221 protein-coding genes, 2 tRNA genes and 3 pseudogenes (1 of these 226 running past the window's edge) are annotated in these 229217 nt (G+C 58.2%); 112 read left to right on the plus strand and 114 right to left on the minus strand.

Translation table 11 applies throughout. The features are described 5' to 3' along the window. Positions 1 to 395: IS3 family transposase (locus tag TG4357_RS17440; protein WP_144433931.1), on the plus strand; the 395-nt coding region annotated here is incomplete at its 5' end. A 397-nt stretch (positions 396 to 792) separates the two neighbouring features. On the opposite strand, the gene TG4357_RS17445 is transcribed toward TG4357_RS17440, so the two are convergent. The 7 genes from TG4357_RS17445 to TG4357_RS17475 form a co-directional block, all read right to left on the minus strand. Continuing rightward, positions 793 to 2358: a gamma-glutamyltransferase gene (locus TG4357_RS17445; protein ID WP_058264202.1), complete on the minus strand. Its 1566-nt coding sequence runs from the start codon at positions 2356 to 2358 to the stop codon at positions 793 to 795. Positions 2359 to 2373: 15 nt separating this feature from the next. After that, a complete protein-coding gene (locus tag TG4357_RS17450; RefSeq protein WP_058264203.1) occupies positions 2374 to 3231 on the minus strand; it encodes an ABC transporter permease in 858 nt (285 codons plus the stop codon). Between the two features lie 61 nt (positions 3232 to 3292). Continuing rightward, positions 3293 to 4825: an ABC transporter substrate-binding protein gene (locus tag TG4357_RS17455; protein WP_058264204.1), complete on the minus strand. Its 1533-nt coding sequence runs from the start codon at positions 4823 to 4825 to the stop codon at positions 3293 to 3295. 42 nt (positions 4826 to 4867) lie between these two features. Beyond that, positions 4868 to 5815: a nickel ABC transporter permease gene (gene nikB, locus TG4357_RS17460; protein WP_058264205.1), complete on the minus strand. Its 948-nt coding sequence runs from the start codon at positions 5813 to 5815 to the stop codon at positions 4868 to 4870. Next, positions 5815 to 6825 carry an ABC transporter ATP-binding protein gene (locus TG4357_RS17465; RefSeq protein WP_058264206.1) on the minus strand — a complete coding sequence of 337 codons (1011 nt, stop codon included), beginning with the start codon at positions 6823 to 6825 and terminating at the stop codon, positions 5815 to 5817. The genes nikB and TG4357_RS17465 overlap by 1 nt, the downstream gene beginning before the upstream one ends. Continuing rightward, positions 6818 to 7804, minus strand: a complete 987-nt coding sequence (locus TG4357_RS17470; RefSeq protein WP_233487561.1) for an ABC transporter ATP-binding protein — start codon at positions 7802 to 7804, stop codon at positions 6818 to 6820. The genes TG4357_RS17465 and TG4357_RS17470 overlap by 8 nt, the downstream gene beginning before the upstream one ends. Positions 7805 to 7894: 90 nt before the next feature. Then, complete coding sequence (locus TG4357_RS17475) at positions 7895 to 8800, minus strand: LysR family transcriptional regulator (protein ID WP_058264207.1); 906 nt, start codon at positions 8798 to 8800, stop codon at positions 7895 to 7897. Between the two features lie 475 nt (positions 8801 to 9275). Here TG4357_RS17475 and TG4357_RS17480 point away from each other — a divergent pair, with 475 nt between their 5' ends. Then, positions 9276 to 10046, plus strand: a complete 771-nt coding sequence (locus TG4357_RS17480; protein WP_058264208.1) for a helix-turn-helix transcriptional regulator — start codon at positions 9276 to 9278, stop codon at positions 10044 to 10046. Between the two features lie 4 nt (positions 10047 to 10050). Further along, positions 10051 to 10974: a glucokinase gene (locus tag TG4357_RS17485; RefSeq protein WP_058264209.1), complete on the plus strand. Its 924-nt coding sequence runs from the start codon at positions 10051 to 10053 to the stop codon at positions 10972 to 10974. Here the strand turns inward: TG4357_RS17485 and TG4357_RS17490 are convergent. Continuing rightward, a complete protein-coding gene (locus TG4357_RS17490; protein WP_058264210.1) occupies positions 10971 to 11459 on the minus strand; it encodes an Lrp/AsnC family transcriptional regulator in 489 nt (162 codons plus the stop codon). The genes TG4357_RS17485 and TG4357_RS17490 overlap by 4 nt on opposite strands. 119 nt (positions 11460 to 11578) lie before the next feature. Between TG4357_RS17490 and putA the strand changes: the two genes are divergently transcribed. Then, positions 11579 to 15031, plus strand: a complete 3453-nt coding sequence (gene putA, locus TG4357_RS17495) for a bifunctional proline dehydrogenase/L-glutamate gamma-semialdehyde dehydrogenase PutA (RefSeq protein WP_058264211.1) — start codon at positions 11579 to 11581, stop codon at positions 15029 to 15031. Between the two features lie 64 nt (positions 15032 to 15095). Here the strand turns inward: putA and TG4357_RS17500 are convergent, their stop codons facing one another. Further along, a complete protein-coding gene (locus TG4357_RS17500; protein WP_058264212.1) occupies positions 15096 to 15971 on the minus strand; it encodes a hypothetical protein in 876 nt (291 codons plus the stop codon). Between the two features lie 88 nt (positions 15972 to 16059). Here TG4357_RS17500 and TG4357_RS17505 point away from each other — a divergent pair, with 88 nt between their 5' ends. The 4 genes from TG4357_RS17505 (at position 16060) to ppsA (ending at position 23323) form a co-directional block, all read left to right on the plus strand. Beyond that, on the plus strand, positions 16060 to 17718 hold the full coding sequence (locus TG4357_RS17505; protein WP_058264213.1) for an ABC transporter permease: 1659 nt from the start codon (positions 16060 to 16062) through the stop codon (positions 17716 to 17718). Positions 17719 to 17944: 226 nt separating this feature from the next. Continuing rightward, entirely contained in the window at positions 17945 to 19546 is a 1602-nt protein-coding gene (locus TG4357_RS17510) for an FMN-binding glutamate synthase family protein (protein ID WP_058264214.1), read from the plus strand. Between the two features lie 245 nt (positions 19547 to 19791). Then, positions 19792 to 20688, plus strand: a complete 897-nt coding sequence (locus TG4357_RS17515) for a hypothetical protein (RefSeq protein WP_058264215.1) — start codon at positions 19792 to 19794, stop codon at positions 20686 to 20688. Positions 20689 to 20941: 253 nt separating this feature from the next. Next, on the plus strand, positions 20942 to 23323 hold the full coding sequence (gene ppsA / locus TG4357_RS17520) for a phosphoenolpyruvate synthase (protein WP_058264216.1): 2382 nt from the start codon (positions 20942 to 20944) through the stop codon (positions 23321 to 23323). Positions 23324 to 24316: 993 nt separating this feature from the next. On the opposite strand, the gene TG4357_RS17525 is transcribed toward ppsA, so the two are convergent. The 7 genes from TG4357_RS17525 to TG4357_RS17555 all read right to left on the minus strand — a co-directional run bounded on the left by TG4357_RS17525 (position 24317) and on the right by TG4357_RS17555 (position 30899). Continuing rightward, positions 24317 to 25264: a tyrosine-type recombinase/integrase gene (locus TG4357_RS17525; protein WP_082644191.1), complete on the minus strand. Its 948-nt coding sequence runs from the start codon at positions 25262 to 25264 to the stop codon at positions 24317 to 24319. 182 nt (positions 25265 to 25446) lie between these two features. Continuing rightward, on the minus strand, positions 25447 to 26250 hold the full coding sequence (locus TG4357_RS17530) for an MBL fold metallo-hydrolase (RefSeq protein ID WP_058264218.1): 804 nt from the start codon (positions 26248 to 26250) through the stop codon (positions 25447 to 25449). Then, complete coding sequence (locus TG4357_RS17535) at positions 26250 to 27056, minus strand: TatD family hydrolase (RefSeq protein ID WP_058264219.1); 807 nt, start codon at positions 27054 to 27056, stop codon at positions 26250 to 26252. Before TG4357_RS17535 ends, TG4357_RS17530 begins: the two co-directional genes overlap by 1 nt. Positions 27057 to 27073: 17 nt before the next feature. Continuing rightward, a complete protein-coding gene (locus TG4357_RS17540; protein WP_058264220.1) occupies positions 27074 to 28195 on the minus strand; it encodes a DNA polymerase III subunit delta' in 1122 nt (373 codons plus the stop codon). A gap of 1 nt (position 28196) precedes the next feature. After that, positions 28197 to 28820, minus strand: coding sequence for a dTMP kinase (tmk, locus tag TG4357_RS17545; protein WP_058264221.1), 624 nt, complete (start codon positions 28818 to 28820; stop codon positions 28197 to 28199). Next, entirely contained in the window at positions 28817 to 29983 is a 1167-nt protein-coding gene (locus TG4357_RS17550; protein ID WP_082644192.1) for a D-alanyl-D-alanine carboxypeptidase family protein, read from the minus strand. The genes tmk and TG4357_RS17550 overlap by 4 nt, the downstream gene beginning before the upstream one ends. A gap of 22 nt (positions 29984 to 30005) precedes the next feature. Then, positions 30006 to 30899 (minus strand): SPOR domain-containing protein, encoded by an 894-nt coding sequence (locus TG4357_RS17555; RefSeq protein ID WP_425329302.1) that lies wholly within the window; start codon positions 30897 to 30899, stop codon positions 30006 to 30008. Between the two features lie 199 nt (positions 30900 to 31098). Between TG4357_RS17555 and TG4357_RS17560 the strand changes: the two genes are divergently transcribed. The 3 genes and pseudogenes from TG4357_RS17560 to TG4357_RS19875 all read left to right on the plus strand — a co-directional run bounded on the left by TG4357_RS17560 (position 31099) and on the right by TG4357_RS19875 (position 33197). After that, positions 31099 to 31188, plus strand: a tRNA-Ser gene (locus tag TG4357_RS17560). Positions 31189 to 31736: 548 nt separating this feature from the next. Beyond that, a pseudogene (locus TG4357_RS19210) lies at positions 31737 to 32482 on the plus strand (IS3 family transposase); the annotation flags it as partial. A gap of 460 nt (positions 32483 to 32942) precedes the next feature. After that, positions 32943 to 33197 carry a hypothetical protein gene (locus TG4357_RS19875; protein ID WP_233487563.1) on the plus strand — a complete coding sequence of 85 codons (255 nt, stop codon included), beginning with the start codon at positions 32943 to 32945 and terminating at the stop codon, positions 33195 to 33197. Between the two features lie 160 nt (positions 33198 to 33357). On the opposite strand, the gene TG4357_RS17575 is transcribed toward TG4357_RS19875, so the two are convergent. Beyond that, positions 33358 to 35952, minus strand: coding sequence for a hypothetical protein (locus TG4357_RS17575; protein WP_058264224.1), 2595 nt, complete (start codon positions 35950 to 35952; stop codon positions 33358 to 33360). Positions 35953 to 36117: 165 nt separating this feature from the next. Here TG4357_RS17575 and TG4357_RS17580 point away from each other — a divergent pair, with 165 nt between their 5' ends. Next, positions 36118 to 36816 carry an SIMPL domain-containing protein gene (locus TG4357_RS17580; protein WP_058264225.1) on the plus strand — a complete coding sequence of 233 codons (699 nt, stop codon included), beginning with the start codon at positions 36118 to 36120 and terminating at the stop codon, positions 36814 to 36816. Between the two features lie 73 nt (positions 36817 to 36889). Here TG4357_RS17580 and TG4357_RS17585 read toward each other — a convergent pair whose 3' ends face one another. Then, a complete protein-coding gene (locus tag TG4357_RS17585) occupies positions 36890 to 38182 on the minus strand; it encodes an O-acetylhomoserine aminocarboxypropyltransferase/cysteine synthase family protein (RefSeq protein ID WP_058264226.1) in 1293 nt (430 codons plus the stop codon). A gap of 102 nt (positions 38183 to 38284) precedes the next feature. On the opposite strand from TG4357_RS17585, the gene TG4357_RS17590 reads away from it, so the two are divergent. From TG4357_RS17590 to TG4357_RS17605, 4 genes are all read left to right on the plus strand, one after another. After that, positions 38285 to 38698, plus strand: a complete 414-nt coding sequence (locus TG4357_RS17590) for a VOC family protein (RefSeq protein ID WP_058264461.1) — start codon at positions 38285 to 38287, stop codon at positions 38696 to 38698. Positions 38699 to 38865: 167 nt separating this feature from the next. After that, the gene (locus TG4357_RS17595; protein WP_058264227.1) at positions 38866 to 40617 is read left to right on the plus strand and encodes a glycosyltransferase family 2 protein; all 1752 of its coding nucleotides are present in this window, start codon (positions 38866 to 38868) and stop codon (positions 40615 to 40617) included. A gap of 4 nt (positions 40618 to 40621) precedes the next feature. Beyond that, positions 40622 to 41572: a glycosyltransferase family 2 protein gene (locus TG4357_RS17600; RefSeq protein WP_058264228.1), complete on the plus strand. Its 951-nt coding sequence runs from the start codon at positions 40622 to 40624 to the stop codon at positions 41570 to 41572. A 185-nt stretch (positions 41573 to 41757) separates the two neighbouring features. Then, the gene (locus TG4357_RS17605) at positions 41758 to 43200 is read left to right on the plus strand and encodes a DEAD/DEAH box helicase (RefSeq protein ID WP_058264229.1); all 1443 of its coding nucleotides are present in this window, start codon (positions 41758 to 41760) and stop codon (positions 43198 to 43200) included. Between the two features lie 84 nt (positions 43201 to 43284). Here the strand turns inward: TG4357_RS17605 and TG4357_RS17610 are convergent, their stop codons facing one another. The 7 genes from TG4357_RS17610 to purF form a co-directional block, all read right to left on the minus strand. Continuing rightward, the gene (locus TG4357_RS17610) at positions 43285 to 44529 is read right to left on the minus strand and encodes a peptidoglycan DD-metalloendopeptidase family protein (protein WP_058264230.1); all 1245 of its coding nucleotides are present in this window, start codon (positions 44527 to 44529) and stop codon (positions 43285 to 43287) included. 83 nt (positions 44530 to 44612) lie between these two features. Continuing rightward, positions 44613 to 45263, minus strand: a complete 651-nt coding sequence (locus TG4357_RS17615; protein ID WP_058264231.1) for a protein-L-isoaspartate(D-aspartate) O-methyltransferase — start codon at positions 45261 to 45263, stop codon at positions 44613 to 44615. After that, positions 45260 to 46042: a 5'/3'-nucleotidase SurE gene (gene surE / locus TG4357_RS17620; RefSeq protein WP_058264232.1), complete on the minus strand. Its 783-nt coding sequence runs from the start codon at positions 46040 to 46042 to the stop codon at positions 45260 to 45262. The genes TG4357_RS17615 and surE overlap by 4 nt, the downstream gene beginning before the upstream one ends. Before the next feature lie 139 nt (positions 46043 to 46181). Then, the gene (locus TG4357_RS17625; RefSeq protein WP_058264233.1) at positions 46182 to 46820 is read right to left on the minus strand and encodes an SDR family NAD(P)-dependent oxidoreductase; all 639 of its coding nucleotides are present in this window, start codon (positions 46818 to 46820) and stop codon (positions 46182 to 46184) included. A gap of 104 nt (positions 46821 to 46924) precedes the next feature. After that, the gene (locus TG4357_RS17630; RefSeq protein ID WP_058264234.1) at positions 46925 to 47497 is read right to left on the minus strand and encodes a DUF2199 domain-containing protein; all 573 of its coding nucleotides are present in this window, start codon (positions 47495 to 47497) and stop codon (positions 46925 to 46927) included. 72 nt (positions 47498 to 47569) lie between these two features. Further along, positions 47570 to 47863, minus strand: a complete 294-nt coding sequence (locus tag TG4357_RS17635; protein WP_139193621.1) for a hypothetical protein — start codon at positions 47861 to 47863, stop codon at positions 47570 to 47572. Between the two features lie 288 nt (positions 47864 to 48151). After that, positions 48152 to 49606, minus strand: coding sequence for an amidophosphoribosyltransferase (gene purF / locus TG4357_RS17640; RefSeq protein ID WP_074646923.1), 1455 nt, complete (start codon positions 49604 to 49606; stop codon positions 48152 to 48154). A gap of 287 nt (positions 49607 to 49893) precedes the next feature. Between purF and TG4357_RS17645 the strand changes: the two genes are divergently transcribed. Next, on the plus strand, positions 49894 to 51510 hold the full coding sequence (locus TG4357_RS17645; RefSeq protein WP_058264237.1) for a Na/Pi cotransporter family protein: 1617 nt from the start codon (positions 49894 to 49896) through the stop codon (positions 51508 to 51510). Positions 51511 to 51549: 39 nt separating this feature from the next. On the opposite strand, the gene TG4357_RS17650 is transcribed toward TG4357_RS17645, so the two are convergent. The 15 genes from TG4357_RS17650 to TG4357_RS17720 all read right to left on the minus strand — a co-directional run bounded on the left by TG4357_RS17650 (position 51550) and on the right by TG4357_RS17720 (position 67175). Then, the gene (locus TG4357_RS17650; RefSeq protein WP_058264238.1) at positions 51550 to 52104 is read right to left on the minus strand and encodes a CvpA family protein; all 555 of its coding nucleotides are present in this window, start codon (positions 52102 to 52104) and stop codon (positions 51550 to 51552) included. A 30-nt stretch (positions 52105 to 52134) separates the two neighbouring features. Further along, positions 52135 to 53502 (minus strand): DNA repair protein RadA, encoded by a 1368-nt coding sequence (radA, locus tag TG4357_RS17655; RefSeq protein ID WP_058264239.1) that lies wholly within the window; start codon positions 53500 to 53502, stop codon positions 52135 to 52137. A gap of 79 nt (positions 53503 to 53581) precedes the next feature. Next, entirely contained in the window at positions 53582 to 54022 is a 441-nt protein-coding gene (locus TG4357_RS17660; protein ID WP_058264240.1) for a paraquat-inducible protein A, read from the minus strand. A gap of 59 nt (positions 54023 to 54081) precedes the next feature. Beyond that, a complete protein-coding gene (locus TG4357_RS17665; protein ID WP_139193622.1) occupies positions 54082 to 54468 on the minus strand; it encodes a hypothetical protein in 387 nt (128 codons plus the stop codon). A gap of 110 nt (positions 54469 to 54578) precedes the next feature. After that, complete coding sequence (locus tag TG4357_RS17670; RefSeq protein WP_058264242.1) at positions 54579 to 55325, minus strand: ABC transporter ATP-binding protein; 747 nt, start codon at positions 55323 to 55325, stop codon at positions 54579 to 54581. Continuing rightward, positions 55322 to 56104, minus strand: coding sequence for an MlaE family ABC transporter permease (locus TG4357_RS17675; protein ID WP_058264243.1), 783 nt, complete (start codon positions 56102 to 56104; stop codon positions 55322 to 55324). Before TG4357_RS17675 ends, TG4357_RS17670 begins: the two co-directional genes overlap by 4 nt. Continuing rightward, positions 56101 to 57144, minus strand: coding sequence for an alanine racemase (gene alr / locus TG4357_RS17680; protein ID WP_058264462.1), 1044 nt, complete (start codon positions 57142 to 57144; stop codon positions 56101 to 56103). The genes TG4357_RS17675 and alr overlap by 4 nt, the downstream gene beginning before the upstream one ends. Before the next feature lie 173 nt (positions 57145 to 57317). Further along, on the minus strand, positions 57318 to 58808 hold the full coding sequence (locus tag TG4357_RS17685; RefSeq protein ID WP_058264244.1) for a replicative DNA helicase: 1491 nt from the start codon (positions 58806 to 58808) through the stop codon (positions 57318 to 57320). 212 nt (positions 58809 to 59020) lie between these two features. After that, positions 59021 to 59701 (minus strand): orotate phosphoribosyltransferase, encoded by a 681-nt coding sequence (locus TG4357_RS17690; protein ID WP_058264245.1) that lies wholly within the window; start codon positions 59699 to 59701, stop codon positions 59021 to 59023. 77 nt (positions 59702 to 59778) lie between these two features. Continuing rightward, complete coding sequence (gene pyrC / locus TG4357_RS17695) at positions 59779 to 60819, minus strand: dihydroorotase (protein WP_058264246.1); 1041 nt, start codon at positions 60817 to 60819, stop codon at positions 59779 to 59781. A gap of 49 nt (positions 60820 to 60868) precedes the next feature. Continuing rightward, complete coding sequence (locus TG4357_RS17700; RefSeq protein ID WP_058264247.1) at positions 60869 to 61828, minus strand: hypothetical protein; 960 nt, start codon at positions 61826 to 61828, stop codon at positions 60869 to 60871. Between the two features lie 245 nt (positions 61829 to 62073). Further along, positions 62074 to 63123 carry a glycosyltransferase family 2 protein gene (locus TG4357_RS17705; protein WP_058264248.1) on the minus strand — a complete coding sequence of 350 codons (1050 nt, stop codon included), beginning with the start codon at positions 63121 to 63123 and terminating at the stop codon, positions 62074 to 62076. A gap of 4 nt (positions 63124 to 63127) precedes the next feature. Next, positions 63128 to 65503, minus strand: coding sequence for a glycosyltransferase family 2 protein (locus tag TG4357_RS17710; RefSeq protein WP_058264249.1), 2376 nt, complete (start codon positions 65501 to 65503; stop codon positions 63128 to 63130). Further along, positions 65503 to 66147, minus strand: a complete 645-nt coding sequence (locus TG4357_RS17715) for a sulfotransferase (RefSeq protein WP_058264250.1) — start codon at positions 66145 to 66147, stop codon at positions 65503 to 65505. Before TG4357_RS17715 ends, TG4357_RS17710 begins: the two co-directional genes overlap by 1 nt. Further along, positions 66144 to 67175, minus strand: a complete 1032-nt coding sequence (locus TG4357_RS17720; RefSeq protein ID WP_058264251.1) for a glycosyltransferase family 2 protein — start codon at positions 67173 to 67175, stop codon at positions 66144 to 66146. Before TG4357_RS17720 ends, TG4357_RS17715 begins: the two co-directional genes overlap by 4 nt. Before the next feature lie 240 nt (positions 67176 to 67415). On the opposite strand from TG4357_RS17720, the gene TG4357_RS17725 reads away from it, so the two are divergent. The 4 genes from TG4357_RS17725 (at position 67416) to TG4357_RS17740 (ending at position 71723) form a co-directional block, all read left to right on the plus strand. After that, complete coding sequence (locus tag TG4357_RS17725; RefSeq protein ID WP_139193623.1) at positions 67416 to 68324, plus strand: AAA family ATPase; 909 nt, start codon at positions 67416 to 67418, stop codon at positions 68322 to 68324. Between the two features lie 72 nt (positions 68325 to 68396). Continuing rightward, positions 68397 to 69650: a vWA domain-containing protein gene (locus TG4357_RS17730; protein WP_058264253.1), complete on the plus strand. Its 1254-nt coding sequence runs from the start codon at positions 68397 to 68399 to the stop codon at positions 69648 to 69650. A 112-nt stretch (positions 69651 to 69762) separates the two neighbouring features. Then, entirely contained in the window at positions 69763 to 70728 is a 966-nt protein-coding gene (locus TG4357_RS17735) for an XdhC family protein (protein WP_058264254.1), read from the plus strand. Beyond that, positions 70725 to 71723, plus strand: coding sequence for a molybdopterin-binding protein (locus TG4357_RS17740; protein WP_058264255.1), 999 nt, complete (start codon positions 70725 to 70727; stop codon positions 71721 to 71723). Before TG4357_RS17735 ends, TG4357_RS17740 begins: the two co-directional genes overlap by 4 nt. A 43-nt stretch (positions 71724 to 71766) precedes the next feature. Here the strand turns inward: TG4357_RS17740 and TG4357_RS17745 are convergent, their stop codons facing one another. Beyond that, positions 71767 to 72240 carry a flavodoxin family protein gene (locus TG4357_RS17745; protein ID WP_058264256.1) on the minus strand — a complete coding sequence of 158 codons (474 nt, stop codon included), beginning with the start codon at positions 72238 to 72240 and terminating at the stop codon, positions 71767 to 71769. 304 nt (positions 72241 to 72544) lie between these two features. Here TG4357_RS17745 and TG4357_RS17750 point away from each other — a divergent pair, with 304 nt between their 5' ends. From TG4357_RS17750 to TG4357_RS17760, 3 genes are all read left to right on the plus strand, one after another. Continuing rightward, positions 72545 to 73555 (plus strand): C4-dicarboxylate TRAP transporter substrate-binding protein, encoded by a 1011-nt coding sequence (locus tag TG4357_RS17750; RefSeq protein WP_058264257.1) that lies wholly within the window; start codon positions 72545 to 72547, stop codon positions 73553 to 73555. Between the two features lie 82 nt (positions 73556 to 73637). Continuing rightward, positions 73638 to 74282 carry a TRAP transporter small permease subunit gene (locus tag TG4357_RS17755; protein ID WP_058264258.1) on the plus strand — a complete coding sequence of 215 codons (645 nt, stop codon included), beginning with the start codon at positions 73638 to 73640 and terminating at the stop codon, positions 74280 to 74282. After that, positions 74282 to 75682 (plus strand): TRAP transporter large permease, encoded by a 1401-nt coding sequence (locus tag TG4357_RS17760; protein ID WP_058264259.1) that lies wholly within the window; start codon positions 74282 to 74284, stop codon positions 75680 to 75682. The genes TG4357_RS17755 and TG4357_RS17760 overlap by 1 nt, the downstream gene beginning before the upstream one ends. Positions 75683 to 75731: 49 nt before the next feature. Here the strand turns inward: TG4357_RS17760 and TG4357_RS17765 are convergent, their stop codons facing one another. The 6 genes from TG4357_RS17765 to TG4357_RS19590 all read right to left on the minus strand — a co-directional run bounded on the left by TG4357_RS17765 (position 75732) and on the right by TG4357_RS19590 (position 81098). Next, positions 75732 to 76820, minus strand: coding sequence for a DUF1513 domain-containing protein (locus tag TG4357_RS17765; RefSeq protein ID WP_058264260.1), 1089 nt, complete (start codon positions 76818 to 76820; stop codon positions 75732 to 75734). Between the two features lie 3 nt (positions 76821 to 76823). Continuing rightward, positions 76824 to 77834 carry an imelysin family protein gene (locus TG4357_RS17770; RefSeq protein WP_058264261.1) on the minus strand — a complete coding sequence of 337 codons (1011 nt, stop codon included), beginning with the start codon at positions 77832 to 77834 and terminating at the stop codon, positions 76824 to 76826. Next, a complete protein-coding gene (locus tag TG4357_RS17775) occupies positions 77835 to 79376 on the minus strand; it encodes a di-heme oxidoreductase family protein (protein ID WP_082644195.1) in 1542 nt (513 codons plus the stop codon). It lies immediately after the preceding gene. 64 nt (positions 79377 to 79440) lie between these two features. Then, positions 79441 to 80706: an imelysin family protein gene (locus TG4357_RS17780; protein ID WP_058264262.1), complete on the minus strand. Its 1266-nt coding sequence runs from the start codon at positions 80704 to 80706 to the stop codon at positions 79441 to 79443. 57 nt (positions 80707 to 80763) lie between these two features. Next, a complete protein-coding gene (hemP, locus tag TG4357_RS19220) occupies positions 80764 to 80928 on the minus strand; it encodes a hemin uptake protein HemP (RefSeq protein WP_074646949.1) in 165 nt (54 codons plus the stop codon). Positions 80929 to 80933: 5 nt separating this feature from the next. Further along, positions 80934 to 81098 carry a hypothetical protein gene (locus TG4357_RS19590; protein WP_158509096.1) on the minus strand — a complete coding sequence of 55 codons (165 nt, stop codon included), beginning with the start codon at positions 81096 to 81098 and terminating at the stop codon, positions 80934 to 80936. Positions 81099 to 81326: 228 nt separating this feature from the next. Between TG4357_RS19590 and mnmH the strand changes: the two genes are divergently transcribed. Further along, a complete protein-coding gene (gene mnmH / locus TG4357_RS17785) occupies positions 81327 to 82385 on the plus strand; it encodes a tRNA 2-selenouridine(34) synthase MnmH (RefSeq protein WP_058264263.1) in 1059 nt (352 codons plus the stop codon). On the opposite strand, the gene selD is transcribed toward mnmH, so the two are convergent. From selD to TG4357_RS17860, 15 genes are all read right to left on the minus strand, one after another. Next, the gene (gene selD / locus TG4357_RS17790; RefSeq protein WP_058264264.1) at positions 82382 to 84562 is read right to left on the minus strand and encodes a selenide, water dikinase SelD; all 2181 of its coding nucleotides are present in this window, start codon (positions 84560 to 84562) and stop codon (positions 82382 to 82384) included. The two genes, mnmH and selD, sit on opposite strands and share 4 nt — an antisense overlap. A gap of 156 nt (positions 84563 to 84718) precedes the next feature. After that, positions 84719 to 86110, minus strand: a complete 1392-nt coding sequence (gene cysG, locus TG4357_RS17795; protein ID WP_058264265.1) for a siroheme synthase CysG — start codon at positions 86108 to 86110, stop codon at positions 84719 to 84721. Positions 86111 to 86164: 54 nt separating this feature from the next. Beyond that, positions 86165 to 88810, minus strand: coding sequence for a nitrate reductase (locus TG4357_RS17800; protein ID WP_058264266.1), 2646 nt, complete (start codon positions 88808 to 88810; stop codon positions 86165 to 86167). A 61-nt stretch (positions 88811 to 88871) separates the two neighbouring features. Further along, a complete protein-coding gene (gene nirD, locus TG4357_RS17805) occupies positions 88872 to 89201 on the minus strand; it encodes a nitrite reductase small subunit NirD (protein ID WP_058264267.1) in 330 nt (109 codons plus the stop codon). Then, complete coding sequence (gene nirB, locus TG4357_RS17810) at positions 89198 to 91639, minus strand: nitrite reductase large subunit NirB (RefSeq protein ID WP_058264268.1); 2442 nt, start codon at positions 91637 to 91639, stop codon at positions 89198 to 89200. Before nirB ends, nirD begins: the two co-directional genes overlap by 4 nt. Then, a complete protein-coding gene (locus tag TG4357_RS17815; protein ID WP_058264269.1) occupies positions 91636 to 92112 on the minus strand; it encodes a globin family protein in 477 nt (158 codons plus the stop codon). The genes nirB and TG4357_RS17815 overlap by 4 nt, the downstream gene beginning before the upstream one ends. Before the next feature lie 6 nt (positions 92113 to 92118). Further along, positions 92119 to 93801, minus strand: a complete 1683-nt coding sequence (locus tag TG4357_RS17820; protein WP_058264270.1) for an ABC transporter ATP-binding protein — start codon at positions 93799 to 93801, stop codon at positions 92119 to 92121. A gap of 5 nt (positions 93802 to 93806) precedes the next feature. Further along, on the minus strand, positions 93807 to 94901 hold the full coding sequence (locus TG4357_RS17825) for an ABC transporter permease (protein ID WP_058264271.1): 1095 nt from the start codon (positions 94899 to 94901) through the stop codon (positions 93807 to 93809). A 76-nt stretch (positions 94902 to 94977) separates the two neighbouring features. Continuing rightward, positions 94978 to 96345: a CmpA/NrtA family ABC transporter substrate-binding protein gene (locus TG4357_RS17830; RefSeq protein ID WP_058264464.1), complete on the minus strand. Its 1368-nt coding sequence runs from the start codon at positions 96343 to 96345 to the stop codon at positions 94978 to 94980. A 256-nt stretch (positions 96346 to 96601) separates the two neighbouring features. Then, positions 96602 to 97774 carry a CmpA/NrtA family ABC transporter substrate-binding protein gene (locus TG4357_RS17835; RefSeq protein ID WP_058264272.1) on the minus strand — a complete coding sequence of 391 codons (1173 nt, stop codon included), beginning with the start codon at positions 97772 to 97774 and terminating at the stop codon, positions 96602 to 96604. Beyond that, positions 97771 to 98355, minus strand: a complete 585-nt coding sequence (locus tag TG4357_RS17840) for an ANTAR domain-containing response regulator (RefSeq protein WP_058264273.1) — start codon at positions 98353 to 98355, stop codon at positions 97771 to 97773. The genes TG4357_RS17835 and TG4357_RS17840 overlap by 4 nt, the downstream gene beginning before the upstream one ends. 172 nt (positions 98356 to 98527) lie before the next feature. Further along, entirely contained in the window at positions 98528 to 99379 is an 852-nt protein-coding gene (nadC, locus tag TG4357_RS17845) for a carboxylating nicotinate-nucleotide diphosphorylase (RefSeq protein ID WP_058264274.1), read from the minus strand. Beyond that, positions 99376 to 100947: an L-aspartate oxidase gene (locus TG4357_RS17850; protein ID WP_058264275.1), complete on the minus strand. Its 1572-nt coding sequence runs from the start codon at positions 100945 to 100947 to the stop codon at positions 99376 to 99378. The genes nadC and TG4357_RS17850 overlap by 4 nt, the downstream gene beginning before the upstream one ends. 12 nt (positions 100948 to 100959) lie before the next feature. Then, positions 100960 to 102012 carry a quinolinate synthase NadA gene (gene nadA, locus TG4357_RS17855; protein WP_058264276.1) on the minus strand — a complete coding sequence of 351 codons (1053 nt, stop codon included), beginning with the start codon at positions 102010 to 102012 and terminating at the stop codon, positions 100960 to 100962. A gap of 133 nt (positions 102013 to 102145) precedes the next feature. Next, a complete protein-coding gene (locus TG4357_RS17860; protein ID WP_233487565.1) occupies positions 102146 to 102613 on the minus strand; it encodes a MarR family winged helix-turn-helix transcriptional regulator in 468 nt (155 codons plus the stop codon). 297 nt (positions 102614 to 102910) lie between these two features. Here TG4357_RS17860 and TG4357_RS17865 point away from each other — a divergent pair, with 297 nt between their 5' ends. From TG4357_RS17865 to hypF, 5 genes and pseudogenes are all read left to right on the plus strand, one after another. Next, entirely contained in the window at positions 102911 to 103606 is a 696-nt protein-coding gene (locus TG4357_RS17865) for a fumarylacetoacetate hydrolase family protein (RefSeq protein WP_058264278.1), read from the plus strand. Between the two features lie 494 nt (positions 103607 to 104100). Beyond that, the gene (locus tag TG4357_RS19880; RefSeq protein ID WP_280524930.1) at positions 104101 to 104268 is read left to right on the plus strand and encodes an ATP-binding protein; all 168 of its coding nucleotides are present in this window, start codon (positions 104101 to 104103) and stop codon (positions 104266 to 104268) included. Further along, a pseudogene (locus TG4357_RS20175) lies at positions 104265 to 104663 on the plus strand (NADH-quinone oxidoreductase subunit B family protein); the annotation flags it as partial. The gene TG4357_RS19880 and the pseudogene TG4357_RS20175, both read left to right, overlap by 4 nt. A gap of 3 nt (positions 104664 to 104666) precedes the next feature. Then, positions 104667 to 104963 carry a nickel-dependent hydrogenase large subunit gene (locus tag TG4357_RS20180; RefSeq protein WP_437438300.1) on the plus strand — a complete coding sequence of 99 codons (297 nt, stop codon included), beginning with the start codon at positions 104667 to 104669 and terminating at the stop codon, positions 104961 to 104963. Positions 104964 to 105030: 67 nt separating this feature from the next. Further along, entirely contained in the window at positions 105031 to 107268 is a 2238-nt protein-coding gene (hypF, locus tag TG4357_RS17880) for a carbamoyltransferase HypF (protein WP_058264281.1), read from the plus strand. Between the two features lie 86 nt (positions 107269 to 107354). On the opposite strand, the pseudogene TG4357_RS19230 reads toward hypF, so the two are convergent. Next, positions 107355 to 107534 (minus strand): annotated as a pseudogene (locus tag TG4357_RS19230) (integrase core domain-containing protein); the annotation flags it as partial. A 152-nt stretch (positions 107535 to 107686) separates the two neighbouring features. Between TG4357_RS19230 and hypA the strand changes: the two are divergent. The 7 genes from hypA to TG4357_RS19595 all read left to right on the plus strand — a co-directional run bounded on the left by hypA (position 107687) and on the right by TG4357_RS19595 (position 112400). After that, on the plus strand, positions 107687 to 108028 hold the full coding sequence (hypA, locus tag TG4357_RS17885; protein WP_058264282.1) for a hydrogenase maturation nickel metallochaperone HypA: 342 nt from the start codon (positions 107687 to 107689) through the stop codon (positions 108026 to 108028). Beyond that, on the plus strand, positions 108028 to 108828 hold the full coding sequence (gene hypB, locus TG4357_RS17890; protein ID WP_058264283.1) for a hydrogenase nickel incorporation protein HypB: 801 nt from the start codon (positions 108028 to 108030) through the stop codon (positions 108826 to 108828). Before hypA ends, hypB begins: the two co-directional genes overlap by 1 nt. 3 nt (positions 108829 to 108831) lie before the next feature. Then, positions 108832 to 109473 carry a response regulator gene (locus tag TG4357_RS17895; protein WP_082644198.1) on the plus strand — a complete coding sequence of 214 codons (642 nt, stop codon included), beginning with the start codon at positions 108832 to 108834 and terminating at the stop codon, positions 109471 to 109473. Between the two features lies 1 nt (position 109474). Then, on the plus strand, positions 109475 to 109765 hold the full coding sequence (gene hypC, locus TG4357_RS17900; protein WP_058264284.1) for a HypC/HybG/HupF family hydrogenase formation chaperone: 291 nt from the start codon (positions 109475 to 109477) through the stop codon (positions 109763 to 109765). Then, positions 109762 to 110898: a hydrogenase formation protein HypD gene (hypD, locus tag TG4357_RS17905; RefSeq protein ID WP_058264285.1), complete on the plus strand. Its 1137-nt coding sequence runs from the start codon at positions 109762 to 109764 to the stop codon at positions 110896 to 110898. The genes hypC and hypD overlap by 4 nt, the downstream gene beginning before the upstream one ends. 72 nt (positions 110899 to 110970) lie before the next feature. After that, positions 110971 to 111993: a hydrogenase expression/formation protein HypE gene (gene hypE / locus TG4357_RS17910; protein ID WP_058264286.1), complete on the plus strand. Its 1023-nt coding sequence runs from the start codon at positions 110971 to 110973 to the stop codon at positions 111991 to 111993. 233 nt (positions 111994 to 112226) lie between these two features. Continuing rightward, on the plus strand, positions 112227 to 112400 hold the full coding sequence (locus tag TG4357_RS19595) for a hypothetical protein (protein WP_158509097.1): 174 nt from the start codon (positions 112227 to 112229) through the stop codon (positions 112398 to 112400). A 161-nt stretch (positions 112401 to 112561) separates the two neighbouring features. Here TG4357_RS19595 and TG4357_RS17920 read toward each other — a convergent pair whose 3' ends face one another. From TG4357_RS17920 to TG4357_RS18000, 17 genes are all read right to left on the minus strand, one after another. After that, a complete protein-coding gene (locus TG4357_RS17920) occupies positions 112562 to 112762 on the minus strand; it encodes a hypothetical protein (protein WP_139193624.1) in 201 nt (66 codons plus the stop codon). 23 nt (positions 112763 to 112785) lie between these two features. Beyond that, positions 112786 to 113931 (minus strand): EscU/YscU/HrcU family type III secretion system export apparatus switch protein, encoded by a 1146-nt coding sequence (locus tag TG4357_RS17925; protein ID WP_058264289.1) that lies wholly within the window; start codon positions 113929 to 113931, stop codon positions 112786 to 112788. Next, on the minus strand, positions 113924 to 114730 hold the full coding sequence (fliR, locus tag TG4357_RS17930) for a flagellar biosynthetic protein FliR (RefSeq protein ID WP_233487566.1): 807 nt from the start codon (positions 114728 to 114730) through the stop codon (positions 113924 to 113926). Before fliR ends, TG4357_RS17925 begins: the two co-directional genes overlap by 8 nt. A gap of 15 nt (positions 114731 to 114745) precedes the next feature. After that, positions 114746 to 115012, minus strand: coding sequence for a flagellar biosynthesis protein FliQ (fliQ, locus tag TG4357_RS17935; RefSeq protein ID WP_058264291.1), 267 nt, complete (start codon positions 115010 to 115012; stop codon positions 114746 to 114748). Between the two features lie 3 nt (positions 115013 to 115015). Continuing rightward, entirely contained in the window at positions 115016 to 115768 is a 753-nt protein-coding gene (gene fliP, locus TG4357_RS17940; RefSeq protein ID WP_058264292.1) for a flagellar type III secretion system pore protein FliP, read from the minus strand. Further along, positions 115765 to 116061: a flagellar biosynthetic protein FliO gene (locus TG4357_RS17945; RefSeq protein WP_058264293.1), complete on the minus strand. Its 297-nt coding sequence runs from the start codon at positions 116059 to 116061 to the stop codon at positions 115765 to 115767. Before TG4357_RS17945 ends, fliP begins: the two co-directional genes overlap by 4 nt. Before the next feature lie 98 nt (positions 116062 to 116159). After that, complete coding sequence (fliN, locus tag TG4357_RS17950) at positions 116160 to 116495, minus strand: flagellar motor switch protein FliN (RefSeq protein ID WP_082644199.1); 336 nt, start codon at positions 116493 to 116495, stop codon at positions 116160 to 116162. Between the two features lie 31 nt (positions 116496 to 116526). Next, the gene (gene fliM, locus TG4357_RS17955; protein ID WP_058264294.1) at positions 116527 to 117501 is read right to left on the minus strand and encodes a flagellar motor switch protein FliM; all 975 of its coding nucleotides are present in this window, start codon (positions 117499 to 117501) and stop codon (positions 116527 to 116529) included. Positions 117502 to 117510: 9 nt separating this feature from the next. Further along, positions 117511 to 118077 carry a flagellar basal body-associated FliL family protein gene (locus TG4357_RS17960; protein WP_058264295.1) on the minus strand — a complete coding sequence of 189 codons (567 nt, stop codon included), beginning with the start codon at positions 118075 to 118077 and terminating at the stop codon, positions 117511 to 117513. An 11-nt stretch (positions 118078 to 118088) separates the two neighbouring features. Then, on the minus strand, positions 118089 to 120035 hold the full coding sequence (locus TG4357_RS17965) for a flagellar hook-length control protein FliK (RefSeq protein ID WP_158509098.1): 1947 nt from the start codon (positions 120033 to 120035) through the stop codon (positions 118089 to 118091). A 250-nt stretch (positions 120036 to 120285) separates the two neighbouring features. After that, entirely contained in the window at positions 120286 to 120657 is a 372-nt protein-coding gene (locus TG4357_RS17970; protein ID WP_058264297.1) for a hypothetical protein, read from the minus strand. Beyond that, entirely contained in the window at positions 120644 to 121999 is a 1356-nt protein-coding gene (locus TG4357_RS17975; RefSeq protein WP_058264298.1) for a FliI/YscN family ATPase, read from the minus strand. Before TG4357_RS17975 ends, TG4357_RS17970 begins: the two co-directional genes overlap by 14 nt. Beyond that, on the minus strand, positions 121996 to 122733 hold the full coding sequence (locus TG4357_RS17980) for a FliH/SctL family protein (protein ID WP_058264299.1): 738 nt from the start codon (positions 122731 to 122733) through the stop codon (positions 121996 to 121998). Before TG4357_RS17980 ends, TG4357_RS17975 begins: the two co-directional genes overlap by 4 nt. Before the next feature lie 15 nt (positions 122734 to 122748). Beyond that, positions 122749 to 123765: a flagellar motor switch protein FliG gene (fliG, locus tag TG4357_RS17985; protein WP_058264300.1), complete on the minus strand. Its 1017-nt coding sequence runs from the start codon at positions 123763 to 123765 to the stop codon at positions 122749 to 122751. A 4-nt stretch (positions 123766 to 123769) separates the two neighbouring features. Next, a complete protein-coding gene (gene fliF / locus TG4357_RS17990; RefSeq protein WP_058264301.1) occupies positions 123770 to 125503 on the minus strand; it encodes a flagellar basal-body MS-ring/collar protein FliF in 1734 nt (577 codons plus the stop codon). Positions 125504 to 125544: 41 nt separating this feature from the next. After that, positions 125545 to 125868 carry a flagellar hook-basal body complex protein FliE gene (fliE, locus tag TG4357_RS17995; RefSeq protein ID WP_058264302.1) on the minus strand — a complete coding sequence of 108 codons (324 nt, stop codon included), beginning with the start codon at positions 125866 to 125868 and terminating at the stop codon, positions 125545 to 125547. Between the two features lie 13 nt (positions 125869 to 125881). Continuing rightward, positions 125882 to 127057 (minus strand): sigma 54-interacting transcriptional regulator, encoded by a 1176-nt coding sequence (locus TG4357_RS18000; protein WP_082644200.1) that lies wholly within the window; start codon positions 127055 to 127057, stop codon positions 125882 to 125884. A 345-nt stretch (positions 127058 to 127402) separates the two neighbouring features. Here TG4357_RS18000 and TG4357_RS18005 point away from each other — a divergent pair, with 345 nt between their 5' ends. From TG4357_RS18005 to TG4357_RS18055, 11 genes are all read left to right on the plus strand, one after another. Continuing rightward, positions 127403 to 127708: a hypothetical protein gene (locus tag TG4357_RS18005; RefSeq protein WP_058264303.1), complete on the plus strand. Its 306-nt coding sequence runs from the start codon at positions 127403 to 127405 to the stop codon at positions 127706 to 127708. Positions 127709 to 127978: 270 nt separating this feature from the next. After that, positions 127979 to 128998, plus strand: a complete 1020-nt coding sequence (locus TG4357_RS18010; RefSeq protein WP_233487580.1) for a chemotaxis protein CheA — start codon at positions 127979 to 127981, stop codon at positions 128996 to 128998. Beyond that, positions 128995 to 129819: a CheR family methyltransferase gene (locus TG4357_RS18015; RefSeq protein WP_233487567.1), complete on the plus strand. Its 825-nt coding sequence runs from the start codon at positions 128995 to 128997 to the stop codon at positions 129817 to 129819. Before TG4357_RS18010 ends, TG4357_RS18015 begins: the two co-directional genes overlap by 4 nt. Continuing rightward, positions 129819 to 130922: a protein-glutamate methylesterase/protein-glutamine glutaminase gene (locus TG4357_RS18020; RefSeq protein ID WP_074646925.1), complete on the plus strand. Its 1104-nt coding sequence runs from the start codon at positions 129819 to 129821 to the stop codon at positions 130920 to 130922. Before TG4357_RS18015 ends, TG4357_RS18020 begins: the two co-directional genes overlap by 1 nt. Positions 130923 to 130935: 13 nt before the next feature. Then, the gene (locus TG4357_RS18025) at positions 130936 to 131460 is read left to right on the plus strand and encodes a chemotaxis protein CheW (RefSeq protein WP_233487568.1); all 525 of its coding nucleotides are present in this window, start codon (positions 130936 to 130938) and stop codon (positions 131458 to 131460) included. Positions 131461 to 131789: 329 nt separating this feature from the next. After that, positions 131790 to 133220: a methyl-accepting chemotaxis protein gene (locus TG4357_RS18030; protein WP_058264306.1), complete on the plus strand. Its 1431-nt coding sequence runs from the start codon at positions 131790 to 131792 to the stop codon at positions 133218 to 133220. A 59-nt stretch (positions 133221 to 133279) separates the two neighbouring features. Next, the gene (locus TG4357_RS18035; RefSeq protein WP_058264307.1) at positions 133280 to 133684 is read left to right on the plus strand and encodes a response regulator; all 405 of its coding nucleotides are present in this window, start codon (positions 133280 to 133282) and stop codon (positions 133682 to 133684) included. A 48-nt stretch (positions 133685 to 133732) separates the two neighbouring features. Further along, on the plus strand, positions 133733 to 137857 hold the full coding sequence (locus TG4357_RS18040; RefSeq protein WP_058264308.1) for an Hpt domain-containing protein: 4125 nt from the start codon (positions 133733 to 133735) through the stop codon (positions 137855 to 137857). Positions 137858 to 138252: 395 nt separating this feature from the next. Continuing rightward, a complete protein-coding gene (locus tag TG4357_RS18045; protein WP_058264309.1) occupies positions 138253 to 138651 on the plus strand; it encodes a flagellar export chaperone FliS in 399 nt (132 codons plus the stop codon). Beyond that, positions 138648 to 138986 carry a hypothetical protein gene (locus tag TG4357_RS18050; protein ID WP_058264310.1) on the plus strand — a complete coding sequence of 113 codons (339 nt, stop codon included), beginning with the start codon at positions 138648 to 138650 and terminating at the stop codon, positions 138984 to 138986. The genes TG4357_RS18045 and TG4357_RS18050 overlap by 4 nt, the downstream gene beginning before the upstream one ends. After that, on the plus strand, positions 138983 to 139204 hold the full coding sequence (locus tag TG4357_RS18055) for a hypothetical protein (RefSeq protein WP_058264311.1): 222 nt from the start codon (positions 138983 to 138985) through the stop codon (positions 139202 to 139204). Before TG4357_RS18050 ends, TG4357_RS18055 begins: the two co-directional genes overlap by 4 nt. Positions 139205 to 139207: 3 nt before the next feature. Here the strand turns inward: TG4357_RS18055 and TG4357_RS18060 are convergent, their stop codons facing one another. From TG4357_RS18060 to TG4357_RS18075, 4 genes are all read right to left on the minus strand, one after another. Beyond that, positions 139208 to 139390, minus strand: a complete 183-nt coding sequence (locus TG4357_RS18060) for a hypothetical protein (protein ID WP_058264312.1) — start codon at positions 139388 to 139390, stop codon at positions 139208 to 139210. 66 nt (positions 139391 to 139456) lie between these two features. Further along, on the minus strand, positions 139457 to 139948 hold the full coding sequence (locus TG4357_RS18065; RefSeq protein ID WP_058264313.1) for a hypothetical protein: 492 nt from the start codon (positions 139946 to 139948) through the stop codon (positions 139457 to 139459). Between the two features lie 21 nt (positions 139949 to 139969). Beyond that, positions 139970 to 142309, minus strand: a complete 2340-nt coding sequence (locus TG4357_RS18070) for a response regulator (protein ID WP_058264314.1) — start codon at positions 142307 to 142309, stop codon at positions 139970 to 139972. Continuing rightward, positions 142302 to 142760, minus strand: a complete 459-nt coding sequence (locus tag TG4357_RS18075) for a methanogen output domain 1-containing protein (RefSeq protein ID WP_139193625.1) — start codon at positions 142758 to 142760, stop codon at positions 142302 to 142304. The genes TG4357_RS18070 and TG4357_RS18075 overlap by 8 nt, the downstream gene beginning before the upstream one ends. Before the next feature lie 294 nt (positions 142761 to 143054). On the opposite strand from TG4357_RS18075, the gene TG4357_RS18080 reads away from it, so the two are divergent. Continuing rightward, a complete protein-coding gene (locus TG4357_RS18080) occupies positions 143055 to 143441 on the plus strand; it encodes a hypothetical protein (protein ID WP_058264316.1) in 387 nt (128 codons plus the stop codon). Further along, entirely contained in the window at positions 143438 to 144076 is a 639-nt protein-coding gene (locus TG4357_RS18085; RefSeq protein WP_058264317.1) for a tetratricopeptide repeat protein, read from the plus strand. The genes TG4357_RS18080 and TG4357_RS18085 overlap by 4 nt, the downstream gene beginning before the upstream one ends. Before the next feature lie 25 nt (positions 144077 to 144101). Here the strand turns inward: TG4357_RS18085 and TG4357_RS18090 are convergent, their stop codons facing one another. Beyond that, positions 144102 to 146996, minus strand: a complete 2895-nt coding sequence (locus TG4357_RS18090; protein WP_058264318.1) for a hypothetical protein — start codon at positions 146994 to 146996, stop codon at positions 144102 to 144104. A 140-nt stretch (positions 146997 to 147136) separates the two neighbouring features. Between TG4357_RS18090 and flgB the strand changes: the two genes are divergently transcribed. The 13 genes from flgB (at position 147137) to TG4357_RS18155 (ending at position 159507) form a co-directional block, all read left to right on the plus strand. Then, on the plus strand, positions 147137 to 147520 hold the full coding sequence (gene flgB, locus TG4357_RS18095; RefSeq protein WP_058264319.1) for a flagellar basal body rod protein FlgB: 384 nt from the start codon (positions 147137 to 147139) through the stop codon (positions 147518 to 147520). 3 nt (positions 147521 to 147523) lie between these two features. Continuing rightward, entirely contained in the window at positions 147524 to 147934 is a 411-nt protein-coding gene (flgC, locus tag TG4357_RS18100) for a flagellar basal body rod protein FlgC (RefSeq protein WP_425329303.1), read from the plus strand. Continuing rightward, a complete protein-coding gene (locus tag TG4357_RS18105) occupies positions 147931 to 148593 on the plus strand; it encodes a flagellar hook assembly protein FlgD (RefSeq protein WP_058264320.1) in 663 nt (220 codons plus the stop codon). Before flgC ends, TG4357_RS18105 begins: the two co-directional genes overlap by 4 nt. A 39-nt stretch (positions 148594 to 148632) precedes the next feature. After that, the gene (locus TG4357_RS18110; protein WP_058264321.1) at positions 148633 to 149892 is read left to right on the plus strand and encodes a flagellar hook protein FlgE; all 1260 of its coding nucleotides are present in this window, start codon (positions 148633 to 148635) and stop codon (positions 149890 to 149892) included. Between the two features lie 24 nt (positions 149893 to 149916). Then, on the plus strand, positions 149917 to 150681 hold the full coding sequence (locus TG4357_RS18115; RefSeq protein WP_058264322.1) for a flagellar hook-basal body complex protein: 765 nt from the start codon (positions 149917 to 149919) through the stop codon (positions 150679 to 150681). Positions 150682 to 150770: 89 nt separating this feature from the next. Continuing rightward, positions 150771 to 151559 (plus strand): flagellar basal-body rod protein FlgG, encoded by a 789-nt coding sequence (gene flgG, locus TG4357_RS18120; RefSeq protein ID WP_058264323.1) that lies wholly within the window; start codon positions 150771 to 150773, stop codon positions 151557 to 151559. 12 nt (positions 151560 to 151571) lie between these two features. Further along, on the plus strand, positions 151572 to 152246 hold the full coding sequence (locus TG4357_RS18125; protein WP_058264324.1) for a flagellar basal body L-ring protein FlgH: 675 nt from the start codon (positions 151572 to 151574) through the stop codon (positions 152244 to 152246). 59 nt (positions 152247 to 152305) lie between these two features. After that, a complete protein-coding gene (locus TG4357_RS18130; protein WP_058264470.1) occupies positions 152306 to 153409 on the plus strand; it encodes a flagellar basal body P-ring protein FlgI in 1104 nt (367 codons plus the stop codon). A gap of 13 nt (positions 153410 to 153422) precedes the next feature. Then, positions 153423 to 153755: a rod-binding protein gene (locus TG4357_RS18135; RefSeq protein WP_074646927.1), complete on the plus strand. Its 333-nt coding sequence runs from the start codon at positions 153423 to 153425 to the stop codon at positions 153753 to 153755. Then, a complete protein-coding gene (locus TG4357_RS18140; RefSeq protein WP_058264326.1) occupies positions 153752 to 156076 on the plus strand; it encodes a FlgK family flagellar hook-associated protein in 2325 nt (774 codons plus the stop codon). The genes TG4357_RS18135 and TG4357_RS18140 overlap by 4 nt, the downstream gene beginning before the upstream one ends. Before the next feature lie 8 nt (positions 156077 to 156084). After that, a complete protein-coding gene (gene flgL / locus TG4357_RS18145) occupies positions 156085 to 157359 on the plus strand; it encodes a flagellar hook-associated protein FlgL (RefSeq protein WP_058264327.1) in 1275 nt (424 codons plus the stop codon). A 16-nt stretch (positions 157360 to 157375) separates the two neighbouring features. Then, positions 157376 to 158257, plus strand: a complete 882-nt coding sequence (locus TG4357_RS18150) for a lysozyme family protein (protein WP_058264328.1) — start codon at positions 157376 to 157378, stop codon at positions 158255 to 158257. Positions 158258 to 158433: 176 nt separating this feature from the next. Beyond that, on the plus strand, positions 158434 to 159507 hold the full coding sequence (locus TG4357_RS18155) for a sigma-54 interaction domain-containing protein (protein ID WP_058264329.1): 1074 nt from the start codon (positions 158434 to 158436) through the stop codon (positions 159505 to 159507). Positions 159508 to 159653: 146 nt separating this feature from the next. Here TG4357_RS18155 and fliD read toward each other — a convergent pair whose 3' ends face one another. The 3 genes from fliD to TG4357_RS18170 form a co-directional block, all read right to left on the minus strand. After that, the gene (gene fliD / locus TG4357_RS18160; RefSeq protein WP_058264330.1) at positions 159654 to 161303 is read right to left on the minus strand and encodes a flagellar filament capping protein FliD; all 1650 of its coding nucleotides are present in this window, start codon (positions 161301 to 161303) and stop codon (positions 159654 to 159656) included. Between the two features lie 75 nt (positions 161304 to 161378). After that, on the minus strand, positions 161379 to 162572 hold the full coding sequence (locus tag TG4357_RS18165) for an OmpA family protein (RefSeq protein ID WP_058264331.1): 1194 nt from the start codon (positions 162570 to 162572) through the stop codon (positions 161379 to 161381). 23 nt (positions 162573 to 162595) lie between these two features. After that, positions 162596 to 163357: a motility protein A gene (locus tag TG4357_RS18170; protein WP_058264332.1), complete on the minus strand. Its 762-nt coding sequence runs from the start codon at positions 163355 to 163357 to the stop codon at positions 162596 to 162598. Between the two features lie 210 nt (positions 163358 to 163567). On the opposite strand from TG4357_RS18170, the gene TG4357_RS18175 reads away from it, so the two are divergent. Continuing rightward, complete coding sequence (locus TG4357_RS18175; protein ID WP_058264333.1) at positions 163568 to 165052, plus strand: flagellin N-terminal helical domain-containing protein; 1485 nt, start codon at positions 163568 to 163570, stop codon at positions 165050 to 165052. A 186-nt stretch (positions 165053 to 165238) separates the two neighbouring features. Next, the gene (gene rpoN, locus TG4357_RS18180; protein ID WP_058264334.1) at positions 165239 to 166567 is read left to right on the plus strand and encodes an RNA polymerase factor sigma-54; all 1329 of its coding nucleotides are present in this window, start codon (positions 165239 to 165241) and stop codon (positions 166565 to 166567) included. 211 nt (positions 166568 to 166778) lie between these two features. On the opposite strand, the gene TG4357_RS18185 is transcribed toward rpoN, so the two are convergent. Both TG4357_RS18185 and TG4357_RS18190 read right to left on the minus strand, forming a co-directional pair. Next, positions 166779 to 167474, minus strand: a complete 696-nt coding sequence (locus tag TG4357_RS18185) for a hypothetical protein (protein ID WP_074646951.1) — start codon at positions 167472 to 167474, stop codon at positions 166779 to 166781. A gap of 38 nt (positions 167475 to 167512) precedes the next feature. Continuing rightward, positions 167513 to 168277, minus strand: a complete 765-nt coding sequence (locus TG4357_RS18190) for a hypothetical protein (RefSeq protein WP_058264336.1) — start codon at positions 168275 to 168277, stop codon at positions 167513 to 167515. A 153-nt stretch (positions 168278 to 168430) separates the two neighbouring features. Between TG4357_RS18190 and TG4357_RS18195 the strand changes: the two genes are divergently transcribed. Further along, positions 168431 to 169033 carry a hypothetical protein gene (locus tag TG4357_RS18195; protein ID WP_058264337.1) on the plus strand — a complete coding sequence of 201 codons (603 nt, stop codon included), beginning with the start codon at positions 168431 to 168433 and terminating at the stop codon, positions 169031 to 169033. 126 nt (positions 169034 to 169159) lie between these two features. Here the strand turns inward: TG4357_RS18195 and TG4357_RS18200 are convergent, their stop codons facing one another. Then, entirely contained in the window at positions 169160 to 169756 is a 597-nt protein-coding gene (locus TG4357_RS18200; RefSeq protein WP_058264471.1) for a sulfotransferase family 2 domain-containing protein, read from the minus strand. Positions 169757 to 169952: 196 nt separating this feature from the next. Here TG4357_RS18200 and recA point away from each other — a divergent pair, with 196 nt between their 5' ends. From recA to TG4357_RS18215, 3 genes are all read left to right on the plus strand, one after another. Further along, the gene (gene recA / locus TG4357_RS18205; protein ID WP_058264338.1) at positions 169953 to 171023 is read left to right on the plus strand and encodes a recombinase RecA; all 1071 of its coding nucleotides are present in this window, start codon (positions 169953 to 169955) and stop codon (positions 171021 to 171023) included. A gap of 129 nt (positions 171024 to 171152) precedes the next feature. Next, on the plus strand, positions 171153 to 173801 hold the full coding sequence (gene alaS, locus TG4357_RS18210; RefSeq protein WP_058264339.1) for an alanine--tRNA ligase: 2649 nt from the start codon (positions 171153 to 171155) through the stop codon (positions 173799 to 173801). A 90-nt stretch (positions 173802 to 173891) separates the two neighbouring features. Further along, complete coding sequence (locus tag TG4357_RS18215; RefSeq protein ID WP_058264340.1) at positions 173892 to 174179, plus strand: DUF1330 domain-containing protein; 288 nt, start codon at positions 173892 to 173894, stop codon at positions 174177 to 174179. Between the two features lie 114 nt (positions 174180 to 174293). On the opposite strand, the gene TG4357_RS18220 is transcribed toward TG4357_RS18215, so the two are convergent. From TG4357_RS18220 to ssb, 3 genes are all read right to left on the minus strand, one after another. Beyond that, the gene (locus TG4357_RS18220; protein ID WP_058264341.1) at positions 174294 to 174875 is read right to left on the minus strand and encodes a VOC family protein; all 582 of its coding nucleotides are present in this window, start codon (positions 174873 to 174875) and stop codon (positions 174294 to 174296) included. A 95-nt stretch (positions 174876 to 174970) separates the two neighbouring features. Next, entirely contained in the window at positions 174971 to 176791 is a 1821-nt protein-coding gene (typA, locus tag TG4357_RS18225) for a translational GTPase TypA (protein ID WP_058264342.1), read from the minus strand. A gap of 178 nt (positions 176792 to 176969) precedes the next feature. Next, positions 176970 to 177494: a single-stranded DNA-binding protein gene (gene ssb, locus TG4357_RS18230; RefSeq protein ID WP_058264343.1), complete on the minus strand. Its 525-nt coding sequence runs from the start codon at positions 177492 to 177494 to the stop codon at positions 176970 to 176972. A gap of 211 nt (positions 177495 to 177705) precedes the next feature. Here ssb and TG4357_RS18235 point away from each other — a divergent pair, with 211 nt between their 5' ends. The 5 genes from TG4357_RS18235 to TG4357_RS18255 all read left to right on the plus strand — a co-directional run bounded on the left by TG4357_RS18235 (position 177706) and on the right by TG4357_RS18255 (position 181013). After that, a complete protein-coding gene (locus TG4357_RS18235) occupies positions 177706 to 177969 on the plus strand; it encodes a PepSY domain-containing protein (RefSeq protein ID WP_074646952.1) in 264 nt (87 codons plus the stop codon). 65 nt (positions 177970 to 178034) lie between these two features. Next, positions 178035 to 178565 carry a cytochrome b/b6 domain-containing protein gene (locus TG4357_RS18240; protein ID WP_058264472.1) on the plus strand — a complete coding sequence of 177 codons (531 nt, stop codon included), beginning with the start codon at positions 178035 to 178037 and terminating at the stop codon, positions 178563 to 178565. Positions 178566 to 178603: 38 nt separating this feature from the next. Continuing rightward, on the plus strand, positions 178604 to 179113 hold the full coding sequence (locus TG4357_RS18245; RefSeq protein ID WP_058264345.1) for a helix-turn-helix transcriptional regulator: 510 nt from the start codon (positions 178604 to 178606) through the stop codon (positions 179111 to 179113). Positions 179114 to 179184: 71 nt separating this feature from the next. Beyond that, positions 179185 to 179769 carry a lytic transglycosylase domain-containing protein gene (locus TG4357_RS18250; RefSeq protein WP_058264346.1) on the plus strand — a complete coding sequence of 195 codons (585 nt, stop codon included), beginning with the start codon at positions 179185 to 179187 and terminating at the stop codon, positions 179767 to 179769. A 101-nt stretch (positions 179770 to 179870) separates the two neighbouring features. After that, on the plus strand, positions 179871 to 181013 hold the full coding sequence (locus TG4357_RS18255) for a cytochrome-c peroxidase (protein ID WP_058264347.1): 1143 nt from the start codon (positions 179871 to 179873) through the stop codon (positions 181011 to 181013). On the opposite strand, the gene TG4357_RS18260 is transcribed toward TG4357_RS18255, so the two are convergent. Together TG4357_RS18260 and miaA are read right to left on the minus strand one after the other, a co-directional pair. Further along, complete coding sequence (locus TG4357_RS18260) at positions 180989 to 181855, minus strand: helix-turn-helix domain-containing protein (RefSeq protein ID WP_074646954.1); 867 nt, start codon at positions 181853 to 181855, stop codon at positions 180989 to 180991. The genes TG4357_RS18255 and TG4357_RS18260 overlap by 25 nt on opposite strands. A gap of 87 nt (positions 181856 to 181942) precedes the next feature. Further along, positions 181943 to 182824, minus strand: coding sequence for a tRNA (adenosine(37)-N6)-dimethylallyltransferase MiaA (miaA, locus tag TG4357_RS18265; protein ID WP_139193633.1), 882 nt, complete (start codon positions 182822 to 182824; stop codon positions 181943 to 181945). A gap of 139 nt (positions 182825 to 182963) precedes the next feature. Between miaA and pyrH the strand changes: the two genes are divergently transcribed. The 12 genes from pyrH (at position 182964) to lpxB (ending at position 195033) form a co-directional block, all read left to right on the plus strand. After that, positions 182964 to 183713, plus strand: a complete 750-nt coding sequence (gene pyrH, locus TG4357_RS18270; protein WP_058264349.1) for a UMP kinase — start codon at positions 182964 to 182966, stop codon at positions 183711 to 183713. Positions 183714 to 183776: 63 nt separating this feature from the next. After that, positions 183777 to 184340: a ribosome recycling factor gene (gene frr, locus TG4357_RS18275; RefSeq protein ID WP_058264350.1), complete on the plus strand. Its 564-nt coding sequence runs from the start codon at positions 183777 to 183779 to the stop codon at positions 184338 to 184340. Between the two features lie 13 nt (positions 184341 to 184353). Beyond that, positions 184354 to 185079, plus strand: coding sequence for a polyprenyl diphosphate synthase (gene uppS / locus TG4357_RS18280; RefSeq protein WP_058264351.1), 726 nt, complete (start codon positions 184354 to 184356; stop codon positions 185077 to 185079). Continuing rightward, positions 185076 to 185864, plus strand: coding sequence for a phosphatidate cytidylyltransferase (locus TG4357_RS18285; RefSeq protein WP_058264352.1), 789 nt, complete (start codon positions 185076 to 185078; stop codon positions 185862 to 185864). Before uppS ends, TG4357_RS18285 begins: the two co-directional genes overlap by 4 nt. Next, complete coding sequence (dxr, locus tag TG4357_RS18290; protein WP_058264353.1) at positions 185861 to 187030, plus strand: 1-deoxy-D-xylulose-5-phosphate reductoisomerase; 1170 nt, start codon at positions 185861 to 185863, stop codon at positions 187028 to 187030. The genes TG4357_RS18285 and dxr overlap by 4 nt, the downstream gene beginning before the upstream one ends. A 22-nt stretch (positions 187031 to 187052) precedes the next feature. Then, positions 187053 to 188396 carry an RIP metalloprotease RseP gene (gene rseP, locus TG4357_RS18295; RefSeq protein WP_058264354.1) on the plus strand — a complete coding sequence of 448 codons (1344 nt, stop codon included), beginning with the start codon at positions 187053 to 187055 and terminating at the stop codon, positions 188394 to 188396. Between the two features lie 374 nt (positions 188397 to 188770). Then, positions 188771 to 191140 (plus strand): outer membrane protein assembly factor BamA, encoded by a 2370-nt coding sequence (gene bamA, locus TG4357_RS18300; protein WP_058264355.1) that lies wholly within the window; start codon positions 188771 to 188773, stop codon positions 191138 to 191140. Then, a complete protein-coding gene (locus TG4357_RS18305) occupies positions 191140 to 191715 on the plus strand; it encodes an OmpH/Skp family outer membrane protein (RefSeq protein WP_058264356.1) in 576 nt (191 codons plus the stop codon). Before bamA ends, TG4357_RS18305 begins: the two co-directional genes overlap by 1 nt. Positions 191716 to 191792: 77 nt before the next feature. Continuing rightward, complete coding sequence (fabZ, locus tag TG4357_RS18310; protein ID WP_058264357.1) at positions 191793 to 192263, plus strand: 3-hydroxyacyl-ACP dehydratase FabZ; 471 nt, start codon at positions 191793 to 191795, stop codon at positions 192261 to 192263. A 4-nt stretch (positions 192264 to 192267) separates the two neighbouring features. Continuing rightward, complete coding sequence (gene lpxA / locus TG4357_RS18315) at positions 192268 to 193053, plus strand: acyl-ACP--UDP-N-acetylglucosamine O-acyltransferase (protein ID WP_058264358.1); 786 nt, start codon at positions 192268 to 192270, stop codon at positions 193051 to 193053. Positions 193054 to 193057: 4 nt separating this feature from the next. After that, positions 193058 to 193864, plus strand: coding sequence for an LpxI family protein (locus TG4357_RS18320; protein WP_058264359.1), 807 nt, complete (start codon positions 193058 to 193060; stop codon positions 193862 to 193864). After that, positions 193864 to 195033 carry a lipid-A-disaccharide synthase gene (gene lpxB / locus TG4357_RS18325; protein WP_058264474.1) on the plus strand — a complete coding sequence of 390 codons (1170 nt, stop codon included), beginning with the start codon at positions 193864 to 193866 and terminating at the stop codon, positions 195031 to 195033. Before TG4357_RS18320 ends, lpxB begins: the two co-directional genes overlap by 1 nt. Before the next feature lie 25 nt (positions 195034 to 195058). Here lpxB and TG4357_RS18330 read toward each other — a convergent pair whose 3' ends face one another. Then, entirely contained in the window at positions 195059 to 195679 is a 621-nt protein-coding gene (locus TG4357_RS18330; RefSeq protein ID WP_058264360.1) for a thiamine phosphate synthase, read from the minus strand. A 192-nt stretch (positions 195680 to 195871) separates the two neighbouring features. Here TG4357_RS18330 and TG4357_RS18335 point away from each other — a divergent pair, with 192 nt between their 5' ends. The 4 genes from TG4357_RS18335 (at position 195872) to TG4357_RS18350 (ending at position 199839) form a co-directional block, all read left to right on the plus strand. Next, positions 195872 to 196618, plus strand: a complete 747-nt coding sequence (locus TG4357_RS18335; RefSeq protein ID WP_058264361.1) for an RNA methyltransferase — start codon at positions 195872 to 195874, stop codon at positions 196616 to 196618. A 75-nt stretch (positions 196619 to 196693) separates the two neighbouring features. Next, positions 196694 to 197836: a heme A synthase gene (gene ctaA / locus TG4357_RS18340; protein WP_058264362.1), complete on the plus strand. Its 1143-nt coding sequence runs from the start codon at positions 196694 to 196696 to the stop codon at positions 197834 to 197836. A 1-nt stretch (position 197837) separates the two neighbouring features. Then, on the plus strand, positions 197838 to 199313 hold the full coding sequence (locus TG4357_RS18345; RefSeq protein WP_058264363.1) for a carboxypeptidase M32: 1476 nt from the start codon (positions 197838 to 197840) through the stop codon (positions 199311 to 199313). A 61-nt stretch (positions 199314 to 199374) separates the two neighbouring features. Next, positions 199375 to 199839, plus strand: a complete 465-nt coding sequence (locus TG4357_RS18350) for an MAPEG family protein (RefSeq protein WP_058264364.1) — start codon at positions 199375 to 199377, stop codon at positions 199837 to 199839. A 46-nt stretch (positions 199840 to 199885) separates the two neighbouring features. Here the strand turns inward: TG4357_RS18350 and TG4357_RS18355 are convergent, their stop codons facing one another. Further along, positions 199886 to 200581: a hypothetical protein gene (locus TG4357_RS18355; RefSeq protein ID WP_058264365.1), complete on the minus strand. Its 696-nt coding sequence runs from the start codon at positions 200579 to 200581 to the stop codon at positions 199886 to 199888. A 121-nt stretch (positions 200582 to 200702) separates the two neighbouring features. After that, entirely contained in the window at positions 200703 to 203459 is a 2757-nt protein-coding gene (gyrA, locus tag TG4357_RS18360; protein WP_058264366.1) for a DNA gyrase subunit A, read from the minus strand. Positions 203460 to 203663: 204 nt separating this feature from the next. Here gyrA and TG4357_RS18365 point away from each other — a divergent pair, with 204 nt between their 5' ends. Beyond that, a complete protein-coding gene (locus TG4357_RS18365; protein WP_139193626.1) occupies positions 203664 to 204461 on the plus strand; it encodes a hypothetical protein in 798 nt (265 codons plus the stop codon). 93 nt (positions 204462 to 204554) lie between these two features. Here TG4357_RS18365 and TG4357_RS18370 read toward each other — a convergent pair whose 3' ends face one another. Both TG4357_RS18370 and TG4357_RS18375 read right to left on the minus strand, forming a co-directional pair. Beyond that, positions 204555 to 205175: a MarC family protein gene (locus TG4357_RS18370; protein WP_058264368.1), complete on the minus strand. Its 621-nt coding sequence runs from the start codon at positions 205173 to 205175 to the stop codon at positions 204555 to 204557. Positions 205176 to 205281: 106 nt separating this feature from the next. Further along, complete coding sequence (locus TG4357_RS18375; protein WP_058264369.1) at positions 205282 to 207141, minus strand: ABC-F family ATP-binding cassette domain-containing protein; 1860 nt, start codon at positions 207139 to 207141, stop codon at positions 205282 to 205284. A gap of 128 nt (positions 207142 to 207269) precedes the next feature. Here TG4357_RS18375 and TG4357_RS18380 point away from each other — a divergent pair, with 128 nt between their 5' ends. The 3 genes from TG4357_RS18380 to TG4357_RS18390 all read left to right on the plus strand — a co-directional run bounded on the left by TG4357_RS18380 (position 207270) and on the right by TG4357_RS18390 (position 209505). Next, positions 207270 to 208463, plus strand: a complete 1194-nt coding sequence (locus tag TG4357_RS18380; protein WP_058264370.1) for a multidrug effflux MFS transporter — start codon at positions 207270 to 207272, stop codon at positions 208461 to 208463. A gap of 95 nt (positions 208464 to 208558) precedes the next feature. After that, a complete protein-coding gene (gene ndk, locus TG4357_RS18385; protein ID WP_058264371.1) occupies positions 208559 to 208981 on the plus strand; it encodes a nucleoside-diphosphate kinase in 423 nt (140 codons plus the stop codon). Positions 208982 to 209100: 119 nt separating this feature from the next. Continuing rightward, entirely contained in the window at positions 209101 to 209505 is a 405-nt protein-coding gene (locus TG4357_RS18390; protein WP_058264372.1) for an SDR family NAD(P)-dependent oxidoreductase, read from the plus strand. 116 nt (positions 209506 to 209621) lie between these two features. Here the strand turns inward: TG4357_RS18390 and TG4357_RS18395 are convergent, their stop codons facing one another. From TG4357_RS18395 to TG4357_RS18400, 3 genes are all read right to left on the minus strand, one after another. After that, positions 209622 to 209978: a TfoX/Sxy family DNA transformation protein gene (locus TG4357_RS18395; RefSeq protein ID WP_058264373.1), complete on the minus strand. Its 357-nt coding sequence runs from the start codon at positions 209976 to 209978 to the stop codon at positions 209622 to 209624. Positions 209979 to 210012: 34 nt separating this feature from the next. After that, the gene (locus TG4357_RS19955; protein ID WP_267886205.1) at positions 210013 to 210135 is read right to left on the minus strand and encodes a hypothetical protein; all 123 of its coding nucleotides are present in this window, start codon (positions 210133 to 210135) and stop codon (positions 210013 to 210015) included. A gap of 209 nt (positions 210136 to 210344) precedes the next feature. Then, positions 210345 to 211970, minus strand: coding sequence for a long-chain-fatty-acid--CoA ligase (locus tag TG4357_RS18400; protein WP_058264374.1), 1626 nt, complete (start codon positions 211968 to 211970; stop codon positions 210345 to 210347). A gap of 252 nt (positions 211971 to 212222) precedes the next feature. On the opposite strand from TG4357_RS18400, the gene TG4357_RS18405 reads away from it, so the two are divergent. Beyond that, positions 212223 to 212298 (plus strand) — tRNA-Ile (locus TG4357_RS18405). Positions 212299 to 212373: 75 nt separating this feature from the next. On the opposite strand, the gene TG4357_RS18410 is transcribed toward TG4357_RS18405, so the two are convergent. The 10 genes from TG4357_RS18410 to TG4357_RS18450 form a co-directional block, all read right to left on the minus strand. Then, positions 212374 to 213438 (minus strand): tyrosine-type recombinase/integrase, encoded by a 1065-nt coding sequence (locus tag TG4357_RS18410; protein ID WP_058264475.1) that lies wholly within the window; start codon positions 213436 to 213438, stop codon positions 212374 to 212376. A 14-nt stretch (positions 213439 to 213452) separates the two neighbouring features. Next, positions 213453 to 213629 (minus strand): hypothetical protein, encoded by a 177-nt coding sequence (locus TG4357_RS19600; protein WP_158509099.1) that lies wholly within the window; start codon positions 213627 to 213629, stop codon positions 213453 to 213455. A gap of 69 nt (positions 213630 to 213698) precedes the next feature. After that, positions 213699 to 213974, minus strand: coding sequence for a DUF2312 domain-containing protein (locus TG4357_RS18415; RefSeq protein WP_058264476.1), 276 nt, complete (start codon positions 213972 to 213974; stop codon positions 213699 to 213701). A gap of 88 nt (positions 213975 to 214062) precedes the next feature. Continuing rightward, positions 214063 to 214338 (minus strand): hypothetical protein, encoded by a 276-nt coding sequence (locus tag TG4357_RS18420; protein WP_058264375.1) that lies wholly within the window; start codon positions 214336 to 214338, stop codon positions 214063 to 214065. Then, positions 214335 to 215024 (minus strand): hypothetical protein, encoded by a 690-nt coding sequence (locus TG4357_RS18425; RefSeq protein ID WP_058264376.1) that lies wholly within the window; start codon positions 215022 to 215024, stop codon positions 214335 to 214337. The genes TG4357_RS18420 and TG4357_RS18425 overlap by 4 nt, the downstream gene beginning before the upstream one ends. After that, the gene (locus TG4357_RS18430) at positions 215021 to 215290 is read right to left on the minus strand and encodes a hypothetical protein (protein ID WP_058264377.1); all 270 of its coding nucleotides are present in this window, start codon (positions 215288 to 215290) and stop codon (positions 215021 to 215023) included. Before TG4357_RS18430 ends, TG4357_RS18425 begins: the two co-directional genes overlap by 4 nt. Next, complete coding sequence (locus tag TG4357_RS18435; RefSeq protein WP_139193627.1) at positions 215287 to 215607, minus strand: hypothetical protein; 321 nt, start codon at positions 215605 to 215607, stop codon at positions 215287 to 215289. The genes TG4357_RS18430 and TG4357_RS18435 overlap by 4 nt, the downstream gene beginning before the upstream one ends. Next, positions 215607 to 215777: a hypothetical protein gene (locus TG4357_RS19605; RefSeq protein WP_158509100.1), complete on the minus strand. Its 171-nt coding sequence runs from the start codon at positions 215775 to 215777 to the stop codon at positions 215607 to 215609. The genes TG4357_RS18435 and TG4357_RS19605 overlap by 1 nt, the downstream gene beginning before the upstream one ends. 220 nt (positions 215778 to 215997) lie before the next feature. Continuing rightward, a complete protein-coding gene (locus tag TG4357_RS18440) occupies positions 215998 to 216291 on the minus strand; it encodes a helix-turn-helix domain-containing protein (RefSeq protein ID WP_058264379.1) in 294 nt (97 codons plus the stop codon). Positions 216292 to 216606: 315 nt separating this feature from the next. After that, complete coding sequence (locus TG4357_RS18450; protein WP_082644204.1) at positions 216607 to 217605, minus strand: exonuclease domain-containing protein; 999 nt, start codon at positions 217603 to 217605, stop codon at positions 216607 to 216609. 157 nt (positions 217606 to 217762) lie between these two features. Between TG4357_RS18450 and TG4357_RS18455 the strand changes: the two genes are divergently transcribed. The 17 genes from TG4357_RS18455 to TG4357_RS18530 all read left to right on the plus strand — a co-directional run. Further along, entirely contained in the window at positions 217763 to 218203 is a 441-nt protein-coding gene (locus tag TG4357_RS18455) for a hypothetical protein (RefSeq protein ID WP_058264382.1), read from the plus strand. Further along, positions 218200 to 218451, plus strand: coding sequence for a hypothetical protein (locus TG4357_RS18460; RefSeq protein WP_058264383.1), 252 nt, complete (start codon positions 218200 to 218202; stop codon positions 218449 to 218451). The genes TG4357_RS18455 and TG4357_RS18460 overlap by 4 nt, the downstream gene beginning before the upstream one ends. Before the next feature lie 103 nt (positions 218452 to 218554). Then, entirely contained in the window at positions 218555 to 218977 is a 423-nt protein-coding gene (locus TG4357_RS18465; protein WP_058264384.1) for a hypothetical protein, read from the plus strand. Further along, positions 218974 to 219159 carry a hypothetical protein gene (locus tag TG4357_RS19415; protein WP_139193628.1) on the plus strand — a complete coding sequence of 62 codons (186 nt, stop codon included), beginning with the start codon at positions 218974 to 218976 and terminating at the stop codon, positions 219157 to 219159. The genes TG4357_RS18465 and TG4357_RS19415 overlap by 4 nt, the downstream gene beginning before the upstream one ends. Then, on the plus strand, positions 219159 to 219800 hold the full coding sequence (locus TG4357_RS18470; RefSeq protein ID WP_139193629.1) for a hypothetical protein: 642 nt from the start codon (positions 219159 to 219161) through the stop codon (positions 219798 to 219800). The genes TG4357_RS19415 and TG4357_RS18470 overlap by 1 nt, the downstream gene beginning before the upstream one ends. A 202-nt stretch (positions 219801 to 220002) precedes the next feature. Continuing rightward, complete coding sequence (locus tag TG4357_RS18475; RefSeq protein ID WP_058264386.1) at positions 220003 to 220596, plus strand: hypothetical protein; 594 nt, start codon at positions 220003 to 220005, stop codon at positions 220594 to 220596. A gap of 2 nt (positions 220597 to 220598) precedes the next feature. Then, on the plus strand, positions 220599 to 221279 hold the full coding sequence (locus TG4357_RS18480; RefSeq protein WP_058264387.1) for a hypothetical protein: 681 nt from the start codon (positions 220599 to 220601) through the stop codon (positions 221277 to 221279). A 107-nt stretch (positions 221280 to 221386) separates the two neighbouring features. Beyond that, positions 221387 to 221785 (plus strand): HNH endonuclease signature motif containing protein, encoded by a 399-nt coding sequence (locus TG4357_RS18485; protein ID WP_058264388.1) that lies wholly within the window; start codon positions 221387 to 221389, stop codon positions 221783 to 221785. Between the two features lie 133 nt (positions 221786 to 221918). Further along, positions 221919 to 222371 carry a phage terminase small subunit P27 family gene (locus TG4357_RS18490; RefSeq protein WP_058264389.1) on the plus strand — a complete coding sequence of 151 codons (453 nt, stop codon included), beginning with the start codon at positions 221919 to 221921 and terminating at the stop codon, positions 222369 to 222371. After that, positions 222358 to 224025, plus strand: coding sequence for a terminase large subunit (locus TG4357_RS18495; RefSeq protein WP_058264390.1), 1668 nt, complete (start codon positions 222358 to 222360; stop codon positions 224023 to 224025). The genes TG4357_RS18490 and TG4357_RS18495 overlap by 14 nt, the downstream gene beginning before the upstream one ends. Further along, positions 224022 to 225299: a phage portal protein gene (locus TG4357_RS18500; RefSeq protein WP_058264391.1), complete on the plus strand. Its 1278-nt coding sequence runs from the start codon at positions 224022 to 224024 to the stop codon at positions 225297 to 225299. Before TG4357_RS18495 ends, TG4357_RS18500 begins: the two co-directional genes overlap by 4 nt. Beyond that, on the plus strand, positions 225296 to 226264 hold the full coding sequence (locus TG4357_RS18505) for a S49 family peptidase (RefSeq protein ID WP_058264392.1): 969 nt from the start codon (positions 225296 to 225298) through the stop codon (positions 226262 to 226264). Before TG4357_RS18500 ends, TG4357_RS18505 begins: the two co-directional genes overlap by 4 nt. Positions 226265 to 226373: 109 nt before the next feature. Further along, positions 226374 to 227693, plus strand: a complete 1320-nt coding sequence (locus TG4357_RS18510) for a phage major capsid protein (RefSeq protein WP_058264393.1) — start codon at positions 226374 to 226376, stop codon at positions 227691 to 227693. A gap of 86 nt (positions 227694 to 227779) precedes the next feature. After that, positions 227780 to 227965, plus strand: a complete 186-nt coding sequence (locus TG4357_RS18515) for a hypothetical protein (protein ID WP_058264394.1) — start codon at positions 227780 to 227782, stop codon at positions 227963 to 227965. Between the two features lie 69 nt (positions 227966 to 228034). After that, positions 228035 to 228613 (plus strand): head-tail connector protein, encoded by a 579-nt coding sequence (locus TG4357_RS18520; protein ID WP_058264395.1) that lies wholly within the window; start codon positions 228035 to 228037, stop codon positions 228611 to 228613. 3 nt (positions 228614 to 228616) lie between these two features. After that, positions 228617 to 228943, plus strand: coding sequence for a phage head closure protein (locus tag TG4357_RS18525; protein WP_058264396.1), 327 nt, complete (start codon positions 228617 to 228619; stop codon positions 228941 to 228943). Positions 228944 to 228945: 2 nt separating this feature from the next. After that, positions 228946 to 229217, plus strand: the 5' portion of a protein-coding gene (locus TG4357_RS18530; protein WP_058264397.1) for an HK97-gp10 family putative phage morphogenesis protein. 205 nt of this gene lie beyond the right edge of the window; 272 of the gene's 477 nt are visible here — the first part of the coding sequence; it begins with the start codon at positions 228946 to 228948; its stop codon lies beyond the right edge, outside the window.

The following is a 229217-nucleotide window of genomic DNA, read 5'->3' on the forward strand; positions in this document are numbered from 1 at the left end:
GGCGTATCATCGGTTGGGCTGTCAGCAATCGCATGAAGCGTGACCTGGCGATCCGGGCTCTGAAAATGGCCATCGCTTTCCGAGCGCCACCAAAGGGCTGCATCTTCCACAGCGACAGGGGCAGCCAATACTGTTCGCATGACTACCAGAAGATCCTGCGCCAGCATGGCTTCAAAGTCTCCATGAGCGGCAAAGGTAATTGTTATGACAATGCGGCCGTCGAGACATTCTTCAAAACCATCAAGGCCGAGCTGATCTGGCGGCGGTCATGGGCAACCAGGCGGCAAACTGAGATGGCTATCTTCGAATACATCAATGGCTTCTATAATCCGCGCCGACGCCATTCAGCACTGGGCTGGAAAAGCCCCGTCGCTTTTGAGCGGAAGGTGGCTTAAACGAGCACTTGGGGCGGCACGAAACCGTGACAGGTCCAGCCCGTTGGCACGCAGGATCAGCGGGTGAGGTCGATCCCGGAGATTTCGGGATGGGCCAGAGCCAGCATAGAGAACCTGGGGATCAGATCCACGAGCGCTGCGACATTCACAACCGCAGCGCCGCGGATCCTGATCACCGTATTCGCCCGCCAGTCTACGCGAGATCAAAGTTCCGCGTGACGGCGTTTGTTCTACCTGCACCGATCAGCGTCAACACCCGTCGGGCTTCGGTCGCAGCTGGATAAAAAATCATTTGCATTTTACGTCCGCATTCAGACGGTGTAGCCTGTTGAACCGGATTTCGGTCACAGGCCACCTTTCCTTGAAAATCACCGTTTCAATGTTTCTGCCTTTGTTCTCACGCAAAGGCCACTGTGCCATCCCATGCGTCATCAGCCGCTCCGGTCATCTGGCCTGATGCGTCGACGCCAACGGCGTGAACGATTCCAAGATGGTTAAGATGACCACGCTCGGAAAGTTCCGGGGAAAATCCCCGCGCCGTCAACTCCGCGATGACCTCTGTCCCGATATCCCGGTGTACCCGCGGTCGGTCGTCTTTCAAATTGACCCGCGGCCGGGCCACAGCCTCTTGCAGGTCCAACCCCCGGTCGATCACGTTCGCGATCACCTGGACGATTGCACCGGGGATCCGTTCGGACCCGGCTGCACCGATCGTCAAGATGGGATGGCCGTTCCGGCTGACAATGACCGGTGCCATTTCGGTCACGTCGCGCAGGCCCGGGGCCGGGTCGGTTTCCATACGATAGCTTTTCGCGGGCAGCAGCCCAAAGGTCGGCTCTATACATCTAAGGCCGAAATGCGGCCCGATCGAACAGGTCAACGCCACACTGGCACCGCTGGCATCCAGCGTCGAAAGATGGGTGGTGTCCTGATCCTCTTCGACCACGCATTCCGGTTCGGTCCCGGCGCGGTGCTGGACCATGTTGGCCGGCTGGCTCAGTTCTTTTCGGATGGCTTCCGCACGACTGGCCACGAAGTCCGGGGACACCAGCATTTCCAAGGCCAGGCCGTCGGGCTTGGGTTCAAGCGTGCCAAGACGTTGCGGGCGGTCGGCGAAACAGGTCCGGATGGTCAGGATCAGCCGCAGCGCTTCGTCGGCGGTCATGTTCGATCCGAAAGCCGGAAACTGATCGAGGATCATCAACATCTGGATCAGGCTGTGCCCCCAGCCTTGCCGCCCGATCGTCGAAACCGTGCAATCACGAAACCGCCCATGCAGCAATTCGCCTTCGCGCGCGTCGTTCCCAGCAAGATCGGCGGGCGTCCAATAGCCGCCGTTGTCGCGGACACCTGCCACGAGTTGCCGCGCCGTTTCCCCTTGGGTGATGGCCGCCGCACCGTTATTTGCGAAATCCCTGAGCAGCGCGCCCAGGCGCGGATGCCGGAAATCCATGCCGTCGCCGGGCCGCGAATAGGTCATTGCCTGATTGGCGGCAAGCTGGTCGGCCCTGAGCGCCCATACCGCGCTCAGGTGTTCCGGGGGTCGGAAACCCTGCTCGGCGAGTTTGATCGCCGGGCTGGCAACTTCTCCGAGGGGCAACCGGCCAAAACGCCGATGCAACTGGCCAAGCGCCTGAGGAAGCCCCGGAATGCCCGCACAAGCAAGCCCCGTCATTTCGCCCGCGATGTCCGGGGGCAGGGGGATGCTCGATGGGGCCGCACTTGCCCCGTCAATGGCTGCAAATGCGCCGTTCGAACCCCGCACAAGGATCTGCGCCCGTCCCAGTAGGCTGGCATTCGCCGGGTCGCTGACGCAGATCGCAAGCGTTGCCGCAACCGCCGCATCCGCCGCACTTCCCCCCTTGCGCAGGATTTCTGCGCCCGCTTCAGCGGCATAGGGGGAGCCGGCCGCAACCACCCCGGCATGGATACCCCTGCCGGCCTTATCGTTCATTTCGGTCATGATTGTCTCCGCCTGTTAACGCCTGGCGCTCTGAGTTCTCGGGTCAAGGACGTCGCGCAGCCCGTCGCCCAGTAGGTTGAAACCCATAACGGTTATGAAGATCGCTGCACCGGAATAGATCGCGGCCGCAGGAGCCACTTCCATGAAACTGCGCGCTTCGTTCAGCATCCGCCCCCAGGACGGTGCCGGAGGCGGCAGGCCAAGGCCGAGGAAGCTCAGCCCTGCCTCGCCCAGGATCGCAGTGGGGAATTTCAGCGTGGTCTGGATCAGGATCGGGCCGATGCAGTTCGGCAAGACATCCTGAACAAGGATCACCGTCGGCCGTTTGCCCAATGCACGGGCGGCCAGCACATAGTCGCTTTCCTTGCGTTGCAGGACGGATGCCCGCACCACGCGTGCAAAGCGCGGGATGCCGACAATGGTTAGGGCGATCACGATTGCCGTCATCGTCCCGCCGAATGCCGCGACCAGTGCAATCGCCAGCAAAAGCCCGGGAAAAGCCATCAGCGCATCCATTCCGCGCATGATCACGACATCAGTCATCCCCCCGACATAGCCCGACAGCGCACCAAGCCCGACCCCGAGGATCAGAGACGCGAAAGTGACATAAAACCCGACACGCAAGGAGATAGAGCCGCCATAGACGATCCGTGTCAGGATATCGCGGCCGAACTGGTCGGTGCCCAGAAGATGCGCCGCCGAACTGCCCTGAAGCGCATTGCGCACATCCATTTTGTTCGGGTCCCAAGGTAACACCCAAGGCAACAGAACCGTGGCGAGGACTAGGACGCTGACCAGCACCACCCCGATCATCGCCAATCGATTGCGCCTAAGCTTGCGGAGCAGAAGTTTAGTTTCCGGCGAGATCATCATGACCGTGCTTTCTCGTAGCGAAGTGGTGGAGTGGCGGGCCCCGCAAGGCCCGCCGCTTGTATCAGCGGTTCAGCCAGACGAAGGCCAGACCGCCCTCGGCATTGGCCAGGTTGCCCTCACGATCGGTGCGGAAATCCTTGACGTCCGACCGCCATGCCAGGGTCTTGGGCGCGAAATAAAGCATCGAATGCGGAACCTCTGCCTGGATGATGTCGAACACCTTCTGGTAAATCGCCTTGCGCGCGGCGGCATCGCTTTCGACACGCCCCTGCGCGATCAGCGCTTCGACCTCGGCATTCTCGTAGCCACCGGCGAAATAGTTCGCAGGGCCTGACTTGACGTAGAAGCGGCCATAGCGGCTGTCGGGATCGGCGTACCAACCGGCACCCGAAATCACCATGTGGTATTCCCCCGCCTTCATCCGTTCCTTAAGCGCCGCCCAGTCGGACACTTCGATCTTGGCGTCGAAGCCTGCTTCGATCAGCTGTGCCTGAACCATCTGGGCATCGTCGAGATAGGTCGACCGGCTTTCAATGGTGATCGGAAGCCCATCGGGATAACCCGCCTCGGTCAGAAGCGCCTTGACCCGGTCCAGATCGCGAACCGGGGCCGGCCCGTCCATCCGCCAGAAACTGTTCTTGTCCCAGGTTTGGTTGTCCACATGGCCAAAACCGAAAGTACGCGCCAACATGATCTCTTCCCGATCCAGCGCGGCATCGACCGCTTGTCGGACCAGAACGTTGTCGAACGGCGCCGCCGCGTTGTTCATGATCGCAATGCGCCACTTGTTGCCTTGTTCCGCTTTGATTTCGAACCCGCGGTCGGTATCGGCCAGAAGGGACGGAAGAAGCTGCGCAGGCACCGAGGTGATGATATCGACGGCACCGGTCCTGAGCGCGGTCATCCGTGCCGCGTCATCGCTGACCGGAAGAAACACGATCTCATCCACATGCGGCGCATCGGCCTGCCAGTAGTCGGCGAATTTCGACACTGTAAGATGGTCGTTCTTGACCCATTCGACATAGGTGAACGGGCCGGTGCCAATCGGTTGGGTGATGGTGCCGTCGGCATTGACGCTTTCGGGCGGGATGATCGCGGCCCAGACGCCTGCAAGGTTGGACAGCAATGGTGCGAAAGGTGCGTTCAAGTGCAGCGCCACGGTGTAATTGTCGATCACCTCGACATGATCCACCGGTTCCAGAGCGACGCGCCGACGTGAGCCGGTATTGGGATCGAGGATCCGCTCGATCGAAAACTTGACGTCCTCGGCCGTCATTTCGCGGCCATTATGGAATTTCACACCTTCTTGCAGGTCAAAAGTATAGACCAACCCGTCTTCGGAAATGGTCCAGCTCTTGGCCAGCCAGGGAACGAGGTTCAGGTTGATGTCGTAGTTCAGCAGACCCTCGCCGACCTGGCCAAGCACCCATTCGGTGTAAAACCCTTGCAGCACATGCGGGTCCAGCCCGTTGGTTACATTGGTAGAGGCGATACCGACCTTCAGCGTTCCACCGTCTTGCGGCGTTTCCGCCTGCGCAGGGCTGGAGAACACCAGCCCGGCCAGCGCCAGTGAAGTAAGTAGATGTTTCAGCATATTATTTTCTCCTACTGTTGGGGAATGACCGGTTCTTGCCGGTCAATTTAGTTTCACGCGTGGGTCGAGGAACCGGTAACTGATGTCGACCAGCAGGCTGACTGCAACATAGACAAGGGCTGCAAACAGCACGACGCCTTGGATCAGTGCATAGTCGCGTTCGTAAACAGCGGTCACGGCGAGCTTGCCGATACCGGGCCAGGCAAAGATGGTTTCGGTCAACACCGCGCCTTCAAGCAGCCCGCCGAATTGCAATCCGATGATGGTGACGGTGGGGATCATGGCGTTTTTCAGAACATGCAGGCCGATGACAATACGTTCGGGGGCCCCTTTGGCACGGGCCGTGCGCACATATTCTTGTGACATCTGTTCGATCATCTCGGCCCGCACCAGCCGGGTGAGATTGGCGGCCATCGCGGTCCCAAGTGTCAGTGCCGGCATGATCAGGTGCTTCGTGGCCGTCCACGGGTCTTCGAAGAACGGGACATATCCCATCGACGGCAGCAGGCCGAGCATCTGCGAGAAGAACAGGATCAACAGGATCCCGAACCAGAAATTCGGTACCGAGATGCCAAAAAGTGCGATCCCCATCGCCCCGAAATCAAGCAGTGATCCGCGATAAAGCGCTGCGACGATACCCGCCGGGATCGAGATCACGATCGCGACGATGGCGCTGGCAAAGGCCAGAAGCAGTGTCGCGGGAAACCGGTCCGCGATCATATCCAGGATCGGTTCCTTGGTGTAAAGCGAACTGCCGAAATCACCAGTCAGGATGTTTCCGAGCCAAGTGAAATACTGAACGACGATTGGCTGATCCAGACCGTATTTGGCCCGCAGAACCGCTTCGACCACGGGGTCAGTGTGACCTTCGCCCATCAACACATCGACCGGATCGCCGGGCACAAGATGGACAAGCGAAAACACCAGAACCGACAGGATAAGCAGGACCGGAACGAGTTGTAACAGTCGACGAAGAATGAATTTAAGCATCACTTGGTTCCTTCCGCCGAATCCCAGATCGGCCCGCGCATCACGTCATCAAGCCGGGCGCAGGCGGCGGAACGCCTATCGCCGGCCGGGGTCATTGCCGGAACCGATTGCGCACAGATCGGGGCAGCATGAGGACACCGCGTCCGGAAGGCGCAACCTGATGGCGGGGTCAGGGGACTCGGCACGTCGCCTTCGAGCAAGGTATGTTGACCCGGATGCGCCGGATCTGGGATCGGCACCGCCGAAATCAGCGCGCGGGTGTAGGGATGGGCCGGATCCGAGAAAACAGCCTCGGTTGGGCCGGTTTCGACGACCCGGCCAAGATACATCACCGTCAGCCGGTCGCAAAAGGACCGCACCACGGCAAGATTGTGCGAGATGAACAGAAAGCTCAGCCCGAAATCCGCCCGCAATTCGCTGAGCAAATTAAGAATTTGCGCCTGTACCGATACGTCGAGCGCCGAAACCGCTTCGTCCGCGATCAGCAGCTTCGGCTCAGGGGCAAGTGCGCGCGCGATGCATATACGCTGTCGCTGGCCGCCGGAAAATTCGTGCGGATAGCGGCTGTAATCGGCCGCTTTCAACCCGACCCGTTCCAGAAGCGCCTCGGCCCTCTTGCGCCGGTCCGGTCCTTTCAACCCATCGGCAATTGACGCCCCGACGATGCGGCGCGGGTTCAGCGCCCCGAACGGGTCCTGAAGCACGATCTGCATGTCGCGCCGCAGCGCCCTGAGGTCGGCGGAACGGGCCGAACCGACATCGCGCCCCATAAACGTGACGCGCCCGGCAGAAGGTTCATAAAGATGCAAAATCGCCCGCGCCAAGGTCGATTTCCCGCAGCCGCTTTCGCCGACAATGCCCAGGCTTTCGCCCGGATAGAGCGTAAGACTTACATCCTCGACCGCATGGAGCCATTGCGAAGGACGTCCCAGAACGTCCGAGGCGACCGCAAACCGCTGGACCAGTCCTTCGACTTCCAGAAGCGGGGCGTTCAGATTAGATTCATTCATAAAGCCAGCACCTTACCATACGTCCCTCGCCAACCCGGACCGGCGGATCGGTTTCACATTTTTCCGTCGAATGGGAACAGCGCGCACGAAAAGGACAGCCCTCGGGCAACTGCCGCATCGATGGCGCGCTGCCTTCCATTGTGGGCATCGGCTGGCCGTCGGGGACGCGATCGACCCGCGGAACCGAGGCGAGCAATCCACGGGTGTAGGGATGTCGGGGATCCGCGAACAAAGCGGCCGTTGGGGCTTCTTCGACGATCCGGCCAGCATACATGACGGCTATCCGATTTGCGGTTTCCGCCACCACACCGATATCGTGGGTGATCAGGACCACCGCGGTGCCAAACTCTTCGCGCAACTGGTCAATCAGGGCAAGGATCTGCGCCTGAACGGTCACGTCAAGCGCCGTGGTCGGTTCGTCCGCCACCAGAACCGCCGGATTGCACGACAGCGCCATTGCGATCATGACCCGCTGACGCATGCCACCCGACAATTCGTGCGGGTACTGGCGCAGCCGACGCTCTGCGTCGGACATTCCGACGCGGCCCAGCATCTTTGCTGCGTGTTCGCGTGCGGCCCGCTTGCCCATCGACGTGTGCAGACGGATTGCTTCGATCAGCTGATAACCGACCGTCAAAACCGGGTTGAGCGAAGTCATCGGTTCCTGAAAGATCATCGCGATTTTGTGGCCGCGGACCCGCGCCATTTCGGCCCTGCCCATTTCCGTCAGCCGGGCGGAATCAAGGACGATCTCACCGCCTACAATCGGGGTCAACCCGAGCAACGACAGCGCAACCGTCGACTTGCCGCAACCCGACTCTCCGACGATGGCATAGGTTTCGCGCGGGGCCAGATCGAAGGTCACGCCATTGACTGCATGAATCGACGCCTCGTCCATGTCGTAGCGCACAACTAGATCGCGCACGGTCAGCACTGCGGTGTCATTTTCTGGCAGTTCGATTTCAGCGGCAGTGTTCAACGGGTTCTTCCTCCATTTGCGGATAGAAAAACCATGGAACGATGGTCCTGCAACCTTATTACCGCAGGTAAATTCCGCATTACCTTGCGGTCAGAAAAACGTCTGTTTGGCCATGTCAGAGGTCGAACAGTCGCTTATAATTTTTGCAAACGCCTCGCTTTCGGCCGTTCGTTCGTAACTCGCCGGCCGAATCAGTGCCAGCTGATGGCGCAGTTCGGGGCGGAACGGCGCGACGGCGACTCTCTCACTATTGAGATCGCGCGCCATGAGGCTGTTGACGATGGTCACGCCCCGACCACTTTCCACCAGCTTGACGGCCAGAGCCACGCTTGGCGTTTCAACGGTCACAAAGGGGGTGACGCGTGCCTGTCTGAAGGCGTGTTCGATGGGAAACCGGGCCGGATCGGTTTTTGACAACATGATCATCCGTTCCCCTGCCAGATCCTCCGGGCCGATCATGTCCCGGTCCGCCAGCGGATGATCCGATGGCAGAACGCAGACACTTGGAAACCAATCAAGCGGTTCCGTTTCTATCCCCGGGTGCTCGACGGGCAGAAACAACAGCGCCAGTTCCAGTTTGCGGCTCGCGACCTGGTCAACCAGAATCCGGGTCGGACGCGGTTCTATGGTCAGCCTGACATCCGGCCAAGCGCTTGAAAACGCCCCGACTGCCCGCGGGATCAGGGTATGGATCAGGCTCTGGGCACATCCGAATTTCAGCTCTCCGGCGCGTTTGTCCAAAAGGTCCGCAGTAATCCGCCTGAGATTGTTCATGCCAGCAAGGACCGTCTGGACTTCCTGCCGGATCGCATTGGCGGATCGCGTGGGGACAAGACGTCCGCCGACACGGTTGAACAGCGGGTATCCCAACTTGTCCTCAAGCCGTCCCAGCGTGCGGCTGATCGCGGGCTGGCCGACCCCAAGAAGCTTTGCGGCTTCCGAAACGGTTCCGGTCTCGAAAATCGCCGCTAATGCTTCCAGTTCACGCAGTCTCATATAATTCCCGCCGTTTGTTTTATTGGCTATCTCTGTCGTTTCAACGTTCAACGAAGCTTTACTCAGTCGCTGCACAATCGGCAACCTGACTGCAGCGTAAGCGGGTAGGTGACGTGACGCAGCATGCAAAACGCCTGCGGAATGCGGGTTGCGGTCGGTTCCCATTTTTAGACCGTATTAAAACAATGCCTTAGTTTCAAAATTGCGTTTTCTCGATTGCCCCGTCGCCGCCCCTTGAGGGGTGTTTTTTAGCCCGGTTGCGCAGCGTCGGTTCCCCGGTCGTTCCGCTGACATCCGTGATGGTTGAAAATCTCGTCGCCATGTCGATCAGGGGCTTTTATAAAGCTATGAAACAGCGTTCAATGCGCTGGCTTCCAAAGCTGCGCCAAGCCTGAAAAGTTTGCCATCCAAGCGCTCGCAGCAGCGTTTGCGCGCGGGGCAAGGCGTGACTATCCATTGATCCAGATCGGTTAAGATGACGCAATCCTCGGCCACGCCAAACGAACTCGCCAAAGCAATCCGATCGATTGGATCGGCGGATTTCATTCCTGCGGTGCTGGATTACATGCGAACGGTAACGCCGTTTCGCGGCGCCTTTGTCACCCTGCTCAGTCCCGGCAGGCTGCCCGAGCACATTTATGACAATGTCAGACAGGAACGGCGTTCTGTCGTGGTTGACCGCTGGCTTGACCGCGCCTGGTTGCTGGACCCTTTTGTGGTAACTTTCATTAGCGACCGGTTCGATCCCATCATGGTGTTGGACGATGTTGCGCCGGACCGGTTTGCTCAGACCGACTATTTCAACATCTATTACAAATCCGTGCGTCTGAAAGATGAACTGGCGGTTTTCGTGCCCCTTTCGGACAGCACGCTTTTCTTTTCTCTGGGCCGGTTGGTCGGGGAAATGCGGTTCTCGCGGCGGGATGTGCGGCGGCTGCTGGAGGCTCATCAAGTCGTTTCGGCCCTGTGCGAACAGCATTTCCATCGCAGCCCGCGCAATGCGCCGAACCAATTGAGCGGCGCGATGCGGTTGGATACCGTGATTGAAAAACTCTGTAACGGCCTGACCCGCCGTGAAATCGAAATCGTTCAGCACCTGCTGCGCGGTCATTCCAGCCAATCGATCGCCCTGTTGCTGGACCTGTCGCCCGCAACCGTCAAAGTGCACCGTAAAAACATCTATCGCAAACTGGGAATCTCGTCTCAGTCCGCGCTGTTTTCGATCTTTTTGCAGTCGGTGATCTGATCCGATGCGTCTGGTGGCCGATATCGGCGGGACCAATTCCCGGCTTGCATTGGCGCGACAGGGCAGGGTGCAGCCCGGCACCGCCCGCAGCTATCGCAACGATGATTTTTCCGGCTTCGATGCGGTGACGGATCGGTTTCTGGCCGATATCGGCAAACCCCGGATCACCGAAGTCGTGGTGGCGGTGGCCGGGCCGGTCATCGGCACGTGTGCGCGGCTGACCAACCGGGACTGGTCTTTCGACGCCGCCTTGATCACGGACCGGTTGGGTGCGGCGCGGGGGCGTCTGATCAACGATCTGACCGCGTTGGGCTATGCGGTGCCGGTGCTGGAGAACCGGCACTTGCACCCGGTTGCTGCGGGCATTGTGCCGGACGGACCGGTCCGGCAATCGCTGGTCGTCGGCATCGGCACCGGTTTCAATGTCAGCCCGGTGATTCAGTCGGGCGATATGGTCCTGTGTCCCGATGTGGAAATGGGGCATGTGACATTGCCCACGGGCGTTGCGGCCGCGCTGGAAACACGGCAACCGGGGCTGTCACTTGGCTTTCCGACGGTCGAGGATTGCTTTTCCGGGCGCGGCCTGACGCGTCTTTGCGCGGCGCTGACCGGGCAGGGCGATCTGTCACCCGCACAAATCGTCGAAGCCTATGGCATCGTTGCCGACCTGACCGAAGCGGTGGATTTCTACGCCGATCTGATCGGCTGTCTGCTGCGTGATCTGCTGTTGGCCTATATGCCGATGGCGGGGATCTATTTCGCTGGCAGCGTGGCCCGCGCGCTGCTGTCGCTGCCTGCCGCATCGCGGCTAAACACAACGTTCCAACATCCGTTCGATATCAATATCCGGGTGCAATGCCCGCTCTGGATCATCGCAGACGATCGCGCCGGATTGCTGGGATGCAGCCGGATCGCGCCGATGCCCTAGGGCAGGTTCATGTCGGTTCCGGTTTCCTTCACCGCCTCCATCGCCACATAGGTCGAACTGGACGCGACATGGGGCAGGGTGGAAATGCTTTCGCTCAGCACCCGGCGATAATCGCCGATATCGCGCGCCCGCACCTTGATCAGGTAATCGAACCCGCCCGCGATCATGTGGCATTCTTCCACTTCGGGGATCTTGCGGATCGCGGTATTGAACGCCGACAGCGCCGCTTCGCGAGTGTCGCTGAGCTTGAGTTCGATAAAGGCGACATGATCCAGCCCCAGCTTCTTGGTCGATAACTGCGCCCGGTAGCCAAGGATATACCCGTCTTTTTCCAACCGCCGGACCCGCGCCAGAACCGGGGTTTTTGACAACCCGACCCGCTGCGCCAGATCGGTCATCGAAACTCGCGCCTCGACCAAAAGAATCTGCAAAATGCGGCGGTCGAACCTGTCCAGCTCGGACAGGGTTTCGCTCTTCTGCGTCATTGGTCCAAAAATCCCGAATATTATGGTCTGATCGACTACAAAGCTAATCTGTATGGGCGAAAAGAACAATATTTTTGCGATATCATCATCGAAACGTCACCCCTATCTCCGAGGCCAGCATGATCGACCTTGATCCCCGTTGGGACCGCAACAAACGTCAAGATGAAACCGCAACCGTCACCGCGCTGATCGCGCAGGCGGATCTTGATGCCACCGCGCGGCAGGCGATTACCGCCCGCGCGGCCAAACTGGTCAGCCGTATCCGAACCGACGCGGCGCCGGGATTGATGGAAGTGTTCCTGGCCGAATACGGTTTGTCCACCGACGAAGGCATCGCGCTGATGTGTCTGGCCGAAGCGCTGCTGCGGGTGCCCGATTCCGTCACCATCGACGCATTGATCGAAGACAAGATCGCACCGTCGGACTGGGGCAAACATCTGGGTCATTCGGCGTCGCCGCTGGTCAATGCTTCGACCTGGGGCTTGATGCTGACCGGGCGGGTGCTGAAAACCGACGCGCCGGGGATTGCCGGGCATCTGCGCCACGCGGTCAAGCGGCTGGGCGAACCGGTGATCCGCACCGCCGTGGGCCGCGCCATGCGCGAAATGGGCCGTCAATTCGTGTTGGGGCAGGACATCACGGCGGCGATGGACCGCGCCAAGGGGCAAGAAGCCAAAGGCTATACCTATTCCTACGACATGCTGGGCGAAGCGGCGATGACGCAGGAAGACGCCGAACGCTACACCGTGTCCTATGCCAGCGCGATCAAAGCGATCGCCAAGGGCTGCACACGGTCCGATATCCGGTCCAATCCCGGGATTTCGGTCAAGCTTTCGGCGCTGCATCCGCGCTACGAAGTCGCCAAAACCGACCGGGTGATAAAGGAACTGGTCCCGGTGCTACGCGATCTGGCCCGGCAGGCGGCCAAAGCGGGCATGGGGTTCAATATCGACGCCGAAGAAGCCGACCGCCTTGGACTGTCGCTGAAAGTGATCGAAGCGGTGCTCTGTGATCCCGAATTGGCCGGTTGGGACGGGTTCGGCGTGGTGGTACAGGCCTATGGCCGCCGCGCTTCAGACGTTCTTGACGGGCTATACGAATTGGTCGACCGTCTGGATCGCCGCATCATGGTGCGGCTGGTCAAAGGTGCCTATTGGGATACCGAAATCAAACATGCGCAGGTCGAAGGGTTGACCGATTTCCCGGTCTTCAGCCGCAAATCGGCCACCGATGTCAGCTATATCGCCAATGCGCGCAAATTGCTGCGGATGACCGACCGGATTTATCCGCAATTCGCCACCCATAACGCCCATACCGTGGCTGCGGTGCTGGAAATGGCGGCGGACCTACCGCGCGACGCCTTCGAATTTCAACGCCTGCATGGCATGGGCGAAGCGCTGCACGGTCTGGTGCTGCGCGACGAAGCCACCAAATGCCGGATCTACGCACCGGTCGGGGCCCATCGTGACCTGCTGGCCTATCTGGTGCGTCGGCTGTTGGAAAACGGGGCCAATTCTTCCTTCGTCAATCAGATCGTCGACGAAGACATCCCTGCCGAAACCGTCGCCGCTTGTCCCTTCGCCCAACTGGACCGGGAATTGGCAGCGGGCGGGCCGGGTATCGCCACCGGCCCCAACCTGTTCGAGCCGGAGCGGCGCAATTCCGTTGGCTTCGATCTGTTCGACGTGACCGAACTGTCCCGGATCGACACCGCGCGCGACACCGATCATCCGACCTGTGCCGAACCGTTGCTTGCCGGTCCGTTGCTGGGGACTGCCCCGGTGCGGGCGAAAAATCCAGCTACCGGCGACGTGATCGGCAAAGTCGTCACCGCCACCGCCAAAGACGTCGAAACCGCGCTGGCGACGGCGAAACCCTGGGCCACCCCGGCGGCCAAACGCGCCGAAACCCTGCGCCAGGTGGCCGATCTTTATGAACAGAACTTCGGGGACATCTTTGCCCTGCTGGCGCGCGAAGCTGGCAAGACGCTGATAGATGCGGTCGGTGAATTGCGCGAAGCGGTCGATTTCCTGCGCTATTACGCGGTTCAGGCGGAAAAGCTGGATCATCCGGCGCGCGGCGTGTTCACCTGTATCAGCCCGTGGAATTTTCCGTTGGCGATCTTCACAGGGCAAATCGCGGCGGCGCTGGCGGCTGGAAACGGCGTATTGGCCAAACCGGCCGAAACCACGCCAATGATCGCGTCTTTCGCGGTTCGGCTGATGCACAAGGCCGGGATTCCGGCGGCGGCTTTGCAACTGGTGCCGGGCGAAGGTCGGGTGGTTGGCCGCGCGCTGACCTCGGACCCGCGGATTTCTGGTGTGGCCTTTACCGGCTCAACTGCGACGGCCCGGCAAATTCAGGCCGCGATGGCCGCAAACCTGACCCCCGGTGCGCCCTTGATCGCCGAAACCGGCGGTTTGAACGCGATGATCGTCGACAGCACCGCCTTGCCCGAACAAGCGGTCCGCGACATCGTCGCCTCGGCCTTCCAATCGGCCGGTCAGCGCTGTTCGGCGCTGCGTTGTCTTTACGTGCAGGAAGATATCGAACCGGCGTTCCGCAAAATGCTGATCGGCGCGATGAACGAATTGGCGCTGGGCGATCCTTGGGCGCTGGAAACCGATATCGGGCCGGTGATCACCGAAACCGCCCGTGCAGATATCGATACCTATATCGCAAACGCTCAAAAATCTGGACGCTTGCTGCACGCGCTGGCAACGCCGACCCGTGGCAATTTCGTCGCCCCGACGCTGATCCGGGTCAATGGCATTGCCGATCTGGACCGCGAAATATTCGGCCCGGTGCTGCATCTGGCGACCTTCAAGGCCAGCGAGGTCGACAAGGTCATCGCCGATGTAAACGCCACCGGCTACGGGTTGACCTTCGGGCTGCATACCCGGATCGACACAAGAGTGCAGGACATCGCCGACAGCGTGCATGCGGGAAATATTTACGTGAACCGCAATCAGATCGGTGCCATCGTCGGCAGTCAGCCGTTTGGCGGCGAAGGTCTGTCCGGCACCGGCCCGAAAGCGGGCGGCCCGAATTACCTGCCACGCTTTACCGCCGACAAGGTGGATCGGGTCGCGGCCCAGACCGGCAAACAGACCGATCGGCAACAGCTTGAAACCGCCATCAAGGCGGCGCAGACCGACTGTGCCAAGCTTGCCAAACGGCAAATCGACATGCCGGGGCCGACCGGCGAAATGAACCGTCTGACCTTGACCGCGCGCGGTCCGGTCCTCTGCCTTGGCCCGGGGCAGGACGCGGCGAAGGCTCAGGCGGCGCGGATCGGGGCGCTGGGCGGTGCTGCGGTCTCATTCGGTTCGGATACGGTGCCCGCCGATCTGCTGCGCGATATCGCCGGGATCGCCGGGGTGGTCTGGTGGGGGGATGCTGAAACCGCCACTGCTTATGCTGCGGCGCTGGCCGATCGCAGCGGCCCGCTGACCGCGCTGATCACCGATATGCCCGATACTGGCCACGCGGTGCATGAACGCCATCTGTGCGTCGACACCACCGCAGCGGGCGGCAATGCCAGCTTGCTGGCGGGGTTGGAAACGGTCTGACCCAATGCCGCTTTAGCTGGGGCGGCGCCGTATCGCCGCTCCAGCCCCAAATCGCATTGCCCGCTTAGGGCGCAACCATGGTCACGCCGGGAATGCGCGAAATCTGGAACACGTCCTCGTCGTACAAGTCGGTCAGTTCGTCGACCAGATCATCAGACCAACCGGGCAGATCGACTTCTTCCTCGACCTCGTCCTCGATCACGTATTTGTCCAGAAAGGCCGCGATTACCCGGCGTTTCTGGATTTCGTTCATGTCGGGATGGTCTTTCAGATAGGCGCGGAACCGCTTCATGCCTTCCTTGGACATGATATCGGACAACAAATCGAACCCGCCGATGATCTTGGCGTTATGTTCCAGCCCGGCCAGATCGCGGATCAACTGGGCCCAGATCATCGGGGTGTCTTCGTTGCACCAAATCGTCATCGGCACGTCGGGGGCCTGCAACCTGATCCGGGTGATCAACTCGCTCCATCGGATATCACGCGGATCGGCCCCGGACATGAAATCCAGGAAATCCGCCCCCGGCGACTGGGCAAACACAACCGGCAGAAAAGTCGCGGGATTGCGGATTGCCAGGAACAATTCGACTTGGTCGTCGCTGAACAATTCGCATAACCGGGCCAGCTTGTTTTCGGCCCCGGGATAGATCACACCCTTGTTGATCGCCGCCTTGGGCACCGAGAAAAAGTTTTCGTTCGACAACAGCAACCGGTCCGGCGCTTCACCGTCCACAATCGCATCGATCAGCAATTCGCGTGAATCAGCCGACGGCTGCCCGGTTTCCATCGCGGCGAGCGTATCGCGGATCAACCGGCGATACCTGGATGGGCCCGGCACCGCCACTCCGGTCTTGGAAAGTTCGCCAGCATTTTTCAGCAGGCATTTGATCAGCCTGTCTTCATCGGTGTTATGAGCACCTGCGTGTAATACGACCTGCATGAAGGATCCGTGACGTGGTTCTTGTTTATTTTCTGTACTATAAGGTGTTTTCTGGACAGTTAAACCGGTTTCCGGCAAGAGACGGGATATGAATACCGCCACGAGATCGAATTTTTTCCGCAAACCGCCTCGGCTGCGCGTCAATCCGTGGTCCGCCGGGGCCGTGCTGATTGCTGCGCTGGTGCTGTTGCCGGTCGCGGCGGTGATCTGGATCGCCTTCCATCCCAGCGACAATATCTGGCCGCATATGCTGTCGACCACCTTGCCGCGCTATATGCGCAACACGGTGGTGCTGATGCTGTCGGTCGGGGTGCTGGCGGGCGGGGCGGGCACCGGCGCAGCCTGGTTGATCGCGCGTTACCGGTTTCCGCTGTCGCGCTGGCTGGAATGGCTGCTGCTGCTGCCCTTGGCGATCCCGGCCTATGTCGGGGCCTATGCGCTGGTCGATCTGCTGGAATATGCCGGGCCGGTGCAAACCGGGCTGCGGTCTTTGATGGGATGGCAATCGGCGCGCGATTACTGGTTTCCCGAAATCCGCTCACTGGGGGCGGCGGCGGTGGTACTGTCGGCGGCGCTTTATCCTTATGTCTACTTGTTGGCGCGCACCGCGTTCCGCGAACAATCCGGTTCCACCGAAGAAGTCGCGATGTCGCTTGGGGCAGGGGCCTTTGGCCGGTTCTTCCGGGTCGGTTTGCCGCTGGCCCGCCCCGCCATCGCCGCTGGCATGGCAATCGCGATGATGGAAACGGTCAATGATTTCGGCACTGTCGATTATTTCGCGGTGCAAACCCTGACCGCCGGCATCTTCACCGTCTGGCTGGAAAGCAACAACGCTGGCGGGGCGGCGCAACTGGCCAGCGTGGTGCTGATGCTGGTGATCGTGCTGGTGTCGCTGGAAAAGGTCAGCCGCCGCAAAACCCGCTTCTTTGCGATGTCGAATCGCCACAGGGTGATCGAACGGGCGCAATTGCCGCCGGCGGCGGGGCTGATCGCGATGGCGGCCTGCCTGATCCCGTTCGTGATGGGCTTCGCGCTGCCCGCCGGGGTGATCTTGCGCCATGCATTGGCCAATGCTGAACTCTGGGCCGATCCTGATTTGCTGTCGGCGCTGTGGAACACCGTCGTGGTCGGCGCAATTGCTGCGGTGATGACGGTGTTGGCGGGGGTATTCATGGTTTACGGCGTGCGGCTGTCGGGGCGGACGCTGCCAAGGCTGCTGTTGCCGCTGACCACCATCGGCTATGCCGCGCCCGGCGCGGTGCTGGGGGTTGGCATCCTGATCCCGCTGGCAACGCTGGACAATGCACTGGCCGACGGGATCGAAACCTTGACCGGCTTTGATATCGGGCTGGTGCTGACCGGGTCGGCGGTGGCCTTGGTGCTGGCCTATTGCGTGCGGTTCTTTGCCATCGCGCAAGGGGCGGCGGATGCCGCGATGGGGCGGATTTCGCCCAGCCTGCCGATGGCGGCGCGGTCGCTTGGCCGCAGCCAGGGTCAAGTGTTGGGCCAGATCTATGCGCCGCTGATCCGTGGCTCGGTCGGGTCGGCGCTGCTCTTGGTCTTTGTTGATTGCGTCAAGGAACTGCCCGCCACGCTGTTGCTGCGTCCGTTCAATTTCGACACGCTGGCAACCCGGGTGCATGAACAGGCGTCGCTGGAAAACCTGGGCGATGCGTCCCCGGCGGCGGTTCTGGTGATCGCGGTCGGGCTGGCGGCGGTGGCACTTCTGGCCCGCACCAACCGCTAAGCCGATCAGCTCCGCAAATTTGTGACGTCGCACCCGCTGCAAAGGGTTTCGAATGGATTGTATACGCGCTAGGCTCATGCACGCCGGGGCAGGTCAATTGCGGGGGGAGAAACGCATCATGCCACAACCGCAGCTTGGCTTGCCGTACCAGTTTGGCACGATTGTTGCGGTATGGGGCCATCAGGCGCACCCGGTTTCCCTGAAAATGTAAAGAAGGACGCAGGCGATGGAACGCTATACGGTCTTTGGGCTGGTCATTTTTCTGGCCTTGCTCTCATTGGTCGGAATGATCTTCAGCGGATGGTTCCTGATCCCCTATATCGTGTTTTCGCTGCTGATGATTCTGGGCATTCGCGACGTCGTGCAGCCGCGCCATGCGATTTTGCGCAATTACCCGATCATTGGCCATATGCGGTTCCTGTTCGAAGGCATCCGCCCCGAAATCCGCCAATACCTGATCGAAAGCGATCAGGACGAAGAACCGTTTTCGCGCGACGAACGTTCGCTGATCTATCAGCGCGCCAAGGGGATCGAGGATAAACGCCCCTTTGGGACCAAGCAGCGGGTGTACGATTCCGGTTTCCAGTGGCTGACCCATTCGGTCATGCCGCACCATATCGAAAATCACGATTTCCGCATCAAGGTCGGCGGCCGCGATTGCAAACAACCCTATGACCTGTCGCTCTACAATATCTCGGCAATGAGCTTCGGCGCACTGTCGGCCAACGCGATCCTGGCGCTGAATACCGGGGCCAAGAAGGGCGGCTTTGCCCATGACACCGGCGAAGGCGGCATCAGTCGCTACCACCGGCAAGGCGGCGGCGATCTGATTTATCAGGTCGGATCGGGCTATTTCGGCTGCCGCTCCCCCGATGGCGGCTTCGACCCGGAAAAGTTCAAGCAGCAAGCCGGTGATCCTCAGGTCAAGATGATTGAACTGAAACTCAGCCAAGGCGCCAAACCCGGCCATGGTGGGGTTTTGCCGGCCAAGAAGATCACGCCGGAAATTTCCGAAGCGCGCGGCGTGCCGATGGGAACCGATTGCGTGTCCCCGCCCAGCCACCCGGAATTTTCCACCCCGATCGAAATGTGCGAATTCATCGGCCGTCTGCGCGAACTGTCAGGTGGCAAACCGGTCGGCATCAAGCTGTGCATCGGCCATAGGCGCGAATTCATGTGCATGGTCAAGGCGATGTTGAAAACCGATATCGTGCCCGATTTCATCGTCATCGATGGCAAGGAAGGCGGCACCGGTGCTGCACCGGTGGAATTTGCCGATCGTCTGGGGATGCCCTTGGTCGAAGGGCTGACCTTTGCCCATAACACCCTGCGCGGGGTCGGGTTGCGCGACCGGTTGAAAATCGGCGCGTCGGCCAAGATGGTTTCGGCCTTCGATATCGCGCGGATTCTGGCGCTTGGCGCCGATTGGGCCAATTCGGCGCGCGGCTTCATGTTCTCGATCGGCTGCATTCAGGCCCAGGCCTGCCACACCAACAATTGCCCGGTCGGCGTCGCCACCCAGGACAAGCTGCGGCAAAAGGCGCTCAACGTGACAAGCAAATCCGAACGGGTCTACCGGTTCCATCAAAACACGCTCAAGGCGCTGGCGGAAATGACCGGCGCGGCGGGGCTGGACCATCCCGGTCAGTTTCAGCCGCATCACCTGTTGATGCGCGAAAAATCCCGCGACATGGTCACCGGCGACGAAGTTTACCCCTACCTGCCCGAAGGTTTCCTGCTGCGCGGCGAAGATGTGGGATTTGGCTACATGAAACGCTGGGAACGGGCCCGCGCCGAAAGCTTCGCACCGGTCGATTACATGCCCTGAGCGGCTGCGGCCGGTCCGCCGGGCTCATGGCAACGACCGCTCCCAGCCTCCAATACCGCCGGTCGCGCTCTGTACAGTTCACACGCAGTCAAGTCGGCGCCGACGCGAACCGACGCCCACGAATTTATGAGCAGTCGCGTGCCGATTTAATTTCGCCCTTTACGCGCGCTACATCAGGTTATTTGGCATGGAAAATAGCGTATATATGGACTACTTGTGGGTGGCATACAGTTTCGGACCTTTCAATGACAGAAAACACATTGGTTACAACGGACCGCAAGCCGGTGGGCTGGTATGAAGAGGTAATACCTGTCCGCGGTTGTCGGTTGTCGCTGGAGAATATTAAGGACGTTTATCGCGACCTGCACGCCATCAATAGGAAGTTTGGCGAACAGGTAATTTCGACATTGCAGCGTGAGCCGGACTTGACTGATGAAGAGTGGGAGGAGCGCAAGGCTTTTCTGCTTGACGACGCGTTTTGCCTTACCATCACCGTGAACGGCTTGCGGGATCAGCAGCTTTACGGTGAAACCGCTGCTCTATTTGACGACCCGAACCTTCCGAAACCCATCAAATCCATTTACTTCACCAATGCTAACTCGTTTAAGCGAAATGCCAGCGGCAACGAACCAAGGAACCGCATTTCGGTCTTCTTGGACTTTGGTAAGCCGGAGGTGTTTGACCCGAACCCCTTGGTATCAGCAGCCACCCCAAACGAGGGCAACGTAACGGTCAACGCGGAGGACATTACATTCTTCAACGCCGTTCAGAAGGCTGTTGAGAAGAAGGTGACGACGCACAAAACTTGGTATGGCGCGATTCATCGGAACTTTGCCTATGACATTGGCATGTGGCTTATCGCGCTGCCGGTATCGCTCTACTTCTCTGCCTTTTACATGGATCAGATAATACCGACAGGCGGGAAGTTCGAAGTTTTTCGCTGGCCTCTGTTCATCTACTTTGTTGGCCTTTCTTTAATCCTTTACCGGGCATTGACCGCCTACGCGAAGTGGGCTTTTCCCGTTAACGTCCTCGATGAGAATAAGGATCGCGCGTTGAAACACCGCCTTGCCTTGGGTGGATTTGCGTCTTGGCTGTTCTACATGTTCGCCAGCACGGTATACGGCATCATTGTCGGGTAGATTCTGCACGCCTGTCAGGACCCTGACGCATTCCGTGAGGCATTCCATGCGCCAGATGCTTTAACCGCCGCGCGTGGGCGACCGGGCACTGTAAGACGGCCTGTCCATATCGACTTTGCAAACTCCTCTATCTGCGCATAGCCGCCGTTGGTGCCGCCCCCCTCCTCCCCAAACCAACCTTGATCTCTGTCAAGGCCGCCCCGTCTCGCCCCGGTAGGATGACCACAGTGCCACAAAACTCTGGAGCGATGCGATGCCGACAGATGACGAGGTTCTCTTCTTTGATACGCTGCGCCGCGATGACGTGCCGATTGTCGGCGGCAAGAATGCCTCTCTGGGCGAGATGGTGCAAAAGCTGGGCGCGGCGGGCATTCTGGTGCCGCCGGGATTTGCCAGCACCGCCAACGCCTATCGCCGGTTTTGCCGGGCGAACGGGATCGAGGCGCTGATCCACAGCACGATGGCGGCCTATCGCGAGGGCCGGATGACGCTGCACCAGGCCGGGGACACGATCCGGGCGGCGATCGTGGCGGGGCATTGGCCGGACGCGACCGAGGCGGCGCTGCGCGCGGCCTATGCCGAATTGTCGACGCGGACCGGGCAGGACGACATCGCGGTCGCGGTGCGGTCGAGCGCCACGGCAGAGGACCTGCCGGATGCCAGTTTCGCCGGGCAGCAGGAAACCTATCTGAACGTGCGCGGCGAAGACGATCTGCTGATTGCCTGCCGCAAATGCTATGCGTCGCTGTTCACCGACCGCGCGATCAGCTACCGCGACGCCAAGGGGTTTGACCACATGCAGGTGGCGCTGTCGGTCGGGGTGCAGCAGATGGTGCGATCCGATCTTGGCGGCTCGGGGGTGATGTTTTCGATCGACACCGAAACCGGGTTCGACAAGGTGGTCTTGATCGACGCGGCCTGGGGATTGGGCGAAAACGTGGTGCAGGGGACGGTGACGCCGGACGAATACCAGGTCTACAAGCCGTTTCTGGACCGCGACGGTGTGCGCCCGATCATCGACAAGACGCTGGGCGCCAAGGAAAAGAAGATGATCTATGCGGCGGAGGGGGACGCCGGGCCGGTGCGCAACGTGCCGACCTCGCGGGCCGAACGGGCGCGGTTCGTGCTCAGCGATGACGAGGTGCTGGAGCTGGCGCGCAAGGCCGTCACCATCGAAGAACATTACGGCGTGCCGATGGATATCGAATGGGCCAAGGACGGCAATACCGGGGCGCTGTTCGTGGTGCAGGCGCGGCCCGAAACGGTGCAATCGCGCAGCGGGGCGGCATTGAAGCATTATTCGGTTGGCGAACATGGCGCGACGCTGGTCACCGGGTTGTCGGTGGGTGAACAGGTCGCCAGCGGCCGGGTATGCCTGATCGAGACGGCCGAGGATATCGACCGCTTCGTCGATGGCGCGGTACTGGTCACGTCCACCACCGACCCCGATTGGGTGCCGATCATGAAACGGGCCTCGGCCATCGTGACCGATCATGGCGGCCGCACCAGCCACGCGGCGATTGTCAGCCGCGAATTGGGGGTGCCGGCGCTGGTCGGCTGTGGCGATGCGACCTATCTGCTGCATGACCAGCAGGAAGTCACCGTGAGCTGTGCCGAGGGCGATATCGGCCATGTCTATGATGGCCCGGCAGAGGTGACGGTCGAAGAAATCGACCTGACGGAGGTGGCGCAGACCCGGACCAAGGTGATGCTGAACATGGCCAACCCGGCCACCGCAGCGCGTTGGTGGCGGTTGCCGGCGGATGGGGTCGGATTGGCGCGGATGGAATTCGTCATCGCCAATACGATCCGGGTCCACCCCGAGGCGTTGATCCATTTCGACGATCTGCGCGATGCGGCCGTGCGCGAGGAGATCGAAAAGCTGACCACGGGTTACGCCGACAAGACCGAGTATTTCGTTGACCGGCTGGCGCTGGGTTTGGCCCGGATTGCCGCCGTGGCCTATCCCAACCCGATGATCCTCAGGATGAGCGATTTCAAGACCAACGAATATGCCGACCTGCTGGGCGGGGCGCAGTTTGAACCGACGGAATCCAACCCGATGATCGGCTGGCGCGGCGCGTCGCGCTATTACGATCCGGCCTATCAGCAGGGGTTCGAACTGGAATGCCGGGCGGTGCGGCGGCTGCGCGAACAGATCGGGTTCGACAACGTGATGGTGATGATCCCGTTCTGCCGCACCCCCGAAGAAGCCGACCGGGTGATCACGGTGATGCAGGGCCAAGGGCTGCAACGCGGGGTGCAGGGCTTGCAGACCTATGTGATGTGCGAAATCCCGTCCAATGTGGTGCTGGCGGGGGAATTCGCCAAGCGGTTCGACGGGTTTTCCATCGGGTCGAACGACCTGACCCAGCTGACGCTGGGCATCGACCGCGACAGTGACAAGCTGGCACCGCTGTTCGACGAACGCCACGAGGCGGTGCAATGGATGATCCGCACGGTGATCGAAAAGGCGCATGAGGCGGGCGCTAAAATCGGGCTATGCGGTCAGGCGCCGTCGAATTACCCCGATTTCGCCCGGGTATTGGTCGAGGCCGGGATCGATTCCATATCCGTGGTGCCGGACAGCTTCGTGCAGGTGAAAAAACACGTGGCCGCAGCAGAGGCGGACTAGGCGGGTTAATTGGGCCGGGCTGACATCGGGGTGGTGGTGCTTTGGGTCGGTGTTGTTTTTTTTACGGCAAAGCGGGCCTTCGTGTGTGAAACGGCGAATGACGCGTATCAGCCCTAAACTTGACGGTCGTGCCGGGAACGGCGTGAGCCTTGCCCTATGCAGGAACGGCGGGTTCCGGACCTTCGCTGCGCTTGGAGCCAAGGTCTGCTGAGCGGGACAAACCTGCCGTTCGGGGTAATGGGAAAAATGTCCGCGTCCAAACGCCTTACCAAAAAACTTCCGTTCCCGCGCAGGCCCAGAACTTGATGGATGGGCTGCCGTAGCGCTCGCTCGTCCATGAGCGGCGCTCTCTCCAGCTGCGTCTCCACGTGCTGGGGTCATGATCAGCCCATTCCGCAAAACTTCAGTCTGGGCGAGGGGCTGGATTTGGTGAAGAAGTTGAGCTGCCCCCTGCACAGCATCCTCGAGGCCAATTCTACGCATGGCGTGTGGCGCCCACACAGCAACCCTGCGCGGAAGGTCAGCCCGTTGGCATGCAGATTGAACCGCGCGTAACTGGTCCTTGTTCAGCGGAACTGCGTCGATAGCCGCAACCTTGTCCGCACCGCTTTGAACCTCCAGCCCGAAGACCGCGCCGAGCGCAGTTCTCGCAAGTCGATCCTTCGGCCAAGTCGCAATGGCATCGAGATCACGAGCAGCCCCCGCGGTGAAAGAAGAGTCAGTGGGAAGGAAGAGTGCAGCGCTGTCATAAATCCCTTGAGCCGAAGCATCGAGTTGTGTGGCGAGATCCTCGCCGACAACGCGACCACGTTTCTGGCTGGCAACGGCAATCCTTACCTTCTCCACAAAATTCGCAGCCCGCAGCCCGCAGCCCCAGCCCATCATCCGCGAAGAAAAGCTCTGCGAAGTCATCTCGGTTCCAGCCGCCTGCACGAGCGGCGCTTTTTACCCAATCAGGGTTCACGAGGACATCATCGGCTTCAATCGTAAGGATCAGACGGTTATCCTCTCGGTCCCAGGCTGCCGCGAACATGCCGACGGGCTGAAAAGCGGGAACACCGCCACGTCGTCCGACTGCAATTGGCCAACATGCAAAGCCTCATTGCTCATTGGAACATCGAATGGTTTCGTCAAGCCTCGGCGGCCTTTGACGTTCTCAGCCGGAATTGTCCAGATATTGCCGTCAATCTGTTCGAACTTCAAATTGCGCACGGAAGCGGATCGTACGCCGGTGAGGATCAGCATGCGCAGGGCGAGCTCTACCGCGCAGGTGTCGCCAAGTGTCCTGTAAAAGCTCGGAACCTCAGCCCAATCCATCGCAGGGATATTCCGGCTTTGGGGCGCTGATTTGCCGAGAAGGACCTTAGCTTTCTCGATGATTTGCAGATCGACATCGTGATTCAATGCAACTGCGTGTTGGTAGACGACCATCAAACGGGACAAGGCCTTGCGCGCGCTTTCGTGTCGTTCAATCCAAGCGTTCTGTAGGGTATCTTTAATGTCGTGCTGATCAATCTTGGCAATTGGCATCCTACCTAGCTTGGGCAGGATGTAGAGCCGCAGAGGGCTGAACCATTTGCCGTCTTCACCATTGTTCTTAAGCGTCTTGCGATGCACCTCGTAGGCCGCCACCGCGATGGCGCCAAGAGTGCTTTCTACCCGTCGTAATTTGCCTTGTTCAATCCGCCGCGCTTTGATTGGATCAATTCCATCACGTACCTGTCTGCGGACCTCTTCCGCGAGCAAGCGAGCTTCTCGCAGCGAAACATGCCGCAAGGAGCCGAGGCCCGTTTCCCTGGGCCGCCCCCAAAGCGTAAACCGGAACGTCCATTGCGCACCGCCGTCCTGCCGTTTCACAAGCCATAGCCCGTCACCATCTGCGTATTTTCCAGCGTCCAAACTCTTAACTTCAGCTGCGGTCAACCTCTTTGAATGTCTCAAATTTTATCTACCTCCGTATCCACAAGAAGTTTCAGGGCTTCCCGAAACCTTGTGGGAAGCCGCGCGAACTCTAACCCACTGGGATTAAACCAGCTTTAAAAGGTGTGGGAATTCGCTGGAACTACTGGTACGGAGAATTTACCCTCCGGCGGGCGTATTTTGAGAAACGATGAAAGGCCGGGTCAGTCCTGGACCTGATAGGAAATCGTCATGCCGTCATAAGCGGGGGTGATATGGTCGGGGGTTTCGTCTTTGAGTGTCTGGTAATCGAGATCGATATGCATATTGGTCAAAACCGCGCGGCGCGGCGCGACCTGCGCGATCCAGTCCAGCGATTGTTGCAGATGCGAATGGGTCGGATGCGGCGTGCGGCGCAATGCGTCCAGTACCCAGCAATCCAAGTCCTGTAACACGTCCCAAGCATCGCCTTCGATTTTGACCACATCGGGAAGATAGGCCAGATCGCCAATCCGGAACCCAAGCGCGTCGATCGATCCGTGACCGACTTCGAACGGGGTGAGGGTGATCGCGCCGCCCTTGCCGGAAATGGTGACATCGCCGTCGATCGTGTGCATGTCGAGGATCGGCGGGTAGGGGCTGTCTTCGGGTTGAATGAAGGCATAGCCGAAGCGCGAATAAAGCGCGTTCTGGGTGTCGCCATCGGCCCAGACATTCAGCCGTTTGCGGGTGTTGAACACGATCATGCGCAGATCATCGATCCCGTGGACGTGATCGGCATGCGAATGGGTCCACAAAACCGCGTCAATCTCGCCCACCCCGGCGTCAAGCAGTTGCTGACGCATATCCGGCGTGGTGTCGATCAGAACTGTGGTTTTGCCCGCGTCGCTGATCCGTTCGATCAACATCGAACAGCGGCGGCGCCGGTTCTTCGGGTTTTCCGGGTCGCAATCGCCCCAATGCCCACCCAGGCGCGGCACCCCGCCTGACGATCCGCAGCCCAGAATGGTAAAGCGCAGTTCCGCCATCACGCCACCGCCTTGTAAGCGGCTGCCTTGCTGAACAGGCGGTCGAAATTGGCCTGTGTCTGGGCCGCGAAGATGGAATAGTCGAGGCCGAAAACTTCGGCTCCGACCACGGCGGTATGAACGCTATAGCCCGGTTCATTGCGTTTGCCGCGGAACGGTTTCGGGGCCAGATAGGGGCTGTCGGTTTCCACCAGCACCCGGTCAACCGGGGCGGCGGCGAAAATATCGCGCACATCCTGGCTTTTGGGGAAGGTGGCGATGCCCGACATCGACAGGTAGAACCCCAGATCCAGCGCGGTCTTGGCCAACTCCGGCCCGGACGTGTAGCAATGCATCACGCAGGAAAATGCGCCGTTGCGATGTTCGGCGGTCAGGATATCGGCCATATCGGTATCGGCGTCGCGCGAATGGATGATCAGCGGCAGACCGGTGCGGCGCGCCGCTTCGATATGCACGGCCAAGCTTTGTTTTTGCACCCCGGCACTATCGGCGCTGTAATGATAATCCAGCCCGGTTTCCCCGATCCCGACGAATTTCGGATGCTGGGCCAGTGCCTGCAGGTCTTCCACCGTGGCCATCGGTTCGTCGGCGGCGCTCATCGGGTGGGTGCCTGCGGCATAGAAGACCGGGCCATATTTTTCGGCGATGGCGCGCACTTGCGGTTCCTGCCGAAGCTTGGTGCAGATGGTCACCATGCGGGTGACGCCCGCCGCGATCGCGCGGTCGACCACGGCTTCGCGTTCGTCGTCGAAGTCTGGGAAATCGAGATGGCAGTGGCTATCGGTGATCTGGATGGATTTGGTCATGAAACTCTCGGGCAAGGTCACGCCGCAGCGGTTTTTTGTATCTTGAAAACCGTATCTAGGATCAGCGCGGCAGGGTCAAGGTTGACCGCCCGCCCATGCCGGGTTCGTGACCCGATCTCCTGCGCCAGATCGGCCCAGGCCCGGCCTTTGTGCGGATTGGGGGCAAGCCGTTGCAACAGCGCAGCTTCACCCTGAACCGCTTCTGTCGCGGGGGGCGCCCCGATCGCGCCGGTGCGGGCCAACCGCGCCATCAACAGGTCATTCAGGCTGAACAGCAGGTCCAGCCGGGTTTCCGCGCCCCGCGCTGTCGCCGTCTGGGCAAGCTGTAGCGCACGGGCACGGTCCAGCCGGGGCAGGCTGTCATAAAGACCGATCAGTTCGCGGTAGATTTCCAATCCCTTGAGGTTGAGCAACCGCACCGCTTCACCCACCGACCCAGCAGACAGTTCGGCCAAGGCGTTTGGGTCGGCAATATCCTGCGCCCCGGCCTGTTGCAGCGCCTTGGCCATATCTTCGGGTTGCACCGGAGACAGTCGCAATTCGCGGCACCGCGACCGGATCGTCGGCAGCAGCCTTGAGGGCTGATGGCAGACCAAAAGCAGGGTAGTATTGGCGGGCGGTTCTTCCAGCACTTTGAGCAACGCATTCGCAGCCGAGACGTTCATTTCATCTGCAGCGTCGACGATCACCACCCGGCGGCCACCATCCGCGGCGCTAAGGCCGAAGAAGTTTTTCAGCTTGCGCACTTCGCCAACCAGAATTTCACTGGCCAGCTTGTCGCCCTTTTCATTCGGGCCGCGCCGCAGCAGGAACAACCCCGGTTCGGACCGCGCCTGAATACGGCGTTCGATCGGATGATCGGCCGGGATCGACAGGCTGTCGGGCATGGCTGGAGCGCCGAACAGGCTGTCGCCCTGAATCGGGGGCGTTGTCAGTAAAAATCGCGCAATATGCCAGGCCAGCGTCGCCTTACCCACGCCCTTAGGGCCGGTGATCAGCCAGCCGTGATGCAGCCGCCCGGAATTATAGGCGTCCAGAAACGTGTCTTCGGCCCGTTTCTGACCATAAAGCACGCGGGTTTCGCGCGGGTGCGGTGCGCCTTCGATACGATCGGGATCTGGAAGCAGTTCATCGGCCATGTCAAAGCCGCGCCTTTACCTGTTGCAACACGTCCGCCGCGACGGTGTCGATATCGCGAGCCCCATCGATGGTGAGGAAACGATCGGGGAATTCCTGTGCCAAGGCAAGGAACCCGGCGCGCATTTTCTCTTGCAGGTCTTCCCCGAAGGCTTCGAAGCGCACATCTTTGCCCTGACGCGACAATGCCCGGTCCAGACCGGTGGCCGGGTCCATGTCGATCAGCACGGTCATGTCGGGTTCGCGCCCGATCATCAGCGCGTGCAGTTTGTCGACATCTTCGCGCAGATCGCCGCGGCTGAGCCCCTGATACATCCGTGTGCTGTCGGCAAAACGGTCGCAGATGACGATTTTCCCGGCCTTCAGCGCTGGCTGGATCGTGCGTTCCATGTGATCGCGTCGCGCAGCCGTGAACAGCAGGATTTCGGTTTCCGCCGACCAGCGATCAGGATCGCCCTGCAGTACCAGCGCGCGGATTTCCTCGGCCCCCGGCGATCCGCCGGGTTCGCGGGTCAGGACCACGTCATGCCCCTTGGCCCGCAAGGCTTCGGCCAGCAGACTGGCCTGAGTGGATTTCCCGGACCCGTCGATGCCTTCGAAACTGATAAAGGTTCCGGTTCCGGTCAAGAGCCTTGGGGTCCTTCTTGCAGTCGGTGCAGCAATGTGATGGCAGCCGTTTTCACCCGGGTGACGAAGCCGCCCGCGGCGATATCGCGATCGGCCACAAGGGGAAACGCCGTTTCATCCAGCCCTTCGGGTTTCAGGATTAACTTGGCGATTTCCTGACCCTTGGCGATCGGGGCTTCGATGGGGCTGTTGAAAACCACTTCTGCTTCGACGGCGTCGCCGCCCAGTACCGGCATCAGGGCATACAGATCTTCGGCCGGGGTAAGCCCGACACGGGGCGCACGGCCCATCCAGACATCCGCTTCGGCGATTACTGTTCCGGCCGTGGCGATCGGGCGGAGCGTGAATTGGCGAAAGGCCCAGTTGACGATAGCCTCGGATTCCTCGGCCCTTGCCTTGGCGCTGTCGAGCCCTGAAATCACGAAAACGATGCGTCGATCACCCTGTTTCGCCGAGCCGACAAGCCCGTATCCGGCTTCGGACGTGTGCCCGGTCTTCAACCCGTCGGCGCCGATCCCCAAGCCCAGAAGCGGGTTGCGGTTATGCACGTTCTGCGGTGCGCGACCGTCAAAGGCGAATTCACGTTCGGAAAACAGCGGATAATATTGCGGGAAATCCTTGATCAAACGGGTGGCCAGCAGCGCCAAGTCGCGGGTCGACATCCGATGCCCGGCAGCGGGCCAGCCATTGGAATTGGCAAAGGTCGAATTGGTCATTCCCATTTTCTGTGCCCGCTGGGTCATGTAGCGGGCGAACCCGGCTTCGGTTCCGTCGGGGGAAAGCGCCTCGGCGATCACCACGCAGGCGTCATTTCCCGACAACACGATGATACCGCGCAGCAGGTCTTCGACCCGCACCCGGTCGGTGGTGTCCAAAAACATGGTCGACCCGCCATAGCTCATCGCGTGTTGCGACACCGGAAGCTGTTCATCCAGCGTCAAACGGCCATCGCCCAGGGCTTCGAACGCAACATAAAGCGTCATCAGCTTTGACATCGATGCTGGCGGCAACGGGGTGTCGGCATCCTTGTTCAACAGCACGGTGCCGGTGTTGATATCCAGCACAAAAGCCGAGCGGGCGTTGGTATTGAAGGCCGCAACCGGCAGCGCCAGCATCAGCACCGCCAGAAATGCGCTTAGAACAGTTCGGATCAGGCCAAACATCCAGGTCCTCTTAATCGGTTGATCAATTGCTGACGGCATAAGCGTCGGTGAAACCACTCTTCTTGATTTGGTCCAGCAACGCGCTGCGTTCAGAATCGGTTGTTGCCGGCCCGACCAGCACCCGCCAATAGGTTTTACCCTTGAGGCTGGCTTTCTTGACCGTCGGGATCATGCCCGAACGTTTCATCGTCGCGGCGGCGTTCTGGGCATTTTCTTCGACCGAAAAGATGCCGATCTGCAAATAAGGCTTGGACAGTTTTGACACCTTCGCCGTTGGCTTTGGCGCCGGTTTCGGGGTCGGCGCCGCCGCCGGGCGCGCAGGTGTTTCTTTCGCTTCGGCCTTGTCGATGGCGGCCCCCGCCACGCTGACCGGGTCCAACGGTTTGGATTCGATCTCGGCAGGGGCGGACATGGCTTCGGGATCGCTGTCAGGCGCCGTCTGTTCTTCGGCCACTTCTTCGCGGCGCAGGGCGGTCACGCTGAGTTCGACCGGCTTGCCAGCCAACATGCTCATCGCGGCTGCCGCGTCCGACGAAACCTGAAACCGCGGCCCGGGAATTTCGCGTTCGCGCCGGAACAGCGCGCCGATGACGAATTTTCCATTGGCTTCATTGCGGATGATCACCCGTTCGGGATCCGTCACATCGGGATGCGCCACCCAGACGCCGCCCAGCGATGGCCGTCCGTCCCAAAGTCCGGCTTCGGTTTTCTGAAACACCTCCGGTGCTTCGATATCGCGCTCGATCAGCTTGACCGACCGGGCCGGGGTCGCGTCGGCTTCGGCCTGGGGTTTCTTCTGAAACAGGTTGAAATTCGCGCCGTCCTCGCAACCGCTCAGCCCGATGGCCAGTCCGGCAATCACAAGTCCCTGTTTCAGGCGGGTGAAATTCATTTCTCGATCAGTCATCAAGACCATATCCGTCTCTCGCCTTTTTCCCCGCGCCCAAACGACCATTCGCCGGTTTTCCGGTCTGACTTCATGGTCGGCGGCGCATACCTCAAGCGAAGCTTAACCGCAACTTCGCCACAAGGAAAGCAAATGGAACCCGGTCGGCGGATTTTCCCCGCCAAGAAGCCTTTCAGAATCAATACGACCTGTTTACATCGGTCGGGTCGGAGGAGTGGCAGAGTGGTTGAATGCACCGGTCTTGAAAACCGACGTAGGTGAAAGTCTACCGTGGGTTCGAATCCCACCTCCTCCGCCACTTGCCTTATGTTCTTGTTTTTCAGGTGCTTAGGTGGGGTTTACCACCTACGCTTACCACCTACGCATACCACCTAAATCTTGAAGACCTGAGATGGCTGTCAGTTGCCTTGGGTTTGGTGGCTTGGCTGAGGCCAGAACCGACCAGCTACGGCAATGGATGAACAAGGTCGCTCTCTGAAGCCAAAAAGGGTGGGGCTTGGGCTTTTAGTTTCCCTTGGATTCTGAGGTGAAAACCGGGGTCTGCCTTATTTCGCCTCTATGTTCTGGAGGGGCCCCACAAGACAACTTAGCGATTGCATGACTTCTATACATGGTGAACCATGAGGATGAGGCAAACATCTCGATTTTGAGGTGAGGCTCGTTCTTGCCAAACCGGAGGTGGAAATGAAGATGGTTTATAAGTTATTTGATTTTTATAAGTAAACTCATTTTGTTCCTGTTGGTCTTGCTACCTATTAATCCTCCATCCTTTTCAAGGAGTGACCTGCCCCCCACAAAATCCCTCACTTTAATGTAGAGTCTGCTCAATCTTGAAGGAGCAGACGAATGCGAAAGAGCCGTTTTACCGAGGCGCAGATAATCGGGATGATCAAGGAGCAAGAGGCTGGCATGCCGACGGCTGAGGTGTGTCGTAGACACGGCCTCAGCCCTGCGACGTTCTACAAGTTCAAGTCCAAGTATGGCGGCATGGAAGTGTCGGATGCTGCCAAGTTGAAAGCGCTGGAGGACGAGAATGCCAAACTCAAGCGCCTGCTGGCTGATACCATGCTGGACAACGTCGTGCTGAAGGATTTGCTGGGAAAGAACTGACGACATTGACCAAGCGGCGAGAGGCGGCGCTCAGGGCGATGCGGGATCATGACATCTCGCAGCGCCGGGCTTGCCGGCTTGTCGGTGTCGACCCAAAGACGGTCCGGCGCGAACGCCCGTCGGATTGCCCCGAAGTCCGCAAGGCGATGAAAGAGATCGCTGAAAAGCGGCGCCGGTTCGGTTATCGCCGGATCGGCATTCTCCTGGAACGCAAGGGGATGACGATGAACCACAAGAAGCTCTATCGTATCTACCGCGAGGAGGGGCTCTCAGTGAAGCGGAGACGAGGGCGTAAACGAGCCCGTGGATCGCGCACACCGATGCCAGCAGCTGCGCACCCAAACGCACGTTGGTCGTTGGACTTTCTGTCCGATAGCTTTGGTGCGTCACGCAAGTTCCGCATTTTGGCGGTGATCGACGATTGCTGTCGCGAAAATCTATGTCTAATGGCCGACACGAGCATCTCGGGCGCGCGGGTGGCAGATCGGAGAAGATTTGCGTATCCAGCAGATCGGGCGACTTGTCCTTCAAAGTTGATCTCAGCGCACTGATCAGCTCATCCGACATGCGCTTTTCGTTGATGTCGTTGAACCGGAAGGCCACCCTGACCTCAAGAGCCTGGCAGATGTTCTTGAGGACAAGCTCCAGTAGCTTGCGTAGGTCATTGGTAACGTCTTCCTTGCCCTTCTTCTGTTCGATGATTTCTTTCAGCGTCGCGGGGCTGTTTTCGAGAAGGATGCCATTTGCACCGTCTGACCGGACCTCATGAAAAATCCAGCCATGCTGCCCCATCTCCCTCTTGATAATGTCGAACCAGATATTCTCGTGCGTTAGGATGATAATTTGCCAATCGGAGAACTCGTCGCGCAAAAGACGTAAGAGCCTGCGCCGATGCGATGTATCGAAGCTTGTGACGATATCGTCCAGCACTAAGAACTTGGCGTGCTTGTTGAAAATGCGAGCGTTGGCGAGGAACAGCACCACGCCAAGACTATTCAGATGACTTTCGCTCAAATATTTTCGTGGCGGCTGGGTCTCCTTGCCATGGAAGGTGTACTGGAACTCGACACCTTCATCGCCGACCATAGTCAGGCGCACTTTGTCCACGCTCTCTTTGGGATGAAGCGCCGTGTAGAATTTCCCGACATCATCGCTGATGGTATCCAGCACGGCTTGCCTTATAAGCAGCAGCTTTAAGTCCCCAAGTCCCCGTTCTCCCCCAACGGGGCAATCTGTACTCTTTCCCGCTGCAAATTGTACAAATGCCCACAAAAAACGATACAGAGCCTATCTGTCCGGCCCGGCCGGAAACGGCCGCTCTGACCCGTCCGGGGGCAGGGGCGGTGGTGCCGGGGGCTTAGCCGCGGGGCATTTTCAGGGTGACGGTGCGGCCCGATTTTACATAGCTCAATTCGTCGTCGCCGATCGCCGCGACCTTGCCGCCGTCGATCCGGTCGCCGACCTGCACCTTCTTGTAGCGGCCATTCGACAGCCGCACCAATGCGCGTCGGTCGCGGGTCTGACCATAGACGCCTATCAGGTTGATTTTACGCAGGTTTATCTGATTTTTCACGGTCGCTTGACGGGCCACCGACGCCTTGCTAGGCAGGCTGGGCTGGACCGTCTGCGGTTTGAAAATGGCCCCGGTGGCTGGTTGCGTCTCCGTCGGTTCGCTGCGTTTGACGATGGCCGCGAACTCCGCCGGCCGGCCTTTCGGTTTCAACGAGGCCAGCACCGCCTGTTCGGTCGGCGCCTCCTCCACCTCGGCTTCGGCAATCGCCTGCGCGCTCTCCGGCCGCACCTTCGGCCGCAACCCCGCCAGCTCGCTCCGCGTGCGCCCCCCAAGGTTGCTGCGTTCGGTCTGTTCGATCAGGTCTTCGGGGCGCGGTTTCGGCCGGACCGCGGCCAGACGGGTGGTTTCAGGCTGGCTCAGCGCGCCCTGATCTTCTTGCCGTTCGGGCCATTTCGGCGGCACGGCAGGGGGCGCACCGGAATAGATCAATACCCCCTCGGGCGACATCGCGCCGTCCTTGCTGGGCTTGACCAACCCGCGTTCATCGAAATCGAAACGGGTCCCGGCCGCAACCGGATTGGCGCGTTCAGACGGCGCGGTGTCGGTCAACACCCGCGTTGGATCGGGCAGGGCGACCGCGTCAAAAGCCAAGACCGGATGGTCGATCGACGCGACATAAAGATCGTCCAGCGCCGATTCCGGCGGTACGGAAGGCTGATCCGGTGCGCTTTGCCAAATGCCGCTGGTGGCATAGCGTTCTTCGGTTTCCTGCGGTGTCGGCGGGCGCAACAAATCGGGATCAGCCTGAGGCTCATCGCCGGTTTGCAGCACCGGATCTGTGTCGGGCGCAGGCCTGAGGGCCGCTTCGCCGTCCTGTGGCTCGGTCGAGGCCGTCGCCGGGGTGCCGGCTTCGGCCAGTTCCTCTTCGGTCGCGCCTTCGGTGGGCAGACCCTCGGCAATGGTTTCTGGCGCGCCGGGGCTGAACAGGGACGAAAGACCACCACCGAGCGAAACCCAGCCGGTCACGATCACCAGCCCGATCAGTAAAACCGCGCTCAGCATCAGGCCCAGATAGCGCGGCTTTACTGTCCGGTCACCCCCTTCGCGGGCCCCGAACAGCGTCAACCGTTCCGCTTCGTTGGCCGGTGCGGTGGCGAGGGGAGGCGCGGCGGGAAGGCTGTAGGCCTCGGGCGTTTGCGCCACGTCGTCATTCGGATCGTCGGAGGGTCTGTCGGTGTTGAATAACGGCAGGCCGGTACCGCGCGCAGGGGCTTGCGGCTCGGTCGGGCGCAGGCTGTCGCCGAGGTTAAGCATCGCTGCTTCGGGATCGTCCGGGCGGATATCTGCCACCGGGATCGGCTTGGGCGATTTCGGTTGTTCCGGGTCCTGAGAGTGGTCGTTCTGAGACCCGCGCTTGTAGCCGCGTAGAGGAGCTGTTGCGCCGTCCATTTCAACCCGTTGGGTGCGAACAGTCGAAAAGGACGCCACCGGCTGATCAGGTTCATGTGGTTTCGATGTCGACGATTCGGGTGCGCCCGGGGTCTTGGGATCGGGCGGGACGATGCCTTCGGGGGCAGGAAGGTCATCAAACCCGGATGAAGCGGTTGGCTTGGGCTCTGCCTGTGAACGCGCGTTCATCAGATCTTCTTCTTCCGGCGTCAGCGGCATCGCCGGGCCCATCTCGGCTTCGGCTAGCCGGGCGGCGGCTTCGTAATCTTCGGGTTCGTCGGGGGCGTCGATTATGTTGGGCGCTTTGACAACAAGCGGCGGCGTTACATCTTTGTGGGCTTCAAGAACGTCGAAACTTGGCACCCCGATTTCCTCGATCAAGGGCGTTTCCTTGGCCGGCTCTGGTTCCGGTGCGGAGTTCGATTCGGGTTTCGGGTCCGGAAAACCGGCCAAACCAACCAATTTGATCGGGTCTTTATCCGGCGTTACCGGGCCGCCGAAAAGTTCGGTCGCGATATGGGTGCCGCCAAAAAATGGCTCGCCGACAAAGGTGCCGTTGGGTGGCTGAGCAACGAAGCTGACCGGATTAAATTGGTGTTCATGGGCGAAAGCTTCGGCTTCTGCCAAGGTTTCGCGGGCCACAGCGGCAACATAAAGCTGACCATCTTGTTCCGACCAATCAACCGCCAATTCGTTCAGCGCATAGGGTGTGGCCCCGTCGATTGCCTTATGCGCCAATGCTTCAAACTTGTCTGGCGTGGTGCCCTGCGTTGGAACGGCCAGATATTTGATCTGATCTTCGGGCAGCACCAGCTTGACGCTCAACCCGTCAGGATCAAGCTGAACCGCAGATTCCCGCAACGCGGTCAGCGCCCGGGGCATGTCTTCGGCGTCGAAAGGGACATTCCCAACAAGGTGCCAGCCTGTCGGCACACGATGCAACAGGCCAAGTCCTTCAGACGAAAGCGTTAAAGCAAAGTTCGGCGTCATGGCTTCGCTTTATCATCCTCTCCCCACTTGCGGGAGTCCTGTTACAACCTTGGCAGATATTAAGGCAGCTTCCCGCTCAGGGGAAGAGAAAGCCGAAATATCCACTTGTTACAATGGTAAACTGCCCCAAACTGTTCGCGGAATTGAGTTCGAGGAGATCCTTACATGAAACCCTTAACGACCATTAGCAGCATCGTTCTAGCCGTGGCGTTGCTGCCGCTTCCGGTGCTGGCCGAAAATGCGGTTCGCAAGATCACCGTGACCGGCGACGCCCGGATTGCCGTCGAACCGGATATGGCGATGGTTTCGCTGGGTGTAAAACAGCGCGCGAAGACGGCCGAGGCGGCGATGAACCAGACATCGCAGATCGTGGCGCAGATGGTCGAGCGCTTGAAGGTGCAAGGCATTGCCACGCGCGATTTGCAGACCAATGAGCTGTCGCTCTACCAGGTCGACCGGCGCTCCAGCAGTGGCGAACGTGAACCGGACGGTTTCGAAGCCAGCAATATGGTGCAGGTGCGGGTGCGCGATCTCGAAAAGCTTGGGGCGTTGCTGAACGCGGTGCTGGAAGACGGGGCGAACCAGTTCAACGGGTTGACTTTCGGATTGAAAACGCCCGGTCCGGTACGCGATCAGGCGCGCCGGGATGCTGTGGCCGAAGCGCTGCGTAAGGCGGCGATTTTGGCCGATGCCGCCGGGGTGGACCTGGGGCCGGTGCTGAACATTGTCGAAGCTGGTGGCAATGATGGGGTGATGCCGATGATGATGGCCACGCAACGCGCTGCCCCGGTACCGGTCGCACAAGGCGAAATAGACATCCGCGAAAGCGTGACGCTGGTGATTTCGCTAAAAGACCGGGATTGATTTTGTGCAGATTTGCGCCCGTCCCTGAGAACGGGCGCAAAGAGCAATGTTTCAATATCAGCCGCCGCTTGGGTCAGGTCGAAGCCTTTTCCAGCGCTTGGCCAAGATCGCGGATCAGATCGTCGGAATCTTCGATTCCGATGGAAATTCGCACTACGTTGGGGCCTGCCCCAGCTGCGATTTGCTGTTGTTCGGACAGTTGGCGGTGGGTGGTGCTGGCGGGGTGAATGACCAGTGACCGGGTATCGCCCAGATTGGCGACATGGCTGAACAGGTCCAGGCTTTCCACGAATTTCACACAAGCATCATAGCCGCCCTTCAACGCCACCGTGAACAACCCGCCGGTCCCCTTGGGGAACAACGCATTTGCGCGTTCATGGTAGGGGGAGCTTTCCAGCCCAGCATAGGTCACCGCTTCGACATGCGGGTTGGATTCCAGCCATTCGGCCACGGTCTGGGCATTCTGGCAGTGCCGTTCCATCCGCAATGACAGGGTTTCGATCCCCATCAAGGTATAGTGCGCTGCCTGCGGATTCAGTGTCATGCCAAGATCGCGCAAACCGATGGCAATACCATGGAAGGTGAAGGCCAAAGGCCCGAAGGTTTCATGGAATTTCAGCCCGTGATAGGCGGGTTCGGGTTCGGAAAGCGACGGGAATTTGCCGCTGGCGGACCAGTCGAAATTGCCCGAATCAACCACCACGCCACCGGTGACGGTGCCGTTGCCGGTCAGGTATTTGGTCATCGAATGCACCACCAGAGTAGCGCCGAGTTCGATCGGGCGGCACAGGTAAGGCGTGGCCGAGGTGTTATCGACGATCAGCGGCAGTCCTGCTTTGTTGGCAATCGCTGCAACCGCCGGAATGTCGGTGACGTAACCGCCGGGATTGGCGATTGATTCGCAGAAAATCGCGCGTGTATCGTCGTTGATTGCCGCTTCGATGGCGGCGGTATCTTCGAAATCGACGAATGTCGCCGACCAGCCGAAGCGCTTGATCGTCTGACTGAACTGGGTGATCGAACCACCGTAAAGTCGGGTCGAAACCACCACGTTCAATCCCGGTGCCATCAGCGGAAACAGCGCCATGAGTTGCGCCGCGTGGCCCGAAGAACAGCAAACCGCACCGACCCCGCCTTCCATCGTTGCCACCCGTTCTTGCAATACCGCAACGGTGGGGTTGGTCAGGCGCGAATATATGTAACCGACTTCTTGTAGGTTGAACAACGCAGCGGCATGTTCGGCATCGCGGAACACATAGGCGGTGGTCTGGTAAATCGGTGTCTGTCGCGCACCGGTGGCCGGATCGGGGCGGCTGCCGGCGTGTATCTGCAGGGTGTCAAAACCATAGCTGGGGGTGTCGGTCATGGGGTCTACTCCTCCTTGGAAATCCGTTTTGGGCTGTGCTTCGTCATTGGATAGGGCATAGAGATGTGGCTCACAACTATTCTGATGACGAAAGGTCAATCGATGCGCTCTGTCTTCCATCTTGCCTATAACGTGTCCGATCTGGATCAGGCCCGCGCCTTTTATGGCGACCTGCTGGGTGCGAAAGAGGGGCGCAGCACTGAAACCTGGGTGGATTTCAATTTCTTTGGCCATCAGATCAGCCTGCATCTGGGCACACCGTTTGCAACCTCTGACACCGGCAAGGTGGGCGATCATATGGTGCCTATGCCGCATCTGGGCGTGGTTCTGGAATTGCCACAATGGCAGCAATTGGCGCATCGGTTGCAGGCGGCAGAGGTGGCCTTCGTGATCCCGCCTTCGGTACGATTCCAAGGCGAACCGGGCGAACAATGGACGATGTTTTTCCGCGATCCGTCGGGCAACCCGATCGAAATCAAGGGATTTGCCGATTTCGACCGGATTTTTGCCAGCTGAGACACAGCTAAATACGATCCGTTTCTTGCGCCCGGTTTCGTATCGGAAGCCGGGTTTCATCCACTGCAGCCGGGGCATTCAAAGCACATGGTTTGGGCCGATCATGCGCGGCGCAACACGCCGCCTATTGGCTTGCAGTATGCCTGCGCCCGGTCCATTCTTGCGCCATGGCCGAGCAGAAAAAAACTACTTATCCCGGCGGGTTCGATGCGATCGTTGCGCAGATGGAAACCCGGATGCACCCGTTCATTTATGGGCCCGGCGAAGCCTTGCCGTCGCTGGATGTAGATTTCCAGCCCCTGAAGCGGAAATTGATGGACCCGGCTGCGCCGGAAGTTGCGGGGTCGACATCAACTTACGCCCGTAAATATCGGGATTTGGCCCAAGAATTTGAAGGCGAACCCGCTCTTTTACATCTGCACGGATTGCTTGTTGCGAACCTGCGGCGGCACGATCAACCGGCCCATACAATCGCGCTTTTTGTCCGGCTGTGGCAGGAAGAAGCGGCGTTCTTGATAGATCATCTCGATGCGCGCTGGCTGGTGTCGGCTGCCACTACATTTGGCGATCACGGGGTCAGTGAGGCGCAGCGCAGCCTTGGGCAGTCGCTGACCGTTTTGTTCGGAATGATGAAGCTCTATGAAACCGAACGATTGTTTTCCGGCAGCCCCCCGGATCAGGCATTCGTCTGGCAACGCAAATCGGCCAAGAGACTGGCGATGCAGATGGACGCCTATGCCATCATGGGCGGCGGACTGGATGTGAATATGTTAGGCCGGTTGTGGCAGGACGCGGATCGCGATGCCGTCATCTGCCCGCTGGTGCGCCGGTTGCTGAGCCTGCTGATCGAGGATGACAAAACAGTTTTTCGCCGTCTGCGCACCATGCGTCGCCGCAAGGAAAAACAAAAAGCCGCCGAAGCCCCGCCGGAACGACCGAAGAAACAACGCAACCCGGTACCGGTGCCGGAACGAAGCCAGATCACCGATCCAACCCGGATCAAATGGGGCACAGTATCGTTGATCAAGGCCCCGCTGGACAAGATCCTGCGCTTTGCCGCGCATCATCTGGCACTGGGGGCGCATCGGGTTCACATCTATCTCGACGATCCCGATCCGATCACGGTCGAAGCGCTGTCGCTGCATCCACAGATTGATGTGACGGCTTGCGACGCAGATTACTGGGCGGCGCAGAAACGGGGTCGGATGGACACCCACCGGATGCGGCAAGTCTGGGTCGCGACTCAAGCCTATAATATGACCGATTGTCATTGGCTGGCCCATATCGATGTCGATGAATTCCTGCTGCCCAGCCTGACCATGGTGCAGCATCTGGCTCAAGTGAGCCCTGACAAGATCGCTTTGCATCTGCCACCTGCCGAACAATTGGCAACCGGGGCAGGGTCGGAGGCGTTCAAGCTGGCACCGCGTTCGGTCGGTGCGCCCGCGACGGTGCTGGAAACGATCTATCCGACCTTCGGAATGCACCTGCGCGGCGGGTTTATAAGCCATATCGAAGGCAAGCTTTTCGTCCGAACAGGCGTCGAAGGGCTGCGGTTCGGTATTCACGCCATCCATTGGCAGGGCGCACCGGCCACTAATATTCAGGCTCAACCGCGGCTGTATCTGGGCCATGCCCATGCGCCGACATGGGATGAGTTCATGGCCGATATGGAATTCCGCATGGCGCATGGATCCTATCGCAAAACCGATGAAGACGAAAAATTCCGTTTCAGCGATGTGGTCGATTTCCTGATTGAAGCCGAAGGAGAAGCCGGGTTGCAGGCGTTTTATAAGGAGGTTTGCACCCTGACCCCGCAATTGGCGAAAAAATTGACTGAAAACAATATGCTACTGGAATATCCGTTGCATCTGGATGACAAGCTGGCGCAGGTTTTCGGCCCGTATATGGAAGGATGACTCGATGAGCGCACCGAAGTGGGGAGTGGTTGCAACGATCAAGGCACCGGTGCACGACATTCTGAATTTCTGCGCCCATCACATCGATATCGGCGCGCATCGGTTGTTCATCTATCTTGATGACGACAATCAAGACGCTTACCGCATCCTGTCAGATCATCCAAAAGTCAGGCCGACGCTGACCGATGACACCTATTGGAAACGGTTGGGAATGAAGCGGCGGGTGAAACATCAATCGCGCCAGTTTGAAAATGCCCGCCACGCTTATGGTCGGGCGCTGGATGTGGATTGGCTGGCCCATATCGACGTGGATGAATTCCTTTGGCCGTTGGACCGGTCGCTGGCTGCGCAACTGGCCGATCTTCCCTCAGATTGCCAATGTGCCCGCATTCGCCCGGTCGAGGCGCTGGCAGGGGATGATCCCGAAGTGACCTATTTCAAGGGCTACAGCATCCGGCAACCGAAACGCCGCATTGAAACCGCCGGCATTTACCCGACTTATGGGCCGCATTTGAATGGCGGCTTTCTCAGCCATGTCGCGGGCAAGATGATTTATCGCACAGGTGTGGACGGGCTAAAGGTGCAAATCCACAATGTTTTTGTTGGCGATCAGATGAATCCCGGTCAGCAGGAACTCGACGGCACCCAACTTCTGCATATGCACGCCAAAAGTTGGGATGATTTCATCGCGGCTTTCCGGTTCCGGCTGAAGAAAGGGTCCTATCGCAGCGAGTTGAAGCCGAACATGCCGCGCGAAGATGGTGGTTTGACCCTGCACGAGCTGTTTACAATGATCCATGACGAGGAGGGCGAGGCCGGTTTACGCTCTTTCTATGATGAGGTTTGCACCGCCAGTCCGTTCTTGATGGACAGGTTGCGCAGCCATGGGCTTATGTACAGTTATGAGTTGCATCTTGAAGATAGGCGCAACCGACATTTTCCCGGCTTACTTTGAAGAATTGGGCGCTCAAAGGTAAGATAGGGTGCAAACCCCTGAAAATCTACGTTGCATTGACCCGAAGCGAGGTTTCGGGTAAACCCCGCGCTCATAGGGTTGCGCTGTTGAGCGCCCATTGGGCCAACCAGGCCGATCCGAACTAGATGCTACGGGCCAGACATGTCCGTAAAACACGGATACACATGACAAAATTTGCTGATCTGAAGCTCGATCCGAAGGTACTCAAAGCCATTGAAGAGGCTGGGTACGAAACTCCCACACCCATTCAGGCCGGTGCGATTCCACCTGCTTTGGAAGGCCGCGACGTTCTGGGTATCGCCCAGACCGGTACCGGCAAAACCGCCAGCTTCACGCTGCCGATGATCACCATGCTGTCGAAAGGCAGGGCACGGGCACGGATGCCGCGGTCCTTGGTCTTGTGCCCTACGCGGGAACTGGCTGCGCAGGTGGCGGAAAACTTCGATGTCTACGCCAAGCATGTGAAGCTGACCAAAGCGTTGCTGATCGGTGGCGTTTCGTTCAACGAGCAGGACAAACTGATCGACAAGGGCGTTGACGTTCTGATCGCCACGCCGGGCCGTTTGCTAGACCATTTCGAACGTGGCAAGCTGTTGCTGACCGGTGTACAGATCATGGTGGTCGACGAAGCCGACCGGATGCTCGACATGGGGTTCATTCCCGATATCGAACGTATTTTCAGCCTGACACCGTTCACCCGTCAGACGCTTTTTTTCTCTGCGACCATGGCCCCCGAGATCGAACGCATTACCAATACGTTCCTATCCGGCCCCGAGCGGATCGAAATCGCCCGTCAGGCGACGGCGTCGGAAACCATTACGCAAGCCGTGGTTAAATTCAAAGGATCGCGCAAGGATCGTGAAGCCAGCGAAAAGCGCAAGCTGCTGCGCGCGCTGATCGATGGCGAAGGCGACAAGCTGACAAACGCGATCATTTTCTGCAACCGCAAGACGGATGTGGATATTGTTGCGAAGTCATTGAAAAAATACGGTTATGACGCTTCCCCGATCCATGGCGATCTGGACCAATCGCAGCGTACCAAGACGTTGGATCAATTCCGCGACGGGTCGCTGCGGTTCCTGATTGCGTCGGATGTTGCTGCGCGCGGACTGGATGTTCCCAGCGTCAGCCATGTGATTAATTTCGATGTGCCGGGCCATGCCGAAGATTACGTGCACCGGATTGGCCGCACCGGCCGGGCCGGACGTGAAGGTAAAGCGATCACCATTTGCGCCCCGCGGGATGAAAAGGCCTTTGACGCTGTTGAAGCGCTGATTCAAAGAGAAGTCCCGCGTCTGGAAAACCCGCTGAAGGATCAGGCACCAACTGCCCCCCGCAGCAGGGCGAAGAAAGCTACTGAGGTCAAGCAAGACGCGGCTGCGCCTGTTCAGGAAAAAACCACTGCGCCCGTGCAGGAAAAAACCGAAGCTTCTGTCACCGAAAAGCCGCGTCAGGATGTCCGTAAAGACACGCGCAAGGGCAAAGATGACGACAATGGTCGTTCGCGCCGGTCTTCTTCGCGCCGCCGCGACGACAACGTCGTGGGCATGGGGGAACATATGCCGTCTTTCATCGCGTTGAGCTTCGACGAGCGCCGCGCGACCTGATCTTATCGAAAAACGATAGAAAAAGCCGCCCAATGGGCGGCTTTTTTGTGGTCAACTCGATTTAATACCAATCCCTTGGTCTGATCAGTTCAGATAAGGCATCGGGTCGACACTGTCGAACCCTTTGCGGACTTCGAAATGCACGTAATTCGATTTGCCACTGCGGATACTGGCGATGGTCTGACCGCGCTTCACGCTGTCGCCCTTTGCGACTTTGATCCCGTCGAGATTTGCGTAAACCGTCAGCAGTCCGCCGGTATGTTTGATCACCACGATCGGCACCTTATCGGCATCCGAAGTGATCGCGGCAACGGTGCCTTCTTTCGCGGCCTTGACTGGTGTGCCAGAGGCGGCGGAAACGTCGATACCGTCGGTTTTGCCCTTCTTGTATTCGCGGATGATGCTGCCATTGACCGGCATGTCCATTTTTGCGGATGTGCTGGCCTTTGTCTGGGAACTCCCCAGATCGGGGGTTTTCGGTTTGGCCATGGGTTGCGCTGCGGGAATGGTTTTTTCCTGTGGCAGCGGTTTCTTAGCGCTTGGCGGGGTGGGCGTCGGGCTACCTTGCCCCGGGACAGTGGTCTTTTGGGCCGCCGCCGCTGCCGCCGCCGCTTTCTGCGCGGTTTCGGCATCAGGCACCGGGATCAGCAGGAACTGACCTTCGCGGATGGTGAAATCCGGGCCTAACCCGTTCCATTCCGCCAAGGCGCGCACACTGACGTTGTAAAGCCGCGAAATCGTATATGCGGTTTCACCGCGCACCACCTTGTGACGGATCGGTTCGATGCCGACCTGCGGTTTGTCGGTGGCTTTGGCTGTGGGGGCGGGCGCTGCGGCAGGTTGGGAAACCGGTTTCAACGCCACTGTTTCCACCGGGGCCGGTTGCGCGCGGTCGATGGCTCCGCCCGCCAGAGAGGCAATATCGACATTGCTGGGCGGCTGGATTGGTCCGGTGCTGTGCGCGCCTGTGGCGGGCGACGGTTCTTCCACCCGAGCGGGAAGAGCCAAAACTTCGTTCTGGCGCAGCGGATCGTCTGGTGACAATCCGTTGTAGCGGGCCAATTCCGCCGGGTTGATGCCGACGCGGTCGGCCACTTCTTTGACGCTATCGCCGCGCTTGGCTACGGCCACCTGATAAGAAGGATAGGAAATAACGCCGCGGTTGTCGGGGTCGGGGCGGTGTCCACTGGCCATTCTGGCGGCGTCGGTGGTGTTAAAAGCGTTGCCGAAATTTCCGCGTAGGTCAAAATCCAACGGCTGGTCGCAGCCAGCCAGAAGCGCCAGAGCCGGAACGGCCCAAATCAGGCGTGATTTGTGGGAATAATGCATCTCGATTTCCTCAGTTTCTGCCTGCCCCTTGTTGGCCGGGGCTTGGTCAGCTGTAAGTCTTCGTTTTCGAACATGTGCCGGGTTTAACTTTCACGGCCCACCCCTTCTAGCAAGGGGACAAAACGTACTGGGCGCAATTCTTCATATTCAAATCCACCGTCGTTCCGGGTGACGCGGATCAGGCTTTGCACATGGTCCGACTGCCCCACCGGCAACACCATGATACCCCCGATTTTCAATTGCGCCAAGAGCGGCGGCGGCGGGTCTTCGGCCGCGGCGGTGACAATGATGCGGTCAAACGGCGCCTGATCAAGCAATCCGAAGCTGCCATCGGCGGTAAAGGCGGTTATATTGCTAAGGTCCAGCGCCTCGAAAATCTCGCGTGCCTCGCGCACCAGTCGCGAATGCCGGTCCACGGTATAGACCCGGCGGGCCAATTGGCTGAGGATCGCGGCCTGATAACCGGACCCGGTCCCGACCTCCAGCACCTTGTCGCGAGGTTGCACATCCAGAGCCTGTGTCATCAACGCGACCACGGACGGTTGGCTAATGGTCTGACCGCAAGCGATCGGCAGTGGCATGTCTTCATAGGCGCGCTCTGCGAAAAGGCCCTTGATAAAGCCGCCACGGTCGATTTTTTCCATCGCTTCCAACACGCGCGGTTCAGTCACGCCCTTGGACCGGAGCGCGAACAGAAATTGCATCTTGCGGGTGGCGATTTCGTCGTCGTTCATTCGAGGGCCTTCAACTGATCCAGCACGTCATGGGCGGTCAGATCGGCGCGCATCGGGGTGACCGAGATGTAGCCTTCGAGATTAACTGCCGCGTCGCTGCCTTCTGCTGTTGGAATGTGTTGATCGCCACCCTTTATCCACAGAAATTGCCGACCCGAAGGTGACCGGTGCGGTTCGATCCCGAAATGGGTGTGACGGCGAAAACCTTGCGGTGCGATCCGCATACCTTTCACGTCCTCGGCCGGAACCGGCGGGAAGTTGACGTTGAAAAACAGTTGATAATCGTCTTCATCCTCGGGCAGGGCCCCGAGCAATTTGCGGACCAATGCCGCGCCGTGCTGTTCGGCTGCTTCGAACGGATTGTCAGCCTGAAAATTATAAGGGCCCAGATATTGCGACATCGCAATCGACAGGATGCCCTGAAGCGCACCTTCCATCGCACCGCCCAAAGTGCCGGAATAAAGCGCGTTTTCAGCGGAATTATTGCCGCGATTGACGCCGGACAGGATCAGATCGGGGCGTTCGTCACCCATGACATGATGGAGGCCGGCCAGAACGCAATCGGCGGGGCTGCCTTCGGCGGCATAGCGGCGCGGCCCCATCTTGGCGACCATCATCGGATGGGTATAGCTGATGCAATGACCGACGCCGGATTGTTCAAAGGCGGGCGCAACGATCCAGACTTCCCCATCAGGGCCTGCCAGATCTTCGGCGATGGTTTCCAGAACCTTCAGTCCCGGTGCGTTGATGCCGTCGTCATTGGTGATGAGAATACGCAAATGCCTGCCCCCGATATGCTTGGGAACTTAGTAGAGAATGGGCGCGGGCGGGGCAAGCGCTGTGCGGCTTTGGCGGGCCGCGTCAGGGGCTTTGACCAGAACAAAACCGCCAACGCCTCAGCGCGGGCGATTTTTGCGTTCAAAACGTTTTCAGCAGACGTTTTGCCTCTTCGCGCGGATCAATCAGGTCGTTGCGGTCTTCGCCGGGGAAAAAACGGGCGCGATTGGCCGTGGCCAGCGGCCGGGGGGCCAGAATGCGGACGCGGGGACCGGTGTTTTCGGTTTCCGTCGCCCAGCTTTGCGCCAGCGCGATCTGTGCCGCTTTGGTGGCGCCATAGGCCCCGAAAAATTTCTGCCCGGCGCGGGGATCGTCAAAGAACAACGCCGTGCCGGTTTCGCCCAACAGCGGTGCAACATAGGTTATCAGCCGCCCGGTCGCGGTCACGTTGCAATTCACCGATTTATCCCAATCTTTGGCGTCGATGAACTGGGCCGGGGATAAAGGGGCGGCGTGAACTGCGCTATGGGCCCAGATATCGAGTGCGCCCCAGCGGTCGTAGATACTGCGGCAAAGCTGCGCCATCGCATCGGCATTGGTGACATCCATCGGGGCCAAGGTCGCCTGCCCGCCAAGCGCCTGAATGCGGTCGTCCAGGTCTTCCAAAGCGCCGGTGGTGCGGGCTACGGCCACGATGTGATGGGTGTGGCAAAGCGCTTCGGCCAGACCGGCACCAAGGCCGCGCGACGCGCCGGTGATGAGTGCGATTTTCTGTGTCATACTGGGGATGTGCGATCTAAGGCGGGCCACGTCAAGAGCAAAGCAGAGCTTGGTCCGATTGCAAACTGCCGCATGCATCTCCGATGCTGCGTCTCAGGCTTGCTTTAATCTTGCAACAGGTGCGGCCGGATGTCCTGACCGAAGGCGGCGTAGATGTCGAGTAGTTGATCGAAGCTGATGCCGTCGCTTTGCGCCTGCGCCAACGGGCCGGATTGCGCTGTTGCCACCGGTCGGACGTCGGCGTCAGGGAAATGCAGCATGACGGGCAGCGGTGCTGAGGTGGCATCTTCGAAGCCGGGCAGGGTATTGGCCAGATCGGCTGGGCATTCGTCAATCGAAGGCGCATCCTTCCCGTCAAACGTATCGAGATAGGCATAGAAAGCATCAGGGTCCAAACGCACCCAAGGGGTCATGTGAAAGACGTCGTCGCTGCCCTGAATTGGCACGGACAGCACGACGCGTATGAAACGGTCTTCGCCATGGCGGCACAGGTCCGGGGCCAATTGATCTTCGCCCACCTTGACGAAGGGTCGATCGTCGCGCGCCTCGTGCAGCCAACTGGAAGGGTGGTCGAACCCCAGATCAAACACGCCCGAGAAACTTTGACCGCAACAGGGGCATTGCCGGTCGGGATCGTTGAAACGCCGCCACCGCGCGTCGAGATCAAGCAGAGACATCCGCAGGGCCTTTCCTTGCCGCATTTGACCGGCACACTAGGCCGGGCGGGGCAGCGCGACAAGGGGCGCGGATCAATGGCCAGGAATGCGCATCGCCCGGGTATCACTGCCCCGCGTCAGGGTCAGTTCGCCGTCTTCTATCGCTACGATCCGGGCTCCGTCGATTATGTCGCCGGTCTGAACGCGCCGCACCCGCCCTTGCGACAGTTTCAGATAGGCAGCGGGACCTTTCGGCGTCAACAAGGTGCCGATCAGGCTGGTAAAGCCCATCGGCATCGCGTCGGGCTGGGTGGCTTCGATCCGGGTCCGGGCATTGGGTTTGGTGGTGATTTCGTCGTTCGGATTGACAATTCTGGTGACAGGCATGCGGATCATTCCTCCGGGAACGGGTCCTGTCTTGATCGCAATAATCGTGCCGGGTTTGGCGCGCAGACGACAATGTCGCGGTGGCTTGAAACCGATTTGGATGGGATCTTGTGCGCTGACAGAAGGGGCGCGGTACCGTTGGCACCGGGTTCGGCACCACAAGCGTCCTGATCTGTTCGCTTTTCGGCTTTCAACAGGACGTTGGATTTCGCCCGGGCACGCGCGCGCCGACGCGAAGAAACTTTCCCACGCCGGCATCAATTCTCGGGCCGTCCTGAAGAAAGGGCGTTATTCCGCCGCCTTCAATTGGAAGCCTTTTTCTATCATGTCGCTGGGTGCGACCGGATATTCACCGCTGAAACAGGCATCGCAATATTGCGGACAGGATTTATTCCGGCCCGAGGCTTCTCCGGCGGCGCGGTAAAGACCATCGAGCGAAATGAACTTCAGGCTGTCGACCGCCAGATGTTCGCGCATTTCTTCTTCGCTCATCGTCGCGGCCAGCAGCTTTTCACGCTGCGGCGTGTCGACGCCATAGAAACACGGCCAGGCGGTCGGTGGCGACGCGATACGGAAATGGACTTCAGCCGCGCCAGCATCGATGATCATCTGTTTGATCTTGCGGCTGGTGGTGCCGCGCACCACCGAATCGTCGACCAGAACCACGCGTTTGCCGCGGATCAGCGCGCGGTTCACGTTTAGTTTCAGCCGAACGCCCATATTGCGGATCTGTTCGGTCGGTTCGATGAAGGTCCGGCCCATATATTGGTTGCGGATGATCCCCATTCCGTAGGGAATGCCGCTTTCGTGGGCGAACCCGATCGCTGCGGGGGTCCCGCTGTCGGGCACCGGACAGACAAGATCTGCTTCCACTGGGGTTTCACGGGCCAGTTCCACACCGATCTGGCGGCGGGTTTCATAGACCGATCGGCCGCCGATGATTGAATCAGGACGCGAAAAATAGACATGTTCAAAGATGCAGAATTTCGGTGACTGTCTGCGGAAGGGGAAAACGCTGTCCACCCCGCCATCGGCGGTGATCACCACCATTTCACCGGGTTCAATTTCACGCACCAGTTCCGCGCCAATGATATCGAGCGCGCAGGTTTCCGAACTCAGCGCCCAACCATCGCCAATTTTTCCGAGTACCAGCGGCCGCACACCGAGCGGATCGCGCACACCGATCAGCTTGGTCCGGGTCATCGCGACGATGGAAAACGCACCTTCGACTCGGCGCAACGCGTCTTCCATCCGTTCGGGGATGTTGCGTTGCAGGGACCGGGCCATCAGGTGGATGATGCATTCGCTGTCCGAGGAACTTTGGAAGATCGAACCGCGTTCGATCAATTCACGTCGTAGGGCAATAGCGTTGGTGATATTGCCATTGTGGGCAATCGCAGCGCCCCCCATGGCAAATTCCCCGAAAAACGGCTGTACGTCGCGGATGGCGGCGCCTTTCGATCCGGCGGTGGAATAGCGCACATGGCCGATGGCCAGCGGGCCGGGCAAGGTTTCCATCAGCGATTGGCTGGTGAAATTGTCGCGCACATACCCGAACCGGCGGGCACTGTTGAAACCTTCGAGCGGGTGGTGGCTGACGATGCCGCCAGCTTCCTGGCCGCGATGCTGCAGGGCGTGCAGACCAAGGGCGACGAAATTGGCGGCGTCGGCTACGCCGACAACACCGAAAACTCCGCATTCCTCCTTCAGCTTGTCATCGTCGAAGGGGTGGGCGGGGGGCATATGTTTGGACAAGGGGGGCTCCGAATCCTCGTGGCAGCTTGTGGCCCCTCTTAAGGGGTTGCGCCTAGTATGTCACGAAAGGATCACAAATCGAAGTGTCGCACCCGAAGGAATGTCGGTTGGCTGGCAGGACCGTCTTGTCCGTGGGGGTGCACAGCAGAGGTTTTTCTGTCCGTTTTGGGACGAATTTGCGCTGCAGGGCTTGACGATGGCACATTTGCAACTGTTGTGTGACACACTTCCGTCGCATCAGAACGTCGAGAAGAATGTAAAGAAGCGGAAGTCAGATGACGATTCAAATCCTGCAGGCGCTTGGTGGACTTGGACTGTTCCTGGTCGGCATGAACATGCTGACTGAAGGCCTGCGCGGGCTGGCAGGTGACCAATTGCGCACGATCCTGCGCCGGTCCACCGATACCCCGCTGAAAGGCGCAACGGCTGGCGCGCTGACCACCGCGATGGTGCAATCGTCCAGCGCCACGACGGTGGCGACTGTGGGGTTCGTTGCGGCTGGCTTGATGACGTTCCAACAGGCGCTCGGGGTCATTTTCGGGGCCAATATTGGCACCACCGTCACCGGTTGGCTGGTCGCCATTGTCGGGTTCAAGCTGGATCTGGGATTGGTGCTGATGCCGGTCGTGCTGGGCGGCGCGCTGATGCAAATGTTCGCACCCAATCCGTGGAAACAGGCCGGATGGGCGTTGGCCGGTTTCGGCGTTCTGTTTATCGGCATTGATGCGCTGAAAGATGGCATGGTCGCCTTTCGTGGTATCGTCACCCCTGACAGTTTCCCGGCCGATACGCTGATCGGTCGTCTGAAACTGGTGGTGCTGGGTATCGTGCTGACCGTCATTACCCAATCGTCAAGCGCCGGGGTTGCCAGCGCACTGGCGGCGCTGGCGGTGGGCGCCATCACCTTCCCGCAGGCCGCTGCGTTGGTGATCGGGATGAATGTCGGAACCACCTTCACCGCCATGATTGCCACGCTGGGCGGCGGGACGGCCACACGCCGCACCGGGGTAAGCCACGTGATCTTCAATCTGCTGACCGGTTGCATGGCCTTTGCCTTACTCTATCCGATCGGTTGGGCATTGCAGCGCTCTTGGGGGGCCGCGATGGTTGCTGATCCGCAGATCGCGCTGGTGGCATTCCATACTTTCTTCAATTTTCTTGGCGTGGCGGCGGTGCTGGGCATCACGTCACAATTTGCCCGGCTGATCATCTGGATCGTGCCGGATCGCGGAACGCCGTTGACGCGCAATCTGGGGCAGCAATTGCTGACCGACAAAGCGGCGGCTTTGGACGCGGCCAACGCCGCGACGCACAGGATCACTGCCGAATTTCTGACCCATCTGGGGCGCAACCTGAATCACCCGGCTGAAGCGATCAGTTCGGAATTTCTGGACCAAATCAGCGTTGCAACCCGCGAAACGCAAGGGTTCGTCGAAGCGATTTCGACCGACAACGAAACGGCGGAGCAAGTCAATCAGCAAGCACTGCTTCATATTTTCGACCATCTCGACCGGTTACGCCACCGGGCGATGCAGCGCGAAAGGATAGCAACTTCGATTGAGGACTCATCGCTTCGCGAACGCGGTCTGAAACTAGGGGTGCTGATGCGCGGCTATGCGGACAGTCGGGAAATCGCCCGTTACGCCGCACAGGCTGACATGCTGCGCCGCGATTTCCGTGACTTCCGCGAGCGGCACCGGGCGGAACAGATCAGGCTGGTTGCGAGCCATGCAAGAAACCCCGAAAACCTGTCGTTGATACTGGATTCGTCTCGTTGGTTGCAGCGGTCGGCCTACCACCTGTGGCGGATTGCCGACCTGCTGCGCCAGATCGAGGGAAAAGAACCACACCCGGAGACACATGAGCAAATTCTGAGCGAGGAAACCGACTAGTCGCTAGCCTCCCAGTTTGCGGATAAAAGGCGGCTAGTCTTATTTTTCGCAGATACCGACCAGATCTTCGTATTGCTGGGTGATCCAGCCAAGCGCCTGTTCGGGGTCGCGGTCTTCGATCTTGCCGGTCATCCGTCCGAACACTTTGGCCGAACGGCTGTCATCGACCATTGCGATGTCCTGACCCGTGATCACCGTCTGATAGACGAAGAAAGCGATGGCGACCAACAAGATGCCGCGCAGCACCCCGAAGAGAAACCCCAGCCCCTGATCCAGCCCCCCCAGAATGGACCGTTTGACCAGCGAGGAAAACAGTGGTGTGAACAGCGATGCGATCACCAACGCCAGTGCGAAAACGGCGGCAAAAGCGGCGACGATACTAAGTTCACAGCTGTCGGCGATGAAATCGCCCAGTACCGGGATTTCCTTAACCAGAGGCTGCACCTGCGGCGCAAAGACAAAAGCCAGTACGGCCGCGATCACCCAGCCCGCGATTGCGAGCGCTTCGCGGACCAACCCGCGCGAGTAAGCCAGCAGTGCTGACAGGATGATAACCAGCGCCACGACGCCGTCGATGAGGGTAAAGCCGTCCATTACGCGTATCGTCCCTGTTCTATGCGCGCCTTATCCAGCGCCGAATATGTCGCCCACGAATTCGGTCAGATCGCCGAATTGTCTCAGGCTCAAACTATTACCCCCGACCGCTTTTCCACCGGTTGGGGCGATTGCTGTCGAAAAACCAAGTTTCTGCGCTTCTTTCAACCTGTTTTCGGTCTGACCCACCGGTCTGAGCGCCCCAGAGAGCGAAATTTCCCCAAAAACCACACATTCGGCAGGCAGTGCCGCGTCTTCGCGGGCAGAAAGAAGCGCTGCGGCCACTGCCAGATCGGCTGCGGGTTCTTGCACCTTCATGCCGCCCGCGACGTTGAGATAGACATCGAGCCCGGCAAAAGGGATGCCGCAACGCGCTTCGAGCACGGCAAGGATCATCGCCAGCCGTCCACCATCCCATCCCACCACGCTACGCCGGGCCTGTGCATGTGGTGACGGTGCGACCAACGCCTGAAATTCCACCAGCACGGGTCTTGTGCCTTCGATACCGGAAAAAACCACCGATCCGGGGCTGGGTTCGCCGCGTTCGGACAAAAACAGCGCCGAAGGGTTGGTCACTTCGGCCAGACCAGAGCCGGTCATTTCGAAAACGCCAATTTCATCGGCTGGGCCGAAGCGGTTCTTGACCGCGCGCAGAATGCGGAACTGATGGCCGCGTTCGCCTTCGAAATAAAGCACCGTGTCGACCATGTGTTCGACCACGCGCGGTCCGGCGATCTGGCCGTCCTTGGTGACATGGCCGACAAGAATCACCGACACGCCTTTACGCTTGGCAAAACTGGTCAATTCATGCGCTGCGGCGCGGACTTGGGATACCGATCCCGGTGCGCTTTCGACATTGTCGGCCCACATGGTCTGAATCGAATCGATGATCACCAATTGCGGCTGTTCGGTTTCCAGCGTGGTCAGGATATCTCGCAGGTTGGTCGCGGCGGCCAATTGCACCGGCGCATCGCCAAGGCCAAGCCGCCGTGCCCGCATGCGGACCTGAGCGCTGGCTTCTTCACCGCTGACATAAAGCGTTTTCAGCCCTGCCTGCGAAAACCGCGCTGCGGCCTGCAACAACAAGGTGGATTTGCCAATGCCGGGATCGCCGCCGACCAGAATGGCGCTGGCCGGGACCAACCCGCCGCCCAGTACCCGATCCAGTTCATCCATCCCGCTATGCGTTCGGGGTGGCGGTGCTTCTTCGGTGGATAGGTCGGTTAGAAGGATGCCGCTGCCGCGTTTGTTGCCCAGCGATTTGGAAGCAGGGCCGGTCGACAGCGGCGTGTCTTCGACAATCGTGTTCCATGCGCCACAGCCGTCGCAGCGCCCGGACCATTTGTTGAAGGACGCGCCACAGGCTGTGCAGGAAAATGATTTTGTCGCTTTGGCCATGGGGTGTTGATGCAACAGCCAGACGAGCGGGTCAAACCCAGATTGCGGTTTTTCCCGCTGGTTGCCGTTGCGGGCGGGTTTAGTCGGGATTTTCGGCGGTATGATGCGACAGAAGACCGATCCCCAACGATGCCAGGATGCAGGCTGTGAACAGGTAAAGGCCCCAAGCGACTTCGATTTTTCCGACGCCGATCCCCTTGGCGAGCGTGATATAAAGCGCGATCAGGAAAATATCCGCCATCGCCAGTTTACCCAGTATCGTCAACGCGGGCATAACCCGCCGGTCGAGCCAGCCAAATTGCACCAATGCCAGCCCGATGGTTTTCATAAACGGCGCGAACAGAGCGAAAAACGTGACCAAAAGGGCGAGAAACACATCGCTGCCCCACAAGCTTTGCAATCCGGAAATAACGCTGATTTCACTCATTCCAAACAGCGGCAGAAGGCCCGCACGCAACAGCGGCGCGAACCACGCTATCGGAAACAAGATCAGAAGCGCAAGATTGGCATAGCGAAGCATCGATGGTCCTCAAATGGCCTGTGCATCAGCTAAGGGGCAAGGTCAGCCAACACAAGCCGTCAGACGAAATAGGCGGCGATTGTCATGCCCAGCATGGCGCAAACCGTGCCGATCACCGGCAGGTCGATCCAGTGAAAGCCATCATCCCGGACCGAACTGTACCAGTCATAAAGAACCCATGCGTATAGCCCGAGGATGAGAAACAGCCGCAGCTGTTGCGCTTCGGGGGCGGGCCACCAGCCGACCGGGGTCAGCCAGATCAGGAAAAGGACCACCGCCGCCCCGGTACACAACCAGACCGACCGCGACGGTTTCGGTTCTCGCAACCGGATCAGTTCAGCGACTGCGATCAGCACGGGCAAAGCGAGCACTGACAAGTTGATCAGCAAGACCAGCAGCATAGGCGCGTCGTTCAGGAAGGTTGAAAATCCGTCGATTTCGGTCATTGCGGCATCCTTGGAGGTCTGGGGCAGACTGACCTTGACCGCGATCAGTGACAAGCCCTGCAGGAACGGAAAACCGGGGGCTGTTGCCGCAAACGCAGCAGCACCGACTCCTAGCGCACTGCTTCGATCGGCCCTTCGGCGCGGCCGTGGATGAACTGATCGAGGTAAGGATCGCCCGAATTGTCCATCTCAGACACCGGACCGGTCCATTTGATCACTCCGTCATGCAGCATCGCCACGTTATCGGCAATCGCCCGGACGCTGGACATATCATGGGTGATGGTCATCGCCGTCGCGCCCATTTCCACCACGATTTCACGGATCAAATCGTTGATCACCCCGGCCATGATCGGGTCCAGCCCGGTGGTCGGTTCGTCGAAGAAAATGATTTCTGGCGCGGCGGCAATGGCCCGGGCCAGACCGACCCGTTTTTGCATCCCGCCCGACAGTTCCGACGGGTAAAGATCCGCCACGTCCGGTTTCAGCCCGACCCGGCGCAATTTCTCGATGGCGATCTCGCGTGCTTCGGCCTTGGGCCGTTTCAGCGATCCGCGCAGCAACCGGAAGGCGACGTTCTGCCAGACCGGCAGGGAATCGAACAGCGCCCCGCCTTGAAACAACATCCCGAACCGCGCCAGAAACGCATCGCGATCCCCTTTCCTCGTGTCTTTTCCATCCAGCGTGATCGCGCCGCTATCGGGGGTAATCAGCCCCAGAACGCATTTCAGCGCCACCGATTTACCGGTGCCGGACCCGCCGATGATCACCATCGAGGTCGCGGTCGGGATCGACAGGGTCACCCCTTGCAGAACCTTCTTGGGGCCAAAGGATTTATGGACGTCGGTAAGTTCGATCATGCTGAAAAGAAAAGCTCCGTCAGGATATAATTGGCGGCAAAAATCAGTACCGAAGCCGCCACAACTGCGGATTTGGTTGCCCGGCCCACGCCTTGTGCGCCGCGTCCCGAATTCATCCCGTAATAGCACCCGATCAGCGCCACGATGAATCCGAATGCCGCGCCCTTGATGAGGCCGGACACCACATCGAACACTTCTAGGAAATCCATCGTGTTTTTCAGATAGGCGGCAGAGTTGAAATCCAGCCTCGAAATGCCGACCATATAGCCGCCCATGATGCCGATCACGTCGCCAACACCGACCAGAACCGGCACTGCCAGCGTGGCGGCCAGAACCCTTGGCAGGGTCAGGTATTTCATCGGATTGGTCGACAAGGTCACCAGCGCGTCGATCTGTTCGGTTACCTTCATGGTGCCGATTTCTGCGGCGATCGAACTTGCCACGCGGGCTGCAACCATCAACCCGCCCAGCACCGGGCCCAATTCCCGCACCATGCCGATGGCGACGATCGACGGCACCACCGCTTCGGCGCTGAAACGTGCGCCGCCAGCATAGATCTGCAACGCCAAGGCCCCGCCGGTAAACAGCGTTGTCATTCCCACCACCGGCAGCGACAACCAACCGATATGCAGCAGCGCTTGCAGGAATTCGCGGCCGTAAAACGGTGGCCGGAACAGGTGGCTGACAGTGTCCCCGGCAAACAGCGCGATCCGCCCCACCATCGCCAGGGCAGCTAGTACATTCGCGCCAAGCGCGGCCAGAGGCGCGGTCAGAGTCATGAACTCACATAGCGGCGGTGATACCGCCCGCCCAATGCCGTCAGGATTTCATAACCGATGGTGCCGGCATTATTGGCCAGATCATCAACCGTCTGCTGCGCATTGAGCAATTCGAGTTCATCCGGGTCTTCGCTCAGCTCGGTAATGTCGATGGTGATCAGATCCATGGAAATACGCCCCACCAGCGGGCAAGGCACACCGTTGGCGTAAACCTGTGTTCGGGGGGCCATGATCCGATGGAGGCCATCAGCATACCCGGCCGAAACCGTGGCGATGCGGCTGGGTCGCGCGGCGGTCCAGGTGTTGCCGTACCCGACGGTTTCGCCGGGGGCCACGTCACGAATTTGAATCACGGGCAGGCTGAGATAGGCCACGGGTTGCGCGTCGCTGAAAGGAAAACCACCATACAGCCCGATGCCCGGACGGGTGACGTCGAAATGATATTCCGGTCCCAGCAGAATACCGCCGGTGGCGGATAGCGACCGGGGGATATCACAGCCTTGGGTGAGGTCGTTAAAAACCTGCAATTGCTGGGCATTCATCGGGTGTTCCGGTTCATCGGCGCAGGCCAGATGGGACATGATCAATTGAATGTTCTGACCCAGTGCGATGTCGCGCAGCGCTGCCCATTCCGCCGGTTCCATCCCCAGCCGGTTCATTCCGGTATCAAGCTGCACCCCGAAACCATGCCCCGGTAACGCTTCGACATGGCGCAGCATCTGATCGATGGAATTCAGCATCGGGGTCAATTGCAAATCGTGAATCATGTCGGTGTCACCGCGACCGTGGCCGGAAAAGACGTAAATTTCCGGTCCGGGGCCAAGCGCCTGACGGATCGCGGCGGCTTCTTCTGCCACCGCAACACAGAATTTTCGTGCCCCGGCCCGGGCCAAGGTCCGGGCCACACGGCCCGCATCCAATCCGTAGCCATTGGCTTTGACCACAGCCGAGGTTTCCACCCCGGCATCCGAAGCCGCATCAAGCGCTCGCCAGTTGCCTGCCAGCGCGTCGAGATCAATCGTCAGTGTTGAAGTTGTCATGGCACCGCTTTTTGACAGACGGGCGCAAATGGTCAAGCGCAAACGGAACGGGTTTCATCTTGGTGAAAATACCCTGAGGGTGAAAGCGGTCGAAATGCGTGCATTTCGACCAAAGTGGGGGCAGCTTCGTCTTTGCCCCGTCTGCAGGCTAGGCGAAACTTGGCTTATGAAAATCAGAACCCGTCATCCGACGACCCCTGCTGCCAGGATTTGACCAGGTTGCCAAACCGGGTGAACTGCGCTTCGAAGGACAGCTCGACCGTGCCGATGGGGCCGTGCCGCTGTTTGCCGACAATGACTTCGGCCTTGGCATAGAGGCGCTCCATCGCGGCCTTCCATTCTTCCATCTTTTCCAGTTCGTGTTCGCCGGGTTTTTCGCGTTCTTTGTAATATTCTTCGCGGAACACGAACATCACGACGTCGGCATCCTGTTCGATCGATCCCGATTCCCGCAAATCCGAAAGCTGTGGTCGCTTGTCGTCGCGTTGTTCGACCTGACGCGACAACTGCGAAAGAGCGATGACCGGGATATTCAGCTCTTTTGCAATTGCTTTCATCCCCATCGAAATCTCGCCGATTTCGTTCACCCGGTTGTCTGACATGCCGCGACAAAGCTGCAGATAGTCGATGATCAGCAGATCCAGACCGTGGGTCCGCTTCAACCGCCGCGCCCGCGCTGCCAGCTGCGAAATGGGCAGGGCGGGGGTGTCGTCGATGAACAGCGGACAGGCTTCGAGATCCTTGGCCGCCTGTACGAAGCGGCGGAATTCCTCTTCGGTCATGTCGCCCTGGCGAATCTTGTGCGACGAGATTTCCGACGCTTCCGCCAGAACCCGCCCAGCCAGCTGTTCGGCGCTCATTTCGAGAGAAAAGAACCCGACAACGCCACCATCAATCGCGCCTTCGGTGCCGTCATGGCGCTGGCCGCGTTTATAGGCCTTGGCCACGTTGAAGGCGATGTTGGTCGCAAGCGAGGTTTTCCCCATCGAAGGACGGCCCGCAAGGATCAAAAGGTCCGACGGGTGCAGCCCGCCCAATTGCTTGTCGAGATCGGCCAGACCGGTCGAAATCCCAGCCATACCTCCGCCACGCTGATAGGCTTCGTTGGTGACGTTTACCGCTTCTGTGACGGCCTTGAGGAAGGATTTGAACCCCGACTCGGTCTGACCCTGCTCGGACAGCTGATAGAGTTGTTGCTCGGCCTCGACGATTTGTTCTTTCGGTTCGCTGGCCACATCGACGCGTGCCGCCTTGTCGGAAATGTCCCGGCCCAGCCGCATCAATTCGCGCCGGATCGCGAAATCGTAAATCATCTGGGCGTAATCGCGCACCGCGAAGGCGGAAATCGAAGCCCCGGCCAGACGCGCCAGATAGGCCGGTCCGCCCAGTTCCTTCAGCCCCTCGTCGTCTTCCAGGAACGCCTTCAGCGTGACCGGTGTGGCGAGGTTGTTCTTGGCGATCCGCGCTGCGGCCACTTCGTAGATCCGCTTGTGCACCGGTTCATAGAAATGTTCCGACGTGATGATCGAAGCAATCCGGTCATAGACGTCGTTATTGGTCAGGATCGCGCCCAGAAGCTGCTGCTCTGCCTCGATCGAATGCGGCATCGGATCGGCGCTGTCCGGCGCGTCCTGATCGGTTTTGATATTTGCGATTTCGTTCATGTTTTTTACCGTTGCCCCGGTGGAACGAGGTTGTAGCCCATGCCCCGCGTAGCAGGCAAATTGTATAAGCTGTGGAACGCCTGTGGATATGTTTTAGAGCGTTCTGTGCCACTTCATATTGCCTGCGGTGTGGATGTGGGGACAATATCTAGTAGCAGGACATGCCGGATAAGGCAGGCCCTGCGATGTGGATTTTCATAAAGACGCTGCGGTCAGCCCTTTTTTCGCGCCTCTTGCCAGGCGCGCGGGTCGTTCAGGAACGACTCGACCTCGGTCAGGGTTTCGGTATCGAAAGCGCCTTGTGCCTTGGCTTCGGCCAACACGTCCCACCACGTGCACAAGTGGTGCAGCTGCACGCCGTGATCGCCCAGCGTTTTGGTGGTTTCGGGGAAGATGTCATAGTAGAAAATGACCGCCGTATGGCCGCAGGTCGCGCCGGTTTCCCGGATCGCATCGACGAAGCTCAGTTTGGAGCCGCCATCGGTGGTCAGATCCTCGACCAAAAGCACCCGCTCGCCTTCACGCATAGCGCCTTCGATCCGGGCGTTGCGACCATAGCCTTTGGGTTTTTTGCGCACATAGGTCATCGGCAGCGCCATCCGTTCGGCCACCAGTGCGGCAAACGGGATCCCGGCGGTTTCGCCGCCCGCGATATTGTCGAAGGCTTCAAACCCCGCGTCGCGCATCACCGTAACAGTCAGGAAATCCATCAAGGTCGAGCGGATACGTGGAAAGGAAATCAGCTTGCGGCAGTCGATATAGCTGGGCGAGGGCAGGCCCGAGGCCAGCGTGTAGGGTTCACGCGTGTTGAAATTCACCGCGCCGATTTCCAGCAGCATGCGGGCGGTCAGGCGGGCGATTTCTTCTTTCGGCGGGAAGGCGGTGGGGATCATCGGTTTTTCCTCGGACGTTGCGCCGGTAGCCGCTTCGGGACGCCTCCGGCGGGAGTATTTTGGGAACGGTGAAAGGGTCAGGCGACCTTCCAGAAGACCGGGAAGCCCGGGTCGAACACGGTCACGGGGCCGTCGCCGGTCCGGATCTTGTCGGGAAAGGCGACCGGTTCGTCCTGCTTGGCAAGGGTGATCGTGTCGCTGTTTTCCGGCAGCCCGTAAAAGGCCGGCCCGTGTTTCGAGGCGAAGCCTTCGAGTCGGTCGAGCGCGCCGTCTTCTTCGAACACATGCGCCAGCAAGGGCATCGTGTTGGTGGCGGTGAAACACCCGGCACAACCGCAGGCGGTTTCCTTGTTGGCGTCCGTGTGCGGGGCGCTGTCGGTGCCAAGGAAGAAGCGACTGTCTCCGCTGGTGGCCGCAGCCCGCAACGCCAAGCGGTGGCTTTCGCGTTTGGCCACTGGCAGGCAATAGTAATGCGGCTTGATTCCGCCGACCAGGATATGGTTGCGGTTGATGATCAGGTGATGGGTGGTGATGGTGGCACCAAGGTCCCGGTCGTTGGTGCGCACGTAATCGACGCCGTCCTTGGTGGTGATGTGTTCCATCACCACCCGCAGCCCCGGGGTGGCGCGGCGCACCGGGTCGAGAACCCGGTCGATGAACACCGCCTCGCGGTCGAAGATGTCGATGTCGCTGTCGGTCACCTCACCATGGACGCAGAGCGTCAGCCCGATCTCGGCCATCCTTTCCAGCACGCCGCGCACCTTGTCGAAATCGCGCACGCCGCTGGCCGAATTGGTGGTGGCCCCGGCCGGGTAGAGCTTCACCGCCTTCACCAGCCCGCTGGCATGGGCGGCGGCGATGTCTTCGGGATCGGTGTTCTCGGTCAGGTAGAGCGTCATCAGCGGTTCGAACGCCATGCCTTCGGGCAGGGCGGCCAGGATCCGGTCGCGATAGGCGGCGGCCTGCGCGCCGGTCACCACCGGCGGCACAAGGTTGGGCATGATGATCGCGCGGGCGAAATCGCGGGCGGTTTCAGGCAAAACGGCCTGCAACATCGCGCCGTCGCGCAGATGCAGATGCCAGTCATCGGGGCGGGTCAGGGTGATCGAGGTGCTCATACCCCGCGATTACACAATCGCGGGGCCGCATTCCAGTGCTGAACGAAAATCAATCGTGTTTTGGCGGGATCGCGATCTTGCCTTCGGCGGCGGCGATTTCCAGCGCGTCGAGTCGGCGCCTGATCCGAGGGGCATTCATGCGCTCCACCACATTGCGGCAAATCATCGTTGCCAACCAAGGCCGTTCTGCCACATCCATCCGTGCAATAAGCCCGCGCAGATAGGGTGGATGATCCCGCCGCGCGCGGTAAAGTTCGGCAAAAACCGTCTCGTCCAGCCGGTTTTCACCTGCGGCCTGTAGGATCGGAAACAGAATATCCATCGTGATCAGGTCCGATTGTAGCGCGTCGCCCATATTGGCCATGCGCAGCTTGGTCACATTGGGCCGGGTAAACAGCGCCGCATGCATCGCATCGAGATCTTCGCGCGGATCGTAAATGACAAAACCGCGCGCGGCGGCATCCAGCATATCGGGGGCATAACCGAACCGGTCGGTGAAACTGGTGCGGCGCATCTCAACGAACCGTTCGTCCCATTCGGTCACTCGCGGGTCAAGCGTCGCCTGTGGCTGCACCGCCACTACGGTCGCCCCGGGGGCGGCAACGGAAAAGGCAGACGCGGCATAGCCACAAGGGCCAGCACCGTAGAAGATCACATGTTCGAAATCTTCAAAAAATCCGTCATCGATCAACCGGTCGAAAAAGCCATAAACATGGCCGTCGCGAAACCAGGTGTCGCCGTCCGAAATCACTCCCAGATGCGACCAGCCAAGCGCGCGGGCGAAATCCCAGCCCATCGGTTGCGCCGTATCCGACAGCACCTGAATGCCCTGAATTGATTCGAACGTGACCAGCAGAATGGGTTTTTCATCAACAAAACCGGCGATATGTCGGTCGCCCAAGGGCTGACAGAACCCGGTTTCATTGGTGATTTCGTCAAATTTTTCCAACCAGGCCGTTTTTTTCAGGCCATTGAGCGGCGTATCCAACGGGTTCGGCGCATCCAGCATCTACTCATTCCTCGATCTTATCCGCGTGGGGGCCCCGGGCGCGGTTTACTTGCATTGGAAGCTAGAGCCGCTTTGAGGCGAAATTGCGGAAAAACCGGGGGGGATTTCAGGCAGGATTCCGGCGCCTATCCGGCCCGCTCCACCGTTTCATCATGCCACAAATATTCCCGCCGGAGTCAATCCCGAGGCAGAGGCCAAAGGCCAGCGCCGAGACTGACCCGAGCGCCGTAAGGGGCACAGTTGGATCAGTCCCGCTTGGATTTGCGGCTCAGATTGGCGTAATGGGTCAGAAACCGTGCGGCATCTTTGGGCAGAGGACGCGACGGCGGCACCGTCAGCAAACGTCCAAACAGAGCCCGGTAGGGTTCCAGAAGCATCAGGTCTTCGAACCGGGACTTGCGCCATGCGACTGCGGCTTCGTGCAACCGGGACAGATCCGGGTCTGATTTCAGTTCGGCCAGACTGGCCTGCATCTGCTCGGAAAGGGCCAAAACCGAGCGATCCTCGTCACTGTTGAAATTCCGTTCCACCCAATAATCAACATCCAGCATGTGGTCGGAATGTACCGCCCGGCCGCGATCGGATTTAAGCACGTAGCTTTCCATCGTGCCCAGCGGATAGTGGTTCAACTGCGCCAACGCGTAATTAGACCGGCCATAGTTGGAAAAGATCCGCGTGGTGGCAAATTTATGATCCAGTTCACGGCCTTCACCGTCGAACCATCGCGCCTGCGCGACCTTGTCGGGATCGGGGTGGCGTGGTCTGTGTACGCCCAGCTTGCCGTAGGTGCCGTCATTGCGGTACAGCGTTTTGAACATCGCCGCGCGCCAGGGCCAGTGCATTTCAACCGGTGCGGCGCGGGTAAAGATTTCGGTTACTGGTCGATCCTCGAACCGGATCTGACCGGCATTGCCGAATAACCGCCAGGTCAATGGGATCGCCGTTGCCTCGGGCAGGGCCGTCAGCAAGTCGGGGATGGTATGGTTGCCGCTATGGATATTGACGAATTCGTCTACATCCAGTGTCATCAACCAATCCGCATCGGCCAGCGCGGGATGGGTTTCGGCCAGTTTATAGGCGGTGAACTGAATGCCACCCTTGCCGTAGGGGCCGTCATTGCGAACATGGGTCAGCACGCCCATCGCGTCCAGCCGATCCAACATCGCATCGCTGCCATCCTGGCAATCATTGGAAAAGACTAAGAAATCGGTGAACCCCGCCGCCTGGTGATGGGCCAGCCATTCCAGCAGGAAAGCACCTTCGTTGCGTTGGGTCAGGATGGCGAGTATTTTCAAAGCTCTAGCTTTCCATGTCCAGCGCTAGCGCATAGGCAACGCGTTCGGTTGCGTCCAGATCGATGGTCAGGGCCTGTTGATACAGGTCTTCGAATTCCGGCATATCGTGCAATTCGGCGGCCTTGGCCCGGTGCCAATCGACCCCCTTTTCGTGCCAGTTGCGCAACGTGTCATCCGCCATCAAGCTGTCATATTCGGCCTGCATCCGTGTCAGGTTGCGTTTGATGGTGACATCCTTGCAATCGGACCAATCCATCCGGATCCAGTAATTCAATCCGATCGAACGGTCGACATGCAGCGCCCGACCGCGCTGGCGTTTGACCAGATAACTTTCAGCACTGCGCAGCGCGTAATGATTAAGCTGGATCAGGTCGTAACCGATGGTTTTCTTTGAATTGCGCCAACCCTTTTCAGCAGCTTCGCGGGTCATGTCCTGACCCGATCCATTGACCCATTTGACCTTTGCTTTGACGGCGTCGATCAGCTTGTTGGGCCGGTGGCAGCTGATTTTTTCATAAGCGCCAATGTTGCGGAACATCGTCTTGAAACCCCAGACGGTATGCGGCTTGGGGCAGAATTTAGGGGCGCAAGTGTCGAATTGATCGATGACAAAGCTGTCTTCCAGACGGGTCACGCCGTTATGACCGAACAGGCGCCAGGTCATCGCAACATTGGTCGCGTCGCCGATCCGGTCAAAGAAATCCGGCAGCGTGCCGTTGCCGCAGCGGATATTCATGAATTCGTCCACATCGATATGGGCGATCCAGTCAGAATTTTGCAGTACCGGTTCCTTCAGCGCTTGATTGAGCGCGTATTGCTGGGGCGAATTGCCTTTCCATTTGTCATTGTTGCGGTGCTGCACAATGCCCATGTCCTGCAATCGGTCCAGTATTTCGCTGGTGCCATCGGAACAGTCATTGGTGTAAATCAGGAAGTTATCCACGCCGATGGCGCGGTGATAAGCGATCCATTCGACAATATAGGGCGCTTCGTTCTTCATGCAGCCGACGATCAGGGTGCCGGTGCTGCCCTCGGGCAGTTCGCGCGGCGACAACGGGGCATAGGCTTCGGCGAGATGTTCTTCATCCACCGTGCCGATCTGGTTATGCGGCCTGAACGACGATTGTTGCAGTTTCTCATAATTCGTTACGGCCAGCGGCGGCATGACTTTGCGGGCAGCGTCGGACAAACCTTGCTGACCGGGCGCGCGGTCCGGCGTTGGCGACGGTCTGCCGCTGTTTTGCAACGCGGCGATATCCTTGGCCTTTCCCTGCTGTGCGTCTCGCGTTTCCTTATCGATCCGCCACAGAAAAGCCCGTAAATACTGGGTGGCGCGGAACCCTTTTTGGGGGTCGGCTTCCTGCCAATCGGGCAGCGGGGTGTCTGGTGTCAGGCAGGTTTCGGTCAGGGCAGGGTGGGCGGATAACAGGACCTTGTTCGCCGCGCTGAACCCTTGTGACACCGGTGCCAGACTGCCCGGCGCGATCGGGTCGCCCGCCACTTTCATTTCGGCCATGAACTTGCCCCAAAGCGGACGCCCGATCATGCGGTCCGAGCGTTTGAGCACTTGCAGCAACAGATCATTCATCTGGCGTGCGCGGGTCAGCCAGGCCGCCGATGGTTGTGCTGGCGTGCTTTCTGTCAAAGCCCGCCCAATACTGCCTTCGATTTCGAACATGGCGCGGATTTCGTCAGTCGCCGCTTCGGAATAAAACAAGCCTTCATCATAAGGCCGGAATTTGACCGATCCGGGGCCGAACACCGTTTCCCATTCCTTTTGCAGGCGTGGATAATCCAGCCAAAAGGCCGGGCATTGGGTTTCCTGAAACTGCCCGTTTTGTGGCACGATTTCATGCCCGTCGAGCAAGGCATCATCCCACCAATCCGACGTCCCCGCCATTTCCATCTCCAAGGCTAAAGAGGTGTTTCGCCCTTCAAGGACTTGCGCCGCATAGTGCCGTGCAAGCAACCGGGCTTGTTCGTCGATATGGGCAATCACTCGGATATCATCGGAAAGCGGTGCCAACAGGGATTTCAACCGCTCGATTTCGCCGCGCCGGGCCAGCGAGGCCCCCAATTGTGCGGCCGACAGGATCAGCGCCTGCGGCTGCTTTTCCGCCACATCGCGGATTAGGGCCTGCTGTATGTCAGTAAACAGTTCGGACTGTTTGTCGGGTGTCATGAACCCACGGTTGAACCGCAGCGGATCGACATGATCGGGATCGGTAACGGCCATGAAGAGCCGGGTATGATTTTTGGGCCCCAGCGCACGGGGGAACAGGTATCCCTTGGTGGCCAGTTGATCGCGCTTGTCCGACAGGATTTGCTGCAGTCGCGCCGCGCCGGTCTGTTCCAGACCGATATGCAGGTATATCCGCATCAGGCGACCTCCGTTCCGGTTTTGCCAACGGGACGCCCCTTGTTGGCCCGCCCCCACCATTTCAGTTCGATGCCAAGAAAATCAGCAATCTTGTCGCGGGCGGATTTATCGGCCAGATCGTATTCCAAAAAGTCATCATCCCCGGCAAACAGCTTGCGGATATGGGCATGATGCGCCTCGATCCACTGCACCCGTTCATGCCCGGTTTCACCATAACCCAGCGGCAGGCCCGGGATGGCATTTTTTGGCAACCGTTCCACCCCCAAATTGGACCAGCGCAGCATACTGTCAGAAATCGCCTTGGGGTCACGGTAGGACAGCAGAAATTTCGCCCCCGGATGATGGTGTCGGATGGCGTCGATTATCCCCCAATCGGTCTGCGGCCACAGGCTTAGCCCTTCGCGCAGCGCGTTCACTTCGGTGAACGCATCGAATTCTTGCATCCGTGATAGCGGATCGCCGGTATGAAAATAACCATCATACATCAATTTGCCGACAAACGCGCCGTGGATTTCGCTGTTTTCCGTCTGTCGCCGTCGAATGCGGTAATCGGCGGTCTTCAGACCGGCGATTTTCATCGCCCGCGCCAAAGTCGTGGTGCCCGATTTCGGCAGGCCCAGATTGATCACCCGCAACCGGCTCATACCGTCAGGCCCAAATCGGCGATCATCTTCTCTTCCTCGGGGGGCAGCTTGCTGGCTGTCTTCAGTTGGTCCCGCATCGCTTGATAGGCGGGTTGTTGCAGCAAGTCGTCTCGCTTGGCCCGATGCAAATCGCAGGCTTCGTCGTGCAGCGCCCTGATCTCGGGGGCCGATTTCAGCGCGTCCAGCGCGGCTTCCAGATCGGGCAGGTAGCGCCGGATCGACAGGTCGCGCCACGCCGGGTCGTTGCGTTCGCGCCAATAAGTGTCGTCGAAATCCCTGTTTTCGCGGTTCACGTCGCCCCGGTCGTTCTTGACCAGGTAACTGTCCAACGATCGCAAGGCATAGTGGTTGAGCGTAGCAAAATCGCGCGCGCCCTGAGCGGGGAATTTACGGATTCGGCGCGGGTTGGCCGCGATCAGGAACCGGTGGGGCACGTCCCGTCCCGATCCGTCGGTCCAGCTGGGGTGGCGTTTTTTCGGCAGTTTGGTTTTGAAAAATGGCCGATGGGCCCCAAAATAATGCAGCGGGAAATCGTGCCGGATCAGTGTTTTGACTTCTTGCGCGGTTTCCCCGCACCACAGGTCGGGATTGTGCGACCGGGTGAATTGTTTGATCACCGGGCGGTCTTGGAAATCTTCGATATCGTCATTGGCAAAGAATTGAAATTGCAGCGATATTGCCTGCGGATTGCCACAGGCATTGATCAGCGCCGGGATAGTGTGATCGCCGGCATGAATATTGAGAAATTCATCGACATCCGCAATCCAGACCCAATCGGCATCACGCACAATGTCCTGCCGCGCCGCATCTTTCAGCGCCTCCATCTGGTAATTGCGCCCTTCAGCCGGGTTGGGCAGATGGGTGACGATGCCGCGCGTAGCCAAGGCATCCAGCAACCGATCTGTCGCATCGGAACAATCATTGGAATAAAACAGGAAATCGGTGACCCCGATCAACCGGTTGAAGGCGATCCATTCCAGCAAGAAAGGGCCTTCGTTTTTGACACAGGTTACGGCGGTCACGCGCATTGGCCTGCCCCCTGGCGCATCAGACATGTCTCTGGTTACTCTCTGCTCGTCAACGGTGCGGCCGGGTTTCGTCTTAGCCGCTTGATTATTGATGAAATCTTTACAGTTCAGGGCGGAAACCGTCAATCTTGCGCTGGGTCGCGTTCGCGCAGCCGTCCAGATATTTTTTGCAAACACGACAATGGTCGTGCTTGACGCTGCCCGCCGGGCCTGACTGACTGGCGCCAAGGGAGGATGACGATGACCGAAGTAACTTCGATTGACGACGTTCAGGCGCGGCTTGCCGGGCAGGACTATGTGTGTGGCCGGGCGCTGGCGACGGTGCTTTTCCTGTCGTTGAAACTGGGAAGGCCGCTGTTTCTGGAGGGCGAAGCCGGCACCGGCAAGACCGAGATTGCCAAGGCTGTTGCCGCTGCGCTGGGCCGTCGTTTGATCCGGCTGCAATGTTACGAAGGGCTGGACGCGTCCAGCGCGGTCTACGAATGGAATTTCGCCGAACAGATGATCGCCATCCGCACCGCCGAAGCCGCTGGTGGTGCTGACCGCGATATGCTGAAGACCGAACTGTTCACCGAAGACTACCTGATCGAACGACCTTTGTTGCAGGCAATGCGACCGCAGGCGGGTGGCGCTCCGGTGCTTTTGATCGACGAAATCGACCGCACGGATGAACCTTTCGAAGCCTTCTTGTTGGAAGCGCTCAGCGACTTTCAGGTCACCATTCCAGAATTGGGCACCATCACTGCGCCCGAACCTCCCATCGTGATCCTGACCTCGAACCGGACCCGCGAAGTGCATGACGCGCTCAAGCGCCGCTGCCTCTATCACTGGGTCGATTACCCCAGCTTCGACCGCGAAATCGAAATCTTGCACGCCCGCGCACCTGAAGCTGCCGAAGGGTTGTCGCGCGAAGTGGTGGCCTTTGTGCAGCGCCTTCGCACCGAAGACCTGTTCAAAAAACCAGGTGTGGCGGAAACCATCGATTGGGCCAAATGCCTGCTGGCGCTTGATGTTCTCGATCTTTCTCCGGAGGTCATCGCCGACACGATCGGCGCGGTGCTGAAATATCAAGACGATATCCAGCGGCTGCAAGGTTCCGAAGCCAAGCGGCTTCTGGATGAAGCCAAGGCATCGCTGGAACCGGTCTGATGATTCTTCTGTTGGAAAATATTCTCGGGGGCTGTGGGGGGCAGACAGTCCCCCACAGTTGCGGGTGACCCGATGGCGCAATTGCCTGAATTGGAACTCCCCGAGAATCCAAAACTGACCCAAAACATCACCCATTTCGCCCGCGCCCTGCGTAAGGCCGGGCTGCCGATTGGGCCGGGCCGGGTGATCGACGCGATCCGCGCCGTCGAAGCGGCGGGTTTTACCGATAAATTCGATTTCTACTGGACCTTGCATGCCTGTTTCGTGAACCGTCCCGAACATCGTGCCGTTTTTGCCCAAATCTTTCGCCTTTACTGGCGTGATCCGCGTTACATGGAACATATGATGGCGATGATGCTGCCCGCCATCCGCGGCGCGCAGGAAGAACGCAAGGCCCGGTCGGCGGAAAAACGCGCCGCCGAAGCGTTGCTGGAAGGGGTCGAACCTGACGTGCCGGAACAAGAGGCTCGCGAAGACGAAATTCTGATCGAGGTCGATGCCTCGCAAACGATGTCGAACGAAGAACGGCTGCGCACGCTCGATTTCGAACAGATGAGCACCGCCGAGGTTGCCCAAGCCAAGCGGATGCTGGCGCGGCTGCGGCTGCCGGTCAAGCCGATCCCGTCGCGCCGGACCCGGGCCAGCTTGCGCGGGCATCAGATCGATTGGCGCCGTACCTTGCGCGGCTCAATGCGGCAGGGCGGCGAATTGCATGATATCGCGTTGAAAAAACGCCGCCATCGCTGGCCGAACCTGATCGTGCTTTGCGATATTTCTGGATCGATGAGCCAATACAGTCGGATGGTTTTGCATTTTCTCCATGCGGTCGCGAATGAAAAGGGCGCGGGCTGGGCCAAGGTGCATGCCTTTACCTTTGGCACGCGACTGACCAATATCACCCGCCACATGCAGACCCGCGACGTCGATCAGGCGCTCAGCGCTGCCGGAGCACGGGCGCAAGATTGGGAAGGCGGGACAAGGATCGGCGACAGTTTGCACAGCTTCAACCGCGACTGGTCGCGCCGGGTGATGGGGCAGGGCGCGGTGGTGCTGTTGATCACTGACGGGCTGGACCGGGGTGATCCGGAAGCCTTGGCCAGGGAAATGGAACGGCTGCACCTGTCTGCGCGGCGATTGATTTGGCTGAACCCGCTGCTGCGCTGGGATGGCTTTGCACCTAAGGCCCAAGGCATCAAGGCGATGCTGCCGCATGTCGACGCGTTCCGTGCCGGTCATTCGGTGCAGACGCTGGAACAACTGGCCGAGGCGATTTCGCGCACCGATGACAGCGGCGACAAGGACCGGCTGATGGCGATGCTCGACTGAGCCTTGGTCGGACCTAGAGCCTGTATGGATTTCTCGCCTCGCCGGGGCGGCGCTCATGGACAACAGCAAATCTCGCGTTACCATTGCTGGTAATGGCTGGGGAAGGAACGACATGGACCGGTTTGATAATATTCCCGAAATCGCGCTGGACTGGCATCGTGCGGGCAAGGGCGCGGTTCTGGCCACTGTGGTGGAAACATGGGGCAGCGCACCGCGCCGGGTTGGCAGCCAATTGGCGATTTCCGGGCAAGGCGAATTCGAAGGGTCGGTTTCTGGCGGATGCGTTGAAGGTGCGGTGGTGGTCGAAGCGATGGATGCGCTGGAGGATGGCACCCATAGAATGCTGGAATTCGGGGTCAGTGACGGCGATGCTTTCGCGGTCGGGTTAGCCTGCGGTGGCACTATCCGGGTGCTGGTCGAACCGGTGGGTAAAGTTATGCCCGAGGCGTTGTTGGCCGACCTGGTCACAGCGCGGCAGGCGCGCCACCCCGTCGCCTATGTGGTCAATCCGGAGACCGGTCTTCGCAGCTTGGTCGATGATGGGTTTCCCAACCGGTTCCGGATGGATCGTTCGGGGGTCGAAGATGACGGTCAGACCTTCGTGGCGATTCACAATCCGCCCTTGCGGATGCTGGTGGTAGGGGCGGTGCACATCGCCCAAGCCCTCGTGCCGATGGCGCGGTTGCTGGGCTATGATCCGGTGTTGATCGATCCGCGCGAAAGCTTTGGGTCGCAGGCGCGCTTTCCCGGTGAAACCATCTTGAACGATTGGCCCGATGACGGCGTGAAGGCGCTGGGACTGGACAGTCGCACCGCGCTGGTGTTGCTGACCCACGATCCCAAGCTGGACGATCCCGCATTGGAACAGGCAATGGTGTCTGAGGTGTTTTACATCGGTGCGTTGGGATCGACCCGGACCCATGCAAAACGGGTGGAGCGGTTGCAGGCAAAAGGGTTCACCGACGATCAGATCGCCAAAATCCACGGCCCGGTAGGGTTGGATATCGGATCAGCCAGCCCGGCCGAGATCGCGTTGTCGATTTTGGCTGAATGCACGACCGTGTTGAGGAAAGGATGAGGTTTGGCCCGGTTCCCATTGGTCAGGCGGAAGGGGCAATTCTGGCGCATTCGGTTTCGCTGAATGGCAAACGGATGCGCAAGGGTGTCGTTCTTAGTGCGAACGATATCGCGGCGCTGCGCGGGGCGGGTATCGCCGAGGTTACCGTTGCCCGATTGGAACCCGACGATATCCACGAAGACACCGCCGCCGAGGCATTGGCCCGGTCGCTGGTGCCTGATCCCGATGCTGCTGGTCTGCGTCTGTCGAAACCATTTACCGGGCGGGTCAACATCACCGCCGATGGGCCCGGCGTTGTGGTGATGGATCAGGAGCGGCTGGTGGCACTGAACGCGATTGATCCGATGATCACGCTGGCAACGGTGCCGCCGTTTCAGCAGATGACCACAGGCGGCATGGTCGGCACGGTCAAGATCATTTCTTACGGTGTGGCGCAATCGGATGTCGAACAGGCCTGTGAACTGGGAGCAGGGGCGCTGCGGCTGGCGCGGCCGGTCTGTTGCACCGCGTCGTTGATCATTACCGATATTCCGGGGGGGGCAGGCGACAAAGGGCGCAAGGCGATCGAGGCGCGGGTGTCGATGTTGGGCATGTCGATGTGCGAATGCGGGCTGATACCACATCGCGAAGAAGATCTGGCGGCTGCGATTGCCGCCGCAACCGGCGATCTGGTGATGATCCTGACCGGATCGGCCACTTCTGACGCGCATGACGTCGCACCGCAGGCGCTGCGCCGCGCCGGGGGCCGGGTGGAACGGTTCGGCATGCCGGTCGATCCCGGCAATCTACTGTTTTTGGGGGACTTGGGTGATCGGCCGGTCATCGGTCTGCCGGGATGTGCCCGGTCTCCGGCGTTGAACGGGGCGGATTGGGTGCTGTCCCGTGTGGCCTGCGGTCTGTCCGTCAGTGCGGCGGATATTGCTGCGATGGGGGTGGGGGGACTGTTGAAGGAAATCCCGACCCGGCCGATGCCGCGGGCGGGACGTAAAGGCTAAGCCACCCTCCCTGCTTGTATTTTGTGGCTTCGGGCCAAGCGCATCAGCCCGTCAGTTGACGGGCGAATGTTTTAATCTTTGCGTTGTAATCATCCGCCTTGATTTCGTCATCTGTCAGGATCAAGATCGCGGCCGGGGCGCGGCCTATTTCATCTTCTAGTTGTTGAAGTACTTTTTCGGCGCCGCTACCACCTTGGGTGACAAATGCGGCATAATTTTCCAGTTCGGTGCCTTGCCGGTCAAGCCAACTCAGCATGGGGGCACTGATATGTCCGGCCCAGTTCGGTCCACCGATAATCACTAGAGGATACAGCCGCGCTTGCCGCTGTGGTGTTTTGATCGGGACCGGTTTCCGGGTCAGGGCTGCCCATCCTGCCGAAAGGTATGCACGCAATCCATCTTTTTGATTCTCTGCGATAATTTCCTCTACGTCCGCATCGATATGGCGTGCGAGCGTTTCAGCTACAGTGCGAGTGAAGCCTGTACGGGAATGGAAAACGATCAGGTTTGACTTCATTGTGATGAGTGTTCCAGAGCGGTGAAAATTTGGAAATTTCTGGGTTGTTGAAAAACATGTCGATCGAAAATGGCATTAAATATGTCATGTCGAATTTTTGACAGTTTTGGGATGAAGTCAATCCATTCTTTTAACTAAATTCCCGTTAAAGGTTAATGAAATGGATATGTTTAGGCGGCGACGTCCAGACCCGCAACAGAACTGTTTTCACAAAGCCCGGACGATGGGCTTGGCAGACTTCACCGTGTGGGCTAGCGTTTCCATGAGCGACCGTAGGGAGAAGGTCGCCAAATGGGAGAACAATATGACATCGATTTTTGCCAAAGCCGCCATTGCGGCCCTTGCTATGGGGTTTGCCACCGAAACCATGGCCGAGGAGTGGAATGTTTCGGTTTGGGGCAAGCGCCGCGCCTTTACCGAACATATTGAAAAGCTGGCCGAGCTGGTTTCGGAAAAGACCAATGGCGAGTTCACTATGAATATCAGCTATGGCGGGCTGTCGAAAAACAAAGAAAACTTGGACGGTATTTCTATCGGTGCTTTCGAGATGGCGCAGTTCTGCGCCGGATATCATCCCGATAAAAACCCGACGATCACGGTGTTGGAACTGCCCTTCCTGGGGGTCAACACTCTGGAAGAAGAAGTGGCGGTCAGCCACGCGGTCTATGCCCATCCTGCAGTGCAAAAGGATCTGGCGCGCTGGAACGCGATGCCTTTGATGACTTCGCCAATGCCGCAATACAACATCGTTGGCACCGGCGAACCGCGCGACACTTTGGAAAAGATGAATGGCATGCGGGTTCGCGCTACCGGCGGTATCGGTCAGGCATTCAAGGCGATTGGTGCGGTGCCAACCTCGGTAACGTCATCCGAAGCCTATACCGCGATGGAAAGCGGTGTTGTTGATACGGTGGCCTTTGCCCAGCACGCGCATTTTTCCTTCCGCACGATCGATCAGGCCACTTGGTGGACCGCCAACCTGAACCCCGGTACTGTAAATTGCCCGGTGGTGGTCAATATCGACGCTTATGAAGGATTAAGCGACGCGAACCGCGAAGCGCTGGACAGTTCGGTTGACGAAGCGATGGCATACTACCTCACCAATTACGGCAAGACGTTTGAGAAATGGGATGCGGTTCTGGCTGAAAAGAACGTGACCAAGGTCATGATGTCGGACGAAGAAATTGCCAAATTCAGAGCCACTGCCGCCGACCCGATCCGCGATGAGTGGATCACCAAGATGGAAGCCCAGGGCATTCCGGGTCAGGAACTGTATGATCTCGTGATTGAAACGCTGAAAAAACAGCGGATGTAATCTTGGCTATCACGAACCGCCCCGGCTCGTCGGGGCGGTTCGTATCATTGCAAGCATAATAAAAAAATTGGGGGGTGATGGAATGGCAGGAACTTCGGCTGTGCTCGAAGACGGATCAGTGCTGAGTCGTCTTGACGCCGGTTTGCACCGGGTCGAGACAGTGCTGGCATTGATCAGCGGTCTGGCTGTGTTTTCCTTGATGGTTCTGGCAGTGATATCGGTCAACGGGCGCAATCTGTTCAACGCGCCTTTGCCGGGCTATGTCGACTGGATCGAACAGGCGATGCCGCTTATTGCTTTTATGGCGGTCGCCTATACGCAACGCGATGGCGGTCATATTCGGATGGATATTCTGGTGGGCCGGTTGAATGGTCGCGCACTGTGGCTGGCCGAGATGGTCACCGCTTTGGTGTCGCTAATCCTGATCGCTTTGCTGGTCTGGGGCAGTTGGGAACATTTTCAGCGCAGTTTCGATTTTGCCGCGCCGCTTTGGAGCCGCGACAGTTCGATTGATATCGGATTGCCGATCTGGCCCGCCAAATTGCTGGCCCCGGTGGCGTTTTCTGTATTGTCTTTGCGCCTTGCCTTGCAGGTCTGGGGCTATGGCCGGGCGTTTGTGCTGGGATTGTCGGAACCTGTGGCGGTGCCTTTGGTGATGTCGGCGGCAGCCCAGGCGGCGGAAGAAGCACAGCATGTCAGTGCTCTGGATCAAGAGGAGGCACGCTGATGGATCCCATTGAAATCGGTCTTTGGGTTTCGGCCTTCATGCTGCTGCTGGTGTTGCTGGGCATGCGGGTGGCCTTTGCTGCTGGTCTGGCCGGTCTGGTCGGGCTGATATGGATTTTCTGGAACAAATTCGATTACGACCCGGCGCGGTTCGGCAAGGCGATGACCATCGCGGTCAAAACCGCCGGTCAGGTGCCGCATTCGAAAGTGTCCAGTCAGGCGCTGTCGCTGATCCCGACCTTCATCCTGATCGGCTATCTGGCCTATTATGCCGGTCTGACCAAGGCGTTGTTCGAAGCCGCCAAACGTTGGGTCGGCTGGTTGCCGGGCGGATTGGCGGTCTCGACTATCTTTGCCACTGCCGGTTTCGCCGCTGTTTCCGGTGCGTCGGTGGCAACTGCGGCGGTGTTTGCCCGCATTGCAATACCCGAGATGCTGCAAGCAGGCTATGACAAACGCTTTGCCGCTGGTGTCGTGGCGGCTGGGGGGACGCTGGCATCATTGATCCCGCCTTCGGCCATTTTGGTGATCTATGCGATCATCGTGGAACAGGATGTCGGCAAACTGTTGCTGGCAGGCTTTATTCCGGGGGCGTTTTCGGCGTTGATCTATGGTGGGCTGATCGTCGGATTGGCGCTGATCTTGCCGAAAATCGGCCCTCCGGTGAAGGGATTCACGTGGGGTCAGCGGCTGGCATCGCTGCCGCCGGCCTTTCCAATCTTCTTTGTCGTGCTGATCATCGTCTTTTTCATCTACAACCCGTTTGGCGGCGATGCTTGGGGAACGCCGACCGAAGGCGGCGCATTGGGGGCCTTTGTGGTGTTCCTGATGGCGGTTTATCGAGGCATGCGTTGGAGCCAGTTGAAGGATGCGCTGCTGGAAACGGCGAAGCTGAGTGCGATGATTTTTACCATCATCTGGGGCGTGCTGATCTATGTTCGGTTCTTGGGATTTGCCGATTTGCCGCACGCATTTTCCGATTGGATTTCGGGTCTGGAACAAAGCCCGATGCTGACGCTGATCATGATCTTGCTGGCCTATGCGGTGCTGGGGATGTTTATGGATGCGATCGGTATGCTGCTGTTGACCCTGCCAGTGGTTTACCCGGCGGTGATGGCGCTCAATGGGGGTGAAATGGTCAGCGCCGCCGACAGCGCCTTTGGCATGTCGGGGCCGATGTGCGCGATCTGGTTCGGGATTCTGGTGGTGAAAATGGCCGAATTCTGCCTGATCACGCCGCCCATCGGGCTGAATTGCTTTGTCGTGGCCGGGGTGCGCGACGATCTGAGCGTGCAGGACGTGTTCCGCGGGGTAACGCCGTTTTTCATTGCAGATGCAGTAACGATCGGGTTGTTGATCGCGTTCCCATGGATCGTTTTGTGGCTGCCATCTCTGGCCTGAAACGGTAAAATTTTAAAAGGGCGGGAAATGTGATGTTTCCCGCCCTTTTTCATGCGGTCAACGCCACCAGATGATTGTCCCATGCGACCGGGTGATCCACCGCCTTTGCCGCACCGGAAGTGCTGTAGCGCACAATCCGACCGCTTCCTGAAGTGGCGATATAGCCCGATGTGTTGGCGTTCAAACCACAGACATCGGTTTCGCCCCAATGCCCGGTAAAGCGGGTTTCTGCCACGTCGAAGGCCTGTACCATGCCGCCACGCGGCGAAGATATGGCGATCTGGTTGCCGTCGGCGCTGAACGCGATCGATCCGGCATAGTTTTTCATACCCCGGTGCAGGGCATCGGGGGCCTGCATCAACTGCGGTTCCTTCACCGATCCTGGATGATACAGCCCGATCAAGGGCGGCACGTCGCTGCTGTTGCCCTGCCATTGCATCGCAAACCCGACCATCCCATCGGACCGCAGCGACAAATGACGGATCGAATTGAGCCGCAACGCGATGTCCAGTTCGGTTATTTCTGTTGCGCCGTAATCCAGATCGAACAGTGCCAGATTGGCCCGCATGGTGGCCAGATTGAGCGGCGTACGACCCGATTCAGGATGGGTATCGATACCGCCATTGGCGATGACGAAATGATCCGAACCGGGCAGGCGCACAATATCATGCGGACCGACCCCGCCCGAGGCAAATTCACCCACCCTTGTATATTGCGTGGTCCGGTCCCAAATGCCGATCTGCCCGGTGCCCTGTTCGAAATCGTTTTCCGGGGTCAGCAACAGCCTTCCATCGGCGGTAAAGGCCCCGTGGCCCATGAAATGCCGACCCTGTGGGGTCTGCAATTCGGCCAGAACCAGACCGGAACAACAATCGATCACTTGGGCAAATGTGCCAGGGCGGCGCGCAAAGGCCACCGCTTCGGCCTTGGTCGGATGCGCTGCGGCGGCGTGGCCACGTCCCTGCAACGGCACCGAAAACAGGGCCGTCCCTTCCGATGTCAGGCCGAACAGGCGATAGCTGCCATCGGCAAGCTTGGCTGCGGACAAGAACGAGGGGTTGCCGATATCGGCCCAACTGACCTGAGGGGTGAGGCCCGCCGCCAGAAAACCGGCTAGAAATCTGCGCCGTGTCGTCATATCTTAATCTCCGTCCAAAGCATTGAACCCCGCCGCAACCCCCAATTCACCGCCCAGATTGGCGCTTTGTTGGTCACGGATCAGATCGATGGATTGCCGCAGCACGTCTGCACGTAGCCAAGCCGACGGATCGGACAAATCGGCAAAGATCGGGTCTTTGATCCTGCTTAGTGCCTCGTCGGCGGCATCGAATCCGGCATCCAATTGCACACCCATTTTGGGATGGCCCGTGGACAGCAATAGGGCGTTTTCATGCAAGCTGCTCAGCGAGAGTGCGATATTGTGCAGCGAACGGCCTGACCGCCAGGCTTCGGCCCGGTTCGGGCGCGGACGGTCGAACGTTCCCAAAGGGCGCCCCAGTCTGGTTTCCAGCGTGAATTGCAACCCAGTGGTGAAGGCTTTGTAAAGCTCCTGAACGACTTCTTCTTGAGTCTGGTAGGGGCTGTTTTCGGTGCCGGGATGAAGCACTTTATGCGCATAATCGGAATGCCAGTCCTTAGCGATGGCGGCTGTTGTCAAAGCGATGTCATGGGCGCTGGCACGGATCAAAGCGCAGGCATATTCGGGGGGATCGCGGAAACGGGTGTCGTAAAGCAGGAATTCCATTCCGTAAAATCCGCGCCCGGCAATCGACAGATGGGCAAAGCTTTCGGGATCATGAATGGCCGGATCTTGCGCTTTCAGCAATTGCGACAACACTTTGGGGGTGAAACCTTTGCGGTCGGGCCAGTAGGCCAAGCTGAAAGCGCGGTCGTTCTCTTCGGTTGGGCCGAAACGCAGGTGACTGACTTGCACCCATGCATCGAAGGCAGCGTTATAGGCGCTGCGAAGCGCCGGAGCCTCTGGGTTGCAATCTGCCTGTGCTGCGGCATCGAGACCGGCGCTGCGCGCCTCTAGCCGCTCAAAGCCGGGCAGGATCAAACCGGTAATCACGGCCTCGACCGGGTCGGCGGTTTCTGCGGTAGCGGCAACGGGCAGGCACAACATCAAGGCTGCAATGAGGGATCGGAGCATTCAGAGACTTTCCAAAAAAGATAGAAGTGAGTGACGGTCTTTGACCGGAAGGGAGCGGATATGAGATTGGGCCGCTTGGGCTTCGCCACCATGCCACAGAATGGCTTCCAGCAAGGTCCGGGCGCGGCCATCATGCAAGAAACCGGCGCGTTCCGATATTTGCTGTGCCAATCCGACGCCCCAAAGCGGCGCGGTGCGCCATTCGCGCCCCGTCGCCCGGGCTTCGGGGCGCGGGTCGGCCAATCCGTCGCCCATATCGTGCAGCAGGAAATCGGAATAGGGCCAGATCAGTTGAAACGAATGTTCGGGCCGGTCGGGCAACCGGTGGGTAACGAATTTCGGCTGGTGGCAGGCCGGGCAACCCGCCTGATGGAAGATTTGCTTGCCGCGCAGCACGTGCGGATCATCTACATTGCGCCGCGCCGGAACACCCAGATTGGCACTGTAGAGTGTCACGAGGTCCAGTGTGGTGGCGTCGGCCTCGTATCCACGGATATCTGCGTCGCCATGCTGCGCCTTACGGCAGGTCGTCTGCGCCGGGCTGCAATCCCCCCAAGGGTCGGAAAAGACCGGGGTGGAAATGCCCAGATCGGTCTGAAACGCCGATGCCGCTTGCTGTCGCACCGTGGGTTCTGCAGCCTTGTAACCGAACCGGCCCAGCATCGGCTGGGCGTATTCGACTGACCAGACGATATTGGCGCGGCCTGAAATGCCGTCGCCATCGCGGTCTTCGGGATCGGCCAGCGCCAGGATATCTTCGGCCGGGATCGCTTCGATCAGGCCCAGACCCAGCAGCGGCGGCGCAACGCGGGGGCTGATCATGACAGCATTGTCCAGCGGACCATACGCCAGATCGTCCAGCGTCAGCTGCGGAATGCGGAGGCTTGCCTCCCCGCCGATCAGGTCGATCCTGCGTTGTCCATACTTGACCCTGATCCGTGCTTCGGGTGCATGCCCGGGGGCGGCGAAATCCTGAATCTGACTGCCATAGGCCGGTTCGGGGGCGGTAGCCAGATAGTCTTCGATTGCGGCCATCCGTGCGTCGGATGCGGCGGGCACCGCCAGTTTTACCGCAAAGGACAGGGCGGTATCGTCCGGGCCATCGGGCGCATGGCCGCGCCCATCGTTGATATGGCAGTTGCTACAGGACCGGGTGTTGTAAAGTGGGCCGAGCCCGTCCGAGGCCCGGGTCGAAGACGGTGATGCCACCCATAGCTTTTCGAACAGCGCCCGGCCCAGTTCGAAATCCAGCCGATTTTCAAGATTTTCCGCGGGGTGTGAAAACGCGTTGTCCCCGCTGTTATAAGGCACGGTAGCGGCCCCGGCGGGTCGGTCTTCGAACGGTTCGGAGAATGTGAAATCCTTTGGTGCCGCCCGAGCTGTGGCAATACGGGCGGTTTCCTCTGCGCTACGGGGCTGCGGGTTAAGGTGGGGTTGGGACAGTCCCGGTTCGCCCCAGATGCGGGTGGCAAGGGCCAGCACTGCAATCAGTGGCGGCCAAAGCGGTCGGTTGAGCCTGATTTTGATCGCAAATGTTGTCATCTGGCTGTCTGATGATGAAGGGGTGGTCGGCGGGTGCCGAAGCACCCGCCGGGTTGACTTGGATTTACTGGAAGACCGCAGAGGGATCGTCGAGACTGTCGGAACCTTCGATCTGTGTTTGATCCAGTCCCAAAGCTATGATCACGCGTTCAATTGATTTAGTCTGATCAATCAATCCATTGACGCCTCCCATGATCAGTGCTTCGCCCCTGACGTTGCCGCGTTCCAGCATCTGATCATAGGCAAACCCGGTGTCGCCTGCTTCTTTCAGCGCTTCGAGAGCGGCCATTGTGGAGGCCAGCTTGGCTGTCATTTCGGCATCCAGTGCGGCGTTGTCGGCTGCGACCAGATCGGTCAGAGCCGGACCTTCGACAAGGCTACCGTCAATGCGGGTGTACCGGCCAAGATAGACGTTCTGGATGCCCATACCGTCGTAATAGTGGCTGTTATGGGTATTATCCGAGAAGCAATCATGTTCTTCCTCTGGGTCGTTGAGCATCAAGCCAAGGCGCATCCGTTCCCCGGCCAGTTCGCCGTAGGACAGGCTGCCCATGCCGGTCAGGATCGCGCTTAGCCCAGCGGTTTCATCGGCCAGAACATTGGCGCGGGCTTCACCGCCTTCGGCCCATTGCGCCACCATGTATTCCAGATCGGAAACCAGCAGATCGGTCGCGGCCTTCAGATAGGCGGCGCGGCGGTCGCAATTTCCGTTAGTACAGGCGTCGCCCTTGGCGAAATCGATCCAAGGCCGGTTTCCGGCACCCGCATCGTGGCCGTTCAGATCCTGCCCCCAAAGCAGAAATTCGATGGCGTGGTATCCGGTGGCGACATTGGAATCGATCCCATCGGCTTCGTGCAGGGTGTTTTGCAGCAGCTCCGGCGTGATGTCGATGGCGTCCACCTCGGTGCCCGACAGGGTAAAGACCGGCGTCGCCACCACGTTCAGTGCGGCATAATCGTTTTCATCCGACAAACCGTAGGCGCTATCGACATAATCGATCAGCCCTTCATCCAATGGCCACGCGTTTACCTTGCCTTCCCAGTCATCGACGATGGGATTGGCGAAGCGGAATACTTCGGTCTGCTGATAGGGATTGCGCGCTCTCAGCCAAGCGTCTTTTGCAGCTTGCAGGGTTTCTGCCGAAGGTGTGGTAATCAATGCCCCGACCGCAGCTTGAAGCGCCTTTGCGGTGATCAGACTGTCTTGAAAATTGGCTTCGCCAATTGTGGCATAGGTTTGTAGAACTGACTGGGGTGTCGGGGTGTCGGCCAGCGTGGCGGTTCCCAGCGTCAGCGCCAATGCAGAAGTGAGCAGAAAAGAGGGTCTCATCAAATCGTCCTCGTTTGGGGGCGTATTTACATGGACCGAAGCAGAGCTTCGGCAGTTCTATTTTGTCAGGATCAGCTTGCCAGCCCGGGTGATACGCAGGCTGTAAACCTGATCTTGCAGCACGATCAGCGCCTGATTTCCGCCTTGGGTCAGGTCTTCGGCGCTATGTGTCGGCAGTGCTTTGATAGCGACCTGCGCGGCACCATCCTTGCTTAGTCGCATGTTGCTCATGCCGGGGTCCGCCGCTGTTCAAACCGATCAAGAAGCCATTCTATGGAAAAGCAATCGCTTATCCCGGTTTCGGTCAGGATCGACAGGATCATCGGTCGATCACAAAAGACGGGCAAATCGCCCTGGTTTCGGTCAGCCATGCTGTTTTGCGCGGTTCTCATTGCGAACTTTCCTTGTTGCATCGGAATCGGGCTACCGCAGAGGGGCGGATGGCTGGATATGGGTGATTAACTGACTGAATTACTTGGGTATGTCAACATGAGTATTTTAATCAGATATAATTTTCTAGCATAAAACCACGATCCTAAAAAAACAGACGCTATGGCGGCTGGCAGCGGGATGCAGTAGGACGGAAGAAACGCGATGATTGGGAAAAACGACGCTGGACTATGGTAAAGAAAGAAAAACTGACCCGTCTTAGCGACCTTTTTTCGCTGCCCTATGACGAAATCATCGATGTGCGCGCGCCGTCCGAATTTGCCGAAGACCATGTGCCGGGCGCGATCAGCCTGCCGGTCCTCAGCGATGCGGAACGGGCCGAAGTCGGCACCATCTATGTGCAGCAGGATCCGTTTTTGGCCCGTAAACTGGGCGCGGCATTGGTGGCGCAGAACGCGGCCAAGCATCTGCAGGGACCGTTGTTTGACCGGACTGGTGGCTGGCGGCCTTTGGTCTATTGCTGGCGCGGCGGCCAGAGGTCGGGGTCGTTCGCTTCGATCTTGGATCAGATCGGTTGGCGGGTCGGGCTCATCGAAGGCGGTTACAAAACTTACCGCCGTTTGGTGGTCCAAGCGCTTTATGAAGATCCAGTGCCGCATCGGTTGATATTGATCGATGGGGGCACCGGCACCGGCAAGACGCGATTGTTGGACCAATTGCAACAAGACGGGGCGCAGGTTCTGGACCTCGAAGCGATGGCAGAACACCGCGGTTCGCTGTTGGGCGGATATGCCGGGGGGCAGCCATCGCAGAAGGATTTTGAATCGCGGGTCGCCATGGCGCTGTTACGGCTTGATCCGGAACGACCGGTCTTTGTCGAGGCGGAAAGCAATAAAATCGGTCGCCTGATCATCCCGCCGACGCTGTGGCAGAAAATGTTGCAAGCCGATCATCTGTTGATCACTGCGCCACTGGAGGCGCGGGCGCGATTCCTGACAGAAGCCTATCGTGACGTGATCGACGACACGGACGTGCTGTGTGAAACGTTGTCCTATCTGGTGCGGTTTCATGGGGCAGAGGTGGTGGAGCACTGGCAGCAACTGGCACGGGCGGGCAGTCATCGGCAATTGGCGCGGGAACTGGTCGAACAGCACTATGATCCAAGCTATCGCAGATCATCGCGCCGGGCGCGTGCGCCTTTGGCCGAAATTGCGCTGACCGGGTTGGAGGCCGCCGATTTGCAGATGGCGGCAACGCAAATCCAGGATGTCTTAGATCTACCGTCCTAGCGGCAAATGATGTCGGGTGCGCCCTTGGTTAAATGTCCAATCCGTACCGCTGGGACGCTGGCTTCGTGCAGCTTGTTCAAAATCCCGTCGGCCCGATCCGCAGCCACCGCAGCCAGCAGCCCACCCGCGGTTTGCGGATCGTGCAGCAGCGCGCCCTTGGCCCCCTGCGCGCCGATCAACGGAGCATGGGCAAGATTGGCATCATAGAGGCTTGATCTTATTCCGGCTTCGGCGAGGTTCTGCGCACCATCGTAAAACAGCAGATCGTCGACCATGATTACGGCTCCGGTGCCGGATGCCTTGCAGATTGCCTGCAAATGCCCGGCCAGACCAAAGCCGGTAACGTCGGTCATCGCATGGGCCTCGTGCAGGATTTCAGCCGCGCAAGCCTGAGACCGACCCATGATACCGAGCATATTCATCACATCGCGGCCATCTGCCCGCCCCTGCATTTCCGCAGCCAACACTGTGCCGCTGCCCAAGGGCCGGGTCAGGATCAGCACGTCGCCCGGATGGCCCCCCGATTGCAGGATCGGGGTTTCAGTCAGACCAGTCAGGGTGAAACCGATGGTCAATTCGCTGCCCAAAGTCGAATGCCCACCGACGATTTCGGCCCCCGCATCGCGGAACACTTCGCCTGCCGCATGCAGAATTTCGTGCAATGTGCGCCGTTGCAGTGTCGCGTTCATTCGCGGCAGGATCACGTTGGTCAGAACCGCCTGCGGCGCGGCCCCCATCGCCCAGATATCGCCCAAGGCATGGATCGCGGTGATCCGCGCCATCAGCGCGGGATCTTCGGTAAAGGCGCGCAGATGGTCGGTGGTCAGAACCTGTTGCACGCCGCCAATGCGCAATGTTGCGGCATCGTCCCCCGCCGCTGTCAGAACATCATCACGTTGGATTTTCGGCAGCGTGGAAATTGCATCTGACAACGCCCCGGGCCCCACTTTCGATCCGCAGCCGGCGCAGATCGGTTGCCCGTTGCCCAGTTCTTCGGCCACGCCAAGGGCCGCGACAGGCGGCAGGGTAGGTGTTTCCATCGCCGGAAGGTCTTGGAATTTCAGCATGAATTTCCGGTCGATTCGGTTTTTCCATCGCCACAACCACGGCCCCGACCAGGGGCGGCGGTACTTTTCCGCCAGCGCTGATTGACCGCCCAGCGATATCAGTTTCAGATAATCCTTCTGCGGATGGTAGGGCCGCAAGGATTGCCCGGTCAGCACGGCGCGCAGATTGTCATGCAACACCGGCGCCGCACGGACCGCATAGACACCGGCCTTGGGTCGGGGCGCGTGGCGCATATGGGCGCAATCGCCCACCGCGAACAAATCGGTATGTCCATCGACCTGCAGCGTCGGGCCAACGGTAACAAAACCGTCAGTCAGCGGTAGCCCGGTATTTTGCAACCAAGGCTGTGGCAAAGCACCCGCTGCGCCGATGGTCAGGGCCGAAGGGATCACTTCGCCCGATTTCAGGCGCGGCCCGTCCTTGGTGATTTCGGCGATTTCGGCCCCGGTCCAAAGCGTGACGCCGTTTTCCTTCAGCGCCGCCATCAAGCGCTGGCGGGTGTCTTCGCCGATGCCGGTCAGTTGATCGCGCGCCTCGATCACCGTGACTTCGGCCTTGCCGATAGCCTGATGCAGCGCAAAGGCCATCGCCATCGCCAATTCAACCCCGGCCACGCCACCACCGATGACCGTAACCGGGCCGGCTTCGCCGTTGGTTTTGGCGGTACTGAGGAACCCGCGCCAATGTTCGGCATAGTCATCCAGCGGTTTTGCCCCGATCGCATGGTCGGAAAAGCCGCGCAGCTGCGGCAATTCCGACGTGATCCCGATATCGAGAGAGGCAACATCGTATTCGATCACGCCATGATCCTGGACCGTCACCGTCTTTGAAACCGGGTCCAGCGCCACCGCGCGTCCGTCAATGATCCGAGCCCCGGCGAAACGGGCCAGTTTTACCAGATCGATTTCAAGATCGTTTTGTTGATAATGCCCGGCGATATGGCCCGGCAACATGCCCGAATACGGCGCGGTCGGGCCGGGGTTGATCACCGTCAATCGCACGCCCGGCAACGGTCGCATCCCCCATTTGCGCAGCACCAGCGCGTGCGCATGTCCACCGCCGATCAATACAAGGTCACGGGTCAGGGGGATTTGCATCTGCATTTGCATCGGCGGTGCCTTTCGCGGAGGGTGACACCGTTCTGGTAATCCGTTCGACGCGGTTGCGCCAGAGGGGAGCGCCGATTGCGCTTTGCGGTGTCAGGCTATGGGCCCGGGGTGATGCCGTTTTGCCTAAGAATTCGGGATCGGAGTGTTGGTGTCCGCTCAATCGGCCTGCTGCGCGCGCGCTGCGGGGGCTGCCATGTCGCTAGGGCAGCGGATCATCAGAACTGCCGGGTTGTTGAGACCGCTTTGCGCAATGGTGTCAACAAGGCGGTCAAGCCGCGACCTGACCGCCTGTTCCTTGGCGTGGCTGGCCCAGGCGACGACATCGACCTCGATATCTCCGGGCAGTCCCGCCTGCAGCAGGGCCGACTGCATCTCGGCGACCTTGTTCATCGCCATGTAAAGTACCACAAGCGTGCCCGGCAGCGCCATCTGTGCCCAGTCCGGCGCACCGCCGTCCGGTCCCAGTGTTCCGGTTGCCAAGGTTACCCGGTCGATCACGCCGCGTTCTGTCATCGGTCGCTGCAAGCTTGCCGCTGCGGCGCTGGCGGCAGTGATACCGGGGACGATTTCAACCGGGATGCCCGCCGCGCGGGCCGCGTCCAGTTCTTCGACCGCGCGGCCAAAGATCGACGGATCGCCGGATTTCAGCCGCACCACCTTGCGGCCTAGCCGCGCGGCGCTGATGATCAGATCATTGATCCGCTCCTGTGGCCAATGGCTGGCCCCGGGCAGTTTGCCGACAAACACCCGTTCGGCATCGCGCCGGGCCAGTTCCAGCAGATCGGGATCGATCAGCCGGTCATAGAAAATCACGTCTGCTTCCTGCAAACGTTCGACCGCGCGCAGGGTCAACAGATCGCGCGCGCCGGGACCGGCCCCGACCAGACTGATCAGCCCCAAATCGCTGCTGTCGGGGGCGCCACCGGCTGCAATCGCGGTTTTCAACAGGTCCGCAGCTTCGCGTTCGGCACCGCGTTTGAAAGCCATCCAAGGGGCGCTGTTGAAACCCCAGCGCCAGAAATCGCGGCGCTTGTGCTGGGGTACCTTTTGCGCCACCGCTCCGCGCAGGCGGCGGGCCAGAGCGGCAAAGCTGCCCAGACGCGGATCGAGCAATTGTTCGAAATCGGTTTTCAACCGCCGTGCCAATACCGGCGCGGCGCCTTCGGTGCCAATCGCCACCACCACCGGGTCACGGTCGACAATTGACGGTGTCGTAGCATCGCATAGATCAGGGCGATCAACCACGTTCACCGTCGCCCCGGCTTGTTTGGCGATCCCGTGCAGCAGCGCGTCGTGTTCGGCATCGCCACTGGCGATGAAAACCAGCGCGGTATCGGCAAAGCTTTCTGGCGTGGCGGGGCTGGGGTCGTGCTGGGCGCGGCCCTCGGCCACGATGGCATGCAATTCGTCGTCCAGATCCGCGGCCAGCAGCACCAGCTTGGCTTCGGTCTTGAGCATCAGACGCGCCTTTTGCGCTGCCTGTTCGCCACCGCCCGCGATCACCACTCGACGACCGGTCATTTTCAGAAACATCGGAAAGGATTTCATGCGCGCTCTCCCGGATTGGGGACCACATAGCGGGTCATCGATATCATGCAAGCCTTATTCGGCGGCCTGCTGCGGTTGGGACGAGGCCAGAAGTGCTGCAAGTTCCGGGCGACAGGAGCCACAATTGGTACCCGCGTTCAGGGCCTCTCCGATGGCTTCGACGCTGATCAAATGCTGATCGGCGATGGCGCGCAGGATGGTATTCACTCCAACATCGAAACAAGCGCAGATCGTTGCGCCGGGATCGGGCTGGTCATTCGCCGGGCGTCCGGCCAGCGCATCCGCAGGCGCATTGCCCAGCAACCCGGCTAGATGGCTGCGCGATACCGGCACCGGGGAGCGGGCAACAAATAGCGCACCGGTCAGAACGCCATTTTCAACCATCGCAATTCGAGCCCCGCCGCGGGCCGGGTCAAGCACACTGATCACCTGCGCATCCGGGTGCCCCAGCAAGGCAGTGGCGTAACTTTCCCAGTTGTCCGGTGTTTCGGTGTCAGCCAGTTCAACCCGCCACCCCTTGGCGGCGCGGGCGCTGGCCCAATAACCGCTTTGTGCGTCAGGCCGGTTCACGGTGACGGCAAAGCCGAACCAAGCGGCGTGGTATTTTTCGATCCGAACCACCGATGCCTTGGATTCAGGCTGCCCGGACACCGGGTCCACATGGGCGCTGACCAAGGTGTCGATCTGGCCCCTGGAGGCATATTGCGATGTCCAGTGCATCGGCGCAAAAGCCTGCCCTCGACCAATCCGGTCGGTGATCAACACGCGTAAGATGGCATGGCCGTGCGGGCTTCTGATCCACGCCAGATCGGCCACGGCAAGTCCCAGATCGGCGGCGTCATCGGGGTGAATTTCGATAAACGGTTCAGCCAGATGTTGCGACAAGCGGGCCGATGTCCCGGTACGCGTCATGGTGTGCCAGTGGTCGCGCACCCGACCGGTATTCAACACGTAGGGATAGTCGGCCGATGGCACCGATTGGGGTGGCCGAAACTGGATCGGTAACATTCGGCCCCGGCCCGATGGGGTGAAGAAACGACCATCGCCAAAGAAGCGCCCTCCAGCCCGATGAGCCGTTTGCGGCCAGTGCAGCGGCGCCAGGTCTCCATATTCAGAATCCGAAATTTCCTGCATGGCCGAGATGTCGAAATCCCGGCCCAACTGACCGGCGATGCCCGAAAGGGCGGCATATTCGCGGAAAATCTCTGCCGGGCTTTGATAGTCGAAAGCCGACGCCCAGCCCATCCGTCGGCCGACATCGGCGATGATGTCCCAATCGTGCCGTGCTTCCCCGGGTGGCGGCAGAATGGCGCGCTGGCGCGAAATGCAGCGTTCGGAATTGGTTACTGTGCCGTCCTTTTCACCCCAGCCGGTGGCGGGCAGGATCACGTCGGCCAATTTTGCAGTGTCAGTGTTGCCATACATGTCGGACACGACCACGAAATCGCAGCCTTCAAGCGCGGTGCGTACCGCGTCCGCTTCGGGCATCGATACCACCGGATTGGTGCAGATGATCCAGATCGCCTTGATCCGACCGTCAGCGACAGCGCGGAACATGTCGACCGCTTTCAATCCGGCCTCGACCGGCATCGCCGGGGCGTTCCAGAATGTTTTGACCGCGCTGCGATGGTCGGCGTTTTCGATGTCCAGATGACAGGCCAGCATATTGGCCAAACCGCCCACTTCACGCCCGCCCATCGCGTTGGGTTGACCGGTCATGCTGAACGGCCCGCAGCCCGGTTTGCCGATCCTGCCCGTGGCCAGATGGCAATTGAGGATGGCGTTGACCTTGTCACTGCCGGAACTGGATTGGTTCACGCCCTGACTGAACACGGTGACGACCTTGTGGGATGTGATCCACAGATCGCAAAATGCTTGCAGATCTGCCTCGCTCAGCCCTGTCACGGCGCTGTCGCAGCGATGAGCGGTGGCCAGCGCGGCGTCGAACCCTTCGACATGGTCGCGGATGAAATCGGCATCGATCGCACCTTGTGCATATATTTCCACCAGCAGGCGGTTGAACAGGGCAGCATCACCGCCTGGGCGGATCGACAGGTGCAGATCGGCAATATCAGAGGTTGCGGTGCGGCGCGGGTCGATATTGATCACTTTCATCTGCGGGCGCGCTTTTTTCGCCGCGACGATGCGCTGATACAGCACTGGGTGGCACCAAGCCAGATTAGACCCGGTCAGCACGATCAGATCGGCCTGTTCCAGATCGGTATATTGCCCCGGTACGGTATCGGTGCCAAATGCGCGTTTGTGCCCGGCGACGGTCGAGGCCATGCAAAGCCGCGAATTGGTGTCGATATTGGCCGAACCGATGAAGCCTTTCATCAGCTTGTTGGCGACATAGTAATCTTCGCTCAGCATCTGGCCCGAAACATAAAACGCCACGCTGTCGGGGCCGTGTTTGGCGATCATGTCTTGGAATTTCCGCACCACCAGATCGAGCGCGTCATCCCAACCGGATCGTGCGCCCGCAACCACCGGGTACAGCAACCGGTCTTCGGTTGTGACGGTTTCCCCCAAGGCCGACCCTTTGGAACATAGCCGCCCGAAATTGGCGGGATGGTCCGGGTCGCCCTTGATGGTCAATCCGCCGATCCCGTCCGGGGTCGCCAAGACGCCGCAGCCGACGCCGCAATAGGGACATGTGGTGCGCCGGGCGCAGGGCTGGGCAAGTGTGGGTGCGGGCATCGGGAACCTCGGGACGTGGTGAAAAGCGCTCGCGCCGATCGGCGCGGGCGCGTTGGGGGAGTTATGCGACCTGGCGGTTCAGGCGGGACCCGTCCAGCAGGATACGTCCGTTTGCGACCCGCACGGCATGGGTTTCGATTTCGCCTTCATCGGCACCTTGGGCCTGACCTGTTTCCAGACTGAACACCCAGTTATGCAGAGGGCAGGTGACAGAACGGCCATGAACGATGCCTTCGCTCAATGGTCCGCCTTTGTGCGGGCAACGGTCGGCCGTGGCAAAAACTTCGTCTTCTGCCGGTCGGAAGATGGCGACGCAGCCCAGTTGGGTTTTTACCACCCGCGCACCGCGCAGGGGAATTTGGTCGATCGGACCAATATCGAGCCAGCTCATTCCGCTGCCTCCAATGTCAGATCGACCAACGGGCGGAACTGTTCCGCTTCGCCGGGTTGTGCCTGTTCCGCCCATGGGTCCTTGCGATAGATGGATTGGGAAATTTCGAACCGCTCGCACAGCGCCTTGCGGTTTTCCGGATCATCAACGACCTGTAGCTTGACCCAGTCCAGACCGACCTTGGCGACGAATTTATAGCCGCGATCCAGATATTTACCGTTTTCACGGTAAAGCTGGATATAGGCGGTGGTGACTTCGATGGCTTCTTGCTCTGTGGCGACCTTGGCCAAAGGCTCGGTTTCCTTCAAATCCATGCCTGCCGCGCCGGCGACGCTGATTTCGTAGCCGCTGTCGACACAGATGATGCCGACATCCTTGCAGGTTGCTTCGGCACAGTTGCGCGGACAGCCCGAAACGCCCAGCTTGACCTTATGCGGTGTCCATGATCCCCAAAGCAGCTTTTCCAGCTTGATGCCAAGCCCGGTGCTGTCCTGAGTACCAAAGCGGCAATGATCCGACCCGACACAGGTTTTCACCGTACGCAGCCCCTTGGAATAAGCGTGGCCGGATACCAGCCCGGCCTGATTGAGATCGTACCACATCGAAGGCAGGTCTTCGCGCTTGACCCCGAGCAGGTCGATACGCTGTCCGCCGGTCACTTTCACCGTCGGTACGTTGTATTTTTCCGCCGCATCGGCGATGGCGCGCAATTCCTGCGGCGTGGTGATGCCACCCCACATGCGTGGCACTACGGAATAGGTGCCATTCTTTTGAATATTGGCATGGCGGCGTTCGTTGACGAACCGTGACTGCGGATCGTCGGCATAGTCCAGCGGCCAGTCGGCCAGCAGGTAATAGTTGATCGCCGGGCGGCAGACATGGCACCCATTACGGGTTTTCCAACCCAGTTCCTGCCATACCGCGTCCTGGCTTTTCAGGGCCTGCGACTTGATCAGGCGGCGGACGTCTTCGTGGGTCAGGTCGGTGCAGCCACAAACCGACCTTTCGGTCGGCATGTCGAAATCGTCGCCCAAGGTGGCGGCCAGCACTTGTTCAACCAAGCCCGAGCAGGTCCCGCAGGACCCGCTGGCCTTGGTGACGGCGCGCACGTCCTCCAGCGTATTGGCGCCGTTATTGATTGCAGTGACGATCTGCCCTTTGCAAACGCCGTTACAGCCGCAGATTTCTGCATCATCCGGTAAGGCTGCAACGGCTGCCATAGGGTCCGCTGTGGCCCCCCCTTGATAGGCAGGCCCAAAAATCAACGTGTCCCGCATGTCCGACACATCGGTGCCGTCCTTGATCATGTTGTAGAACCAACTGCCATCGGCAGTGTCGCCATACATCACCGCACCGATGATCCTGTCTTCCTTGAGGACCAGCCGTTTATAGACGCCGCGCGCCGGGTCGCGATAGACGATGTCTTCGCGGTCTTCGCCTTCGGCGAAATCGCCCGCAGAAAACAGATCGCAGCCGGTGACCTTCAGCTTGGTCGAGACTTCTTTTGGGGTGAAGGTGGCGGATTGCCCGATCAGGGTCTGGGCGACGACCTTGGCTTGATCGTATAGCGGCGCCACCAGACCGAAAAGCTGGCCTCGATGTTCCACGCATTCGCCTAGTGCCAGAATATCTGGATCGGAGGTCAACATGGCATCGTCCACGCTGATTCCGCGTTCCACTTCAAGATGCGCGTCGACGGCGAGACGCGTTTCGGGACGAATTCCGACCGCCATCACCACCATATCGGCTTCAAGGCCGGTATTGTCTTCGAGCATCACACCTTCGACCCGTTTTTCGCCCAGGATGGCGGCGGTGGAGGCGCGGCAGATCACCTTGATGCCGCGATCTTCAAGCGCGCGCCGCAGAAGATAGCCTGCAGCTTCATCGAGTTGGCGTTCCATCAGGTGACCCATCAGGTGTAACACAGTCACATCCATGCCGCGCATCTTCAGCCCGGCCGCAGCTTCAAGCCCGAGCAAACCGCCACCGATCACCACCGCCTTGGCACCGGGGCGCTGCGCGGCGTCGATCATCGCATTGGTGTCATCGAGATCCCGATAGGAAACCACGCCGGGCAGATCCTTGCCCGCGACCGGAATGATGAAAGGGGCTGACCCGGTGGCGATCAGCAGTTTGTCATAGGGGGCTTCACCGTTCTGCCCGACCACGACCTTGCGCGCACGGTCGATCTTGACCACATGTTCGCCGAAGCGGCAGGTGACACCATTGGCGGCATACCAATCGTCGTCATGGGTGATGATTTCTTCATAGGTTTTTTCGCCCGACAGGACCGGTGACAGCATCAGCCGGTTGTAGTTGCCGCGCGGTTCCGCGTTAAAAAGAGTGACTTCATAGGTGTCGCGTGCCTGTTCAAATAAATGTTCAAGCGCCCGGCCCGAAGCCATTCCGGCGCCGATGACGACGAGTTTCTGTTTCATGCCCAAAACTTCCAGAATGGTTTTGTGGGGGCCGTCGCCGCGATTACTTCGGGCGCCGGTGCGGTGGAATATGCGGTGTCTTTCATGACGCCGCTCAGCGTGGCGTAGGCGGCCCCCCAGGCGTCTTTGACTTCGGGGGTGAAGTCATCGCCCAGTCCCTTTTCAAGGGTGAACAGCAGCGATGCGCCGACCGCGTCGTAATCTTCGGCCTGAACGCCATAATCGACGTGTTTGATCGCCAGCTGTTGGGCCACGGGCACAATTTTATCCAGATCGCGCAATCCGTTCACAACCACGCCCAGAGTGGCCATCAGCTTCGCCCCCTGATCCTTCATATCAGCTTGGGCGAAATAGGGTTTTACCTGCGGCGCGGTTTCAAACAGGTTCGCATAGAAAATTTCTGCCGCTGCGTCCTTGATCGGTACGACCTTGGCAAAGCTGTCCTGCACGAGAGTGATCGTTTTATCGTCCATTGTGACTTACTCCGCTGCTATGGGTTTGGGGGTAGGGGTCTTCTTGGGTTTCGCGCCGTGTTCGTATTCTTCCAGAAAACCGAGAACTTCCTGCCGGAAGTTGTAGTAATCAGGATGCCCCAAAAGCGCTTTGCGGCTGCGTGGGCGGGGCAGGTCGACATCGACGATCTTGCCAATGGTGGCTTGCGGTCCGTTTGTCATCATCACCACCCGGTCGGCCAGCAGGATCGCTTCGTCGACATCATGGGTGACGCAGATCGCTGTCACCTTGGTGCGGTCCCAGACTTCCATCAGCACTTCTTGCAATTCCCAGCGGGTCAGACTGTCGAGCATCCCAAAGGGTTCATCGAGAAGCAGTAGTTTTGGGCTGAGAGCAAAGGCGCGGGCGATGCCGATGCGCTGTTTCATGCCATTTGACATTGCATGTGCCGGGCGGTCCATCGCTTCGGCCATGCCAACCCGTTCAAGGTAATAGTCGATCACGTCCTGACGTTCGGCCCGCGATGCTTTGGGGTAAACCTTGTCCACCCCGATGGCGACGTTTTCCCGCGCCGTCAGCCAGGGGAACAGATTGGGCGACTGGAACACCACTGCGCGTTCGGGATCGGCGCCTTCGACATGGCGACCGTCAAGTCGGATGCCACCCTTGGAAATCTCGTTCAGCCCGGCGGCCATGGTCAGCACCGTGGATTTGCCGCAGCCCGAATGACCGATCAAGGATAGGAATTCGCCGCGATTGAGCTTGAGATTGAAATCCTCGACCACGGTCAGTGGTCCCTTGGGGGTCGCATAAACCTTGTGCAGTTGAGAAAAATCGAGGAAATTTTGTTCGATCAGACCCTTGGTGGCATCCTGTATCGCTGAGGGCACACCGTGGATCGGTTCCACATCTGGCAAGGTACGGGTACCTTCGGTCTTGGATTTTATCCCGACATCCATCAGGTATTTGGTAATTTTTGCGCGTAATGCCTTGAACCCTTTGTGGTGGTTCATTTCCGTCCGGTCGCGCGGTCGCGGGATATCGACCTTGAACGGATCGGCCAGTGTGCCATCGGGATTGAGTGGAATGATCCGGTCGCCCATGATGATGGCTTCATCGACATCATTGGTGATCAGAATGCAGGTTTTTTTGTCTGCATTCCAGATATCGAGGATCTCATCGGCCAAATTGGCCCGGGTCAGCGCATCGAGCGCCGACAGCGGTTCATCCAGCAACAGGACTTCGGGATTCATTGCCAGTGCCCGGGCCACGTTGACCCGCTGGCGCATGCCGCCTGACAATTCTGCCGGGCGGCGGCTACCTGCATGGCTAAGGCCGACCATTTTGACGAAATGGGCCACCTTTTGCGCACGTTCGGAATTGGACAGACCGGGGAAAATCGTGTCTACCGCCAGCCCGACATTGCCGTTCACCGTCAGCCACGGCATCAGCGAATAGTTCTGAAAGATCACGCCGCGTTCGGGGCCGGGGCCAGTGATCGGCTTGGACTTGAAATTGACCGTGCCGCTGGTTGGGGCTTCCAGCCCGGCCATCAGATTGATCAGCGTGGTTTTGCCTGACCCGGAAAAGCCCAGCAGTACCAGAAATTCACCTTCTTCGACCTGAAGATCGATGTTTTTCAACACATTCTGGCGCGCGGTGCCTTCGCCGAAGCTTTTGCATACGTTGTTGAATGAAATCACTGACATGGGGCTCACCGGTTGTTCGAAAAGGTAAACAGCGACTGCAGGGCGTACATGACGCGATCCAGCAGGAAGCCGATGATGCCGATGGTGAAGACCGCAACCATGATCCTGGCAAGGCTTTGCGAACTGCCGTTTTGAAATTCATCCCAGACGAATTTGCCCAATCCAGGGTTCTGCGCCAGCATTTCCGCCGCGATCAGAACCATCCAGCCAACCCCGAGAGAAAGGCGTAGACCGGTAAAGATCAATGGCAGCGCCGAAGGCAACACCAACTTGGTGATCTTGGTCCAGGTGTTCATTTTCAGAACCTTGGAAACCGATACCAGATCCTTGTCGATCGTGGCCACGCCGAGCGCGGTGTTGATCAATGTGGGCCACAGCGAACACAAGGTCACTGTGATCGCGGAGATCAGAAAGGATTTGGAAAATAACCCGTCATTGCTGGAAACGGTGGCCGAAACGATCATGGTGACAATCGGCAGCCAGGCCAGCGGTGACACCGGTTTGAATATCTGGACCAGCGGATTGACGGCGGCATTGGCTGTTTTCGACAGTCCTGCGGCAATGCCAACCGGCACCGCGACCAGCGTGGCGATCAGAAAGCCGAAGAAAACGGTTTTGATCGAGGTCCATATCTGCTGATAGTAGGTTGGTTTGCCGGTGTAGTCGCGGAATTTGACCTTGTCGTCCTGACCGGCCGCGATCAGCTTGGCGTTGCGCACGTCCTGACGATCATAGAAAGCGGCGGCCTTGTCCATTTCGCGTAGATGGTCGGCATGCAGGTTTTCCACCTGTTCCCAGACTTGCACCGGCCCAGGGATCGCCCCCAGAGAGGTTTGCACCTTGGGGGCCAGATTGGCCCATAATCCAATGAAGATCAGGATTGCCAGCAGCGGCACGCCCAGCAATTGCCAAACCTCTTTGGCCTGGGCTTTGGGGGTGTCGCCAGCGGCGGCTTTCAGCATCGGGGTGATCCAAGCCAGCCCCAGCACCTTGAACCAGGCATCCAGTTTATTGATGCGGGTGAACATCCGGGCGCGACGGGATTCCTTTTGGGCAGTCTTGTCTGCGGCGGACAAACTATGCGGGTCGATAGCGGTCATTGATCTGATCCTGCGGGAAAAATTAACGAGAAAGACAGCCGGGCGGCAGGGAGAGGAAACCGCCCGGCCACCGGCATCAGCCCTTGACTTGATTGCCGTCGACGACCTGATCGCCCTTCAGGCCGATCGGCAGGCTGTCAAGATAGGCGTTGGGCTGTTTGCCATCGTAAGCGATGCCGTCGATGACATCTTCGGCCGGAGTCGCGGCCTTGTAGCCATCGCTTTGCCAAGGGAAATCGGCTTCGTTGGCCAGACCTTCCTCGACCAGCATTTTAGCGGCTTGCAGGTAGATGTCCGGCTTGTAGACAGACTTGGCCACCTCGTCATACCAGCTGTCCGGCTTGGCTTCGCTGATCTGTCCCCAACGCCGCATCTGGGTCAGGTACCAGACGGCATCGGAATAAAACGGGTAGGTGGCGTTATAGCGGAAGAACACGTTGAAATCTGGCACTTCGCGCTTGTCGCCCTTTTCATATTCGAAAGTGCCGGTCATCGAATTGGCGATTACTTCATAATCGGCACCGACATATTCCGACCGTGACAGGATCTCGACGGCTTCGGGGCGGTTGGCATTGTCGTTTTCATCCAACCAGATGGCGGCACGGATCAGCGCCTTGGTGATGGCGATGGTGGTGTTGGGATTTTCCTGCTGGAACTCGGCGCTCAGACCGAAGACCTTTTCGGGATTGTTCTTCCACAATTCGTAATCGGTAATGACCGGCACACCGATACCTTTGAACACTGCCTGCTGGTTCCACGGTTCCCCGACGCAATAGCCATAGATCGTACCGGCCTCCATGGTGGCGGGCATCTGTGGCGGCGGGGTCACCGACAGCAGGACATCGGCGCCGATCTGACCGGTTACGTTTTCGGAACTGTAATAGCCCGGTTCCAATCCGCCAGCGGCCAACCAATAGCGCAATTCGTAATTATGGGTCGACACCGGGAATACCATTCCCATGTTGAATGGCTTGCCTTGATCTTTATAAGCATCGACCACCGGTTTCAGCGCCGCGGCGCTGATCGGGTGGATCGGCTTGCCGTCGGCATCGGCGGGAACGTGTTGTTTCATCTGCGACCAGATTTCATTCGACACGGTGATGCCATTGCCGTTCAGGTCCATTGAAAACGGGGTGACGATATGCGCTTCGGTGCCAAAGCCGATGGTCGCGGCCAACGGTTGACCGGCCAGCATATGCGCACCGTCCAAAGTGCCCGATATCACACCGTCGAGAAGGACTTTCCAGTTGGCCTGCGCTTCCAGCGTGACGAACAGGCCTTCATCTTCGAAATAGCCCTTTTCATAGGCGACGGCCAAAGGCGCCATGTCGGTCAGTTTGATAAAGCCGAATTTCAATTCGTCTTTTTCAACGTCTAGCATTTCGGCTGCTGCTGGGGAAACCAGCATGGTGGTGGCTGCGAGGAGGGATGCAATGCGTTTCATGATCTTGGGGTCCTCAGTTGGGTCGGTGTTGGGAAAAACAAAAAAGCCGCTGACGCGCACCGTATTGAAACGGCGGGTCGAGCGGCTTTGCTCCGGGTGTCCCGATCATCGGGGAATTCGGTGATGAGACGAAACGCCCTTGCTTCGTCTTGTCCTTTTGTTGCGCTTCGCAGCGCGGTCCGCAACAGTTTCAAACTGAAAGGGCGAAAAAATGCTGCGCCGCCGCAATGAATGGCGCATTTTGCTTATTTATTGATCAAGTGGATTCTGTTGGGTCAAAAATCCGGCCATCGAAAAACTGGTCTGGCAGCAGGAACAGCTTGCCTGATTCCGACGCGACCGCGGTTTTCTGGCTCAGCGACCCTTCGATTTTTTCCGATGCGCCGGGGAGGTCGCTGGTGGTGCGCGACAGGTGCTGACGGTGCAGATCGCTGCGGAACACCTCGCGCGCCTTGCGCATGGCGTCATCGCGGTCCAGACCCAACCGCGCAGCGATCTGGCCCCCGATCCATGCGGCCTGTGACTTCCACGGGAAGGTGGCGGCACCCTCAAAAAATTCGACGAAACGTGGTGTTTTGCGTTCGCCGCCACGGGCGGAAATGACCAGACGGCCGGACAGAGCCCGGTCGATGACTTCTGCCGAAACGCCCAGATAATCGGTACGCGACAGGATTTCAGCGGCAGTGGTGGTGTTGCTGGACTGTCCCAGCCAGCGGCCTGCACGCCAGACCGCGCGCACCAGGCGTCCGGTCAGGTCGGGATCGGCATCGGCCCATCCCTTGCGGGTCGCCAGTACCTTTTCCGGGGCGAAGTTCCAGATCGCATTGCCGGGCAACAGCAATTCTCCGACCCCGTTTTCAACCGCGATGGAACCCCACGGTTCGCCGACGCAAAAGGCATCGATTTCGCCATTCGCCATCGCCTGTGCCATCAACGGTGGCGGCACCGTGCGGATAACCAGCGCCTGTGGTGCGGGCAATCCCAGCGAATTCAACCAATAGAACAGCAGTTCGGCATGCATCGAAAAAGGAAACGGCACCCCGATGCGCAATCTTTGCTTGGTGGCGATCAAGGCGCGGCCGGCGGCGGTGGCATCCTTGAAATCGAACCGATAGCCATGTTCACGCAGCCGCAAGGCAAGCTGGGGTGAAACGCCGATGACGTTGCCGTTGACTGACAGGACCGACAACGCCTCCAGCTGTACCGGCATGCCGCCAATACCAAGCGCGGTGGCAACCGGAACCGGGGCCAGCATATGCGCCGCCTCGATCTGTCCCAACGCCAACAGATCGCGTAAGGTCGACCAACTGGGGGCCTTGTGCAGGTTCAGCGCCAGCCCTTCTTCTTCGCCGAAGCCTAATTCGTGTGCGATGATCAACGGGGCCGCGTCGACCAATGGAATATACCCAGCGTTCAAAGTGATGCTCATGACAGCAGTCCCGCCGTCGTCACCAGCGCCTGCGCCACGTCGATCACCTTTTTGCCCTGATCCATCGCGGCTTTGCGCAGCAGGGCATAGGCTTCGTCTTCGGACAGCCCACGCGCCTTCATCAAGATGCCCTTGGCACGGTCCAGCGTCTTGCGTTCTTCAAGCGCCTGCTTGGTCGCTTCGAGTTCGGTGCGCATCCGGTGGAACATGTGAAACCGGGTGATGGCCGCGTCAAGGATCGGTTTCAACCGGTCGGCGCGCATCCCGTCGACCACATAGGCCGACACGCCCGCCTCGATTGCGGCTTTGGTCAGGGTGTCGTCGGATTGATCGACAAACATAGCCACCGGGCGTTCCATCGGGCCAGAGGCGATTGCCAGTTCTTCCAACGTATCGCGTGACGGGTTAGTCATGTCGATCAGCACGATATCGGGGTTCAGGCTGGCGACGCGCCGGGCCAGACCGGATTCTTCGGCAATGACGGAGATTTCATAGTCGCCCGAAAGCGACAGCGAATCCACGATCTGCATGGCGCGATCGCGGTCCTTTTCGACGATGATGATGGAAAGCTTCTTTGACACGGGGCACGTTGTTTCCTGTTTCGTCTGGGGTTGTGCCGCTGCGAAAGCGGGTGGCGCAATGCCAAGAACACAGAAACGCGCCGATATGAGGCGAATAATGCCGAGCTGGTGAAATTATAGGCATTTTAGGTTGGCCCCGGCGTTTCCCGCACCGGGAAACGCCGGGGCCAGATCAGAAATCCAACCCGAGGTCCAAGGTCTGCGCCGAATGGGTCAGCGCCCCGGAAGAAATGTAATCGACCCCGGTCGCGGCAACTTCGGCAACACGGTCGAGCGTCATGTTGCCCGAGGCTTCCAGCACCAGACGACCGCCAGTGATCGCAACCGCCTGTCGCAGCGTGGTGGTGTCCATATTGTCGAGCAGAACCACATCCGCGCCGCCGGTTTCCAGCACCTCTTGCAGTTGATCGAGCCGGTCAACTTCGATTTCGACCCGCACCATGTGGCTTGCATGGGCCTTGGTCGCCTCCAGTACCGCGCGCACACCGCCTGCGGCTGCAATATGGTTATCCTTGATCAGGATTGCATCGGACAGGCTGAATCGGTGGTTGAAGCCGCCGCCATGCAGCACCGCCTGCTTTTCCACGATGCGCAAGCCGGGGGTGGTTTTCCGGGTGCAGGTGATGCGGGCCTTGTGGCCTTTGGTTTGCTGCACGAAACCATGCGTTTTGGTGGCGATCCCGCTCAGCCGTCCGGCAAAATTCAACGCCACCCGTTCCGCCGACAGAATCGACGCGGCAGCGCCGTCGATTTCCATCAGAGTGTCACCCTTGGCAATGGCATCACCATCCTGCTTCAGCGCGGTGATCCGCAATGCCGGGTCTATCAATCGAAATGCAATCGCCGCAATCTGCATTCCCGAAACCACGCCCTCTTCACGCGCGTTCAGCCGGGCTTTGTATTTCACACCTGCCGGGATAACCGCCCGAGTGGTGATATCGCCGTAGGTTCCCAGGTCTTCCATCAACGCATGTTTGACCAACGGTTCCAGGATCAGGTCGGGGAGGGTGGCATAAGAACTCATGCGGTTTCCTTTGCAATCTTGTCGCGCAGCGCCAGCGCTTCGGACAGGGTCAACATGCTGCGTTTGCCGGTGTCGCCTTTGGGGGCGGGGAAATCGCTGCGATAATGCGCCCCGCGGGATTCTTCGCGAAGCAATGCGGCGGCGGCGATCAACGTGGCTGTGGCGGTCATGTTCACAAATCCCGGGCAATCGGCATTTTCATCTTCCAACCGGGCAATAGTCGCCAAGGCCAGCTTTAACCCTTCGGCGTCGCGCACCACGCCGACATTATTGGTCATACAGCGGCGCAGACGGTCAACCGCATTGGCATCGGGTGAAACCCCGCCGGGTAGGAAATCTGGCGCGATTTCTGGCGCGATGCCCGTGGGGGAACCGAGAACCGCATCGATACCTACGGCGCAAATCCGGGCATAGACCAGGGCCTCCAACAGACCGTTCGAAGCCAGGCGGTTGGCACCGTGCAACCCGGTCGAAGACGCTTCGCCGCAAACCCAGAGGTTTTTCAGACTGGCCCTGCCGTTCTGATCGGTAGCGATGCCGCCCATGTGGTAATGCGCGGCGGCGGCGACTGGGATCGGGTTTAGCACCGGATCAATGCCGGCGCGGGCGCAGGCTTCGGCCACGGCGGGATACTGTGTCAGGACCTTTGCCCCCAGAACCGCGCGGGTATCCAGCATCGGCCGCTTGCCCGCCTGGGTCTGGGCATAGATGGCGCGGGCAACGATGTCGCGCGGGGCCAGTTCAGCATCGGGATGGATCGCGGTCATGAACCGTTCGCCATCAGCGTTGATCAGTGTGGCCCCTTCGCCGCGCAACGCTTCGGTGGCCAGTGGTGCGGGGTCTTCGCCCATATCGATGGCGGTGGGGTGAAATTGCACAAATTCGGCATCGGCAATCACAGCACCGGCACGGGCGGCCATGCCGATCACCTGACCACGGATGCGGGCAGGATTGGTGGTCAGCTTGTACAGCCCGCCAGAACCGCCGCCAGCCATCAGATAGGCCGCGCCACGCAGAAGGATCGGTTGCGACCGATCTTCGCAAGAGGTTTCGATCCAAACCCCCGTCACGGCGCCGTTACTGACCTCAAGTCCTGAGGCCAAAACACCTTCCAACACTTGGATCGATGGCGTTTGCAGCGCCTGCGCGATCAGCGCTTTCATGATTTCGGCCCCGGCCTGATCGCCCTTGACCCGAACCACGCGGGCGAAACTATGCGCCGCTTCGCGCGACAACACGTAACCGCCGTTGTCGTCGCGGTCGAACGGTGTGCCCATGTCGGTCAGATCGAGGATATGATCCCGGGCTTCGCGGGTGACTTGGGTGGCGACCTGCGGGTCAACAGTTCCAGCCCCTGCACGCAGCGTGTCCGAAGAATGGCTTTCGGGGCTGTCGGTGGGGCCCATCGCGGCCGCGATCCCTCCTTGGGCCCAAGCCGAACTGGCCCCTTCGCCCAGTGTTTCGGGTGAAATCATCAGCACCGGCCGCGGTGCCAGTTTCAGCGCCGCATAAAGCGCACCCATGCCTGCGCCGACAATGACGACGCGGTCGGTTGTGATTGCCTGCATCTGACGCGGTCCTTAAATGCCCAGCTGTTTCGACAGATCGATCATCCGCTGCACCGCCAGTTTGGCCTTTTCTGCCACGGCTTTGTCGACCTCGACCGGGGTGGTCATGGTATGCAGCGAATACAGCACCTTCTCCAAAGTGATCTTTTTCATGAAAGGGCACATGTTGCAGGGGCCGACGAAATCGACCTCAGGCAGCGCGTCGGAAATGTTCGAGGCCATCGAACATTCAGTCACCAGCATCGCCTTTTGTGGCTTTTCGCGTTCGACATAGGAAATGATGCCGCTGGTGGATCCCGAAAAGTCGGCTTCGGCCACCACATCTGGCGGGCATTCGGGATGCGCGATGATACGGGTGCCGGGGTTCCATTCGCGGAATTCGATCAGGTCCTGCGCGGTATATCGTTCATGCACGATACAGGCCCCGTCCCACCATACGATGCGTTTGCCCGGTACCTGCTGCGCTACGTTTTGCGCCAGATATTTGTCAGGGGTCATGATCACCGTGTCGCTGTCCTGCGCCGCCACGATCTGCGCGGCGTTGGACGAGGTGCAGCAAATATCGGAAGCTGCTTTCACCTCGGCGGTGGTATTGACATAAGTCACCACAGGCGCGCCGGGATATTTCGCGCGCATCTGTTCGATGCCTGCGGCGGTGATAGAGTCAGCCAGCGAACACCCCGCTTCCATATCCGGCATCAGCACGGTTTTTGCCGGGTTCAGGATTTTCGAGGTTTCAGCCATGAAATGTACGCCGCATTGCACGATCACATCTTCTTCGACCTCAACCGCCTTGATCGCCAGTTGCAGGCTGTCGCCGACGAAATCGGCCACCCCGTGATAGATGTCGGGAGTCATGTAATTATGCGCCAGAATGACCGCGCCGCGCTTTTTCTTCAGCGTGTTGATCGCCACCACATAGGGCGCATAAATCGCCCAGTCGGCAGGTGTGACGACACGGTCCATGCGGGCGTATATGTCTTTTGTAGCCTCAGCCAAATCCAACGACGGGGCGAGATCATAGTGTTCCGCCAGACCGGCGCGAACGGTCACAAGATCGAGCAATCAACTGTCCTCCAGCAATAGCTTGGAGCGTCGATATATGTGGAAAATGCGGTATTTGCTAGCGCAATTCGCGGTTTAACAAATCGGACCTTGCGTTTCGATCCGAAGAAACGCCATCAGCAAGGTGACGACCCTAGTCGTTTTTCGGACGCATCAATGGTGCCCGGCTCAGTTGATTGCCAGCATCCACGGTTTTCTGCATCAGTCGTAGCATCTCGCTGCGTTCGTCTTCATTCAATCCGGCTAGAATATCCGTTTGCAGCGCCCAGACGATCGGCGTCGCCTGTGCCAGCAGATTACGACCCTTGTCGGTCAGGTTCAATACCTTTGCCCGCCGGTCGTTGGGGCTTGTCTTGCGTTCGATCAGCCCCTTGTTGTGCAGACGGTCCAGAACCGATCCCATTGTCACCCGGTCATGCCCGATCAGCCCGGCCAAGGTGGCCTGATCGACTTGAGGATTGGTCGAAAGCACCGACAAAGCACTGAACTGCACCGGGGTCACGTCAAAGCCAGCTTCGCGCATCCGATCATTGAAAACCGATACGGAAATCTGGTTCAGTCGCCGGATCAGGTGACCCGCCATGCCGTAGAGTTCCAGCACTGTCCTTGTCCTTTTGCTGTCGTCCGATCTTGTATCGTGCGTCGATACCACACCAGCGTCAATTTGACGAGCTTACTGATAATTAGAATGCTTATTTTAATCCGGCTACCGTCAAAAAAGCTGTGCACGGCCGTTATTGAATACGGGTCAATCTTGGCGGCCTTCCATGTTGTGGCGGGACGTGGTGTAAAGCTGGAAAGGGCAATCGGTTTGAATTTGACCCGCGAGACCGCCTTGGTATCCGCTAAGCGACCGACTGCTGTGGAAAAGACTTTATCATTGCGAGGAACGCACAAGATGAGCGGTTATCTGTTCGACACCCCCAAGATCCAATCCATCCCCGTCAAGGGCGAGGCGGCGGAATACCCGATCAATCGCATTTTCTGCGTTGGGCGCAATTATGCCGCCCATGCCGCCGAAATGGGGGGGGAGGTCGACCGTGAGGCACCATGGTATTTTATCAAATCGCCAAGCGCATATGTCGCCAGCCACGCGACCGTGCCCTATCCGCCGGGAACCGCGAATTTTCATTACGAGATGGAACTGGCATTGGGACTGGGCGCACCGGTGTTTCGCGCGGATGCGGCCGAGGCATCGGCAGCGATCTACGGCTATGGCTGTGCTTTGGATATGACGCGACGGGACCGGCAGCAGGATGGCAAGGATCATCGACGCCCTTGGGATTTGGGCAAGGATATCGAAAATGGTGCGGTGATGGCACCGTTGACGCGGGCGTCGGATTGGCAGCCCATGGGGCAACGTATCCATCTGGCGGTCAACGGCGAAATCAAGCAGGATGCATCACTTGAAGACATGGTGTGGACTGTGGCCGAGATCGTTTCGCATCTGTCCGGGTTTTATCATCTGATACCCGGTGATGTGATCATGACCGGAACTCCGGCAGGGGTCGGTCCGGTGGTCGCTGGCGACAAAATCACCGGCGGGATTGATGGACTTGATCCAATCGCGCTGACATTGAGCGATCCGGAATAAAGACCCAGTCTAGCACCAAAATCATGGGTGGCGTGGCCTTCCGGTGAATCTTCGCCGCAAAGTAGAATGTCAGGGCACTACGCTGCCCCGAGGGAGGCACGTCACGCATCCCGAGCAGTCTGAAATATCGGGGTTGAAGGATCAGGACCTGACTGAAGGGTCTGGCTGGATGTGTTGCAGGCGGTCAACAAGACCTATGCCGAACTGGTTAATTATCAAGAAAAGCTGGAAGCGCGCAGCAACGAATTGATCGCGATGAAACGGTTTCTGACTTCGATCATGGGATCGGTCAGCGATTTCCTGATCGTGGTAGAACACGATTACACCATTTCTGATGCTTATGCTTCATTTTGCCGGGTGCTGGGATTGGAAATCGACGCACTGAGCGGGCTGCAAGGCCCCGATCCGGCGGAATCACGCATCGCGACCCGACTGGACCGCCGCTGCAAGGTCACCGGCGCGGCCCTGGAATTTCGCCCGACGCCGCGCCACGCGTGTTTGATCCGTTCTTCACCACCAAAGAGGTGGGCAAAGGCACCGGGATTGGATTGGCGATTTCGCACAAGATTGCCGAAGAACACGGCGGTAGCCTGAGATCGATCGATGGGGCTGGCCCGGGGGCATGTTTCCAGTTGATCTTGAAGTCCGAAGCGTCGGTATGAATTTGCTGTGGTTGCAGGCGGCCGAGTGCGGCGGCTGTAAAATGTCGCTGCTTTGTGCCGAGGAACCCAACGTTCTGGACCTTTTGGACGGGGCGGGGATTGAAATGCTGTGGCATCCCGCGCTCAGCGTGGAAAGAGGTGCTCCGGTGCGACAGATTCTGGCCGCTATCGACGCCGCGTGGTTGCCGTTGGATATCTTGTGTATCGAAGGATCGATCCTGCGCGGTCCGAACGGCACTGGCCGCTATCAGATGCTGTCGGGGACCGGCAAACCGATGCTGCGCTGGGTGCAGGCGCTGGCACCTTTGGCCGAACATGTGATCGCGGTGGGCACCTGCGCCACATATGGCGGCGTCACATCGGCCGGTGAAGATATCGCTGATGTAGTCGGGGGCCAAGTGCAGGCGGTCTATGCTAATTCACCCATGTTTCGCGGCTTCGAACGGTTGTTGCTGGGCAAGGCGCCGGGCGATGCGCTGGGCCATTGGTGCCGGATCGAAAGCGGCAAGATCGCATCCTACCAGATCATTGCGCCGACCACTTGGAATTTCTGCCCGCGCGATACTGAAGGTGTGCCGGGCCCGGTCGAGGCGGCCTTGATCGGCGCACCGGTGCGGCAGGGCGAAGACACGCCGGTGGCGGTACGGCGTATCGTGCGGTCTTTCGATTCGTGTATGGTCTGCACTGTGCATTGATAGAGCCGGGGCGGGCGGGCTGCCCACCGGAGTACGTGATGCAAGATGAAATGGGAGGATTTGACAGTTGCAAGGGCGGCGCATCCGGGTACGGGGACAGGTGCAGGGAGTCGGGTTCCGGCCCTTCATCTGGCAATTGGCGCACAGGATGGGGCTGTGCGGCGACGTTCTGAACGATCCCGAAGGGGTGTTGATCCGGGTTGTCGGAGCTAATCTGGACGGGTTCGAAACCGCGATCCGCGCTGAGGCACCAATGTTGGCGAGGGTCGATGCGGTCGAAAGCACGATGTTGGATTTCGATCCTCCGGAAGGCTTTGAAATTGTGCCGTCGCGGGGGCAGGGGGCGGAAACTCGGGTGACGCCGGATGCCGCGACCTGTCCGGATTGTCTGGCCGAGATTCGCGACAGCCAAGATCGCCGTTTCGGATATGCCTTTGCCAATTGCACCCACTGCGGGCCACGGTTCACCATCCTGAAGGCGTTGCCCTATGACCGGGCTCGGACCTCGATGGCCGTCTTTCCGATGTGCCCTGATTGTGCTGCCGAATATGACGATCCCGGCGACAGACGGTTTCACGCCCAACCGGCGGCCTGCGTCGCCTGTGGCCCGCGGTTGTGGTTGGAGTCGGGGGGCGAGGAATTCTCCGGCGATCCGATTGCGGAAGCAGCCCGAAGGTTGGCATGCGCAGAGGTGTTGGCGATCAAGGGATTGGGTGGATTTCACCTATGCGTCGATGCGCGACAGCCGCAGGCAGTGGCTTTGCTGCGGCAACGCAAGCGGCGGCCGGACAAGCCATTGGCATTGATGGCGGATGAGGCCGCAATTTCGCGTCACGCCGAGGTGTCCACCGAGGAATGGAAATTGCTGCGCGATGCGGCTGCGCCGATTGTGCTTTTGCGTAAGAAAGGGGCTGCGTTGCCCGAGGCGTTGGCTCCTGGTCTGGACGTGTTGGGTTGGATGCTGCCCTACACGCCGTTGCATCACCTGTTGGTCGACGCGGTGGGCGGTCCTTTGGTGATGACCAGCGGCAACCTGTCTGGCGAACCGCAGGTCATCGGCAATCAGGAAGCGCGGGATAAATTGAGCGCTTTCGCCGATGCCTTTGTGATGCATGACCGCGACATCGCGCGGCGATTGGATGACAGCGTGGAACGGATGACGCGGCAAGGGCCGATGGTGTTGCGCCGGGCGCGAGGCCGGGTGCCGGGAACCTTGCCTTTGCCCGACGGGTTCCAGGATGCGCCGCAAGGGGTGGCCTTTGGTGGCCAGATGAAAGCCGCGATTTGCCTGCTGAAGAACGGACAGGCCTTGTTAGGGCATCATCTGGGCGAATTGGATGATGCCGTGACCTGGGAGGCGTTTCAGCAGGCGGATCGTGATTATGCCGACCTGTTCGATCATCGACCCGAATGGGTCGCCTGTGATCTGCATCCCGATTTTCGCGCCTCGCGCCATGCCGAAGCAACCGGTCTGCCGCTGATCCGGGTGCAGCATCACCATGCCCATCTAGCGGCTTGCCTAGGGGAAAACGGCTGGCCGCTGGAGGGTGGCAAAGTGGCCGGGATCCTGTTGGATGGGCTGGGATTGGGACCGGATGGAACCGTATGGGGCGCAGAGGTATTGCTGGGCAATTATCGCGGGTTTGAGCGTCGGGCGTCTCTAACACCCGCACCGCTGATCGGCGGGGACCGGGCGCAGATGGAACCGTGGCGCAACGCACTGGTTCGATTGGATCAGGCGGGGCTGTCGGAATGGGCCGATGAATTGTTCCCTCAAGCACCGCGTGACTTGGCGCGGCAGGCGGCCCGGGCCGGGATCAATGCGCCGCTTTCGTCCAGCGCGGGGCGGCTGTTCGATGCGGTCGCCGCCTGTCTGGGGATTTGCCCGATAGGGCAAAGCTTCGAAGGGCAGGCAGCGATGCGGCTCGAAGCCTTGGCCCGGCAGGCACCTGAGACGAGCGCGGAATTTACATTTGATACCCATGGCGGCGTGATTGACCCTGTTTCAATGTGGCAACAATTACGGCGTCTGCAAGTTGCAGGGGTAGGGATCGCTCCGATTGCATGGCAATTTCATGCCGCGCTTGCCGATGCTTTTGCGCGCGAAGCGCGCGACTTGGTCGAGGCCGGCGATGCGCAGGCCGTAGCGTTGTCGGGGGGCTGCTTCCAGAACGCCTTATTGCTGGACCTGACCATCGCGGCGCTTAACGATCTGCCCGTGCTGATTCATCGCAAAACCCCCGCCAATGATGGCGGTCTGGCATTGGGGCAGGCTTTGATCGCGGCGGCGCATAGGTTGGGTTGAGTGGTAAGCGTGTTTTCGGTCGGTGGATCATACGGTGAGCTACTCCCCATCCGTTGGACAGGATCTGGCGTAGATCAAGCTACTCTTTACCCCTTCTGATCGGGGTTTGTTGTTTCATTTCTCAGCCAATAAACCATGGCGGGTGGTTTGCCGCCAAGAGCGGAATGAGGGCGTTTGTGCTTGTAGAACTCCATCCACGTCCTGACGCCCGCCTTGGCCTCTGATCCGGTTTCCCAAGCGTGCAGGTAAACGCACTCGTATTTCAGGGGGATTACCCCGACCGATCATATGCTTGCCCCCGGCGGCATACTGGCGCAATCCTTGGCAACGCTTGGCGCACCGGACGTTTCAACCGCTTCGCAGCTTTTGACGCTACTTGATCCCTGCCGTCCGGTCACGCTGAAGGAGGTGCAGCAAGATGCATGAAATGTCGCTTTGCGAAGGAATCCGCGACGTGATCGAGGATCAGGCCCGGATCCACGCGATCAAGGCCGTGAAACGGGTCCGGTTGGAAATCGGCAGTTTTTCCGGCGTGGAAAAAAAGGCGCTTGAATTTGCCTTTGACGTGGTGATGCGCGGGTCTGTGGCGGAAGGGGCGCTGCTTGAAATGCTCGACCTGCCTGGCCGAGCGATGTGCTATGACTGCATGAAAGAAGTTGAAATCGATGATCGTTTGGCCCCCTGTCCGGAGTGTGGCGGTGGTAAGTTGATGCCGGTTTCGGGTGACGAGATGAGGATCAAGGATTTGGAGGTGATCTGATGTGTACAGTTTGCGGATGTGGAACAGATCAGGTGGAAGGCCATAGCCATAGCCATTCTCACCATCACGGCCCCGGTGATATCCATTTCGGTCAGGGCCCGGCGGGGACCGAAGTGGCCGGGATGACGCAGGAGCGGCTGATCGAGATCGAAACCGGTATCCTGTCGAAGAATGACTGCTATGCCGCCGCCAATCGGCAAGTCCTCAATCAAATGGGGACTTTTGCGGTAAACTTGGTGTCATCGCCCGGATCGGGCAAGACAACCTTGTTGTGCAAAACCATCGAAGCCCTTGGCGATCAGCCGCTGGCGGTGATCGAAGGCGATCAGCAAACCGCCAATGATGCCGACCGCATCCGCGCCACCGGGGCGCAGGCGGTACAGGTCAATACCGGCAAGGGGTGCCATCTGGATGGCCATATGGTGGGCCACGCGATGGAACATCTCGATATTGCACCGGGATCGCTGCTGTTCATTGAAAATGTCGGCAATCTGGTGTGCCCCGCCGGGTTCGATCTGGGCGAGGATTGCAAGATTGCGATCCTCAGCGTGACAGAAGGCGAAGACAAGCCTCTGAAATACCCCGATATGTTTACCGCTTCGAAATTGGCGCTGTTAAATAAGATCGATTTGGCACCGCATTGCGATGTCGATCTGGACCTGTACGAGGCGAACTTGCGCCGGGTGAACCCACAGATCGAAATCATCCGGCTCAGCGCCCGCACCGGTGAAGGGATGGATCAGTGGGTGGCTTGGTTGACCGACAACTTGGCCGTAAAATCTGTCAAAGCGGCGGAGTAGGCGATGCTAGACGATCTGTCCACGGTTTTGCTGGTCGATGACGAAGACCATTTGCTGGCCGCCATGCGGATGGCGCTGGAAGATGACTTCGACTGTATCTGCGCGGGCAATGCTGATGCGGCAATGGCGGTGATGGAAGATCAGTTCGTTCAGGTCATTTTCTGTGATCAGCGGATGCCGGGGCGATCGGGCGTTGAATATCTGATAGAAGTGCGGGATCGCTGGCCGGAAATCGTGCGGATCATCATCACCGGTTACACCGAAACCAATGATATGATCGCAGCGATCAACGAGGCGGAAATTTATCAGTTCCTGACCAAACCTTGGCATCCCGGCCTGTTGGTGATGACCGCCAAGAACGCCGCTGACGTGTTCCGGTTGAACCGGGAATGTGATCGTATGTCATTGAAAATACGATGCCTTTCCCGCAGCGTTGAAAGCAAACTTGAAGAGAAACGCAAAGTCCGGCGTGAAGAATTGGGGTTTGAAAACGTGTTGCGCGAAACCCTGACGCGGCTGAAATGGAACACAAGCCGCACCGCGGCTGAATTGGGTCTCAACCGGGTTGAATTGCGGGCCAAGATCGACCGCTATGGCATTGCTGAACCTGGAAAATTCGAGACTTGCGGAGAAGAGGAAGAGTGACATGTGCTTAGGTGTTCCCGGGCAGATCATTGCCGTGACGCAGCCTGAAAAGATGATGGCGATGGCTGAGGTGTCGGGAGTGCGGCGCGAAATCAACGTCGCCCCTGTCGCCACCGGCCCGCTGGAGGAACTGATCGGCAAATGGACCCTGATCCATGTCGGGTTCGCAATGGCGTTGATCGACGAAGACGAGGCCGCAGCGACGCTGGAGGCGTTGCGCGGACTGGGCGAAGCTCAAGAAGCGCTGGATGCAATGGCGGCGGGAGATGCAGCCTTGGAGGGACGGTCATGAAGTACGCAGAAGAATTCCGCGATCCCAAAGCGGCGAAGGCACTGTTGGCGCAAATTGCCGAAGTCGTGGACGACATCGGGGCCTCTCGGGACGCCCCCATTCACATCATGGAAATCTGTGGCGGTCACACCCATGCGATTTTTCGCTACGGGTTGGATAAACTGATCCATGACGGTGTCGATTTCATCCACGGCCCCGGCTGTCCGGTTTGCGTGTTGCCGATGAGCCGCGTCGATGAATGCATTGAAATCGCAGAAAAAGAGGGGGTGATTTTTACCTCCTTTGGCGATGCGATGCGGGTGCCGGGGACAAAGAAATCACTGCTGCAGGCCAAAGCGGACGGGGCCGATATTCGCATGGTTTATTCCCCGCTCGACGCTCTGGAACTGGCGCGGCGTAACCCGGATCGGGAGGTGGTGTTCTTTGGGTTGGGGTTTGAGACGACAACGCCTTCGACCGCGCTATCGATTCAGGTCGCGGCCCGAGAGGGTCTGACGAATTTCAGCGTCTTTTGCAATCACATCACCGTGCCTGAACCAATCAAGGTGCTGCTGGATGATCCCTATATGGTGCTGGATGGCTTTGTCGGGCCGGGCCATGTCAGCATGGTGATTGGAACGCATCCTTACGATTTTATCGCGCAGAACTATGGCAAACCGATCGTTGTGGCCGGGTTCGAACCGCTTGACCTGTTGCAATCGGTGCTGATGGTTTTGCAGCAGATCCGTGACGGGCGGGCGGAGGTGGAAAACCAATATGCTCGGGTGGTGTCGGAACATGGCAATCCGGTCAGTATCGCCGCGATGGCCGATGTCTATGAACCGCGACCGAGTTTCGAATGGCGCGGATTGGGTGAGATTGACGCCAGCGGATTACAGATTAGAAAAGCCTATGAAGCCTTTGATGCGGAAGTGAAATTTGGTATCGGACATGCTGTAGGGGCGCGAGTGGTGGCCGAACCCGAAGGGTGTGCCTGCGGTGCGGTGATGACCGGACGGATGAAACCGGTGCAATGCCCGCAATTCGGCCGCGGCTGCACGCCGGAAATGCCCTTGGGGGCGTTGATGGTCAGTTCGGAAGGCGCCTGTGCGGCCTATTATCAATATGGCGGTGCGCGCGCGGCTGCGGAATGAGGGCGCTTCCCTTCGTTGGAAATCACGGATTTTCAATACCCCCGTGGACATTCATGAAAACAAGAAAACGATATGACGCTAAGAGATAAACGGGTGACGCTGGCCCATGGGGGCGGAGGCAAGGCGATGCGAGACCTGATCAAGGAGGTGTTTACCTCGGTCTTTCATCCTGACGGGATGGAGGATCAGGCACGGCTTCAGGCCGACGCGCTGTCAGAACCGGGTGCGCGACTGGCCTTTACCACTGACAGTTTCGTGGTCGATCCGGTGGAATTTCCCGGCGGTGATATCGGCAAGATCGCGGTCTGCGGTACAGTGAACGATCTGGCGGTGGGGGGCGGCAAACCGCTTTGGTTGTCAGCGGCCTTTATCCTAGAGGAAGGCGTGGAAGTGGCGCTGCTGCGCCGCATCGTGGCATCGATGGCGGCAGAAGCCAAAAAAGCCGGCGTGCGGATCGTGACCGGCGACACCAAGGTGGTGGGGCGCGGTATGGCTGATAAGGTCTTTGTTACCACCGCCGGGGTCGGGGTGATCCCGCCCGAACGCGATTTGCGGGCGGAGCACGTTCAGGCAGGTGATGTGGTGATCGTAAACGGGGTTCTGGGCGATCACGGCGCGGCGATTTTGGCAGCGCGGGGCGATATGGCGTTGAGTGCTGACATCGTTTCAGATTGTCAGGGGCTGGGCCATTTGATGGAAGCGGTAATCACCGCCGCCCCAGGATTGAGGGCGGCGAGGGATGCAACGCGGGGAGGGGTGGCGTCTGTTTTGAATGAAATCGCCGAAGCCGCAGGCGTTGGTATCGAAATCGAAGAAACCGCGCTGCCGCTGCGGGCCGAGGTCAGGGGGATGTGCGAAATCCTCGGCCTTGATCCGCTTTATCTGGCCAATGAGGGGACGTTGGTTCTGTTCGTGCCGGAAGATCAGGCCGAGGCGGCGCTGAGCGCGATGCGCACGACCGAAGCCGGGCGTGATTCGGTCGCCATCGGGCGGGTCAGTCCCGGTGCGGCAGGGCGGGTGACGATGCGGACCGCCTTTGGTGGTCAGCGTATCGTTGACATGCTGGTTGGCGAACAATTGCCGCGCATATGCTGAAATCCGGGCGGTTTCCCGCTTTAGCGGATCAGACTACGGGAATTCCCGCATTGGTAGATCAGGGCAATTCAGGCATACATACTTTTAGATAAAACTACAGCAATATGAGCAGGACGATTGTCCCTATGCGAGGTGGCACCAGAATGGGAACAAATGCAAGGATGGTGCCAGGCGATCGAAAACCGCCGCAGAACAAACGCTTCGTATCAAGGACTACTGAAAGGGAGGCCACCATGTCGTTCCAGTTCCAACCCTCCGATTTGGCTGACAGCACTCTTGTCCCTCTTTCTGCCCCCCAGAAGAAGGAATTTTCGCTGAATTCGGGATGGTGGATGCTTCCTTTCTTGTCCAGCGGCGCGTTGTTCTGGTTCTGGTTCGTTCCCACGGTTGCCCAGAACCTGTCCTGAGCTGCGAGGGCGGGGGTTCATCCCCAGAATACCCCGTCCTCGTACAAACTTTCGTCCTTTCTCATGTAAACAGGGTGTGCCATTGGCGCACCCTGTTTCGTATTCAGTCGCGTTCGGTGGCATTCAAGGTGGGACGGGGCAAATCAGAGTGGGTGCGAAATTCAGCGAAACCAACCGGCCATCGTCGCGATCTGAAACCGCAAAGCACCCGACAGGCTGAGAATTGCACAACTGATCAGAATGAAAACACGCAGCGGATCGCCTACGGTCATCACTGCTTCGGCGATCAACCGCAGACCGACGCCCAGAAAACACAGGGTGGAAATCATCTGTCCGACAGAGCCTTTGCGCGAATTTCTCATCTGTTCAGTCTCCTTTCGGGCAATCATGCAGCATTCATGCCATTTTCGTCGAAGCGGAAATCGGTGGGCAGGTCGATATCCGGGGCATCCGCAACGCCGCCCTGATCAAGTTGATAGATATAGGCCAAGATCGTGGCGACGGCGGAATAAAGTCCGGGATGGATTTCTCCACCGATCTGGCTGGTGAAGTAGATGGCGCGTGCCAGCGGCGGGGCCTGAAGAATGCGCACATTATGTTCGGCGGCGCGTTCACGAATCTGAAATGCCATTGAACCTTCGCCAAGCGCCAGCACGACCGGAGCCACGGTTTCGCCGGGAACATAGCGCAGCGCGACCGAGAAATGTTTTGGGTTGGTGATGATGGCGGTGGCGTCGGGCACATCGTCAAGCGCCTTGCGCCGGGCCGCGCCTTGCTGAGCTGCTTCCATCTGGCGGCGGCGAATCGCGCCTTTGATTTCCGGCGATCCTTCGGTCTGTTTCGATTCGTCCTTGATTTCCTGCTTGGTCATTTTCAGGGTCTTGTTCATGCTGAAAGCCTGCCAGAACAGATCCACAGCACCGATCACGGCCAGTCCCAGCGCCAGCGCGCTGAGCACCCGGTAGGTAACCTGCGACAGCGTCGACAACGAACCGCCCACGGTCATGAAGGCGGTGGTGTCGAGCGTAGGCAGCCATTGCCACAGGATCGACCCGGCCAGCCCTCCGAGCAAAAACACTTTCAGCAGCGCTTTACCCAGTTCGACCAGTGCCTTGGTCGATACCATCTTGGCAACGCCCTTGGGAATGTTGAACTTGTCGAATTTGAATTCCATGTTCTTACTGGAAAAGATCAACCCACCCATTGCCGCCTGCATCGCCAATGTCACCACCAGCAAGGGCAGGCCAATGGCAAGCGATATCAGGCCGACATATTTTGTCCCTTCCAACAAACGGGAGGCAAGCAAAGTGTCCAGTGTTTCGGCGGATCCGAAACGGAAAAAACCGCCCCAGGCATGAACGAGGGAAGGTCCGAACAGGCCGGCCCCCATCAGGATTAAGATCGCCCCTCCGATCGAGGCAAAGACGAACATTTCCTTTGAGGTGATAACCTTGCCGTCGTCGCGCGCGTCTTGTTTCTTTTTCGGCGTCGGTTCTTCGGTTTTTTCCTGTCCGTCGTCGCTTTCAGCCATTGGCGGCCTCCGTCATCATTTGCATCAATGCGTCGATTGATGCTTCGATCAGCTTGTCCATTGCCACGCCCAGGATCGGTGCGCCGAGATACAGCAGCACGATGGTAACCGTCATGGTCAGCGGGAAGCCGAAAGAGAAAATGTTAAGCTGCGGGGCAGAGCGGGTGATCACGCCGATCGCCATATTGACCATCAACAATACCGACACGACCGGCATCATCAGCCGTACAGCGAAACCGAACATTTCACCGGCTGCCGCGATGCCGGACTGGATCAGGATTCCTGTATCGAACAGGGTTCCAGGCGGAATGAATTCATAGCTGTCCAGCATGATACGCAGGGCGACGAGATGACTGTCGGAGGCGACAAAGAACACCATCAGGGCCAAGCTGAACAATTGCCCCACCACCGGGGCCTGCGTTCCCGAGGCCGGATCGATCTGCGCAGCAAAGCCAAGACCGGCGGTCGAGGCGATCCGGTCGCCCGCCATTACTGCGGCAGAGAAGAAGATCATCAGCAGCAGCCCGGCAGAAATGCCGATTGCCAATTCTCCAAGGATCAACCCGACGCCCCGGGACGTCAAAAGTATTTCGGGATCGGGCAGTTCGGCAAAACTCATCACTGGTATGGTCAGGATGACCGAGGTGACGATACGGACCTGCAACGGAATGAAACGCGCACCGAAGACCGGTGCGGCGATGATGAAACCACCGATCCGCAGCATGGCGAACAGAAAGAGCAGCGCCATATCCAAAGCTTCCCCCAATTGCAGGGCGGGGACACCGGAATCGTATGACACCAAGTTTTCCATCGATCACCGCACGCTGGCGACCATGTCGAAGACATGGGTGAAATAATCGGTCAAGTTGGTCATCATGAAGCCCGACGCCAACCCCATCGTGATCAGCACGATGGCCAGTTTCGGCACGAAGCTGAGTGTCGCTTCGTTGATCGAGGTCGCGGCTTGGATAATGCCGACAAAAAGGCCCACTGCCAATGCGATGCCCAGTACCGGCCCGGCCGTCAGCAGAATGTTCCAATAGGCCAGTTGCAGTTGTTCGATATTGGCGTCGAAATCCATGATCTATCCTCCTACGCCGCTGGAGAAGCTATTGACCAATGACCCCATGGTCAGGGCCCAACCGTCGACCAGAACGAACAGCAGCAGCTTGAACGGCAATGACACCAACATCGGAGACAACATCATCATGCCCAAGGCCATCAGGATCGAGGCGATCACCATGTCGATCACCAGAAACGGCAAGAATAGCAGGAAACCGATCTGAAACGCGGTTTTCAGTTCTGAGGTGATAAAGGCCGGCAGCATCACCGAAACTGGTACGTCAGTTTCATTGGCATAGGGACCGTCACCCGCCAGATCGGCAAACATCATCAGATCGTTTTTGCGGGTGTTTTCGATCAAGAATCCGCTGATCAGGTCGCGACCCCGTTGGAGCGCCGCAGGCGCGGCCATCTGGCCGTCCAGATAGGGTGCGACTGCCGTTTCATAGACCTGGGTCAGCATCGGTTGCATAACGAAGAAACTCAGGAAAAGCGCAATCGCAACCAGCACCTGATTGGGGGGTGTTTGCTGTGTTCCAAGCGCCTGACGCAGGATCGACAGCACGATGATGATACGGGTAAAGGCGCTCATTCCAAGCACGATCGAAGGCAGCACCGTCAGCGCCGTCATCAGCGCCAGAATTTGCAGCGACAGGGAATATTGCGTTTCGCCGTCGCCGCCGGGGCTGGTGATTTCCAGCGCCGGCAGACCCTGTGCCAAAGCAGGCCCGGTGATGATGGTCAGGGTCAGCACAATCGCAATCAGCCGGATCATGCTGCCACCGTCGCGATCACAGGTGTCTTGGTTTGCGCGGGCAATTCGGTGATCACGGGTGCTTGACGCTTGGTCGTGACCACCAGAAATTCGGTCCCGTCCACGCTCAGCAGCATTGCGCGGGCGTCAGGGCCAAGGGCGGTTACCTCGGCCAGTTGCATCCGGCGGCCCTTTGCGATCCGCCCGGATATTTTCGAACGATTGGCCTGAACCAGCATCAGTACAGCAACCAATGCAGCCAGAAACCCGCCGACCGTCAAAAGCTGGTCGATTTGCAGGATATCGGTACTCATAACACGTCTCTCCTAAACGGTTAACTAACCGATTAGGGGCATGTTTCATGCCAAGCTGACAGGTGTTGGAAATTTGGTTGGTATCGGGCTAGGTGCGATCAGATATGCATCCGGTCCTTCGGGTCGACGATGTCGCCAAAACGAATGCCGAAACGCTCTCCGATGACGACAACTTCACCCTTGGCGATGGTGGTGCCATTGATCTGAATGTCCAGCGGATCACCGGCCATCCGGTCAAGTTCGACCACCGATCCTTCATTCAGTTTCAGCAAATCCTGTATGGTGATTTCGGTCCGGCCCACTTCTACGGTCAGACGGACCTTGACCGTTTCCAGAACGCCAAGACCGCTGAGCAATTGGCTGGCTTCCGAAACTTCAGGTTGCGGGGTGGTGGCGGGAACGGAGGGCTCTTGCAAGGTGGTTTCTTCACTCATCGCGGTGGTCCTTTCAGATGTGAGGGCCAGATTAGTCTGGAATGCGGCGGGTCAGGTTCAGGGCGGATTTGCCGGCGGATTCGCCGAGATCGGCATCGAATATCGGTCGACCTTCGACCAGCAACCGTGGGGCAGGGGTCATTTGCACCGGCACCACTTCGCCCGGCACGACATTGCCGATACGGCCCAAAGACACCGAGGGTTCGGCCAGAATGGCGGTCAGGCTCAACGGCACATTCAACACGGCGCGTTCCATCTTTTCACGCCAAGACATGTCTTCTTCCAACAGGTCAGAATGCATCCGTGACCGCAGTTGTCCGGCAATCGGTTTCAATGTTTGCAACGGATAGATGACGTCGAAATTCGCCGGATCGGTGTCCGGCAATTGCACCATGAAGGAACAGTTTACCACCAGGTCTTCGGAATCTGCAAAGCTGGCGAAGCTGAGGTTTTCTTCGCGATTTTGCAATTCGAAAGAGATCGGCATCAGATCGCGCCAAGCCAGCGCCATCGATTCATTCAACCCGTTCGAAATCAATTCGATTACCCGCTGTTCGGTCGGGGTGAATTCAGTCCTCGAATGATGGGTATTGCGGATTGTGCCGCCATAATAGGAATCGGTCAGCATCGAAATGAAACTGGGCGGGATCACCATCATCTGATTGCCGCGCAGGGCCTCGATCCGGCTGGTCGTCAGGCTAACGAAATTTTCCACCTCGTCGCTGTAGTCGCTAAAGGTCTTTACCTCGGGGGGGAATGCCGAAATGCGCGGCTGTAGCCGCAGCATCGGCAAGAACACCGATCGCGCCAGACGGCAGAAGCGTTCGTTGATCATCTTCAACCCGTAATAGTCGCCCATCAGCGACAGGTTGTTGTCCCCGAATTGATAGGGTTTGTAGGATATGTCGCCGTCCTTGAGTTCATCCTCTTCGGTGGCGTCAAGATCCATCAACCCGCCGACGAGGGCTGCAAGTTCGTTACTGGAAAGCTTATGCGTGCCGGACATGTATTGGCCTCACTGCATCACGAAAACAGGGAAAAACACGCCCTCGATACCACCGAAACCTTCCAGCCGTTCCAGCCGGTTATTGATGGCGTCGCGCAAGGCGACCGACAGGGCATCGCGGCCAGCGGTGCCTTCGACGTCTTCTTCGGTGAAGCTGCTGATCACCGCCAGCATATCGGAGCGCAGCGCCATCCTGTGGGTTTGCACATTGCGCAACACGGCTTCGTCATACTGGGTCGACAGTCCGATGCCCAATTGAAGGAAGCGGGCCGATCCTTTCAAGTTGGTGGTCAGAGGTTCCGGGAATTCGTAATACTGGGTCTCAAATACCGGGGCGTCGGGCAAATCCCGCGGTACCTTCTGCGGTGTATTACCGGCGGAGTCATGAACATTATCCGAACCAGTTTCTTCGATTAGACGCAGTACTTCGTCAGCCGGACTCATCGTCGACTGGGCAAAGAACTGACCAGCGACAAACCCTCCCGAAGCCAACCCGCACGCCACAATGAGCTGAAACAGGGTCTTCAGGATCCCGCCTTTCTTCTTTTGTGATCCATCAATTGTTACGTTTGCCATAACCGTTTACCTCAGGCGACAATATCAATCCCGTTTTCGGGATTTGTTTGCGTAGATTGGGGCGGAACGTCCGCAGTTTGTTCGGCTTGCTGTTGCGACGGCCCTGATTGTGAATTCTGGGACGAATGACCGCCTTGGCCACCTTGACCTGTCTGGCCCTGGAATCCTTGACCGCTGTTAGCCTGATGCTGGGTCATGTCAAAGCCCGCTTTTTGCATCATGTCGGCCAGACGCGACTGGGTGTCGTTCAACATCTTCGCGGCAGCGTCGGATTCGGTGACAATGTTGACCGCCACGTTGTTATTGTCCCGCAGGTCCAGCCGGATCGTCATCCTGCCCAGCTTTTCCGGCTGCAACGCGATTTCTATTTCGTGCTGCCCCATTTCATGCGCTTCGCGGATCATTGCGGTCAGTTTGCCGGGCCATTCCGCATCAACCATTTGTAAGTTTCGCGGTGCAGCAAATGCAGCGTTTGAGGCGGCGGTCGTCGCGGCGTTTTCAGCCCCGCGCAACTCTCCGGTATGGACTGTATTGTGGGTCGACTGTGCCGCGAGGGTATCGGCTTTTTGTTGTGGGTGTACCAAGAGTTCAGAAGCGGTTTCCTGATCTGGGTCTGTCGCTGCCGTCATTTCGGTCTGTGCCGCGGTCATTGCCTCGGGACGACGGAGCGCGGTGTCAGATGTAGCTGCCGCAGCTTTGTCTGCTTCGCTCGAAGCAACTGCCGAAGTACCTTCGAGATTGAAGCGGATTTCAGTTTTCGCAGCATCCGTTTCGGGCGTAAGTTTGGACATTTCCAAGGTCGCGCGGTTTTGCTGCTGTGCACCCTGACCACCGGTCTGGGATTGGCGCGCTTCTGCGTCAACCGCAGGTGCGGTTGTGTGCGTCGCCGCGCCAGTCATTTCGGCGGGTTTTGCAGACTCAGACGTGATTTTATCGGTCCCGCGACCCGCGAATTCGGCCCGGTTGATCTGTCCGGATGCGATCGCAAGAGCCTGATCCGATGCCGTTCCGGAAAGAACCGCCTTGGCGGTTGCTGTTTTGACTGTGTCTGGGGTGTCTACCGTCTCAATGGTGGTTTCGTTCTGGTCCTGCGCGATTGTTTCCGGGCTTACGGATTTCGGGCTAAGTGTCGAAACTTCGGGGCGCAAGGCGGGGGATTGGGTGGCTTTCCCAGACATGTCTGCGAATTGAGACGCTGTAGCAGCGTCAAGCGTGTTCAAAGCGGTCTTGCTTTGCGGGTCGAGAGGGGATCGTTCTGTGAGGTCTGTCTGGTCCGGGTTGGTTGGTACTGCCACCGGGGTGTTGGCAGTCCCGTCCAGTTTCGCTGCGTTCGCCGCTTCGCCGCTGATCGGCAATGTGGTGGTAGCGCGGTCGGTTTCGGTCAGATTTTTTACTATTTCCTCTGCCTCGGCTTGAGTTATCTCGGCGTGAGGATCTTCAACGATCAGTTTACTTTCGAGCCTCAGATCTTGGTCAAGTCCTGACGCTTCATCAGGCAGTTCTGGCGCGATAGCCTGCGACGGCTCGGAAAGCGATATCGGTGCCATGGCTTCCAAGGAAGCAATCAGTTCAATCGCCGGTTCGTTTGCCAACATGGTTAAATCAGTGTTGTCGTCTGTGGCTAGGGCAGCGATTTCGGATGCCGTCGACGTATCGTCGGCAGTGGTGATTTGGGCCGCCAATGCAGGATTTGCCTGTTTCTTGAGGGGGGGCGTTTCAAATGTAGTGACCGCAGTTGCCGTCTGTGGTGCAAGAAGATCGAGGGTAGCAGGACGCTGGGGTGTGCCGGTAGCGGATTTTGTCGGCTTCCCGGACAGAACGTCAAGCGGCAGCAATGACAGGTCTGCAGTTTCGCTTTCGGTTGCCGTGGTCAGGTCGATCATTTCCGGCTGGACGTTTGCGTTGTCGGGCTGGAAAATCAAAGCGGCTTGGGCTGTGGCATCCGTTTTTCCGGTCAACGTTCCGGGGGGGGGAGTTTGGACGATGCCACCGGGAACGCTATTGATGTTCTGCGATCCTTGCAGAAGCTCTGCAAATCCTTGCGCTTCCCCGTTTCCGGACCGCTGATTCCCCGATACATTACCCAGAAAAATCGTAGGCGTGCCGGAAGCAGTTGCAGGGGTAACGGTTTGGGGCATTGGTATTCCGTGAATGTTTTTTAACTTTGTTCTACAGGTGTGGTGCAGGTTTCGTGCCAGCCGGTGACGATTATTCGTTTTCCGTCTGGCGTTGGGCGATCCGGGCTTTTTCGCTGAGAATATCGAGCTTATGGCCCGATTGTGCCAAAGCCGTCCGTGCCCGACTCAACCGGTGTTCGGATTGCTTCATTTGGTTGGTCAACGTTTTGCGGTGGCTTTCCAACTGATGCCCGACCCGCATGACATTGGCCAGTTGCGCAGTGGTTTTAGACCCAGGTGCGGCAAGACGGTGTTCGTCCAGCAACCGCGCCAGCGATCCTGACTGTTCCGCAATACGGTCGGTTTCATCCTGAACCTGGCGCAACTTGCGGGCCAGATCGGCCTGTTTTATTGTTTCGGCCTTGGCCATCATGCGCAGCAGGTCGCCTTTATGCTTGCTCATTCGATCCCCCCACCAGCTTAATCAGTTGTGTCGCACTTTCCTCGAAGGTTACCTTTTCGCTTTTAAGCTGGCAGATGAAGGCCTCGATCTGGGGCCAAAGCGCGATGGCCTTATCCAAATCCTTGTCCTGACCGGCGCTATAGCCGCCCATCAGCATCAGATCGCGGTTGTCCATATAGAGCGAAATCATCCGGCGCAGCTTTTGGCTGGCCACCACATGTTCGGGACTGACGATGTCGTTCATGACCCGGCTGATCGATGCGGGCAGGTCGATGGCGGGATAGATTCCGCGTTGCGCCTGCGATCGCGACAGAACCATGTGACCGTCCAGAATGGCACGGGCGCTGTCGACCACCGGGTCATTGGTCGTGTCATCGCCATCGGCCAGAACGGTGTATAGCGCGGTGATGGTGCCTTGCCCCGGCAGGCCGGGACCGCAGCGTTCGATCAGCGCCGGGATCAGCGAAATAACCGACGGGGTATAGCCTTTGGCGGTGGGTTGTTCGCCAAGCGCAAGTCCAGCTTCGCGTTTGGCATGGGCGACCCGGGTCAGGCTGTCCATGATCATCAGCACATCCTTGCCTTGATCGCGGAAATATTCGGCAATTGCCGTGGTGCGGTTGGCGGCACGCAGGCGCAGCAAGGGCGAACGATCAGCGGGCACCGCCACCACGCAGATGCGTTGCGCGGCTTCGCCGGTCATCACCCGGGACACGAAATCCCCCACTTCGCGGGCGCGTTCACCGATCAGCCCGACGACGATCACATCGGCGGTGGTGTTGTGGGTCATCATTTCGATCAGCACCGATTTGCCGACGCCCGATCCGGCCATGATGCCTACGCGTTGACCGCGACCGATGGTCATGGCGGAATTGAGAATCCGTACGCCGACATCCAGTACTTCGCGCACCGGGGTGCGGGCCAGCGGGTTCAGCGGTTTGCCGCCCAGCGGCCAGCGATCCGACGGGCGCGGGGCAGGGCGGCCATCCAACGGCGCGCCACTGGCATCGATCACCCGGCCCAGCAATTCCGGGCCAACTTCACACACCCTGCCCGAGCGGCGCAGCACGATGGGATCGCCCAAGGTAATCTGTGCCCCAGCGGTATCCAGAAACAACAGGTTCTTACCGTTGGAAAAGCCGATTACCTCAGCTTCGATCGGTTCGGTGCCCGCCGCGGCGTGTCGGGGGAAGATTTGACACAGGTCGCCGGGACTGGCTGGAAAACCGGAACTTTCCACCACCAGCCCATCATAGCGCAGAACCTGGCCGCTGATTTGAGGCGCGCAACGATCTGCCAGCGTCGCCAAGTCGTGTTCCAACCGGTCTAGCAGCGCAGTCATTCAGTATCTCCGTGCGGCGAGGCTTCGGTTTCGGCTAGAATCGTTTGCACGCGATTGGGGCCGGATTTGATATCCACCGCACCGCGCATCAGTCGAATGTCGGCCTGCAAGGTGCAGTCAGACAAGATATCTGCCTCGGGCAGGCACGGGGTGATGGCGTCAAGATCGTCGGGGTTGATTGAAATGACCGTGCTTTCCACCTCTTTGCCGATGCGTTCCACCAGATCCTCGATCTTGCTGGCATAGGTTTGGGGCAGGGCGTCGATGCGGCTACCGGCCAGTTCGCTGGCCAACTTGATCAAGGTGCGTTCCATCGCTTGACGCAAAGATGTGTGATGGGCTTCGGTGTGATCGACCAAGGCGCGCGACAGGTCGATAAAGATCGAACGCGCTTCATCAAGCTGTTGGGCGCTTTGGATCACGTTGGGATCAGGGTCCGGTTCCGGCTGCGGTTCCGGTGTTGGGGCTTCAATCAGACCCTGTTGATAGCCTTGTGCGAAACCTTCGGTAAAGCCGGTCTTATGGGCCTTGGCGCGGATTTCATCCAGATTTGGGGGCGGTGGGGCCGGGGCAGCGTCGGATTGCGGTAAATACGTGTCGTCGGCGGTGTGGGTCTCGTCGGGCACAGATGCATATTCACGCGGTCGGAATTCGGTATCGCGGCTGCTGCGCAGTAGCGATGACAGACTTTCCAGATTGAGCTTTCGGACCGGAATGTCGGAATGGTACCCCATTAAACAGCCTTCCCTTTACACCATGATTTCGCCGCCGCGCCCGGCCAGCATGATTTCGCCGCTGTCCGACAGGCGTCGGGCGACCGCAATGACTTCTTTCTGGGCGGTTTGAACCTCGGTCAGCCGCACCGGGCCAAGCGTTTCCATTTCTTCGCGGATATTGGCGGCGGCCCGTGTCGACATGCAGTTGAGCAACTTATCCTGCAATGCTTCATCCGCGCCCCGCAGGGCAATCACGAGAGTTCGTTCGTTGACCTCGCGCAGCAAGGTTTGGATCGCGCGATCACCCGACTTGATCAAGTTGTCGAAGACGAACATGTTGTCCTGAAGCGCAATCGCCAGTTCCTTGTCGTCTTTGTTGATGACCTTCAGGATCCGCTGTTCCATATCTTGCTTGGTGAAATTCATGATCCGTGCTGCCGCCTTTACACCGCCCATCTGCGAGGCGCGCAAAGTGGTGTTGGCCTGGAATTTCCGCTGAATCACTTCTTCCAGATTGCGCAGCGCATCCGGCTGCACGGTGCTGAGTTCGGAAATCCGCTGCACAATGTCTGGTTGCTGTTCTTCGGGCAACAGCTTCAGCACCTCGGCCCCGACCGAATGATCCAGCGCCGCGACGATAAGCGCGATGATCTGGGGATGTTCGTCCGTGATCAACTCGGCGACCGCTGGCGCATCCATCCATTCCAGAATCTGGATTGGATGTTCGTTGCTGCTGGGGGGAATGCGGCTGAGTACCGATTGTGCTTTATCCTGGCCAAGAGCCTGGGTCAGCACATCCTTGATATAGTCATTGGCCCCGACACCCAGTCCGGTCTGTTCGCGTAGGTCGTGCAGAAATTCATTCAGCACTTCGTTGACGGTTGAGTGATCAACGTTGCGCACCCCATACATAGCCGTTCCCAGCTGTTGTACTTCTTGCGGGTTGAGCAGTTTGAGGACGGCTGACGCTGCTTCTTCACCGAAGAGCATCATCAGGACGGCGGCTTTTCTGGTGCCACCAAGTTCGGCTATGGAAGGAGTTCGGGGCATGGTTTTACTTCAACTGGCTGTTGTCATCTTCAATCATCGCCTTGAACGCTGTGGCGATGCGGTCGCTGTCTGTTTTGGTCAATTCACGAATGAGGGACAGTTTTTCTTCGTAAGAAACCTGCGCCCAAGGATTGCCGACCGGGTCGACCCCATCCAGACGGGCGCGCACTTCGGCCAAGGTTTCACCTGGTCCCACTTCAATCGCATCGCTGGGCAGGCTGCCCCCATTCTGCATCGGGATCGGGGCTCCCATCAGGGTGGAACCGGCACCCGGTGAGACCGGCGAAAACAACATCCGGTCGATGATTGGGCGCACCAGGCCAAGCACGATGATGGCAAGGACCAAAATCTGAGCGATGTAGCGACCGGCGGTGGCGACCCAAGCTTCCTTGTACCAAGGTGTGGCGGCATTTTCGAAAGGATTGACGAAAGGCTGTGCGGACAGCGTCACGCTATCGCCGCGTTCGATCTGAAAGCCGATCGCGCTGCGCACGAGGGCATTGGCATCCGTCATCACCGAGGCGGGCAATTCGCCCGGCACCAACGACCCGTCTTCGGCCATCGTGCCGGAAGGGGCGCGCAGCAAAACGGCTGCATGGATGCGGGTGATCTGTGCCATCGACGGGGTGGTGGTTTCGACAATGCGGCTGACTTCGTAATTGCGGGTCGAGTTGCTGGTCACGTTTTGCTGCGTGTCGGCCTTGGCGGCGGCACCATCCGGGCCCTCGGCAACCATATCGGTTTCCGACGGTGGTGAATTGGACACGGCACCGGGAATTCCCTTGGCCAACATCCCGTTGGATTGTTGGGTCATCGCCTGTTCCGACCGGATAACAGAACCGTTTGGCTGATATTGTTCGGAGGTAATTTCGGAACGGGTGAAATCCATGTCCACGGTCACTTCGGCGGCCACATTGCCGGGACCAACGATGGGGCTGAGTAACGCTTCGATCCGTTCACGATACAGTGCCTCCATCCGTTTACGATGGGCCAGTTGCTGATCGTTCAGTTCGCTGAGCGGGTCGCTGGCTTCGCGTGACAACAGGCGGCCGTTTTGATCCACAACCGACACGTTGCTCCGCGCCATGCCGGGAACCGAGGTCGAGACCAGGCTGACGATGGCGGAAACCTGACCTTCGTCCATCGCGCGGCCCGGGGCCACCTGAACGAAGATCGATGCGCGCGGCGGTTTGGTGTCGCGGATAAAGGCGGTCTGTTCGGGCAGCGCCAGATGAACACGGGCGGCGGTCACATTCTGGAATTCGGCGATCGATTGGCCTAGGTCGAGTTCCTGCATCCGGCGCAGACGGGCGGCTTCGACCGAGCGGCTGGCACCCATCGGCATATCGGTCAGTGCCGACATGCCGTCGGGTGTTCCTGCGGGCAGGCCTTCGGTGGCCAGGATCATCCGGGCGCGGTGGTAATCAACTTCGGTAACACTTAGCGCACCGGTGGATTTGTCGAGAGAGGCGTCGATACCGCTGGAATTCAGCACTTCGACCGCGCGGGCCTTGTCGGCTTCGGGAAGATCGGAATAAAGCGCCAACCGCGCGGGTTGGCTTAGAATCGCGTACAGTGCCAACCCCAGAACCGCCACGGTGACCATGACGATCGCGGGCAAGGCCCGGCGTATCGCTGGCTGCCGCGTGATGGCCTGAAACTGCATCAGATAGGCCTTGCCGCGGTTGGCGACGGCGGTGCTTCCGGGCTGGGCAAGAAGGTTCGTCGTGCTATCCATGCAAATTCTCTACTCTCGCGTCTTGAAAAGAGCCTGGTGGATTACACCGGCATGTTCATGATGTCGCGATAGGCGGAAAGCGCCTTGTTGCGGACGTTGAGGGTCATCTGAAATCCCAGTGACGCGACTTGCTGATCGACCATGACACCGGCCAGATTTTCGGTTTGGCCGGTTTCATAGGCAGTTGCCGAACTGGCGGCTTTGTTCTGAGCCTGAGCAACCTGTTCCAGCGCGCCGCCCAGTCGTTCGGAAAACGACGTCGTCTGTTTGGCCGTATTGGCAGAATTGCTTTCCTGGACCGGCGTCGTGCTGCGCGATGTCAGCGCCGCGAGCGTGGATTGTCCTGACAGGCTTGAAATCGTCATTGCTGAACTCCGATCAGGCGGCGCGTGCGGCCATTGCCGCAGTCGGGATCATGCCCGGAAGGATTGCGGTTTGCGTCGTCAGCATGATGTCGTTGACACAGACTTTATTGCCGGTCCGCAGAACCAGTGCCCGTTGAACTACGTTTTCCAGTTCGCGGACATTGCCGGGCCATTGATAATCGCGCAGCACGGCCATTGCGTCATCGCTCAACAGCGGCAGCGGCGCGGTTTCACCGACATGACGGCGGATCATGGCGACGGCCAGGGCTGGGATGTCATCGGGACGAACGGCCAGCGCCTCGGTTGCCAGCGGGAAAACGTTCAGGCGATAGTACAGGTCTTCACGGAAATTGCCCGCCTGCATTTCGGTCAGCATGTCGCGGTTGGAGGTCGCGATCACGCGGATATTGACGCTTTCTTCTTTCTGCGATCCCAGCGGGGTGACTTTCTTTTCCTGAAGTACTCGCAGCAGTTTTGCCTGCAGGCCCAGCGGCATTTCGGAAATTTCGTCCAGCAGCAAGGTGCCGCCATCGGCTGCGCGGAAAATACCGCGATTGGCGGTCGATGCACCGGTGAAGGCGCCTTTTTCATGACCGAACAGCATCGCTTCAAGCATGTTTTCCGGGATCGCTGCACAGTTGACGGCGACGAACGGTTTGCCAGCGCGGGGTGACCGATCATGGATTAGGCGCGACAGTACTTCTTTACCGCTGCCGGTGGGACCATTGATGAAGACGGTGACATCGGATTGGGCGACGCGGGCAGCAAGGTCGATCAAGGCGCTGGTACTGGCGGCGGCGGCCACCATGCCGCCATGCGGGGTGGCGATCAGATCGGACAGCGCCAGAAGCGAAGGCGTATAAAGCGGTGGCTGCGCTTCGCCGCGCAGGGGCAGGGTGACACGCTGCATCCGACCGCCCAGTTCGGCTTCGACGGAGAAATCTTCGCCGGGGGCGACGATCACCAACTGGGTGATGCCCAGTTGCCGGGCACCGGTCACAAGACCCGATTGACCGCCCGCAGCCTGTTCTGCCGCTGCGGTGCAGACCAATGTGTTTCCCTTGCCGGGATTGGTATCCGGAGCACCAAGGCCATCGATGACAATGCTGTCGACCCGGCGACGGGTGAGCAGATCGGCGAGTGCGCCTGCGTCGTCAAAATCTTGTCCGATGATAAAAACCTTAGCCATGGTACGCTCCTGCAATTTGCTGTCGGTTTCTAAGAAGCAGGGACCGTACCAAGTGGTAAATTATTTGCTAAAATGATTTTAAACCATTGAAATTAAATGGAAGAATTTTCTAAAATATCTAAAGTATATATCGGAGGATTACCCTTCGGATATGTCGGTTTGACGGCATTCCTGATAGTGTCGAAGATTTGACGATATCCCGACATCCCCGAACGCGCAGCCCCCCATACTTAGGGATGTATCGGGTTCCGAATGATAGGTCATATCTTTTGTGTGCGGTCTTAACTTTTCTGGGGGAGGGACGTTTTCCTAAGCAGACGTATAACCAAACTGCAGGCGTGTTCTATGTTGTCAAAAACGTACCATCTTAAATTTCCCAGCCTCGATGCAGCTCAGATCGCCGCACCTTTCGTTACAGAAACGCTTGGTAACGCAATTCCTGAATGCCGTCTCTCGGGGCTTACCGTTCTGATCAGTAAAGAAGGGGACATTTCAGTCAATCTGTTCTTTCCCTCCGTTCCTGACCTCAAGAACTTCGAGAAAAAGCACGGAGGCTTCGTTGACATGATGAAGAAGACCTTCTTGTTCAAATCAACCGGTTTCGATGGAGTCTGTATCTTCAGCTTCGACGGAAACGAAAACGCGGCTTAGATCCGCCCGGCCACGTCCCTTGAGACGCTGTGTATGGTGAAGAGTTGAGTAATATAAAGGATCAAGGTCAGGATGTCGGCTGAGGTTGAAACCGTTGCAGACAAGCAAGCCACTGCTGGTGCCCTTCTGCGGGTCTCGTCGCAGAAGATCAGTCGGCTGATGGATCTTGTCGGCGAATTATCATTAAGCGTTACGGAGACTGTGAATTCTCCGGATTTGGATCACACTGGGGACCGCACCCTTTTTGAAGCTGCGGCGCACAGATTGAACATGATTGTTCGGGAAGTTCAGGATGCCGCGACCGAATTACGTCTGGTCCCGGTTGATGAAGTTTTCAAACGACTCAAACGTATGATCCGAGAAATGGAACGTCAGACCGGCAAGCGTATCACCCTTGAAGTGATCGGTGCCGATACCGCGATCGATAAGATGGTGGCTGACCGACTTTATGATCCATTGCTGCATGTCTTGCGGAACTCGGCCGATCACGGTCTGGAACAGACCGATGAACGGGTTGCCGCTGGCAAGTCTGAAAAAGGCGTGATTACCCTGTCGGCCGCGCAGGTCGGTAGTGAAGTTCAGATTGTTGTCGGCGATGATGGCCGCGGGCTGAACCGGGAAAAGATTCTGAGCATTGCACGCAAGCGCGGCCTTTACGGCCCCGATGAGGAACCCGAGCCCAGCAAGCTTTGGAAAGTCATTTTCGAGCCCGGATTTTCGACGGCTGAGAAGGTTTCGAACCTGTCGGGCCGCGGTGTTGGCATGGATGTTCTGAACACCACGATGCGCGATCTGCGTGGTCGGATCGCGGTGGAAAGCACAGAAGGCGAAGGGACCCAGGTTTCCTTGCATATTCCGGTGTCGCTGGCATTCTTGGATTGCATTCTTCTGCGCCAAGGCACCCATCTGTTCGCGGTGCCGGTAGAAGACATTTTCGAAATCGTCAAACCCGGAATTGAATCTTGCATGTCGATTTCCGCGGGGAGCAGGGCAGAAATGCTGCGTCTGCGCGAACGGCACGTGCCGGTGTGTCGGTTGGAACAGTTTTATGGCGATGCCTTGCCCGACCTAACCCCGCTGTCGGACACCGTGGCGATCGTGCTGAAGGCCGGAACCCGTTTGATCGCGGTTCCAGTCGATGAAGTTCTGGACCGTCAACAGGTGGTGATGAAACCCCTGTCTGGGGTTCTGGCGAAGGTGCGCGCCAGCTGGGGCTGTGCGCTTCTGGGGACCGGAGAAGTCGCGCTGGTCCTTGATTCCGAGCGCCTTGCGGCAGGAGAAAACGCATGAGTGTCATGGATCATGGGTCTTATCAGGACCACGCTGGATACGAACGTATCCGGTCCTGGCTTGGGGATCGTTGCGGCATTTCTTATCCCGATCATAAAGCCGACCTGCTGCGCCAGCGTCTGTCCCGGGTAACCCGCAGCTTCAGCTTGACCGATCTGGATGAACTGGCCGGTGCGATCAGTAACGGTAAACGGCACGATGTCGAATTGGCGGTGATGCACGCGGCATCGACCAATCACACTTTTTTCTTCCGCGAACCCGAAGTTTTGGAAGCTTTCGCCAAGAATATCCTGCCGCAGCTCAATCAGCGCGAACAGATGCGGATCTGGTCCGCAGCAGCATCGACCGGTGATGAAGCTTATACGATTGCGATGCTGGTGGCTGAACATCTTGGCAAGAGCGCCTTGAATAAACTGATGATCTTGGGGTCCGATATCAGCGCGCCGGTATTGGAGCGGGCCGAACTGGGGGTTTTCAGTCGCCGCCAGATCGCACAGATGGACCCAGTAATTCGGGAAAGATACATGTCGCCGACCGGTATCGAACAATACCGGGTGAACGAAGATTTGCGCCGGGCCTGCACTTTTCGCAGATTGAACCTGAAGGCAACGCCTTATCCTTTTGCAAAGCAATTCCAGGTCGTGTTCTGCCGGAACATTCTTTATTATTTCGAACCCGAAGATCAGATCGCCACGCTGAATGCACTGTATGACGCGACCGAACCCGGCGGTTGGCTGATCACCAGCGTGACCGAAGCTGTGCGCGACCTGTGTCCGGGATGGATTCCGGTGACCACCGGCATTTACCGGAGGGCCGGGTGATGCAGGACAAACGCAAAATCCGCACTCTGATCGTCGACGACTCGGCCATGGTGCGCAAAATCCTGTCGATCGGGCTGGGCAACGATCCCGATATCGAGGTGATCGGGACCGCTGCTGACGCCAATATGGCAATGCAATACCTGGCGCGGAACAAACCCGACGTGATCACGCTGGATCTGGAAATGCCAAATATGGGTGGGCTGACCTTCCTGCGCAGCATCATGAAGACCGATCCGGTTCCGACGGTGGTAATTTCATCGCAAACCCAACGCAGCGCTCAGGCCACGGTTGATGCACTGGCGGCGGGGGCGGTTGATGTGATTGCCAAGCCTCGGATGGAATTGGGCGGTGGGCTGAACGATCTGATGACCAGCATCGTGCAGCGGGTGAAGGTCGCTTCGGGCGCACATGTGCGTCGCACGGTCGTCAGACAGCCGCCAATGCCACAAAGCCAAACACCGAGCCCCGCTGTGCGTGCAGCCCGGGCGGATATTCCCACTTGGATGATCGCACTGGGATCTTCGACGGGTGGGGTGCAGGCGTTGACGCGTGTTCTGGAAGGGTTGCCGGCCGATTGCCCACCGGTGGTGATCGTGCAGCACATGCCCGAAGGCTTCACCGCATCTTTTGCCAAGCGTTTGAATCAGCAATTCCCGCTTCGCGTCAAAGAAGCCGAAGATGGCGATTTGCTGGAAAACGGGTTGGTTCTGCTGGCACCCGGCGGCCCGAAGCACATGACGATCGTCAAGGAAATGGGGCGTCACAAGGTGCGGTTGATTGATGGTCCCGAGGTATGTTTTTCACGGCCTTCGGTAGACGTTCTATTTCATTCCGTTGCCCAAGTGGCGGGTGGAAAAGTGTCCTCGGCGATCCTGACCGGGATGGGCAAAGACGGGGCGGATGGTCAGCTGACCATTCGGAAATCCGGCGGACGGACCGTTGCGCAGGACGAAGCGAGCTGCGTCGTGTTCGGTATGCCCTGTGCGGCATACGAGATTGGCGCACCGGAGACGCTTGTTCCCCTTGAAAACGTATCTTCGTGGTTGATGAATTCCTGTCCACGCGCCTCTGCGCGGAGCGGACTCGAAAGTTACAGAGTGTGAAAGGATCCTGAGGATGACCGAAATGACCAAGGACCAAGCCGTTCCGGCGGAAGTTGAAAACCTGCTGCATGACGACGACAACATCGACAACATGTATCTGACCTTTGCCATCGGTGAAGAAACCTATGGGGTTCCGATTGCCGTGGTAACGGAAATCGTAGGTATGCAGCGGATCATGACCGTGCCGGACGTGCCGCGCTATATCAAGGGTGTGATAAACTTGCGTGGCAAGGTGATCCCACTGATGGATGTGCGCCTGCGCTTCAGTCTTGACGAACGCGCCTATGACGATCGAACCGTGATCATCGTTTTAGAACTCGCCGGTTCACCGGTCGGCCTGATCGTGGATCGGGTCAGCGAAGTTCTGGAAATCGCGGAAGATCATATCGACAGCGCCCGTGGCGTTGGCGGCGGCGGCGAAAGCCAAAGCCTGGTCGAAGGTCTAGGCCGCGTCGGTGAAAACGTCGCCATTATCCTGAACACTGGCATGCTGGTTTCCGATGCCGAACTAAGCATGCCCGAGGCGGTCTCAGCCTAGGTCTGCAGTGCAAGAGCCACTGCAAAGCAAGGACTATGGCATTGCGGGAGGGCTATGGCCCTCCAAATACAAGGTAAGTGTATTTGCCAACTGGGTGAATTTTGGTTGGTAACGAGTTGAATTTTAGAGGTTGTTCATGACCGAACAAAGGCCACCAGCAAAAAATCCGGCATCGGGATCAGATCAAGCCACGCGTGGCAAAGGCGGAAACGAGCCCTTTGCAGACCGCAGATTCAAAACCGACACAAGCGCATGTTTAAGAGTCTAAAGAAAATCTGAAACCTGCCGCTAATAAAAGAACAGCCCGCCCCCAGGAAAGGAATACTCCGATGACCAACGCAAACGAAGAGGCCCAGCAAAAGCGGGAAGGCGAACTCAACACGCTACTCTCGCGGATCAAGGCCATGTGTATCGCACAGGAAAGCGGCGATATCGGTCACTTCATTGACCATGACGATCTGACCCTCGACGAGATGAAGCAAACCGCCGAAGCGATCAACACGATGACCCGTGGTCATATCGGACCGATCCTTAGCGGCATCAATGTATTCGAAAAGTTCAGCCAAGGCGACTTTTCCGCCGATATGGAACAGCTTCCAGGCGACAAGGCGCAGTTGAACCGTACGATCAACAGCACCCGCGAACGGTTCACCGACGTAACCAATGAAATCAAGCGCCTGTCCAACGCCATCATGGAAGGCAATCTGGACGTTAAGGCGGATACTGAAAAGTTCAGCGGCGCTTATCGTGAGGTTGTCGAAGCCTTCGATGCGACATTCACCAGCCTGAACAATTCGTTCCACGCGCTGAAATCGCAGGTCGATCAGGTCAGTCAAACTGTCGGTCAGATGTCCAGCGCCAGCCAGGAACTGGCGACTAATTCGCAGATCGCGTCGTCTTCGGTGGATGAGGTTTCAGCCTCGACCGAAGAAACCGATGTTCAGGTCAAGGCAAATGCCGAAGCCGCCAAAAACGCCGCGCATCTGGTGAACGTGAATGCCGAGGTGGCCGAGGAAGGCCAAGGCAAGATCAACGAAATGGTCGATGCGATGGAAGGTATCAATGCTTCGTCGCAGGATATTGCCAAGATCATCAAGGTGATCGACGAGATTGCCTTCCAGACCAACCTTCTGGCGCTGAACGCAGCTGTTGAAGCGGCCCGCGCGGGCCAGCACGGTCGTGGCTTTGCAGTGGTGGCGCAGGAAGTGCGCAATCTGGCCGGTCGTTCAGCCAAGGCCGCGCGTGAAACCTCGGACCTGATCGAAGGTGCCGCAAGCCGGGTGACGGCGGGTGTGCGCCTTGCGTCAGAGACCAGCGAAAGCTTTGAAAAAATCGCCGTCAACATCGCCGAGGTGAAAGACCTGGTCGAAACCATCAATCGCGCTTCGGAAGAACAATCGCGCGGTGTGGCGCAGATCAATATCGCCATCGGCGAAGTCGCAAGAACCTCGTTGTCCACCAGTCAGCAAGCGGACGAACTGGCCGCCACTTCGGCCGAAATGACCGCTGCCACCGAACATATGAAAAAGGAACTCGGTCGCTATCATCTAAGTAACACCGCTGGAACCAGCGGCGATTGGAGCGCGATCGAAGGAATGGACAACCTGCCGCCGGAAATGATGGCCAAACTTCAGGAAATGATGGGATCGGGCCATGCCATTCCGTCAATTCCAGCCGCTGTTTTGAACGGCAATGGAAAATCCAACGGCTTTGCCAATGGTCACGGTGACCACGACGAACGTGGATTTAGCAACTTCTGATGCCTGAAGCTCCCTGCGTGGGTGCAGGGAGCTAACCTTCTCTCAAGGAGTGAACTAAAATGTCGTATAAAGTAATGATCGTGGATGATGCTGCGATGATGCGGCTTTACATCTCCAGCTTCCTTAAATCGCTTCCTGAATTCAATATGGTGGCCCAGGCCGCCAACGGTCAGGAAGCGTTGGACAAGCTGTTGGATTATCCCGATCTGGACCTGATCTTGCTGGATATCGAAATGCCGGTGATGGATGGCCTGGAATTCCTGCGCCATGCCAAGCTGAAGACACGCGCCAAGATCTGCATGTTGTCTTCGGTCACCGTGCAGGGGTCGCCGCACGCCGCGAAAGCGCGCGAACTGGGCGCCGATGGGGTTGTTGCCAAACCGTCCGGGACCGTGTCGCACGATCTGGAAGAAAAAACTGGCGACGAACTTCGTGATACCATGCGTAGGCTGGTTGCGGCCTGATCCGCGCGCAACCGGTCGTTAGTAGTATTCAGTAAGAACAGGTGAACCATGTCGGACGAAATGGATGAAATCTGGGAACTCTTTGCCGATGACGGCTCTCAGTCCCTGGACGCGATGGAAGCCGCGCTTGACGCTTTGACCGATGACGGGACCGAGGACCAGGTCCCGCATATTTCAGCCCTGTTCCGCGCGGTTCATACGTTCAAGGGGAATTCCCGTGTTCTGGGCCTGTCGGTGGTCGAAAGCAGGGCACATCTGGCCGAAGATCTGATTGGTTTGGTCCGAGATTCCGGCGTATCCTTGACGCCCGAAATTCTAGACCTGCTGTTTCTGACCGGAGACACATTGCGCATCATGCTGGATGACGTTGCCGCAACGCGTGCCGATGTCGATCCTGAACCGTCCGAAGATCTGCTGCGTCAGCTCAAGGACATGATTGCAAAATGCGATCCCGACGCCCCGGAAGCAAGCCAGCCCGAGACCGAGGAACAGACCGCTGAGGCAGCGCCCGAGGCAGAGGTGCCCATTCTTGATGCCGAAAAGGTCCCGGCCGCAGCCGCCCCCGTCATCGGCGGTATGGACATGTCAGCGTTGTTTGACGAAATGTCGGATGATGACGGTGACGGGACTGCCAATGGCGGCGATGAAGAAGACGATTTCTGGCAATTTGACGAAGATCTCGACGCTGACGCACTGGCCGCCAAAAAAGCCGCTGCCGAAGCCGATATGGAAGAAGCCGAATCCGAACGCCCGGTTATGCACGGAGAGGCAGCTCCAGTCCCGGTGGAATCTTCGGTAAAAGTTGACGATGGTCCACCGTTGCAATCGCTTGCGGACGATCCGACCTATCGCAAGATCTACGCTGAAATGACCGAAGCCATGGTCGAAAAGCTGAATGTGATCCTGCGCTCGGATGATGCTTTCGAAGACAGACGCAAAGATGCAGAGAAACAAGCCGATGGCCTGTTGCACGCAGCCCAGCAAATGGGATTTTCCGACTGGGTCGCAGTGTTGGAAGATTTTGCATTCGATTGCCCTGCGTTGAGTGATGAAGCCGAGCTGGCTGCCGGGTTGAGCGCATTCCTTGGCATGATCGAAGTTTTGCAGAATGGCGGCGGTGCGCCGGCTGCTGCGGTTTCGGAACCAGCACAGGCTGCGGACGCCGCGCCTGAACCGGTCGCTGAAACTGTGGATGAACCGGCAAGCCCGAAATCGCTGGCCGATGATCCGACCTATCAGAAAATCTATGCCGATATGGCCGATGATCTGGTTGCGCGGCTGAATGCTATCCGCGACTCCGACGATGATGTCGAAAGTCGCCGCGACAATGTGGTCAAACAGGTTGGTGGCCTGCTTCATGCGGCGCGGCAGATGGGGTTCGACGACTGGATCGTCGTGCTAGAAACCTATGAAAACGAAGCCGGGAAGCTGGCAGACGCCGCTGGGTTGAACGACGGGATAAACGGTTTGCTGGCCAATATCGAAGCGTTGCGCAATGGCGAAACGCCCGCAGCGGCAGTTCCAGCGATTGAACCCGCTCCTGAGCCGGTCGCGATTGCCGAACCGGCACCTGCACCGGAACCTGCCCCCGAACCAGTTGCCCAGGTCGAGACAGATAGCGGGGCAGGGGATCAGCCGAAAACTCTGGCCGATGATCCGACCTATCGAAAAATCTATGCCGATATGACCGAAGAATTGGTCAAGAAGCTGAAGACTATCCGAAAATCGAGCGATAGCGTCGAACAACGCCGTAACGATGTTGCCAAACATGTTGGCGGGTTGCTGCATGCTGCTCAGCAGATGGGTTTTGTCGACTGGATTACCTTGCTGCAGGTATTCGAATCCAATGCCGGTAAATTGTCCGATGATGCAGCCCTGAAGGAAGGCATCGACGGCTTTCTGGCCAATGTCGATGCGTTGCAGAAAGGCGGTGCGATTGCGCAGCCCAGATCGGGCAGCGACGAAGCCGACGATCTGTTCCGTCAACTGGAACCCTATTACAGTGGGATCGCCGAAGCGGTTCTGCGGTTGGATGACGATGTCGCGGCTGCGCAGGCCAAACTGAGCGAACTGGCCGATGAAGTCGTTACCAAGGTAGAGGCCTTTGGACTGGTCCGTGCCGAAGATGCAGTGCGCCGCATCGCCAAGGCCGAAACCGTCAAGGCAGCCCGGATTGCACAGCTGTCCTTTTATGAGGAACTGATTGGCTACGAACAGGTGATGCCGATCGAAAACAGCGTTTCGGGCGATCTTTTGGTCCGTCCGTCGCATCTGGTACAGCTTTGGGCTACCGATCAGATATTCGACACGCTGGGCGCATTGCGCAACATGATGGAGCGGGTGTCGCTGGATGGTGAAGGTGATGATTGGTTCGCAAGCTTCAACCACCACATGCGGTTGGTTTTCCACGCCTGCCATCATTACAGGATGGAAACCGCCGCCAGCCTGACGATGGCACTGGTTGATCTTTTTGCCCGGGTGAATGAAACAAATTCCGTCGCTGATGCGCTGATGTTGCATATGGCGCGCGGGTTCCTGGAAACCATTGAGCTGGTCTATGACGCTTTGGATCAGGGTGACGATCCAGATCTGTCGAAAATCGATGATCTGTTCGAAGAAGCCACCAATATTTCTTTCCAACAGGGTGGCGTTGTTTCGGCCAGGACGATCGAACGCAAACTGGGTCTACCGGAGGAATTTCACCGGGTACTATCACCCGACAGCGTGCGTGCCGCTCATGCCGCATTGGTGGATCACAAGAAATTCTATGTTGTCCGTGCCGATCTGAATGAAGATGAAGCTTTGGCCGAAAAGTTCCTGGAATGGATCGGCGAAGGCAATGCCCAGATGATCACCAATGTTACGGTGTTCGAAGGTGACAAGACGCTGTTCGATTTCCTGCTTGCAACAGAGTTGGAGCATGACGCCATTGTCGGCGCAATGACCGCGATGGATCCGACGGCCAGCAATCTGTTTGTCGAAATCGTGCTGGAACCCGATTACGAAACCGACGAAGACGACGATCAGGACGACGACGAACCCAGTTCGGAAATCAATGCTTCTGGACCTTCGATCAGCCTGCCGTTGATGGAAGCGATCGGAGAAATTTCTGCCGGTCAGGCAATGGTGCATCACATTCTGGAAGACCTGTCTTCGACAGATTTGGTGCAAAGCCTCGATCATGTCCTGCGCCGGGTGGAACCGGACAAGGGACCGGCGCTGGAACCGGATACGTATAATGCGATGCGTGACATTATCGAAACTTATACCCATAAAGTCGCCCGCGCCGCCGAAGCTGAAACTCAGTTGAACGCTCAGATGGGTCGGTTGCAGGAAGAAACCGCCAAGCTTCGGGAACGTCCCGCAGGTATCTTGCTGCGTACGCTGGCTGCCTTTGTCGAAACCCGGTCGCGTCAGGAAGGCAAGGAAGCCCGTATGTCGCATAACGGCGAAAATGTCGTTCTTGATCAGGCTATGCTGGACGCGTTGGGCAAGTTGCTGAAAAAGGTGATCCGCAGTCGTCTGGGCGGTGAAAACGGTCCGGCGCAGTTCCACCTTTCTTTGTCGCGTGCAGATAACCGGGTTTCCGTGTTGTTGGAAGATGACGGAAAGACCGATCTGGACCATGATGTATTGCAGGAACTGCATCAGGTGGCGGTGCGCGAAGGCGGTGAATTCCGCCCGGTGCAGATGCCGTCCGGCGGAATGCGGTTCCATCTGTCGCTGCCGGTTCATATGGCGCTGCTGGAAGGGATGGTCGTGCGCGTCGGAGACGTCTGCTATGTCGTGCCGGTCAACGCGATCGAACGTATTCAGCTGGGCGCATCGGATGCTTTGTTGCCGGTTGCCGCGTCGAAGAACAGCGCCATGTTGCGCACCGATACTGGTGAACTGGCCCCGATCCGACCGTTGAGTGGCCCGATCGAAAACCTGTCCAATCTGACTGCGGCAAATGGGGATGGCAGTTGCTCTGCAAAGCTGTATGTCGTGCTGCGCAGCGATGACCATCGCATCGCGGTGCCCGTCGACGAGATGCTGGGCCAACAACTGGTGCTGCTGCGCCCGCTTCAAGGCCCGTTGATTGGTATTCGCAACATGATGGGGCTTGCCCTGCTGTCGGGGGGCGAAGTCGGTATGGTGGTTGCCGTGGATCGTCTGGCCGACGCGGCATGATCCGCTTCGTCAAACAGCATTTCGGATTTGGCCTTTGGTTTGGTTCGGCTGTTCTTCGACTGGCCCTGCTGACCGCGACGCGAAAACTGCAAAGGGCGTCATGGTCGCTGTACCGGCGACCTGGCCGAACGATGTCAGGTCGCGGTCCTGACCGACAGGGGTATCGTTCGAGCGGACGGGGGGACAGCCCAAACTATGGTACCGTACCGGGCTTTCGGGCCGATGTTGGTCTTGCACCGCGACACCTGCATGGCGGCCCGCTGACTGAAGTTCAGAAACATGTTCCTCTTTGGGTAAAATCGGGGACTTGAGCCGGAAAAAAACTAAAGTCAATGGGGGGGCGTGCCGTTTTACTTAGTAACAAACGGTATAATGTTTCCAGAGGAACCCGCCCGATGACATTTGCTCTTGCACGCTCCAAATATCGCCAAACCGGCAATTCGGGCATGACTGTTCCTGATGATCCATATCAGATCATTCGCGTGATCTTGCGCGAACTGGAACAGTCCTTGAACGTGCTTAAAGCCGCCGAGGAAACCGGTACCGGATATCCTCAGGATCACGTCAATAAATCACTGCGCGCGATCTATCTTCTGCAATCCAGCCTGGATTTCGAACAAGGTGGCGATATCGCCGTCAGCCTGTTTGAACTTTATGAATACTGTCGCCAGAACGTCTTGTCGGCGTTCCGCCGGGAAGAAGGTGCGCAAATTGATCAGGCGGCCGATGCGATTTCGGGCATTCTCGATGCCTGGACCGAAATCGGTCCCGAGATCGGAAGGCATGCGGGATGAGCATCGAACCGATGAATGATGATCCCAGCGTTTTCTGTTTGCAGGAATTCGAAGATCTGATGCAGGAATTCGAAAGAGCCGCCCGCGATGGCAATCTGACGGAATTCCGCCGGCTTGATCACATTTTACGAAGCAAGGCATTGGCGGTGATCGGTGGTATGCCTGATATGAACCCATCCGACGAACGGTATGTTGGTGCATTGAAAGATGCGGTCGCCCGGCTTGGTTTGGCTGCCGGTGAAATCCAACTGGAACGCCAGCAGCTTAAGGCACGGCGAGAATCCGATCGTCGTGTTCGTCTGGCATATTCGCACAGGAAAGGGGTCATCAAATGAAGTCGACAGCCACTTGCCAACGCTGCCAATGGCTCCGGGCATTTCTGGCCATGGGGTTTGCGTTGATCGCTCTGATCGGAATGCAGCCAGAAGCCGCACAAATCGTAGCCAGCATGATGCCGGCACCGCTGGCCCTTGCGGTCGGCGGCATGTTTCTTGGCTCTTTGGCCTTTTTCTTTCGCTTGTGGGTCTGGGTCCGGATCACCAAAGCGGGCTGACGTTCAGCCCTGCAAACCCTTGCGGTTACTTTTCGCCGATTTCAACGGCGACAGCAGATAATCCAGAGACAAAAAATGCCGTTTGACCGGGCGGTCATCAATGTCGAAATGGACGACTTCGATGGCTAGATCGCCAGCTTGGGCATCGGTGTCGGGGAAAAAGCGATTGAAGCGGTGTTCCAGCATGTCAGCTCCTTTTGTCTGATCTGATGGTACCGCTGCAAGTTTCCTGCCAATTCGCTGAAACTGAATTTAATTCGTTGTAATCAGTTTCAGGATCAGCACTTCAATTACGGGGTCCGGCAAAGCATCGGTTGCCAGAACCTTGTTCAGAGAGTCTTTGACGTAGTCAGGCAATTCGGCTTGGAACCTGTGAAGATCACCAATGTCGGGATCTTCCAGCAGCAAACGGATCGCTTCAGTAAGCGCGGGCATAACCAGAGACGTATCCTCGATGATCATGCTTTCGAGCGACTTCGAAACACCGTCGCTGAGAGCGAGTCCGATTTCGATATGCAGTGTCAGCCCGAACCGGGGCGCGTTGGTCGTCACTCCGATCGGAAAAGTTACATAGTGACGACGCCTTATGGGCGATTCTTCCCATGCTTCATTCTGAATCTCTGCAAGTGATACCCGGATCGGGTTTGCGAAAACAAACAAGCCACCAACATAGGCCAGAGATACGGCAAGACATCCCGCCGCAACGAAAAATCTTGGGTCGGCGGTGCGAATAGGTAACGCCATACTCGTTATCCTTTCAAATACTCATAACAACGCAAGTGCCAACCGGGTTTCTTCCAGAAGTTGATCGGTTCCATCCAGTAACGTGGCCATTTCTTTCAAGCGACCGGTCTGGGCATGTTCTTCGATTTCGAGGAAATTCTGGTTCAGGGCCGCCGCGCCCACGGTGGTGACCGTGGTGCTGGCCTTGCGTGCCATAGCGATCATATCATCCGCTGCAGATGCGTCGAGCGCATTGCGTATATGGGCCAGTGTGGTCAGGCATTCCTTGTGCAACTGGTGCACAAAAACGGACCAGTTTTCACCGGCGATCTTGGCGATTTGCCGTGATACGGATCTATCCAGAACATCGACCGGGGCAGCCAGTTCGGCGTTGTTTTCCATTTCCAGATTGGTACCGTTCACCCGGTGGATCACCTCATAAAGCTGGTGGCGGCGCAATGGTTTGACATAAACCTTGCTCATCCCGGCGATTTCCGCGCGTTCGCGGATGTCTGGGTCGCTGAATCCGGTCAGGCCGAAGACAGGCATTTCATCCAGCCCTTGCAGCGTCAGCAGTCGGCGGGTTGCTTCCAATCCGTCAATTCCGGGCAGGCCGATATCCATCAATACCGCGTCCACCTCATTCGTTTGGATCGCCTGCAACGCGGCTTCGCCGCTTTCAGCGCAAATCGACACACAGCCTTCGCTTGTCAACAGCTTCACCATTAATTCGCGATTCAGTGGGTTGTCGTCGACCACCAGGAACCGCACCCCCCGGGCATCCGGTGCACGCATTTCGGTGTTCGTGGAAATGGTCTTTGCGTCGATATCGGCAAGCGCAAAGCAAAGCGATACCTTGAATTCGGTGCAGACCCCCGGAGTGGAACTGACCCGGATCGATCCGTTCATTGCATCAACCGCCCGTTTGACGATGCTCAACCCCAGACCGGCACTTTGTGCCAGCTTGCTGTAATTGGATGAACCGGTTTCAAACGGTACGAACAGCCTGTCGATCTCATCCGCAGCGATTCCTTTTCCGGTGTCGGAAACACTCATGTCTATGGACAGCATTTTTTGACTGCCCCGACGTACCGATTTGCATTGTGCAGCCAAGGTGATGTTGCCTGAATCGGTATATTTAACAGCGTTGCCCATCAGGTTCTGCACCACCCTGTGGAACAGATGATGATAGCCTGAAACATATTGATCGGTATCGCAATCCAGCGCCAGTTTGACTTCCAATCCCTTGGAAGCGGCGGCGACGCGGCTTTGTTCGGCCAGTTTTTTCAGCATTTGATGCGGGTTAAAGACCGAAACCGGGTGATCCTTGATCGGTCGCATATCCATGCGCACATGTTCCAAGGTGTTATTGATTTGATCCAAAGCGGTATCGGCAGAACCGCGGATCAATTCCATCAACTGGCGTTGTTCGGGTTTCAGATCTTTGTCCTGCAATAACAAATCCACCGCCGTGGCAATTGCCCCCATCGGCGTTCGCATTTCATGACTGACGGTGGCAAGGAATTGTGTTTTTGATTGCTCATTGGCACGCGCGATGTCGCGGGCGGCTTCAAGATATTGCGATCTGTCTAGGGCATCTTTGTATTCGGTACGGGCGACGATGTCGCGCATCACGACCACGAATTGCCGCGATCCGGGCTCTTCTTCGATCGTCGTGATGGTGACTTCGACCGGATAGCGATCCTTCAACACGCTTTCGACATATACTTCGATTGGGATGCCGGACATTTTTTGAAGAAAGCCACCTGGATCGGCGGGTTCTTCAAAGCTTTTCAATGTCGCGCCCATATCGACATTGCAAAACAGTGACTGGCCGATCAAATTCGGGCTGCCCAGCATTTTCGACAGGGCGGAATTTGCCATCGTAAAACAGCCGTTCGCATCGATAGCACCGATCCCGTCGACCGCACTGTTAAGGAATTGACGAAACCGCTTGTCGCTGCGTTTGCGGGCGCGGATCGCGCGCTGCAATTGCGAACTTTCCGAGCGCAGTTTCTGGAACTGATCCTCGACATCGCCGGGATCAAGCCGGGCCAGAACAAGTGGGATCGCTGTTCGAGCGGGCAAGCGGGCCATCCGGCTGCGAACTTCGAACGGGATACCGTTGGCATCGTTCAGAACCATCCGACCGATCTTGGGAGAGGTGGATTTGGCGCAGCGTTTGAGGAACCCGCTGTTGTTCTCGTAGGCATGCAATGCCTTCTGGAAGTCTTCGGTCGGACACAGGCGTTCGGCGGCGCTGTTGGAAAATACCACCTTGCCGTCTTCCGTCAGCAGATAGCAGGGCGAAACATCCAGCGCGATGATGTCGGCATAACGCACCAGACTGTCGTCTTGTTGCAGGGTGTCGATCTTAGTCATCTGCAAAATACTCGAGCCCCGGGGTGGCATCGTCGTTAAAAGAAACGCTGACGCGACACAGGCCGTCTCCGCGTGCGATCGTTTTTTCCAGATTAACCTTAGCGTATCCTTTGCAGTTCGATGTCACGTGACCAAAAATATTTGAGGTCATCATGCAGACCGACCGCGTTCCTTGGACTTTTTCGCCGAAAGGGCAGGCGGAGTTTTCCAGAACAATCCGGTTTTCATCCTTTTCAATCAACCTGAAGGCACCGCCGACGCGCTTTTCCAGATCGATCAGAACATCCGGCAATATTTCGCCGTTCGGGCACTCTTTCTCTAGTTGTGAAGCGTACTGATTATATATGATGTGCCCGACATCAGACCCCACTGTGCTAAAGAAGGCTTCAGCTTCTTCCTCACCTGCAACAGTCTCTAGGACTTTGGTCAAATAGTGCAGAGTGTCGGCCAAAAAACTTTCCCTATCCATACCTTAGCGCCTTCATCGTTTTCGTGTTCGGTTCATTGTTTCCACAGCGGAACTAACCTGTTCACCTTCTCAAAACGAAACATGTCGCCATTTATCCACAACTTGGGCAATACCCGCATTGCGTGTCAAGTCCTGTCTTACATAAGCAAGATACGTGCCACTTTTTTCAACTTTCGGGTGGATTTCATTGGTTATGCGGTTCACGGCTAAGATGAACGGGCCGAGCGACGTTTTAGTTACTGAACCTTAAGGTCGAGCTTCCGAAAGGATAATGGAATGTCATCGAAAAAGGTGCGATCTCTGACGCGCAACCTTGGCCAATACCGCATGGTGAATGCGCGCAATGATGAAGAAAGTCAGGGTTTCCAGCTTGTGCGGCAGGAAACCCATCTGTCCAACGTGTCTCAGGTCGAGCGTTTCCTGCCTGACATTTTGGGCCGTGCTTTGGCGCGGTGCTGGATAGACAAGGTTTTCCGTCAGAGCTTCTACTTGGCCCCCAAGGAAACGCTTACCGACTATCATGTTCACCTTCCTGATGACATCACGGTTTCGGTCGAAACCGACCCTGGAGAGCGTTCTAAGGTGGTCGTATACGAACATCGTCCAGGCGAATTACCCAAACGTGTGATGTATTTGCAACTGGTGATGATGGCAGGAAGATGAATTGGAAGCGGGCGCATATTCTGGTTCTGGGTGTGGCCCTGACCGCCGCCGCGCAACCGGCGCAGCCCAATGCCTTTGCCGAAGCGGTTCAGGCCGCGCGCGACGGGCAGTCGGCACAGGCGGTCAGGATGTTCCGCACCTTGGCGCAGGACCGCAATGGCGAAGCCCAATTCAACCTGTCGGTTTTGTATGCACGCGGTGACGGCGTGCCGCAAAGTGATGAAATGGCATTGTACTGGGCTTGGCGCGCCCGGTTTTCCGGGATCAAACGCGCCAAGGTATTGACCAAATACCTGACTCGTTCGGCCCCGCCTGCAGTGTTGGAAAAGGTGCAGACGCGCTTGCGTGACGATCTGGGCCAACGCATCAATGACGGCCACAAAGAGGCGATGCTGTCGCTTGGCCGGGTCTATCTGGAATTGACCGATCCGGCGGATCCGGAACTGGCGCTGGTCTGGTTCACCATCGCCGCTGCGTTGCAACAACCGCATGCCAATACCTGGCGCGATGTGGTCGCGCGCAAACTGGATGACAAAACGCGCATTGCGGCGCAAGAACGGGCTGCCAGCCTGTACAAGCAATGGTGCGACGGTCACGGGACCGAAAACACGGAACTGTGCGGATACCAAAGCTGATTCAGCAAAACGGCCCAACACGGTCTCACTTTGGAAAAAATTGATAGAGGTCATCCAGAGTGGCCTTTTTCGTCGGTTCCGCTAAGGGGGCTGGTTCTGCCTGTGATACAGGGTCATCGATAGCTTCAGGGTTGTCCACAGGGTCGGATGTTGAGGGCGTCAGCGGCGCGGCTTCTGTGGTTGTCGTCATCGGTGCCAGATCGTCGGGCAATTCCGCACGAGGGCTACCTTGAATATTGGACTCAGGTAATTGCGGTTTCATCTTGTTTTCCGCACTTGAAACCTTATCCGCATTTGTTGCCCCCATAAGCGCTTCGAATTCGGAGTAGTCTGGCGCGATATCCTCAGACGCGGGCTGCTCCGGTTCTTCTGTTTCCGTTTGCAATGGTGCCGCTGGGACCGGGTCGTGCGGTGCTGCCGCTTCGGCGCCAGCTTCGGGGCTGCCAACGGCTGAGGGTGAATCGAACTGTTCCGCCGCAGGATCCAATTCGGGTTCTGACCGGATCGGGGCCATCGAAGATGCTTCAGGTAGACCACCCATCAGTGCTTCGAATTCGGAATAATCAGGTTCGTCGGTATCGGGTTCGAACGCAGTTTCATGCTGCGCTGTGTCGGATTCTGAGCGGTAAGGTGTCTTGGTGGAGTCTTCGAGTCCGGAGATATCCTCTGGTGCATCTTCATTCGGCAACGCATCGCGCAAATCAGTAAGGCCGTCCGCCCCGCCAGCGATGATTTCCTGTTGTCCGTTGTCATCAGCGATATCATCGGGGGCGTTTTGCGCTGCATTCTCTGTGGGCGGGTGCGGTTGGGACAACATGTCGGAGAAGGCTTCTAAATCATCGTCGTTGGAGGATGTTGGCGCTTGTTGCGGGGCAGGGGCATGATCCTCTGCGGCCTGCAAATCGACCGTTGTTTGTTCCTGCGTGGAGAGCGATTGATCGTCCGGGTGATCGGCGTCGTCGGAACCAAGCGGTTCGGAATTGTGTATTGCGGCCATCGCGTCGGCTTCGGTGGTCGCAGTTGGGGACGGTTCCAATTCTGGCGCATCATCGGCCGCTAGATCAGGATCGACGGCGCCGCCCGACAGAGCTGCAAACAACGCCGTCAGGTCATCCGCGTCGTCATCGATGGCGTCCGGTTGCTCCGCATACCCGTCATTGTCATCAAGATGCGCGGTTTGATCCGCAGGGATTTCTGTATCAGACGCTTCTATATGGTTCAGCGTCACTTCCAGGTCGGTTGAAACGCCGTCTTCTTTTACGTCTACGTCCGATGCCTGTTCCACAGTAGGCGCTGCTTCCACCCCGGCTGTTTCCAGTTCGAATTCTACATTCGGGTTGTTTGGCGCATCAAGGCTTTGTGGTTCGGGCGGGGCACCGATATCTTCGGCCAGATCAGCGACGGTAAGCTCTTCCCCCCGATCATCCGGAACGTCGGCGGCAGCCTTTGCGTTCGATCCGGCGTGATGGGGCCCCTGTTCGCCGGTGTCTTGCATCGCGGCCATCAGGGTCTCGAGGTCATCAGCGGTGTCATCTGAGGCAGTTTCTTCTGTATTGGGTTCCTCCGGCGCGTCGGACATCGCAGCCATCAGCGCTGTCAGATCATCGTCGCTTTCGTCCTGATCTTCATCGATCAAGGCCGACATATCGGGCATTTCCGCAGCACCCGAGGCCGGATCGTCAGGGACGGGGGGGATGGTTGGGGCGGGCAGATCAAGTTCAGCGACGGTATCGTCATTGGTTTCAGGGACGCTGTCCTGCTGCAATGCACCCATCAGGGCGGTGAGATCGTCATCGGAATCATCCGCAATGGTCGCGGTTTCGTCTGCCTCCGGTTCCTCTGGCGTGTCGGACATCGCAGCCATCAGTGCCGACAGGTCATCGCCGCTTTCGTCCTGATCTTCATGGTTCAAATCGTTCAAGGCCGACATATCGGGCATTTCCGCAGCACCGGAGGTCGGATCGTCAGGAACGGGGGGGATGGTTGGGGCGGGCGGATCAAGCTCAGCGACGGTGTCGTCATTTGTTTCAGGGGCACTGTCCTGCTGCAATGCACCCATCAGGGCGGTGAGATCGTCATCGGAGTCATCCGCAATGGTCGCGGTTTCGTCTGCCTCCGGTTCCTCTGGCGTGTCGGACATCGCAGCCATCAGTGCCGACAGGTCATCGTCGCTTTCGTCTTCATCTGCATTGCCCAAGTCGTTTAGCGCGGACATGTCCGGCATCTCGATCGCTGCGGAAGCCGGGGCCGATCGGGCGTTGTCGTTGGTCACGTCCGGGCCAGCATTTGCTTCAAGCGCAACGGTATCTTGCATTTCGCTTGCCGTGCCGTCCCCGGACATCGCGGCCATCAGCGCCGATAGATCGGAGCCATCGTCACTCTGATCTTTATCTTCTTCAGTGTCGGTCAAATCGTTAGTGTCGGCCAAATCGTTCACGGCCGACAGGTCTGGCAATTCAGTCGCATCGCCATCCTTATCGTCATCATCATCAGACATCAGCGCATTGAGTTCACCGAAATCCACCGCCCCGGCCCCGGTCGGCTTTGTTGGAGCAGGGGGCGGTGTTTCTTCAGTTACGTTGGCGCTGCGCTCGACCGCTCCGAACAGAGCGCCGAGATTGTCCAGATCGACAGCGGTAACCGTGCCGGAATTATCCTGTTCAGGTTCCGGTTCGACCTCGATGATTTCTTCCACCACGGGTTTCGGTTTTGGCTTGCGTTTGCGCGAAGAACGTTTGGGTTTCTGCGTGTCCTGAAGAAGTTTGATCCGCGCCTGCAACAGCAGAACTTGATTTTCAACCGAGTCTTCTTCAGCCGCGGCCGCCTGCAATACGCTGGCGGCTTCTAGCGGCGGCTTGTCATCGAGCGCCTTCAAGATTTTTGAAATGACCGCAGGTACCCGCTTCTTTGTCCTGACCATCGTTTTTCCTCGCTTCGCCCGGTTGGCATTGTCCTTGCATGGATCGCAGTGAATGGCGGCCCGTCGGACGAAACAGGAATTGCAAGTATCGCACCAACCGGACCCGTCACCGAAAAAAAGCAAGCAAAAGAGGTCAAAAGATGTCTCTGATCCGCGATCACCTCAACGTTCACACCCAGGCGTTGCAGTTGCGTGAACAGCGCAACAATATTCTTGCTTCGAATGTCGCCAATGCCGCGACACCGGGTTTCAAGGCCCGTGACATCGATTTTCAGTCATCTTTGAAACAGGCCATTGGCAGCGGGGAACTGAAGACCACAAGCGTCGGCCATATCCCGGTCAGCGGAAATGCGGGTGATCAACTGCAATACAGACAGCCGACGATCACTTCGCTTGATGGCAACACCGTTGAAATGGGGGTTGAACAGATGGAATTTGCCGAAAACACCGTGCGGTATCAATCCAGCCTGGAGTTCCTCAATGCCAAAATCCGGGGCCTGACGCAGGCGATGAGAGGAGAATAAAACATGACCATGAACGTTTTTGACATTTCTGGCCGCGCGATGTCGGCTCAGATGCTGAGATTGAATACCGTGGCCAGTAACCTTGCAAACGCCAACACCGTCAGCACGAACAAAGACGATGCTTATCGCGCCATTCGTCCGGTTTTCGAAGCGGAATATTCCGACCAGTTGCAGCAGACCGGATTGTCCACGGTAAATGTGAGCGAGGTGGTGAAGCTGGATCGTGAAGTCACGCGCAGTTTCCAACCCGATCATCCTCTCGCTGACTCCGAAGGTTATATCTACGAATCCGCCGTTAATACCGATGAAGAAATGGTCGAGATGATGGAAGCCAGCCGTCAATATCAAAATACGCTGGAAGTCGTTTCTACCCTGCGGACCCTGATGGCCAAGACAATGAGGATGGGTCAATGACCGACACGAGTATCAGCGGTTATAGCGGTGTTCGCACCCTGACGGATATGAACGCCAGCTCTGCGGCGACCAATAGCACCGACACAATGGGCAGCTCGGATTTCCTGACATTGCTGACGACGCAGTTGCAAAACCAAGATCCGTTCCAACCGATGGAGAACGGCGAGTTTCTGAGCCAGTTGGCGCAAATGTCGACCGTGCGCGGGATCGATGATCTGAACGCGACCATGGGGGCTATGGCGACGAGTTCACAGATATCAGAAGCCTCGAGCATGCTGGGACAGCGGGCGTTGGTCGACGGGTCGGTGGTGCGCGCCGATGAAACCGGGAATGTCGCAGGACGTGCCATCCTGGAACAGGATGCTGAATCGGTTGTCGTAACTTATACTGACGCCGATACCGGAGATATTTTGCACAGCGATACAGTCACCAATCAATATTCTGGAAATGTTGACTTTTCTTGGGATAATGCCCCCACAGATGGACGTCGAATTCGGGTAAATGTATCGGCGACAACCGAAGATGGCACGCAAGATGCATCAACCCAAGTATACGCCTTGATCGAAAGCGTTGAACTCAATGCCTCTGTTGGGGGCATGACGCTGCAAATCCAAGACTATGGGGCCTATTTGGGCTCGGAAATTACCGCTTTGCGCTAAGCGCGGGCATTCACAAGTTCGCAACCGAAGAGGACGCAAATGACCAGTTCAATCGCATTGTCGGGCCTGAACGCTGCACAGGCAGACCTGAGCACGACGTCAAATAACATCGCCAACACCAGCACTTATGGGTTCCATGCCAGTCGGACGGAATTTTCCGACCTGTTCACGCGTTCACCTTATGCGAACTCGGGAACTGAAAGCGGTTCAGGTGTACGGGTGAACTCCGTTCGTCAGAGCTTCACGCAAGGCGCCGTTAACCAGACAGCGAACACGCTCGATCTGGCGTTGCGGGGGCAAGGTTTCTTTGCGGTCAGTGAAGGCGCGGAAAATGGTGATCTCAGCTACACCCGAGCGGGTGCCTTTGGGGTCAATGCCGATAATTACCTGGTGAATGCAGCGGGCAGTTTCGTACAGGGCTACCCAAGCAATGCCGACGGTAGCATTTCGAACGAAATTGACATGCAAAGCATTCAAATCCCGTCGGAATACGGCGAACCAAGTGCGACAACCGCCGTTGATCTGGCTGTGAACCTGCCCTTTGGTAATGCGGGTTTTGGCAATCAAGATGCCGTGCCACCGACGAATACCTTTGACCCCGCCGACGACACCACCTTTGCCGCGTCCGCCGCAGTGAATGTCTGGAATGACGAGGGCGAAGCGGTGCCGGCGCATGTTTACTTTATTCAAAACCAATCGCCGACGGCGACAGATCCATCCACCACCTATGAAACACGTATGGTTGTGGGAGGTGAAGTTCTGACCACGGCGACGACTGCGGAATCGGAAATAAATTTCGACGAGTATGGCACACCTTCAACCCCCATTTCATCCATGGCGTTTTCCTCGACCAGCTGGTCGTTCGACTTGGACATGACCGACAGCGGGATGAGCGATGAAAGCTTCGAGGTGATGAGCAGTGCGCATGATGGCGAAAGACCGAGCGGCCTTTCCGGCCTGGAAATCGCTGAAGACGGTGTCGTTTGGGCATCTTATTCCGGTCAGGGCTCGATTCCCTTGGGGCAATTGGCTGTGGTCAACTTCTCGAACGTGCAGGGGCTAAGACAGCTTGGCGACGCCAGCTATGCAGAAACCGTTGAATCGGGCGATGCGATTTCGGGCCGGGCCGCGACCAATGGCATGGGCAAGATTGAATCGGGGTCTTTGGAAATGTCCAACGTGGACCTGACTTCGGAATTGGTGAACCTGATCACCGCGCAGCGGAATTATCAGGCTTCAGCCAAGGCGCTGGAAACCTCGAATTCGGTGACCCAGACGATCATGAACATCCGGAGCTAATCCGCAAAACAGTAAGCTGAAACCATGGACCGTATGATTTATACGGCGCTGAACGCCCTGAGCAATCAAAGGGATCAGCGCGTCACGCAAGCTCAGAACCTGGCCAACCAGAATGTGCCGGGCTATCGCAGGGACCTTAACAACGAAGGTAAGGCCTTTTTTGCGAATGCGATGAATACGGCCATGGTTCGGGCCTACCAGACAGAAACGGGGCCGGCGGGGTTTTCCCCCGATTCCGGCCCCCTTCAGCAAACCGGCAACACGCTGGACATGGCGGTCGTTGGTGAAGGCTATTTCTATGTTCAGCCCGATGGTGTCGGCGATCCGGCACTGTCCCGGCGCGGCGACATGCACCGCAATGCTGATGGGACTTTGGTGAATGGGGCAGGCGATATTCTGCTCGATACCGCCATGTTACCGGTGAAACTGCCGCTTTATAAGGAACTCCAGATCACCGATATCGGTGAAGTCTGGGTGCAACCGGTCGATGCAGAAGCGGGAGAAGAACCTCTTTTGCTTGCCACATTGGCAACCGTCGTTCCAGACGAAGGGTTACAACTGCTCAAATCCGAAGATGCCCAAATTCGGGCCGTCGACGGCACAGTGCCAGCCCCCAACCAATTGGCAAAACTGTCTCAGGGCGTTTTGGAAGGCAGTAATGTCAACACGGTTGAAGAATTGGTGAATTCCATCGAAATGCAGCGCAGTTTCGAATTGGGCATTCGCATGGTTTCCACCGCCAGCGAACTTGATGAAGCTGGTGCGCGGCTGCTGCGGTCGCCTGAATAAACCTTTAAAATCATCACATTCCTGCTTGGCACGGCTTTTGCACCTGTAAGGGTAACAAAGCATGAAAAGTCGCCCGAAGGAGGATTGCCATGTCAACCAGCGCAATGCACGTGGCCAAGACAGGCCTGAACGCCCAGCAATCACGAATCCAGGTGATCTCTAACAATCTGGCCAACGTGAACACTACCGGGTTCAAGCGGGACCGGGCGAATTTCGAAACGCTTCTGTATCAGACCTTTCGTCCTGCCGGCGCGCAGACTTCGGAAACGACCAAGCTGACGGCGGGGTCGGAAGTCGGTACCGGCGTTCGGATGGTGAATACCGAAAAGAACTTTCAGCAGGGCAATTTGATCCCCACTGACAACGCGATGGACATCGCGATCGAAGGGGACGGTTTTTTCCAGGTGCTGCTGCCAGACGGGCAGATGGGTTATACTCGCAACGGCACTTTCGGGCGTAATGCCGAAGGCCTAATGACCACCTCCAGCGGCTATCCCGTACAGCCCGAGATCATCATTCCCGCCGATGCGATGGAGGTTAACATTTCCAAGGATGGCATCGTCAGTGTGCAACAGCCGGGAAATGTCGAAGCGCAAGAAGTCGGCCAGCTCACGCTGGCGCGGTTCATCAACCCACGTGGGCTGACCCCGGTCGGGGAAAACTTCTCTGTCGAAACCCAAGCCAGCGGCCCGGCCGTTGTGGCCGAGCCGATGTCTGATGGTACCGGCAAGCTGGTACAGGGGTCGCTTGAGGCATCCAATGTGAATGTGGTGCAGGAACTGGTGGATATGATCGAAGCGCAGCGCGCCTATGAGGTGAACTCGAAATCGATCTCGGCCACCGATGAAATGCTGCGCTTCCTGTCCAACAAGCTGTAAGGAGAGACAGCTATGAAATTTCATAAAGTATTGGTTTTGTGTAGCGTTCCCGTCGCGATGGCCGTGTCCGGCTGTAGCACGGAAATGGAAGCGGTTTCTTCGGCGGATTGGGAACCGGTCTATGAACAACCGATGCAGCAGCCCAGCAGCCGGATGGCGAGTGGCGCGATTTTCTCGGGCGGTCAAATGGGGCTGTTTGCGACCGACCGCCGTGCTGCGCAGATCGGCGACATCCTGACCGTGGTGCTGAAGGAAAAATTCGCCGCCAGCAAGGCGCAGGGGGCTGCAAGTTCGAAATCCGACAGTTTCTCGGTTACTCTGCCGACCGCGCTGGTGGGTGGGTTCGACAATGCCAGCCTGAGTGCGGGTACGGACCGGTCCTTTGACGGCAGCGGTCGCGCCACTCAATCAAATTCGTTGACCGGACGGATGTCGGTCAGTGTCGTCCGGGTTTTGCCCAGCGGAAATCTGGAAGTGTTGGGGCAAAAGAAGCTGACGCTGAACAATGGTGACGAATATGTCCGCCTGCGCGGTATCGTGCGTCAGGCCGATATCACCGCCGACAATACGGTGGATTCCGACCGTCTTGCCAATGCGGAAATCAAATATGTCGGGGCCGGAGATGTTGCCGATACCGGCAAAAAGGGTTGGCTGCGGCGCGGGCTCGATACGGTTTCACCGTTCTGACCGGTTGAGGGAACAAGATGACACGCAATCCCAGAATATGGAAACTGATCAGCGCTTTGATGACGGTGCTGTGCATCTTCGCAGGTGCCGCGATGGCGCAGGCGGACCGGATCAAGGACATGGTCGCGGTTGCAGGCGTACGCAGCAATGCTTTGGTAGGCTATGGCTTGGTGATGGGGCTGGCGGGAACCGGTGATGGTGGATCGCGGCTGACGCAGCAATCCATGCAATCGCTGATTTCTCGACTGGGTCTTGATACCGAACCTACGGATTTGGATACCAAGAATGTCGCAGCGGTCATGGTGACCGCGGACATGCCGCCCTTCATCAAGCCGGGTCAGGTGCTTGACGTGACCGTGTCCACCGCCGGCAAGGCCAAATCGCTGAAAGGCGGCACGCTTCTGATGACACCGCTGATGGGGGCAGATGGCGAAGTTTATGCCATTGCGCAGGGCAATCTGGTTGTCGGGGGATTGGGGGTCGAAGCCAAGGATGGATCATCATTGGTAATCAATGTGCCCACCGTGGGCCGGGTCCCGGGCGGGGCGACCATTGAACGGATGGTAGAAACCCCGTTTCTGGACGCTGAATATCTGGTGCTGAACCTGCACCGTGGGGATTTCAGCACGGCATCCGCGATGGTCGACGCAATCAACGAAATTTTCGGCAAGGGCGTGGCTGTGGCGCTGGATGGTACTTCGGTCAGGGTGCGTGCCCCGGCGGATCCGGCACAGCGCGTGTCCTTCATGGGGCTGTTGGAAAACATCGACGTGGTTCCGGCCGCTGCACCGGCGCAGGTGATCGTGAACGCGCGCACCGGTACAGTCGTGATCGGCGGGTCTGTTCGGGTGACGCCGTCGGCGGTCAGTCACGGGTCGCTGACCGTACGGGTTAACGAAGATTTCAACGTCGATCAGGGGGCCACAGTCGTGGCCGGGAACGGAGAAGTCGTGGTCGCCCCTGGCGAACCCGTTATCACCCCCGATTCCCAGATAGACGTCGCCGAAGCCGTCAATCCTGCCTTTGTTTTCGATCCGGGCGTGTCGCTGTCTTCGCTGGTCGATGCCATCAACGCGGTCGGGGCAAGCCCCGCCGACCTGGTGGCGATCCTCGAAGCGCTTCACAAGGCCGGATCGTTGCGGGCGGAGCTGATCATCATCTAAGGAGGTACCCGTCATGGTGGGGCCGCTTACTTCAAACACCGCACTCCCGGCCATCAAGACGCCGGACACTAATGGAAATAATAGCGTCGAGTCTGCCAATGAAATGCAGCGGATGCGCGATTCCGCCGAAGGTTTCGAGGCGTTGTTCTTGCAGCAGATGATGAAGGCGGGCCGGGCGGCATCTTTGGGCGACGATCTGCTGGGCAGCAGCGGCGTCGATCAGATGCAAAGCATGCTCGACACGACCTTGACCGAAAACGCCGGCAGTCAGGCAAGTCTGGGCATGGCCGACGCCATCGTGCGGCAGTTCACCCCGTATTTGAAGCACAAGGCCGATAACACATGAGCGATCTATTCAACGTCGCGAAATCCGGCATGGTAGCCAGTCGCGTCGCACTGACCACCACCAGTGAAAACGTCGCCAACGCGAATACCGAAGGGTATTCGCGGCGCGAGGTGATCACCAGCGAATTGTCCGGCAGCGCAGCAAACCCTTTGTTCAGTTCGTTGAATGGTCATGGCGTGATGATTGAGGATGTGCGCCGGGCCTTCGATTCTCTGGTGATCGGCCAGGTTCGTCAGACGACTTCGGCGCTTACGTCTGCCGAAACAATGGAACCGGCTCTGGAACAGTTGGAAAACCGGATGCTGCCCGATGCGGGTGGGGTCACCGAAATGCTGGATAGCTATTTTGAAGCGTTGGAAGGTTTGACGGCGGTGCCCGACGATGCTGGCCTGCGCGGTGTCGTGCTGAGTTCTGGCGCGGCGCTGGCCAATTCGGTTGCCGATATGGCCGACGATATTACCGATCTGGCCGAGTATCTGCAGGGTCAGGGCAGTCAGGTTCTCGACCGGGTCAATGGTATCCTGAACGAAATGCATACCCTGCATCAACAACTTGGTATCTCTGCGGTGCCCGGTGCCAACAATTCGGTGCTGGACCGCCGTGACAAACTGCTGACGGACTTGTCCGAATTGGTCGAAGTACAGGTCAGTTATGGAGATTCCGGGGAAGCCACTATCACGCTGGGAAATTCACCCGGCGGACCGACTCTGCTGGACAGCAACGGTGCGGCGCGGGTGACAATGAACAGTGATCTGGCGCTGGTGGTCCGCCCCGCTGCTGCTGGCAGCCCATCTGAAAACACCCTGACCCGCTATGCCACTGGGGGGCAATTGCACGGGTTGTCCGGGGCGCTAAGCGCGGTGAACGCGACTTTGGACGATCTCAGCGATTGGGCGGTGACGCTGACCGAAGAAATGAATGCGATACATATGGCGTCGCGCGATGAAAACGGCGACCCCGGGCAGCGGTTGTTTTCGCTCAATGGCTGGGATGCGGATCCCGCCCCGGCCAATCGCGGCACCTCGATCGTCACCATGTCAGAAGTTGAAGGCGAAACGCCGCCCACCGGGGATATCCGGCTGGTGCGGGATAATGCCGCCGGGCTTTGGATGGCCTATGACGACAGCAATACGTTGTTGGGATCAGGCACCAATCAGGTCGTGTTGGACGGTATGGTGATCGACGTGACCGGTACTCCAATCGAAGGTGATGTGATCGATATTCAGGCCACTCATGGTCAGGCGCAGAACATGCGCTTTTTGCTGGACGATGTGGATCAGATTGCGGCCGGGGGTGGGGTGACCGTGGTGGCCGATGCCGCCAATACCGGCGATGCAGAATTATCGGTTTCGACCGCAGTGCTGACGGCCAGTAATCAACCGAACTTGTCCGATATCCTGCCTTCTGATGGCAGTTCTGCGACCTTGGTATCTGCCGGGGTTGTCGGCATGGTGCCGGCCGGAGCCACCGAATTGACGCTGGCCAGCCTTGATACCGGGGGCGGGGCATCGGACATAATGGTGTTCACCCGTGAAGGTACGCAAATCGCAGGCCCAGCACTGAGCGCAGCAGCGGCAGCGTCGCTGATGACCGAAGCCAATGGTTTCGCGGCGGGCGCGGTTTACGACGATACACTAACAGGACAGGCTGACAATTACCTTGGGACTCAGTTGTCGACAGATGGCAGCTCAGCTTCGGCGCAATGGCTGCGGTTGACCGAGCTGCCCTATGAGGACCTGATCGTCGTCGCGGGGGCGGGCGATCTGGAAATCGGTGGCAATATCACGTTGGGCAACGGGGGTGAACCCGATGACCGGTCGGTCACGCTGGAAGTGCTCAATGCGGGGACAGGCGAAGTGGAACTGCGTGATCAGGAAACCGGGCACCGCTTGGGCGGTGGTCTTCTGGATGCGAATGGTGATGTTGAAATTGCGGGATTCCGTCTGACCCTGTCCGGGACAGTTCAAACCGGTGATCTGTATGATATTGGTGCCACCAGCAGTGGTGCCGGTGATGCGCGCGGACTGAGCGCTTTGGCATCGCTGCGCAGCTACGATTCCGCGACCGGGGCAGGCGGGTATGACGCCCTTTTCGCCGGAATTCGAACCGAGGTGGGTAGCGCCTTGGCCGGCGTTCAGACCAAGCTGGAAGTCGCGCAAGCCCAGCACGAATCTTCTCAGATTGCTTATTCCGAAGCTTCTGGCGTCGATCTTGATACCGAAGCGGCCGCGTTGATCCAATATCAGCAGGCCTATCAGGCCAATGCTCGGGTTATGTCCGTGGCCCGCGACATCTTCTCGACCCTGCTCAATAGCCTTTGAGGTAAATCATGACGATCGGGACTTCGCTTCAACACACTCTCGCAACGAAACAATTTACCCGACTGGATACTGAAATTTCCAGCCTGCAGTCCCAGATTTCTTCTGGCGAAACGGATCCGCGGGCGTCGGTCGATCCGGTGCGGGCGCTCAATATTTCGGCTTCACAAGATCAAAAGGGACTGTTGGAACAGTTCGAGAAAAATCTTGAGACTGCGGATCAACGGTTGTCGCTGTCGGATTCGGTGTTGGAAGAAGTCGGCAATATTCTGGAACGGTTTTCGGAAATTGCCATTCGTGGGGCTTCGGCATCGGTGTCTGATTCTGAACGCGACGCACTGCGGATCGAAGCGGTTCAGTTGCGCGATAACTTTGTTTTGCTGGCGCAGTCCCGCGACGATACCGGCAAAGCATTGTTCGGCGGATATCAAACCCAAGGCGACCCCTTTGTTGATGACGGCAGCAATGTGGAATATGTCGGCGATACCGGTCGTCACACGTTGCGGGTGTCCGATAATGCCCTGCTGCCGACATCTCTGCATGGCGATGAACTGTTCATGCAGGTCGAAGTCGAAGGGGCTAATGGCACTGAGACGCGCGATGTCTTTTCGATCATCGAAGATACGCTGAGCACATTGGCAAAGGGCGGTGGATCGCGTCAGACCGGTGTAACCGTTGCGGATGATCTGCGTTTCAAACCGGGTGGGGCCGCAGCGGAAATCACCATGACGATTGAAGGCCCGTCAGGCCGCGCAACCATCACTGCCCCTTACATGGCGGGGGCCCCTGATGCGTTGCTGGCGGCCGTGAACGCGGTCAGCGCCACCACTGGCATTAGTGCAATTATTGACCCGTCCGATCCGGCTGCTTTGCGGTTGAGCGGGGTCGGTGATATCACTTTGTCAGATCTTCAGATGGAAGGTGGTGGTGCCCGGCAGGACAAAGAAGTAACGATCACCCCAATGACCAGCGGGACCGAAGGCAACCTGACAATGCTGGTACCTGAAGAACTGTCTTCAAACGCGCAGATATCTGCCATTGGCGCGGCGATCAATCATATTGCCGACAAGCGGGCCGAGGTTGGGTCCATTCAGCAGTCCGGTGAACGTCAGGCCAGCGCACTGGACAGTCGTATGGAAATGGTAGAACGCGCATTGGCGGGGTATCAAGGCTTGGATATCGCCGCCGCAGTCACCGAATTGCAAGCGTTGTTGCTGAACCGTGAAGCGGCCCAGCAGACCTATGCCAAGATTTCATCCCAGACATTGTTCGATTTTCTGGGTTGATCGTTGGGGGCGGTGCATGGATAATCTGATGCACCTATTGATCCGAGGCGGGTTTGCCCTGCTGTTGGGCCTGTGCGCTCTTGGTCCGGTCCCGGTCGAAGCCAGCGCCGTTGATTGCGAAGCACTTGCCGCCAAGACCGGCGCGCGTCACGGGTTGCCGCGCGATTTGATGCCCGCGATTTCCCGCGTCGAAACTGGGCTGAAACAGGGTGAAAACGGCGTTCGCGCTTGGCCGTGGACTCTGAATGTGCAAGGCAAAGGGTATTATTTTCCGACCCGTGAAGCGGCTTTGAAGAAGCTGCGTGAGGTGTTGGATAGCGGCGTTCGCAATGTCGATATCGGCTGCATGCAGATCAATTACCGTTGGCACAGTAGTCAATTTTCTTCCATCGAAGAAATGATGTCTCCAAAGGAAAATACAGAATATGCGGCGAAATTCCTGACCCGGCTGAAGGATCGACACGGGTCTTGGGAAGCCGCCACCCGGCACTATCATTCTGCGGACGGTGATCGCGGTGAAGCCTATCTAAACCGGGTTAATCGGGTGGTTGCAAAGCTTCCTCAGCAGCAGCCTTCTTTCGTGGCTTCGACCGCCGCAGGCCGATCGGTGACGGAACCGCAGGCCGCGGCGCAGCCTGTGCGACGCCACGCGGAAGTGACGCAACAGCATGGGGTTCTGGCCTTGGCCGGAACGCCACTGATCGACATTGACGGGCAGGATTATCAAGCCAGATCAAACAGTCAGGCGGGGTATCCCGACCTGCCAGCAAGCCCGCTGCCGAAACTGGTCGACCCGAAACAGTCGCGAGGTACCATGCGCGGCCAACGCCGGGCGCAACTAGTGTCAGCGAATCGTCATGATCTGGTCGCTCGGCTGCGCATTGAATTTGCTGATTAAGGACGACGTGCAAGCCACGATAATACCGACGAAAGTATGTAAGCCACCCCTAAAGAGAGCGGGGTTTCGACGTCTGAGATATGGCGTCAATGTCGGCTTTTTGACTATGATGTGAATAAAGATGACGTGTCATTTATTTGAGTGACAGGCGTCAATTCAGCATCGAGGGTCCGTAAATGACGAATGTCTTCAGCAATCTCTTTTTCGACGCGGAAGCGCCGATATTATACGAGATTGATGCGCATATCGTAGGATCCTCGCCCGCGACCCGCCGAATGAAACAAATGCTGACCGCCGTGTCGCCTTCGGATGCGCCGGTGATGTTGAGCGGGGATACCGGATCTGGCAAGGAACGCGCGGCCACTGCGATCCACCAGGCTTCGGGCCGTAAGGGGAAACTGGTGGCTGTGAATTGTGCTGCGATCCCCGGCGAATTGCTGGAATCAGAACTTTTCGGTTACGAAAAAGGGGCTTTTACCGGTGCCGAGGAACAGCGCGTCGGGTTGATCGAAATGGCCGATGGCGGCAGCTTGTTTCTGGACGAAATCGGTGACATGCCGATGGCGCTGCAGTCGAAATTGCTGCGGGTTTTGGAAGCCCGTGAAATTCAGCGGGTTGGCGGACGCGAAAGCATCGCGGTAGATTTCCGGCTGATCACGGCGACCCACCGTCGCCTGACCGATTCTGTGGCGGACGGAAAATTCCGTGCTGACCTGTTTTATCGAATAAATGTTCTGCCGGTTCCGGTGCCGCCACTAGCAGAGCGGTTGGAAGAAATTCCCGAACTGATCGACCGGATGTTGAGCGATCACACCAAACAGCACCCACATGCCAATCTGCCGCATTTCGCGATGGATGCGATCGAACGGCTGCAAGCGCATAACTGGCCCGGCAACATACGCGAATTGCGCAATGTCGTAGACCGCGCCATCGTGATGTTCCCGGGGCGGATGTTGCATGCCGGCGAAGTCGACAATTTCCTGCTGCTGATCGAAACCGAAGGTGAAAATACCGGTAAGGGTCCGGGCAGCGGTTTTGCCGTCGGTGATCAGGATGCGGTTTTGAAAATGCTGCGGGACAAGGGCGCGATCGATATTCGTCTGATCCTGCGCGATATGGAAATCAGCATGATCGAAGGTGCGCTGCAAATGTGCGAAGGCAACGTAACTGGCGCGGCTCAATCGTTGGGTCTGCAACGCACCACCTTGATTGAAAAAATAAAGAAATACGGCATCCAGAAACCCCAATAGTACAAGTTTCCTCCTCCCTGTCAGACTGAAAGGCCGCTTCGAAAGAAGCGGCCTCTTTTTTAGCCCTAACAGTGTGCGGGGCCAGAATTGTCGTCAAAGGGGGCCAGGCCGTCAATGTGATACCTGTTCCGATTGGGTTGGATTCGTTAACCGGCTTCCGCTGCCCAGGCGTCGAGCAGGCTTTCAATGTAACTGCCAGTATTGTTCAACTGGGTGATTATTGTTTCCATCGCGGTGAACTGTGTCACATACCGCTCTTCGATGGTGGTGTATTTAACATCAAGTTCATCCAGCTGTTCTTCGTTTTCAGTCAGACTGTTTTTCAGCGCGGTTTCGCGGGACGCTATGGCGCTATCGCCCAACAATGCGTCTTTAATCCGGTCCAGCATCGTGTCTGCAAAACTACGACCATAAGTGACGTCAAAATCGGTAACGCCATCGGGAACCGTCAGCGAAATTCCTGACATGTCCCCAGATGAGGCGATATAAAACGTCAAACCAGCGCCGGGAAACAGCGAAGTCAGCTGAGAAGTTCCCAAATAGGCAGGATCCGTGTCACTGGCCCTATGAAATGTTTGTGTCAGGGTCGATGTGCCCGACGGTGGCAACCCGGCAATCGATACCGATGGATCTGACGCGACCACCTGTGATTCAAATAGGGCCATGACCTTTTCAGGGGTTTCATTCATGACAGTTTTGAAGGTGTCTTCGTCCAGTGTCAGCGTCCCTTGAAGGTTGACCGAGATACCAAAATCACTGAGATAAAGCGTTTCATCCCCAAACCCGTCAATCCCTGAACGCATCATGCTGCGAATGCTGCTCTTGACAGCCTCGATCGTGGATTCTCCAGCCAGATCGCCCGCGTCGGTGCCTTCCAGAATGCCGCGTGACGTTTGTTCTGTCAGAAATTCCAGAGTTTCGTTGATCTTGGCGACAAGGACCTGCGTCCGTGCGAGCGCTTCGTCGTATTCGATCGCGGTGGTGATCGTCGCGGTGCCAGAAGTTACATCGTTCAGGTTCAGCGTAACACCATCGATCAGATCGTCGATTTCGTTTGACGATCGGTAAACGGTGATGCCGTTATATTCCAGCACCGCATCGGATGCAGCGCGGACCTGATGTGTTTCGATCGTAGCCGTGGTGTCGAAATCGGTCAGTGCTATATCTGCGGCGGCGCCGGTGGCGGTGGCGCTGAAGTTCAAACCGCTTGCCCCACCGGTATCGCTGAGAATGCCCAGCGTGAACGTGCCGTCGCCGACATCGATAATGCTGGCGGTGATGCCGACGACATAATCGAACTGTTCTGCCAATTCTTTCAGAGTAGTGCCGTCAGCAACATTCATGGTCACGTCGGGGCGGTCGCCTGCGTAAAATACCGGTGGCGCATCCGCAGTCCAGACCCCGAAACTGATGTTGAGTGTCCCACCTTGAACAACCGCGTCTTCACCGCTGAACCCTTCGAATTGAAGAACTTGTTCTTTCGCAGTTGCAATCACGCTGAGATTTGTGCTGCCGGCTTCAATCTTGCTGGCATCGGTCACCGTGGCCGAGATCGCCGAGCTGCTGGAATTGGTTTGGATCAAGGAGTCGTCGGTGATCACCGACAGCGAGTTTTCCAGATCCTCTAGCACCAAACGCGCTTCGGCCATTGCTGAAATGGACACCTCAATTCCGTCAATCCGTTCTTCGACGATGTTTCGGCGCGGGCTGATTTCGGCGTTGGCAAGACTACTCGACAACTCCGTAATGTTCAGGCCGCTACCATTGGTATTCAACGAGCTAAGGATGTCGGTCATAGCAGACTCCACTTTCCCGCGATAACGTCGGCGGAACGGTTTTGTTTAGATTTAGGTGTCCAGACCGCAGGCGGCCTAGAAGCTGATTTCTATTTCAATACGACGGTTGAGTTCACGCCCTTCAGGGGTGGAATTGTCGGCAATCGGGTTGCTTTCGCCTTCGCTTGTTGCGGTCAGGCGGGTGGGGTCGACAAGATTGGTCGCTGCCAGTTCCCGTACCACACTGGCCGAGCGCGCCGCCGCCAGACCCCAGTTGTCGCGAAATTGCGACGAGGGATTCAGTGGAACATCGTCAGTATGGCCTGTTACGGTGATGGTGCTGGCATCATTCATCGCGGCAAAAGCAATGCGTTCCATTATGCTGCGTGCTTCTTGGGTCAGTTCGGCCCGTCCTGATGGGAACGCGCCCCCAGCCCCGACGGTGACATAAACTTTACCGTCACGTTGCTCGACCGCGACCAGCCCTTTGCCAACTTCCCGCCGCAGCGCCACCTGTAATTTGTCATTGGCGACAGCCGCTTTGCCTTCGCCGGGATCGCCGGTCGGTTGATCCGAGGCTCCTTCGGCCGCCGAAGTGCCCTCCATTTCGGTTTCCATCGCCTGCTGCGCAATTGTGTTGATGCTCTGCAATACTTCGGCCAGCAGGTCTTCGGTTTGTTGCATCTGTTCTTGTTGTTGCGGTTGACCCGTCGCTTGTTCGGGATTGTCCGACGGTTGGCTTTGCGGTTCACTTTGATCGAAAGCGTTGGTGCCGGGCTGATAATCCAGAACCACCTGATCATTTTCGATACGCGCCATCAATTCGCCGTCCTGCAGCGCCTTTTTCAGCATTTCTGCGATCTGACGTTTCTGTTCTTCCTTACCCTGCAAATTGTCTTTCGCATCGCGTTTTTGTTTCTCGTCCACATCCGAACGAATTTTGGGCTGTTCGGTCGTGGTGGTGTCTTGTGTCATTGTCTTGCTGATCGACGGTTCCTTCGAAGGGCTGAAGTTCAACTGTAGTACAGTCGTGCCGCGCGGCTGTTCCACAATCGGGATGTCACGCTGTACGCCAAAGGAATCCTTCAGCGATCCAGCAATCATTTTGAACTTGGGCTGACTGAATTCGGCAAAGGACAGGATAAGCACGAAAAACGCCATCAGAAGGATGGCGATATCCGAAAAGGTTGCCATCCAGGCGGGGGCACCAACCGGCGGGCATTTGGGGCAATCTTCCTGCGGCGGCTGTTCGACCGGCAAGACCGGAAGAGGGATCGGTTTCTTCGCCATTGTCTGTCCTTATATATAGTGTGTCAGGCCGCCAGCATCTTTTCGGCGACTTTTGGCGGCAGCGATGCCACCATCTGATCCTGAACCGCGCGGCCAGATTCACCCTTGGCGATGTTGCGCAGCCCGGCGACCACCAGTTCGCGATAGATCGCCTCGTCAGCGCTATAGGTTTCGAGTTTGGACAAGATCGGCCCGAAAATCACATTGGCCAGGAACGCCCCATAGAGAGTCGTCAGCAGCGCCACGGCCATGGCGGGGCCAATCGCTTTGGGGTCTTCCATATTGCCCAGCATCTGCACCAGACCGATCAGGGTCCCGATCATTCCCATTGCGGGGGCGATGTCGATCCAGCCCTTGACCACTCCTTGAGTGGATTCGTGTCGGATCTTCATGGATTTGATTTCCTGCTCCAGCTGCTTGACCATCTTCGGCTCATCCGCGCCGTCGACTAGCATCTGCAGACCCTTTTCAAAGAACTTGTCCGGCACGTCTTGGTTTTCCAACGCCATCAAGCCGTCTTTGCGGGCAAGGTCCGAAAGTTCGACCATGGTTTCGACCAGCTTCCCGTGTTTGGGCAGCTTAGGCATGAACGCCTTGGCCATGGATCCGAAGCTGCCAAGGAATGTGCCCATCGGTGCCGTGAACATGACGGCGAAGAAAGTGCCGCCAAACACGATCAATAACGAAGGCACATCAATGAATGGTCCAAGGCCCCCGGCAACGATCATCGATCCGATGATCATGCCAACCGCGCCAATCAGACCAACAAGGGATGCGATATCCATATCGAATGCTCCATTCTCTATACAGAAAAGAACTGAGCAAGAAGCATACCAAGACCGATAAATCGGGAGCTAAGAAATATGCAAGTAAATAAAAACAAATAAAAACAATGATTTGAATGCAAAGTTGATAGTTTTCTTTAAACTTTTTTGCCGTTTGTCGTTGGTAATTTCAAGCGCAGGACAGCGCTAGCCAACTTAATGGAGACGGCCATGACTACTATTAACACGAATATTGGCGCGCTTTCGGCACAAGCAACGATGTCGCGTGTGAATACGGAATACCAAACCTCGATGGAGCGCCTTTCATCGGGTCAGCGGATTAACTCCGCCAGCGACGACGCCGCGGGGATGGCGATTTCGGAAAAGATGACCGCACAGATCAAAGGTCTGAGCCAAGCAGTCCGGAACGCCACCGACGGTAAGAACCTGCTGGACACCACCGAAGGTGCCCATGTCGAAGTTTCGAACATGCTGCAGCGTCTTCGCGAACTGTCTGTTCAGTCTGCGAACGACACGAACACCGCTTCGGACCGGAACAACCTCGCGGCAGAAGGAACGCAGCTGATCACCGAAATCAACCGCGTCGCCAAAGACACGACCTTCAACGGGATGAAAATTCTGGATGGTTCGTTCACCGGCAAGCAGTTGCAGATCGGTGCTGACTCGGGTCAGACCATCAATATCGACGTCGACAGTGCTGCCGCGACCGACATCGGCGCCCATACGGTTTCGAGCAAAGTGTCGCTGGCTTCCGGTGGGACTGATACCGGTATTGCCGCATCGACCACTCTGGACATCACCGGTCACTCGGGGTCCGCGTCGATCACCACCTCTGCAGGTCAGTCGGCCAAATCGCTGGCGGACGAAATCAATTCGAAATCAGCAGCTACCGGTGTCGACGCAACCGCCGTTTCCAAAGCCAAACTGTCGGGCTTCTCGGCCGCGTCGACCGTAACCTTCGAAGTGAACGGCACCACGATCGGTAACGTGAACATTTCGGATACCAGCGACTTGCGCGGTCTGCGGGATGCGATCAACACCCAAGCTGGTCAGACCGGCGTGACCGCCACCATGGGGAACAGCAACGGTGAAATCATCCTGACGGATCAGGAAGGTAACGATATCGAACTGACCAACTACGATACCGGCGTCGATGACACCACCCTGACCGTGACCGCGCTGAACGCTGATGGTACCGCAGCAGGTTCCACGGCCGATACCCACACCACCACGCTGACCGATACAACTACGCCCATCACGTCGTCGCATATCTCGGGTCAGGTTTCGATGACTTCGACCAAAGGTTTCTCGGTCGGTTCTGACGTCACCACCGCTGGCACAAGCTTCTTCGAAGCGGCTGCGAACTCCTCCAGCTTGGAAAGCGTTGCCGAAATCGACCTGACCACGGCACAGGGTGCATCAAGCGCGATCAAGGTGATCGACGTGGCGCTGGACAAGGTCAACCAGGCACGGTCCAACCTTGGTGCAGTTTCCAACCGTTTGGACAGCACGATTTCGAACCTGACCAACATCTCGGTCAACGTCGAAGCAGCCCGCTCGGGGATCCAGGACGCCGATTTCGCCAAGGAATCGACCTCTCTGGCCCGCGGCAAGATCCTGTCGCAAGCTTCGACCGCGATGCTGGCTCAGGCCAACTCGTCCAAGCAAAGCGTGATGCAGTTGCTCCAAGGTTAATCACAATCCCTGACGGGATTTTGACACTACTGACAAGATTTCGGCGCTTCGGCGCCGAAATTCTTTTTTAACAGTATGTTAACCACCTATACTTTTTGATGGGTTACATCCTGAAGGCTAGGTCAAACGTTTTACGTTGTTTAGGGCTAAAATGGGCTTCATCCTTTGTTTGCAAGGAGATGCCCAATGCAGATTTCAACGGTTCAACATTTAGGTCAGCGTCAATCAGTCGTCATGACCGCACAGCTTCAGAAAGCGATCTGTCTGCTGCAGTATAGTAACGTCGATCTGCATTCGGTGATCGAAAGCGAATCCGAAGACAACCCGTTCATCGAAGTGAAGGCAGGCGCCACGGGCGACAGCCAGAGTATGCGCGGGATCGGCAGCCGGTCAAGCGGCGGCGGGATCGATCAGGGCGATGTTCTGGCCCGCATTCAGGAACATGATCAATCGCTTTACAGTCACGTCGCAAAGCAGTTCGACATGATGTTCCCCGTCCCGGTCGACCGGATCAAGGCAGACATCTTCCTCGAAGCGCTGGAACCCAGCGGCTGGTTGGGCGAACCGCTGGAAAGTCTGGCGATGCGCCTTGGCGTGGCGCTGGAAGACGCTGAAGATTGGCTGGTGCGCATCCAACAGGTCGAACCTTCGGGCCTGTTTGCCCGTTCGCTGGCCGAATGCCTAGCACTGCAGGCGGAAGAAAAGGGCGTGATGACACCGCTGTTCCGCACTTTGCTTGAAAATTTGCCGAAATTGGCCCAAGCCGACTTGAAAGGCCTGATGCGGGCCTGCAGCTGCGACATGGATGAACTGCGCCCGGCATTGAAGCTGCTGCGCAGTCTGAACCCCAAGCCAGGTGCCGATTTCAACGGCCCGGTGGCACCGCAGCGCGCGCCCGACCTGATCGTCAGCCGGGCAGACGACGGCTGGAAGGTCGATCTGAATAAATCGACGCTGCCAAGCGTGGTGGTGAATGAAAAAAAGGCAGCGACGCTGAAGGCGGCGCATGGCGATTACGTTAACGATACGCTGTCAGTGGCGCTTTGGTTGCGCCGCGCGGTGGCGCATCGCAATCAGACCACGTTGGCTGTGGGTGCGGAAATTCTGCGTCGTCAGTCCAAGTTCATGGGCCAAGGAGCGTCGGGTCTGGTGCCGATGACGCTGAAGGATGTGGCCGAAGCGATTGGTGTGCATGAAAGCACCGTCAGCCGGGTGACCACGGATCTGTTGATGCAAACCCCGCAGGGCACTTTCCCGCTGAAATACCTGTTTTCCGCTTCGCTGCGTAAAGATGAAGGGGAAGGCGGTGAATCCGCCGCCGCCGTGCGCCATCGCATTCAACAGTTGGTCCGTGAAGAGGATGCCTCCAGCCCGCTCAGCGACGATGCAATTGCCAAGGTCATCACCGGCGAAGGCACCCATCTGGCGCGGCGGACGGTGGCGAAATATCGTGACATTCTGAAAATTCCTTCGTCGTTCCAACGCCGTCGCAATGCTTTGTTGCAGGCGGACTGATCCAGGTTCCACTCTCGGACCAAGGGCGCAGCGAAAGACGGTTGATCCGTAGGTCGCTGTGCCCATTTGCGTGTTATTAGGTGCGAACGGGAGCGGTGAAATTGCGATGCTGAATGTCGGTTTCGGCCGCGTGCTCTTCAGTCCTTACTGTGTGCCGCAGCCGGTAAGGGTCGAAAAATTTTAACTATGTTTCACGCCGGGCCGGGCACCGCTAGGCATTCGCTTCGCTATGTTCGCCAAGATCGCCGGTCTCTGCCATCCGGGGGATAACGGGGACGGAAACCGCGCCGAACAGGAACTGATCATCCGGTTCCATGTTGCTGTAGGCAATATGTGCTGCCGCTTCGCTTTCTGCCGCGACCACTGCATAGGGTGCCAATCCGCGGGCCAACCTATCTGAGCGGATCAGATAAGCATAATTGCGCCCCACATAAGCCGAGGCCAGTCCATACAGGATAGCGGATGCCCACCAGCCCGCAGGCCAACCCATTATGACCAGTGTCGCCAGGCCGCCCAAGTGTGGCCATAACCGCATCTGGGCCAACCAAAGAGGTGCAGCGATCCATGCCAGCGGTGACACCCGATGGCGGAACAAGTCATAGTGCCCCCGAGAAGACCGCAACACTTCCCAGTTTTCGAACAGGTCGGGTGAGATATCGGGAAATTGCGGGTTGCCGACAGCCGGGCAGGGATGCCAGCGTCCTAGTTTCGGGGTCACGCTGATGACTGTCAGGTTGAGGTCGCCGCGCTGAAAATGCAAGGCGACTTTCCTAGTCTGCATTGGTGAAAACCGGCGCGAAAATTCGCGGGCACCATCGACGAAGGCAACGCCGTCAATCCCGACCAGCTTGTCACCTGGACGCAGGCCAAGTGAATTGCCGGCAGAGCCGACTTTGATCAGCTCCATATGAATTTCGGAAGGTTGTTCGGGGAGCTGTGGCAGCATTACGGGTATTTGAACGGGTTCGTGCCGGAATTCGACGTGGTTTTACGCGGCTTGGGTGCCGTTGGGGGGGGGCTACGCGGTGTAGTCACCTTTTTTGGCTGCGGTTGAAGGCGCGTTGTCGGTGTCGCCGCAGAAAGCCGGGTGTTCGGCTTTGATCCTGCTGCCGGGGCCGAGGCGAGAATTTGATTGGCCAGTGTCGACAGCTTTTGCGACAAGGCCAATTGCAGATCTGAAATTCCGGCCAAGACGTCATCGCGTGATTTACCGATTTGAGGTTCGATAAGCGTGCTCATATGCGCGGCAAACCCTTCTGTCCCCTGCCCAAGCGTTGCCGTGATCACCGCATTGCTTTCGGTCAGTTGCGTTTCCAGCGTTTCGATCCTGCCATTCATCCCGTCCAGTGCGGCAGTGATTTCTTGCCGTTCGTCGGATTGTCCTTCGATCATCTCGGTCGCCATTTCGACGGTCATTTTCAGCTGATTGACGTTCTGGGTAAACAGATGCAGCGCTTCGACATGGGTGTCGCGCGCGGTCCGCAAATCGCCAAGTGTGCGATAGAAAGTCATCGCGCTTAACCCGGCGCACAGGATGATTCCAGCAATGCCGCCCATGGCCGCAGGAATTAGTTTGCGGTCGACCCAATCGGCCTTGTCGCTCAGCCGTTTCGAAGTATCTTCAGCTAGCGACGCGGCGTCACTGGCTGTTTCCGCTGACGCGAGCGCGATCTTGATGGCTTCGCTTGCATCTGGTTGTTCGGTGCTCATGTCGCACTCCATGTCTGTCCGACAGGTTGAATGCAGTTTTCGTGCCATTCTTGCCGACAAATGTGCGGGAAAAACAAATCTCAGACGTAAAAGCATGGCCGTTTGAGCCGTTTGTAAGATCAGACGATTGCGTTACCCGTTTAGGAGGCACAGATGACGGTACATCAACCGACCTTTAGCGATGCCGGGCTTGCTGCGGCGTCCGGCAAAGCAGGCGCTACGGCAGACCCTGCGCTGGAGGTCGCGCCTTTTGCCCGGCTGGCCATCGGCGAATCCGCATATGAGGTCGGTACGGTGAAAACCGACACCGAAGCGGTAAACCGCGAAATTCTCGCTTTCCGCTCCGTCGGTGATGAAGCTTGGAAGCAGCTTAAGGCCGGGCTTGATGACGGCTGGCGTCCGGTTGCAGCGGAAGTGGTCCGCAATACCCGGGATGCCTTGCATGATTATGTGCGGATGCACATGATCCGTCGGTCCGGGAAATTCCACGCCGGTGACAAGGTGTCTCTGACGTTGTTCGGGTTCGACTGGGAAGTGCGGGTTTCTTCCGATGGTAAACGCGTTCAGGTCAAACTGCCCGAAACCGCTTGGGAAGAAGTGGATCGGGCGTTGGTACAGGAATATTCGGACATGAAGGAGCTTGCCATCGCGGCTCTGATCCGGTTCAGCCCGTCGATCCACAAAGTCTTCGAAGATGATGTCGACGCTTGGGCTTTACGCTTGGCTGCGGGGGCGTCGGTGACGCCGATCATGTAAGTCTGGTTCAGTTTAAAACGATTTGAAAGCCCGAACACAAGCTGCCTCAAGGCGTTTCTGAGCGTCTTGAGGAGCTGTCGCACGGGCTTGATGCCTCGTGGCGCAGTAAACTCTGCCCGTTTAAGGTCAAGCGCTGATGCTGTTCCACAGTTCGAATTCTTCGCTCCGCGCCTGGCGCAGCTCGGTCTCGACGTCGGTCGACAGCAGCAAGTCCATTTTGGGAGACACGTTTTCACGCGGCAAATCCAGCTTGATCGATAGCCGGTTTTCCAAAAACGCGATCAAACCAGACTGATCTTCATAGCGGAACAGGTGGTCAATCGAAGTCCCGTTGGGGCGTGGTTCGAGAAATTTGGCCTGACTGCCGACATTGGCGAAACCAGGCGGCTTTTCCTGACAATAAGCGCTGACAAAGTCGTCGAAACTGACCTCATGGGTCGAATTCGGTTTGCCTTCCATGAAGGGGCGCTGGCGATATCGGTACCAGCTTCCCAGCCAACTGACCGGTTCGCGCATCACCGCCATGGTTTCCATCTGCGTCTTGCAAGCCTTTTCGAACATTGGTCGGAAAAACCGATTGTAGCGGTAAAGCGGAGCATGTTTCAGTTCAGGCGGATCCAGTACCGTCATCGATGCAAGCGGTGACAGGGCCTTTTCATATGCCGTGGTGCCGGTTTTCGGAACCGAGAGGAAGACTAATTTTTCTTTCCAAAACACCAACATATCGTGATCTTTGCCCATTTTGTTTAAGTCTGTGCGGCCGATTAAACCATTCCTTAACCTAAACGGTCAAACCTGAATATGTCAAAATTGATATTGCAATGTTCTTGTTTTGATCTCATAGATGAATATAAGAACAAGAGAAGAACATTATGGTGATTGCCGCCCCCTTGCGGGTGTGGGATAAGGAACCGGATAAATGGCAATGGCAGATCTACTTTCCATGGATAACAAACGTAACGCGGACAAACAGAAAGCGCTGGATAGCGCTTTGGCCCAGATTGAGCGTCAATTTGGGAAAGGCTCTATCATGAAGCTGGGCGGTGAAAATGCCGTGCAGGAGATCGAGGCGACATCGACCGGATCGTTGGGGTTGGACATTGCGCTTGGTATCGGCGGTCTGCCCAAGGGTCGGATTATTGAAATTTACGGACCGGAAAGTTCGGGCAAGACCACGCTGACGCTGCATTGCGTTGCCGAGGAACAGAAAAAAGGTGGCATCTGCGCTTTTGTTGACGCTGAACATGCGCTCGATCCGCAATATGCCAAGAAACTGGGCGTCAATCTGGATGAGCTGCTGATCAGCCAACCCGATACCGGCGAACAGGCATTGGAAATCGTCGACACGCTGGTGCGCTCGGGCGCGGTCAGCATGGTGGTGGTCGATTCCGTCGCGGCCCTGACGCCGAAATCGGAACTCGAAGGCGATATGGGCGACAGCAGCGTCGGCGTCCAAGCCCGCCTGATGAGCCAGGCAATGCGCAAGCTGACCGGTTCGATCAGCCGATCGAAATGCATGGTTATTTTCATCAATCAGATTCGGATGAAAATCGGCGTGATGTTCGGCAGCCCGGAAACTACCACTGGCGGCAACGCGTTGAAATTCTACAGCTCGGTGCGTCTGGATATCCGTCGGATCGGTGCGATCAAGGACCGGGACGAAGTTGTCGGCAATGCTACCCGCGTCAAGGTGGTCAAGAACAAGGTCGCGCCGCCGTTCAAGCAGGTGGAATTCGACATCATGTATGGTGAAGGCATTTCCAAGACCGGTGAATTGCTGGACTTGGGCGTCAAGGCCGGGGTGGTAGAAAAGTCCGGTGCTTGGTTCAGTTATAATGACGAACGTCTGGGGCAGGGGCGCGAAAATGCCAAGCAATTCCTGAAAGACAACTCGGATGTGGCGCTAGAAATCGAAGACAAGATCCGCGCCGCCAACGGGCTTGAATTCGACATGAAACGCGAAGAAGGCGACGATATCATCGAAGCCTGAGCGTTTCTTGATCGCCGATTACCAAAGGCCGGGTGCGTTCTGCGCGTCCGGCCTTTTACTTGCTGTGGACACGGGGTCGTCAGAGGGATAAATCAGCGTGACCATTGTCTTGCCCGGGAACCCCAACCGATGCCCAGCCTTAACGAAGTCCGTTCGACCTTTCTGAACTATTTCGAAAAACAGGGGCACGAAGTCGTGTCCTCCAGCCCGCTTGTACCGCGAAACGACCCGACATTGATGTTTGTCAATTCCGGTATGGTTCAGTTCAAGAACCTGTTCACCGGGGTCGAACATCGCGATTACAAACGTGCCACAACGGCGCAAAAATGTGTGCGGGCGGGTGGCAAACATAACGATCTGGACAATGTTGGGTACACTGCGCGGCACCACACTTTCTTTGAAATGCTGGGCAATTTCAGTTTTGGCGATTATTTCAAAAACGAAGCGATCCCGTTTGCGTGGAATTTGGTGACCAAAGAATTCGGCATCGATAAGTCGAAGCTGCTGACCACCGTGTATCACACCGATGACGAAGCGTTCGAGATCTGGAAAAAGGTCGGCGTTCCCGAAGACAGGATCATCCGCATCGCCACGTCGGACAACTTCTGGCAGATGGGCCCGACCGGCCCCTGCGGGCCTTGTACCGAGATTTTTTATGATCATGGCGATCATATCTGGGGCGGCCCTCCGGGCAGCCCGGAAGAAGATGGCGACCGCTTTATCGAAATCTGGAACGTCGTGTTCATGCAAAATGAACAATTCGAAGACGGTTCGATGCGGGCATTGGACATGCAATCGATCGATACCGGCATGGGGCTGGAACGGATCGGTGCCTTGTTGCAGGGCAGCCACGATAATTATGACACCGATCTGTTCAAATACTTGATCGAGGCCAGCGCGAATGCGACCAATGTCGACCCTTACGGTGACAAAAACGTGCATCACCGGGTGATTGCTGATCACTTGCGTTCGACCTCCTTCCTGATCGCCGATGGGGTGATGCCAAGCAATGATGGCCGGGGCTATGTTCTGCGCCGGATCATGCGGCGGGCGATGCGGCATGCACACCTGTTGGGGGCAAAGGACCCGGTTATGCACCGGCTCGTTTCGGCGCTGGTGACCCAGATGGGCGCGGCCTATCCCGAACTACGTCAGGCTCAACCGATGATCGAGGAAACGCTGAAACTGGAAGAAACCCGGTTCAAGCAGACGCTGGATCGCGGGCTGAAGCTTCTGGATGATGAAATCGACGGCCTGCCCGAAGGTGCTGCATTGCCCGGTGCAGCGGCGTTCAAGCTGTATGACACGTTTGGTTTCCCGCTCGACCTGACCCAAGACGCGTTACGCGAAAAGGGGCTCAGCGTCGATATTGATGGGTTCGATTCCGCGATGAATGATCAAAAGGCCAAGGCGCGCGCCGCTTGGGCCGGGTCTGGCGAAGCCGCTGACGCGACCATCTGGTTCGACATTGCCGAAAATAAGGGCGTGACCGACTTTCTCGGCTATGACACCGAGGTCGCGGAAGGTCAGGTGATCGCGCTGGTCAAGGACGGGATGCAGGTTGACAAGGTCGGCAAGGGTGACAGCGTACAGATCGCAATGAACCAAACACCTTTCTATGCCGAAAGTGGTGGTCAGGTCGGTGATACCGGGGTGTTGAAGTCCGAAACCGGGACTGTCCGGATCATCGACACAAGAAAAGCCGCCGGTGTCTTCATCCATTTCGGGGAAGTGACCGAAGGCCAGATTTCGCTGAACGAAGGCGCGGTGCTAGAGGTTGATCATGATCGCCGCACCGCGATCCGGGCCAACCATTCTGCTACCCACCTGTTGCACGAAGCCCTGCGCGAATGCTTGGGCGATCACGTCGCGCAGCGCGGCTCGCTCAATGCCCCGGACCGGCTGCGGTTCGATTTTAGCCATGGCAAGGCATTGTCTGATAGCGAGCTGAGCAAGGTCACCGAAGATGTAAATACCTTCATCCGTCAGAACACATCGGTTGAAACCCGGATCATGACCCCGGACGATGCGCGCGAAATCGGGGCGCAGGCCCTTTTCGGCGAAAAATACGGTGACGAGGTGCGGGTGGTCTCGATGGGCCAGGCCGCAACCGGCAAAGGACAGGATGGTCAAACCTATTCTCTCGAACTCTGCGGTGGCACCCATGTGAAACAGACCGGCGATATCGGCATGTGCGTGATCCTTGGCGACAGCGCTTCCAGCGCTGGCGTGCGCCGGATCGAAGCGCTGACCGGGCAGGCGGCGCTGAACTATCTGCACGATCAGGCCGCAACTCTGGCGTCGGTGATGGCATCTCTGAAATCGCAGCCTTCTGAAGTGGCAGACCGGGTCGACGCTCTCTTGTCGGAACGCAAGGCACTCTCCAACGAGGTCGCGCAACTGCGCCGCGAACTGGCCATGGCCGGTGGCGCCGGGCAGGGCGGTGGCGAAGCCAAAGACATCAATGGGGTGAAATTCCTCGCTCAGGTGGTGACCGGTGTGTCGGGCAAAGACCTGCCGGCGCTGATCGACGAACATAAGGACCGGCTCGGGTCCGGCGCGGTGCTGCTGATTGCTGATACCGGCGACAAAGTGGCGGTGGCTGCGGGCGTGACCAAAGACCTGACCGACAAAGTGTCTGCGGTCGATCTGGTCAAGGCGGCGGTTCTCGAATTGGGCGGCAAGGGCGGCGGCGGTCGTCCCGATATGGCACAGGGTGGCGGCAAAGATGCATCGAATGCTGATGCCGCGATCAAGGCGGCCGAGGCGGTCATTTGATTTCGACCGTTTGGTCAAATTCTGATCGACCCCTTTGCCGAAATGCGTATGTTTCGGACGAAAGAGTCGATCAAATCAAAGGAGAAAGAAATGGGCGCACTTTGGATCGCACATGTGACCGTCACCGATGACGAAGCTTACGGCAAATACGCCAAATTGGCGGGCCCCGCGATTGCCAAGCACGGCGGTGAATTCATCGCCCGTGGGGGTCGTTTCGTGCAACTTGAAGGCAAGGAACGGCCGCGCAACGTGGTGGCGCGTTTCCCCGACGTGGATACCGCGGTCGCTTGTTATCACAGCCCGGAATACCAAGAAGCACTTAACCACGCGCGCGGTGCGTCTGAGCGTGAGTTGATGGTCGTCGAAACCACCGACTGAGGCGTTCATCTTGGGTGAAATACTCCGGGGGTGAATGCGCGCCATGCGCGCAGAGGGGGCAGCGCCCCTTCAGCCCGCCCGCGGCAGGCGTGAAAGGGCAACGCCCTTTCTGTTTCAGTATGGGTTCTTTGCTGACCGGTCTTCAGACAGCGATATCTGCCGCCGCGTCACCAGCAATTCGATGGCATCGGCCAGATGCTCTTCTTGGATGTTGTAGTCACCGCGCCCGACACGTAATTTATGCGCCTCGATCATGACATCGGCGTGCGAACACCCCATCGGTGGTTCAAACCGATAACAGGCCAGTTCGATCAGAAACCCCATTGGATCGGTGAAATAGATCGAATCCATGAAACCGCGATCCTTGGCCCCGGAATGTTTGATGCGGCGTTCGTCCAACCGTTTCACCGCCTGAGAAAATGTCGCCTTGCTGACGTTGAGCGCCAGATGATGGACGCAACCGGGATCGGTTGGTGTGCGGCGCGGATCGGGTTTGCGGGTTTCATTGGTAAATACCGTGATCAGACGCCCGTCACCTGGGTCAAAGTAAAGATGGCCTTCGTCCGGGTTGTCCAGATTGGGCTGATCGAAAACGAAGGGCATGCCAAGCAGGCCTTCCCAGAAATCAATCGATGTTTGCCGGTCGGCACCCGTCAGCGTGATATGGTGGATGCCCTGAGACTGCAATTTGCGCATTTGTCCATTCCTCCCCGGCGAACTGTTGTTCAAGCAGTAGCGCAACATCGGGCTTGGGCAAAAGAAAACCCCGGCGCGAAGGCCGGGGTTTTGTATCAGCTATTGGCTTTTGCCATGCGTTTGCGTTCGTGCGGATCCAGATAGCGTTTGCGCAACCGGATCGCGTTCGGGGTGACCTCGACCAATTCGTCGTCGTTGATATAGGCGATGGCCTCTTCCAGCGACAGAGTGATCGGGGTGGTCAGACGGACCGCTTCATCGGTACCCGAGGCCCGCACGTTGGTCAATTTCTTGCCCTTGAGCGGGTTCACTTCCAGATCGTTTTCCCGGCTGTGTTCGCCGATGATCATGCCCTGATACACTTTGGTCTGTGCCCCGAGGAACATCTTGCCACGCTCTTCGAGGTTCCACAGCGCATAGGCCACCGCTTCGCCATCTTCCATAGAAATCAGAACACCGGCACGACGGCCCGGGATCGCGCCCTTGAACGGGGTCCAGCCGTGGAATACCCGGTTCAGCACGCCGGTGCCGCGGGTATCGGTCAGGAATTCGCCGTGATAACCGATCAGACCGCGCGACGGCACATGAGCGATGATCCGGGTCTTGCCGGCGCCAGCCTGACGCATTTCGACCAGTTCGCCCTTGCGGGCACCGGTGATCTTTTCGATCACTGCGCCGGAATATTCATCATCAACATCGACGGTGATTTCTTCGACCGGCTCCATCCGCTGACCGTTTTCTTCACGCATGATCACTTGCGGGCGCGAAATGGATAGTTCAAAACCTTCGCGGCGCATGTTTTCGATCAATACGCCCATCTGCAATTCGCCACGGCCAGACACTTCGAAAGCCTCGCCGCCCGGTGTGTCGGCGATCTTGATGGCGACGTTGGATTCCGCTTCTTTCATCAGACGTTCGCGGATCACCCGGCTTTGCACTTTCTTGCCATCACGGCCGGCCAACGGGCTGTCATTGATACCGAAGGTGACGGTGATGGTCGGCGGATCGATCGGTTGCGCGTCAAGCGCAACGTCGACCGCCAATGCGCAAATCGTGTCGGCCACCGTGGCCTTGGACATGCCCGCGATGGACACGATGTCACCGGCCATGGCTTCTTCGATGTCCTGCATCTGCAGACCGCGGAATGCCTGAATCTTAGTGACGCGGAACTGTTCGATTTTCTGCCCGATCCGGCTGAGCGCCTGAACGGTGGCACCGACCTTAAGCTTGCCGGTTTCGACCCGGCCAGTCAGGATGCGTCCGACAAAGGGATCGGACCCCAATGTGGTGGCCAGCATGCTGAAATCTTCGCCCTGGTGCTTGATCTGCTTCGGCGCCGGCACGTGATTGACGATCAGGTTGTAAAGCGCATGAAGATCCTTGCGTGGCCCATCCAATTCAGGATCGGCCCAGCCATTACGGCCGGAAGCATAAAGATGCGGGAAATCGAGCTGATCCTCGTCGGCACCCAGGCTGGCGAACAGGTCGAAACATTCGTCCAACGCCCGGTCGGGTTCGGCATCGGGTTTGTCGACCTTGTTCAGCACAACGATGGGGCGCAGGCCTAGGGCCAGTGCCTTGGAGGTGACGAATTTGGTTTGCGGCATCGGGCCTTCGGCCGCATCGACCAGCAGCACCACGCCATCGACCATCGACAGAATTCGTTCGACTTCACCGCCGAAATCGGCGTGGCCGGGAGTGTCGACGATGTTGATGCGGGTGTCTTTCCATTCCACTGAAGTCGGCTTGGCGAAAATGGTGATACCGCGTTCGCGTTCCAGATCGTTGCTGTCCATCGCGCGCTCGGCGACGGCCTGATTTTCACGAAAGGCACCCGATTGCTTCAGCAGCTCGTCCACGAGGGTGGTTTTGCCGTGGTCAACGTGGGCGATGATGGCGATGTTGCGCAGATCCATGGGTAGTCCTTGGGTTGTTCGCGGCCCGGCTATACCGGATCGGGTCAAAAGACCAGAGATAAAGGGGCATCGGGGGTGTTTTTCGCATATGCAGCATTGGCTGGGCGCTGCAGGGCTGCCCCAGAACGAAAAAAGCCGCCCCATGTCGGGCGGCTTTCAATTTGGGGTCTGACACAGATCAAAACGGGATTTCATCATCCAGATCGCGCGACGACGTTCCGCCGCCTTGGCCAGACTGGCTATCTTGACCGCCGCCCTGGTTGCCACCGCCGTAATCGTTGCCACCATAGCCGCCGCCGTAGCCACCCTGATCGCCGCCACCATAGCTGCCACCGCCGCCGCCTTCGCCGCCGCGGCTGTCGAGTAGGGTCAGTTCCCCGCGATAGGGGCGCAGCACCACTTCGGTCGAATAGCGGTCCTGACCGGATTGATCTTGCCATTTGCGGGTTTCAAGCTGGCCCTCGATATAGACCTTGGACCCTTTGCGCAGATATTGCTCCGCGATCCGCGCCAAAGGTTCGGAAAAAATCGCCACCGAATGCCATTCGGTACGTTCACGCCGTTCGCCGGTATTGCGGTCTTTCCAGTTTTCCGAGGTCGCAATCCGCAGATTGCAGACTTTGCCGCCATTCTGGAAACTGCGCACTTCGGGGTCACGGCCCAGATTGCCCACCAGAATTACCTTATTTACCGATCCGGCCATTTTTTTTCTCCCCGTCGAGTCGTTTGAGCAATGCTTACACCACGCCCTGAAGGAAAGGTAAAGTTTTCCAGAAAACGGCGCCAACAGGGATAAACCGCAGTTATAGAGCGGTGAAAAGGGCGAATTCAGCATCGCGGTCCAATGGTTTTCTTCAGCTTTGTTCTTCATCCCCAAATGGGAAGCGAACGTCGCCAAAAAGGGAGATTTCGAAATGAAACACGCTGTGAATGCGCTTGGCTTTGGTTTGGTCATGACCTTGAGCACCCTGCCGGTGCTGGCATCCGAAGGCTGGGTGGCTCTCACACCAGAAATCCGTGCCCGAATTGTCGAGAAACTGACGAACGAAGGTTTCGAGGTGCGCAAGATCAAGGTCGAAGATGGCTCTTACGAAGCCTATGCGCTGAAAGATGGCAAGAAGCTGGAAATTTATCTGGATGGCGCGCTGCAAGTGATGACCACCAAAGGCGACGATTGATGGGAACATGGCTGGCACCGCGTTGCAACGGTGCCCGTGCCTATCTTACAGAAAGGGGAAGATACGTGAAAAATTGCAAAGTCTGGGATTCGGTTGTCCGCCTGACGCATTGGGGCGTCGCGCTTGGAATCGTTTTGAACGGAGTGGTCATCAATGATGAAAGCAAGCTTCATACCCGCATCGGCTATACCGTTATAGCACTGGTGGTGTTGCGGCTGATCTGGGGGCTGATCGGCAGTCACCATGCCCGATTTGCCGATTTTCCGCCAGATCCGGCCGCGTCAATGGATCAATTGTCCGACATGGTCAGCGGTCGCAAACACATCCATCTGGGCCATACGCCGCTTGGGGCGTTGATGATCTATAACCTTTGGGCGTCAATCCTGATGATTGGTCTGTCGGGTTACATGATGACCACCATTAGATTTTGGGGCGTTGAATGGGTCGAAGGAATGCACGAAATCTTTGCCAATTGGGTCTATTTTTCGGCGCTGCTTCATGTTGTCGCGGTCATATTGGAAAGCCGCAGAATCGGGGTTAACCTGCCATTGGCGATGGTGACCGGTGTCAAATCCGTGCAGAGCAAGAAGGTATAACAGCTTTGAAATCTGGTAATCCCATATTGCGGGCAGGCATGGGTCTGGGTTTTCTGATCCTGGCCCAGAGCTTTGCAGCGTTCTTTTTCCTGTCCGATATCTTTTTTGATTTCATCAAGCAGGGCAGTCAAATTTTCAGCTCCGGCGATACCGGTCATCTGATCTTGGAAGTGGCCGCAGCGCTGACGCTTATCCTGTCGGTGGTGTTTGAAACCCGCTATCTCATCCGGTTGCTGTTGCGGCAGGAACAATTGACCCGGGGCATGCAGATTGCTTCGGGGGCGCTGCATGATCTGATGCTGGCCTATTACGAAGACTGGCGGCTGACGCCATCCGAACAAGATGTCGCCGGATTTGCGATCAAGGGCGCATCCATCGCCGAAATCGCTGAATTGCGCGGCACAGCACAAGGAACGATCAAGGCCCATCTCAATGCAATTTACCGCAAAGCGGGGGTCTCAGGCCGGGGCGAATTGATCAGTCTTTTGATCGAAGATCTGATGTCAGTGCCATTGTTGCAGGGCGATGGTGCGCAATCGATTGCCTAATCCGAGGGGGAGGCTGGAAATTTGCGCTGTGTCGCGTATAGTAAGCACGGACATCGAAGTGAGTGACGATAATGCGGATAGTTTGGGCATTGGGAATGGCGATGGCTTTGGTCGCTGGCGAAGGCGCAGAGGCTGATATTTTTTCCTCCAAATCGCGGACAAAACTATTCAAATCTCATACCAAGGTTTTGGACAACCGTGCAGCCAGCCAATACAGGAATTCCGTGCGTCTGAAACCGGCTACGGTGCATACGCCGACCAAATGGGGCAGCGCGGGTTTCAGCGGCAAATATAAAGGGCCTTATCTGGATATGGCCCGTTCAGCGGCGTCGCGCCATGGTGTACCCGAAGATTTGTTTTTGCGTCTTGTTCAGCAGGAATCCGGGTTTAATTCCCGCGCAAAATCGCCCAAGGGCGCGCTTGGGCTGGCGCAGCTCATGCCACAGACCGCTCGTACCCTGGGGGTCGATCCACATGATCCATCCGAAAATCTTGAAGGTGGTGCGCGGTATCTGGCGCAACAATATCGGCGGTTCGGGTCATGGCGATTGGCGCTGGCCGCGTATAACGCTGGACCCGAAGCCGTTGAAAAATATGGCGGTGTGCCACCGTATCAGGAAACCCGGAATTACGTAAAAGTCATCTGGGGCAGCTAGTCTTTTAAATCCTATTTAATTTGTCAGGTACTTGTGCGATACAAATCAGAATCGCGCAAACTTCGGGTGTCGCGGGTACGAAACGTACGCAAAGGTAACCCATGCCAACGCTTGGAAATTTGAGTGTCGGAACCGCAATTCTGGCGGCGCTTTCGACCGTGTCGACCATCGCCGCAGAACCTGCTTTCAGGACCAAGGTCGCTTTGGGGGAAGCAATGTTCTTCGACATGGAGCTGTCGAAGAACCGAAGTCAGGCCTGTGCCAGCTGTCACCAGCCGGAATATGGCTTTGCTGATGGGCGTGGTGCGGTATCGGTCGGCGATGATGGGATTTCTCTTGGGGACCGCAATGCACCGACAGCCAGTTATGCCGCCTTTTCACCGCGATTTCATCAGCGCGAGGATGGGGCTTGGGTCGGTGGTCAGTTTTTGGACGGACGCGAACCGGATCTGGCCGGGCAGGCGGGCGGTCCGCCGCTCAATCCGGTGGAAATGGGAATGCCGGACAAGGCAAGCGTGGTGATGCGACTTCAAGAAAACCCTGACTATGTCATGTCGATGCGGGTGCTGTTTTCTGATGATATCTTTGATGATACCGACCGCGCCTTTGCGGCAATGACCGAAAGCATCGCGGCATTCGAACGGACCGATTTCTTTACCCCGTTCGATTCCAAATACGACCGTTTCTTGCGCGGTGAGGTGGCGTTGACCCCGCAAGAAGACCTTGGCCGTCTGCTGTTTTTTTCCGAACAGTTCACCAACTGCAACCAGTGCCATCAGTTGAACGCCAGTCCGGTATCGCGGTCCGAGACCTTCACCAACTATGAATATCACAATATCGGTGTGCCGGTGAATGTCGCGGTACGGTCCGAAAACGGGCTGGGTGCGGATCACGTTGATCGCGGATTGTTGGATAATCCGGCAGTAGACGATCCAAGCGAAGCGGGTAAATTCAAGGTGCCGACCCTGCGCAATGTCGCGGTGACCGGGCCGTATATGCATAATGGTGTGTTCTCTGACCTGCGCACCGTGGTGCTGTTCTACAACAAATACAATTCCAAGGCTGCCAAGCGTCAGATCAACCCGGAAACTGGTCAGCTTTGGGCGCTTCCGGAAGTGGACGGTACCTTGTCGATGGAACAATTGACCCATGGCCCGGCGCTGGAAGATGATCGGATCGATGCGTTGGTGGCGTTTTTGAAGACGCTGACCGATGCGCGCTACGAAGATTTTCTTGAGGACTGAAGTAACGCATGTGCCGTCAGGCTATGATGTTGACCTGGTTGCTTTGAGCCGTTGCGCAAATCACGGGGCGATCGTCCGGTATGGTTCTGAATGAAGCGGGAAAAATAAGCGGCGCTGCCAAATCCCAGCTGGTCGGCGATGTCCTTGAGTGGGGTATCTGTGGTTTCGATCAGATCGCGTGCGGCATACAGGCTGCGCTGTGCCAGAATATCGGCTGCGGTGAGCCCTAAACAGTCCTTACAACTGCGGGACAGGTGGGTCGGGGTGACTCCCAAGATCCGGGCGAAATCGGCCATCGTCATGACATCGGCAAAGTGTTTTCTGACCAGTGCAGAGAAGGCGTTGACCAGGCGCTGCGCCCCGGACATGCGCTGTGGTTCCGGCAATGCATCAATACGGCGGCGCAGGCTGACCGATAACAGCGCCGCATATGCGCGGCAGGCATCTTCGTGAAACGGTTGGTCCGACTGGGCCTCTTTGTGGATCGCATCCAATGCGCCGGTGATTTCGGCCTGTTCCTGCACGCTTCGCAGCTGTAGCACCTGCGGGGCGTCGGGCAACTTGGCCTCGGTCACCCAAGCGGGGTCCAGCGCCAGCACCAAACCAGCACCAGTGCGGCCCAGATCAAGCGAAAATAATGTACCGGAAGGCACGATGATGGCGCAATGCACACCGATCCCGCGTTTGCGACCGTTCAAAGCCGCCAGCGCTTGGCCCTTGGTGGTCCAGATCAACCGATAATCGGAAACGTCATGCAACAGTGACAGCCGCCAAGGTGCGCCACGAATAAAACGGGCGGTGGTATCCAGTGAAATTCTGGTGGCGTTTGGATCAAGTGTCATTGATGCACATAACGGTTTGCGGTGCGTGAACAGACGGTTGCCCCATAGTTTGTCAGAATGTTGAAATATGTAAAGGATTTCCGCCAATCAGGGGTTGGCGGGGTCGAATTTAGTCCAATATTTCATCTTCGACCGGAACCAGGTGCGTTGCCGTTTGGCGAATTGGCGGGTGGCGATGGTGGCCGCTTCGCGGGCTTCATTCAGCGTCAGGTCACCCTTGATATAGGCGATCAGTTCGGGCGCGCCAATGGCTTTGGATGACAACCGGCTGGGATCCCAGTCGGCCAGATTGTTCCGGGCTTCGTCAAGCGCGCCTTGCTCCAGCATCTGGTCGAAACGCCGGGCAATCCGGGCGTTTAACCAGTCCTTGCTCACGTCGAACAGGATCGGCGTTGCGTCACACAAGGGCAACAGAGGTGGCGGAGTGTCGTCCTGCCACGTGGCGATACCGCGCCCGGTGCTGCGCAGCACTTCCCAAGCACGCTGCACCCGCATCGGATTGAGTTCATCAATCCGCGCGCGGCTTGCGGGATCAAGTTCGGCCAGCAATGCTTCGCGCCCGTCTTGCGTCATGCGGGCATCGGCTTCGGCGCGGATCGCGGACGGGGTGGCGGGAATATCGGCCAGACCTTCGGTCAGGGCCGTAAAATAAAGCCCGGTGCCGCCAACGATGATTGGACGGGGATCACTTTCCAAAATCTGTGCGACTTCTCGCAGCCAATGTCCGACCGAATAATCGGCCTGAGCCGGAACATGGCCATAAAGCCGATGCGCCAGCTCGGCTTCTTCTTCACTATTGGGACGGGCGGTCAGAATTCGCCAGTTGCTATAAACCTGAATTGCATCGGCGTTGACGATGGCGCCACCATGCCGCCGCGCGATATCCAGCGCCAGGGCGGATTTGCCCGAAGCGGTGGGCCCGGCAATCAGCACCGGACGGTCGGCAGGGATGTCATCGATTGAAATCATGAGGGGGAGATACAGCCAATCCTTGGTTTTTTTAAGAGGGAAGCCGCGAATTCTGCTATTCACCGCATCTGTCATTGAACCCGGCGGCGATTTCCGACATTTTGCGGCCAATTCCAAGACCTGAAAAACGGAGCACATAATGGCCGCCGATGCCGAACCCCTCTCGCCCCCGGTTCCTGAAGCTAAATTCAAACGGGTGATGCTGAAAATTTCGGGCGAGGCGCTGATGGGTCCGCAGGGATTCGGGCTGCACCCACCGACCGTCGAACGGATCGCGCGCGAGGTCAAATCAGTCCATGACCTAGGCGTTGAAATCTGCATGGTCATTGGCGGCGGCAATATTTTCCGCGGGCTGCAGGGATCGGCGCAGGGGATGGAACGTACCACCGCCGATTACATGGGGATGTTGGCGACGGTGATGAACGCGCTGGCGATGCAATCGTCTCTCGAAGCCATGGGCGTGTTTACCCGGGTGATCAGTGCCATTCCGATGGATCAGGTTTGCGAACCCTATATCCGCCGCCGCGCGGTGCGCCATCTGGAAAAGAAACGGGTCTGCATCTTTGCCGCAGGGACCGGCAATCCCTATTTCACCACCGACACGGCTGCTACGCTGCGCGCCAACGAAATGGCCTGCCAGGCGATTTTCAAGGGCACCAAGGTGGACGGGGTCTATGACAAGGACCCGGTGAAATACCCCGATGCCAAACGATTCGAACGAGTCAGCTATGACGAAGTTCTGGCCCAGCATCTGGGCGTCATGGACGCTTCGGCGATTGCTTTGGCGCGCGACAACAACGTGCCGATCATTGTTTTCAGCCTGGATGAACCCGACGGGTTCCGGGGCATTCTGGCCGGGCAAGGCACCTATACAACGGTTCACGGTTAAGGCTAGTCTGACGCAGGCCGGACAAAACGGCAGGCGTGCGCTACCCAGATAAGGAAAAGCAAGATGTCCGAAGATTTCATGATTGATACCGATGACCTTGAGCGCCGGATGCAGGGGGCCATGGGCGCTCTGAAAACCGAATTCGCGTCGTTGCGGACCGGGCGTGCCTCGTCTTCGATGTTGGAACCGGTGATGGTCGAAGCTTATGGCCAGAGAACCCCGATCAATCAGGTTGGTACGATCAACGTGCCCGAACCTCGTATGGTTACCATCAATGTCTGGGACAAATCGATGGTGGGCGCGGTGGAAAAGGCAATCCGCAACAGTGGTTTGGGCATCAACCCGCAACTGAACGGCACGATCATCATGCTGCCGATCCCGGAATTGAACGAAGAACGCCGCCGTGATCTGACCCGTGTAGCCGCGCAATATGCCGAAAGCGCCCGGGTAGCGATCCGCAATGTGCGTCGCGACGGGATGGATCAAGTGAAAAAAGCGAAAGCTGACGGCATGTCGGAAGACGACCAGAAATTCTGGGAAACCGAAGTGCAGGATCTGACTAACAAATACATTTCCAATGTCGATCAGGCGCTTGAAGGCAAACAAGCCGAGATCATGCAGGTCTGATCGGATTGATTTGATGCTCAATAAACCCGCCTCCGAAACCGGTCCGCGCCATGTGGCCATCATCATGGATGGCAATGGTCGCTGGGCGCAGGCACGGGGGCGACCGCGGTTGTTCGGGCACCATGCCGGGGCCCGAAGGGTGCGCGAAATCGTCGAAGCCTGCCCCGATCTGAGGGTGAAATACGTCACCATCTTTGCTTTCTCGACCGAGAACTGGAAACGAACCCAAGTCGAAGTGGCCGGGTTGATGAGCCTGTTTCGTCGCTATATCACCAAGGAAGCCAAGGCGCTGCACGACGAAGGTGTACGGGTGCGGTTCATCGGTGACAGGGTGCGGCTGGATAAAAAGCTGATCGCCATGATGGACGAACTGGAGCTGTTGACCGCTGAAAATGATCGGGTGCATCTGACCATTGCGCTCAATTATGGCGGTCGGGACGAAGTCGCCCGCGCAACCAAGCGATTGGCGCAGGATGTAGCCGCAGGCAAACTCAATCCCGAAGAAGTGGATGAAGAAACCCTGCCTAGATACCTCGACACTTGCGTTTTGCCGGATCCGGATTTGGTGATCCGTACCAGCGGTGAAGCGCGGATTTCCAATTTTCTGCTGTGGCAGTCGGCTTATGCAGAATATGAATTTATCGATACGCTTTGGCCCGATTTCAGCCGGGACATCTTTGCCGATCTGGTTAAAAAATATGGGGCCCGGGATCGACGGTTCGGTGCGGTCAAGGCATGAGTGCGGATTCGAAATGGAATGATCTGATACCGCGCGTTCTGTCGGCGTTGGTGATGGTTGTTGTCGGTGTCGCAGCGATTTGGGCCGGGGGCACGATATTCATTGCGTTGATAGCGGTGCTGGCCGGCCTGATGATCTGGGAATTGATGCGGATGCTGGAGCCAGAGAATGGCGCGTCGCGGATATGGATGGCGCTGCTGACCACCGCTGCCATCGCGGCGGTTTCGTTCTTGCCGCCACCTGCGCGGCTGCCGGTTGTCTTGGCCCCGGTTCTGGTCGGTCTGTCATCGGTTCGCAGCCATCGCGCGATCTGGCTGGCTTATGGCGTGGTTGTGATGCTGGGGGCCTTTAGCGCCCTTAATTTGCGCGCGGGAGGGCCGATTTGGATTGTCTGGCTGGTCTCTGTCGTGGCCGTTTGCGACATTGCCGGTTATTTTGCCGGGCGCGTTCTGGGCGGGCCTAAATTCTGGCCTCGGGTCAGTCCGAAAAAAACTTGGTCCGGAACCATCGCGGGATGGATCGGTGCGGCGCTGGTTGGGACATGGTTCATGACTCAAAGCCCCGCCGGCCCGGAATTGGTGTTTGTCAGCGTCATCATGGCGTTTGCGTCGCAACTGGGCGATGTTGCCGAAAGTGCCATCAAGCGGACGGTCGGGATTAAGGACAGTTCCAATCTGATTCCGGGCCATGGCGGGGTGCTTGACCGGTTCGACGCCATGCTGGGTGCGCTGTTGCTGGCGCTGTTCGCCGGGTTTTTCACAAGCTTCTTGCCGGGTGTCGGATGAGACGGGTTTCTATCTTTGGCGCCACCGGGTCGATAGGTCAAAACACCATCGATCTGATCGCCCGTGCGCCCGAAACCTATGACGTCGTGGCGTTGTCGGGCGGGCGGAACATCGTGCAACTTGCACGGGATGCGCACGATTTGCGCGCCGAGGTGGCAGTGACCGCCTTTCCCGAACTGTTGCCCGACCTGCGGGATGCGTTGGCCGGATCTGGGATCGAAGCAGCAGCAGGGCAGGCGGCATTGCTGGAAGCGGCCGAGCGGCCCGCTGACTGGGTGATGTCGGCGATCGTCGGCGTCGCAGGATTGGCACCGGGATTGAAAGCACTGGAACAAGGCGCGACGCTGGCGCTTGCCAACAAGGAATCTTTGGTCGCGGCCGGACCCTTGTTGATGGAAACCGCGCGCCGCCATAATGCCCGTGTACTGCCGGTAGACAGCGAACATTCCGCGATTTTCCAAGGGCTTGTTGGGGAAGATATTGATGCCGTCGAACGCATCATCATCACCGCTAGCGGTGGCGCGTTCCGCGATTGGCCACTGGACAAACTGGCGGCGGCGACGCTGACCGAAGCGTCCAGCCATCCGAATTGGGATATGGGCCAAAGGATCACGATCGACAGCGCTTCGATGTTCAACAAGGCGTTGGAAGTCATTGAAGTTAAGGAATATTTCGGCGTCAATCCTGATCAGATAGAGGTGCTGGTGCATCCTGAATCTTTAGTTCATGCGCTGGTTGGGTTCAATGATGGGGCGCTGATGGCCCATCTGGGCGCACCGGATATGCGCCATGCCATCGGTTATGCTCTGCACTGGCCAGAACGCAAGCGGTTGCCAGTCGACCGGTTGAATCTGGCCAAGATCGGGCAGTTGAATTTCCGTTCTCCCGACCCGGCACGCTATCCGGCGCTGCGGCTGGCTTGGGAAGTGATGGAAACCGGCGGTTTGGCAGGGGCGGCGTTCAACGCGGCCAAGGAACGAGCGTTGGACTTTTTCATCGCGGGACACATTGGTTTTTTGGACATGGCACGAATCGTGGAACAGGTGCTGTCGGAAATATCCTCGGACGCGGTCCTGCTGCGGGCGGATGTCACCCTTGATAACGTCGCCCGGATCGACCAAATGTCCCGTAAGAGTGCTGACCGGTTGATCCGGGAACGCGCGTAGAGCAATATAAAGAGGCAAGAGCTTGGACATTATTTCGCAGATCCCCATCTTTGGCGGCGCGCTTTCGACCTTGCTGGCCTTTGTCGCGGCTTTGTCGGTGATCGTGGCGGTGCATGAATATGGCCATTACATCGTAGGGCGCTGGTCCGGTATCAAGGCCGAGGTGTTTTCGCTGGGGTTTGGTCCGGTGTTGTTTTCGCGCGTGGACAAACGCGGCACCCGTTGGCAGCTCGCGCTTTTGCCGTTTGGTGGATATGTCAAATTCCTAGGTGATGCCAACGCGGCTTCGGTTGGCGGTGATGACGCGGTGCTGAACGAAATCGGTGCTGATCAATCGCGCAGTACCATGTTAGGAGCGCCATTATGGGCGCGCACGGCAACGGTCGCTGCCGGGCCGGTGTTCAATTTCATCCTGTCGATAACCGTTTTCACGCTGATTGGGTTCAGCAACGGGATGGTCAAGGATCCGCTGACCGTTGGCGATCTGCATCCCATGCCTGAAGTTGTTGCGCTGCAGCCGGGTGATGAATTGGTATCAATCGCCGGGCTTGACGTACCGTCTTATAATGACGCGACCTTTGCGGATTTCCTCGACGCCTTGCCGTTGCAGCGTCAGCTTGACTATGTTGTGCGCCGCGATGGCGGTCTGGTCGAAATTTCGGCACCCTATCCGATGCCCGCAGCGATCCGTCAGCTGGCACCGCGCTCTGCGGCCTATGAAATCGACCTCAAGGTCGGGGATGTGATCACCAGTGTGGACGGTGAACCGGTTTTTGCGTTTTCGCAATTGAAAGACGCGGTCGAAACCGGTGATGGCAAAGCTTTGGCCCTGACCGTCTGGCGCGCGGGGGAAACATTGGACTTTACCCTTTCACCGCGTCGGGTAGATGAACCGCAGCTTGATGGTAGTTTTCAAACGAATTGGCGTATCGGGATTGTCGGCGCAACGCTGATGGAGCCGGCGACCGAGTTGCCAGGGATCGGCGATGCGGTGCTGAACGGGATTTCGCTGACCTGGGATATCGTGCGCAGTTCGCTGTCGGGCCTCTATCACATCATCACCGGTGCCATCAGCACCTGCAATATGTCCGGTCCTTTGGGGATCGCCGAGGTATCGGGCGCGATGGCCAGCCAAGGTGCGCAGAGCTTCGTCTATTTCATTGGTGTTTTGTCTGCTGCCGTGGGGCTGTTGAACCTGTTCCCGATCCCGATTCTCGATGGGGGGCATCTGGCTTTCTATGGCTATGAGGCGATCAGCGGCCGCCCGCCCAGCGAACGAGCGTTGAACATCATGATGCGGGCCGGGTTGGCGCTGATCCTTGGGTTGATGCTGTTTGCGCTGACCAACGATATTTTCTGTCCCTGATCCGGAGGGATTTGCCACTATTCCGTTTTTGCGGGGAGGCTTGCCCAATTGCTGCCGTATTTTTGCGGTAAGCAGATCCTGCAGGGGCGATTGTAGCGCCCCATCCACCGAGAACACGGAGCAGTGTGATGAATACTTTTCACAACGGATATCGGGGCCTCAGTCTTGTTCTGCTACTGAATTGGGACCGGATTTTGGTCCTTTCGGCGATTGCAATCGCATTGACAGCGACGGCATTTCTTACCAGCTACCGATAAACCCAAAGATTCCATCCAACATTCGACAGACCTCTTGGGCGGGTGTTTGTGCTTTTGACAACCGCTGCCAATCCCGGTACTCAGGCAGGGTATGGGATGTCTGACGGGATTGACTGAATGACCTACTTTGTTGGGCGTCGGCACGGTAATAGTGCTTTGACTGCAATCGAACTGCGCAAAATGGCTGCGGGCCTTTTTCTTTTTGTTTCAATGACCTTTGTGTCATTGCCAAACATTGCTGCGGCCCAGGATTACCGTTTCAATGCGGTCACCATCGAAGGCAATCAACGGATCGAAGCCGGCACGATCCTGACTTATGCGGGAATCGAGCGCGGCAAGACCATTTCAGCCGGCGAACTGAACGCTGCTTATCAGCGCATTTTGGCCAGTGGGTTGTTCGAAACGGTCGAAATTACCCCACGTGGCGGCACCTTGGTCGTTGCGGTCAAGGAATATCCGACGATCAACAAGATCAATATCGAAGGCAATCGCCGGCTGAAGGATGAGGATGTCCTGCCGTTGTTGCAGTCTAAATCACGTCTGGTGTTCAATCCCAAAGTTGCCGAACGTGACGCCGCGACCATCGCCGAGGCATACAATCAGCAAGGGCGGCTGTCCGCGACCGTATCCCCAAAAATCATTCGTCGAAGCGACAATCGCGTCGATCTGATCTTTGAAGTGTTCGAAGGCGGTATCACCGAAATCGAACGCATTAGCATCGTCGGCAATGATGCCTATTCCGATGGACGTCTGCGCCGGGTGCTACAGACCAAACAGGCCGGTATTCTGCGTGCGCTGATCCGTAGTGACACCTTTGTGGAAGACCGTATCGCATTCGACAAACAGGTGCTTCGAGATTTCTATCTGTCGCGTGGCTACGTCGATTTCCGCATTACCGGCGTGAACGCTGAACTGACCCGCGAACGCGATGGGTATTTCATTGCGTTCAACATCGAAGAGGGCCAACAATTCCGGGTTGGCGAGGTCTCTGCGACCAGCGATCTGGCCGAAGTGGATAGCGATGAATTCCTGAAATCGCTGAAAATGCGTTCAGGAATGATCTATTCCCCAACCATCGTGGAAAACTCCATCTCACGGATGGAACGTCTGGCCAATAAAAAGGGACTGAATTTCGTCCGTGTCGAACCGCGGATTACCCGTAATGATCGTGATTTGTCACTTGATGTCGAATTCATTCTGTCGCGTGGGCCGCGCATTTTTGTCGAGCGGATAGATATTGAAGGCAACACCACCACAATGGACCGGGTTATCCGCCGACAGTTCAAGATTGTCGAAGGCGATCCGTTCAACCCGCGCGAAATTCGTGAAAGTGCGGAAAGAATTCGGGCGCTTGGATTCTTTGCCAACGCCGACGTGAAAGCGCGGGAAGGATCGAGCCCTGATCAGGTGATCGTCGACGTCAATGTCGAAGAACAACCGACCGGCTCGCTGTCCTTCGGGGGCACTTATTCGACCAATACCGGCTTTGGTCTTCTGGTGACGTTGAAAGAGGATAATTTCCTTGGCCGGGGTCAGAAACTGAACCTGTCGGTTTCAGGGGCCACCGACAACAAGGTCTATGCGTTGAATTTCTCGGAACCCGCCTTGTTGGGGCGCGAGTTACAGTTCGATCTGGATATCGGTTATCGCGAAACCGAGACGGCTTATGCAAATTACGATTCTACTTCAATCCGGTTCAAACCGGGGATCAGCTTTCCGGTCAGCGACAACGGGCGGTTAGGCTTGTTTTATAGCGCTGAAAAGATTGAGATGATAGATGATGGTTCGACCGGCTATGGCGGCATCGTCGGGAACGAAATTGCTCAGGCAGATATCTTGTCCAGCAGTCTGGGGTTCACTTACAGCTTCGACACGCGGCGCAGCGGGCTCAATCCCAATTCCGGGGTGCTGTTCCAGTTCGGTCAGGAATTCGGCGGGCTGGGCGGCGACGTGACCTTTACCAAAAGCACCGCCAAAGCCGTGGCCCAGACCAAGGTGTTGAACGAAGAAATCACTCTGCGTGCCAGCATCGAAGGTGGGCTGCTGGAATACAATACCGGGGCCAGCCGTTCGGTTGATCGGTTTCAGATCGGCAGCGGCTTGATTCGTGGGTTTGATCCTGACGGAATCGGCCCGCGCGAAATCGTCTATGACAGCAGCGGCGACGTGGTGTCGAATGATGCGCTTGGCGGTGACATGTTCGCGGTTGCCCGGTTCGAAGCTGAATTTCCGCTGGGTTTGCCAGAAGAATACGGCATCCATGGTGGTGTGTTCTACGATGTCGGATCGGTCTGGGGCTTGGGCGATACCAGTTCGGCGACCGGAACAGTGCTCTACGAAGATTTCTCGCTGCGCCACGTGATCGGGCTTTCGCTGTTTTGGACAACGCCGGTTGGGCCGCTGCGCTTTAACTGGTCGAAAGCCTTGCAAAAGGAAACGGAAGACATTGAGCAGACCTTCAACCTGACGATTTCGACCGAATTCTGATGTCCTGGAACTGGCGTCACTGGGGGGGGGTGATCTGGCTTGCCGTCTGTGGCGCTGTGATGGCACCAGCGGTCGCAGCTCAGGACACAACAGTGGTGCGCAGTCCGGTTCTGACCATAGACTCCGAACAGCTTTATTCGGAGTCCCTGTTCGGCAAGCGGGTGCAGAATGAATTCGAAGCCGACGTTGCGGTTCTGGAAGCTGAAAATCGCCGGATCGAAGCCGAGCTGATCGAGGAAGAAAAGCAACTTACGCAAAAGCGTGCAGACATGAAGCCGGAGGATTTTCGCGTATTGGCGGATGAATTCGATGCCAAGGTGCAGCGTATTCGCAATGAACAATCCAGTAAACTGCGCAATCTTGCACAGACCAGCGATGCGGCGCGGCGACAGTTCTTGCAGAAGATTTCGCCAATCCTGGAAAGTATTATGACCGAAGCCGGGGCGGCCGTGATCGTGGAAAGCCGCAATGTGTTTCTCAGTGCGAAAATCATCGACGTAACCGAAGACGCTGTGGCAAGGGTCGACCAACAGATTGCCGATGGCGCAGACTTGCCTTTGACACAACCCGACTAGTCAGCCGCTTGCCCATCCCCGGGCATGTTGCTAGGAAACTTGGCAACGGCGACAGGTTTGTCGGAAAGGAAACACAAATGACCGAGCAGCTTCTGACAGCGGATATTGCCCTGATCCAACGGATCATCCCGCATCGCTATCCTTTTCTTCTGGTTGATAAAGTGGTGGATATTGACGGTTTTCAATCGGGACGTGGCATCAAGAATGTCACCATGAACGAACCGCATTTTCAGGGCCATTTCCCGGGCAAACCGATCATGCCGGGGGTCACCATCATCGAAGCGATGGCGCAGACTGCTGCAATTATGGTGGGCACCGCGCTGGACATGGCTGACAAAAATATGCTGGTTTATTTCATGGCCATCGACAAAGCCAAATTCCGCCGCATGGTGGTGCCGGGCGATATTCTGGAAATGAACGTGACCACCACCCGCGGCAAACCCGGTGGCAAGGTGTGGAAATTTTCCGGAGTGGCCACGGTCGAAGGTGAAATGGCCTGCGAAGCCGAATTCACCGCGATGATGGATCTGAGTGCGAGCCAGGAGTAACCGGATGGCTGCACAAATTCATCCTTCGGCCATAATCGAACCCGGAGCGCAGATTGGTGATGGTTGCACTATTGGACCATTCTGCATCGTGGGTGCCGAAGTAGTGCTGGAAGATCGGGTGATTCTGAAAAGCCATGTTGTGGTGACCGGCCAAACTCGCGTCGGTGAGGAAACCGTGATCTTCCCCTTTGCATGCATTGGGGAAATTCCGCAGGATTTGAAATTCAGGGGCGAAACGTCGCGGCTGGAAATCGGCAAGCGCAATCGAATTCGTGAACATGTCACTATGAACCCCGGCACCGAAGGTGGTGGTGGGTTGACCAAGGTCGGCGATGACGGATTGTTCATGGCAGGTTGTCACATCGCCCATGACGCGATCATTGGCGACCGGGTGATCGTCGTGAACCAATCGGCGATTGCGGGCCATTGTCAGCTTGGCGATGATGTGATCGTCGGCGGATTGTCGGGTGTGCATCAATGGGTGCGGATCGGCCAGGGGGCCATAATTGGCGCGGTCACCATGGTGACGGCAGATGTCATTCCTTATGGTCTGGTGCAGGCACCACGGGGCGAATTGGACGGGCTGAACTTGGTCGGATTGAAGCGGCGCGGTGTCCCGCGCAGCGAAATCAGTGCGCTCCGAGCGGCGTTGAAGATGCTGGCCGAAGGCGAAGGTGCTTTTCAGGATCGCGTTCGCGCTTTGGGCGCCTCCAACGACAGCGAATATGTCCGTCAGATCGTTGATTTTGTGACCGGGGCGAGCGACCGTTCGTTCCTGACGCCCCATTGATCCGATGACCGGGCGGCTGGCAATCCTTGCTGGAAACGGCGTGCTGCCGGTGGAAATCGCCACCGCGCACCCGGAGGCGGTGAAGGTTGTCTTTGACGGTGTGCCGCATCAATTGAGCGGTGATCTGCAGCCCCACGCGTTTGAAAAGCTGGGTGGTCTTTTCGAAGATCTTAGGGGGCTCGGTGTTACCCGCGTGGTGATGGCCGGTTCGATGACCCGGCCACCATTGGATGCGCCCGCTTTCGATCCGCTGATGATATCTCTGGCCCCGCGTCTGTTATCGGCGATGCAGGGCGGCGACGACGCTCTTTTCGGTCTGATCATTGAGATCATTGAGGAACAGGGGTTTGAGGTTCTGGGGGCGCATGACCTGGTCGCAGGACTGACCGCCAAAGAAGGTTTGCTGGCCGGTCCCGTGCCGACGGCGGATCTGTTGGCGGATGCCGATCGTGGTGCCGATATCCTGAATGCATTGGCACCCGTCGATATTGGCCAAGGTTGCGTCGTGGCGGGAGGGCTATGTCTTGGTGTCGAAACCATACAAGGCACTGATTTCATGTTGCGCATGGTGGCGGAAACACCCGACGCCCTGCGTCGCGGTGCGTCCGGCGTTTTCATAAAGGCATCCAAGCGCGGTCAGGATCTGCGCGTCGACATGCCCGCAATCGGCCCGGATACCGTGGTGCAGGTGCAAAAGGCCGGGTTGGCCGGGATCGTGGTCGAGGCCGGGCATGTGATGATCCTTGAGCGCGATAAAACGCTGCAAGAGATCGAAAAGGCCGGGTTGTTCCTGATGGGACGCGTGTTGTGATCCGGGTATTCGTGATCGCGGGCGAAGCGTCCGGCGACAAGCTGGGCGCGGCGCTGATGGCGGGGCTGAAAGACCTGGCAGACGTGGAATTCAGCGGGATTGGCGGACCGTTGATGCAACAGCAGGGGTTGGAAAGCCTGTTCCCGATGGACGAACTGTCGGTGATGGGTATTGCCGAGGTGCTGCCGAAATACCGCCATCTGATGCGTCGGATCAATCAGACCGCCCGGGCCGTGTTGCAGGCGCAGCCGGATATCCTGATCACCATCGACAGTCCTGATTTTTGCCTGCGGGTGGCGCGGCGGGTCAAGGCGGTGTCGGACATCAGAACGGTGCATTATGTCGCCCCGACGGTTTGGGCCTGGCGCGCCGGACGGGCCAAGAAAATGGCCAAGGTGATTGATCACGTGCTGGCGCTGTTCCCGTTCGAACCGCCTTACATGCAGGCCGCCGGGATGGAATGCGATTTCGTGGGCCATCCGGTGGTGGCCGAACGCATTGCTACGCCTGAAGAAGCCGCAGATTTTCGTGTTGTCCACGGGTTGGGCGAAGCCCCGGTGCTTCTTATCCTTCCTGGTAGCCGGAGAGGCGAGGTCGCGCGGCTGGCCCCGGTTTTCGGCGACGCTTTGCACCGGATCCTCAAGGATCGCCCCGATATCAGGCCGGTGATCCCGACCACCGGCAATGTGACCGACCTGGTGCGCGATGCGGTGGCCGGTTGGCCGGTTGCGCCGCTTGTTCTGGATCCGCGCGGGATGGACCCAGACGCATATAAACAGCACAAGGCAGCGGCATTCGTTGCGGCAGACGCGGCATTGGCGGCGTCGGGAACGGTGTCCTTGGAACTTGCCGCATGCGATACACCGATGGTGATCGCCTATGACATGAACTGGATCAGCCGTCAGATCATCGGCCGGATGTTGAAGGTCGATACCGTGACTTTGGTCAATCTGGTCAGCGAGACTCGCGTGGTGCCAGAATTCATCGGCAAAGCCTGCCAGCCGGTACCGATTGCCGAAGCTGTGCTCAAAGTACTGAAAGACCCCGGAACGCAACGCGCGGCGATGCGCCTGACGATGGTGCGGTTGGGCAAAGACAGCGAAGCGCCCGGACGCCGCGCAGCGCGGGCAGTTTTGAAGGGATTACCGGGCGTGACCAGCGAAATCTGATGCAGATTTCGCTAGGTTTACAGTCTCAGACGAATTGAGCTTTCAGTTCGGCCAGCGCCTTGACCGCATTGTCCTGCGACCAGATTTCGTCGCCGACGCCAAAGAAATCGGTAAAGGGCGACAAGGTGCGGATTGCTTCGGCCGTCAAAGCGCCTTCGGCCACCACCGGCACTTCGATTACTTCTGACCACCATTGGAAAAGTTCGGTTTCCACGATGGTGCCATCGCCCAGTTCGGTCGCGCTCACCGGTCCGAAGCTGACGTAATCGGCGCCAGCTTCGCCTGCATTCATACCGTCATGGCGCGACGCACTGCAGAACGCCCCGACGATGGCATCATCGCCAAGGGTTTTGCGGGTCTTGCGCACCAGTCGTGACCCGTCGCTCAGATGCACGCCATCGAGCCCCAGACGTTCCACCATCAGGATGTGGTTTTCGATCACCAACGCCACGTCGCGTTCATGGGTCACTTCGCGCAACGCATCTGCGGCCCGCGCGATGCGATCTTCGTCGCGGCTGGCCTGTACCAAGCGCACACAGGCGATTTCATGCGCGTCCAAAACCGCTGCCAACTGGTTTGGAAAGCTGGATAATTCGAATTCCGGCGGGGTGATCAGATAGATTTGCGGCTGCTCGATCTCGGCCATGGCGCGGTTCCTTCTGCGATCTTTCGCGCCGATATACAGCGGATTTTCCCGCTTGGCTACTTCTCAGGCGGCACTGGCAACATGATCGGTCCCGTCGGTGCGCGGGTATTTTTACCAAGAAGACGCGGCGGGGGGTTGGATTGGTGTCGGGGCTGCTTTATCAGCGGACGGTGGATTTTTCCGGAGATGAACATGCCAACAGATGTGCCGCAACCTTCCTTCGTTCTGGTGCGCCCGCAGATGGGCGAAAATATCGGCGGCGCGGCCCGGGCGATGTGGAATTTTGGTCTCGACAGAATGCGCATCGTGGAACCGCGCGACGGTTGGCCCAATCAGCGCGCGGTGGCAATGGCCAGCGGTGCGGGGCGGTTGCTGGATCACGCTGGGCTTTATGACTCGGTGGCCGAGGCGTTGGATGACTGTTCCTTTGTTTTCGCCACCACCGCGCGGGGCCGGGGATTGACCAAGCCGATCTACAGCCCGGAAAAGGCGATGGAACTGGCGCGCGAAAAGATCGCGGCGGGCGAAAAGGTCGCCGTGATGTTCGGCCCAGAACGCGCCGGTCTGGAAAACGAAGACGTTGCGCGGGCAAATGCAATCATCACAGTGCCGGTGAACCCGGAATTCTTCAGCCTGAATCTGGCGCAATGCGTGTTGCTGACCGCCTATGAATGGCGGCGGCAGTCGGTAGAGATCGAACATGAACGGGTCGAATTGGTCAAAACCGATTGGGCCAGTGCGATCGAGGTTGAAAAGCTGGCTGAACATTACGAAGACCGGCTGGGCGAGGCTGGGTTCTTCTTCCCGCCGGAAAAGGCCGAGAGCATGAAGGTCAACCTGCGCAATCTGTGGAGCCGGATGCGGATGACCCGTGCCGACGTGCAGATGTTCCACGGTATCATGCGCCAGATGGTACGCTGGAAAAATCGGCAAGACTGATTGACATTGGGCAGGATGACGCACTTGCACCTGCCCTGATCCGCGCCATATCCTGCGCCGGAACCGGAGGGCAGAATGAGCCAGAAACGTAACATATTCGAAGAGGTTGGCAGCGCTGGTGCGGCCAAACCCGAACCCAAGGGCGGCATGATCGATGCCACCAAACGTGGCGCGCGCCGGGGCATTCGTGCATGGCTGATCATATTGTTTACGCTGGTCGTGACGATGATCGCGGTCGGCGGGTTAACCCGATTGACCGATAGCGGCCTGTCGATCACCGAATGGAAACCGATCACCGGGGCGATGCCGCCGATGACCGCGACCGACTGGCAGGCGGAATTCGAAAATTACAAGGCTATCCCGGAATTCGAGGTTCAGAACCAATGGATGGAACTGGACGATTTCAAAGCGATCTATTGGTGGGAATGGGGTCATCGGCAGTTGGGCCGGGTGATCGGATTGATCTGGGCGATCGGCTTTTTCGGGTTCTTAATCGCGCGGAAGATCCCAGTGGGTTGGACGCAAAGATTGCTTCTGATCGGCGGATTGGGTGGATTGCAGGGTGCTGTCGGTTGGTGGATGGTCAGTTCCGGCTTGTCTGGCTCAATGTTGGATGTGGCAAGCTATCGGTTGGCAACCCATCTGGGGCTGGCTTTTGTGATTCTGGGGTTCATCGCCTGGTACGTGTTTCTGCTGGGTCGGGAAGAACGCGATCTGATGCAGGCGCGCCGGTCGAAGGAAGCGAAATTGTTTTCCCTGTCCACCGGCTGGCTGCATTTTTCTTTTCTGCAGCTTCTGATCGGGGCACTGGTGGCGGGTATCGATGCCGGGCGTAGCTATACCGATTGGCCGCTGATGGGCGGGCAGTTCATTCCGCCTGATCCGCTGATGATCGAACCGGTGTGGAAGAATTTCTTTGAAAACCCCGGGCTGGTTCAGTTCATTCATCGCTGTGTCGGGTATCTGTTGTTTGCCTTTGGCATCATGGTGTTTCTGCGCGGGCGCAAATCGGCCCATGCAAGGACGCGGGCCGCTTATACCGCCGCCTTTGTTGCGCTTTGTGCGCAGGTGGTCTTGGGGATCTATACGGTCATGACTGCGGCCCCTTGGCAGGTGGCAATCGTGCATCAGATCGGCGCGGTTTTGGTTTGGGTGCTGGTGCTGCGCGCCCGATTCATGAGCGGTTACCCGATAATCGATGCGATCCGGAGGACATGAGATGAGTACCTATGATGATTTGATGGCGTTTCAGCGCGACACCTCGGCGCTGGCGCAGGTGGCAGGCCGGTTGGGCTGGGATCAGGAAACCATGATGCCGCGCGGGGCTGCCGATCAGCGGTCAGACGAAATGGCAGCGATGGAAAAGGTGCTGCATGCGCGCCGGACCGATCCGAAACTGGCTGAATGGTTGGCTGCCATCGACGATACCGCTCTGGACCCGGTCGGGCAGGCGCAGATGCGCCATATTCGCAAATCCTATGACCGCGCGATGAAAGTCCCCGCCGATCTGGCCGTCGAAATTGCCAAGGTGACCAGCAAGGCGCAGGGCCAGTGGGCGCAGGCGCGGGCGGACGAAGATGTCGCCGCCTTCTTGCCGGTGCTGGAAACGGTCGTCGGGCTGAAGCGCCGCGAGGGCGAGGCGCTGGCAGATGGAGGCGATGTTTATGACGCCATGATCGACGATTACGAACCGGAAATGACTGCGGTCGAGCTGGCCACGATGTTTGACGCCATGCGGCCGCGGCTGGTGGCTTTGCGCGAAGCGGTTCTGGCGGCAGAACCGCCGCAGGCAGTGACCGGGCATTTCCCGGCCGATAAACAGATGGCGCTTGCCGCGAAATTGGCCACCACTTTCGGGTACGACCTGACCCATGGCCGGATCGACAAGGCGGTGCATCCGTTCAGTTCCGGGTCCGGCCATGACGTTCGGATCACCACAAGGACCAGCGAACTCGATCCGTTCAACTGTTTCTATTCGACGATCCACGAGGTCGGCCATGCCTGTTATGAACAGAATATCGACGACGCCTATCTGCTGACGCCCTTGGGCGGCGGCGTATCGATGGGCGTGCATGAAAGCCAGAGCCGGATTTATGAAAATCAACTGGGTCGCAGCCGGGCGTTCACCGGCTGGCTTTACGGTCAGATGACCGCCGCGTTTGGCGATTTTGGGATCAACAGTGCCGAAGACTTCTATCGCACGGTGAATCGGGTGCATGACGGGTATATTCGCACCGAGGCCGACGAGGTGCAGTATAACCTGCATGTCATGCTTCGCTTCGATCTGGAACGGGCGTTGATGCAGGGCGATCTGGCAGTATTCGATCTCGAAGCGGCTTGGAACGACCGGTTCGCGGCCGATTTCGGCTATGCGGTCGACAAGCCCTCGAATGGCTGTTTGCAGGATGTGCATTGGTCGGTGGGGCTGTTCGGCTATTTCCCGACCTACAGTTTGGGCAATGTCTATGCTGGCTGCCTATATCAGGCGTTGCAAGGGGCGGTTCCGGGGCTGGACGAGCAATTGACTGCTGGCGATCTGTCGGCGGCGACCGAATGGCTGAAGGACAATTTGCAGATCCATGGCGGTCTTTTTGAACCTGCCGAGGTGGTGCAACGTGCCAGTGGTATCGTGCTCAGCCCGGAACCGTTGCTGACATATCTGGAAGGCAAGTTCGGCGCGATTTACCAACTGTAATCGTGGTTTGGTACATCACGCAGTGCAGTGTTATCCTCTGATCAGTATCAGAGGATAACACATGGACAATCTGACCCCGGAAAACCCGGTTTTCGTTACCTATGCTATTGCTGCGGCCCTGATGGTTTTGAAACTGATGGGGCAGGGTTGGATGACCGTCTACCGGATGATGAAAAGCGACACCGGGTTGGTCAATCCCGAAGACCTGCGTCAGACACCGCTCAACCCCAATCCCCGCGCCGATCAGCTTGACCTCAACGATTACGTGGATCGGTCGCGGCGGATGCATCGCAACGATCTGGAAAACATCCCCGGGTTTTGGATGGCGGGGCTACTGTTCGTCTTGGTTGGTCCGCCGCTCTGGTTGGCGCAGGTTTTGATGTACGGGTTCGTCGGTGCGCGGTTGCTGCACGCGTTGGCATATCTCGGCAAACAGAACCACGAAGTGCGCGCCACTTTCTACACGATCGGGTCGCTGATCGTGATTTATATGGCGCTACACGCTCTGGTCGGTCTGGTTGGCTGATGCTGCATCCACGTGCCGCGCAGAAATGCGCGGCTGGGCGATCTAATCAATATGCCGGGAACGCTGCGTACCAGTCACGCCGGTTGAAACGGACCCCGTCGCCAAGAATAAAGCGCGCCCCGACAGTGACGACCGTGTAGGCTCCATCATTTTGGGCGACCCGGGCTTCGACCTCGAAATCGTCCCCGAAGCGGCGGGCCAACCCGAGGTAAACAGTATCCGCCGTAGTTGTCCCCAGATCGGCATAATGACCGCCGCCGGTTAGTGACCACTGATCTGTGCTACCGAAGGCGTAGCTGAGATCGAGCCCCGCCAATTCCCCGTGGGGGCCAGCCAGAATCGGGTCTTGTACCGCGACATAGCCCTCGACACGAAACGGGCCGGATTCATAGGCCATTTCTAACCCTTCGATGGTGTAGCTGGTGCCAAGCCGGTCTTCGCCCGAGATGAACAGCCCCAGATCGACTTTGTCAGACGGTTGCCACATCAGGTGCAATGCCAAGAAAGGGGAGGTGGAATTCACCGCCTCGTATTTGCTCATACCCAGATCAATTTGGAAATCGAACCATCCGTCGAAATTCGACGCGAAAGAGCCCTCGACACGTTTGAAAAACGTGTCTTTGGAGGAGTTTCGGGAAATACCAAGCTCAAGTTCCCCCGAAAAAAGGTCTTGAGCCTGGGCCGTCAACGGTGCGGCGCAGGTGAAAGCGGTCGCCACAGACAGAAAGAAAAACTTGTGCATTTGATTTCCAATCGCATTTGGGTCAAACAAAAAGAGGATGGGCTTATTACAGCCCATCCTTTGTACAATCCAGTAGAAAACCGCCAGAATTTTCAGGCAGATTTCATTAGTTGCGCGATTTTTAGCCGTCCTGGCCTTCGCCATCCTCGACGTCGTCAGCTTCATCCTGTTCGACGATACGAGCAACGGACACGACCATTTCACCCTTGCCGGTGTTGAATACTTTTACGCCTCCAGCCGAGCGTGAGCGGAACGAGATGCCGTCCACGGGCACCCGGATTGATTGACCCTTGGAGGTGGCCAGCATGATCTGATCGTCAAGTTCGACCGGGAAAGAGGCCACGATGTCGCCGCCGCGCATCGCCTTGTCCATTGCCTGAACCCCCATGCCGCCACGCCCGCGCACGGGGTAATCATGGCTGGACGACAATTTGCCCGCGCCGCCGGATGTGATTGTCAGCAGCAGGTTTTCGGCAGCGGACATTTCGGCATAGCGTTCTTGGTTCAACTCGCCCGGTGCGGCCTCGTCTTCGTCTTCGATTTCGGCATCATCGGCAAGACCCGCCATTGCGCGGCGCATCTTGAGATAGGCCGCGCGTTCGTCGGCTTCGGCCTTGAAGTGGCGGATGACGGACATCGAAACGACCTCGTCATCGCCTTGCAGGCGGATACCGCGCACGCCGACCGAATTGCGGCTGTTGAAAACGCGCACTTCGGTGGTGGGGAAGCGGATGGCGCGGCCCGAATTGGTGACCAGCATCACATCATCGTCTTCCGAACAGATGCGCGCGTTGATCAGTCGGGTGTTGGCGTTATCGTCTTCGAATTTCATCGCAATCTTGCCATTGCGCATGACGTTGGTGAAATCGGACAGCCGGTTGCGCCGGACGCTGCCTGCGGATGTGGCAAAAACGATCTGCAGGTCGGCCCATTCTTCTTCATCCCGGTCGACCGGCATGATCGCGGCGATTGAAACGCCGGTGGGGATCGGCAGGATATTGACGATCGCCTTACCCTTTGAGGTGCGCCCGCCCTGCGGCAGACGCCAGGTTTTCAGCTTGTAGGCCATCCCATCGGTGGTGAAGAACAGAAGCTGGGTATGGGTGTTGGCCACGAAGAGGGTGGTCACGACATCCTCTTCCTTGGTCTGCATTCCCGACAATCCCTTGCCACCGCGCCGTTGGGCACGGAAATCGGCCAAGGGTGTGCGTTTGATATAACCGCCGGAAGTCACGGTCACCACCATGTCTTCGCGTTCGATCAGGTCTTCGTCGTCCATGTCCCCCGACCAGTCGACAATTTCAGTCCGGCGCGGCACGGCGAATTGGTCCTTCACCTCGACCAGTTCGTCTGAGATGATCGACATGATCCGTTCACGCGATGCCAAAATTTCCAGGCATTCGCGGATTTTCTCGGCCAAGCTTTGCAATTCGTCGGTGACTTCCTTGACCCCGATCTGGGTCAGGCGCTGCAACCGCAGTTCCAGAATGGCGCGGGCCTGAGTTTCGGACAGGTTATAGGTGCCGTCCTCGTTCATCTTGTGGGTCGGGTCGTCGATCAATTGGATATATTCGGCGATGCTACCAGCGGGCCAACGTCGGGTCATCAGCTTTTCGCGTGCTTCCGCCGCATCGGCTGACGACCTGATGGTGGCGACGACTTCGTCGACATTGGTGACTGCGACGGCCAGACCACAAAGGATATGGCTACGTTCGCGCGCCTTGCGCAGTTCATAAGCGGTGCGTCGCGCCACCACGTCTTCACGGAAATCGATGAAGCTGGTCAGGAAGCGGCGCAGGGTTAACGTTTCCGGCCGGCCGCCATTCAATGCCAGCATGTTGCAGCCGAAATAGGTTTGCATCGGGGTGAAGCGGAACAATTGGTTCAAAACCACTTCGGCCGTCGCATCGCGTTTCAGTTCGACAACCACCCGCACACCGTTGCGATCGGATTCGTCCTGCACATGGGCAATGCCTTCGATCTTCTTGTCGCGAACCTGTTCTGCGATCTTTTCGATCATTGTGGCCTTGTTCACCTGATAGGGAATTTCGTCCAGCACGATCGCATAGCGGTCGCGGCGGATTTCCTCGATCCGGGTTTTGGCGCGGATGATGACGCTACCGCGGCCTTCCAGATAGGCTTTGCGGGCGCCTGACCGGCCCAGCATGATACCGCCGGTCGGGAAATCGGGGCCAGGCACGTATTCGATCAGTTCTTCGCTGGAAAGGTCCGGCTTGACGATGAGCGCCTGACAGGCGTCGATCACTTCGCCCAGATTGTGCGGCGGAATATTGGTTGCCATGCCCACTGCAATACCGCCAGCGCCGTTGACCAGCATGTTGGGGAACCGCGCGGGCAGGACCGTGGGTTCGCGGTCCTTGCCATCGTAGTTGTCTTGGAAATCGACGGTGTCCTTGTCGATATCGTTCAGCAGATAAGCTGCTGGTTTGTCCATCCGGACTTCGGTGTAACGCATCGCGGCCGCGTTATCACCGTCCATCGACCCGAAGTTACCCTGACCGTCCAGAAGCGGCAGCGACATCGAGAAATCCTGCGCCATCCGGACCAGCGCATCATAGATCGCGCTGTCGCCATGGGGATGGTATTTACCCATCACATCGCCGACCGGACGGGCCGATTTGCGGTAAGGCTTGTCATGGCCGTTGTTGGTTTCATGCATGGCGTAAAGAATCCGCCGGTGCACCGGTTTTAACCCGTCGCGCAGATCAGGAATCGCACGAGAGACAATCACGCTCATCGCATAGTCGAGATAGGACGATTTCATCTCATCCGTGATCGACACGCTGGGGCCGTCGTAAACCGGGCGTGCAGGCACGTTTTCGTCTTCGTTTTCAGGGACTTCTGGCGTATCGCTCACTTGGGTAACCGCTCTGTCAGTTTGTCTATATTTTGTTACAAGACTTATAACAGAGCCACGATATGGGGCGCAATGCGAAGATGGTATTTATGTCGAAGCACTAGTTTGACTGGTCTGGCAGCCTACCCGACACCTTGAATATTCTTGAGGATAAAAAAAATAGTCTGATAGTATCGATCTAAAATGATCAGCGAGGTGACACAGATGGTAGACAGTCCTATCGATGTAGGATTCGGTGTTTCGGTTGAAAATCAAATAAACCCCACTGATGCTCGTGATGCAATACCATTTGAATACGTGCGAGAGCTTTTGGCCGGGCAAGTACTGGATTCAATGTCATTTTCTGAAAGTAGCGGTGATGTTTTTCTGCATTTTGAAAGCGGTAGCGTTATTACTATTAAAGGAAGTTATGTTGAAACACCCATACTATTTGAACCAAATTTGAGTGATAAGGGAATTGTACCTGTTTTTTTACCCGGAGCAAAAAGTAACAAAGTAGAAGATATTGTAAGATTTGTTGAGGCGGTTGAGTGGATATATACGCTTTTTGTATTCATAGAAAATGATCAGGCAGAAATAGCTCGCGACAAATTGTCAGGCGATTGGGATGGCACGATCAGTTTATTTTTAAATGACAACGATCGGATTCGAGTAAGCTCCGTGCGCATCGGCTCTTTATGGGGCGAGTTCTGGGTTGCAGGTAAAGAAAGAGCGAAAACACTAAGAGCAATAGCTTTAGGGTTGAGCAAAAAGGGAAGAGAGATTGCAATTCGTAAATTTGAAGCGGAAACTAGGATTTTGGAGGCGGAGGCGAGGAGCGCAGAAGCAAAAGCAATGAATCAAGAAATTCAGAATGTTTCCGAGTTTTATTCATTGTATGAAGAAAATATTATGAAACTACCTGACGGCGATCCGTTGAAAGAAAAATTCATCGAGCAGCACCGTGTTCTTGAGGGCTTTGGTGCATACAGATTGCCTCGTAGTTCTAATTTGGGTAAATAATTTAGCTTTTTTCATAAATAACTCGCAGGTAAGATAGTGATAACATAAAATAGGATTGTAAAGGATTGCAGTACGTTCCGCGGTGGAAGTCGTTCAGCCAGCGAAGCCAAACGCCTTGAGACCATCAAGCACGAATTGCACCGACAGGGCGGCCAGCAGCATGCCCAGCAAGCGGGTCACGACATTGATCCCGGTTTTGCCAAGTGCGCGTTCCAGCAATCCACTGGACATGAACAGCACCAGTGCAATCAGCAGCACCGCCAGCATGATCCCCAACACCATTGCAAGCCCCAACAGTCCGGGTTGCTGACCGGCCAGCAGGATGATCGTTGCAATTGACCCAGGCCCGGCGATCAGCGGCATCGCCAAAGGAAAAACTGATGGATCGTCGCTGTGATCTTCTTCTTCCGCCTGATCTTCGCGCCTTTTGGTGCGGCGCTGGAATAGCATGTCAAGCGCGGTTAGGAACAACAGGATGCCACCCGCGATGCGAAAGGCGGCCATCGAAATGCCGACAAAACCCAAAACAGCCTCACCGAACAGCGCGAACAGGCTGAGCAAAAGCCCGGCCAGCATGCAGGCGCGTAGCGCGATCTTGCGCCGTTTTGCGGGGGACATGCCTTGCGTTAAAGCGACAAAGATCGGGGTCAGCCCGATCGGGTCCATGATCACGAAAAGCGTGACGAAACCGGTGATGAGAAATGCGGTATCCATGGCAGGATCGGTATCGTGGAACCGGTGACGGGTGCAAGGGTCGGTTTAAGATGATCCGCGCGGCGCCGCTAATCAGGTTGGGCGATGGCTTCTGCCGGGGCGGGGGCTAGGATTTTTCGGCTGTTTCCAATTTTTCAAGCGCTTGCATCCACAGCGCTTCGGCACGTTCCAGACCGTTCATGACTTCCGCATATTTTTTCTGCAGAACCACGGCTTCGCCTTTGCGTTCTTCATACAGGGACCGGTCGGCTAGCTTGCTGGCCAGTCTGTCGCGCATATCGTTCAGTTTTTCGATCCGTATCTCGCATTTACGCGCATCGGCGCGCAGTGCCAGAATGGCGTCGCGGCTGGCACGTTTGGGGGCCGGGGCCGGTTTGGATTTGGATTTGGATTGTTTGCTGGGCTTGTCCGATTGCAAAAGCATTTTGCGATAGGCATCCAGATCTTCCTCGTAGGGCGATACTGTGCCGTCTTTGACCAACCAAAGCCGGTCTGCCACCATCGACAGCAGATGCATGTCGTGGCTGACCAGAATGACCGCGCCGGAATAAGCGGTCAGCGCTTCAACCAGCGCTTCGCGGCTTTCGATGTCAAGGTGGTTGGTCGGTTCGTCGAGGATCAAAAGATGCGGCGCGGGCAGGGTGGCCAGAAGCAGCGACAAGCGGGCCTTTTGACCACCTGAAAGGCGCCCGACCTTGGTTTCTACCTGTGCCGCCATCAGGCCGAAACCGGCCAGTTTGGCGCGCAGCTTGGCCTGCATCTGTCCGGGCAATTCGCGTTGCAGATGCTGCAAAGGGGTTTCATCGACCCGCAATTCATCGACCTGATGTTGGGCGAAGAAACCGATACGCAGTTTCGAGGATCGGTTGATCTTGCCACCCATCGGGGCCAACCGGTCCGACAGCATCTTGGCCAAGGTCGATTTACCCTGACCGTTCTTGCCCAAAAGCGCGATCCGGTCATCCTGATCGATGCGCAGATCTAGCCGTTTCAGTACCGCGTTGCCATCATATCCAACCGAAACATCTTCTGTGGAAATGATCGGGGGTGACAAGGTTTCGGGTTCGGGAAAGGTGAAAACTGTCCGCGCGGCGTCTTCGGGTGCGCGGATGGTTTCCATCTTTTCCAGCATCTTGACGCGCGATTGCGCCTGTTTGGCCTTGCTGGCCTTGGCCTTGAACCGGTCGACGAAGCTTTGCAGATGGGCGCGTTGCAAGTCTTGCTTCTTGGCCGCGGCGGCCTGTACGGCGCGTTGAGCGGTGCGTTGGCGCACGAATTGGTCATAAGGGCCGGTGTAATAGGTCAATTGCCGGTTATCCAAATGCAAGATCGCCCCGACCGCACGGTTCAGCAAATCGCGGTCATGGCTGATGATCAGCACCGTGTGAGGATATTTGGCGATATAGGCTTCAAGCCAAAGCGCCCCTTCCAGATCGAGATAGTTGGTCGGTTCATCCAGCAGCAGGTAGTCGGGTTGGGCGAACAGCACCGCCGCCAGCGCCACCCGCATCCGCCAACCGCCGGAAAAGGCCGAGCAGGGCATCAATTGTTCGTCGCTGTCAAACCCAAGCCCCTTGAGAATGGACGAGGCGCGCGCTTCGGCGCTCCAGGCGTCGATATCGGCCAGACGGGTCTGGATGTCGGCAATCCTTGCGGGGTCCTTGGTCTGATCGGCCTCGGCCAGCAGTTCAGCGCGTTCGATGTCCGCGGCCAGAACCGTATCTATCAACGACACCTCGTTGCCGGGGACTTCCTGGGCGACGCCGCCAATCCGGGCACGCGAAGGCAATGAAATCGACCCGCCGTCGAGATGCAGTTCCCCCCTGATCAGCTTGAACAAGGTGGTTTTCCCGGCGCCGTTCCGGCCGATCAAACCGACCTTGTGGCCGGTGGGAATGGTGGCCGAGGCCCCTTCGAACAGGGGGCGGCCTTCTATCGAATAGGTGAGATCATCAATGCGCAACATGAGCGCGGAGTGCCAGAGGGTGGGGGGGCTGTCAATCGCTTGCCGACAATTCCGGCGCCTTGCATGTCCGCGGGCAGGGGCGTACCCTTAATAAGTTAACCTGTTAATTAAATTTCAACGGAAATTCCATGCAAATCACCCGCAGCAAACCGCGCCTGCTGACGCTGATCCTGCTGACATCGCTTGCGGTGATGTCATTGAATATGTTTCTGCCCTCGCTTAGCCGGATCGCTTCGGAATTCGAGGCTGACTATTCCGTCGCTTCGCTGTCTATCGGCGGGTACCTAGCGATATCGGCACTGTTGCAACTGGTAATGGGCCCACTGTCGGACATGGTTGGGCGCAGGCCGGTAATCCTGACCGGGTTGGCGATCTTTACGCTTGCGTCAATTGGCTGCGCGCTGGCGGGAACGATTTGGGTTTTTCTCGGTTTTCGGTTGCTGCAAGGCGCGGTGGTGTCGGGCATGGTTCTGTCCCGCGCGGTGATCCGGGATGTAGCGGTACCGTCCGAAGCTGCGCGATTGCTGGCGGTCGTTGGATCGGCCATGGCACTGGCCCCGCTTCTGGCCCCGGTGTTGGGGGGGGTATTGGACCAATTTTTGGGCTGGCGGTCGGATTTCTGGGTCTTTGCCCTATGCGGTGCGGCGCTTTTCATCCTGTGCTGGATCGATCTGGGCGAAACCAATTTGACACGGCAGAATAGTTTCCGCGCTCAGTTTCGCACTTACCCCGAATTGCTGCGCTCTGGGTCGTTCTGGGCCTATTGCGCCTGTCTGATTTTTTCCATTGGCGGATTTTACGCGTATCTGGCCGGTGCGCCGCAGGTCGGTGAACAGGCTTTCAATCTGAGCCCCAGCGCGTTGGGGCTGTTGATGGGGGCAACGGCGGCGGGTTTTATGGTGGGTAATGTGATTTCCACCCGGATCGGGGCCCGGGTTGGCATGATGGCGTTGATCATCGCGGGACGGTGGGTGTCGTTAGGCGGCATTGTGGCCGCGATGGCGCTGCTGGCAATCGGGGTGTTTCATCCTGCGGTCCTGTTTGCTGGCGCTGTGATGCTGGGTCTGGGCAATGGGTTGACCCTTCCGGGGGCCAATGCGGGGGTCATGTCGGTACAGCCACGACTGGCTGGCAGCGCGTCGGGCCTGTCGGGGGCGTTGACCGTGGGCATCGGCGCGGTGCTGACCCCTTTGGTCAGCGCAATGGTCACCGGGCCGATGGGGGTCTATGTCCTGTTGGGGGCGATGGCGTTGGCCAGCCTGGCCGGTGTGGTGGCCGCCTATGTCATTCAGGCCTTGGATAGAAGGCTGCAACCGGCGTGATTGCGGCTTTTCAAACTGTAAAACGCATGATAGCAGGACGGCGATTTCCACAATGTCGGGCAGCGGCCCGGCCCCGGTAACCGAGGACAATACCCATGGCCATTCAACGCACCTTTAGCATCATCAAGCCTGACGCCACCAAGCGCAACCTGACCGGCGCGATTAACGCCAAGCTGGAAGCCGCTGGCCTGCGCATCGTCGCACAAAAGCGGATCCACCTGAGCAAGGCGCAGGCCGGCGTATTCTATGCTGTGCATGCCGAACGCCCCTTCTATGACGAACTGTGCGAATTCATGGCGTCCGAGCCGATCGTGGTTCAGGTTTTGGAAGGCGAAGACGCCATTGCCAAGAACCGCGAAGTCATGGGCGCGACCAACCCGGCCGAAGCCGCCGAAGGCACCATCCGCAAGGAATTCGCCCTGTCGATCGGTGAAAATTCGGTCCACGGGTCGGACGCGGAAGAAACTGCAGCGGTTGAGATCGCTTATTTCTTCTCGGGTCTCGAACTGGTCGGCTAAGCCACCTGTTTGCAACGAATGAACGTGGGGTCGCTTTCTTCGGAAAGCGGCCCTTTTCGTCTTTGCCTCTACCGCTGTCCTTGGCTAGCGTGCGCAAGAAGGATTTAGGGAGGAAAGAAATGACGAAATGCGCCATCGTGACCGGTGCAGCCCGGGGGATCGGGCTGGTGACCGCCAAGCAGTTTCTGGCAATGGGGTGGGCAGTTGCCTTGGTCGACCGGGATCGCGAAGAACTGGACAGAGCGATATCGCCGCTGGGGGCGCAGGCCGCAGCCATGCCCTATGACATATCCGATCCCGATCAGGTCGCCACTATGATTACAGACACCTTGGCCGCATTCGGTCGGATCGATGCATTGGTGAACAACGCGATCCCGTTGAACCGCTATGGAAGCGAAGACGAAATCGCCAACGTGATCGTATTCCTGCGCTCTGACAAGGCCAGCTTTGTCACCGGTCAGGTTATCGCCGCCGATGGCGGGTTCGACAGCACCGGGGTGGGATTGCCCGCTTTGCGGGTATAAAGGCGCCGCAATGCTTTCGGGCATGAGGTAGGCCGGGCTTCAGCCCGGCAGTTCGCACTTTGCCCGATTAGCGGAAGGTTTGCCGGGACTGCCGGGCTGAAGCCCGGCCTACGGGGTTACGGCGCGTTTTTTGTTTTACCGGGCCGTTTCTCGACGACGCCGATTTCATCGAGAACTCTCTCGATCTCAGACTGCGGGGGGTGGTCGGGCGTCGCGGCGGCCTTGATCGCGTCGAACCGGGCGCGCAAGGCATCTTTTTCTGCGCCCTGGCAATCGTTCCAAGGGCGGCCTTGCAACCCCATGACAAGCGCACAGTAACCGATGAAATGAGGGCGGCTGCCTGAGGAGATCAGCCGGGTATAGGCTGCGTCGGCACCAAGGGCGCGCAAACCCTCGGCCGACTGAATACCGGCACGGGTGCAGGCCTGTTCGACCGCGGGGCCGAGATTGCGAATTGAACTTACAGGGCTCATGCACCCTTTTTAGCGCAAGTACCGTCGACGTCACTCAGATGATCGCATAATCGGGATAGACCGGATGATATTTATCGGGCTTGCCGGTGCGCGGTTTGGGGACCTGCTGCGACGCCGGGGCCGCGGGTTTGTCCGGGGGATGTGGTGAATTAGCCATAACTCATACTCCTACCAAGGGCAGGCCCGCTCGGAATAAGGTCGGGCCATATTTCAGGGTAGTCTGAGTCTGGCAAAAATATCAGGCGCGTAAATGGGGGCAAAGGGGTCAAATTCAGGCAATTTCATGCCGGAAAGACTGGCGACAGGTGCCCAAAAGAAAGTCCCCGGCACGGGTGGGCCATGCCGGGGACGCAGTATCGACCAAGTTTATTCAGCCTTGATCAACACATCTCCGAATTCGTCGCGCAGCTTGTTCTTGAGCACCTTTCCGGTGCCGCCGATGGGCAATGCGTCAACGAAAATCACTCGATCGGGGATTTGCCATTTGGCGATTTTACCATCGTAGAAGGCCAGCAGTTCTTCTTCGCTGGGAGTGGCGCCGGTGACAGGCAGAACCACCAGAACCGGGCGTTCGTCCCATTTTTCATGCCGCGCAGCAATGGCGGCGGCATTGGCGACGCCGGGGTGGCCGATGGCGATGTTTTCCAGCTCGACGGTGGAAATCCATTCGCCACCCGATTTGATGATGTCCTTGCTGCGGTCGCGGATGATCATGAAACCATCCGGATCAATGGTGGCGACATCGCCGGTATCAAACCAGCCGTCCAGCGTCAGAGCGGTCTTTTCCACCTTGAAATAGGTATCGACGATCCAATGGCCACGGATTTGTAATTCGCCCTGCGTTTCACCATCGTTGGGCAGAACATGACCTTCGTCATCGACGATGCGCAATTCGACGCCAAAGGGCGGACGGCCTTGACCTTCGCGGATCTTGTTTTGCTCGTCTTCGCTCAGGGTTTCATGTTTTTTCAGAAGCTTGTTCATGGTGCCTAGCGGGCTGGTTTCCGACATGCCCCAAGCATGCATCACTTCGACCCCGAATTTTTCGCGGAACGCGGTGATCATCGACGGCGGACAGGCCGAACCGCCGATCACGGTGCGGGTCAGGCTTTCGGCCTTGCTGCCCAGTTTTTCCAGCGAGTGCAGCAGCCCCATCCAGATCGTCGGCACGCCAAGCGCCAGCGTGACCCCTTCTTGATCAATCAGTTTGACCAGACTGTCGCCATCCAAGTTCGGCCCCGGCAGCACCAGTTTGCTACCGGCGGCGGGGGCCATATAGGGAATGCCCCAAGCGTTGACATGGAACATCGGCACGACAGGCATGACGCTTTCACGCGCCGAAAGCGCCAGCCCGTCGGGCTGATTGCCGGCAATCGAATGCAGCACGGTGGAACGGTGGGTATAAAGCACACCCTTGGGATTGCCCGTCGTGCCCGATGTGTAGCAAAGCGACGAGGAACTGTTTTCGTCGATGTCGGGCCAGACGTAATCGTCTTTGCCGGTTTCGATCAGTTCGTCATAGAATTTCAGCCCAGGCACCATGGCTGCGGCTTCTTCGTTGCGCGGGCCCATCAGCACCACGTGACGCAGGGTTTTCAGGTGTTCACCCAGCTTGGCAACGACCGGAAGGAAGGTGCTGTCGAGAAACAGAACCTTATCCTCGGCGTGGTTGATGATATAGATCAGCTGTTCGGGAAACAGACGCGGATTTATGGTGTGGCAGATCATGCCAGCCCCGGCGACACCAAAGTAGATTTCCAGATGCCGCATGTTGTTCCACGCGATGGTGGCGCAGCGGTCGCCTTTTTCAATTCCCAAGGCTTCTAGCGCCGACGCCAGCTTGCGGGTTCTCAGCTCAACCTCACCCCAGTTGGACCGATAAAGACCGCCATCGGTTTCCACCGATACGACCTCGGTTCCGGCGTGATAGCGCGCGGCATGGGCGATCAGCGAACTGATGGTCAGTTGCTGCGTCATCATTTTTCCAAGCATTGGATCCTCCTGTCTGGTCCATCCCACCCGCGCCGATGCGCAGGACGTGTCTCCCCACCTGAGCTTGAGCGCAGGCCCTGTTGCGATCGCGAACTGAAACGATCAGTTCAGTTTTGTCCAGATGCCGACGTCCCACAACGCAGCGTCAAAAGGGAGGGTTGACGTAACGATACCCACAAGCAGCGCAATCCTGAAAGGTGTTGCCATCCTGCTTGACGCTTTGAAGTGCTGCGCATAATCAGGGGGCAAGGTGGGCCTGTAGCTCAACGGTTAGAGCAGAGCGCTCATAACGCTTTGGTTGCGGGTTCAAATCCTGCCGGGCCTACCAAGCACCTAAAAACTTATATAAAAATCAATGCGTTGAGTTGTAATGTGTCCCACGAAAATTTGCGCGTGGGACACATTACCACTCCATTCCCTCCAATTTACGCATGGCGTCGGCGGCGAGTCTCCACCTCTCCACGCCTTGCGTATAGACCTCGGACGTCTTCGCCTGGGTATGCCCGTGGATGGTCATGATCTGGTATTGGGTGCAGCCTTCATGTGCCAGAAGGTGGCCGGTCGCCTTGCGGATTCCGTGACTGGACAGCCCTTCAAGGCCAGCGTCGTCGCACCACTTTCGGAACCTGTTGCGCAGTCCCTCTGGCGATTTGAATGGGCGTCCGTATTCGGTCAGCAGGTATTTTTCGCCCTGGACCTTGGGCGCGCGCGTGGCTTTGTAGAGTGGTGGCATGATAGGTATCACGACCTCCGCTGATCCCTTCTTCGTGGGCTGCCAGCGCAGGGCGAGGATGCCATCGATCAGTTCCTCGTTGCCACGTCCAAGGCGGACCGCATCGCTGATACGGCAGGCTGTGAACATGAACAGGGTCAGGCAGAGATGCGCAGCGGTGCCGGGAGGGTGGACTGCCTTGTAGTTTTTGAGGTCCTCGATGGTCCAGGGCTTGGCGCCGCCCTTGCCCTTGTTGATTTTGCCGATGCCAGTGGCCGGGTTGACCGAACAGATGCCGCGCTCGATCGCCCAGACATACATCGCGCGGATCGTCTTCACCATGTTATCGGCTGCGCCTGGTGTTCCCGACATTGTGTCCCTAAATTCGACGAGCTTTTCGCTCGGCATTTGCAGCGCGTATTCGCCGTATTCTGATGAAAACCGGTTCAGCATCGACTTGCGCTGCTTCTGAGTGTCCGGGGACATCAGGCCGGAATCGACCATCTTGTTCATCGCGTCCAGGTATTTCAGGACCAGCCATTCGATCGACTGCGGTATCGCGTTCGATATGCGCGGATTTGCCTTCTGTGGCTGTTTCCCGGCGCGAGCTGTAAGGTATTGCTCTATGAAATCAGGATGATCAGGTCCGACGGTCAGCGCGATCCGGCGCTTTGGATTGCCGTCCTGTCGCACCCTGTAGCGCAGGTTGCCGGATGGCAATCTTTCCTCCAGCAGGCCGGGATAACTCACCTTCATGCTGTCCCTGCCTATCACCATTGTTTCGGGATCCTAGCATCGGCCTGTTTTTGCGGCTTGTCCACAATGATTGTCAGTACCCTGATCGTGCCGTCTGGTTCGATCTCGACGCCGGACACCGACAGGCCGCATTTCTGCGTTGCCTCAACCGCACGGGTGATTTCCGCTTTGCTGGCCCGGCACTTTGGCATGTCAGGAACCTTTTGTCGTCATTTTGGAGAGATTTTCGCGCGCTGGATTGGTGTTGTTATTCTTTGCCATCACGCCATCCCCAACGCCTCTTTGTACATCTCCAGCACCGCTTCTTCCTCGGCGATGTCGTCCTTGTCGCGCTTGCGTAGGGCGATGATCTTGCGCATGATCTTGGTGTCGTAGCCGCGCCCCTTGGCTTCGGCCATCACCTCTTTCTGTTGGTCGGCGATGTCTTTCTTTTCCTGATCCAGCCGTTCGAACCGTTCGATGAACTGGCGCAGCTCATCCGCCGTCACGCGATAGGACGTCTGGTTGTGCTTGCGGAAATCGTCGTCGTCTTTCATCGGTGGTCTGCCCTTTCTTGCCTTTGCTTCCATCTTGGCGTGAATGTCTTCGACGCCTTGGTCGATCGGGTTGGGTTTGGCCATTGCGTCACCTCTGGCTTGCTATCTTGCCGGTCCATGCGTCGAATTCGGTGCGCAGGGTCTGGAATTTCTGTTGCGCCGCTTGGTCGGTGCCCAGCTGGCGGCGGCTGTCGATGCCGCAGCACTGGCGCAGGTATTCGGCGGCGGCGCTGGCATTGAACTGTTCTCCCGGCGCGCCGCATCGAGTGGCGGCGAAACGTTGGAAGCGCGGATCGTTGCACAGTATTCCCGCCTGCTGGGCGGGCTGCATGTCATCGAAGCGCTGGCGGATCGGAGCGTTCATGCCGCCACCTTCAGGGCGTGGTCACCCCATGTCAGCGCGGCTGCGTCGGCAATGCCTGGGAATGTCTTGCTGCGGATCTTCCAGCGATCAGGGCCGGGCGGGGCGCGGTGGATGGCTGACCAGTCCTTGTAAGCCTCGGTGCCGCGTTCGGGCGGGGTCAGTTTGTTGGTCGGGACCAGTTTCGGCAGTCCGCCTTTCAGGTAGAATCCGGTGGCCTTGAAGGCCGGGTCTCCAAACCACCACGGCTGCACGATCTGCGGTTCTGGCAGGTCGCGGATCCGTTCTTTGGCCCATTTATGCATCACCGGGTTTTCCACCACCCGCAGCGGGATCGGCGCGTGAAGGCAAGCTTCGAACAAATCGCAACCCGCTTCAAATTCCGCGATCATGTCTTGCCATGTCCGCCCCTTGGGCAGTTTCTTCGGGTGCGACTTGTCCGGTCCATAAAGCCAGCGCTGCCCGGCACGGCATAGCCGGGTGCAGGGCGGGTGCATCACGCAGAACAGGTGCCACATGGGATCACGCATCACTGTGCGGACGTCGTCTTGTATGTGGCGGTTGGTCGGTGTGTCGGCGGGCAGGATATCGCAGGAAAATGTGTTGAACCCGCGCGCAAGGAAAGCTTCGCGCATCGCGCCGGACGTTTCGCAGCCGATCAGGACATTGATGTCTTCGGGCCGTCTCATGCCTCACCTGTCAGGATTTTCAGTCCGGGGCAGTCCGGGTGCATGGTGCCGCCGGGGCATCCACAGCCGGGCCATTCCGGGCAATGGAAGCTGGCGGCGGTGTCCTCCACCAGTGCGGGCGCGCGCGGGGTGTCATCGTGAGTGGTGGTGTCTGCGCGCGCCCGGCGGAAATGGGAAAAAAGGCCGGAGGCGGCGAACAGAACGCCCCCGGCCAGGTGACCGGCAATCAGACGGATGCCGATAGGGGAAACAGGTTGCCGGGTCATGCCAGCACCCGATGGGGTAGCCTGCCGATCGGCGGATGCCCGGTGACGAACCCGTCATCTTCGATACCGGGCAGGAGCTGCCGCGCCACCTTCTTCCAGTTGCGGATTGCTTCGTCCTCGGTCGCGCCGAAGGCCGTCGCGCCGTGCAGTCTGATTTCGATTAGGTGGCTGGATTTGGTATCGGCCCGCAGGATCAGGTCTGCATCGCCGGTTTCCATACCTTCATTCATGAAAGCATCTTTTTGCGCGTCCATGTCGATCAGTTCGAGATGGGCAAGGAAAACGCGCAGGCGGTCGAATTGGGCGTGAAAGGTCATCATCCGGCCCCCACATTGCGCAGGACATGCGCGATCCACAGCAGGTGCGCCGAATGCACGACGGTCAGTGTGATTAGGCAAAAGATGGCCAGCTTTAGGACGGCGTCGAATAGGTCGACGTCTGGATCGTGGGACGGGGGGATCGCCTGCGGTCGCGGGTCCAATGACATCTTAAAGCCTCCATCAACTGCTGTGATGGAGAAGGAATAAGTTCAGAACAACTGAACTGTCAAGGATATTTGTTCAGCTTGACTGAACATGCTGGTTGCGAATAGTGTCGCCGTGCGGCCATTTGCCCGGCAATTAACTATCAATGATGGAACCCTGTTAAATGGCTACACGTTTTGATTTTCTTATTACACTTTCCGAGGAGACATCGTTGACGATAGACTACTTGGAAAGATTGACGGACGGACTGGATTCGAGCAGCTTGGCGATCTTGTGCGGCAATGCATCCATGTTGCCGAAAATGATGAAATCGATAGATAGTCCGTATGTTTCGCGCATCGCGATGCAGGCATCCAAGGAAGGCCTATGAGCGCCGCCCTCCCAGTTGGAAACTTGTCCTTTGGTGAAGCCAGCGCGCTTGGCGAAATCTGTTTGGTTATATCCTAAAGCTTTTCTAGCCGCCCGCAGGCGATGGCCAATCTCCGTGTATGGGCGTTCAGAATTTTCAGCACTCATGTCATTCTCCAATCGATGTAAGTCGTGGCTTACCGAAGTTCAGTCGGTCTGAAAAAAGTTTCTTTAGAACCTTGACATGTTCAGACTAACTGAACATTTTCGAGTCATGACCCAAAAAGAACTGATATCGAAACTTGGGCGGCGTAGGGTGATTGACGCTTTAGGCGTCTCTACTTCGCAGGTTTCAAACTGTTTGTCCGCCGGAAGGTTCCCGGGGCATTGGTTCGATACGATGGATCGTATCGCGACCGAGGATGGGTGGTCGGTGCCGCGCGAATTGTTCGCGTGGAAGCGACGCGAGGATGCGGCATGACTTCACCTGTCGATCATATTCCTGAATTCCGTTTCCCCCATGATAGAGATGTTCTGCCCGGCGGTGATGAGATCCTCTGCTTTTCTATGCTTGCTGCTTTTTTCGTGACCGGCCAACAGCGCGAGGTCCTGATCGCCGACAACAAGATGCGTGGTCTTGCGGGTGACGGAAGCCTTGACCTCGAAGCCGAGACCGGATGCTACCTTGACTGCTTTTTCGCGTGGCATGGTCAGCGATCCAGTGAAGACGATAACCGCGCCGAAATGTTTTCCTTCAGGATTGGCAGGCGCGGTGGGATTCTTGGGATAGGACTTCCGAGCCGGTTTCAACAGGTCATCGAAGGACAACCCAGTTTTCTGTTCTGCCATGAGGACGACCGTGGCGGCAGCGCGGGCGTCTTCGATCGCGTCATGGTGCCGGAAGTTAAGGTTAAGCTTTTCACGAAGATTGGCGAGGCCGTATCCACCATCCTGCCGGAATTCAGGCCAAGCCCGGCGCGCCACGCGGATACTGTCGTTCCAATCGAGGTCTGGCTGGGGAATTCCGTCGCCGTCGCAAGCGGCAGCGATGGCTTTTTGATCGAACGTGCTGTGCTGGAACAGGCGGTTGTTGGCCAGCATTGGTTTCATGTCCATGAAAGCGTTTCGGAAAGTAGGGGCACCGCGAACTCGCTCCTCCGTAATGCCGTGTATTTTGATATTGAACGGGTCGAAACCGCATTCGGGATCGATCAGGGTTCCGACGGTGCGGATGCATCCGCTTCTGTCGACGCTTGCGAAACCGACCTGGCAGATACTGCCGTTCCACCTCATGGCCGTTTCCACGTCGATGGCGATAAACCTGTGTTCACCATCTGCAAACTGGGTGAACAGTCCGTGGCGATTGACGGCAGGTGCGCCTCGCGGCGCTGGCTGTGGTGTCCTAGGGAGAGGTGCATCTTCGGTAGGCGTCCGTATCTGGTTCGGTCTGCGCCCAAACAGGCGTTCGAAAAAGGATTTCATTTTTTACTCGTGCGTTCTGCAGAAATTCGCCCACAGGCTGCACGATGGCAGGGCTGCATATCAAGGGTGAAATGGATGTGCATGCGCATTGTTCATTCCGTCCATGACATCTTGGATAGCGCCATCATTCCCGTATGCCAAGGAAACGAGGTTTCCCATGGCTGATCCGGTGACACGCGGTATTTTCGATGGCCTTGTCCGCCGCGCAGGCGGTGTCGAGGCTGTCGCGTCGGTTCTTGAAGCCCGCTATGGCACGGGCTGCAAGGGCACGGTCAGCAAGATGTGTTCCGGCCAGATTGGAGTGACGGTCGATGCGGCCATCGCGGTCGAGGATTTCGTCGGGGCTTTTCCGCTGACCAATCGCATGTTCGAACGTACGGGCCGCGAAGGCGTTCGGCAGGGCTGCCTGAAGGAACTTGCCGCGCAAAGCACTGTTGCCAGCGGGCAGGCGCATGCGGCGCTGATCCGGGCGTTTTCGCATCTAAGCGATGACCCTGAGCGCCTGACGGAAAAAGAGCGTGTCGAGGTCATCGCGGAAATGCGGGCGGCGCGCCAGGCGCTGACGGATATCATCAACGCGGCGGAGGCGGCGGGATGATGGTGCGCGCGGAGCTTAAAATCGATGCATCGGCGTTGGTGGCACTGATCGGGCAGATCGCCGAACTGGCGCAGCGCGAAGGCAGCGATCGCGCATATCTTCTTTCCGAAGTGCAGGCGATGGCCGATGATCCGGGCGGGTTCTTTGATGTGGAGCCTGAGTTGGTTTCGATGGATTTTGCCGTGATCCGGGCGGTTCCATCACCGCGCTTGGTACGGTTGCTGACCACGTTCGGGGGCGCAAGGTGAGCGGCGGGTTTGCATACCGCATCCCGGCGGATTGGCCCGACGATTATCCTGAAAACGGCATTGCAGAAATCGCCCCAGAAACGGCGCAAGAGGGGCTTTCGGCATGACCCATGCGGCGCAACCCCGTCTCGCAAACGCACTGCCAGTGCGAAACGTACCGCAAGAGGCGCTGTTGCGGCTTGACTTGGAACCGTTTCACGTCGCCGCCGAACCGCAGCTATCGGCCTGCCCGATGGGGGAAACCGGCATTTGCCGGAACCCATTCTGTTCGGCGCGCTTCGTTCCGGTGCGGCCCCATCAGCTTTATTGCAGCGCCGCCTGCCGCAAGTCTGACGATCAGGAATTCCGCGCGGTTGGCCTGCGCGCCGCGCCAGCGCTGCTGGCTTGGCAGATGGGCCGCTATGCGCCCAAGGGCACCGCGCTGGCCGATCTGAGCCGGGCGGGCCGGAACTACTATAGCGCGCTGGCGGCGCAATGGCTGCGCGACCGGCGGCGCAGGATGCATTTAGCGGAGGAACTGCGATGACAACAGCAATCGATCTTCTGGGCCGTCAGCCGGTCATGCGGGATCTGCCCGAACCGGAACCGGAACCCGCGATCGATGACTGGCGCGGCGAAGGTTTCATCCGTTCCGGGCGGCATACCCCGTCAGGGCTGGGTTTCACGGCGCGGACCGGCAGGCATGGGCAGAAGAAGGCGGGCGAGTGATGGACTATCAACCGCAACCAGACATGTGGCCGCTCCGGCGCGGCGACACGCTGTCGAACCATGATTGGTTTCCATTCTACACCCACCGTTTCCTGTCGTCGCGGTTTCTGGCGGCGGCGGTGATGGAAAAACGGCGCGGCGATATCGGCACCGCCGTCATCCTGTGGTCGGAATCGATGCGACAGGATCCGGCAGGCACCTTGCCCGATTGCGATGTCGAACTCGCCAGTCTGGCGCGCTTTGCCACGGTCGAGGATTGGCAGGCGGTCAAGGCGGGCGTCATGCATGGCTGGGTTCCGGTTCTGGTCGAAGATGACCGATCGGGCGATGTCATCACCCGGTTGGGCCATCCCGGCTTCATGCAGGGCATTGTCGAGGAAATGCACAAGCGCAAGCGGGGCCGCGACGGTGCCCGCGAAGCGGCGCGCTTGGCGGTTCGCAAGTCGCGGATCCGCAAGAAGATGGCCGACCTGAACATCCAGGACCACATCATCAAGGATGACCGGGCCGTCGGGATGCTGGCCGAGCATTTCGAACATTCCGACCTTTACGTCACGCCCGACAACCTGCGCGCGGCGATGACCGAAGTGCTGGGATACACTGGCGAGGTCGCCCATTTCCCGAACCGGCGCGGGGGCTGAAATGGCTGCAACGGCGGGTGAAATCAAACTGAAATGAACTGAAAGGTTGCTGAAATATTTCAGTCGGTTTCAGCAAGATTACTGAAATTGCCCTATAGGACAACACCATACAAAACATAACAAGAAACCTTCCTATGGGTGCGCGACGATCAAACTGTGGAATTAGCGGACAGGCCGAAATTGCAGAGAAAGGGCAAGGGCAATGGAAGGTCAGGAACTGAAAGAGGGCAGGGACCGGGTCAGGCTGAACCTGATCGCACCGCTGAAGGAATGGGGCATGGAGCGCCGGGGCGGCTGGACCGTAGAGCGCGAGACAGAAATGCTCGACCGGCTGCAGAACAAGCTGGCCTATATGAGCGCGGTCAATCTCGAAGCGCTGCGCGAAACTGTGCAGCGCCATGCGACCGGCAAGGCGCGCGATCGTTGGCCCAAGGAAATGCTGATCGAGAACTGGGCGCGGCGTCTGCAGGATCCGCCGATCAGCATGAGCCGCCTTGTGCGGTCCTATATCCAGTCGGGTGCGGGCCGGGCGGCGCGGGACGGCGGGTATCTGGTCGAGCTTTTCTTTTATCTCAAGCGTGTCGGTGCGCCGCCGAACGCATTTTCGATGGATGAAATCCGATCCGAGGCCGAGGCGAACCGCGAACGCCGCGCCCGGATCAAGGTGGCGCGCGAGGCCGGGCGGGCCACGCCCAGCGATCTGGCCTGGATGGATGGGTATTACATGGCGCGGCAGCGCTGCATCGACACGTTGAACGCTGGTCAGGCCAGCAAGCAGGAAGGGCAAGCGGCATGATAATGGAAAGATCATTCCAGAAGGCGGATGACCGATTTGAGGCCTGCGCCGCATTCGGGCGCATGGGCGGACCTTTGGCCACTGACGGAAAGGAAATGGTCGGGATCAAGGCGCTGCTTGAATGGGCCTTCGCCGTCGAAAAGGCAGATCTATCCGTCACGATGGATCATTCGGAGCTTGGCGGCTATGGCTATGCGTCATCGACTGCCGCGATCATGCGGCATGAGCAGCTTGGCTGCCGTATTGATGGCGGTGGCAAATCCGATCCACATCCGGACGCCGAAGCGGTGGCGGATATGCTTGTGAACTGTGCGTCATGGTCGATGGCGATCAGAGTTGCCGAACTGTCCCGCGCCGGTCGCGTGCCAGAATGGGATTTGGGCCAGCAAAGATTGCAGCCGCGCGCCTGGTCGAAGCGCAATCACCTCGGCCAGCATGGTAAGACCGAAGTCTGTCGTGTGGTCGAGTATGTCCAGCGTGGTCGACAGCGCCGCCGCGAGGATCTTTGGGTGCCATGTTGTTGGGTTCCAAGTCATTGTCAGATAGCTGCTGCGCGCCGTGATTACCTCGATTGGTGGGGTGCGCTGCTTGAGCTGTCATCCGCGTTGAATGGGTATAACTTTGACAAGTTTCATCTGATCGACAGGATGCCGCCAATGACGCCTTGGAAGAAAGCGGCTTGACACAATCTAGCTTCTGTTGACATATTGCCTGCGAACCGAACTGCGCCCGGCGGGATGATCCCGACCGGGCGTTTTTCGTATCACCGATTTACCGGACAATTTGAAACATGGCGATCCGCAAGGTGTGTTGCCGCCCCGGCTGCGATGACATTGCGGTCGCTGGCGGTGCGCATTGCCCGTACCACGAAGACGAGCGCAAGGCGAAGCTATCGGCGCGGCGCGCCCGTGCCAAGTTGAGCAGCGAAGCGCAGGCCGGTGCGTTGCTCTATGCGACGAAGGAATGGAAAACAGGACGGCGCGTGTACCTTGCCCGCAATCCTCTTTGCGTCGACTGCGGTGAACTTGGATTGGTGGTCGAGGCGACCGAGGTTGACCACGTCAAACCGCACCGAGGCGATCGGGCGAAGTTCTTCGATCGGTCGAACTGGCAGGCGCTGTGCAAGCCATGCCACAGCCGGAAGACTGCACGGGAAGTGCTGGCACTGGGGGGCGGTCGAAAAATCTAGCCGCGATAAGGGAAACCGGCTGCGGAACCGTTCTTTTCGTGCGGGGTGAATTGAGAAAAAAAGCCCACTTTTGGCATGGGTGAAACTTTGCAGCCTTCGGGGAAAGGAGGGTTGAGGACGAAAGGAGGCCGAGATGAAAGGCGCGAAACCGACGCCGCAGGGCAACGTGATCCCGATGAAGGGCGACGGAGCGAAGCCCGCGCCGGAACCGTTCGACTGGATGACCGAACTGGGAAAGGATGTCTGGGGCGAGTTGGCACCGGAGCTGTCCAGGATGGATCGACTGCTGCCGCACTACCGCCACCAGTTCGCAAGCTATTGCGAGGCGACGGCAAATTTCATCCGGGCCACTAACGAAATCGCCCTGCATGGCGTCTGGTATCAGACCAAGACCCGCAACGGCATCCAGCAAAAGAAAACGGCGGCATGGACGACGCAGAACGAAGCGGCGAACCAGATGCGCCGAGACTCGGCACTGTTCGGGCTGACGCCGGTCGATGAAAGCCGGATCGCGAATGCAGGGCAGGGCGATCTGTTCGATGATCTTATGAAGCAGTTGAAGGGTCAGCCGAGTGGATCCGATTGACCACCCGGTCAGCCAATATGCAATCAGCGTGGTCGAGGGCGACACGGTTGCCGGTGACCTGGTGCGAATGGCTTGCGAACGGCACCTGCTGGATCTGGAAACTGCCGATGAACGTGGGCTGTTTTTTGATTGCGAGGCGGCGACCACGATCTGCAATTTCGCGCGGATGCTGCATCACACGCAGGGGCCGCTGGCGGGGCAACCGCTGGAATTGCAGCCGTGGCAGGTGTTCCGGCATGGATCTGTCTTCGGATGGAAGCGAACAGAAACCGGGCTGCGCCGGTTCCGTGACACCTACCACCAGGTGGGAAAGAAGAACGGCAAGACGACCGACACGGCGGTGCCGATGCTGTTTTCTCAGTTGTTCGACGGCGAAGCCGCGCCGGAAGCCTATTGCGCCGCGACCACGCGCGATCAGGCCGGGCTGCTGTTCAAGGGGTTGAAGCGGATCATCAAGCGGTCGCCCTTCCTGCCGCATTTCATGGAGGTCTGGCGCAATTCGATCGACACGCCACGCACCGACGGGTCGATTGCCTGCCTGTCGCGTGATGGCAATTCGTCGGACGGGATCAACCCGTCCTTCCTGGCGCGGGATGAGATGCACCGCTGGACCGATCGGGAACTGGCCGAAACGATCGTTGAATCGATGATCGCGCGATCGCAGCCGATCGACTGGGTGATCACCACGGCGGGGCAGAACCGCAAGGGGCTGTGCGGCGAATTGCGCGACTATTCGGAATCGGTGCTGCGCGGTGGTGTCGAGGATGATTCATTCTTTGCCTATGTGGCGGAACCGTCTGCGGATGCAGACCCGCTGGACCCGGTCGCCTGGGCGATGGGCAACCCGAACCTGAACGTATCGAAGCCGGAAAGCGAGGTCAGGAAGGCCGCGCAGAAGGCGATGATCATTTCCGGGCAGCTGCCGAACTTCAAACGGTTCCACCTGAACCTGTGGACAGAGGGGGCGGAAGCCTGGATCACTCAGGACGCCTGGGACCGTGGCGTCGCCGTGGCCCCGTTTGTCCCGGAGGATTTGAGCGGGCGGGAAGCATGGGTTGCGCTGGATCTGTCGAACAAGGTCGACACCACTGCGATCGCAATGGCGGTGCCTGTCAACAACCTGATCTATGTCTGGGTCTGGACCTATCTGCCTGCTGGGGATCATGGCTTCGTGAAGCGGGCACAGACGGAAAAGCGGGAATATGTCGGCTGGCGCGATCAAGGCTGGCTGGAAGTTCATCATGGCGGGGTGATCAAGGAAGACGAGATCATCAAGCGGCTGAAATGGATCCGCGAGAACTTCGCGCTTCAGGAGGTCGCCTATGACCCTTGGGGCATGAAGGATCTGGCGAACACGCTTGATGAAATGCGGTTCCCGATGGTCGAACATCGCCAAGGGTTCGCGTCGATGTCCGGCCCGATGAAGCGGGTCGAAGAGAGGGTTGCGGAAAACCTTATCCGCCATGCGGGCAACCCGGTGCTGGCCTGGCAGGTCGGCAATGTTCACCGCGACGAAGACGCGGCAGAGAACATCAAGCCGAACAAGAAGAAGAGTCAGGGCCGCATCGATGCGGCGGTGGCGATGATCATGGCGGTGGGGCGGGCCACCGCGAACGAAACCAAGAAACGCCGGGGAGAGGTGCAATCGATATGAGCCTGTTGGGACGCATTCTGGGACGCGATCAGGCACCCGCCACGCAACGGATGGAACCGCCTGTGATGGCAGCGGTCGAACCTTCCGGCACCATCGCGCCGGAAGGTTGGATTGTCGATGGCTGGGGGGCTGGTCAAAGCCGGGTCAAGACGCTGCCGCGCGTGACGCCAGACATCGCGCAGCGCCACGCGACTGTTTTTGCCTGCTGCAACATCATCGCGGGCGATCTGTCCAAGGTGCCGCTGAACGTGATGGAGCGGAACAAGACAACCGGGCGTCTTGTTCCGGTCAAGGAACATGCGCTGCACTACCTGTTGAACGTCGAAAGCACCTTCGGGGTGCCGTCGATCATGACCCGGTTCAATGCGGTCTATTCCTTTGGCCTGCGCGGTAACGGCTATGCCTATGCGCCGCGCGACGGTGGCGGGCAACCGCTGCTGATCGAATATGTCCACAACGACCGCTGCAACATTCTGCGCGATGGCCGGGCGCGGTTTTACGATTTCGAGGATGGGGCGGGAACCCTGCGCCGTTCACCTGCGCGGTCGATGGTGCATCTGCGCTATCTTGCAAGCGACGGATGGACCGGACGCAGCCCGCTTTCGGTCGCGGCGGAATCGGTCGGGCTGGCGCTGGCGGGACAGGAAGCGGCGGCGCGCACGGCGTCAGGTACGCAGGTTCGCGGCGCGGTGAAGCTGGAAGACAACTTCGCTGACGAAGAGGCCAAGACACGCGGGATCAAGCGAATCCGGGCAATGATGAATGATCCGGCGGCAGAGGGGTGGCCGGTCCTTGGAGCGAATGACGACATCATCACGCTGGATATCACGGCGGCTGATCAGGAACTTCTGTCATCGCGCAAGTTCGACCGCGAACAGCTTGCTGCGATCTACCGGGTTCCGCCGTCGAAGCTGCAGATGCTGGAATTCGGGGTGAAGGCCAACGGCCAGCAGCAGGCGATCGACTACAAGACGGACTGCCTGACCCATTGGGGCAACATGGTTCAGGACTTCATGGAAGTTGGGTTGCTGACCCGTGCCGAGCGCGAACGCGGGTTGCAGCTGGTTCACGATTACGACGCGCTGATGGAGGCAACCACCAAGGAACGGTACGAGGCCAATGCGAAGGCTGTGGGCGGTCCTTGGAAGACGGTCAACGAAATGCGCCGCGAAGAAGGCAAGGAAGACATCGAAGGCGGCGATATCCTCTATCCGCCGTCGAACATGACCCGCGATGCCGGAACCGACGGCAGCAACAAGGAGGCCGACAAATGACCCATGAAAACACGCATCCTGTCCCGCAGGTGGCGGACAGCATCGCCGCCCGTCTGGGCGGGCAGGTCGTAGCGCTGGACTTGTCGCGGTCGCAGGCGCAGTTGCGCCAGACCTGGCCGGTGCCGGGCGCATCAATAGAGCAGCCCGCCGAGGCATCGGCGGGTCCGGTAGACGTGCCGCGCGGCGAACGCTATGGCGTGTCGCGGCGGGTGGCCGTCATGCCGATCCGGGGCATCCTGACGCCGGATTCGGCCATTCTGGAAAAGTACCTTGGATGGGCGACCTACCAGGGGATCGACGCGGCCTGCGCCGAAATCGCTGCCAATGATGACGTGGCGGCGATTGTCATCGATATGAACAGCCCCGGCGGGCTGGTTCTGGGGCTGGAAGGTGCGGCGCGGTCGATCGCGGATCTGGCTGCCGTCAAGCCGGTCCATGTTCTGGTCAACCCGATGGCGGCGTCTGCGGCCTATTACCTTGCCTCGCAGGGCAGCGACATCACCATGACGCCGGGATCCGAGGCGGGCAGCATCGGCACTACGCGGATGAGCGCCTGGCCGGTGCAGCCCGATGTCTGGGGCGAACAGTGGGGCATTCACCTGTCCAGCCATGCGCGGGCGAAGAACCCGGACCCGACGACCGACACGGGCTTGACGGAAATTCAGCGCGGTCTGGACGAAGCTGAGGCGCAGTTTCTTGACGCGGTGGCGCGCGGGCGCGGCATCGATCGCGGCGCGCTGACGTCGCGGCTGTCGGTGACGGGCGATGAAGCCGATGGCGGCGCGATGTTCCGGGCAGCGGATGCGATCGGGCGCGGGCTGGCCGATGCCGAAGAGGCGCGGCGCGGCTTCTATGAGCGCGTTTTCTCAATCTATGCGCCGTCCCCGACTGGGGGCGGATCGCGCGCGATGGCGCGGACGGCCAAGGCGCGGGCCGCGATGGCGCAGGCTATTTCGAACACCTGAAATCACGCGGGGCCAACCCGAGTGCAACCGACCCCACCGGCTTGTTCCGCGTGGGTCTTCAACCCGTGGCCCGCGTGGTGCGGCCACCACCTTCAAAGAGGAATGAGCGATGAAGGACATCAACGATTTGCGCGCGTCGCGCGCGACGGCGGCGGCGGCGATGGCGTCGGCAGCTGACACTATCGAGACCCTGGAAGGGGCCGAAGCGCCGGATCAGGACGCGTTGGCGTCGGCGCAAACCGCGTTCGAAACCGCGCAGGCGGATTTCGGCAAGGCGGATGCCGCCGTGAAACGCGCCGAGGCGGTCGAGGCGGCGCAGGCATCTGCTGCCAAGGGCGGCGATGAACAGGCCGGAAACGGATTTACCGGCGGCGCTGCGCCGGTCCCGGCCCAACCGAAAAACCCCGCCGACAAAGCGATCGAGGTCGGGTTCATCATCGGTGCGTTGGCAAATCAGAAAGGCGACCGCGAAGCGGCTGCGGCGCAGTTGGTGGAAGCCGGTCATTCCGGTGTTGCTGCGGTGCTGTCCGGCGCGACGGCGGGTGCGGGGGGCGTGACCATTCCGCAGCCGCTGGCCGAACAGGTGATCGACCTGCTGCGCCCCAAGGTGGTGGTGCGCAATGCCGGTGCGGAGACGTCGCCCATCCCGGCAGGCAAGATGCGCCACGCCCGCATGGCGACCGGATCGACGGCAAATTACGGGACTGAGGCGACGGCAATCACGGAATCGGAACCGACCTTCGACAATGTCGATCAGGCGTTCAAGAAGCTGACCGCGATGGTTCCGCTTTCCAACGACCTGCTGCGTATGTCGTCGGTGGCGATGGCGCGGGTGGCCCGCAATGATGTGGTGCGCCAGATGGCAGCGCGCGAGGACATCGCCTTCCTGCGCAATGACGGCACCAGCGGAACGCCCAAGGGGCTGCGCCACTGGGCACTTGCGGCGAACTGGCTGACCGAGGCGGCCAAGACCGCAGCGGTGGTCGAGGCGCTGATCAACAAGCTGGTGGATAAGGTCGAGGATGCCGATATTTCGATGATGGCACCGGGCTGGGCGATGCGGGCCAGTACCAAGAACTTCATCGCCGGGCTGCGCGATGCCAACGGCTACCCGCTTTATCCGTCGATCGACAAGGATGGGACGCTGAAGGGTTACAAGATCCACACCAGTTCGCAGATCCCCAACAACCTGGGGGCCGGGTCGGACACGGAAATCACCTTCTGCGATTTCTCGGAAATCATGATCGGCGACTCGCTGAACCTGACTATCGCCACCAGCGACCAGGCCGCGTTCGTGAATACGTCGGGTGACACGGTGTCGGCGTTCCAGAACGACCTGACGTTGATGCGCGCCATCAGCGAACACGATCTTGCGCCGATGCATGATGAGGCGATTTCTGGCGCGACCGTTACCGGCTGGTCGCTCTGATCTTTGCAGCCTGATCGCATGAACTGACAACGACCGTTCCGGCGCGGTGCCGGGGCGGCAAGTATTCAAATCGAAGGGCAAGACCAATGGCCAAGAAAGTGCAACTGGAATGCACCCGCACAAACGGGCGCTGGAACAAGGGCGACAAGGCGGGTTTCGAACACGAGACCGCCGCGAAGATGCTCAAGGCGAAAAACGCCGCGTGGAAGAGTACCGCCGCAGCGGCGAAGCCCGCAGGTGGTGCCGGTGAAGGCGGGGGCGCTGCCAGCTAATCGCCGATCGGCGAATTTTCAATGGCGACCGTGGGCTTTCACGGTCGCCGATAGCGTGGAGTTGTCGCGGTGGAATATGTCGGTGCAAATCCGTTGTCGTCAGTGGTCGAGGTCGCGGAATTCAAGGAGTCGGTTCATTTGCCGCCCAACGATTCAACGGACGATGCTGCGATCCAAGCATTGCTTGATGCGGCGCAAGAGGTTGTGATCACCGCGACCAATCGGCCACTGGCTGGGGATTATCGGTTCGAAATCCCGCTTTTCCCGGTCTGGGGTGTCTGGTGGTTTCCTTGTGCGCCTGTCGGGCAGTTGCTTTCGATCGAGGCGATGGGGGATGACGGTCAATGGCAATCCGTCGACCTGACCGGGTGGCGGATCCGCCAGGCGCATAGTGAGCCGCAATTGGTCACGCCGGTTGGGTGGAGCGGCTATACTTCGCTGTCTGCGGACACTTTGCGTGTCTCGGCGACATTAGGTGATGCCGCCGGGAAAACGGCCAGCGCCGCGATTAAGCTGCTGACCAAGGAATGGTACGAAGCACAGATCGCCGCCGAAGACGTGCCAGAAGCGCCGCGCCTGAGTTTCGGGGTGCGCAACCTGGTCAAGCAGGCGCGCTACAGCCGTCCGCGCGTGTTCGGGGCGGGCTGACCGATGGCCTATGATCGGCGGATCACGTTGCAGCAAAAAACCACGATCAAAGATGCCTGGGGCGGCGAGAAAGACGGCTATGAGGATCTTGAAACGGTCTGGGCTGAGTTCAATCCGACCAGCGATGCGGAGAAATTCCGCGCGGGTCAGGCCGAGGCTACAAGCATGGGGTGGTTTCGGGTGCGGTATAGCGCGGTCGCTGCGTTGATCGGGCCGCGTGACCAGGTGATGGATGCTGGGAAGGCGTGGAAGATCGTCGGCGTGAAGCAGATCGGCAGGCGTCGGAGCATCGAGTTCACGGCCACGCATTCAGATGCGACGGGCAGCTGAGCATGTCGATCGGTTTTAAGGTCGATGGTTTCCGCGACATGGAGCGGGCGCTGGCCGGGTTGAAGCGTGGCACCGCCAAGGCGGTTGTGCGCAGGGCATTGAAAAAGGTGCTTAAGCCGGTAGCCGAAGCTGCCGATGCGTCGATGTTTCAAATATCCGTGACAAGCAAGCTTTCGCCACGGCAAAGGGCGGCGGCTTCTGGTGATTTCATCGGCAGTATCGTGTCCATGTATATCGGGCCGATCGATGATGAAGGGCGGGGCGCGCCGCATGC

This window comes from Thalassovita gelatinovora, assembly GCF_001458355.1.
Taxonomy (GTDB): Bacteria; Pseudomonadota; Alphaproteobacteria; order Rhodobacterales; family Rhodobacteraceae; genus Thalassobius; species Thalassobius gelatinovorus.

Bases quoted from the DNA above. Each gene is read 5' to 3' on its own strand.
- TG4357_RS17600 (WP_058264228.1), top strand. From the start codon at position 40,622: ATGAGCGCACCGAAGTGGGGAGTGGTTGCAACGATCAAGGCACCGGTG.
- TG4357_RS17465 (WP_058264206.1), bottom strand. From the start codon at position 6,825: ATGAATGAATCTAATCTGAACGCCCCGCTTCTGGAAGTCGAAGGACTG.
- flgC (WP_425329303.1), top strand. From the start codon at position 147,524: ATGACCATGAACGTTTTTGACATTTCTGGCCGCGCGATGTCGGCTCAG.
- TG4357_RS17480 (WP_058264208.1), top strand. From the start codon at position 9,276: ATGACGCAATCCTCGGCCACGCCAAACGAACTCGCCAAAGCAATCCGA.
- TG4357_RS17830 (WP_058264464.1), bottom strand. From the start codon at position 96,345: ATGAAACGCATTGCATCCCTCCTCGCAGCCACCACCATGCTGGTTTCC.
- TG4357_RS19415 (WP_139193628.1), top strand. From the start codon at position 218,974: ATGACAACAGCAATCGATCTTCTGGGCCGTCAGCCGGTCATGCGGGAT.
- nikB (WP_058264205.1), bottom strand. From the start codon at position 5,815: ATGCTTAAATTCATTCTTCGTCGACTGTTACAACTCGTTCCGGTCCTG.
- TG4357_RS18215 (WP_058264340.1), top strand. From the start codon at position 173,892: ATGGGCGCACTTTGGATCGCACATGTGACCGTCACCGATGACGAAGCT.
- TG4357_RS18260 (WP_074646954.1), bottom strand. From the start codon at position 181,855: ATGACACTTGATCCAAACGCCACCAGAATTTCACTGGATACCACCGCC.
- TG4357_RS18045 (WP_058264309.1), top strand. From the start codon at position 138,253: ATGACATTTGCTCTTGCACGCTCCAAATATCGCCAAACCGGCAATTCG.
- TG4357_RS18190 (WP_058264336.1), bottom strand. From the start codon at position 168,277: ATGAGCACCGAACAACCAGATGCAAGCGAAGCCATCAAGATCGCGCTC.
- TG4357_RS18515 (WP_058264394.1), top strand. From the start codon at position 227,780: ATGGCCAAGAAAGTGCAACTGGAATGCACCCGCACAAACGGGCGCTGG.
- TG4357_RS18345 (WP_058264363.1), top strand. From the start codon at position 197,838: ATGAGTACCTATGATGATTTGATGGCGTTTCAGCGCGACACCTCGGCG.
- TG4357_RS18010 (WP_233487580.1), top strand. From the start codon at position 127,979: ATGATTGTTCGGGAAGTTCAGGATGCCGCGACCGAATTACGTCTGGTC.
- TG4357_RS18030 (WP_058264306.1), top strand. From the start codon at position 131,790: ATGACCAACGCAAACGAAGAGGCCCAGCAAAAGCGGGAAGGCGAACTC.
- TG4357_RS17715 (WP_058264250.1), bottom strand. From the start codon at position 66,147: ATGAGCCGGTTGCGGGTGATCAATCTGGGCCTGCCGAAATCGGGCACC.
- TG4357_RS18430 (WP_058264377.1), bottom strand. From the start codon at position 215,290: ATGACCCGGCAACCTGTTTCCCCTATCGGCATCCGTCTGATTGCCGGT.
- TG4357_RS17500 (WP_058264212.1), bottom strand. From the start codon at position 15,971: ATGCAGGTCGTATTACACGCAGGTGCTCATAACACCGATGAAGACAGG.
- TG4357_RS17730 (WP_058264253.1), top strand. From the start codon at position 68,397: ATGGCGCAATTGCCTGAATTGGAACTCCCCGAGAATCCAAAACTGACC.
- TG4357_RS18060 (WP_058264312.1), bottom strand. From the start codon at position 139,390: ATGCTGGAACACCGCTTCAATCGCTTTTTCCCCGACACCGATGCCCAA.
- TG4357_RS18330 (WP_058264360.1), bottom strand. From the start codon at position 195,679: ATGGCCGAGATCGAGCAGCCGCAAATCTATCTGATCACCCCGCCGGAA.
- TG4357_RS18370 (WP_058264368.1), bottom strand. From the start codon at position 205,175: ATGGATACCGCATTTCTCATCACCGGTTTCGTCACGCTTTTCGTGATC.
- TG4357_RS18375 (WP_058264369.1), bottom strand. From the start codon at position 207,141: ATGTTGCGCATTGATGATCTCACCTATTCGATAGAAGGCCGCCCCCTG.
- fabZ (WP_058264357.1), top strand. From the start codon at position 191,793: ATGACCGAGCAGCTTCTGACAGCGGATATTGCCCTGATCCAACGGATC.
- TG4357_RS18320 (WP_058264359.1), top strand. From the start codon at position 193,058: ATGACCGGGCGGCTGGCAATCCTTGCTGGAAACGGCGTGCTGCCGGTG.
- TG4357_RS17850 (WP_058264275.1), bottom strand. From the start codon at position 100,947: ATGCAGGCAATCACAACCGACCGCGTCGTCATTGTCGGCGCAGGCATG.
- TG4357_RS17540 (WP_058264220.1), bottom strand. From the start codon at position 28,195: ATGGCCGATGAACTGCTTCCAGATCCCGATCGTATCGAAGGCGCACCG.
- TG4357_RS17685 (WP_058264244.1), bottom strand. From the start codon at position 58,808: ATGAACGAAATCGCAAATATCAAAACCGATCAGGACGCGCCGGACAGC.
- TG4357_RS17780 (WP_058264262.1), bottom strand. From the start codon at position 80,706: ATGAGACCCTCTTTTCTGCTCACTTCTGCATTGGCGCTGACGCTGGGA.
- TG4357_RS18135 (WP_074646927.1), top strand. From the start codon at position 153,423: ATGGTGGGGCCGCTTACTTCAAACACCGCACTCCCGGCCATCAAGACG.
- TG4357_RS17710 (WP_058264249.1), bottom strand. From the start codon at position 65,503: ATGCGGATATACCTGCATATCGGTCTGGAACAGACCGGCGCGGCGCGA.
- TG4357_RS17490 (WP_058264210.1), bottom strand. From the start codon at position 11,459: ATGACGCAGAAGAGCGAAACCCTGTCCGAGCTGGACAGGTTCGACCGC.
- TG4357_RS19600 (WP_158509099.1), bottom strand. From the start codon at position 213,629: ATGCCAAAGTGCCGGGCCAGCAAAGCGGAAATCACCCGTGCGGTTGAG.
- TG4357_RS17615 (WP_058264231.1), bottom strand. From the start codon at position 45,263: ATGAACGACGACGAAATCGCCACCCGCAAGATGCAATTTCTGTTCGCG.
- TG4357_RS17960 (WP_058264295.1), bottom strand. From the start codon at position 118,077: ATGGCAAACGTAACAATTGATGGATCACAAAAGAAGAAAGGCGGGATC.
- TG4357_RS18465 (WP_058264384.1), top strand. From the start codon at position 218,555: ATGACCCATGCGGCGCAACCCCGTCTCGCAAACGCACTGCCAGTGCGA.
- TG4357_RS18040 (WP_058264308.1), top strand. From the start codon at position 133,733: ATGTCGGACGAAATGGATGAAATCTGGGAACTCTTTGCCGATGACGGC.
- TG4357_RS17625 (WP_058264233.1), bottom strand. From the start codon at position 46,820: ATGACACAGAAAATCGCACTCATCACCGGCGCGTCGCGCGGCCTTGGT.
- fliM (WP_058264294.1), bottom strand. From the start codon at position 117,501: ATGTCCGGCACGCATAAGCTTTCCAGTAACGAACTTGCAGCCCTCGTC.
- lpxA (WP_058264358.1), top strand. From the start codon at position 192,268: ATGGCTGCACAAATTCATCCTTCGGCCATAATCGAACCCGGAGCGCAG.
- TG4357_RS17770 (WP_058264261.1), bottom strand. From the start codon at position 77,834: ATGCTCCGATCCCTCATTGCAGCCTTGATGTTGTGCCTGCCCGTTGCC.
- TG4357_RS18115 (WP_058264322.1), top strand. From the start codon at position 149,917: ATGGACCGTATGATTTATACGGCGCTGAACGCCCTGAGCAATCAAAGG.
- TG4357_RS19955 (WP_267886205.1), bottom strand. From the start codon at position 210,135: ATGGCTAATTCACCACATCCCCCGGACAAACCCGCGGCCCCGGCGTCG.
- fliQ (WP_058264291.1), bottom strand. From the start codon at position 115,012: ATGGATTTCGACGCCAATATCGAACAACTGCAACTGGCCTATTGGAAC.
- TG4357_RS17510 (WP_058264214.1), top strand. From the start codon at position 17,945: ATGGAACGCTATACGGTCTTTGGGCTGGTCATTTTTCTGGCCTTGCTC.
- TG4357_RS18195 (WP_058264337.1), top strand. From the start codon at position 168,431: ATGACGGTACATCAACCGACCTTTAGCGATGCCGGGCTTGCTGCGGCG.
- TG4357_RS17670 (WP_058264242.1), bottom strand. From the start codon at position 55,325: ATGATCGAACTTACCGACGTCCATAAATCCTTTGGCCCCAAGAAGGTT.
- TG4357_RS18020 (WP_074646925.1), top strand. From the start codon at position 129,819: ATGCAGGACAAACGCAAAATCCGCACTCTGATCGTCGACGACTCGGCC.
- TG4357_RS18255 (WP_058264347.1), top strand. From the start codon at position 179,871: ATGCCAACGCTTGGAAATTTGAGTGTCGGAACCGCAATTCTGGCGGCG.
- TG4357_RS18470 (WP_139193629.1), top strand. From the start codon at position 219,159: ATGGACTATCAACCGCAACCAGACATGTGGCCGCTCCGGCGCGGCGAC.
- frr (WP_058264350.1), top strand. From the start codon at position 183,777: ATGTCCGAAGATTTCATGATTGATACCGATGACCTTGAGCGCCGGATG.
- TG4357_RS17445 (WP_058264202.1), bottom strand. From the start codon at position 2,358: ATGACCGAAATGAACGATAAGGCCGGCAGGGGTATCCATGCCGGGGTG.
- TG4357_RS17820 (WP_058264270.1), bottom strand. From the start codon at position 93,801: ATGTCAGTGATTTCATTCAACAACGTATGCAAAAGCTTCGGCGAAGGC.
- TG4357_RS17650 (WP_058264238.1), bottom strand. From the start codon at position 52,104: ATGGACGGCTTTACCCTCATCGACGGCGTCGTGGCGCTGGTTATCATC.
- TG4357_RS17725 (WP_139193623.1), top strand. From the start codon at position 67,416: ATGACCGAAGTAACTTCGATTGACGACGTTCAGGCGCGGCTTGCCGGG.
- TG4357_RS17450 (WP_058264203.1), bottom strand. From the start codon at position 3,231: ATGATGATCTCGCCGGAAACTAAACTTCTGCTCCGCAAGCTTAGGCGC.
- fliD (WP_058264330.1), bottom strand. From the start codon at position 161,303: ATGACCGACATCCTTAGCTCGTTGAATACCAATGGTAGCGGCCTGAAC.
- pyrH (WP_058264349.1), top strand. From the start codon at position 182,964: ATGGCCGCCGATGCCGAACCCCTCTCGCCCCCGGTTCCTGAAGCTAAA.
- TG4357_RS17735 (WP_058264254.1), top strand. From the start codon at position 69,763: ATGGACCGGTTTGATAATATTCCCGAAATCGCGCTGGACTGGCATCGT.
- TG4357_RS18175 (WP_058264333.1), top strand. From the start codon at position 163,568: ATGACTACTATTAACACGAATATTGGCGCGCTTTCGGCACAAGCAACG.
- flgB (WP_058264319.1), top strand. From the start codon at position 147,137: ATGTCTCTGATCCGCGATCACCTCAACGTTCACACCCAGGCGTTGCAG.
- TG4357_RS18395 (WP_058264373.1), bottom strand. From the start codon at position 209,978: ATGAGCCCTGTAAGTTCAATTCGCAATCTCGGCCCCGCGGTCGAACAG.
- TG4357_RS17605 (WP_058264229.1), top strand. From the start codon at position 41,758: ATGACAAAATTTGCTGATCTGAAGCTCGATCCGAAGGTACTCAAAGCC.
- TG4357_RS18525 (WP_058264396.1), top strand. From the start codon at position 228,617: ATGGCCTATGATCGGCGGATCACGTTGCAGCAAAAAACCACGATCAAA.
- TG4357_RS19595 (WP_158509097.1), top strand. From the start codon at position 112,227: ATGTCGTTCCAGTTCCAACCCTCCGATTTGGCTGACAGCACTCTTGTC.
- TG4357_RS17835 (WP_058264272.1), bottom strand. From the start codon at position 97,774: ATGAGCATCACTTTGAACGCTGGGTATATTCCATTGGTCGACGCGGCC.
- TG4357_RS19590 (WP_158509096.1), bottom strand. From the start codon at position 81,098: ATGAGAACCGCGCAAAACAGCATGGCTGACCGAAACCAGGGCGATTTG.
- TG4357_RS18250 (WP_058264346.1), top strand. From the start codon at position 179,185: ATGCGGATAGTTTGGGCATTGGGAATGGCGATGGCTTTGGTCGCTGGC.
- TG4357_RS18245 (WP_058264345.1), top strand. From the start codon at position 178,604: ATGGGTCTGGGTTTTCTGATCCTGGCCCAGAGCTTTGCAGCGTTCTTT.
- hemP (WP_074646949.1), bottom strand. From the start codon at position 80,928: ATGCGACTAAGCAAGGATGGTGCCGCGCAGGTCGCTATCAAAGCACTG.
- TG4357_RS17610 (WP_058264230.1), bottom strand. From the start codon at position 44,529: ATGCATTATTCCCACAAATCACGCCTGATTTGGGCCGTTCCGGCTCTG.
- hypA (WP_058264282.1), top strand. From the start codon at position 107,687: ATGCATGAAATGTCGCTTTGCGAAGGAATCCGCGACGTGATCGAGGAT.
- TG4357_RS18155 (WP_058264329.1), top strand. From the start codon at position 158,434: ATGACGAATGTCTTCAGCAATCTCTTTTTCGACGCGGAAGCGCCGATA.
- TG4357_RS18185 (WP_074646951.1), bottom strand. From the start codon at position 167,474: ATGGAGCTGATCAAAGTCGGCTCTGCCGGCAATTCACTTGGCCTGCGT.
- TG4357_RS18220 (WP_058264341.1), bottom strand. From the start codon at position 174,875: ATGCGCAAATTGCAGTCTCAGGGCATCCACCATATCACGCTGACGGGT.
- TG4357_RS17595 (WP_058264227.1), top strand. From the start codon at position 38,866: ATGGCCGAGCAGAAAAAAACTACTTATCCCGGCGGGTTCGATGCGATC.
- purF (WP_074646923.1), bottom strand. From the start codon at position 49,606: ATGCCCCCCGCCCACCCCTTCGACGATGACAAGCTGAAGGAGGAATGC.
- TG4357_RS18165 (WP_058264331.1), bottom strand. From the start codon at position 162,572: ATGGCGAAGAAACCGATCCCTCTTCCGGTCTTGCCGGTCGAACAGCCG.
- TG4357_RS17505 (WP_058264213.1), top strand. From the start codon at position 16,060: ATGAATACCGCCACGAGATCGAATTTTTTCCGCAAACCGCCTCGGCTG.
- TG4357_RS18015 (WP_233487567.1), top strand. From the start codon at position 128,995: ATGAGTGTCATGGATCATGGGTCTTATCAGGACCACGCTGGATACGAA.
- TG4357_RS18080 (WP_058264316.1), top strand. From the start codon at position 143,055: ATGTCATCGAAAAAGGTGCGATCTCTGACGCGCAACCTTGGCCAATAC.
- hypC (WP_058264284.1), top strand. From the start codon at position 109,475: ATGTGCTTAGGTGTTCCCGGGCAGATCATTGCCGTGACGCAGCCTGAA.
- TG4357_RS18455 (WP_058264382.1), top strand. From the start codon at position 217,763: ATGGCTGATCCGGTGACACGCGGTATTTTCGATGGCCTTGTCCGCCGC.
- TG4357_RS17535 (WP_058264219.1), bottom strand. From the start codon at position 27,056: ATGACCAAATCCATCCAGATCACCGATAGCCACTGCCATCTCGATTTC.
- ppsA (WP_058264216.1), top strand. From the start codon at position 20,942: ATGCCGACAGATGACGAGGTTCTCTTCTTTGATACGCTGCGCCGCGAT.
- TG4357_RS18150 (WP_058264328.1), top strand. From the start codon at position 157,376: ATGGATAATCTGATGCACCTATTGATCCGAGGCGGGTTTGCCCTGCTG.
- TG4357_RS17975 (WP_058264298.1), bottom strand. From the start codon at position 121,999: ATGACTGCGCTGCTAGACCGGTTGGAACACGACTTGGCGACGCTGGCA.
- typA (WP_058264342.1), bottom strand. From the start codon at position 176,791: ATGGATCTGCGCAACATCGCCATCATCGCCCACGTTGACCACGGCAAA.
- TG4357_RS18485 (WP_058264388.1), top strand. From the start codon at position 221,387: ATGGCGATCCGCAAGGTGTGTTGCCGCCCCGGCTGCGATGACATTGCG.
- TG4357_RS17740 (WP_058264255.1), top strand. From the start codon at position 70,725: ATGAGGTTTGGCCCGGTTCCCATTGGTCAGGCGGAAGGGGCAATTCTG.
- putA (WP_058264211.1), top strand. From the start codon at position 11,579: ATGATCGACCTTGATCCCCGTTGGGACCGCAACAAACGTCAAGATGAA.
- cysG (WP_058264265.1), bottom strand. From the start codon at position 86,110: ATGAAATCCTTTCCGATGTTTCTGAAAATGACCGGTCGTCGAGTGGTG.
- TG4357_RS18390 (WP_058264372.1), top strand. From the start codon at position 209,101: ATGACGAAATGCGCCATCGTGACCGGTGCAGCCCGGGGGATCGGGCTG.
- fliE (WP_058264302.1), bottom strand. From the start codon at position 125,868: ATGACGATTTCAAGCCTGTCAGGACAATCCACGCTCGCGGCGCTGACA.
- TG4357_RS18420 (WP_058264375.1), bottom strand. From the start codon at position 214,338: ATGAACGCTCCGATCCGCCAGCGCTTCGATGACATGCAGCCCGCCCAG.
- ssb (WP_058264343.1), bottom strand. From the start codon at position 177,494: ATGGCCGGATCGGTAAATAAGGTAATTCTGGTGGGCAATCTGGGCCGT.
- TG4357_RS17580 (WP_058264225.1), top strand. From the start codon at position 36,118: ATGAAACCCTTAACGACCATTAGCAGCATCGTTCTAGCCGTGGCGTTG.
- TG4357_RS18005 (WP_058264303.1), top strand. From the start codon at position 127,403: ATGTTGTCAAAAACGTACCATCTTAAATTTCCCAGCCTCGATGCAGCT.
- pyrC (WP_058264246.1), bottom strand. From the start codon at position 60,819: ATGAGCACCTCGATCACCCTGACCCGCCCCGATGACTGGCATCTGCAT.
- fliG (WP_058264300.1), bottom strand. From the start codon at position 123,765: ATGCCCCGAACTCCTTCCATAGCCGAACTTGGTGGCACCAGAAAAGCC.
- TG4357_RS17585 (WP_058264226.1), bottom strand. From the start codon at position 38,182: ATGACCGACACCCCCAGCTATGGTTTTGACACCCTGCAGATACACGCC.
- TG4357_RS18450 (WP_082644204.1), bottom strand. From the start codon at position 217,605: ATGAAATCCTTTTTCGAACGCCTGTTTGGGCGCAGACCGAACCAGATA.
- hypE (WP_058264286.1), top strand. From the start codon at position 110,971: ATGACGCTAAGAGATAAACGGGTGACGCTGGCCCATGGGGGCGGAGGC.
- TG4357_RS18130 (WP_058264470.1), top strand. From the start codon at position 152,306: ATGACGGTGCTGTGCATCTTCGCAGGTGCCGCGATGGCGCAGGCGGAC.
- TG4357_RS18510 (WP_058264393.1), top strand. From the start codon at position 226,374: ATGAAGGACATCAACGATTTGCGCGCGTCGCGCGCGACGGCGGCGGCG.
- TG4357_RS18065 (WP_058264313.1), bottom strand. From the start codon at position 139,948: ATGGCGTTACCTATTCGCACCGCCGACCCAAGATTTTTCGTTGCGGCG.
- TG4357_RS18400 (WP_058264374.1), bottom strand. From the start codon at position 211,970: ATGCTTGGAAAAATGATGACGCAGCAACTGACCATCAGTTCGCTGATC.
- TG4357_RS17550 (WP_082644192.1), bottom strand. From the start codon at position 29,983: ATGTTTGGCCTGATCCGAACTGTTCTAAGCGCATTTCTGGCGGTGCTG.
- mnmH (WP_058264263.1), top strand. From the start codon at position 81,327: ATGGTAAAGAAAGAAAAACTGACCCGTCTTAGCGACCTTTTTTCGCTG.
- TG4357_RS19605 (WP_158509100.1), bottom strand. From the start codon at position 215,777: ATGTCATTGGACCCGCGACCGCAGGCGATCCCCCCGTCCCACGATCCA.
- hypD (WP_058264285.1), top strand. From the start codon at position 109,762: ATGAAGTACGCAGAAGAATTCCGCGATCCCAAAGCGGCGAAGGCACTG.
- fliF (WP_058264301.1), bottom strand. From the start codon at position 125,503: ATGGATAGCACGACGAACCTTCTTGCCCAGCCCGGAAGCACCGCCGTC.
- TG4357_RS17660 (WP_058264240.1), bottom strand. From the start codon at position 54,022: ATGCTTCGCTATGCCAATCTTGCGCTTCTGATCTTGTTTCCGATAGCG.
- TG4357_RS18490 (WP_058264389.1), top strand. From the start codon at position 221,919: ATGAAAGGCGCGAAACCGACGCCGCAGGGCAACGTGATCCCGATGAAG.
- TG4357_RS18070 (WP_058264314.1), bottom strand. From the start codon at position 142,309: ATGACTAAGATCGACACCCTGCAACAAGACGACAGTCTGGTGCGTTAT.
- TG4357_RS17925 (WP_058264289.1), bottom strand. From the start codon at position 113,931: ATGGCTGAAAGCGACGACGGACAGGAAAAAACCGAAGAACCGACGCCG.
- fliP (WP_058264292.1), bottom strand. From the start codon at position 115,768: ATGATCCGGCTGATTGCGATTGTGCTGACCCTGACCATCATCACCGGG.
- dxr (WP_058264353.1), top strand. From the start codon at position 185,861: ATGAGACGGGTTTCTATCTTTGGCGCCACCGGGTCGATAGGTCAAAAC.
- TG4357_RS17665 (WP_139193622.1), bottom strand. From the start codon at position 54,468: ATGACCGAAATCGACGGATTTTCAACCTTCCTGAACGACGCGCCTATG.
- bamA (WP_058264355.1), top strand. From the start codon at position 188,771: ATGACCTACTTTGTTGGGCGTCGGCACGGTAATAGTGCTTTGACTGCA.
- TG4357_RS18085 (WP_058264317.1), top strand. From the start codon at position 143,438: ATGAATTGGAAGCGGGCGCATATTCTGGTTCTGGGTGTGGCCCTGACC.
- TG4357_RS18170 (WP_058264332.1), bottom strand. From the start codon at position 163,357: ATGGATATCGCATCCCTTGTTGGTCTGATTGGCGCGGTTGGCATGATC.
- TG4357_RS18035 (WP_058264307.1), top strand. From the start codon at position 133,280: ATGTCGTATAAAGTAATGATCGTGGATGATGCTGCGATGATGCGGCTT.
- TG4357_RS18350 (WP_058264364.1), top strand. From the start codon at position 199,375: ATGGACAATCTGACCCCGGAAAACCCGGTTTTCGTTACCTATGCTATT.
- TG4357_RS18505 (WP_058264392.1), top strand. From the start codon at position 225,296: ATGACCCATGAAAACACGCATCCTGTCCCGCAGGTGGCGGACAGCATC.
- TG4357_RS17455 (WP_058264204.1), bottom strand. From the start codon at position 4,825: ATGCTGAAACATCTACTTACTTCACTGGCGCTGGCCGGGCTGGTGTTC.
- flgG (WP_058264323.1), top strand. From the start codon at position 150,771: ATGTCAACCAGCGCAATGCACGTGGCCAAGACAGGCCTGAACGCCCAG.
- TG4357_RS18335 (WP_058264361.1), top strand. From the start codon at position 195,872: ATGCCAACAGATGTGCCGCAACCTTCCTTCGTTCTGGTGCGCCCGCAG.
- TG4357_RS17980 (WP_058264299.1), bottom strand. From the start codon at position 122,733: ATGGGGTACCATTCCGACATTCCGGTCCGAAAGCTCAATCTGGAAAGT.
- TG4357_RS17675 (WP_058264243.1), bottom strand. From the start codon at position 56,104: ATGACTCTGACCGCGCCTCTGGCCGCGCTTGGCGCGAATGTACTAGCT.
- recA (WP_058264338.1), top strand. From the start codon at position 169,953: ATGGCAATGGCAGATCTACTTTCCATGGATAACAAACGTAACGCGGAC.
- TG4357_RS18200 (WP_058264471.1), bottom strand. From the start codon at position 169,756: ATGTTGGTGTTTTGGAAAGAAAAATTAGTCTTCCTCTCGGTTCCGAAA.
- TG4357_RS18460 (WP_058264383.1), top strand. From the start codon at position 218,200: ATGATGGTGCGCGCGGAGCTTAAAATCGATGCATCGGCGTTGGTGGCA.
- TG4357_RS18105 (WP_058264320.1), top strand. From the start codon at position 147,931: ATGACCGACACGAGTATCAGCGGTTATAGCGGTGTTCGCACCCTGACG.
- TG4357_RS17825 (WP_058264271.1), bottom strand. From the start codon at position 94,901: ATGACCGCTATCGACCCGCATAGTTTGTCCGCCGCAGACAAGACTGCC.
- TG4357_RS17690 (WP_058264245.1), bottom strand. From the start codon at position 59,701: ATGATCCCCACCGCCTTCCCGCCGAAAGAAGAAATCGCCCGCCTGACC.
- TG4357_RS17485 (WP_058264209.1), top strand. From the start codon at position 10,051: ATGCGTCTGGTGGCCGATATCGGCGGGACCAATTCCCGGCTTGCATTG.
- TG4357_RS17555 (WP_425329302.1), bottom strand. From the start codon at position 30,899: ATGGTCTTGATGACTGATCGAGAAATGAATTTCACCCGCCTGAAACAG.
- rpoN (WP_058264334.1), top strand. From the start codon at position 165,239: ATGCAGATTTCAACGGTTCAACATTTAGGTCAGCGTCAATCAGTCGTC.
- TG4357_RS17970 (WP_058264297.1), bottom strand. From the start codon at position 120,657: ATGAGCAAGCATAAAGGCGACCTGCTGCGCATGATGGCCAAGGCCGAA.
- TG4357_RS17750 (WP_058264257.1), top strand. From the start codon at position 72,545: ATGACATCGATTTTTGCCAAAGCCGCCATTGCGGCCCTTGCTATGGGG.
- TG4357_RS17475 (WP_058264207.1), bottom strand. From the start codon at position 8,800: ATGAGACTGCGTGAACTGGAAGCATTAGCGGCGATTTTCGAGACCGGA.
- TG4357_RS17815 (WP_058264269.1), bottom strand. From the start codon at position 92,112: ATGGACGATAAAACGATCACTCTCGTGCAGGACAGCTTTGCCAAGGTC.
- TG4357_RS18410 (WP_058264475.1), bottom strand. From the start codon at position 213,438: ATGAAGGTGAGTTATCCCGGCCTGCTGGAGGAAAGATTGCCATCCGGC.
- TG4357_RS17575 (WP_058264224.1), bottom strand. From the start codon at position 35,952: ATGACGCCGAACTTTGCTTTAACGCTTTCGTCTGAAGGACTTGGCCTG.
- TG4357_RS18355 (WP_058264365.1), bottom strand. From the start codon at position 200,581: ATGCACAAGTTTTTCTTTCTGTCTGTGGCGACCGCTTTCACCTGCGCC.
- TG4357_RS17755 (WP_058264258.1), top strand. From the start codon at position 73,638: ATGGCAGGAACTTCGGCTGTGCTCGAAGACGGATCAGTGCTGAGTCGT.
- TG4357_RS17530 (WP_058264218.1), bottom strand. From the start codon at position 26,250: ATGGCGGAACTGCGCTTTACCATTCTGGGCTGCGGATCGTCAGGCGGG.
- TG4357_RS18140 (WP_058264326.1), top strand. From the start codon at position 153,752: ATGAGCGATCTATTCAACGTCGCGAAATCCGGCATGGTAGCCAGTCGC.
- radA (WP_058264239.1), bottom strand. From the start codon at position 53,502: ATGGCCAAAGCGACAAAATCATTTTCCTGCACAGCCTGTGGCGCGTCC.
- TG4357_RS17920 (WP_139193624.1), bottom strand. From the start codon at position 112,762: ATGAGAAATTCGCGCAAAGGCTCTGTCGGACAGATGATTTCCACCCTG.
- nirD (WP_058264267.1), bottom strand. From the start codon at position 89,201: ATGAGCTGGCTCGATATTGGTCCGATCGACCAAATTCCCCTGCGCGGT.
- TG4357_RS17720 (WP_058264251.1), bottom strand. From the start codon at position 67,175: ATGCGCGTGACCGCCGTAACCTGTGTCAAAAACGAAGGCCCTTTCTTG.
- TG4357_RS18055 (WP_058264311.1), top strand. From the start codon at position 138,983: ATGAAGTCGACAGCCACTTGCCAACGCTGCCAATGGCTCCGGGCATTT.
- TG4357_RS18425 (WP_058264376.1), bottom strand. From the start codon at position 215,024: ATGAGACGGCCCGAAGACATCAATGTCCTGATCGGCTGCGAAACGTCC.
- TG4357_RS17590 (WP_058264461.1), top strand. From the start codon at position 38,285: ATGCGCTCTGTCTTCCATCTTGCCTATAACGTGTCCGATCTGGATCAG.
- TG4357_RS18285 (WP_058264352.1), top strand. From the start codon at position 185,076: ATGAGTGCGGATTCGAAATGGAATGATCTGATACCGCGCGTTCTGTCG.
- TG4357_RS17765 (WP_058264260.1), bottom strand. From the start codon at position 76,820: ATGACGACACGGCGCAGATTTCTAGCCGGTTTTCTGGCGGCGGGCCTC.
- TG4357_RS17895 (WP_082644198.1), top strand. From the start codon at position 108,832: ATGCTAGACGATCTGTCCACGGTTTTGCTGGTCGATGACGAAGACCAT.
- TG4357_RS17645 (WP_058264237.1), top strand. From the start codon at position 49,894: ATGACGATTCAAATCCTGCAGGCGCTTGGTGGACTTGGACTGTTCCTG.
- flgL (WP_058264327.1), top strand. From the start codon at position 156,085: ATGACGATCGGGACTTCGCTTCAACACACTCTCGCAACGAAACAATTT.
- TG4357_RS17800 (WP_058264266.1), bottom strand. From the start codon at position 88,810: ATGCCCGCACCCACACTTGCCCAGCCCTGCGCCCGGCGCACCACATGT.
- TG4357_RS17635 (WP_139193621.1), bottom strand. From the start codon at position 47,863: ATGCCTGTCACCAGAATTGTCAATCCGAACGACGAAATCACCACCAAA.
- TG4357_RS17515 (WP_058264215.1), top strand. From the start codon at position 19,792: ATGACAGAAAACACATTGGTTACAACGGACCGCAAGCCGGTGGGCTGG.
- hypB (WP_058264283.1), top strand. From the start codon at position 108,028: ATGTGTACAGTTTGCGGATGTGGAACAGATCAGGTGGAAGGCCATAGC.
- TG4357_RS18090 (WP_058264318.1), bottom strand. From the start codon at position 146,996: ATGGTCAGGACAAAGAAGCGGGTACCTGCGGTCATTTCAAAAATCTTG.
- ndk (WP_058264371.1), top strand. From the start codon at position 208,559: ATGGCCATTCAACGCACCTTTAGCATCATCAAGCCTGACGCCACCAAG.
- TG4357_RS18305 (WP_058264356.1), top strand. From the start codon at position 191,140: ATGTCCTGGAACTGGCGTCACTGGGGGGGGGTGATCTGGCTTGCCGTC.
- TG4357_RS17745 (WP_058264256.1), bottom strand. From the start codon at position 72,240: ATGAAGTCAAACCTGATCGTTTTCCATTCCCGTACAGGCTTCACTCGC.
- alr (WP_058264462.1), bottom strand. From the start codon at position 57,144: ATGACAACTTCAACACTGACGATTGATCTCGACGCGCTGGCAGGCAAC.
- TG4357_RS17865 (WP_058264278.1), top strand. From the start codon at position 102,911: ATGAGCGGTTATCTGTTCGACACCCCCAAGATCCAATCCATCCCCGTC.
- uppS (WP_058264351.1), top strand. From the start codon at position 184,354: ATGCTCAATAAACCCGCCTCCGAAACCGGTCCGCGCCATGTGGCCATC.
- selD (WP_058264264.1), bottom strand. From the start codon at position 84,562: ATGCAAATGCAGATGCAAATCCCCCTGACCCGTGACCTTGTATTGATC.
- TG4357_RS18435 (WP_139193627.1), bottom strand. From the start codon at position 215,607: ATGACCTTTCACGCCCAATTCGACCGCCTGCGCGTTTTCCTTGCCCAT.
- TG4357_RS18440 (WP_058264379.1), bottom strand. From the start codon at position 216,291: ATGAGTGCTGAAAATTCTGAACGCCCATACACGGAGATTGGCCATCGC.
- TG4357_RS18000 (WP_082644200.1), bottom strand. From the start codon at position 127,057: ATGGCTAAGGTTTTTATCATCGGACAAGATTTTGACGACGCAGGCGCA.
- TG4357_RS18380 (WP_058264370.1), top strand. From the start codon at position 207,270: ATGCAAATCACCCGCAGCAAACCGCGCCTGCTGACGCTGATCCTGCTG.
- TG4357_RS18110 (WP_058264321.1), top strand. From the start codon at position 148,633: ATGACCAGTTCAATCGCATTGTCGGGCCTGAACGCTGCACAGGCAGAC.
- TG4357_RS18415 (WP_058264476.1), bottom strand. From the start codon at position 213,974: ATGAAAGACGACGACGATTTCCGCAAGCACAACCAGACGTCCTATCGC.
- TG4357_RS17700 (WP_058264247.1), bottom strand. From the start codon at position 61,828: ATGCTGGATGCGCCGAACCCGTTGGATACGCCGCTCAATGGCCTGAAA.
- ctaA (WP_058264362.1), top strand. From the start codon at position 196,694: ATGAGCCAGAAACGTAACATATTCGAAGAGGTTGGCAGCGCTGGTGCG.
- miaA (WP_139193633.1), bottom strand. From the start codon at position 182,824: ATGATTTCAATCGATGACATCCCTGCCGACCGTCCGGTGCTGATTGCC.
- TG4357_RS18050 (WP_058264310.1), top strand. From the start codon at position 138,648: ATGAGCATCGAACCGATGAATGATGATCCCAGCGTTTTCTGTTTGCAG.
- alaS (WP_058264339.1), top strand. From the start codon at position 171,153: ATGCCCAGCCTTAACGAAGTCCGTTCGACCTTTCTGAACTATTTCGAA.
- TG4357_RS17775 (WP_082644195.1), bottom strand. From the start codon at position 79,376: ATGACAACATTTGCGATCAAAATCAGGCTCAACCGACCGCTTTGGCCG.
- nirB (WP_058264268.1), bottom strand. From the start codon at position 91,639: ATGAAACAGAAACTCGTCGTCATCGGCGCCGGAATGGCTTCGGGCCGG.
- TG4357_RS18475 (WP_058264386.1), top strand. From the start codon at position 220,003: ATGGAAGGTCAGGAACTGAAAGAGGGCAGGGACCGGGTCAGGCTGAAC.
- TG4357_RS18025 (WP_233487568.1), top strand. From the start codon at position 130,936: ATGACCGAAATGACCAAGGACCAAGCCGTTCCGGCGGAAGTTGAAAAC.
- TG4357_RS17760 (WP_058264259.1), top strand. From the start codon at position 74,282: ATGGATCCCATTGAAATCGGTCTTTGGGTTTCGGCCTTCATGCTGCTG.
- TG4357_RS18365 (WP_139193626.1), top strand. From the start codon at position 203,664: ATGGTAGACAGTCCTATCGATGTAGGATTCGGTGTTTCGGTTGAAAAT.
- fliN (WP_082644199.1), bottom strand. From the start codon at position 116,495: ATGAGTGAAGAAACCACCTTGCAAGAGCCCTCCGTTCCCGCCACCACC.
- TG4357_RS18480 (WP_058264387.1), top strand. From the start codon at position 220,599: ATGGAAAGATCATTCCAGAAGGCGGATGACCGATTTGAGGCCTGCGCC.
- nadC (WP_058264274.1), bottom strand. From the start codon at position 99,379: ATGAGTTCTTATGCCACCCTCCCCGACCTGATCCTGGAACCGTTGGTC.
- TG4357_RS18500 (WP_058264391.1), top strand. From the start codon at position 224,022: ATGAGCCTGTTGGGACGCATTCTGGGACGCGATCAGGCACCCGCCACG.
- TG4357_RS18125 (WP_058264324.1), top strand. From the start codon at position 151,572: ATGAAATTTCATAAAGTATTGGTTTTGTGTAGCGTTCCCGTCGCGATG.
- TG4357_RS17630 (WP_058264234.1), bottom strand. From the start codon at position 47,497: ATGTCTCTGCTTGATCTCGACGCGCGGTGGCGGCGTTTCAACGATCCC.
- TG4357_RS18235 (WP_074646952.1), top strand. From the start codon at position 177,706: ATGAAACACGCTGTGAATGCGCTTGGCTTTGGTTTGGTCATGACCTTG.
- TG4357_RS17945 (WP_058264293.1), bottom strand. From the start codon at position 116,061: ATGAGTACCGATATCCTGCAAATCGACCAGCTTTTGACGGTCGGCGGG.